Genomic DNA, 192,135 nt, shown 5'->3' with positions numbered 1-192,135 from the left:
GATGCGGTGTATTTAAACCCGGAGCGTCCTGAAATTAAGGGCGCAACGGGCTAACAACTGTAGGACCAAGGCGACAGGTACCTTGACACGTACCGTTTGAAAAAAAAGTGAGTCGCCGTAAGGGCGAAACCGCCAGCCGTCGTTACCGCAGGAATGGATATGTACTCAGCCCCCATGAACCTGGTCGGCCCGAAGGCCGCCAAGTTCAAGCCAGACTCAAGCCAGGCTCTTGCTGACCACCTCAAACACATCACTGGACAATTGTCCCGAACCCCGAATCCGCTCCAACTCCCCTTTCATCAACGCCTGGCGAGCCTCATCGTATTTGCGCCAGCGAGTCAGCGGAGCCAACTGCCGGGAAGCAATCTGCGGATTGAAGCCGTTCAACTCGATCACCAGATCCGCCAGGAAGCGATATCCGGAGCCATCCGCCGCATGGAAGTTGATCAGGTTCTGCCCGGCGAACGCGCCGATCAGTGCCCGCACCTTGTTCGGGTTCTTGATATTGAACGCCGGGTGCTGCATTAATGCCTTGACCCGATCCAGGCCACCTGGCAGCACACTGCCGGCCTGGACGCTGAACCACTGGTCCATGACCAACGGGTTGTCCTTGAAGTGCTCGGCAAAGCTGGCCAGTGCCTTGGCTTTCTGCTGTTCGAACGGCGAGTTGACCAACACGGCGAGCGCGGTCAGGCGTTCGGTCATGTTGTCGCAGGCATCGAACTGTTCCAGCGTCGCCGCCAGCACTTCAGGCTTGCCGCTGAGCATCAGGTACGACAGCGCGATGTTCTGCAAGGCGCGACGGGCGAAATGCTCGGCTTCGGCCACGTACGGGGTTTGCTTGGACAGGTCGCGGTTGGCCTGGTAACGCAGCCACAAGCCTTCGAACAACGCATCGGCCAATTGCTTGCGGGCAAACTCACGGGCGCTGTGAATTGCCTCGACATCGGCCACTTCGCTGATTTCAGCCAGGTACGCTTCGCTTGGCAGCGAGAGCATTTCGGCGACCATCGCCTGGTCCAGCGACTCGTCCGACAGCACCGCACGCAAGGCCGAGACCAGGCGCTGATCCAGCACCAGCGCCTCGCCCTTCTGCTGCTGGGCGATCAGTTCCTGCAGCACCTGCACCGACAGTTGCTGACCAGCATCCCAACGATTGAAGCCGTCGCTGTCGTGCTGCATCAGGAACATCAACTGGTCGCGGTTGTACGGGAAGCTCAGTTTCACCGGCGCCGAAAAACCACGCAGCAGCGAAGGCAGCGGCTGTTCGGCGATGTCGACGAAGGTGAACGTCTGCTCGGCTTCGGTGACCGAGAGGACTCGGGAAGTCCCTTGCGCCGATGCTTCATCGGCGAGACGCAGGGCCATTTCACCGCCCTGGCTATCGAGCAGACCGAGTTCGACCGGGATCACGAACGGCAGTTTTTCAACCTTGTCTGGCGTTGGCGGGCAGCTCTGACGGAAGGTCAGGCTGTAGGTTTTCGCGGCGGCGTCATAAGACTCGCTGACCGCCAAACGAGGTGTACCGGCCTGGCTGTACCAGCGCTTGAACTGGGTCAGGTCGACGCCATTGGCATCTTCCATGGCCTTGATGAAGTCATCGCAGGTCACGGCCTGGCCGTCATGGCGCTCGAAATACAGGTCGCTGCCTTTGCGGAAGCCTTCGGCGCCGAGCAAGGTGTGGATCATGCCGACCACTTCCGAACCCTTTTCATACACGGTCAGGGTATAGAAGTTGGAGATCTCGATGAAGCTGTCCGGGCGTACCGCGTGAGCCATGGGACCGGCGTCTTCGGCAAACTGGTGGGTACGCAGGTAGGCCACGTCCTGGATGCGCTTGACCGTCGCCGAGTTCATGTCGGCAGAGAAGCCGGAATCGCGGAACACCGTGAAGCCTTCCTTGAGCGACAACTGGAACCAGTCGCGGCAGGTCACGCGGTTGCCCGACCAGTTGTGGAAGTATTCGTGGGCGACGATGGCCTCGACCCGCTGGTGCGCGGCGTCGGTGGCGGTTTCGGCCTTGGCCAGCACGGCGCTGGAGTTGAAGATGTTGAGGCCCTTGTTCTCCATGGCACCCATGTTGAAGTCGTTCACGGCGACGATCATGAAGATGTCCAGGTCGTACTCGCGACCGTAGACCTCTTCATCCCAGCGCATGGATTTCTTCAGGCTGTTCATGGCGTGCTGGCACTTGTCGATGTTTTCCGGCTCGACGTAAATGCGCAGTGCCACCGTGCGCCCGGTCATGGTGGTGAAGGCGTCTTCGACGCACCACAGGTCACCGGCCACCAGCGCGAACAGGTACGCCGGCTTCTTGAACGGGTCTTCCCAGGTCGCCCAGTGCCGGCCGTCTTCGCCAGGACCACTGGCAATCGGGTTGCCGTTGGACAGCAGTACCGGGTAGCTGTGCTGTTCGGCGACCACCGTGGTGGTGAACGTGCTCATCACGTCCGGGCGGTCGAGATAATAGGTGATCTTGCGGAAGCCTTCGGCCTCGCACTGGGTGCAGAACATCGTGCCGGACTTGTACAGGCCTTCCAGCGCGGTGTTGGTTTCCGGATGGATGCGCACGCTGGTATCGACCGTGAACGTGCTACTGGTCGGCTGCAGGGTCAGGTGATTCTCGGTCAACAGATAGTCGGCAATGCCCAGCTCGCGGTCGGCCAGGGTCACCGACAGCAATTCCAGTTGCTGACCATCCAGCACCAACGGCGGCAGGCCCGGGCCGCGCTCGGGGTTGCGGCGCATCACCAGTTGCGCATGGACCAGGCTGTGGTCCTCGAACAACTCGAAGGTCAGGTGCGTTTCGTCGATCAGGTACTCGGGCGCCTGATAGTCCTTGAGGTAGATCATCTTCGGTTGTTCGGTGCGCATGCTGGAGTCCTTAACTATGCACGGCGAGCTGGTAAGCCGTGTATTTACGAATGTTGATCACGCCGGTGTCGAAGATCAGGTATTGACCCTTGACTCCCATCAGCGTGCCTTCGGCAATCGGATTCTTGTCCAGGTTGAAGCTGACGATTTTCGCCGGATACTGCTCGACCGGAAAGCGGATTTCGAGCGGTTCGACATCGGCAATCGTCTGGATCGCCTGCAGGCCGAATCGTTCCTGCAACCCTTGCAGCCCCTCGGCGCAGCTGTCGAACAACTGGTCACGGATCTGTGGCAGGTCCACTGACACCGCATCACCCTTGAGCAAGGCACGCCAATTGGTCTTGTCCGCCACCTGGCTACGAAACAGGTCTTCGACGAAGCCCGATTGCTGGCGGGTCGCGACGCGCATGATCGGCAACGCCTGGCTGGCACCCTGGTCGATCCAGCGGGTCGGTAACTGCGTGGCGCGGGTGATCCCGACTTTCACTCCGGATGAGTTCGACAGGTAGACAATGTGGTCGGTCATGCAGAACGTCTGGCCCCACTCCGGTTCCCGGCAGGTGCCGGCGTCGAAATGGCAGCGTTCCGGGCTCATGATGCACACGTCACACTGGGCCAGTTTAGTCATGCATGGGTAGCAGTAACCCTGGCTGAAACTGGTCTTGGTCTTGCGCCCGCAATGGGTGCAGTGGATCGCCCCCAGGTATTCCAGGCGCACCGTGGTGCCGATCAACGGATTGACCGGAACCTCGACCTCGCCCAGGCGAAAGGCGTATTGCACGTTCGGCCCGTCCAGGCGCGCCGACATCTTGCTGATGGTACCGCGGCCAATCTCGATCAATGGATGGCATCCGACTTGAACAGGATATTGGGTACTTGAATCGATTTGGAGCTGCATTCCTGCGGCCCCATGTAGCCAGTGCGCTCTTCTTCAGGCAGGTTCTTGATTTCCCAGGCGATCATCGCCTGCAACGACAGTTCGCGTTGTTCGGCGGTGAGCTTGCCACCGTCGGACCATTTACCGATCTCCACCGCCAGTTTCAGGCTCTGGTAGATGTCCGGGGTGATGTTCTTGATCATTTCGTTAAAAGAGGACATTGGGTCTCCGCGCTCTTTGAATCACATAACAGTTTTAGGCGGCCAGTTTACGGCGGTTGTACAAACCACCCAACAAACCGGTCAAGCATCCGACGAGCAGCCCGCCGACGTGGGCCGCGTTGGCAATTTCGCCGAAGCCGATCATCGAGACCAGCCCGGACAGGCACAGCAGCAGCCATATCAGCATCATCGCCAAGACCCCACGGGGCAGGCGATAGGCGCTGTTGGGTGACAAAACCTGAAAAATCCAGCAGTGCCCGAGCAGGCCGTACAGCACCCCGGACAAGCCGCCAAACAGGGTCGGGCCGCTGAACACGAACTGGGCATAGTTGGACACGAGGCTGAACAACAAGGTCAGGCCGATGAGGTTGACACTGCCCTGGCGCGATTCGATCCGCCGCCCCAGCTCCCAATACCACATGCCGTTCATGGCCAGGTGCAGGAAGCCGAAGTGAATCAGCATCGGTGTCACCAGGCGCCACCACTGCCCCGCCGCCAGGCTGTCGGCCAGTGGCACGAAATGGATGTATTCGCCGACCACGCGAAAATCGAGAAACGTCAGCCAGCGCAGGGTACTCAGGTTATCGCCCAGCAGCGTCAGCGCGCCGACGGCCAAGGTCAGCAGCAGCACAGCCGCGGTGGCTTTGCCATGGCGAACCTGCTCGGCGAAGTTCGGCCGGCGAATCGATTGTGCGACCGGAATGTCGAGTTTCTGCTCCGGATCGCCCTCGGGATAGCGTTCGTACAACACGCGCACGTCGTCGCTGATGTTGGCCGGCACCCAGAGCACCTGCTCGCCCGCTTCTTCGCTGACCCGATGCGGCACTTGCATGCGTTGCAGCAACTTGACGAACCCGCTCAGGTCCACCGCCAGCGGCAGGCGCAAGACTGCGACCCGGCTCATTGCAACACCTCCGGCCGCTCGACATCGACCCAGACGAACTTGTGCGGATCGAGCCGGGTTTCCTGGTCCAGCCGATAGGCCACCAATTTTCCGTAGAGCACTGCACTGTAGTCCAGGCACGCCAGGTTCGGACGGATCGGCGCCGGTTTACCGCTGCGCCAGTAATGGCCGACGAACAGCAACGGCTCATCGGCGCCGTAGCGCAGCAAGTTGTTTTTTTCTGTTGACGACAGTGGCGTTCGGGCCACCGGGTCGGGCAAGGCGTCGGGCTGGAACACGATGTCTCCGTAGGTTTGCGGGTCGTCTTCCCAGAATTTCGTGCGAAAGAACGACCGCGTGAGGCCATCGCCGCTGGTCATGGTCAGGCCATGGGGCAAGCGCATGTCGGTGCCGCGCAACAGGCGGTCGAATACCGTACAGGCGAAACTGTCGGGCACGGCCGAGGCCTGGAGGAAGTGCTCGTCGACGCAGCCATCGGGGAACAATGCCCGCAGCGGTTCGATCAATCCGGTGTCCCAACAGGCATGCACGACGCGGAAACGTCCGGCATCGATAAACAGCGGCAGTTCATAGAACCACTGCTGGAAGTCATGCCAGTCCGCCGGGTGGTGCTCGAACTGGGTCAAGGTCTCATGCAACAGGCGCGCATGGCGCGGGGTGTGTTCGCGCACGTACTGCTTGCCGCTGCCAGGCAATGCCGGGGTCACCCAGCCAAGTGCGTTGAACTCATGGTTACCCATGATGCACAGCGCCTGGCCGGCCTCGACCATGTCGTGGACGATGTGCAGCGCCTCACGAATCCGTGGGCCGCGGTCGATGATGTCGCCGACGAACACCGCCATGCGCGAGGCATGGCGCCAGACGCCGGCTTGCTTGTGATAACCGAGCCGGTCGAGCAAGTGCTCAAGGGTCAGAGCGCAACCGTGCACGTCACCGATCAGGTCGTAGCTACGCGCGGGATCGAGCATCAGTCGCCTCCACCACCCAACCTGCTGCCCCAACCAAGCTTGGTCCGGCACACTTCATAGTAGTTGTGGTCGAGCGGGTGGATCAGCCGCAACTTCTGGGCTTTCTTGCTGATGGTGATGGTGTCGCCGGGCGCACAGGTAAAGTGGTTCTGCCCGTCACACGAGACTTGCGGGTAAATCTGCATATCCTTGGACACGACGATTTTCAGCTCACTGTTGCCATCGACCACAATCGGCCTGCCTGACAAGGTATGGGGGTACATCGGCACAATCACAATAGCGTCGAGCTTGGGATGCATGATCGGGCCACCGGCAGAGAGCGCATAGGCCGTGGAGCCGGTCGGCGTTGAGACGATCAGGCCGTCGGCCTTCTGGCTGCAGACGAACTGGCCGTCGATGTACAGTTCGAACTCGATCATGCGCGTCGATTTGCCGGGGTGCAGCACCACATCGTTCAGCGCATCGCCCTGGCCAATGGCTTCGGCGTGGCGACGAACTTCCGCTTGCAGCAGGAAGCGGTTTTCCACCAGATAGTGCCCATCGAGCACTTCGGCGACCTTGACTTCCAGTTCATCGGGGCGGATATCGGTGAGAAACCCCAGGCTGCCCCGGTTGATGCCGAGCACCGGGATATTGTGCCTGGCCAGCGCACGGGCGGCACCAAGCAGGCTGCCATCACCGCCCACCACAATGACCATGTCACAGACTTCACCGAGCATCTTGCGCGACGAGGTTTGCAAACCGTGGCCCGGCAGGACTTCGGCAATGGTGTCTTCGAGGATCACGTGCAGGTGACGATCGAGCAGAAACCGTTTCAGTCGGCGGACGGTATCCAGCACCTGGGAACTGCCCAGGCGACCGATGATGCCGATATTACGAAATTGCTCCATGGGGCTCCTAATGAAGGGCAGCGGCGGTGAAAAGCACGATTATGGGTGAAAGCGCGGCATAGACAAAATCCTTTCAGCCTCAAGGTGTTCTCACGATTCGGGCTATGCTCGCAAGATGATCCTATTTCCAGATTTGCTGCAGTTACCCCACCAGTTGCGCCACCCCGAAGTGCGCGACCTGGCGTGGGTCATCCTCGCCCCGCCGATGCTCAGCGCCACGCCCTGGCCGCAGCGTCATCCGCTGGCCGGCAGCGACTGGGTGCAAGCCCCGGAACACCTGGAAACCTGGCTGCGAAAACTCGACCGGGACAGCTACGGCCTGCTGCACTGGCTGGCCCAGGCCCGTACCCGACGCCTGGGCCTGTATTATGAACGGCTTTGGCAGTTTGCCGTGCAGCATGCGCCCGGTATCGAGCTGATTGCCGCCAACATGCCGATCCGCCGCGAAGGTCACACCTTGGGCGAGCTGGACATGCTGTTGCGCGATCGCGACGGCGTGCATCACCTGGAACTGGCGATCAAGCTTTACCTCGGCCCGCAGAACGGCGACGGACACGACACCGCGCAGTGGCTCGGTCCGGGCTGCCACGATCGGCTGGACCGCAAACTGGCACACCTGAGCCAGCACCAGTTGCCGATCTCCGCACGCCCGGAAAGTCGCGAAGTGCTGGCGGCGCTGGATATCCGGCAGTTCAGCGCGCATTTGTGGCTGGGCGGCTATTTGCTCTATCCATGGCCCGGGCAGGCCGCAATGCCCAATGGCGCGCATCCACAGCACTTGCGCGGGCGCTGGCTGCATCAAAAGGACTGGGCAAAGTTTTTCGCGCAGAGCCCGCCCGGTCGCTGGCAACCCCTGCCCCGCCATGCCTGGCTGGCCCCGGCGCACTACCCCGCGGAGCAGACATGGGACGCTGAACAGCTGGAAGCCTGGCTGAGTGATCTGGAACCGCTGGCGCCAGCGCAACTGCTGGTGCGCCTGACAGAAAATGCCCACTGCGATTGGGAGGAAGCGGAGCGGTTGTTTCTGGTGTCGGATCTTTGGCCGAATGTGCCGGGGCAAGGCTCCTAAAAGATCGCAGCCTGCGCCAGCTCCTACATTGGAATGCGTATATGTAGGAGCTGGCGCAGGCTGCGATCTTTTGATCCTGGCCTTAAATGCACAACCGAATCACATGCCCCTCCACCGGCGCGACCTGCCCATGGAACAGGCGAGAAATAACCGCCTGAGCCGCTTCATAACCCTGACTTTCCACCACCTTCAGCAACGGCGGTTCAGTGGCCGTCACTTTCCGGAAAAACTGTCGCAAACCGTCGCCGATGTGCTGACTGACCCCTTCCGGCCCCCAATCGGCATTGCGCTTGCGGATCTGGATCGGCGCAAAAAAGAACACCGGTTGCGGGCCCTCGATGGCAGTCAATCGGGCCTCATCGGTGCTTTGTGCCGAGCCGGCAAAGCAACTGTAGACCAACTGCCCGGCGAAATGCCGGTGCACCTGGTCACGCAATTCAAGGTCGCCGGAAAAATCCACATACAGTGTTGGACGATCATTGGGCAGGCTCGCCACATCCGCGTAAGACACTGTTCGCTCGTAACAGCCAAGGGCCTCGACAAAGGCTTTGTTGCCGGCTGAAGTCAGCGCCACACGTTCCAGGCCGGGATGATTGCCCAGGCAGACCGCGGTGCCGTAGGCGGTTTTGCTCGAAGCGCTGGAGAGCACCAGTCGAGTTGCGCCAAAGAACTGCTTGTCCTGCAAAAAGTCCGCGAGCATTGAAGAAGTCAAGAACAGCGGTTTCAGCAAAATCTGCAGGTTTTCGGTTTCCGCGCTGTAGTACGAATCCCAACTGCAACGGGTGTATTGGTTGTAGGCCGAGGTCAACCCTTGTCGATGCTCGGCCCCGTCGTAGAAACCACGTTCGGTAACCCGTTCCGGACACAGCCACAGATGGCTGGCTAGCGGAAAATACCCGTAGAAGCGTTCCCCGACCTTGATGCCAGGCACGTCCGAGGCCACGACATCGGCAAAGCCCCAGGCCGGGACGTGACCCCAGCCCGCCAAACCTGTAGGAAAGAAGCCCCAGTAGTTCATCGAATTGCCATAGGCGGCGTAGGTAATGTTATTGGTCGTCAGCGCGCAGCGGTCAATCTTCAATATCACCTCGCCGGCCGCCGGAACCAGGCTTCGCTGCGCTTGCTCGATCCGGCTTTGGTCCAAGGCGTTTTTACAGGTTATCAGCCGTGTTACCGTGCTTGAACTTTGCATCCTTCAGTCTCCTGCTGCATAAGTGTGGCGGGTAGCACCAGAGTAATGGCAGCCAATGAAGAGCGGGTTCGGAAACACCAAGGGCAGTATCAATCCCCGGGCGAAACCGCTGAAACGGCCGAGCCAGGCCCGGGCGATTTTCACCGTCGAGGCGATTTACCAGGCTTTTGTTCGGATTTGGCGACGCGATGGCTGGTCCGGTTTGACCACCCGGGAAGTGGCGCTCGAAGCAGGTGTTGCGATCGGCACGCTGTACGATTATTTCCCGAGTAAGGAGGCTTTGCTTTCCGGTTACATCCGGCATCGACTGGATGCCTTGTTACGGCACCTCGATGAAGCGGTGGTGCAAGCCAATGACCTGGACTGGCCGACCCGGGTCAAACGCCTCATACACCTGACCTGCAACCCCGACGATGAGCGACAGCCCTTGTTCAACCATGCCGTGCTGCTTATCGAACACCAGATCGCCGAGCCAAAACATCATCGCAGGGTGTTCGACGAACTGTCGCAGAAATGGCGCGAAGCGTTTGCCGCCTGTAGCGACTTGCCTGTCCCCCCCTCACCGGCAACCGTCGATGCCTGGGTCATCATGGCGTGGGGCGGACGACGTTATTGCGTTACCGCCGCCTGGTTGTCGGAAATGGAAACCATGATCTGTAGCCGATTGGCTAACGGTTAGTAGTGCGAAACATCAAAGCTTTTTGTGCTGTTCAACCCACTTACCGTAGGCATCGATGAACTTCTGCAGAAACGGCCTGACTGACTCGGACAGGTTGCCCGCCTCGTCGAACGCGGAACCGGCGCCACTGAGGTAGGCCTCAGGCTGCTGCATCATCGGCACATCGAGAAACACCATGGACTGGCGCAAGTGGTGGTTCGCACCGAATCCGCCGACCGCACCCGGCGAAACACTGATCACCGCACCCGGCTTGCCACTCCAGGCACTCTTGCCATAGGGCCGCGAGCCCACGTCGATGGCGTTTTTCATCGGGGCCGGCACCGAACGGTTGTACTCCGGGGTTACGAACAGCACTGCGTCGGATGAACTGACTTGTTGTCGGAAAGTACTGTAGGCTGCCGGCGGTGTAGCACCATCGATGTCTTCGTTGTAGAGCGGCAGATCGCCGATTTCGACGATGTTGAGCTTGAGGTTGGCCGGCGCCAGATCCGCCAGTGCGAGGGCGACCTTGCGATTGATCGATGCTTTGCGCAGGCTGCCGACCACTACGGCGATGGTATAGACATTACTCATGAAAGACGCTCGATTGTCCGTGGGAGGAGCCAATAGTTATAGATGATCAGGCGCCGGTTCAGCCAATGAACACCGGTATATTCGCGTCCTGAACTATTTTTTTTACGTAGGAAAACTTACCGTGCTCGGTGGCGGTCTATCCAACCGCACATTGAGTGATTTATCTCCAGAGGTTCTAAGCAGATGGCAGCAGTACTCGTCGGTCAGTTCCATGCAAGAGACGCGGAAGGCCGCATTTATTCCGTACATGAGTTCCAGGAATCCACGCCATCGGCAGACGGTTTTGCAGGCGGGACGCCCGTCACCACCTACAAGCTGGCCATTGGCGATCGCGTGAACAAGCTCGATGAAAACCAATTCATGCTGGTGCAATCGGGCGTGACCATCATCCGTGAACCGGAGAACGTCGTTTCATAACCAGTCGTTATGAGCAGAAGTCATAGGCGCAGACTTGGGTTAGGATTCAGTCACTGACTCCTTCACCTGCTGAACATGGACTTCACGCATGCGCTTACGCCATATCGAAGTGATCCAGGCGCTCCTGCAGACCGGTCACCTGGGCACCGCCGCCGAATGGCTGCAGTTGCCGGTGGGCGAAGTCGAACGCATTTTGCGCGACGCCGAGGATCAGTTGGGTTTCATGCTGTTCGCAAGCGTTCGCGGACGCTTGCAGGCCACGCGTGAGGCGCGGGCGTTGCAGGTCGAAATCAGCCGCGTCTACGATGCGCTCGAACCGGTGCAACGCCTGGCCAGCAGCCTTCGGCAATACCTGGCCCCGCCGCTGCGCATCATCTGCACCCCGCCCCTGGCCCAACACCTGTTGCCACAAAGCATCGCCGCCCTGCGTCGACGCCTGCCCGACGCCCCTTGTACGCTGCTGAGCCAAACCACCCGCGACATCGTCCGCAGCCTGCTGCTGCGCGAAAGCGACCTGGGCCTGAGCCTGCATGATCCCGAGCATGCCGATATCCATTGCCAGCCGATCGCCCAAGGCAAGCTGCAGCTGCTCGCCCCCCACGGCTGGCTGCAACCCAAGCAGAAGTACATCTCGCTGCAGGACCTGGCCGGCCAGGCGATGGTTGGCCTGGAAGGTCATGACCCGCTCAGCCCGGCACTTGAACACAAACTGCATGCCCTGCGGCCGGCTCCGGTCATCCAGACCCGGGTGCAGACTCACCAGATGATGCGCAGCATGGTCGAGGCCGGCGAAGGCCTGGCCATTGTCGACCCCTTCACCGCCCTGGGCGCCAAATCGACCGGGCTCGATGCCTGCCCGCTGGCACCGGCCGTGCCGGTCAGCCTCTACGCCCTGACCCTGAAGAACGGCGAACCTTCGCCAGCCATTCAGACCTTGCTGGCGATCATCACGGAACAAGCCGCGGCGATGTTGGCGAGCTGATCGGGTGTTCCAGCGGGTTGTCGAAAAATCGATACCAGAACAGCGCCACTTCGGCGGTATTGGGGTCGATGCCGCGATAACGCAGATGGTCGATGCCGCCGATCACGTAGCCGCATCGTTCGTAAAGCCGACAGGCTCCCAGGTTGTTGTTCTGGGTCTCGAGCATGATGCCCGGCAGTTTCTTCTTGCGACTCCAGAACTGCGCGACATCCAGTAGCGCCTTGGCCACCCCGTGGCGCCTGGCCGGAGCGTGCACCGCCAGTTCGTCGATGTGGGCAAAGCCGTTCCAGTTGGTGCTGATCACCAGGTGGCCCACGGGTTCATCGTCCAGGTACGCCATGAAAATCGCACTGTCGGCGGCATCGCGAAAGCTGCTGAACTCCTCCGGATCGATGCCATAACACTTGCGATAGGGGGTGATCGGCGTGACCCGCCATTGCTCCACCGGCTGCCCAATTTCGGGAGCACCGTAGGCAGCGACTTCGAAACTGAAATCACTGCCCCAGATATAAGCGGCAAAGCCCTCGTCGGCGACACGCACCGACAGCCCTGGGTAATTCGGATTCATGACCGGTTGCATACTGGGAAAGGTCCTCATTCCTTGATGCAATCGACGGTGTAGTGCCGTCCATTGCCCTCGTCTTCGTGTTGCAATCCGTGCACATCAGCGACGAAACCCGGGAAGCTGCTGTCGAACGTGCGAGCAAATGCCAGGTAGTCGATGATCGAGCGGGTCGCCTCGGTAAAGCGTTCACCGGGCATGATCAACGGAATGCCCGGCGGGTACGGCACCAGCATGACGGCAGCGATGCGCCCCTCCAGTGCATCGATCGACACGGCTTCGACTTCGCCCCGTACCAGATGATCATAGGCGTCAGCCGGCTTCATGGCGATTTGCGGCAGTACCGTGTACATCCGCTTGAGGTGTTTGGCCGTGGCATTGCTGCGATAACAGGCGTGCAACTGATCGCACAGGTCGCGCAAGCCCATGCCCTGATAGCGCGCGCCATGCTGCTGAGCCACGCAAGGCAGGCAGCTGGCCAGACTGACGTTGGCGTCGTAGCTGCGCTTGAACTCCAGCAGTTCGGTCAGCAGCGTGCTCCATTTGCCCTTGGTGATGCCCATCGAGAACAACACCAGGAACGAATACAGCCCGGTCTTTTCAACCACCAGCCCGCGCTCCCAGAGAAACTTGCTGACCACGGCCGCCGGAATCCCGCTATCGCTGAGCGCACCGCCCGCGGTCAGGCCCGGCATCACCAGGCTGACCTTGATCGGATCGAGCAACACATAATCGTCGCTCACCTCACCAAAGCCGTGCCAGTCATCCGCAGGCTGCAGCAGCCAGTCCCCGGTCACCACCCGGTCGATGCCTTCCACCGTTGGCGGCTGCCAGATGGAAAACCACCAATCGTCGGCGGCGATGTGCTGGCGCAGATTGGCCAGCGCCCGGCGAAAGCTCAGGGCCTCGTCGAACATTTCCTGCAACAGCGAACGCCCGGCCCCGCCCTCCATCATCGCCGACGCCACATCCAGCGAAGCGATGATGCCGTACTGCGGTGACGTGGAGATGTGCATCATGAAGGCTTCGTTGAACCGGTCACGGTCCAGTTGCCGGGCGCCACCGTCCTGCACATGAATCATCGACGCCTGGCTGAACGCCGCCAGCAGCTTGTGCGTGGAATGGGTAGTGAACACCAGCGGGCTGTCTTCACTGCGGGACGTGCCCATGCCGTAGCGCCCGGCGAAAAACTCATGGAACGCCGCATAGGCGTACCAGGCCTCGTCAAAGTGCAAGACCTCGACGCTATTGCCCAGCTGCTGCTTGATCAGCTCGGCGTTGTAGCAGAGGCCGTCGTAGGTGGAATTGGTCACCACCGCCAGCTTGACCTTGGGCGCCCGCCCCTTGGTCAACGGACTTGCATCGATCTTGGCCTGGATCGATTCGCGGCTGAACTCACTCAGCGGAATCGGCCCGATGATCCCCAGTTCATTGCGTTCCGGGCACAGGTACAACGGGATGGCACCGGTCATGATGATCGAGTGCAACACCGACTTGTGGCAATTGCGGTCCACCAGCACCAGATCGTCGCGAGCGACCATGGAGTGCCAGACAATCTTGTTCGCCGTCGAGGTGCCGTTGATCACGAAGAAGGTGTGATCGGCGCCAAAGTTGCGCGCCGCCCGCGCCTCCGCCTCTGCCAGAGGCCCGGTGTGGTCCAGCAGCGAACCCAGTTCCGGCACCGAGACTGACAAATCCGAACGCAGGGTGTTTTCCCCGAAAAACTGGTGGAACGCCTGCCCCACCGGGCTCTTGTGATACGCCACCCCGCCACCGTGACCGGGGGTGTGCCAGGAATAGTTGGAGTCGGCGGTGTGCTGCACCAGCGCCTTGAAGAACGGCGGCAGCAGGCCATCCAGGTATTTGCGCGCGGCCCGCGCCACCTGGCGTGCGAGGAATGGCACGGTGTCTTCGAACAGGTACAGAATGCCGCGCAACTGATTGAGCTCGGCCATGGCATCGGCGGGCGCGTTCTCCAGGGTCACTTGCTCACCCAGGGCGAAGATGGGCAGATCCGGCGCGCGCACTCGCGCCAGCCCGATCAACTCGGCCATGTTCTGTAACAAATGCGAATGGGCGCTGGCGTCTTCCGCCGCAATCAGCATGCACGAGAGACCGTGATGGGTCGAAGCGACCAGCCGGCCTTCGGTGTAATCCATCGCCGAAACGATACTGAAACCTTCCTGCTCCAGTTCCCGGGCGATACCCCGCACGCGATCGCCAGCGACGGTGTCAGCCTTGATGTCGCGATGGACGATCAGGACCGGGAATTTCAGATCTTTATACATGGGGCTCAGTGTCCTGAGGCGGCAGGCCAGAGCCTGTCAATCACCTCAGGGTAGAGGGTTGGAGCGGATGTGGCGAGTGCGATGCACTGCAATGGGTCAAGATCAAAAGATCGCAGCCTCGTTTCGCTCTGTAGGAGCTGTGTAGGAGCTGTCGAGTAAAACGAGGCTGCGATCTTTTGAAAAGGACCTACGCCGAAGCCTCAGCCTTGGCCTCGGCCTCGGCCAATTGCAACCAAAGCGCCGGCCCTCCGGCGGATTTGCTGATGATTTCCAGGCGTGCCATGTGCTGGGCCAGCTCATCTTCAGTGGCGCGAATGATGCGCGCCGGCTGGCGGTCGGCCGGCAGTCGGCGGATTTCAGTGGCGGAGTTGTCCGCACCCTCACCGGAGCCATTGCCGTCCGAGGCATTGCCCGCCAGGGACAGGCTGGTCTGGCCGCCGGTCATGGTCAGGTAGACGTCGGCCAGGATCTCGGAGTCGAGCAAGGCGCCGTGCAGCTCACGGCCGGAGTTGTCGACGCCATAGCGTTTGCACAGGGCGTCGAGGCTGTTGCGCTGCCCCGGGTGACGTTCCCGGGCCATCATCAGGGTGTCGAGGATCGAACAGTGCTGGGTGATGTCCGCACGATCGTGCTGGCCCATCAGGGCAAATTCGTTGTTGATGAAGCCAACGTCGAACGCCGCGTTATGGATGATCAGCTGCGCGCCCTTGATGAACTCGAAGAACTCTTCGGCCACCTCGGCGAAGCGCGGCTTGCCCACCAGGAACTCGTTGGTGATACCGTGGACGCCGATGGCGCCTTCGTCACTTTCGCGATCCGGTTGCAGGTAAACGTGAAAATGCCGACCGGTCAGGCGCCGACCGATCAATTCGACACAACCGATTTCGATAATCCGGTGGCCGTCGGTCACCGGCATGCCGGTGGTTTCGGTATCGAGTACAACGGATCTGGTGGCCATCGGGTGCTCAGCTCTCAATCGGTGAATCGGGCAAAAGCGGGGATATTAACACGCTTGCCGGGGTCTTTCAGGTACACCGAGGATGATCGTTCCCACGCTCTGCGTGGGAATGCCTCAAGGGACGCTCCGCGTTCCAACGGGACGCAGAGCGTCCCTGGCTGCATTCCCACGCGGAGCATGGGAACGATCAGTTCAGGCATGTTTGAAGCCGCGCACTTCATCCACGCCACGGTTGGCCAGTTGGTCGGCCCGTTCGTTGCCGTGATGGCCAATGTGCCCGCGCACCCATTTCCAGGTGACGTTATGGCGATTGACCTGCTCGTCGAGCAGTTTCCACAAGTCAGCGTTCTTGACCGGTTCTTTCGCTGCGGTTTTCCAGCCGCGCTTTTTCCAGTTGGCCATCCACTCGTTGATGCCTTTCATCACGTACTGGGAGTCAGTCACCAGCAATACATCGCACGAACGCTTGAGCTCCTCCAGGCCACGTATGGCGCCCATCAGCTCCATGCGGTTGTTGGTGGTATTGGCTTCGCCGCCCCAAAGTTCTTTCTCCACGCCCTTGCACACCAGCAATGCGCCCCAGCCGCCAGGGCCAGGGTTGCCCTTGCAGGCGCCATCGGTGAAGAGTTCTACGCTATCGCTCATGCCAATCTATCCAGAAAATGCAGTGGCCCGCCAATCGCTGATCGACGACGCCCGGGACCGGGGCAACCCCGGTCGAAAAAAGGAAATATCACGGTTCGATGTTGCGGCGATTGACCTTGGCCATCGGCAACGGTATCAGTTTGCCCATCGGCTCGCGACGCTCCTGACGGACAGGCCGCAGGCCGACCACGATCTTGCGTGCCACCAATAAATAGAAGCCGCCGCCGGACAATTGCCAGTCACCGGCCTTGCGCTCCCAACCGGCCAGACGGGTCTGCCAGGTGGGTGAAGCCATCGGCGGACGATAGCACCCGAAGCGGCGTTTCTCCAGCGCGAAGCCCAGCAGGTTCAGCCAGTCGGCCACACGTGACGGGGAAATGCAGCGCGCCTTGCGCAATCCGTCGTGGGCAAATACATGACGCAGCCCCCAGGTGCTCCAGGGGTTGATGCCGATGATCAGCAAATGCCCGCCGGGCCGCACGCTGCTCGCCGCCTCGCGCAGCAGGCCGTGGGGCGACAGGCAGAAATCCAACCCATGCTGCAGCACCACCACATCGGCGGCATGTTCACTCAGCGGCCAGGCCTGTTCCTCACAGACGATCTCGACCCCGGGCAACGGCGCCCCCAGGCGCACGTTGCGCTGCACCTGCGGCGCCGACGGCGGCGTCTGGGCCGATGGCCCGTAATGCACCAGATAGCCACCGAAGAAACGCCCCAGCTCGTCTTCGAGCACGCGCCGTTCTTCATCCAGCAGCAATTGCCCCAGGGGGCCGGACAGCCAGTCACGTGCTGCGCTGATCAATGCCAGCCAGTCGGGATCAGCTTGAGCGAACGCTTTATCGGTCATTGCATTCTCCAACGCGCCAGGAAGTTCTAAGATGCGCCATTGTTTTCCGCTTGGCGAATCCGACGATGATACAGATCACTGCCCTGCCCGCCTTCACCGACAACTACATCTGGTTGTTACAAGACCCCGACACCCGACGCTGCGCGGTGGTCGACCCGGGCGATGCCGCGCCGGTAAACGCCTGGCTCACGGCCAATCCGGGCTGGGTCTTGAGCGATATTCTGATCACTCACCATCACCATGACCATGTCGGCGGCGTCGAACAGCTGAAAAAAACGACGGACGCAACCGTCTACGGTCCTGCCAGCGAAAGCATCCCCAAGCGGGACATCGCGCTCAAAGATAACGATCGCATCAATGTGCTGGGCCATGACTTCGAGATCATTGCCGTACCCGGTCATACCCTGGGCCACATTGCCTATTATCGCCCCGGTCTGCTGTTCTGTGGCGACACCCTCTTCGCAGCAGGTTGCGGGCGCCTGTTCGAAGGCACGCCCAAGCAAATGTACACCTCGCTGTCGCGCCTCGCCGCGCTTCCCGAAGACACCCGGGTGTACTGCACCCATGAGTACACCTTGAGCAATCTGCGCTTCGCTGTCGCTGTCGAACCCGGCAACGCCGATACCCTCGAACGCCTGGCCAGCGTGACCCGTCAGCGTGAAACCGGGGCCATCACCCTGCCATCCACGGTTGCCCTGGAAAAACGTACAAATCCGTTTTTGCGTACCGGCGAAACATCCGTTAAAGAAAAAGCGGATGAACGGACCGGCACCGATAACTCCGCGCCCGATATGGTTTTTGCTGCGCTAAGGGCCTGGAAAGATACGTTCTGAACAGTTTGCACCATGGTCCAAAATCTCTGAAAGGTTGACCGCAGAGGGCGTGCTTTCTAGAATCGCCCGACATTTTTGCCCGGAACTTACTTCCAGCCAATGTCGTCATCTATACGCAAAGCCATCAATTCGGACGCACTGACCCGCCTGGCGCAAGCCATAGCGGTGGCTGTGTCCGCGACATTGGCGGGCTGTTCCAGTCATGTGCCGCAGACCGATGCGGCACACGCACCGAATATTGCCGCGCGCGCCAAGCAGAAACCCGTCTTCCTCACCGAAAAGCCCAGCCCGCAGATCCCGCAGGATGTCTGGGAGCGCATGCGCCAGGGCTTCCAGCTGCAGGACGGCCTGGGTGTCAACCCGCGCATCGAGCAACAACGACTGTGGTTCGCCAGCAATCCGTCCTTCCTCGAAAACGCCGGCGACCGTGGCAGCCTGTACATCCATTACATCGTCGAGCGCCTTGAAGAACGCAACATGCCGCTGGAACTGGCGCTGCTGCCAGTGATTGAAAGTGCCTACAACCCGATGGCCTATTCCCGCGCCAATGCGGTGGGCCTGTGGCAATTCATTCCTTCCACCGGGCGATACTTCAACCTGCGCCAGACCCGTTTCTATGATGGCCGTCGCGACATCACCGCCTCGACCACGGCGGCCATGGACTACCTGACCCGCCTGCATGACATGTTCAACGGTGACTGGCTGCTGGCCCTGGCCGCCTACAATGCCGGTGAAGGCACCGTCAGCCGCGCCATCGAACGCAACGAGCGACTCGGCCTGCCAACCGACTACTGGAACCTGCCGCTGCCCGCCGAGACCCAGGCCTACGTGCCGAAGTTGCTGGCGCTCTCACAGGTGGTGATGGCACCGGATGCCTACGGCGTGAACCTCAACCCGATTGCCAACGAACCCTATTTCCAGGTCGTCGAAATCAACCAGCGCATGGACCTGTCCAAGGTCGCCGCGGTGGCCAACATCGACGAAGACGAGCTGTTCCAGCTCAACCCCGCCTTCAAGCAACGCACCACCATCGATGGCCCGCAGCACTTGCTGGTACCCACTTCCAAGGCACAGCTGCTGACCACCAGCCTGCAGACCATGCGCCCGGAAGAGCTGATCAGCAAGAAGGCGCTCAAACCGGTTTTCGAAGGCTCTGACGATACCCAGCTGGCGGGCGTCAAGCGTAGCTATCGAGTCAAGCGTGGCGACAACCTGGGCTCCATTGCCAAGGCCAACAATGTCAACGTCAAGGACCTGCAACGCTGGAACAAGTTGAGCGGCAAGAATCTCAAGGCTGGCCAGACCCTGGTCATGCAAGACACCGGCAAGCGCAACTCGGGGCGCATCAATACCGTGGTCGCGGCCAAGTCCAAGAGCAACGCCGAGAAGTCGCAATCACAGTACAAAGTGCAACGGGGCGATTCGCTATACATGGTAGCCAAACGCTTCAACGTTGAAATGCAACACCTCAAGCGCTGGAATCCTCGTGTCGGCCAGGCACTCAAGCCGGGGCAGATGCTGACGGTTTCCAATCCGCATTAAAAAAGAGCCCCTGATTTCAGGGGCTTTTTTTTCGCGAAATTTACTGCCCACCGCTGTAGGAGCGAGCATGCTCGCGAAAAACCAGAGAGCGTCTCTGGGCATCTGATTTTACGCGTAATCGTTCACGACCATCGCGAGCAAGCTCGGCTCCTACAACGGAACTGGTTTGCTTTGAGCCCGCGTCTTTTTCCTGTTCATACAAGCTGTTACTGTACGATCCATAATGCCCAAGCCGCCCGGATCGGATCCCTTATTTGAAGCGTCCCCTCCTCCTGCTCCTGATCAGCCTGGCCTTGAGCTCCACCGCAAGCGCGACGATCAGCGAAAGCCATGGTTATGCGCAGTTCGGCACGCTCAAGTACCCGGCCAGATTTACCCATTTCGACTGGGTCAACCCGCAAGCGCCCAAGGGCGGTACGTTGCGGGTCATGGCATTTGGCACCTTCGATACGCTCAACCCCTACACCTTCAAGGGCACCAGCCCGGTTGCCACACCCAATTTCCTGCAGTACGGCATCAACGAGCTCAACGAGCCGCTGATGGTCGGCACCGGCCAATACGCGCCGCTCGGTGACGAGCCGACCTCCAGTTACGGCCTGATCGCCCAATCGGTGGAATACAGCGAGGACCGCAGCTGGGTAGTCTTCAACTTGCGCCCGCAAGCACGCTTCCACGACGGCACGCCGATCACCGCCTATGACGTGGCATTCTCCTACCGCTTGCTGCTCAAGGAAGGCCATCCGCAATACCGCACCAACCTGCAGGAAGTGTCGCGGGTCGACATCCTCAGCCCGCAGCGCATTCGGTTCGTGTTCAAGCGTGCCGGCAATCCCTTGCTGATCCTGCGCCTGGGGGAGTTGCCGGTGTTGCCGCAACATTACTGGAAAGGTCGCGATTTCAAGGCGACCACCTTCGAGCCACCGCTGGGCAGCGGGCCGTATCGCATCACCTCGGTCACGCCGGGGCGCCAGATCGTGTTCGAACGGGTCAAGGACTACTGGGGCAAGGATTTGCCGGTCAATCGCGGCAAGTACAACTTCGAGCGCATGGAAGTCGAGTTCTACCGCGACAGTGATGTGGCGTTCGAAGCATTCAAGGCTGGCGAATTCGACATCTACATCGAGCACCAGGCGAAAAACTGGGCCACCGGTTATGGCTTCCCGGCGATTCGTCGCGGCGAGGTGATCAAGGCGCAGATCCCGCACCAGATCCCGACCCAAACCCAGGGCCTGTTCATGAACAGCCGCCGCCCGACGTTCGCCCAGGACAAGGTTCGGGAAGCACTGGGCCTGATGTTCGACTTCGAGTGGACCAACCGCACGTTGTTCAGCGGCGCCTACCAACGCGCCATGAGCTACTACCCCAACAGCGAGTTCTCCGCCAGCGGGCTGCCGGTCGGCCATGAATGGCTGTTGCTTAAGCCGTATCGCGAGCAATTGCCAGCCAGGCTGTTCACCGAGCCTTTCAGCCTGCCGCAGACCCAGGGCCGCGGCATCCCCCGGGACACCATGCGCCAGGCGTTGGCCCTGCTTGCCGAGGCCGGCTGGAAGCTCAACGGCCAGCGCTTGCAGAACGCGGCCGGGCAACCGCTGCGCTTGGAGATCCTGCTGGTCAACCCGAACCTGGAACGCATCCTGCAACCCTACGTCGAGAATCTCGCCAGCATCGGCATCGATGCCAAGCTGCGCACGGTCGATCGCGCGCAGTACAAGCAGCGCCTCGATCAGTTCGATTTCGACATGATCCTGATAACCCTCAACCAGACCCTCAGTCCGGGCCTCGAGCAATGGCAGTACTTTCATTCCAGCCAGGCCACGGTCAAGGGCAGCAAGAACTACGCAGGCATTGCCAATCCGGTGGTGGACCACCTGCTCGAACAATTACTCGCCGCCAGGACCCGCGATGAACAAGTCGCCGCCGGCAAGGCGCTGGACCGCACGTTGTTGTGGCAGCACTACATCATTCCCAACTGGTACCTCAATTATCACCGCCTGGCGTACCGCAACCGGTTCGCCTTCGTCACGACGCCGCCCTACACTCTGGGCCTGAGCGCGTGGTGGCTGAAATCTTCGGAGAAAGATCGATGAAATCCGCAAGTGGCCTGCTCGCCCTGTTGTTCGCAGGATGGGCCTTTGCTGCCCCGCAACATGCCCTGACCCTGTACAACGAACCGCCGAAATACCCGGCCGACTTCCAACATTTCGATTACGTCGACCCGGACGCCCCCAAGGGCGGAAAATTCCGCCAGGCCGGCTTCGGCGGTTTTGACAGCCTCAACCCGTTCATCAGCAAGGGCGTCGCGGCCAACGACATCGACCTTATCTACGACACCCTGGCCCGACAAAGCCTGGATGAGCCTTTCACCGAATATGGCCTGATCGCCGGCAAGATCGAAAAAGCCCCGAACAACGACTGGGTGCGCTTCTACCTGCGGCCCGAAGCGCGTTTCCACGATGGTCATCCGGTGCGCGCCGAAGACGTGGTGTTCAGCTTCCAGACCCTGGTCAAGGATGGCGCACCGATGTTCCGCGGTTACTACAGCGACGTCGAAGACGTGGTCGCCGAAGATCCGCTGACCGTGTTGTTCAAGTTCAAGCACAGCAACAATCGCGAATTGCCGTTGATCCTTGGCCAGTTGCCGGTGCTGCCCAAGCATTGGTGGGCGAGCCGCGACTTCAACAAGGGCAACCTGGAAGTCCCGCTGGGCAGCGGCCCGTACAAGGTCACCGAAGTGAAGGCCGGGCGCTCGGTGCGCTATGAACGGGTCAAGAATTACTGGGGCAAGGACCTGCCGATCAACCGCGGCTTCTACAACTTCGACGTGATGACCACCGATTACTACCGCGACAACACGGTGGCACTGGAAGCGCTGAAGGCCGGGCAATTCGATTACTGGTTGGAGATGACCGCAAAGAACTGGGCCAACGCCTACAATATCCCGGCGGTGACCGAAGGCCGGCTAATCAAGGAACAGATCCCCAACGGCAACCCCACTGGCATGCAAGGCTTCGTGTTCAACCTGCGCCGCGCGCTGTTCCAGGACGTGCGCGTGCGCCAGGCACTGACCTTGCTGCTGGACTTCGAATGGACCAACAAACAGTTGTTCAACGGTGCCTACGCAAGGACCCGCAGCTATTTCGAGAACTCGGAAATGGCTGCCACCGGTTTGCCGGATGCCGACCAGTTGGCGATCCTCGATCCGTTTCGCGGCAAAATTCCCGAGCAGGTATTCAGCGAGGCTTTCCAGAATCCCGTGACCGATGCCAGCGGCATGATCCGCACCCAGCAACGCAAGGCCTACCAACTGCTGCAAGAGGCCGGCTGGCGCATCGTCGACGACAAGATGGTCGACGCCACCGGCAAACCGGTGAGCATCGAATTCCTGTTGGCCCAGACCGAGTTCGAACGGGTGCTGCTGCCGTTCAAGCGCAACCTGAGCGACCTCGGCATCGAACTGGTGATCCGCCGGGTCGACGTTTCGCAATACGTCAACCGTGTGCGCTCGCGGGACTTCGACATGATCGTCGGCAGCTTCCCGCAGTCCAACTCGCCGGGCAACGAGCAGCGCGAATTCTGGATGACCGCGGCGGCCGACAAACCCGGCAGCCGCAATTCCATGGGCCTGAAGGACCCCGTGGTGGACCAGTTGGTCGAGCAACTGATCAATGCCGATTCACGCAAAAGCCTGGTAGCCCACGCCCGCGCACTGGACCGCGTGCTGCAATGGGGTTATTACGTGATCCCCAACTGGCACATCAAGACCTGGCGCGTGGCTTACTGGAACCACATCGGCCACCCCAAGGTCTCGCCTAAATATGACATCGGCATCAACACCTGGTGGATCAAGCCCGATGCGAAACCGGCCATAGAGATCGAAACCAAATTGCAAGCCGACCCTGCGGGCACGGAGTAATCAGATGCTGGCGTATATTTTTCGGCGACTGCTGCTGATCATCCCGACACTGTTCGGCATCCTGCTGATCAACTTCGTGATCATCCAGGCAGCCCCCGGGGGCCCCGTGGAACAGATGATCGCCAAGCTCGAAGGCTTCGAAGGCGCCACCAGCCGCATCGCTGGCGGCGGCGCCGAGGTGTCGGTGGCAGGCTCGGCCTATCGTGGCGCACAAGGCCTGGACCCGGCGCTGATCAAGGAAATCGAGCATATGTACGGCTTCGACAAATCGGCGCCGGAACGCTTGTGGATCATGGTCAAGAACTATGCCTCCCTGGATTTCGGCGACAGCTTCTTTCGAGACGCCAAGGTTATCGACCTGATCAAGGAAAAGATGCCGGTGTCGATCTCCCTCGGGCTGTGGAGCACCCTGATCATGTACCTGGTGTCGATCCCCTTGGGGATCGCCAAGGCCACCCGGCATGGCAGCCACTTCGACGTCTGGACCAGTTCCTTGATCATCGTCGGCTATGCGATCCCGGCGTTCCTGTTCGCCATCCTGCTGATCGTGGTGTTTGCCGGCGGCAGTTACCTGGACTGGTTCCCGTTGCGCGGGCTGACCTCGAACAACTTCGACGAGTTGAGCATGGGCGGCAAGATCCTCGACTACTTCTGGCACCTGGCGCTTCCGGTAACCGCCTTGGTGATCGGCAACTTCGCGACCATGACCCTGCTGACCAAAAACAGCTTCCTCGATGAAATAAACAAGCAGTACGTGGTGACCGCCAAGGCCAAGGGCCTGACCCATCACCGCGTGCTGTATGGCCATGTGTTCCGTAACGCCATGCTGCTGGTGATCGCCGGTTTCCCCTCGGCGTTCATCGGCATCTTCTTCACAGGCTCGTTGCTGGTGGAGGTGATCTTTTCCCTCGACGGCCTGGGCCTGATGAGTTTCGAAGCGGCGATCAACCGCGATTACCCGGTGGTCTTCGGCACCCTGTTCATCTTCACCCTGCTGGGGCTGGTAGTGAAGCTGATCGGCGACCTCACCTACACCTTCGTCGATCCGCGAATCGACTTCGAAAGCCGGGAGCATTGAGATGAACCTGTCCCCTCTCAATCGCCGACGTTTCGAACTGTTCAAGGCCAACAAACGCGGCTGGTGGTCCTTGTGGCTGTTCCTGATCCTGTTCGGCGCCAGTCTCGGTGCCGAGTTGATCGCCAACGACAAACCGCTGGTGGTGCACTACGACGACGGCTGGTACTTCCCGGCCCTCAAGCGCTACCCGGAAACCACCTTCGGCGGCGAATTCCCGCTGGAAGCCAACTACAAGAGCCCGTACATCCGCGAACTGCTCAAGGCCAAGGGCGCCTGGGTGCTATGGGCGCCGATTCCCTACAGCTACCAGAGCATCAACTACGACCTGAAAGTCCCGGCCCCCGCGCCGCCATCGGCGGATAACCTGCTGGGCACCGATGACCAGGGCCGCGACGTGCTGGCCCGGGTGATCTACGGCTTTCGCATTTCCGTGTTGTTTGCCCTGACGCTGACGTTGCTCAGCTCGCTCATCGGTGTGATCGCCGGCGCGCTGCAGGGTTTCTACGGCGGCTGGGTGGATCTGGCCGGGCAGCGCTTCCTGGAGATCTGGTCCGGGTTACCGGTGCTGTATCTGCTGATCATCCTCGCCAGCTTCGTCCAGCCGAACTTCTGGTGGCTGCTGGGGATCATGCTGCTGTTTTCCTGGATGAGCCTGGTGGACGTGGTGCGCGCCGAGTTCCTGCGTGGGCGTAACCTTGAATACGTGCGTGCGGCCCGGGCGTTGGGCATGCAGAATGGCGCGATCATGTTCCGTCACATCCTGCCCAACGCCATGGTCTCGACCATGACCTTCATGCCGTTCATCCTGACCGGCGCCATCGGCACGCTGACCGCCCTGGACTTCCTCGGCTTCGGCTTGCCGGCCGGCAGCCCGTCGCTGGGCGAGCTGGTGGCCCAGGGCAAATCCAACCTGCAGGCGCCCTGGCTGGGCATGAGTGCGTTTGCGGTGCTGGCGTTGATGTTGAGTTTGCTGGTGTTCATCGGCGAGTCCGCTCGCGATGCCTTCGACCCGAGGAAGTGAAATGAATCAGGACAATCTGATCGAAGTGCGCGACCTGGCCGTCGAATTCGTCGTTGGCGAGCGCTGCCAGCGAGTGGTCGAAGGTGTCAGCTTCGACATCAAGCGCGGCGAAACCCTGGCGCTGGTGGGTGAAAGCGGTTCCGGCAAGTCGGTGACCGCGCATTCGATCCTGCGCCTGCTGCCCTACCCGCTCGCCCGGCACCCGTCTGGGACCATCGAGTATTCCGGGCAGAACCTGCTGAGCCTGAAAGAGAAAACCATCCGCCACATCCGCGGCAACCGGATCGCGATGATCTTCCAGGAGCCGATGACCTCGCTCAACCCGCTGCACTCGATCGAAAAGCAGATCAACGAGGTATTGAGCACCCACAAGGGCCTGATCGGCAAAGTCGCGACCAAGCGCACCCTGGAACTGCTGGAAATGGTCGGCATTCCTGAGCCGCAAAAGCGTCTCAAGGCCCTGCCCCACGAATTGTCCGGCGGCCAGCGCCAGCGCGTGATGATCGCCATGGCCCTGGCCAACGAACCGGAACTGTTGATTGCCGACGAGCCGACCACCGCGCTGGACGTGACCGTACAGCTGAAAATCCTCGAATTGCTCAAGCAATTGCAGGCCCGATTGGGCATGGCGCTGCTACTGATCAGTCACGATTTGAACCTTGTGCGAAGAATTGCGCATCGCGTATGTGTCATGCAGCGCGGTTGCATCGTCGAACAGGCATCGTGCGAACAATTGTTCCGCGCACCGCAGCATCCGTACACTCGGGAACTGCTGGCAGCGGAGCCCAGCGGCACGCCGGCGAGCAACGTGATTGGCCCGCCATTGCTTTCGGTCGAGGACCTGAAAGTCTGGTTCCCGATCAAGAAAGGCTTGCTGAGAAAGACCGTGGATTACGTCAAGGCGGTCGATGGCATCAATTTCAGCCTGCCCCAGGGTCAGACCCTGGGGATTGTGGGAGAAAGCGGTTCCGGCAAGTCGACACTGGGCCTGGCGATCCTGCGCTTGATCGGCAGTAAAGGTGGCATCCGTTTTGAAGGCAAGCAGCTGGACGCCCTGACGCAGCAACAGGTACGGCCGCTGCGACGGGAGATGCAGGTGGTGTTCCAGGACCCCTTCGGCAGCCTGAGCCCGCGGATGTGCGTGAGCCAGATAGTGGGCGAAGGCCTGCGGATCCACAAGATGGGCACCGAGGACGAACAGGAACAAGCGATCATTGCGGCACTCAAGGAGGTAGGTCTGGATCCGGAAACCCGGCACCGCTACCCCCACGAATTTTCCGGCGGGCAACGGCAGAGAATCGCCATTGCCCGGGCATTAGTGCTAAAACCGGCGTTGATTCTGCTGGACGAGCCGACATCGGCGCTCGACCGCACCGTGCAACGCCAAGTGGTCGAGCTTTTACGATCACTGCAAAAAAAGTACAACCTGACGTATCTGTTCATCAGCCATGACCTGGCTGTCGTCAAGGCGCTGAGCCACCAGCTGATGGTGGTCAAGCAGGGCCAAGTGGTCGAACAGGGAGACGCGCAAAGCATTTTTGCCGCCCCCCAACATCCGTATACACAGCAGTTGCTGGAAGCCGCCTTTTTGGCACCAGCCACTGCGCAATAACCTGAAAAGAGGAGCAACACATGGGTTTTCTCGCCGGTAAGCGCGTACTGATCGTCGGTGTCGCCAGCAAGCTGTCCATCGCATCCGGCATCGCTGCCGCCATGCATCGCGAGGGCGCTGAGCTTGCCTTCACTTATCAGAACGACAAACTCAAGGGTCGTGTCGAAGAGTTCGCACAAGGCTGGGGTTCGAGCCCTGAGCTGTGCTTCCCGTGCGACGTGGCCAGCGACGCCGAAATCGCCAAGGTCTTCGAAGAGCTGAGCAAGAAGTGGGACGGCCTGGACTGCATCGTGCACTCCGTGGGCTTCGCCCCGGGCGACCAACTGGACGGCGACTTCACCGAAGCCACCACCCGTGAAGGTTTCCGCATCGCTCACGACATCAGCGCCTATAGCTTCGTGGCCCTGGCCAAGGCCGGCCGCGAAATGATGAAAGGCCGCAATGGCAGCCTGCTAACCCTGTCGTACCTGGGCGCCGAGCGCACCATGCCGAACTACAACGTAATGGGCATGGCCAAGGCTTCCCTGGAAGCCGGCGTTCGTTACCTGGCCGGTTCCCTGGGCCCGGACGGTACTCGCGTGAACTGCGTATCGGCAGGCCCGATCCGCACCCTCGCCGCTTCCGGCATCAAGAACTTCCGCAAGATGCTGGCCGCCAACGAAGCGCAAACCCCGCTGCGTCGCAACGTCACCATCGAAGAAGTCGGCAACGCCGGCGCCTTCCTGTGCTCGGACCTGGCGTCCGGCATCAGCGGCGAAATCATGTACGTGGACGGTGGTTTCAACACCACGGCCATGGGCAACATCGAAGAGTGATGCCCACGCTGTGAAAAAACCCGCCAGTTGGCGGGTTTTTTATTATCCTCAAACGCCGAATGTTGATCGTTCCCCCTCTCTGCGTGGGAACGATCAGATCCTCGGAATCGACCTGTGCCAGTTAAAAACTGTTACCTATGTGGGTGAGTCATACCGCCACCGATTGATCGAAAAATTTTGAGCTCGACGCAAAAACTATCGTCTTTCAATCAAAAAGCACAGGGCTAAACTCAGGCTCCAACTCTCCACAATCGAGGCAAACCTGATGCAACTCTCGCCTTTTCACCTGGCCATTCCAGTGTATGACCTGACCGCCGCGCGGCACTTCTACGGCAACGTGTTTGGCCTGGAAGAAGGTCGCTCCAGCGACCATTGGGTCGATTTCAACTTTTTCGGCCATCAACTGGTGATCCACCTGGCACCGAAAAACGCTTCGCAAGAAGCCGCCCACACCAACGCCGTCGACGGCCACGACGTGCCCGTGCCGCATTTCGGCGTGGTGCTGGGGATGGCGGAGTGGGAGGCGCTGGCCGAGCGATTGAAATCGCTGGAGACGCGCTTCGTGATTGAGCCGGGGATTCGCTTTCAGGGGTTGGTGGGCGAGCAGGCGACGATGTTTCTGTTCGATCCATGCGGCAATGCACTGGAGTTCAAGGCGTTCAAGGATATTGGGCAGCTCTTTGCCAAGTGAGTGCCTATTAAGGCCTCATCGCGGGCAAGCCCGCTCCCACAGTGATTTCTGTCGTTCACGCGACTTGTGCACACCCAAGACCCTGTCGGAGCGGGCTTGCCCGCGAAGGGGCCAGTCCAGCCAACACATGACTACTGGCCCATCACCCTTTCAGCTTCAGCCAAAAGCTCCTCAACCGAACCCTGCACTGTGGGGTCATGCTCGATCTGCCCGATACTGAAGCGAATCGCATACCCGCGATGCGCCGTGGCCATGCGTTCATCGAGCATTTCTTCGAGCCGCGCCTTGATTGCCGCGATATCCACGCCTGCAGAGCCGGTGAGCAAGGCCACAAACGTGGAGCCCTCCAGCCGCCCGATCACGTCGCTCTCACGAAACCCGATGCGCAAAACATCGGCAAAGGTTTTCAGCGCCTTGTCACCTTCAGTGCGACCAAACAGGTAGTTGATGCGCTTGAACTCGTCGAGATTGAAGAACAGCAGCGTCGCCGGCCGGCCCAGTTGTTGGCAGGCGTCCAGGCCCAATTGAGCCAGGGCCAGGAAACCGTGCCGGTTGGGCAGCAGTGTCAACTCATCCATGCTCGCCATCTGCACCCCAATCAGCTCTTGCTCCGCCTTGCGGGCCAGATCGCGCAGTAGCTCACGCTCCTGCTGTGGCGTCCCTGCACGTTCACAAGATTTGTGCGGTTTGCCTGAAATCAGCATCACATACTCCATGGGTGGGTATGTTGTTTAGAGTCCTCGATACCGGGTTTGACTCCATGTCGACTCGCCGTTGGTCAGCTACCCACTACCGGACACGGCCCGCCGGCGTCCGCCCAGCGCTTGAACTGCGTGACAAAAATATCGTGCGGCACTGGCACTGGCGCCCGATCACCGCCCGGGTTCCAGCCCCAAAGAACCAGTTTGTCTTCGGATACGTGCTTGATCAACGCCGCGAAATCGCGGTCACCGTTGCTCGCGCGGTCCTTGATCATGCTGCACAGCTGGTCGGGTGGCAGACCGATCCAGGCCATTTTGTGCGCCGCTGGCGGCAAGCTCCAATGCGGCGCGCCGGGTGGCGCTTTCGGACCATAACTGGCCGGAGGATTGGCCTCGGCATGGCAACTGGCGCAGGGCAAACCCGCCGCCCCCTTGCCGTCCATGCCGCGCGCGACGTTCATTGCATGGGGCGTTCCCGCGTCGAACTGCAAAGGCGCATCGCCGGGAATATGGCAGTTCTGGCAGCGCGGGCTCTGGAACACTTGGCGAACCGTGTCGAAGGCCTTCACGGCCTCCTTGTCATCGGCGAACAGCTCCGTGGCATAGATAAAAAGGCAGATCAGCAGCACCGAGCCGAGCAACCAGTGGTGTTTTTTCATCTCACACCCCCGACAGTTGCAACGGCAACTCACGCAAGCGTTGCCCGGTCAGGGCGTACACCGCGTTGGCCACTGCCGGCGCCGTGGGCGGCACACCCGCCTCGCCGATGCCACCGGGTTTCTCTGTGCTGGGCAAGATATGCACTTCGACCACCGGCATCTCGTTGAGCCGCAGCACCTGGTAATCGTGGTAGTTGGACTGCACCACCCTGCCATCCTTGATCGTCAATTTGCTGTGCAAGGTGAAGCCCAGGCCGAAGGCGATGCACGATTCCATTTGCGCCGCGATGCTCTGCGGATTGACCGCAATCCCGCAGTCCACCGCACACACCACCCGGTGCACACGAATCGCCAGGTTGTCCTGGGAGACCTCGGCGACCTGGGCCACGTAGCTGCCAAATGACTCATGCACGGCCACGCCCAAGGCATGGCCGTCCGGCAGCGGCGCCTTCCAGTTGGCCTTCTCCACCGCCAGGTTCAATACGCCTAGATGCCGCGGATGCGTCTTGAGCAAGGTCCGTCGATACTCCACCGGGTCCTTGCTGGTCGCGGCGGCCAGTTCGTCGATCAGCGATTCCATGACGAAGGCGGTGTGGGTGTGCCCCACCGAACGCAGCCACAGCACGCTGATGCCGGTCTTCGGGGAATGCAGGTCCACCTGATGATTGGCCAGCCCCTGCAGATAGGGACTGTCCGCCACGCCTTCCACAGACGTCTTGTCGATGCCGTTCTTGACCATGGCGGCTTCGAGCGAAGTGCCGGCCATGATCGACTGTCCGACCAGCACATGCTTCCACGCCAGCGGCAAGCCATCCGCACCCAGACCGACGCGCGCCTGATGCAGGAACGCCGAGCGATAATAGCCACCTCGGATGTCATCCTCTCGCGCCCACACGGTTTTCACCGGCCCGCCCGCGGCCTTGGCGACCTGCACCGCTTCAGCGACAAAGTCCGAGGTCGGGTTGGCACGCCGGCCAAAACCGCCGCCTAGGAACTCGGTATGGATCACCACCTGCTCAGGCTTGAGGCCGGTGATTTTGCCGGCGATCATCTGGTCCAGGGTCTGGAATTGCGTACCGGTCCAGATCTCGCATTTGTCCTGGGTGATGCTGACGGTGCAGTTGAGCGGTTCCATGGGCGCGTGGGCCAGGTAGGGCACGCTGTACTCGACGTCGATCGTTTTGACCGCTTTGGCCAGTGCAGCCTGGGTATCGCCGGCCTGGCTGGCGGGCAGCCCGGGCGTGGCCGCGAGTTTGCGAAACTCTTCGAGCAATTGCTCACTGTCGAGCTTTGCGTTCGGTCCCAGGTCCCACTCGACGTGCAGCGCATCACGTCCCAGTTTCGCCGCCCAGTAGTGATCTGCGATCACCGCCACGCCTGTCGGCACCTGCACCACTTTGTGCACACCGGGTATCGCCAGCGCCTCGGCGCCTTCAAAGGATTTGACGCTGCCACCGAACACCGGCGAACGCGCGACCATCGCGGTCATCAGGCCGTCGAACTGCACGTCCATACCGAATTTGGCGCGTCCGGTGATCTTCTCCGGCGTATCCAGGCGCTTGGTGGGTTTGCCGATGATTTTCCAGTCCTTGGCCTCCTTCAGCTTGATCGACGCGGGGTCCGGCACCGGCAGCTTGCCGGCATCATCAGCCAGTTCGCCGTAGGTGGCGTGCTGGTCGCCGGCTATCACCACGCCTGACTCGGTGCGAATCCCGGAAGGCGCGACGTTGAAGCGCTTGGCCGCGGCCTCGACCAGCAGCAACCGCGCCGCCGCACCCGCCTGACGGTAGCGGTCGAATTCCATCCAGGTCGAGGTCGAGCCGCCGGTGATCTGCATGCCGCCGAACCCGGCCAGACCGTAATCGGCAGCTGAAGCCGGTGCGTGCTCGACGCGGATTTTCGACCAGTCGGCATCCAGCTCTTCGGCTATCAGCATGGTCAACCCGGTCCAGATGCCCTGGCCCATTTCCGAATGACCCAGCAACACGGTGACGCTGTTGTCATTGCCGATGCGCAGGAAGGCATTGGGTGCGAACACATTGCCCTGGTTTTCCGCGCCCTGGGCAAAACGATGGACTCCGGGGATGACGAACGCCACCACCAGCCCGCCGCCCAGTACGGCGCTACCTTTGAGAAAACCTCGACGCGATAGCGGATCGATGCTGTTCATGGCCATCAACCCAATTGGGCGGCGCGTTTGATCGCGGCGCGGATTCTTGGATAGGTACCACAACGACAGATATTGCCCGACAACGCCTGGTCGATATCGCTGTCGGTCGGTTGCGGGATCTTGGCCAGCAAGGCTGCCGCCGACATGATCTGCCCGGACTGGCAGTAGCCGCACTGCACCACATCAAGTTCGGCCCAGGCTTGTTGCACCGGGTGCGAGCCGTCGGTGGACAGGCCTTCGATGGTGAGGATTTTCTGCCCATGGGCCACGGCCGTGGCCGGTGTGATGCAGGAGCGCAAAGGCGTGCCGTCGACGTGCACGGTACAGGCGCCGCACTGGGCCATGCCGCAGCCGAACTTGGTGCCGGTCAGGTGCGCGACATCGCGCAGGACCCACAGCAGCGGCATGTCTGCAGGGACATCCAGCTCCTGGTCCTTGCCATTGATATTCAAGGTCAGCATTGCGAAGACCCTCAGACTCACGGTGTTCTGAAGTTGGCGCCGCTGTGGCGATCAGGAACCTACGCGCGCCTTGGGGTTATCCCTACAGCTAAGCGCAAATTGAACGGCAGGCGGAGGTGTATCGACCACCGGTCACAAAAGCGGCCTGGCAGCCCGCCTTCGCCGGCAAAGCCGGGCTCCTACACCCTCGGACTGAACAAAATACCGGTGTAACGCCACAGAAACAGCCCAAACGCCACGCACCAAAGCAACGCCGACACCCCCAATCCCCACCCGGAAAACAGCACCAGCAACAGCCGTGAAAGACCCGCTAGCAGCACCAGGGCAAACCCCACGACGATGACTCTCGAGGGCAGCAACGGCCGCCCTGTGTGCCCCAGGCTGACCCGCGCAATCATCGCCAGGATCAACCCGCCAATACCGCCCACCGCCAACGAATGCGTGGCCAGGCTCTGTTGCGGCATCAGGCCCAGATGCCACAGCGCCATGGCAAACACCGCCACCACCAGCCACGCGTAAGAAAGATACAGCGACCACAACAGCGGCACACGCCACATACCGCTGTCATGCCAGCGCCACAGGCGCAGCAGATGCAGACTGCCCATCAATAAAAACAACGCCGCCAGCCAACCTCTGGGCACGTCATTCAAACCGACGGCAAACGTCACCGCAGCGAGCAACCCGCTCCCCAGCAGCACCTTGGTGGGTAATGGGTTGGCCGCAGGCGTTGCCGGACGATTCAAGCCGCGCTGAATGAAAAACGGAATCACCCGCCCGCCAATCACGCTCATCAGCGCGCCGACCAGCCATAAGGCCGCCAATACACCACGCCGCTGCAAACCAGCGTCATCAGCCCAGAACCCCCACAATGTCATGACCTGACAACCTGCCAGCAACGTGATCATCAGCAGGATCGGATAGTTTTCACGCTTGCCAGCGGCCACCAGATCACGCCCCAGCACCCAGGCCAACAACGGCAAGAAAGGCAGCTGCAAAAGCAGCAACCAGGCAGCAGAAATCGGCAGGAACCAGGCCAGTCGAGCCAGCAACCAGATCAGCACCAGCCCGATCAGTGGCCAACCGTTGAGCCCGCGGCGGCCGGTCCAGTTAGGCACCGCCGTCAGCAGGAACCCGGCGATGATTGCCACGGCGAACCCAAACGGCATTTCGTGCCGATGCCAGGCGAGCATGCCGCCCAGCGGTTGCGCGCCAGGCAAGCGACCGTACAACCACAAGGCCCAGATCGCCACTGCCAGTGCGGCAAACGTGGCACCCGCGAGAAAGAACGGGCGAAAACCGAGGCTGAAGACGGGAGCAGCGGCCAGTTTGCCCATCAGGCCACCGCCGCGGACAGAGGTTTGCTCAACCGGTGTTGGGCCAGCAGGCGCATGACGTAACCGATTTTCAGCAGGGTCGGCCCGACGATGGTCATGGCGTGCAACGACACCAGCGCCACGATCGACAGATGACCGCCATAGAGGTAAGCGCCGTAGATGCCTGCCAGCAACATTGCCAGGCCGACGCCCAGCACGCGACTGGAGAGGTGCAAAACATTCCGGGAATTGCTGAAGAAATGGAACACTTTCCGTACTCCTGTAGCCGTTCAGTTGTACGTTGGATGTATCAAGTCGCGTGCCAGCTATTTAGTCCTTTGAAATCAGGTATCTAAGGTTGTACGTGTCATAACGACTCACCCCGGAAATAGTCTTGATGACTCATTACGCAGTCATATCGACAACGCCCTGTAGAAAATCATTACACACTCGGCGATCTACGGCACGCCCAGACCGCCGCAGGCTGGCTACGCTGATAATCCAGCATGCAAAAACCTGCCAAGGAGACCCGCCATGCTACACGTGCAAAAACTCACCCCCTGCCTGTGGTTCGATGGCCAGGCCGAAGAGGCTGCAAAATTCTACTGTGCGATCTTCGATCATTCGAAAATCACCGCCATCACTCACTACGGCGAGGCCGGAAAGGAGTTCCACGGCCGGGAAGTCGGTTCGGTCATGACGGTCAGCTTCGAACTCGACGGGCAGACGTTTACCGGTCTCAACGGTGGTCCTAACTTCACCTTCAACGAAGCGATATCGTTCCAGGTCAACTGCCAGACCCAGGAAGAAGTCGACCACTTCTGGGGACGCCTGTCCGCTGGCGGCCCGGTCGAGGCCCAACAATGCGGCTGGCTCAAGGACAAGTTCGGCGTGTCCTGGCAGATCGTCCCGGTGGCGATGATGGAAATGATCAAGGACCCCGACACGACAAAATCCCAACGCGCGATGCTGGCGATGATGCACATGAAAAAACTCGATATCGCCGAACTGAAACGAGCCTTCGAAGGCGAGAGCTAATACACTCAGGCGCTGATCTGCCAAGGATTGACCATGAAGCCCGCCAAACCCAGGGACGCCGACAAGGCCCCGCGCTTCTGGCGCGATGACGCCCTGCCCTTCATCGAAGCCCGCGCCATCGCCGACGGGCGCGAGGTCTGCTACACCCGGCATGCCCACGAGCACTTTTCCATCGGTGCGATCACCGCCGGGCGCAGTACCTATGTCCATGAGCAATCGAACTTCAAGGTAGGTGCCGGCACCGTGGTGCTGATGAACCCCGGTGATGTGCATGCCTGCAATCCAATTGATGATCAACCCTGGTCGTACCTGATGCTGTATGTCGACACCCCCTGGCTCACCGATTTGCAGCATCAGCTCGGGTTCGGCAACGATCAGGCGTTTCGCCGTTTCGCGGTCACCCATACCGCGGACCGTGCACTGTTCGTTGGCCTGCGGGCGTTGTACCTGGTGCTGGTCGACGAGCAGCAAGACGTGTTGCGCAAACACAGCGCGGCCGTGGAGTTTTTCACCGAGGTGCAGCTACGCCTGAACCCGACCGAACAAGCGCTGCGCGAGCCCAACTTCAAGCTCGAGCGCGCGGCCGACTTCATCCGCGAGCACTGCACGCAAATGCTCAAGCTCGAGGATATCTGCGAAGCGGCGCAGTTGTCGCCGTCCTACCTGATCCGCGCGTTCAAGCAGCATTACGGCATGACGCCCCACGCCTTCCTGGTCAACCGGCGTATCCAGTTCGCCCAGGATCAACTGCGCAATGGCAGGCTGATCGCCGATGTGGCGCTCGAAGCCGGGTTTGCCGACCAGGCGCATTTCCAGCGGGCGTTCAAACAGCATCTGGCGGCAACACCAGGGCAGTATCGTGGCTGACTAAGGCAACACCAGATACACCGCACTCACCGCCAATAACAACGCCATCACCCGATTGAACAAGCGCATGCCCGCCGGGTTGTGCAAGTAGCCGCGCAAGAAGGTCCCGGCGTAGGCCCAGCTACCGACCGACAGGTAGCAAATCACCAGGTACACCGCCGCGAACTGCCACACCAGGCGGGCCTCGCCATCGGCGACGAACGCGCCCATGCCGGCCACGCAGGCCAGCCAGGCTTTCGGGTTGAGCCATTGCATGACTGCGCCGTAGAGCATCGACGGCGCGCGCTCCGCGTCCTTTGCCTGCAGTTGCCCATCGTCGGCGGCCAGCTTGAACGCCATGTACAACAGGAACGCCACCCCGGCCCACTGCACCACCTGGGTCATCGCTGGCCACAATAGCAACAGCTCATGCAACCCCAGCCCCATCAGCACCAGCAGCAACACGAACCCCAGCGTCGCCCCGGCCACATGGCGCTGGCTGGCGCGAAATCCGAAGCGCGCCCCGGAACCCAGGGCCACGATATTCACCGGCCCCGGCGTGATGGAAGCGGCCAACGCAAAAGCCGCCATGGACATGATCAAACTCATTTTGAACACCTGCTCAGTCATTGAACCAGGCGCCAATGTAAGGAGCCCCAGGCTGCGCGTATTGAAGAAAACTGCCCTGGGCTACGAGTAATAGTCGACTACCTTCTTCACCTTCACCAACGCCTGGCGCAGCGCGACCATGTCCACCGAGCCCAGCGCCAGGCGTATCGCGTGGGGGACGTGGGGGGTAATCGCAAAGGGTTGCGCAGGCGACACCGAAACCTGCTCGCGCATCAACGCCATGGCGATCTGGTCGGCGCGGGCGTCTTCGGCCAAGGGCAGCCAGATGAAATACGAAGACGGATGGCTGATGGTCCTGAGCCCCGCCAGCACCTCGCGGGCCAGGGCTTGCCGGGCCTGGGCGTCCGCGCGTTTTTGTGCCTCGAGCTGGCTGACGGTGCCGTCGTCGAGCCAGGCCGTGGCAATGGCCGTCATCACCCCGGGGGTGTTCCAGGTAGTCGCCATGATGGTGCGTTCGAATCCGGCGATCCATGGCGCCGGCGCGGCGACAAAACCGACGCGCAGCCCGGTGGCGACATTCTTCGATAAGCCACTGACGTACACCGTTCGTTCCGGCGCCATTGCCGCCAGGGGTGGCGGAACATCCCCGGCGAGGAAAGCGTAGGCCGCGTCCTCGATGATGGTCAGGTCATGCCGGCGCGCGATGGCCACCAGATGCTCGCGCTGATCAGCGTCCATCACCCAACCCAGCGGGTTGTGCAGGGTCGGCATCGAGTAGACGGCCCGCACCGGGCGAAGACGGCACAGTTTCTCCAGGGCAGGCAAATCAGGCCCCTTGTCCGTAACGGGAACGGGCAGCACTTCAAGGTGCAGGGTTTCGGCCAGCGTCTTGAAACCGGGATAGGTCAAGGCATCCGCGGCAATCACATCACCGGGCTTGAGCAGGGTCATCATCACCACCGCCAGGCCATGCTGGGCGCCACTGACGATCAGCACCTGTTCGGCCGGCACGTTGAGGCCACGGTCGAGCAGATGACGGGCGAACGCCGCCCTCTCGTGCAGGCGCCCGGCATGGGGCTGATAACGCAGGAGGGCTTCCAGGTCACCGGACAGCGCCAGTTGCCGCAGGGCGTTACGCAACAGATCGGCCTGACCTGGCACTGACGGGTAGTTGAAGTTGAGGTCGATCATCCCCGCCGCCACCACCGCCTGGGAAATGCCCTGGCCCGGCGGCAACGAGGTCTCCCGGACAAAGGTTCCGCGCCCGGTTTCGCCGCTGACCAGGCCCATGTTCTCAAGCTCGGCATAGACCCGGCTGGCCGTGACCAAGGCCAAGCCATTCTCGGTGGCCAACTGGCGGTGAGTCGGCAGGCGTGTGCCGGGTGGCAAACGCCCGGTGCGGATATCGGCGGCAAACGCATCCACCAGCGTCTTGTAGCGGGAACGAGGCATGTCGAGATGTATCCATGACAATTTTTTGATTGTACCGATAGTCAATCATAGGATGGCTTTCGTGCAACCTGACAATGAGCGTGAGCCAAATGGAACGGACTTCAAACGTGCAAAACCCGGTGCTGGAAAGCAGCGCCAGCGGATGGATCAATGGCCTGATCGGCGTGGTGATTTTCAGCGGCTCGTTGCCGGCGACGCGGGTGGCGGTGCTGGAGTTCGACCCGGTGTTCCTGACGGTGGCCCGCGCCACTCTTGCAGCCATCCTGGCCCTGGGCTTGCTGTTGCTGTTCAAGGAAAAACGCCCCGCACGCAGTCAGTTGGTGCCCTTGTTGATCGTGGCCCTGGGCGTGGTGGTGGGCTTTCCGTTGTTGACCGCGCTGGCGCTGCAATACGTCACGTCCGCCCATTCCATCGTCTTCGTCGGCCTGCTGCCGCTGGCGACCGCGGTGTTCGGTGTCCTGCGCGGTGGCGAGCGCCCACGGCCGGTGTTTTGGTGCTTCTCGGTGCTGGGCAGCCTGATGGTGGTCGGGTTCGCCGTCGCCCAGGGCCTGACGGCTTCACCCCAGGGCGACATCCTGATGCTGCTGGCGATCCTGGCCTGCGGGCTCGGGTATGCCGAGGGCGCGAAGTTGTCCCGCACACTGGCCGGCTGGCAGGTGATTTGCTGGGCGCTGGTGCTGGCCCTGCCAATCATGGCTGCATTGACCTTGTGGCGACTGCCCGCGTCGTTCGCCAACATCAGCACGCCGGGCTGGTTCAGCCTGGCGTATGTGTCGCTGTTCAGCATGCTGATCGGTTTTGTGTTCTGGTATCGCGGGCTGGCCCAGGGCGGAATCGCCGCGGTCGGACAGTTGCAACTGCTGCAACCGTTTTTTGGCCTGGCACTGGCGGCTACCTTGCTGCATGAACACGTCAGCCTGGGCATGATCGGCGTCACCGTGGCGGTGATCCTGTGTGTGGCCGGGGCGAAAAAGTTCGCTCGCTAGCCACTGCTCTGCCGCCTGCGTCCATGACTGTATGGGTCTAGCCCAACGGCCGCTGTGATAAAAATACGGCTCCTGCTGTTGGAGCCGATCATGGACCTCACCACCCTCACCCTTTTCCTTCCGGCCTGCTTCGCCCTGAACATGGCGCCAGGCCCGAACAATCTGCTGTCGGTCAGCAATTCGACCCGCTACGGCTACCGCACCGCGTGCCTGGCCGGAATTGGCCGCTTGCTCGCCTTCGCCGCCATGATCGCCCTCGCCTCGGCCGGCTTGGCGGTGGTGCTGCAAACCTCGCAATTGTTGTTCTACGGGATCAAGATTCTCGGTGCCGCGTACCTGTTTTATCTCGCCTGGCAACTGTGGCGCGCCAACCCCGGCGGGGAAACCTTGGTGAGCGCCCCGCCGGTGGGGATGCTGGCCTTGGCCCGGCAAGAGTTTCTGGTGGCGGCCGGCAACCCGAAGGCGATCCTGATCTTCACCGCGTTCCTGCCGCAGTTCGTCGACTCGACCCGCGCCATCACGCCACAATTTGCGGTGTTGGGCGCGTTGTTTCTGGTGCTGGAATGGATCGCTATCGCGGCGTACGCCTACATGGGTTTGCACATGCGTCGCTGGTTTGCCAAGCCGTCGGGCAAGCGGATATTCAATCGCTGCTGTGCAGGGTTGCTGTCGGCGGCGGCTTCGGTGTTGTTGATGGCGCGTCGGGCCTGACGGCGAACACGGGCAATTCTCTGTCGATTTTCCGGTGGAGGGGTTCTGCCCCGCAGCTTAAGCTCAACCCATGAACCTACAAAACACGCTACTGCCGCCCCGCGCCGAGATGGTTCGCGCCATGCTCGAACGAGACACCGCCTACGAGGGGGTGTTTTTTACCGCGGTCAAGACCACCGGTATTTTCTGCCGCCCTGGTTGCACCGCACGCAGCCCGAAACCGGAGAATGTCGAGTTCTTCGCCCACGCCGATGAGTGCCTGGCGGCGGGATACCGTGCTTGCCTGCGGTGCAAACCCATGGACACCGCCGCGATTGCACCGCACTGGGTGCAGCGGTTGCTCAAGTCGGTGGATGCCGATCCCGAGCAGCGCTGGACCGACGCCCAGCTACTGGCCGAAGGCATAGAACCGCTGAAACTGCGCCGCTGGTTCAAGCAGCATTTGGGCATGACCTTTCATGCCTGGCTGCGCACCCGTCGCCTCGGCATGGCCTTGGGCGGGATCAAGCAAGGGGACTCCATCGACAACGCCGCGTACGACTCCGGCTACGAATCCCTGAGCGGTTTTCGCGATGCGTTCCAGAAGTCATTCCACATCACGCCGGGCCGCGCCGCCAACAGTGAGCCGCTGCTGTTCACGCGCCTGACGACCCCGCTGGGGCCGATGATCGCCATGGCCGAACGTCGCGGCCTGGTGTTACTGGAGTTCCTCGACCAACCCAGCCTGACCCGGGAAGTGCAAGCGCTGCAAAACCGCTTTGCTTACGCCGTAGCGCCGGGACATAACGGGCATTTGCAGCAAATCGAAGAGCAACTGAGCGAATATTTCGCCGGCAAACGCACTGAGTTCAGCGTTGCCCTGCACATGCCCGGCAGCGACTTTGCCCGCCAGGTTTGGGCCGAACTGGCACACATCCCCTACGGCCGGACCACCACCTACGGGGCGATTGCTGCACGCCTGGGCAAACCCGGTGCCAGTCGGGCGGTGGGCTTGGCCAACGGTCATAACCGCCTCTCGATTGTCGTGCCCTGCCATCGGGTGATCGGCGCCGATGGCTCGCTGACCGGCTACGCTGGAGGTCAGCCGCGCAAGGCGTTCCTGCTCAGGCTGGAAAACGCGACGGTACAGATCACCGAGCAATTGGCCCTTTGATCACTGGCTTCATTCGTCAGCCCCTGCAAGGATGTTTCATGCCTGCCCCCTACCAGCTGGCCACCCAACGGCTGGCAGCCCTGGATGACGATTGGCATCGGCACATCGCCGCCGCGGCCGGACATCCTGCCCGCTGACGACTTTGGCGTGCGTGAGGGTTATCGGCGGCTCAAGGGGCTCCAGGTACAGCCGACGCGCAAGCAGATGATCGAGATCGGGTTGGCGTGGAGTCCGTATCGGACTGTGGCTTCCTGGTTTTGTGGCGGGTGCCTGCCAGGTAGGCCGCGTCATCGTTCTTCGCGGGCAAGCCCGCCCCCACATAAATCCCGAGCTCCATAATTAGAACGCGGTCGAATGTGGGAGCGCGCTCGCGAAGGCGTCAGATCAGTCAATCACATTCCCGACTTCAACCGTGTAAACGCCCGAATCAAAGCCCGGTTGAACGCCTTGCCATTGTCATTCTTGCTGTACAACGACGCCCGCACCGCCTGCGTCGGATAAGTCCCCGGATCATTGCGGATCGCCGGGTCGATCAAGGCATCCGCCGCCGTAATGGCGTTGGCATAGTGGATGGTGTCGGTGATCGGCGCGATCACTTCAGGCGTCATCAGGTAATCCATCAAGGCCAGCCCCGCCTCGGGATGCGGGGCGTCCTTGGGAATGACCATGGCGTCGAACCAGATCAGCGTGCCCTCTTTCGGTATCCGGTACTGCAACGAAAACGGCTTTCCAGCCGCTTGTGCCTGGCCTGCCGCAATAGCCACGTTACCGTTCCACGACATCGCCACACAGGTATTACCGTTGGCCAGGTCGCTGATGTTCAGGTCGTTGTCGAAGTAGCGAATGTACGGGCGAATCTTCGCCAGTTGCTGTTCGGCCAGCTTCAGGTCATCGAGACTCTGGCGGTTGATGTCCAGGCCCATGTACTTCATGACCGCCGCGAACACTTCGTTAGGGTCGTTGAGCAGGCTGACCCCGCAATCGGCGAATTTCGAAACCACCGCCGGGTCGAACAACATTGCCCAACTGTCCGTTGGCGCATCCGGCAGGCGCCGCTTGACCGCCTCTTGCTGATAACCCACGCCGGTGGTGCCCCAGGCGTAGATCCCGGCATGGCGGTTGCCCGGATCGAACACTGCCATGTGCTGGCGGAACTCTTCGCCGACACCGGCAAAGTGCGGTATCCGCTGCTTGTCCACCGTCTGGATCGCGCCGCTCTGGATTGCCCGCGACAGGTGCTGACCCGCCGTCAGCACCAGGTCGTAGCCGCTGCGACCGGTCAGCAATTTGGTTTCGACGGTTTCCAGGGAATCGAAGTGATCGACGACGACATGGATACCGGTTTTTTTCTCGAAGTTGGTCAAGGTGTCCGGGGCCAGGTACTCGCCCCAGATATACAGGTTCACCACTGGTTTGGCGGTGTCGGCGGCCTGCACACACAGGGGTGCAAGCACCAGCAATAACGCTTGAGACAGTTTGTGCAGGCCCATGTTTACACTCCCTTTTTGTTGCAGGCAGTGCCGGCGTACTGCGGCATGGTGATGCACGCGACGTTGCCGCCGCCGAGGAGAACTTCCCGGGAGTTCTCGATGCCAACGATCTTGTGCCGCGGAAACAGTTCGGCCAGGGTCGCCAGCGCCACCTGATCGTTGCGATCGCCGAACAGCGGCACCACGATCGAGGTGTTGCCGGCGTAGTAGTTGATATAGGACGCGCAGATTTTCGTGCCAGCCTGGCGGCTATGCGTGTTGTCCTGTTGATCCAGGCCCTCGGCCTCTTCGGCCGTCCACTCCAGCACATCCGGTTGTGGCAACTTGTGCACGATCAGCTCGCGACCACGGCTGTCGCGGGTACTGCGCAGGATGTCGTACGCCTCCTGGTAGATTTCCCACTGCGGGTCGTCGCGATTGTCGGTCCATTGCAGCACCACCTCGCCGGGGCGTACGAAGCACGCCAGATCGTCGACATGGCCATCGGTTTCGTCGAACTTGCAGCCCCGCGGCAGCCAGATGACCTGCTCGGCGCCCAGGTAATCGGTCAAGCGGCGAGTGACTTCGTCCTTGCCCAGATGCTGGTTGCGATTTCGGTTGAGCAGGCATTGCTCGGTGGTGAGGATGCTGCCCTGACCGTCACTCTGGATGCCGCCCAATTCGGCAATCAACGGTGCGCGATAGCGGTCGAAGCCTTCGATTTCGAGGATTTTGCTGGCGATCTGGTCGTCCTTGTCCCACGGGTAGTACAAGCCGCCGTCGAGGCCGCCATAGGCGTTGAACTCGAAGTCGACGCCGCGCACTTCGCCGCTCTGGTCGTTGACCACAAAGCACGGCCCACTGTCACGGAACCAGGTGTCGTTGCAGGTCATTTCCACCACCCGTACTTGCGGCGGCAACTGGCGGCGAGCGGTGGCGAACTGCGTGGCCGAGGCGCAGACGGTGACCGGCTCGCTCTGGGAGATGGCGGTGACAATCTGCACCCAGACTTTCTGCGCAGGCTTGGCGCCATTGCGCCAGACGTCGGTGCGCTCAGGCCAGCCGAGCCAGCAGCCGGACTTGGTTTCGAATTCGCCGGGCAAACGGAACCCGTCGAGTTTGGGAGTGGAGTCGAGCAAACGTGCCATGGGCAAACCTCATCATCGGGGGTTGGAATGACCACAGGCTAAGGTCGTGTGCGCCCTCCTCGCCAACGATGATTATTTCGGAACACTTGAATTCAACTCATCAATCGATCAGTTGATCGTTGAACCATTCGAGCATCTGCGCCACGGCAGGCCGCTCCAGACGAACCCGCTCGCACACCAGCGCGTATTGCCCCAAGGCCGTCATGCTTGAGGTGAATGGCCGGACCAGGCGACCACTGAGCAAATCCTCCTGGGCTGTCAGGTTATCGCCCATGGCTACACCCTGCCCCTGGGCTGCGGCTTCCAGGGCCAACCCGGCGTGGGCGAAATACAGTTGCCGTTCGGGGCGCTGATCACCGGCATGGCTGGTCAGCCAGGCCGTCCAGGTCTTTCCGTCCTGATCGTCATGCAGTAAGCAATGCCGGGCCAGGTCCCTGGGGGTTTTCAGGGTGCCCTGGTTGAAAAGACCAGGGCTGCACACCGGGAAAAACTGCAGCGCCGGCAATGGCCGGACGAAATACGCACTGCTGTCCACCGGGCCTGTGCCATAGGTGATGGCCAGGTCGATATCTTCTCCCGGTGCCGTGGCGTCGATGGGTTGCTCGTACAGGTGCAAGGTGATGTGCGGGTAGCGCGCATAGAAATCCGAGAGACGACTCATCAACCACTTTTGCGCGAGCTCGGCGGTGACCGCCAGGCGCAACACCGCCAGGGATGAAGGATCGCGTAGCTCGTCGCAGGCATCGCCAATCAGTTCAAAGGCCTGCTGCAAGCTTTGCATCAGGCGCCCGGCGGCCATGGTCGGGCGAATCTGCCGGCCTTCGCGCACAAACAACGATACGCCAAGCTGTTCTTCCAGCTGGCGGATCTGATGGCTGACTGCGCTGTCGGTCACACACAACTCCGCCGCCGCCCGTCCAAAATGAGCGTGACGGGCGGCACATTCGAAGGTTCTGAGGGCTGCCAGGGAGGGGAGTCGTCGCATCGCAGTCAGGTCCGGGTTTCAAGGCGCCCATGCTGACCCGGTGGACCGTGGGCGTCCAGTGGGACCGCGTTATCGTTCATCGCTGGCAAGCCAGCTCCCACAGGGATCATGGTCGTATACAAATTTTGTATGCTTCCACGATCTCTGTGGGAGCTGGCTTGCCAGCGAAGGCGTCAGCACTTTCACCATCTATCTTCTAGGCTGAAACACAAAACTTCAGCCACTGGAGATCCCCATGCAACTCGAAGGCTCCTGCCATTGCGGCGCGGTGTCGTTCAGCCTGACCAGCGCCCACCCCTACCCCTATCAACGCTGCTACTGCTCGATCTGCCGCAAGACCCAGGGCGGTGGTGGCTATGCGATCAATATTGCCGGTGACGCCAATAGCCTAAAGGTGCGCGGGCGCAAGAGCATCGCGATTTACCATGCCCTGCTCAAGGGCGAAGGCGAAAAGCGCGCCCATCGCAGCAGCGCCGAGCGGCATTTCTGTTCGTTGTGCGGCTCGGGTCTATGGCTGTTCAGCCCCGAATGGCCGGAACTGATCCACCCCTTCGCCTCGGCCATCGAGACCGCGCTACCGGTGCCGCCGCAGCACACGCATTTGCTGCTGGACTCCAAGGCCCCCTGGGTCGAGGCCGAAGTACAGCCGGGCGATAAACAGTTCGAGGGCTATCCCGAAGAATCGATCGCCGAGTGGCATGAACGCCTGGGCTTGAGCCGTTAAGGCAAGAACCCTTACGCCGCTACAGGCACACCGCTGTGGAAACGAAACTCCACATCCGGCGATTCGATCAGTTCCTGCTCGGCGGCCCGCACCTTGTCGATCACCTGGGCGATGTCCTTGGCGTCCCCATACTGATACGCCAGTTTCAGGTAGCCCTGGAAGTGCCGGGCCTCGCTTTTGAGCAGGCCGAAGTAGAACTTGCCCAGTTCCTCGTCCAGATGCGGTACCAACGCCTCGAAACGTTCGCAACTGCGGGCCTCGATGAACGCGCCGACCACCAACGTATCCACCAGCTTGACCGGTTCGTGACTGCGTACCACCTTGCGCAACCCCGAGGCGTAACGCCCGGCGGACAGCTGACGCAACCCGATCTTGCGTTTTTTCATCAGGCGCATGACCTGCTCGTGGTGCACCAGTTCTTCCCGGGCCAGACGCGACATCATGTTGATCAAGTCGACGTGGGAGTGATACTTGGCAATCAGGCTAAGCGCCGTGCTGGCCGCCTTGAACTCGCAATTCTTGTGGTCGATCAGCAAGGTATCCTGATCGGCCAAAGCGGCCTGAACCCAGCCATCCGGGGTACGGCAGCCGAGGAACTCGTGAATTTCGGGAAGGATCATGGGGCTCACGGATAAATAGGTATAAATCGAAGGGCGCCGATTATACCGGCCTGCCCGAAGACCACCAGTCACACCGTTGATATGCATCAAGCCACCGAATGCCGCGCAGCAACTATAGTTGTGCAACGCCATGCTTTTTCATTTTCAGGAGATCCCGATCATGCAAGCCATTCGCAGCATTCTGGTGGTCATCGACCCCGAGCATTCGGAAAGCCTGGCGCTCAAACGAGCCAAACTGATTGCCGGCGTGACCCAGGCGCACCTGCACCTGCTGGTCTGTGACCGCAAGCACGACCACAGCGCCATGCTGGGCGTCCTCAAGGCTGCCCTGTTGCAAGACGGATACAGCGTTACTACCGAGCAAGCCTGGAATGAAAGCCTGCACGAAACCATCATCGACGTACAGCAGGCCGAAGGCTGCGGGCTGGTGATCAAGCAGCATTTCCCCGACAGCTCGCTGAAAAAGGCCCTGTTGACCCCAGTGGACTGGAAACTGCTGCGCCACTGCCCGACACCGGTGCTGTTGGTGAAAACCGCAGGCTCGTGGAAGGACAAAGTGATCCTGGCGGCCGTAGACGTTGGCAACATGGAAAGTGAGCACCGCCATTTGCACAACAGCATCATCGACTACGGCTACGACATCGCCAGCCTGGCCAAGGCCCATCTGCATGTGATCAGTGCTCATCCGTCGCCAATGCTGTCGGCGGCCGACCCGACGTTGCAGTTGAGCGAAACCATTGAGGCGCGCTATCGCGAACAGTGCAAGGCGTTCCAGGCCGAGTTCGACATCGACAATGAACACCTGCACATCGCCGAGGGCCCGGCGGATGTCCTGATTCCGTTCATGGTGCACAAACTGCAGGCAGCGGTGACGGTGATCGGCACCGTGGCGCGCAGCGGATTATCGGGGACGTTGATCGGCAATACCGCCGAAGTGGTGCTCGATGCGGTGGAAAGCGATGTGCTGGTGCTCAAGCCCCAGGAAGTCGAGGATCACCTGGAGGAGCTGGCAGTAAAGCATTGATTCAAAATCAAAAGATCGCAGCCTGCGGCAGCTCCTACATGGAATGCGTACACCCTGTAGGAGCTGCCGCAGGCTGCGATCTTTTCAGGCGCCAAAGGCGTCTTTCAGGAAACCGGGCGCGATGTAGCGCTGATAATGCGCTTCAGACAGTAAAAAGAATTCCCGATCAATGGCATCGCGCAGTTCCGGCAGGTTCCAGCCGCGAAACTCCGGCAACAGCACCATCCCGTAGGCTTCCAGGTTGTTGATGACCCGCGCGCCCCGGGCGATCAACTGGTAGGCCCAGCAATACTCGGACTGATGTGGCACGAAGCGGATCTTGCGCTGCTCCAGCTGCATTCTCAGCAGCGCCGGGTCGAAAATTTCCACCTTGGCGGCCATCACCTGGGACAACAATTGCTCCAGACGCAGCCACACCGCGCGTTTTTCTTCCTCGTTGTAGCCGTTCCAGTGAATCACTTCATGGTGGAAACGCTTGCAGCCACGGCACACCAAATCACCGTAAACAGTGGAGCAAAGGCCGACGCAGGGGGTCTTGATGGTCTGATTGGGCATAGGTAGGCAAAACGCGAAAAGCAAAACAGGACGGCATGTTAGCCCTTTGTCTAACATTGATCACCCCTCAAAGTTTCAGTCGCCAACTTACCTTTAATTTTTTTTTGCCGTAGAATCAGCCTGCCTTTTTAGGCGCCAATGTCCGTTAGAAGCTGTTTTCAAAGCGTCACGAGCACAGTCGTTCCTTCAGAGCGGTGTTGGCGAAGGGTTTTTCCAGCGGGGAAAAGCCTTGCGCCAACCCTCATCAGCTCCCGTTCTGCAGGCGTAAAACTTTGAAAGCAGCTTCTGTAAGGAATTGTCGGTAATTCTGGCTAAGTGGCTCACAACGCCATGCAGCGCATGAGTACGGCAATTTCGGGATGAGCGTCCCGGACACCCATTTGGGACCACTGATGAGGGTAATAACTGTGCTTGAAGCCTACCGCAAACATATCGAAGAGCGCGCAGCACTGGGTATCGTTCCCCAGCCGCTTAACGCCGAACAAACTGCAGGCCTGGTCGAGCTGCTGAAGAATCCCCCGGCTGGCGAAGAAGCATTCCTCGTTGACCTGATCACCAATCGCGTTCCGCCTGGAGTGGACGAAGCAGCCTATGTCAAGGCTGGCTTCCTGTCCGCCATCGCCAAAGGCGAAGCCCAATCCCCCCTGATCGACAAGAAGCGCGCTGTCGAACTGCTCGGCACCATGCAGGGCGGCTACAACATCGTGACCCTGGTCAACCTGCTGGACGACGCCGAGCTGGCGCCAGTAGCTGCCGAAGAATTCAAGCACACCCTGCTGATGTTCGACGCCTTCCACGACGTGGCTGAAAAAGCCAAGAACGGCAACGTTCACGCCAAGGGCGTACTGCAATCCTGGGCTGACGGCGAATGGTTCGTCAAGCGCCCGACCCTGGCCGACAAGATCAGCCTGCGCGTGTTCAAGGTGACTGGCGAGACCAACACCGACGACCTGTCCCCTGCTCCTGATGCCTGGTCCCGCCCGGATATCCCGCTGCACGCCCTGGCCATGCTGAAAATGGCTCGCGACGGCATCGTGCCTGACGCACAAGGCGTCACCGGTCCGATGAAGCAGATCGAAGAAATGCGCAACGCCGGCTTCCCGATCGCCTACGTCGGCGACGTGGTCGGTACCGGTTCTTCGCGTAAATCGGCAACCAACTCGGTGCTGTGGTTCTTCGGCGACGACGTTCCTTACGTACCGAACAAGCGTGCCGGCGGTTTCTGCTTCGGCAGCAAGATCGCTCCGATCTTCTACAACACCATGGAAGATGCTGGCGCACTGCCAATCGAATTCGACGTTTCCAACATGCACATGGGCGACGTGATCGATCTGTACCCGCATGCTGGCAAAGTCTGCAAGCACGGCACCGATGAAGTCCTGACCACCTTCGAAATGAAGACCCCGGTCCTGTTGGACGAAGTTCGTGCTGGCGGCCGTATCCCGCTGATCATCGGCCGTGGCCTGACCGAGAAGGCTCGTGCCGAGCTGGGTCTGCCACCTTCGACGCTGTTCAAGAAACCTGAAGCACCGGCTGAAAGCACCAAGGGTTTCACCCTGGCGCAGAAAATGGTCGGCAAGGCTTGCGGCGTGACCGGCGTTCGCCCGGGCACCTACTGCGAACCGAAGATGACCACCGTGGGTTCCCAGGACACCACAGGTCCCATGACCCGTGACGAATTGAAAGACCTGGCGTGCCTGGGCTTCTCGACCGACCTGGTGATGCAGTCCTTCTGCCACACCGCGGCTTATCCAAAGCCGATCGACGTGACCACCCACCACACCCTGCCTGACTTCATCATGACCCGCGGCGGCGTTTCCCTGCGTCCGGGCGACGGCATCATCCACTCGTGGCTGAACCGCATGCTGCTGCCAGACACCGTCGGTACCGGTGGCGACTCGCACACCCGTTTCCCGATCGGCATCTCGTTCCCGGCCGGTTCCGGCCTGGTTGCATTCGCCGCAGCCACTGGCGTCATGCCGCTGGACATGCCTGAGTCGATCCTGGTTCGCTTCAAGGGCGAACTGCAACCAGGCGTCACCCTGCGTGACCTGGTTCACGCCATTCCTTACTACGCGATCCAGTCCGGACTGCTGACCGTAGAGAAGAAAGGCAAGAAGAACGCTTTCTCCGGTCGCATCCTGGAGATCGAAGGTCTGCCTAAGCTGACCGTCGAGCAAGCCTTCGAACTGTCCGACGCCTCGGCTGAACGTTCGGCTGCCGGTTGCACCATCCAGCTGTCGAAAGAGTCGATCGCTGAATACCTGCAGTCCAACATCACCCTGCTGCGCTGGATGATCGGCGAAGGCTACGGCGATGCACGCACCCTGGAACGTCGCGCTCAAGCGATGGAAGCCTGGCTGGCCAACCCTGAGCTGCTGGAAGCGGACAAAGACGCTGAATACGCCGAAGTCATCGAGATCGACCTGGCCGACATCAAGGAGCCAGTACTGTGCGCTCCGAACGATCCGGATGACGCTCGCCTGCTCTCCAGCGTTGCTGGCGAGAAGATCGACGAGGTGTTCATCGGTTCCTGCATGACCAACATCGGCCACTTCCGCGCTGCCGGCAAGTTGCTGGAGCAGGTCAAGGGTCAGCTGCCAACCCGTCTGTGGCTGTCGCCGCCGACCAAGATGGACGCTCACCAACTGACCGAAGAAGGCTACTACGGCATCTACGGCAAGGCTGGCGCGCGCATGGAAATGCCAGGCTGCTCGCTGTGCATGGGTAACCAGGCACGTGTAGAGCCGAACTCGACTGTCGTTTCGACTTCGACCCGTAACTTCCCGAACCGTCTGGGTGACGGCGCGAACGTCTACCTGGCTTCGGCTGAGCTGGCGTCCGTGGCTTCCATCCTGGGTCGCCTGCCGACCGTCGAGGAGTACATGGAATACGCTGGCAAGATCGACAGCATGGCGGCCGATGTCTACCGCTACCTGTCCTTCGACCAGATCGCCGAGTTCCGTGAGGCTGCTGCGAACGCCAACATCCCGGTCGTTCAAGCCTAACGTTACACCGCAATAAAAAACGCCGCCCATCGTGAGATGAGCGGCGTTTTTTTTATGCCAATCGTTCCCACGCTCTGCGTGGGAACGATCAGGGTGACAGGATCAGGCACTCAACGAATAGATCAACGCCGAGATCGCCACCAGCCCTACCGCCACTACAAACACATTCGACGCCTGGTTGCGATAACGCGCCATCGCCGGGACCTTGCGGATGGCGTACATCGGCATCAGGAACAGGATCGCCGCGATCACCGGGCCACCCAGGGTTTCGATCATGCCGAGGATGCTCGGGTTCAGCGTGGCGACGATCCAGCACACCACCAGCATGAACGCCGCGACGATGCGGTCCAGGGTCTTGGCTGCCGGACGCTTCCCGCTCTTGACGATCAGACCTTTCAGACCTTCACTGGCGCCGATGTAGTGCCCCAGGAACGACTTGGAGATGGCCACGAAGGCAATCAACGGCGCCGCGAAGGCGATGGTCGGGTTGCTGAAGTGGTTGGCCAGGTACGACAGGATCGACAGGTTCTGTGCCTTTGCCTCGGCCAGTTGTGCCGGCGACAGGGTCAGCACGCAGCTGAACACGAAGAACAGCACCATCACCACCATCAACGCGTGGGCCCGGGACAGGATCTGCGAGCTGCGTTCTTCGGCGTGCTCGCCATAACGGCGCTTCTGGTCCACGGCGAACGCCGAGATGATCGGCGAATGGTTGAACGAGAACACCATCACCGGGATCGCCAGCCACAGGGTGTGCAGCAACGCCGATGGCTCAGGAAGCGTGCTGGCCGTGGTCAGGATGCCGCCGTTCCAATGTGGAATCAGGAACACCGCCAGGAACAGCAGCGCGACGATGAACGGGTACACCATCAGGCTCATGGCCTTGACGATCACCTGCTCGCCGCAGCGCACCACGGCCAGCAGGCCGAGGATCAGCACGAACGACAGGACCGCACGCGGTGGCGGCATGATGTGCAGCTGATGTTCGAGGAAGCTGCCCACGGTGTTAGTCAGGGCCACACTGTAGATCAACAGGATCGGGAAGATCGCGAAGAAATACAGCAAGGTGATCAACGCACCGGCCTTGAGGCCGAAATGCTCTTCCACCACTTCGGTGATGTCTGCGCCTTCACGGCCGGACAGCACAAAGCGGGCCAGGCCCCGGTGCGCGTAGAACGTCATCGGGAACGCCAACAGCGCCAGGACCAACAGCGGCCAGAAGCCGCCCAGACCTGCGTTGATCGGTAAAAACAGGGTTCCCGCGCCAATCGCCGTGCCAAACAAGCCCAGCATCCAGGTGGTGTCCTGGCGATTCCAGCTCGAAAGAGTTGCGGGTGTCGCTGCTACAAAGCGTTCGTTAACGCTATTGGCCTGATCATTCATCCGGTGGGATCTCCACATTCCGGTCACTTGCCACCCGGCCCGGACGCGTCGGAATACCCGACAGGCAGCGCCCTGGCCGAAACAGGGGCGCGATTCTGGAGGATTAGTGAACAGAAGCAAAGACTTAGGTGAGGAACGGTGGTTCCAATTGGGGAAATTTCCAACAATGCATAACCCTGCGCGAGTGCGATAACTTCCAGATCCTCGCCGAACACGACGAACAGCCTTTCATCTTCGACCCCCAATACCTGGGTATCCGGCGCACCGACAACCTGGTGGTCATCCAGATCACCCTGAGCGAAGGCCGAACCCTGGAGCAGAAAAAGCCGCTCTACAAAACCATCGTCGAAAACCTCAACACGCAACTGGCCGTGCGCATGGAAGATGTTTTCATCAATCTGGTGGAAGTGAGGAAAGAGAACTGGTCGTTCGGCAACGGCATTGCGCAGTACGCCATCTGATCTCTTCCATTACAAACAGTATTGATCGCCTCGCAATGTCGGTGCGTAGGAAACCCCCTACATCCAACACATTTATAAACAAGTGTGTAAAAGCAAGTCTGAGTGCCCCGCACTCTCAATTGTTACAAGCAACTACCCGCCATTGAACAACCTGCATTTCCAGCTTATATTTTTCAAGCATCGAACTGAATAATTAATAGCACGACTCACAAATCAGTCGAGGAATTACTCCGCATGCCCAAAAAAAATATCACTTCCACACTCCTTCTTGCCGCCGCATTGTTGTGTTCCCTCAGTAGTTTCGCACAACAAGCCCCCGCCATTGCCGATGCTCGGGAACTTGCATCCTCTCCCCGATGGCTGACAACCAAGGTGTACATCGAGGGCGCACCACAAACGGATGTAAAAGAGAAGTATCCCGGGGTAGTCGGAATATCAACATGGGACCCCGAGCGCAATCGCTATGAGTTCTTTTACACCGACACGGGAGCATCAAAGTACAACCAGGGAGGTGGCGGTTACTTCTTTATCACGGGCGACAAAAAAAAACCACGTCTTAGTGCCCGACGTTGGCTCAACCAAAACCGTGGTCAGGCGGCTGGAAGCGTTGAACCCCAAAGAATTCACCTATTCTCGCGAAGTGCCTCGCGATATGGTAGAGAATAACCCTCTGGTACGCATCCATGTCGTTCATGCCCCCTACACTGGAACAGTAGTTACAAAGTCCGCTATCAATCCAGACACCCACTGAAAACCAGCCAGCAACACGCTAACCATTCCATTCATGCACTGAAAGTAGCACCGGTATTTTAAACAAAGCTTGTCGCCTAATACCAACATGGAGTTTCAACATGCGAAAAACTCTCGGAACACTACTGATATCCACGCTACTACTCTCGTCGGCGTTCTCCGTTGCCAATGCGCAATCCACAACGCCTGCCTCTGCAAACAATGCCGTATCCGATAACGCCGTCATGCTGACCGTCTTTTTAAAGCACGATCAGTCACGACCATTGGGCGAATTAAAGGCCCAACTTGCCAAGCAAGGATTCTATACAGCCTTTCCACCCGCTGGGGTAGAGGTTGTAAACTGGAACATCATGATGGGTATCGGACAGGTCGTTACACTGCGCTTTCCGGCATCCCGCTTGGCAGAAGTAAACCTTGCGCTCGAAAATACGGCGTGGGGAAGTTACAGAACCGAGTTCTATCCCACCTATGATTTCAAAGCCATCGCACTGGCGGAACGAACCAAGGCACAACCACCGCAAACTGCCCAGTAACGCCAGCGGCAGCACCCTGTATTTGCAGTGTGCTGCATTGGGGCATCACATCGGCTCCGTCTGCCCCCAAGCGTGAATTTGCTTCTTTCTGGAAGCAGTCCAGACTAAAACAACACCGCGCCTGCGATTGACGACCATTGCCAATCCACTCGGGAATCAGCACCCTGAAACTACTTTTCGTGCCCGACACGCCCATGAATTACAGGAGCAGAGTAATGCCCGCAACCGTTCTGGTACTGGTTGAAACCATCAATGATTACCTGCCGATTCTCGAGCATCAGGGCTTCCACCTGATTCTGGCTCCAACACCGGTCGAGCGCGCTGCGGCCATCACCCGGCACGGTGGCCAGATCGATGCGGTGCTGACTCGCGGTCCTTTAGGGCTGTATGCCGATGAAATCGCTGCCCTGCCCAATCTCAAGATCATCTGCGTGATCGGCGCCGGCTACGAACAGGTCGACCTGCAAGCCGCCGCCGACCGGGGCATCACCGTCACCAATGGCGCCGGCGTCAACGCCTCCTCGGTGGCCGACCATGCCATGGCGCTGCTGCTGTCGCTGGTGCGCGACGTTCCCCGCTGCGATGCCGCCGTACGCCGGGGAGAGTGGCCAAAAATCATGCGCCCTTCCCTGGCCGGCAAGCGCCTGGGCATTCTCGGCCTCGGCGCGGTCGGCATGGCCATCGCCAAACGGGCCGCCGCGGGCTTCGACATGACGGTGAGTTATCACAACCGCCAGCACCGCAGCGATGTGCCCTACAAGTTCTGCTCGACACCCACCGAACTGGCCCGTGCCTCGGACTTCCTGATCGCCGCCACCCCCGGGGGCCTGGGTACCAAGCACCTGATCAACCGACAGGTGCTCGAGGCCCTGGGGCCCAACGGTTTTTTCGTCAACATCGCCCGTGCCAGCGTGGTAGTCACCACCGACCTGATTACCGCGCTTGAGCAACGGCGGATCGCCGGTGCCGCGCTGGATGTCTTCGATGCCGAACCCAAGGTGCCGGATGCGCTCAAGGTCCTGGCGAACGTCATCTTGAGCCCGCACGTGGCCGGACTCTCCCCCGAGGCCACCCAGGGCACCGTGGAACTGGTGGGGCGCAATCTTGTGGCGTTTTTCTCCGGCCAGCCGGTGCTGACCCCCATCGAACTACCGAAGGACATTACCCAAGCGGTCCAGTAAGACAATTCAAACAGGTGTATCAAAAGCAATGATTGGCCGGCAACACGCTCACCTATAAGGGGGATTCGAGGTTGTGGGTGCCGGGTGCGCGCATTAGATTAGCCAATAGTTTCAGGCCTCCAGAATAAGCAGAAGGGATAAGCATGACGCTTACTGACCAATCAACCCGCACCCGCACCGGCGAAGAACTCGATGCCAGCCTGATCGATCCCTACCTCAAGGCCCACATTCCGGGCTTGAGCGGCCTGCCACGGATCAGCCAGTTCCCGGGCGGTGCGTCCAACCTCACCTATTTGCTGGAGTACCCCGAACAGGAGTTCGTCCTGCGTCGCCCGCCGTTCGGTCACAAGGCCAAGTCCGCCCATGACATGGGCCGCGAATTCCGCATCCTAAATCAACTGCGCGACGGCTTTCCGTATTGCCCGAAGGCCTACGTGCACTGTACTGACGAAGCGGTGATCGGCGCCGAGTTCTATGTGATGGAGCGGGTCAACGGCATCATCCTGCGTTCCGAACTGCCGCCCGAGCTAGGGCTGGACTCGGCGAAAACCCAAGCGCTGTGCAAGAGCTTCATCGACAAGTTCGTCGAACTGCACCGAGTCGACTACAACGCCTATGGCCTGGGCGACCTCGGCAAGCCCGAAGGCTATGTGGCGCGGCAGATCAAGGGCTGGAGCGATCGCTACGAGAAAGCCCTGACCCCCGACGCGCCGCAGTGGGAAGCGGTGAAAGCCTGGCTCAACGACAAGATGCCGGCCGATCACCCAACCTCCAGCATCGTGCACAACGACTACCGCTTCGACAACGTCATCCTCGACCCGAACAACCCGATGCAAATCATCGGCGTGCTCGACTGGGAACTGACTACCCTGGGCGACCCGTTGATGGACCTGGGCAACACCCTCGCCTACTGGATCGAAGCCAGTGACCCGGCGCCGGTACAGTTGATGCGCCGTCAGCCCAGCCACGCACCGGGCATGTTCACCCGCCGCGAATTCGTTGACTACTACGCCCAGCGTTCAGGCATCGAAATCGACAATTTCGACTTCTACTACACCTACGGCCTGTTCCGCCTGGCCGGTATCGTGCAGCAGATCTACTACCGCTTCTACCATGGCCAGACCCAGGACAAACGTTTCGCGCAGTTCATTCACATGAACAAATTGCTGGAGCAGATGAGCTTGCAGGTCATCAATAAATCCAGCCTCTGATACCAACACACCACTTGTAGGAGCCAGGCTTGCCGGCGAAGGCGTATTTGAAGCCGCCTTCGCCGGCAAGCCGGGCTCCTACGAACAGCGATTTCGGCTCCATAACAAGGAACTCCCATGTCCAAGACTCAGTTGTTCGACCTCGACGGCAAGATCGCTTTCGTCTCCGGCGCCAGCCGCGGCATCGGTGAAGCCATCGCCAAACTGCTGGCCCAGCAAGGCGCCCACGTGATCGTCTCGAGCCGCAAACTCGAGGGCTGCCAGCACGTGGCCGACGCGATCATCGCCGCTGGCGGCAAAGCTACTGCCATCGCCTGCCACATCGGCGAGATGGAACAGATCAGCCAGGTCTTCGCCGGCATCAAGGAACAGTTCGGGCGCCTGGACATCCTGGTCAACAACGCCGCGACCAACCCGCAATTCTGCAACGTCCTGGACACCGACCTCAGCGCCTTCCAGAAAACCGTCGACGTCAACATCCGCGGCTATTTCTTCATGTCGGTGGAAGCCGGCAAGCTGATGCGCGAAAACGGCGGCGGCAGCATCATCAACGTCGCGTCGATCAACGGCGTCTCACCCGGGATCTTCCAGGGCATCTACTCGGTGACCAAGGCTGCCGTGATCAACATGACCAAGGTATTCGCCAAGGAGTGCGCGCAGTTCGGTATCCGCTGCAACGCCCTGTTGCCGGGCCTGACCGACACCAAGTTCGCTTCGGCGCTGGTGAAGAACGAGGCAATCCTGAACACTGCGCTGCAGCAGATCCCGCTCAAGCGTGTGGCAGATCCGAGCGAAATGGCCGGCGCCGTGCTGTACCTGGCCAGCGACGCCTCGAGCTACACCACCGGCGTGTCCCTGAACGTGGATGGCGGTTTCCTGTCCTGATTTGATGCCATCAGATCACAATCGCAATGTAGGAGTTGCCGCAGGCTGCGATCTTTTGATTTCAAGATCAAAAGATCGCAGCCTGCGGCAGCTCCTGCAATAGGCGTTCGGGCTTACTGGGTGACACACCGCGTCACGGTGGTTTCTCGCGTCACCTGCCCTTGCGCCCGCATTTCGCCCATGACCTGGGTGTTATCGGAGGTCTGGCAAGTTGTTTCAGGTGGAGGGGGTGGCGCAGCAGGTGGAGGCGGCGGCGGACTGGAACAGCCACCGAGAATCACGGCACAGAGTGCAACTGGTGTGATAAGGCATTTCCCAAGACTTTTCATAGGATGACCCGCGCAAAAAGAAGTACACATGGGTGTGACAACACAACACCGCCGTAAAGTTCAAGGCGCGGTTGCAGAAAAATCACTTTTGTACTTTTTTATCGCGTATTCAGTCGTTCGGGCATGACAAATCTGGCAATTCCTACACTACCGGGTCCGGGCGTTGCAGGCTATTGCACTCCAGTTCATATCGCAGTTCTTCGATGAGAGCGGCCACCGATTCGGGGGTCTGCAGCGTGACCACGTTCAACCCGCTGACCACCAGGTCGACTTGCCCGGACACTGGGTGGTAGAGCTTGATGGTCAATGAATGATCGCCGGTGAAATTGCACTCACAGGCCAGCGGCGAAAAGGTCCGCTCAAGCTGCGTGCGCAGCAGGGATAAGTGAATCATTGTGAAAGCCCATTGCGGCAATCAACTGCGTGGGTAATGCATTCGTCGTGCATGGCTGTTCCTTTAGCGACCAAGGGTGGACGAATGATCCGAAAACGTCATTCGGCCGCTCTTAGCCTAAGGCTTGCCACCTGCCTGCCAGAACGTGAATTTGCACCCCAACGCGTAGTGCATTTGCACCTTACCCTTGACCCTTTGGGCGCCATGCACTGGAAAACAACCCGCGCTCGCGCGCCCAGACAATCGCCTCGCTTCGGCTATGCACATCGAGTTTGGAATAGACCGTCGCGACGTGGTTGCGCACGGTGTTCGTCGACAGCTTCAGGCGCGTGGCGATTTCCTTGTCTGCCAGGCCTTCGCAAATCAACTCCAGCACGTCGCGCTCCCGTGCGGTCAGGTCGGTAAAGGACACACTGGGCAACTGCGGCGCATTGACGTTCTTCACGTTGGCGAGTTTTTCGATCAGCGTGCGACTGAACCAGGAGGCATCTTTCATCACCTCTTCAATCGCCGACACCAGCTCAAGCTCAGTGCGTTTGCGCTCGGTGATGTCCATCATCACCAGCAAGTAGCAGGGGCTGTCCTGGATGTTCACGGTATCGGCGCAGACGGCGCAATCGATCAGCTCGTTATCTTTGCTGCGCACACGTACGTCCACGCGGTCCAGGCTGCCGGTTTTCTCCAGTGCAGAGAAGAGCCGTGTCCGCGCCCCTTTGTCATGGAAGAAGTCGATCTCGGCGATGGTTTTACCGACCACCTCTTCAGGGGAGTACGCGAGGGTAACGAGAAACGCGTCATTCACATCCATCACCACCTGATCGCTGGCGCCGCACACCAAGGTTGGCATTGGCGTCAGGCGAAAGGCCTTGGCAAACCGCTCCTCGCTCTGGCGCAGCGCTACTTCGGCCTTATGCCGGGCTTCCATGTCGACGAAGGAAAACAGCATGCAGGCCTCGTCATTGAGTTCAAGGGGCTGGCCGGCGACTATCACTTGCTTGCTGCCGCCGTCGGCCAGGCGCAACTGGGCCTGCATCTGCGTAATGGTCGCGCCTTCGCGCAGGCGCTGCTTGGCCAGTTCCTTATTTTCAGCCTGCTCCAGTACGTCCAGCTCATAGGTCGAAGTGCCGATCACCTGGTCTCGTGCATAGCCGGTCATTTCAAGAAACCCGGGGTTGACCTTGATGTAGCGCAGATCACTGAGGCGGCAGATGACTGCCGGTGCCGGGTTGGCGGCGAAGGTTTTCTCGAAGCGTTGCTCGGCGCTGGCCCAGTCGGTGACGTCGTCCATGATCAGGACCAGCGATTCCGGTTCGCCACGGTTGTCGGCCAGCACCAGGCTGTGCACGCGATGTACCCAGGTACGCGCGTCGCTCGTCACCTCTACCAGCACATCACTGAAGGTCTCGCCGCGCGCCAACCGGTTGATCGGATAGCTGTCGGGCGGCACGAGGTGATTATTGCGATAGCGCAGGGCGAACTGCTTGGCGTATGCCTTGGCGTTGCCGCCCAGCTCGCCGATCTGCTCGACCCCGTGCATGGCCAGCGCCGCGTCATTGGCCCACAGGATGCTCTGGTCGGGATCCAGTAGGATCACGCCGTCGGACAGACCGGCGATAATTTGCTGCAACTGGCGGCGGTTGGTTTCTCTGGTCAAGACGTCCTGGCTCATTACGACTCCACAAGTTTGGTGCCCCTGTGAAGTCTCCGACCGCCCGTTTTTCGGATAGTGCAAAGAACCTGTGGGAGCGGGCTTTCACCCACAGGTTGTACATTAAGCCGGCCGATCTTGCAGAACCAGTTCCCGCAACGTATCGAGAAAGAGCTTGAGCACCGGCGAATCATCGTCCGCACGGTAGGTGGCATACAACGGCACCTCCGGCAACGCCGGGCTCAGACGCCGGAACACCAGGCCTGCCGGGGCCAGCTGTTCGATGGAGGCCGGCAACAAGGCCACGCCGAAACCGGCCCGGACCAGGCTGAGCAAGGTTTGCACCTCGATCACCTGCTGGCGGATCTGCGGTGTGAATCCGGCCTGGATGCAGCACTGGTAGAGAAAATCGGCAAAGCGCGACTGCTTGAGCTCCAGCGCCACGAACGGCTCGGGCGCGAGGTCCGCTGGCGCCAGAAACTGCTTTGCGGCCAACGGGTGATCGACCGGCATGACCACCCGGATCGGCTCGTAGATCAGCAGTTCATTGCGCAACTGCGGATCGTCATAGCCGACCCGGAACACGCAGGCATCGATGCGTTTCTCCTTCAGCGCCTTGACCTGCGCGGCGGGCGTCATCTCATGCAGGCGCCAGGACACCTGCGGATAACGCTCGCGAAACAGGTGCAAGGCCCGTGGCAACACACCAACCATCACCGAACTGATCATGCCGATCTCCAGTTCGCCCAACTGGCCGCGACCGGTTTGCCGCGTCAAGTCGAGGGCACGATTGAGCTGTTCGAACACTAGCGGCGCCTGCTCCTTGAGCATCTGCCCGGCGGCGGTCAACTCGACCCGGTGATGACTGCGCTCGAACAGCGGCGTGCCGAGTTCCTCCTCCAGCAGACGAATCTGCTGGCTCAGCGGTGGCTGGCAGATGTGCAAGCGGGTGGCAGCCCGGCCGAAATGCAGCTCTTCGGCCAGCGCCATGAAATAGCGCAACAGACGCAAGTCCATGGCGCCTAACCCAGGTTCAGCGGCGTCGAGCGCTGGCGCACGCCGGTCAGGCTGAACAAGGCGTTGGCAATGGCCGGTGCCACCGCCGGGCTGCCGAGTTCACCGACACCACCGGGCTTGGCCGGATCACCCTCAACCAGCAGGATGTCCAGCGCCGGCATGTCCGACATGCGCGCTACCCGATAATCATGGAAGTTGCTCTGCACCACCCTGCCCTGCTTGATGTCCAGGCGATCAAACAAGGCGTGCCCCAGGCCCCACATCAGGCCGCCGTAGATCTGTTCTTCGACGCCGCCGGGGGAAACCGCCAGTCCGCAATCGACCACGCAGGTGAGCTTCTCGACCTTGATCGCCCCGTCCTGTTTCGAGACCTGTGCAACGACCGCGATGAAACTGCTGTAGCCCTGGTGGGTGGCGATCCCCAGCGCCGTGCCTTCAGCCAGGGGCTGGCCCCAACCGGCACGCTCGGCAGCGCTTTTGAGCACCGCCACGTGCCGTGGCCGCTCCTGCATGTTGGCCAGGCGCATGGCCAACGGGTCTTGCCCGGCGCCATGGGCCAGTTCATCCATGAAGCTTTCCACGGCGAACACGTTGGGGATGAAGCTCACTGAGCGATACCAGCCGCTGGGCACCCGGGTTTCGTGCCGGACCCAGCAAAGGTCGAGGTTGGCCGGCCGATAGGCGAAATCCCACGCGGTGATGGCTTCCGTGGTGCTGTAGTCCATTTTATCGGGGCGCTCGAAGTAGCCCGGCTCCCACTGCTCCGGCGAAGCCGGTGACACGGCTTCCAACTGCAATGCCGTCAAGCGCCCCCGGCCGTCCAGCGCACCCTTGGCCCGGTGGAGCGTGGCCGGGTGCATGAACAACGAGCGCATTTCGTCTTCACGACTGTTCATCAGTTTCACTGGCACCCTGACCTGCTGCGCCAGGTACGCCACTTCGAACAACCAGTATTTGGCCTCCCGCGCGCCGAAGCTGCCGCCGGACACCAATTCATTGATGATGACCTTGTCCTTGGCGATCCCGCACACCGTTTGCGCCGCCTCCAGGGCAGACGAAGGCACCTGTACGCCGCCCCAATAGGTAATGGCGTTGTCCTTGACCTGTGCGGTGATGCAGATCGGCTCCAGCGGATTCTGCACCTTGTAGGGCATGCGGTACTCGGCTTCGAGCAGTTTCGCGGCGTTCGGCCATTGGCCGTTCACATCCCCGGCAACCATCGCGGACACCCGTTGCGCGCCTTTGTCAGCCAACGCCGCTGCCTGGGCCTTGTGCAGTTCATCGCTGTCGAAACCGGCCAGCGGCGAATCGCTCCATTGCACCTCGAGCAACTCGCGGCCCTGATGCGCAGCCCAGTAGTGGTCCGCCAACACCGCCACACCTTCGACGTTACCGCCGAGCACATCGGGACGGCCCGGCACCTTGATCACCTTGCGCACGCCCGGCACCTGCAGCGCCGCCGCGCTGTCCACCGACACGACGCTCGCCCCCACTACGGGCGCGCGCTCGATCACCGCCACCAGCATACCCGGCAGCACCACGTCGATACTGTAGGTGAAGCGCCCGCAGACCTTGGCCTGGGCATCGCGCTTGTGCCGCAGTTTGCCGATGTACTTGAACTGCGCCGGGTCCTTGAGCGTGACGTTGGCCGGTGCCGGCAGATGCGCGGCGACACTGGCCAGTTCACCGTAGCCAAGGCTGCGCCGGCTCGCCGCATGCACGACGCGGCCCTCCTCGGTGGTGCAGCTGTCGGGGCTGACTTTCCACTGCCGGGCGGCTGCCGTGAGCAACAGCGTGCGCGCCGTCGCCCCGGCCATGCGCAGGCGCTCGTACTCCAGCGACACGCTGGTGCTGCCGCCGGTGGAGAAGACTTTCCAGACCGGGTGAATGTAGGTGTCGAAGAACGGGTTTTCCGGCGAGATCACCTGCACGGTCATCGGGTTGACGTCCAGTTCCTCGGCCACGCATGCGGCCAGCGCGGTGTGCGTGCCGGTACCGGAATCGTGTTTGTGCACCACCAGTTTCACCGTGCCGTCGGGCAAGATGCGCACCCAGGCGTTGGGTTCGAAACCAGCGGCCGGCGCCGGGGCCTTGGGGTCTGTCGCAGACAGGCCGCTGGGCAGGTAAAACGCGATGGCCAGGCCGCTGGCAACGGTCGCGCTTTGCTTGAGAAACGTACGCCGCGAGAGGTCCATTTGGGAGATCGTCATCACGCCTCCTTCGGCGCGTTGGCCGCGCGCTTGATCGCCTTGTTGATCCGCCCGTAGGTGCCGCAGCGGCACAGGTTGCCGGACATGGCATTGCGGATCGAATCGTCGGTCACTTGCGCACCGGTGTTAAGCAACGCGGCGGCGGACATGATCTGACCGGATTGACAGTAACCGCATTGCGGCACATCTTCGGCAACCCAGGCCAGTTGCAGTGGATGCTGTCCGGTGGGCGACAGCCCTTCGATGGTGGTGATGCTGTGCCCCGCCACGGCGGCTACCGGCAATTGGCAGGAGCGTACGGCGACCCCGTCAAGATGCACGGTGCAGGCGCCGCACAGGCCCATGCCGCAACCGAAGCGGGTGCCGGTGAGTTTCAAATGGTCACGCAACACCCATAACAAGGGCATGGAGGGCGATGTCTCTACCAGCTCGCGTCGTTCGCCGTTTACCGTGAATTCGATCATTGTCAGGCTCCAAGAGAGCGGCCCGTCTTTGTGCAGGCCTGGTGCTCGATTATTGGGAGCCTTGGGAAAATCGGGCCAGCGACGATTTCTGCCATCCTGTGTAAGTAGGACTAACAGCATGTACAAGCGATACCCGTCGGTGCAGTCCATGAGTGCCTTCCTCCAGGCTGCCCGCAGCGGCAGCTTCTCCAGTGCCGCGCGCAAACTGGACCTGACCCACAGCGCCATCAGCCAGCAGATCCGCTCCCTGGAAGACTTCATCGGCCAGCCGCTGTTCGTGCGTGAAGGCGGCGGCAGCAACCTCACCGATGCCGGGCAGTTGTTCGCCAGTGTGCTGTCCGATGGCCTGGCGCAGATCGACCGGGCGCTGTCCTCGGTGAAAAACCGCAGCGTGGCGCAACGGCTGACGATTGACGTGGACAGCGAACTGGCCCAGAGCTGGCTCAATCCGCGCTTGCCGCAGTTGCTGGATCTGTTGCCCGACCATGAGGTGGTGTTGCTGTCGATGCCGCGCTCGGACCGCAGTGCGTTCGAACGCGTCGACCTGGCCTTGCGCTACGGTTATGGCGATTGGGACGACTGCGAGATGACGCAGATTTGTGGGGATCGGGTGATGGCCGTGGCTTCTCCCGACTTGCTTGAGCGGTATGCATTGCAGAGGCCGCTGAGTCCGGCGCAAATCCTTGAACTGCCGCTGCTGGGGTATACGCGACGGTCATGGATTCCATGGCTGGACGCCGCCGGCATGCCACCGAACGAGCCTCCCGCACGGGTGGTGTTCGATAACGCGGCGAACCTGATTGCAGCGGCCGAGGCCGGTGTCGGTGCGGGGCTGGTGCGCGGGTTGCTTGCCGCCGATGCGTTGCGCAGCGGGCGGTTGGTGGCGTTGAACGAGGCGCAGATTGCAGCGCATTACAACCTCTACGCCGTATGGCCACCGGGGCAGGCCGAGCGGGTGGCGCCCGTTGTCGAGGCGGTCAAGCAGTTGGCCTTGCGTACACAGGCCTGACGCCATCGCGAGCAAGCTCGCTCCCACAGGGACCGAAGTGTTAACCCGATCTCTGTCACACCACAAGAATTTGTGGGAGCGAGCTTGCTCGCGATGAGGCCTGCCCAGTCAATACAAAGCCATATCGAACGCATATCAAAACCCCGCCCAATTAATATTGTACGAACCCGCCGCCCCCTTCCAATACTTCCCCCCAAGCAGCCAGCGTCCCGAGCCGGATGCGACCAGGCGAGGGAATGCGCGAGTCTTTGCGCATAGAAATGGCCGATTGCCCGGACGTGGCTGCTAGCGAACCGCAAGGTTCCCTTACCCGCTATCAGGAGATCGACTTCAATGATCATCGATATCAGTTGCTATCCCACCGATCTGGTGGACCTCGCCTGGAGGCATGACGGTGACCCGTTCACCGGCGAGCGTCTGCTGCAGATGATGGATGGTCCGTACATGGTCAACGGCAAACCTCGCCGCATCGACAAAGCCTTTATCCAGCCGCCGCAGGGCAACACCATCTACACCTGGACCGACGGTGAACTCAGCGGGCGCGAATCCATCGACGCCTACATGGCCTACACGCTGAAAATGGTCCAGACCTACCCCGATCGCTTCATCGGTTGCTTCGTCTACAACCCGCGCTGCGGCGTTGAAAACGGTGTAGAGGCGATCGAGCGCTACGTCAAGGAACACGGTTTCAAGATGGTCCAGATGCAGGCCAACATGCACGCCTACCGTCCTGACCGCGCCCTGGACTGGGTACGCCCGGCCTTCGAGAAGTGCGCCGAGCTGGGCATCCCGGTCAAGCTGCACACCGGCGACGGGCCATACAGCATTCCCTCGGAATGGGTGCCGATGATCAAGGAGTTTCCCAACGTCGATTTCATCATGGCTCACTTCGGCGTGCAGACCGGCGGCGTATACGTGTTCGAGCCGATGCAATGGGCGATGGAGTTGCCCAACGTCTACTGCGAATCGGGCTGGTGCCTGCAATCGCGGATCGTCGAGTTCGCCAAGGTCTTGCCCACCCACAAGATTCTCTTCGGTACCGATACACCGCCGAACGAACCGGGCATGTGGCTGCGCCTGCTGGAAGTGCTGTGCCACGAACCGCCGCAAGGCCTGAACCTCGACGAAGACACCCTTGAAGAGTACCTGGGCAACAACACCGCCCGGATGATCGGCCTCGAACCGACACCGCCGCCGCGCTCCGTTTTCGAAGCAGAGGCGCAACTCAAGCGTCCCGTCACCACGCAACTGGCCAGGAGCTGAACCGATGATCATCGATACCCATCTGCACCCCACCAACCTGGTCGACGAGGCCTGGCGCCACACCGGCGAACCCTTCACCGGCGAGCGCATGCTCAAGCTGATGGACGGCCCGTACATGATCAACGGCAAGCCGCGCCGTATCGACATGGGATTCATCCAGCCACCGCCGGGCAACACCGGCTACCGCGACGGCAACCGCCGTGGCCGTGAAGGCGTGCGTGACTACATGTCCTACGTCGCCGAGCTGTGCGTGAAGTACCCCGACCGCTTCATCGGCAACTTCAACTTCAACCCGCGCTGGGGGCCGGAAAACGGTGCGGCGGAGCTGGAATTCCACATCAAGGAATACGGCTTCAAGATGCTCAAGCTGCACGCCAACATGCACGGTTATCGCCCGGACCGGGCGCTGGACTGGCTGCGTCCGGCGATGAAGGTGTGTGCCAAGTACAACATCGTGGTGCTGATCCACACCGGCGATGGCCCGTACACCATTCCGACCATGTTCTACCCGATCATCCGCGAGTTCCCGATGGTCAATTTCATCATCGGTCACTTCGGTATCCAGACCGGCGGCAACTACTCGTTCGAAGCGTTCTGGATGGCCATGGACACGCCGAACGTGTACTGCGAATCCGGCTGGTGCTTCCAGTCGCGGATCGTCGAGTTCGCCAAGGACCTGCCACGCAACAAGATCGTGTTCGGCACCGACTCGCCGCCGAACGAACCGGGCATGTGGCTGCGCGAGCTTGAGGTGCTGTGCTCGCCGGCACCGCAAGGCCTGGGTATCGATGAGGACCACCTTGAGGATTACCTGGGCAACAACATCGCAAGGTTGTGTGGCATCGAACCGACGCCGCCCCCCAAGGACCTGGCCGAGGCGGACATTCGCCTGACCACCACCTACCTGTAGCGCCCCCCTTGCAGGAGCTGGCTTGCCAGCGAAGAGGGCCGTAAGTCGTGCTCTGCTTTTGCGGACGCCTTCGCCGGCAAGCCGGCTCCTACAAACAACCGCACCGTTTTTCAAGAGGTGAAACCATGACCCATTCGACACTCGGGGCCTCTCAGGACTTTCACGTTTTCATCGACGCCTATCGCCGGCAGTACCCGGACGATGTGCTCAGCGTCCCGCATTCCCTATCAGCCGACCAGGACGTCACCGCCCTGGTCGATGCCCTGGCCAGCCAGGGCCGCGATCCCTTGTTGATCTGCGAAAAAGTCGGCAACTTCGGCACCCCGGTAGCCACCAACCTGTTCGCCTCCCGCACCCGCATCGCCCGAATGTTCGGTGTTGCCCCGGCGCAATTGCACGAGACTTTCCAGCAACGCGCCAACAACCCCATCGTCCCGCGCTATGTCGACACCGGCCCCGTGCTGGACGAGATCTTCGAAGGCGAAGCCGTGGACCTGGCGCTGCTGCCGATGCTCAAGCATTTCGCCAGTGATCGCGGCCCCTACATCACCAACGCGATCATCATTGCCGAGGACCCGGTCAGCGGCATCGCCAACATGAGCTACCACCGCTCGATGCGCCACGCCCGGCAGACCCTCGCCACCAGCCTGCACTCACGCGGCCACCTGTGGCGCATGCTGCAAACCGCCCGTGAGCGTGGCGAGCAATTGCGCGTGGCCATGGTGGTTGGCGCGCACCCGTTGTTCATGCTCGCGGCGGCGGCACGGTTGCCGTTCGGCAGCGACGAGCGCGCAGTGGCGGGCGGTTTGTTCGGCGCACCGCTGGAGCTGGTGAAAACCCCGCGCTACGGCATCGGCGTCCCGGCCTGCGCAGAGTTTGTCCTAGAAGGCGCGATCGATCCGGCGGCCTATGCCGAAGAAGGTCCGTTCGGCGAATTCAGCGGCTACTCCTCGGATCGCTCGACCAACAACGTGCTGCGGGTCGACACCCTGATGCGGCGCAAGGACGCCTGGCTGGTGGACGTGGTCGGTGGCCGCTACGCCGAACACCTGACCCTGGCGCGCCTGCCCCGGGAAGCGGAGATGAGCGAGAAACTCAAGGCGCGCTTCCCCGCCGTCACCGCCGTGCACTACCCCAATTCAGGCACCCATTTTCATTGCTACGTCGCCCTGAAGCAAAGCCGCGACGGTGAAGCACGGCAGATCATGCTGGCCCTGCTCGGCTGGGACCCGTACCTGAAAACCGTGATTGCGGTAGACAGCGACATCGACATCAGCGACGACAGTCAGGTGCTGTGGGCGCTGGCTACGCACTTCCAGGCGCACCAGGACATCTTCGTCATCGATGGCTTGCCTGGCAGCCCGCTGGACCCGTCATCGTCCGTCGACGGCACCACCTCGCGTATGGGCCTGGACGCTACCCGCGGTTCGGGATTCGACGGGATCAAGGCGCAGCTGGACCAGGACGTACTCGAGCGCGCCCGCCAACTGCTCGCAGGCCTGCAATCATGAACCGCCGGCGCATGGTGGTCGGCATCAGCGGTGCGTCGGGTTTTATCTACGGCGTGCGCCTGCTGCAATTGCTCGCCGAACTCGACATTGAAAGTCACCTGGTCATCAGCCGCGCCGCGCTGCTGACCATGGTCCACGAAACCGATTACAAACTGGCCGACGTCACCGCGCTGGCCAGCCACTACCACCGCGCCGACGACGTGGCCGCCGGGATCGCCAGCGGTTCGTTCCGCTGCCTGGGCATGGTGGTCGCGCCCTGCTCCATGCGCACCCTGGCGGAAATTGCCACCGGCACCTCTTCAGGCCTGATCGGCCGCGCCGCCGACGTCACCCTCAAGGAGCGTCGCACGCTGGTGCTGATGGCCCGGGAAACCCCGCTGACCCTCGCCCACCTGCGCAACATGACGGCCGTCACCGAGATGGGCGGCATCATCGCGCCGCCCGTTCCGGCCTTCTACGCCCGCCCGCAAGACCTGGCGCAAATGGTCGATCACAGCCTCGGCCGCGTCCTCGACCTGTTCGGCCTCGACGCCGGAACCGCAATGCGCTGGAGAGAACACCCAAAACCTTGTAGGAGCGAGCTTGCTCGCGAAAGCGGTGAATCAGTCACCCACTTCGCTGAATGACCCACCGCATTCGCGAGCAAGCTCGCTCCTACAGTTGAAAGCACTCCGACCCGTTGGTTATTCAAGGAGCATCACATGAACACCCCCTTCAACGCCCCAACCCCCAACACGAAAATTCCGGTGACCATCCTCACCGGCTTCCTCGGCGCCGGCAAGACCACCCTGCTCAACTACATCCTCAAGCAAAACCACGGGCGCAAGATCGCCGTGATCGAGAACGAGTTCGGTGAGGTTGGCATCGACGGCGACCTGGTGCTCAGCTCCGAAACCGAAGAAATCTACGAGATGGTCAACGGCTGCGTGTGCTGCACCGCCGAGGTCCGCGAAGACCTGGTGCGCATCGTCCGTGAACTGGTGGCGCGACCGGTGCGACTCGATCACATCCTGATCGAGACCAGTGGCCTGGCCGACCCCTACCCGGTGGCCCAGAGCTTTTTCATCAATGACCCGATCGCCGATGAAGTGGAACTCGACGCCATTGTCACCATGGTCGATGCCAGGCACATCGCCCAGCACCTGCACGACCTGCAACTTGATGGCGTGGACAACCAGGCGGTGGACCAGATCGTCTGCGCCGACCGCATTGTCATCAACAAGGTCGATCTGGTCAGTGACGATGAAGTGGCGACACTGAGCAAGACCATCCGTGGGCTCAATGCCACGGCGGATCTGGTGACCTCCAGTTATGCCGAAATCGACCTGTCGAAAATCCTTGGCATCGGCGCCTTCGAATCCACGCAAAAACTCATGGAAATCGGTGCCGACCACGATCACCACGCTGACGGGCATCAGCATGACCATGACGAACCCGACCATGAGCACGACCCGAGCGTGACCTCGGTCGGCATCGCCGTGGAGGGCGCGGTGAACCTGGGTGACTTCCACCGGTGGATTACATCATTGCGCACCGAGCAGGCCGACAACCTGTATCGCATGAAGGGCGTGCTGGCGGTGGCCGATCAGGACCAGCGCTACGTGCTGCAAGGGGTGCACAGCCTCGTCGAGTTCCGTGCCGCCACCCCATGGGGCGCCGAACCGCGCACCAGCAAGATTGTGTTCATCGGCCGCGACCTGGACCGCGCGGCCCTGAACCAGGGCTTTGCCGCCTGCCTGGCAGGTTGAACAAGGCATCGGAGCCGGTGGATGGCGGTTCCGGGCACACAGGACATGTAGGAGCGAGCTTGCTCGCGCAAGCAGTGTATCAGCCACATCAATGTTGGCTGTGATCGCCCCTTCGCGGGCAAGCCCGCTCCTACAGGTAGGCATCAGAACGAGTACCCCTCTTTACCGAATAACAACAGCTAGAGGTGATTCTCCATGTCGTCAGCCAATACCCCCGCAACGTCATCCATCCACCCCGTCGACCGGGTTCTGCCGGTCCGGCAAATGCTCACCCTCGGCCTGCAGCACATGGCCGTCTCGTACATCGGCGCCATCGCCGTGCCGTTGATTGTCGCCAGCGCCCTGAAAATGTCCCAGGCCGACACGGTGGTGCTGATCAGCACCACGCTGTTCTGCTCGGGCATCGCCACCTTGCTGCAAACCGTCGGTTTCTGGAAATTCGGCGTGCGCCTGCCGATCCTCCAGGGCGTGGCGTTCAGCAGCGTGGGGCCGGTGATCGCCATCGGCACCAACCCGGACGTCGGTTTCGCCGGGGTCTGCGGCGCGGTGATCGGCGCGGGGATATTCACCATGCTGATCGCACCGTTCGTGGGTCGATTACGGCGCTTTTTTCCTCCCGTGGTCACCGGTTGCATCGTCACCGTGATCGGCCTGCAGCTGTTTCCGATTGCCTATGAATGGGTCGGCGGCGGGCGCCATGCCAGTGATTTCGGCGCGCCAGCGTACCTGGCGGTCTCGGCGGTGGTGTTGCTCAGCATCCTGCTGGTCAACCGCTATGGCAGCCCGATGCTGCGCAACATGGCGGTGCTGGTGGGCATGCTGGTGGGCGCGGCGCTGGCCTACGGGCTGGGCATGGGCATGGGCAGTTTTCACAGCGTGCAGGAGTCGCCGTGGCTCACCGTGCCCTACCCGTTCTACTTCGGCCTGCCGACCTTCAGCCTGATCCCCATCGCCACCATGGTGGTGGTGATGATCGTGCAGATGGTCGAATCGATGGGGCTGTTCGTGGCCATCGGCGACATCGTCGACAAACCGGTGGAAGAGAAACAGGTGATCAACGGCCTGCGCGCCAATGGCCTGGCGAGCACCATCGCCGGGATGTTCGCGGCGTTTCCATTCATTGCCTTCATGGAGAACGTCGGGCTGGTGATTCTCACCGGCGTGCGCAGTCGCTGGGTGGTCGCCATCAGCGGCTTGCTGATGTGCTCGGTGGCACTGGTGCCCAAGGCCGGGGCGATCATCGCCTCGATGCCGACCGCGGCCCTCGGCGGTGCCGGGATCGCCATGTTCGGCGTGGTCGCGGCAGCCGGGATCCAGACCCTGGCCAAGGTCGACTACGAGCGCAATCGCTACAACGTGCTGATCGTCGGTTTCACCATCGCCGCCGCCCTGGTGCCGGTGCTGGCCCCGGCCCTGTTCAAGCAATTGCCCGAATGGTCGCAGCCGTTCCTGCACAGCAGCGTGGTGATCGCCTGCCTGGTGTCGGTGCTGCTCAACGCGACCCTCAACGGCGTCAGTGTGCCTGATGCCGCCGCCAACGAATCCGCCCCCCACAGCCTCTGACTGGAGCCGACCATGACTCAACTGCAAAACATCCTGATCAAGAACCCTGTGGCGGTGATGACCGGCCTACGTGGCCCGCGGGCCAGGGCCGGCGCCGTGGACATCCGCATCGTCGACGGGCGCATCGCCGAAATGGCCCCGGGTCTTCAAGCGCAACCCGGCGAGCGGCTCATCGATGCGCGCCACGCGGTGGTGTATCCGGGCTGGATCAACACCCACCATCACCTGTTCCAGAACTTGCTCAAGGCCGTCCCCGAAGGATTGAACCAGGACCTGCAAGGCTGGCTGGCCAGCGTGCCCTACCCGCGCCTCAACCGCTTCACGCCGCCACTGGCGCGGATCGCGGCACAACTGGGCATGGCCGAACTGTTGCTGTCGGGCGTGACCACCTGCGCCGATCACCATTACCTCTACCATGCCAACGGCACCACCGAAACCGGTGACCTGCTGTTCGACATGGCCGATCAGTTCGGCCTGCGTTTCGTGTTGTGCCGGGGTGGCGCGCTGGAGTCGGCCAGCGCTCATCCGGGGTTCTCGAAAACCGCGCTGCAACCGGAAACCCTCGACCAGATGGTCGGTGATATCGAACGGCTCAAGTCGCGCTATCACCAGGACACCCCAGACGCCATGCGCCGGGTGGTGGTCGCGCCAACCACACCGACTTTTTCGCTGCCGCCGACGCTGCTGCGCGAATTGGCCCACAGCGCCCGCGGCCTCGGTCTGCGCCTGCACACGCACCTGTCGGAAACGCAGAACTACGTGAACTTCTGCCGTGAGAAATACAACTGCCTGCCGGTAGAGTTCGTCGCCGAACACGAATGGCTCGGCCCGGACGTGTGGTTCGCCCACGCGGTTCATATGCAACCCGGTGAAATCCGCATGCTCGCGCAAACCGGCACCGGCATTTCCCACTGCCCGGTGAGCAATGCACGCCTCGGTAGCGGCGTCGCACCGGTGCCGCAGATGTTCGAGGCCGGGGTGCCGATTTCCCTTGGCGTGGATGGCGTGGCGTCCAACGAGTCCGGCAGCATGGTCGGCGAAGCGAACACCGCGTGGTTGATTCACCGCGCGCAGCAAGGTGCCTCGGCCACCACCGCCGAAGATATCGTCCACTGGGGTACGGCCGGCGGCGCCCGGGTGCTGGGACTGGGTGCGGTCGGCACCCTGGAAATCGGCCAGGCGGCGGACTTGGTGATCTACGGCCTGGACCATCCGCGCTTCTTCGGTTTCCACGACATTGCCGTCGCGCCGGTGGTGGCGGGTGAGCCGATTACTGTGAAGTACAGCCTGGTCGGTGGCCGGGTGGTGGTCGATAACGGCGAGATCCCGGGGCTGGACATGCAGCGGATGCGGGCCGAGGCCTTTGATGGAGTACGGCAGTTGATGAATGTAGACGACTGACCCACCACCCCTGAAGGAGCTGGCTTGCCAGCGAAAGCGGTGTGTCAGTTAGCAGAAAGTTGCCAGACCTGCCGTCTTCGCTGGCGAGCCAGCTCCTACAAGGGATCTCCATCATTTTCAGGAACTGATTCCATGTCCGGCCTCAATGATCTCTTACAAGCCATCGACACTGCCGCCCACCACGGCGAAGAAAGCATCCTCGCCACCGTGGTCAAGGTGGAAGGCTCGGCCTACCGCCGTCCCGGTGCACGGATGCTCATCCCCATACACGGCCGCACCGTTGGCACCGTCAGCGGCGGCTGTCTGGAGCACGACCTGGCGAAAAAAGCCTGGTGGCTCACCGATTCCGGCGAACCGGTGGTGCGCCGCTACAGCACGGGCGCCACCGAGGACGAAGACGACGAGCAAAGCGCCCTGACCTTTGGCCTGGGTTGCAACGGCACGGTATTCGTCATGCTCGAACGCCTGCGGGCAAAATCGCCTGCACCGGCCATCGAACTGCTGCGACGTGTGCGCGACAGCCAACAACCGGCCGCCATGGCCACGGTGATTGCCAGTTCCCGCGATGCATCGGCCCGGGTCGGTGACCGCCTGCTGTCAGACACCGAGGGCAGCGTGCGCAACCTGCAACTGGACGAGGCGATCCGCCGTGACCTGCACAAGACCCTGGCGCAGAAGAAGTCCTCGACACGGCTCTACAGCAACGCCCGTGGCGAGGTCGAAGTATTTTTCGAGTACATCGCCCCGCCGCCCCGCCTGGTGATTATCGGTGCCGGCCACGATGCGCAGCCGCTGGTGCGCATGGCCAAGTTGCTGGACTGGCATGTCAGCGTCGTCGACAGCCGCAGCCACTTCGCCCGCGCCGAACGTTTCCCGCAAGCCGACGCCGTTGTCCTCGCCAGCCTCGACAACCCGTTCGACCTGGCCCCGCTGATCGACGGTGCCTTTGTGGCGGTGATGACCCACAGCTACCGCCAGGACCGCCATTGGCTCAGGCTGGCGCTGCAAGCCACGCCCGCCTACCTCGGCCAGCTCGGCCCCAAGGAGCGCACCGAACGCCTGCTGGCGGAAATCGGCCCGGGCCACTGCGCGCTGCACTATCCGATGGGCCTCGACCTGGGTGGCGATGCGCCGCAGAGCGTGGCGCTGGCGATACTTGCCGAGATGACGGCGGTGATGAATCAGCGCCAGGGCGGAATGCTCCGGCATCGGGGCAAACCGATTCATCGGGTGGATCTGGTGGTCAGTGAAAAACTTGAAAGTGCAGCATCCGTTTGAAGATCAGACAATCGCAGCCTGCAGGATCTGCCGCAGGCCGCGATCCTTTGCCTTTCAAGCTGCCGGCGCCCCCTTGGCCACCGCCGCCGAAGCCGCCAGCATCGCCCGCAACAGCACCGCACACCCGGCCGCCAGGTCATCCGGGGCGGCATTCTCGATTTCGTTGTGGCTGATGCCGCCTTCGCACGGCACGAAGATCATCCCCGCCGGGCCCAGTTCGGCAAGGAAAATCGCGTCGTGCCCGGCACCGCTGACGATGTCCATGTGCGACAGGCCCAGCCCCTGCGCCGCGCCACGTACCGCTTCGACGCAGCCCTTGTCGAAGTACAGCGGCGGGAAGTCGGCGGTGGGTGTCAGTTCATAGGTCAGGCCGTGTTCTTCGCAGGTGGTCTCGATCACTTCGCGCACTTCGGCGATCATCGAGTCCAGTCGCGCCGGTTCCAGGTGACGGAAGTCCAGGGTCATGCGAACCTCGCCCGGGATGACGTTGCGCGAGCCGGGATAGGCTTGCAGGCAACCGACGGTGCCGCAGGCATGGGGCTGATGACCGAGGGCCGCGCGGTTGACGGCGCCGACGATCACCGCCGCGCCGACGAGGGCGTCCTTGCGCAGGTGCATTGGCGTAGGGCCAGCGTGGGCTTCTACGCCGCGCAGTTTCAGGTCGAACCATTTCTGTCCGAGGGCACCCATGACGACGCCAATGGTTTTGCGTTCGTCCTCGAGAATCGGCCCTTGCTCAATGTGCGCCTCGAAATAGGCACCCACGGCGTGACCGCTGACTTTACGGGTACCCGCGTAGCCAATGGCGTTGAGCGCTTCACCCACCGTCACGCCGTCGGCGTCGACCTTGGCCAGGGTTTCTTCCAGAGTGAATTTCTCGGCGAACACGCCGGAGCCCATCATGCACGGGGCGAAACGCGAGCCTTCTTCGTTGGTCCACACCACCACTTCCAGCGGCGCTTCGGTCTCGATACCCAGGTCATTGAGGGTGCGCAGCACTTCGACGCCTGCCAGCACACCGAAGCAGCCATCGAACTTGCCGCCAGTGGGCTGGGTGTCGATGTGACTCCCAGTCATGACCGGTGGCAGGTCCGGATTGCGCCCCGGGCGGCGGGCGAAAATATTGCCGACGGCGTCGATGCTGACGGTGCAGCCGGCTTCCTCGCACCACTTCACGAACGTATCGCGGGCCTGGCGGTCGAGGTCGGTCAGGGCCAGGCGACAGACGCCGCCCTTGACCGTGGCGCCGAGCCTGGCCAGTTCCATGAGCGACTGCCACAGGCGGTCGCGGTTGATGTGCTGATGGGTCGATTGCAGAACGTCTACGGCTGCGTTCATGGGGATCTCCTCAGGCTGTTCTTATGAGTTTCTTCAGGCAATTCGGTGCTGTCCTTGAGGCCGTCATCGCTGGCAAGCCAGCTCCCACAGGTTTTGTGAACTCCCGAGAACCCTGTGGGAGCTGGCTTGCCAGCGATGAGGCTCTCCCTCACACCGTAGATTTCGCGATTGACGGACTCGGACGCATCGCGCACAACCCGTAATAAATCAACCCGCCAAGCGCCGAGCCGGTAAACCAGCCATAGCTGTAGAACCAGCTGAACACATCGCTGCCCAGCGACAGCAACGTCAACACCACCGGCACCCCGAAGGCGATAAAACCGTTCCAGTTCCACGCCGGATACACGTCGTCACGGTAAAGCCCGGCCAGGTCCAGCTGCTGTTTCTTGATCAGGAAATAGTCCACCACCATGATCCCGGCAATCGGCCCCAGCAGGCTGGAATAGCCGAGCAGCCAGTTGGAATAGACCGTTTCCAGGCTCAGGTCGGAAACGATCAGGCCGAGTTTTTTCAGCAGTTCATGGGCCATCAGCGCCAGCCCGACCAGCCCGGTGAGCATCACCGCCTTGGTCCGGTTGATCGCCTTGGGAGCAATGTTCTGGAAGTCGTTGGTCGGCGATACGATGTTGGCCGCGGTGTTGGTCGACAACGTGGCGATGATGATCAGCGCCATGGCCAGCGCCACCCAGACCGGGCTCTGGATATGGCCGATCAGGGTCACCGGGTCGGACACCGTCACCCCCACCAGTTTCACCGAGGCGGCGGTCATCACCACGCCCAGGGAGGCAAACAGGAACATGGTCAGTGGCAGGCCGATGATCTGCCCGACGATCTGGTCTTTCTGGCTTTTCGCGTAGCGACTGAAGTCGGGGATGTTCAGCGACAACGTGGCCCAGAACCCGACCATCGCGGTCAGCCCCGCCGCGAAGTAGCTGGCCACGCCCGCGCCTTCGGGACGCTTGGCCGGGATTGCCAGCAGTTCGGTCATCGACACGTTGGGCATGGCCCACACCAGTAACCCGACCCCCACCAGCACCAACAGCGGTGCAGAGAGGGTTTCCAGCCACTTGATCGACTCGGCGCCGCGGATCACCACCCACAGGTTCAGCGCCCAGAACACCATGAAACCGATGACCTCGCCGGTGCCGCCCAGGGATTTCCAGCCCTCGAACACCGAGCCCAGGAACAGGTGGATCGCCAGGCCACCGAACATGGTCTGGATGCCGAACCAGCCACAGGCCACCAAGGCGCGGATCAGGCACGGGATGTTGGAGCCGAAGATGCCGAAGGACGAACGCAGCAGCACCGGAAACGGGATGCCGTACTTGGTGCCGGGAAAGGCGTTGAGCGTCAGCGGGATCAACACGATGATGTTGGCGAACAGAATCGCCAGCAGCGCTTCACCGACACTCAGGCCGAAGTACGCCGTCAGCACCCCGCCCAGGGTGTAGGTCGGCACGCAAATCGCCATGCCCACCCACAACGCCGTGATGTGCCATTTGTTCCAGGTTCGTTCGCGCACCTTGGTCGGTGCTATGTCGTGGTTGTAACGGGGACTGTCGAGGACATCGCTGCCGGCTTCCAGCTCGAACAAGCCGTCGCGCTCGTTCACTTGCGATCTGATCTGTTGCATGGCCGCTCCACTGATCTTTGAATTATTTTTGCTCATCAGGGGCTGGCGGCTTCAATAAACGTGCCGGTTGCCCCGCTTGCGCATCGGGCAGTTCCATAAACACTTTGCAAACAACTGATGTTTATCAGTTTTATTGGATCAACCGGGCAGCACTCGGCTAAAGGTCATGCCACTGGTCCGCCAAGTTGTCCGAACAGTCAGGACTCAATCTGGTGCATCGATGTTTTTTTCACGCTCGCGCATCAACCATAGACCATCCTCAAACGGCTGATTTCACATAAGAAATCTTGACCATATTTAGATCCTGTCAAGTGCGTCAAAATGGTGAGCGGCCTCACCATTTTGGTGAATTTAGTAATTTATCGTTGTTTATCAATCATTTAAAACAGTCATAAGCTTATAAAAAATATTCTTGCTGATTCCCATAACTCGGACTAGCTTTTAATCCTGACAGCGCTGACAGGAATACACCGGTTATCGCTGGCCTCCTAAAAAACACCTAGAACCGGCATCAGCCGGTCATGCCTGCGAGGAACTCGGAATGTCTCTGTTGATCCGTGGCGCCACCGTTATTACCCATGATGAAAGTTATCGCGCCGACGTGTATTGCGCAGACGGCGTGATCAAGGCCATCGGCGAAGACCTCGAGGTTCCTGCAGGTGCCGAGATACTCGACGGCAGCGGTCAGTACCTGATGCCCGGCGGCATCGATCCCCACACCCACATGCAACTGCCCTTCATGGGCACCGTGGCCAGCGAAGACTTTTTCAGTGGCACGGCAGCGGGTCTGGCCGGTGGCACCACTTCGATCATCGATTTCGTGATTCCCAATCCGCAGCAGTCCCTGATGGAAGCCTTCCATCAGTGGCGTGGCTGGGCCGAGAAGTCGGCGTCCGACTACGGCTTCCACGTCGCCATCACCTGGTGGAGCGAACAGGTTCACGAAGAAATGGCCGAGCTGGTGATTCATCACGGGGTCAACAGCTTCAAGCATTTCATGGCCTACAAGAACGCGATCATGGCGGCGGATGACACCCTGGTGGCGAGTTTCGAGCGCTGCCTGGAACTGGGCGCGGTGCCGACCGTGCATGCGGAAAACGGTGAGCTGGTATATCACCTGCAACGCAAACTCATGGCCCAGGGCATGACCGGGCCCGAAGCGCATCCCCTATCGCGCCCCTCGCAGGTGGAAGGCGAAGCCGCGAGTCGCGCCATCCGCATTGCCGAAACCCTCGGCACGCCACTGTATCTGGTCCACGTCTCGACCAAGGAGGCCCTCGACGAAATCACTTACGCCCGCGCCAAAGGCCAACCGGTCTACGGCGAAGTGCTGGCCGGGCATCTGCTGCTGGACGAAAGCGTCTACCGGCACCCGGACTGGCAGACCGCCGCCGGTTACGTGATGAGCCCACCGTTCCGCCCTCGCGGACATCAAGAGGCACTCTGGCACGGTTTGCAGGCGGGTAACCTGCACACCACCGCCACCGATCACTGCTGCTTCTGCGCCGAGCAAAAAGCCGCCGGCAAGGACGACTTCAGCAAGATCCCCAACGGCACCGCCGGCATCGAAGACCGCATGGCCGTATTGTGGGATGAAGGCGTGAACACCGGGCGTTTTTCGATGCAGCAATTCGTGGCGCTGACCTCCACCAACACCGCGAAAATCTTCAACCTCTACCCACGCAAAGGCGCGATCCGGGTGGGGGCCGATGCCGACCTGGTGCTGTGGGACCCGCAAGGTACCCGGACGATTTCCGCCAAGACCCATCACCAGCAGGTCGACTTCAACATCTTCGAAGGCAAGACAGTACGCGGTGTGCCGAGCCATACCATCAGCCAGGGGCGCGTGGTCTGGGCCGATGGCGATTTGCGCGCCGAGCGCGGTGCCGGGCGCTATATCGAACGGCCGGCTTATCCGGCGGTGTTCGATTTGCTGAGCAAGCGGGCCGAGTTGAATCAGCCTACTGCCGTTAAACGCTGACCAAAGGATCGTTCCCACGCTCTGCGTGGGAACGATCAGCCCGACAGAGGCAGCACCTCAACTACCGTGAGGCCAAATACCGTGATCAAGACCCTGACCCACCTCCCGCATCCCGTTGAGAACGCGGCCGCCCTCGCCGGCCATTTCACCGACCTGGCGCCGCCACTCAACGATCGCCAGGCCCATCTGGAAGCCTCGCGCTGCCTGTATTGCTACGACGCGCCCTGCGTGAATGCCTGCCCGAGCGAAATCGATATTCCCTCGTTCATCCGCAACATTCACCAGGACAACGTGCAGGGCGCGGCGCAGAAAATCCTCTCCGCCAATATCCTCGGTGGCAGTTGCGCCCGGGTCTGTCCGACCGAGATTCTTTGCCAGCAAGCCTGTGTGCGCAACAACGCCCACGAATGCGCGCCAGTGTTGATCGGCCTGTTGCAACGCTATGCGGTGGACAACGCGCACTTCAGCCAGCATCCATTCTCCCGTGCCGCCGCCACCGGCAAGCGCATCGCCGTGGTCGGCGCGGGGCCCGCCGGGTTGTCCTGCGCCCATCGCAGTGCGATGCACGGCCATGACGTGGTGATTTTCGAGGCCCGGGAAAAGGCCGGTGGCCTGAATGAATACGGGATCGCCAAATACAAACTGGTGGACGACTACGCGCAGAAGGAACTGGACTTCCTGTTGCAAATCGGTGGGATCGAAATCCGCCACGGGCACAAACTCGGGGAGAACCTGAGCCTCAGCGACCTGCATCAACAATTCGACGCGGTGTTCCTCGGCCTTGGCCTCGCGGCCAGCAAACAGCTGGGTCTAGCGCATGAAAACGCGCCCGGCCTGGTGGCCGCCACCGACTACATCCGCGAACTGCGCCAGGCCGATGACCTGAGCCAGTTACCGCTGGCCGACCACTGCATCGTGCTCGGTGCCGGCAACACCGCCATCGACATGGCGGTGCAAATGGCCCGCCTCGGCGCCCACGACGTCAACCTGGTGTATCGCCGTGGCGTCGAGGACATGGGCGCGACCCACCACGAACAGGACATCGCCAAGGCCAATCAGGTACGCCTGTTAACCTGGGCCCAACCGGAAGAAGTCCTGCTCGATAACCAAGGCCAGGTGCGCGGCATGCGATTCGCCCGCACCCACATGGTTGAAGGCCGCTTGCAAACCACCGGTGAAACCTTCGAGCTGGCCGCCGACGCGATTTTCAAGGCCATCGGCCAGGCCTTCGACAGCGGCGCCCTCGCCGATCCGCTGGCCCGGGAACTCAAGCGTGAGGGTGATCGCATCCAGGTGGACGAACACCTGCGCACCAGCATCCCCGGCGTGTATGCCGGCGGCGACTGCACCAGCCTCGAGCAGGATCTCACCGTGCAGGCAGTACAGCACGGCAAACGCGCCGCCGAGGCGATCAATGCTCAACTGATGCTCAACGTGGAGGCTGCATAAATGGCCGATCTGTCGATTGTCTTCGCTGGCATCAAGTCCCCCAACCCGTTCTGGCTGGCCTCCGCGCCGCCGACCGACAAGGCCTACAACGTGGTCCGCGCCTTCGAGGCCGGCTGGGGCGGCGTGGTTTGGAAAACCCTGGGGGAAGACCCGGCGGCGGTCAACGTTTCGTCGCGCTATTCGGCGCACTTCGGGGCTAACCGGGAGGTACTGGGTTTCAACAACATCGAACTGATCACCGATCGCTCACTGGAGATCAACCTGCGGGAAATCACCCAGGTCAAGAAGGACTGGCCCGACCGCGCATTGATCGTCTCGCTGATGGTGCCCTGCGTCGAAGAATCATGGAAACACATCCTGCCGCTGGTGGAGGCCACGGGGGCCGACGGCATCGAGCTGAACTTCGGTTGCCCTCACGGCATGCCCGAGCGCGGCATGGGCGCGGCGGTCGGCCAGGTGCCGGAATACGTCGAGCAGGTCACCCGCTGGTGCAAGACGTATTGCTCATTGCCGGTGATCGTCAAGCTGACGCCGAACATCACCGACATCCGCGTGGCTGCCCGCGCGGCGCACCGTGGCGGCGCGGATGCGGTGTCGTTGATCAACACGATCAACTCGATCACCAGCGTCAACCTGGAGCGCATGGTTGCCAATCCGATTGTCGGCAGCCAAAGCACCCACGGCGGCTATTGCGGTTCGGCGGTCAAGCCGATCGCCTTGAACATGGTCGCCGAAATCGCCCGCGACCCGCAGACCCATGGCCTGCCCATCAGCGGCATTGGCGGCATCGGCAACTGGCGCGATGCCGCCGAATTCATCGCCCTGGGCAGCGGCTCGGTTCAGGTGTGCACGGCGGCGATGCTGCATGGCTTCCGGATTGTCGAGGAGATGAAGGACGGGTTATCGCGCTGGATGGACAGTCAGGGCTACGCCAGCGTCGCCGATTTCTCGGGGCGTGCGGTGGGCAATACCACGGACTGGAAGTACCTGGACATCAACTATCAGGTAATCGCGAAGATCGATCAGGAGGCGTGCATTGGTTGCGGGCGCTGCCATATTGCTTGCGAGGATACGTCGCACCAGGCGGTGGCCAGTCTCAAGCAGGCGGACGGTACACACAAGTATCAAGTGATCGAGGATGAGTGTGTGGGCTGCAACCTGTGCCAGATCACCTGCCCGGTGCAGGATTGCATCGAGATGGTGCCTGTGGACACCGGCAAGCCGTTTCTGGACTGGAATCATGATCCGAGGAATCCGTATCACGTTGCGGTTTGAGTGATGTGTTGTCGGGGTTGACGCCATCGCGGGCAAGCCCGCTCCCACAGGGATCGCTGGTGTACACAGCATTTGAGTACGCCATAAACCACTGTGGGAGCGGGCTTGCCCGCGATGAGGCCAGCGCTACAACACCAACTTCCAGACTCCTTACCTATCAGTTCTGCTAGTAGACGCCACTCGACATATCTTCGATGCTCACACACAGTCAATTCGCCAGCGTGGATCTCGATATGTCGGACTCATCATTGAACATTCTTTGCCGCTATCAATACGACCCACTCGACCGCCTCACGGGCGTCGGGCTACTGGCGGGTGACCATACGCAGCGTTTTTATCAGAAGAGCCACCTGACGACCGAGGTGGGACAGCAGACGCAACGAACAATCCTGCGCCATGAAGCTCAACCGTTGGCGCAGCAACAAAGTGAAGCCGGCCTAACAGAAACCACGCTGCTGGCAACCGACCGAGCCCACTCGTTATTGCACAGCTTGACGCAAACCAACTCCAGGCATTGGGCATATACAGCCTACGGGCATCACCCGATCGAAAGCGGTCTGAGTAGCTTGCTAGGATTTAACGGCGAGTGCCCCGACATTCTCACAGGTCACTATTTGCTGGGGATCGGGAAGCGTGCCTACAATCCGACGCTGATGCGCTTTAACTCCCCGGACAAATTGAGTCCGTTCGGTGACGGGGGCATTAATCCACACGCCTACTGTGAAAGAGATCCAATAAACTTTGGGGATCCTACCGGCACAACGCGCTTTCGTTTCATGATCGAAGACATTCTATCAACGACAGGTAAAAAACCACGAAGCCACATGATCGCTGATATTGTCCCAGAACTACTCGATAAACCACAAAATTTTGCAAAACAAAATCGCCCTCTGGCTATTCCTCGACGCTCGACAACTGATCACTCTCGATTAACCAAATTTGATAACACTGGCACCCAACAGCAGCCATCCACATCCAAGTTAATATCTCAAAGCCAAGACACTACCAATCGAGCTGTGCCCGTTCAACACCAAAAAATGTCGAGCGCCGCAGTCAAGAGAAAATTGAAACAAGACGCGGGTATGTATAGGGAGTTCGCAAAAAAAACCAAACATGAAAGACCGATCAACCCAAAACTCGAGACCAAGATGAGCGACTTGAGAGAGGAGCTACATAAAAAGGCACTTAAGGCGCCCGGAGCGGAGCTCCGGAATATCGCACAATCAATTCGTTATACCGAAGATCAACAGGATGCCTATGCATTTCGGCAACTGGCAGGTAAAAAATGACCATCTGCAACTAATGAAAAGTCGAAGACCTCGCGTGTCACAGAAGAGATAGGGTTGGACTACGGCTCCAACCCTATCCCCCGCAATATCACAATGGGAGCCACCGTACCGATGGAGAACGGCAAGCCGTTTCTGCACTGGAATCATGATCCGAGGAATCCGTATCACGTTGCGGTTTGAGTGATGTGTTGTCGGGGTTGACGCCATCGCGGGCAAGCCCGCTCCCACAGGGATCGCTGGTGTACACAGCATTTGAGTACGCCATAAACCACTGTGGGAGCGGGCTTGCCCGCGATGAGGCCAGCGCTACAACACCAACTTCCAGACTCCTTACCTATCAGTTCTGCTAGTAGACACCACTCGACATATCTTCGATGCTCACACTCAGTCAATTCGCCAGCGTGGATCTCGATATGTCGGACTCATCATTGAACATTCTTTGCCGCTATCGCTACGATCCACTCGACCGCCTCACGGGCGTCGGGCTACTGGCGGGCGACCGTACGCAGCGTTTTTATCAGAAGAGCCACCTGACTACCGAGCTGGGACAGCAGACGCAACGAACAATCCTGCGCCATGACGCTCAACCGTTGGCGCAGCAACAAAGTGCAGCCGGGGTTACCGAAAAAACGCTTTTGGTGACCGATCAGGCGCACTCGTTGCTGCAATCCCTTTCGCCAGTTAATTCTCGGAAATTTTCCTATACCGCCTACGGCCATCACCCGATTGTTAGCGGCTTAAGTCGTTTATTCGGGTTTAATGGTGAGTATCCTGACGACATTACGGGCCATTATCCATTAGGCCATGGCAATCGATTTTATAATCCTGTGTTGATGCGATTCAATAGCCCGGATGAGCTGAGTCCTTTTGATGAAGGGGGAATTAACTCTTATGCTTATTGCGAAAATGATCCGATCAACTTTTACGATCCAAGCGGTAACATTCCCGTAAAAAAACTACTCATGCAACGATTCGCGAAACAACGCCCACAACCATATAAACCTTGGAATTCCAACGCAAACCCACAACCGGAAGGAGTTCTGAACCTCACATCGATCACAATTGGGCAATCCTCGACGTCAGTCTCCCAACACGCATCTTTAAAGAAGAAAACGACTGCATCTCCCATACCCCGAAACCAAATGAGAACACAACTGAAGCAGGATGCGGAAAAGTTCGATAAACTCAGCCAAAAGCACCCAAACATCAACATCCCGAAAAACCCTGAGTTAGTGAAAAAAATCGAAGCACTGGAAGCAGCGAGAAAAGCTGACATAAAGGCAGGAAAACATACAAGGACTGTCCAGTACAACGAAAAAATCAGGCTAGCAGAAAGACGCATCAAACAAATGCAACTTGTAGAACTCAACAAGGAAATTCGCAAGCAACACTAATTATCAGGTGGATAATTATCGAACCTTCAAAAGTAACGGCGCATCAATTGTATGCACCCTACGGCTCCAACCCAATCCCCCGCAAAATCACACTGGTCACCGTCTGCACCGCCCGCTCGAACTGCATGTCCGACAACGGTTGATGATCATTCAAAATATTCACCTGATGATCAAAGTCGGCATAGTGCTGCGTCGAGGCCCAGATCATGTACAGCAGGCTTGAAGGTTCCACCGGCAGGATGCGCCCGTCGTCGACCCACTGGCGGATCTTCGCTTCTTTCATCTTGGCCCAGTCGTACAGGCTCGCGTCCAGGGTTACACCCAGGGTCGGCGCGCCGTGGATGATTTCGTTGGCCCAGACTTTCGAGCCGTAGGGCCGGCTGCGCGAGTGGTTCATCTTGGCGCGGATGTAGCTGCTGAGCACCACGCGGGGGTCGTCGAACATCTCGAAGCACAGGGCGTCCTGTTTCCACACTTCCAGCAGGTCGAACAGCACGGCGCTGTACAGTTCAGTCTTGGTGCTGAAGTAGTAATGCAGGTTGGAACGCGGCAGTTGCACTTCGGCAGCAATGTCGGCCATCGCCGTGCTGCCAAAACCTTTTTCGGCGAAGACCTTCTCGGCCCCCAGCAGAATTTTCTCGACGTTACTGCGACGGATCTCGATCTTGTGATTGCCCATGAGGGCTCCCTGACAACAACATTAAACAAGACTAGCATCCGCTCTACCTCGCGGCGACAGGGCACAGGCAAACTTCGTACGAACAGGCTTGCGCGGCTGGTCTGCGCCCCCCCCTTCAAACCTGCCACGGAAACACTCATCCTGGGCGCCCACAAAGTCATCGTATAACTTCCAATTGACAACCCCTGAAAATCCCGCAAATATCGTCGTCATTGTTGTACGACGACGTATAACAAAAATAAAAATAAAAAAACAAGGGAGCGTCACAGTGAGCCAGCTCGTCCGCGATTCGTCCGCCCGTCCCCCACGCCCATCCTTCACCCGCCTGCAGACGCTGAGCCTGTTCGGTTGCACCAGCCTGGCCCTCGCCTTGCCCATCAGCAGCCAGGCCGAAGGTTTCACCGATGACGCCAAAGCCACGCTGAACCTGCGCAACGCCTACTTCAATCGCAACTACACCAACCCGGCCTACCCCCAGGGCAAGGCTGAGGAATGGACACAGAGCTTCATCCTCGACGCCAAATCCGGCTACACCCAGGGCCCGGTTGGCTTCGGTGTGGATGTGCTGGGCCTGTATTCGCAAAAGCTCGACGGCGGCAAGGGCACCGGGGGTACGCAGTTGCTGCCGATCCACGATGACGGCCGTCCGGCCGACAACTTCGGGCGCCTGGGCGTGGCGCTCAAGGGCAAGATCTCGAAGACCGAACTGAAAGTCGGCGAATGGATGCCGGTGCTGCCGATCCTGCGTTCCGACGACGGTCGCTCGCTGCCGCAGACCTTTCGCGGCGGCCAGGTGACCTCCACCGAGATCAGCGGCCTGACGCTCTACGGCGGGCAGTTCCGGCAGAACAGCCCGCGCAACGATGCGAGCATGGAAGACATGTTCATGAACGGCAAATCGGCGGCCTTTTCCTCGGACCGTTTCAACTTCGGCGGCGGCGAATACGCCTTCAACGAAAAACGCACCCAGGTCGGCGTCTGGTACGCGCAGCTCAGCGACATCTACCAACAGCAATACTTCAACCTCAGCCACAGCCAGCCCCTGGGCGACTGGACCCTCGGCGCCAACCTCGGCTACTTCATCGGCAAGGAAGACGGCAGCGCACTGGCCGGCGACCTCGACAACAAGACCGCGTTTGCCCTGCTCTCGGCCAAATACGGCGGCAACACCTTCTACATCGGCCTGCAAAAACTCAGCGGCGACGACGTGTGGATGCGGGTCAATGGCACCAGCGGCGGGACCCTGGCCAACGACAGCTACAACGCAAGCTACGACAACGCCAGGGAGAAATCCTGGCAGGTGCGTCACGACTACAACTTCGTGGCCCTCGGCATTCCCGGCCTGACGCTGATGAACCGCTACATCAGCGGCGACAACGTGCACACCGGCACCATCACCGACGGCAAGGAATGGGGTCGTGAATCGGAACTGGCCTACACCGTGCAGAGCGGCGCGCTGAAAAACCTCAACGTGAAATGGCGCAATGCGAGCATCCGCAAGGATTTCAGTACCAACGAGTTCGATGAGAACCGGATTTTCATCAGTTATCCGATTTCGTTGTTGTAAATACCGTGGATCAACATGTGCCCCCCCCCGTAGGAGCCAGGTTTGCCGACGGTGGCGTCCGTTAGATCGCCTTCGCCGGCAAGCCGGGCTCCTACAGGGACTGAGATTTCCGGAGAATGGATGGGGATGACCCTCCGTCAATTTCCACCAACGTCGCGTTGACAAAAACCGCAAAGCCTACCGATACTTCAGCGATGTCGTACGACAACCTACAACAATCCAATAACAACAGCTGCTTGTCCAGGGATTCCCATGACGACCACCGCAACCGCCCAAACGCCCTTCAATCGCCTGCTGCTGACCGGTGCTGCCGGTGGCCTGGGCAAAGTCCTGCGCGAGAGCCTGCGTCCGTACGCCAATGTCATTCGCCTGTCGGACATCGCGGACATCGCCCCGGCCATCGATGATCGCGAAGAAGTCGTGCCGTGCGACCTCGCCGACAAGCACGCCGTGCACCAGTTGGTCGAAGGCGTGGACGCGATCCTGCATTTTGGCGGCGTGTCGGTTGAGCGCTCGTTCGAAGAAATCCTCGGCGCCAATATCTGCGGCGTCTTCCACATCTACGAGGCGGCACGCCGTCACGGCGTCAAGCGCGTGATCTTCGCCAGTTCCAACCATGTGATCGGCTTTTACAAGCAAGACGAAGTCATCGACGCCCACTCCCCTCGCCGCCCCGACAGCTATTACGGTTTGTCCAAGTCCTACGGCGAAGACATGGCCACGTTCTACTTCGATCGCTACGGCATCGAGACCGTCAGCGTGCGCATCGGCTCTTCGTTCCCCGAACCGCAAAACCGTCGGATGATGAGCACCTGGCTGAGCTTCGGCGACCTCACCCAGCTGCTCGAACGTGCGCTCTATACCCCGAACGTCGGCCACACCGTGGTCTACGGCGCGTCCGACAACAAGGACATCTGGTGGGACAACCGTTACGCCAGCGCGCTGGGTTACGTGCCGCAGGACAGCTCCGAAGTGTTCCGTGAAAAAGTCGAAGCCCTGCCGTTGCCAGCCGCCGATGACCCGGCGCGGGTCTACCAGGGCGGTGCCTTTTGCGCGGCCGGCCCGTTCGGCGACTGATCGCCCCTGCACTTGATCCCCAGCACCACCAACCCAAGGAATGAGTTGCCATGCCAGCCGAACTGATTGTCGATGCCCGAAACGCGGTGGGTGAAAGCCCGGTCTGGGTCCCCGAGGAAAACGCCCTGTACTGGGTCGATATTCCTGCCGGGAGCCTGCAACGCTGGAGCGCGCAAACCGGGCAAGTGCACGCCTGGAAAACCCCGCAGATGCTCGCCTGCATCGCCCGTCACCCCGACGGCGGCTGGGTCGCCGGCATGGAGACCGGGTTCTTCCATCTGCATGCGCATGAAGGCGGCAGTCTCGACAGCACCCCCCTGGCCCACGTCGATCACGCCCGCCCAGGCATGCGCCTCAACGATGGTCGCTGCGACCGTCAGGGCCGATTCTGGGCCGGCAGCATGGTGCTGGACATGGGCGCCAATGCCGCCGTGGGCACGCTCTATCGCTACGACGCCGGGCAACAGGGGCCGCTCCTGGCACAGATGAACGGCCTGATCGTGCCCAACGGCCTGGCCTTCAGCCCGGACGGCAAGACGATGTACCTGTCCGACTCCCATCCGTTGGTGCAGCAGGTCTGGGCCTTCGATTACGACATCGACAGCGGCACCCCTTCCAACCGCCGCGTGTTCATCGACATGCATCAACACGGCGGTCGCCCTGATGGCGCGGCGGTCGATGCCGAGGGCTGTTACTGGATCTGCGGCAACGATGTGGGGCTGATTCACCGTTTCACCCCCGACGGTCGACTGGACCGTTCCCTCACAGTACCGGTGAAAAAACCGAGCATGTGTGCCTTCGGTGGCAGTCGTCTGGACACCCTGTTCGTGACCTCGATCCGCCCCGCGCACGACCAGGATGAACAATCGCTGGCCGGTGGCGTGTTCGCCCTGGACCCTGGCGTAAAGGGTTTGCCGGAGCCGCACTTCAAGCAATGAATGCAACTGTTGGCGCTACACCGCTGTGCCTTGAATAACAAAAACAACAAATCTGGAGACACCCCCAATGGACTTCAAACGCACCATCCTCGCCGCAGCACTCCCACTGGCCGTCACCCTCAGCAGCGCCGCCCACGCGCTGGAAATCAAATTCGCCGACATCCACCCTGCGGGCTACCCGACCGTGGTTGCCGAAGAACAGCTGGGCAAGACCCTGGTCGCCGACAGCGATGGCAAGCTGACCTTCAAGATGTTCGCCGGCGGCGTGCTCGGCTCGGAAAAAGAAGTAGTCGAGCAGGCCCAGGTCGGTGCCATCCAGATGGCCCGGGTCAGCCTGGGTATCGTCGGCCCGGTGGTGCCGGACGTGAACGTGTTCAACATGCCGTTCGTGTTCCGTGACCAGGCGCACATGCGCAAGGTCATCGATGGCGAGGTCGGCGACGAGATCCTCGACAAGATCACCCAGTCCGAATTCAACCTCGTGGCCCTGGCCTGGATGGATGGCGGCACGCGCAACATCTACACCAAGAAACCGGTGCGCAGCCTCGAAGATCTCAAGGGCATGAAGATTCGCGTGCAAGGCAACCCGATGTTCATCGAAACCATCAACGCCATGGGCGGCAACGGCATCGCCATGGACACCGGCGAAATCTTCAGCGCCCTGCAGACCGGTGTGATCGACGGCGCGGAGAACAACCCGCCGACCCTGCTCGAGCACAATCACTACCAGAACGCCAAGTTCTATAGCCTGACCGGGCACCTGATCCTGCCCGAGCCGATCGTGATGTCGAAGATCACCTGGAACAAACTCACCCCCGAGCAGCAGGCCCTGGTGAAGAAAACCGCCAAGGCCGCGCAAGCGCAGGAGCGCACCCTGTGGGATGCCAAATCGGCCAGCAGCGAAGAAAAACTCAGGGCTGCCGGCGTCGAGTTCATCACCGTCGACAAGAAACCTTTCTATGAAGCGACCGCCTCGATCCGCGAGAAATACGGCGCGCCCTACGCGGACCTGATCAAGCGCATCGAAGCCGTCCAGTAACCCTCCCTGCATTCAAGAAAGGCCCGGCACGCACTGACCTGGGTGTAGGTCAGTGCGTGCCCGGTTACGGTGGAACCCGATGAAGAATCTACTGCTACGTTTCAATGACAAGCTCTACATGACCTGTATCTGGGTCGCGGGGCTGTCCGTCCTGGCCATCGCGCTGATCATTCCCTGGGGCGTGTTTGCCCGTTATGTGCTCGGCACCGGCTCAAGTTGGCCCGAGCCCACGGCGATTCTGCTGATGATGGTCTTCACCTTCATCGGCGCCGCCGCCAGTTACCGTTCCGGTTCGCACATGGCAGTGGCGATGCTCACCGACCGCATGTCGCCGCAAATGCGCCAGGCCATGAGCGTGTTCTCCCAATTGCTGATGGCGACCATTTGCCTGTTCATGACCGTCTGGGGCAGCAAGCTGTGCCTGTCGACCTGGAACCAGTTCATGAGCGCCCTGCCGACCCTGCGCGTGGGCATCACCTACATGCCGATTCCCGTGGGCGGTCTGCTGACGCTGATCTTTGTCCTGGAAAAGCTCTTGTTCGGTGACCAGAGCAACCGTCGGGTCGTGCGCTTCGACCTCGTTGAAGAAAACGAAGGGGCTGCCTGAATGGACGCTTTTATTCTGTTGGGCAGTTTTATCGCGTTGATCCTGATCGGTATGCCGGTCGCCTACGCGCTGGGGCTTTCCGCGCTGATCGGCGCGTTCTGGATCGACATTCCATTTCAGGCGCTGATGATCCAGGTCGCCGGCGGCGTGAACAAGTTTTCCCTGCTGGCGATTCCGTTCTTCGTGCTGGCCGGCGCGATCATGGCCGAGGGCGGGATGTCCCGGCGCCTGGTGGCGTTTGCCGGGGTACTGGTCGGGTTCGTGCGCGGTGGCTTGTCGCTGGTCAACATCATGGCTTCGACTTTCTTTGGCGCGATCTCCGGCTCCTCGGTGGCCGACACCGCCTCGGTCGGTTCGGTGCTGATCCCGGAAATGGAACGCCGCGGCTATCCCCGGGAGTTCGCCACCGCCGTGACCGTCAGCGGTTCGGTGCAAGCCCTGTTGACCCCGCCGAGCCACAACTCGGTGCTCTACTCGCTGGCGGCAGGCGGTACGGTGTCGATTGCCTCGCTGTTCATGGCCGGCGTGGTCCCGGGCCTGTTGATGAGCGCGTGCCTGATGGTGCTGTGCCTGATCTTCGCGAAAAAGCGTGACTACCCCAAGGGTGAAGTCATTCCGATGCGCGAAGCCCTGAAGATTTGCGGCGAAGCGTTGTGGGGCCTGATGGCGATGGTCATCATCCTTGGAGGGATCCTCAGCGGGATTTTCACGGCGACCGAGTCGGCAGCCATTGCGGTGCTGTGGTCGTTCTTCGTGACCATGTTCATCTACCGCGACTACAAGTGGAGCGAGCTGCCGAAACTGATGCACCGCACGGTGCGCACGATTTCGATCGTGATGATCCTGATCGGCTTCGCCGCCAGCTTCGGCTACATCATGACCCTGATGCAGATCCCGGCGAAGATCACCACGATGTTCCTGACCCTGTCGGACAACCGTTACGTGATCCTGATGTGCATCAACGTCATGCTGCTGTTGCTCGGCACCGTGATGGACATGGCGCCGCTGATCCTGATCCTCACGCCGATCCTGATGCCGGTGATTCTCGGCATTGGCGTAGACCCGGTGCAGTTCGGCATGATCATGCTGGTGAACCTGGGGATCGGTTTGATCACACCGCCAGTGGGCGCGGTACTCTTCGTGGGATCGGCCGTGGGTAAGGTCAGCATCGAGTCAACCGTCAAGGCGCTGCTGCCGTTCTACGCCGTGCTGTTGCTGGTGTTGTTGGCCGTGACTTACATTCCTGCGCTGTCGTTGTGGTTGCCGCATTTGGTGTTGTAACCCGTTTGATCTCGCAACGCTTTAACTGTAGGAGCCCGGCTTGCCGGCGAAGGCGTATTCAAGTATGCCTTCGCCGGCAAGCCGGGCTCCTACAAGAGTAATCCGCGCATTCACTCTTGATCGCTGGTGAACATGAAACCAACATTGCTCGAACTCGAAGACGAATTCACCCGCCTCACCCTCGCCCCCGAACTCGGCGGCAGCATCGTCAACTGGTCAGCGCGCAACACGGGCCAACCCTTGCTGCGACACGCCGATGAGCACGCCTTGAACACCGGCCTTCCCGGCAAACTGGGCTGCTTTCCTCTGGTGCCGTGGTCCAACCGCATTGCCAAAGGGGGGTTCGATTGCCCGGATGGCTGGCAACAGCTGAGACCCAACAGCCTCACCGATCCCCTGCCGATTCACGGCAGCGCCTGGCAGCAGCCGTGGCAGGTGGTTTCCACTACCGCGCAAGAAGTCGTGCTGCAACTCGATAGCAGCGAGCCCTTTGCCTATTGCGCCCGTCAACGTTTCCATCTAGGCGAAGGTAAGCTGAGCATCGAATTGAGCGTCACCCACCTGGCCGAACGCGCGGCCTGGCATGGCCTGGGACTGCACCCGTATCTGCCGCGCAGCGCAGGCACGCGGCTACAGGCCAAGGCTGGGCAAGTGTGGTTGTGCGACAGCTCCAAGCTGCCAACCGAGCTGGGTTCATTACCGGCCGAATGGGATTTTCGGCAACTCAAGGCACTGCCCGACACCTTGGTCGACAACGGTTTCTGCCAATGGGATGGCCACTGCCTGATCGAGCAACCCGACCTCGGTTACGCGCTGGAGTGCCAGGCCACCGGCAGCGATTACTACCTGCTCTACTGCCCGGCAGACCTGGGTTTTTTTTGCATCGAACCAGTCAGCCACCCCGTCAACGCGCACCACTTGCCCGGTCGGCCAGGGTTGCGCTTGCTGCAGCAGGGGCAATCGGCAGAATTGACGTTCAGCCTGCAATACCGGGCGCTGTAAACCTCACGCACGCAACAGCATGTAGCCGGCAACGATCAGGCAGACGCTGGCGAATCCCACCTGCAATGCCCGCGCCGGCACTCGCGCGCAGAGTTTTCGGCCGATGATCATGCCGACGATGCTGGCGACGATGAAGGCAACGCCCAGGCCGTCGATGCGCACCCCGGCATGCAAGGCGCCGATCACGCCGATGGCCGAGATCAGGCTGATGACCATCAGGGACGTGGCGATGATGCCGCGCATCTGCACGTCGGTCAGCTGCTTGAAGGCCGGCACGATCAGGAAGCCACCCCCCACGCCCAGCAAACCCGAGACCACACCGGTCACCGCACCGAGGGCCGCGAGGGTTGCGGTGCATTTGGCGGTCCAGGAAAAGCGCCCGGTCTGCTGGTCGAGCATGCAGTTCTTCTGGCCCCAGTTGGCGTGACCATGATCGCTGGGGCCCTCGTCCTTGCGTTCGCGACGCAGCATACGCGCCGCCACCATGACCATCAGCAGGCTGAACAGGATCATCAGGACTTTTTCCGGCAGCCGATGGGCGAAGTAGATGCCCAACGGGGAAAATATCGCACCCAGCAAGGCGATCAACAGCGCCGCGCGATAGCGCACCAAGCCATGGCGCAAACCATCGATGGCCCCGACCGCCGCCGCGCTGCCCACCGCGAACAGCGCAACGGGCGCCGCCGCGGTCATGCTCCAACCCAGCCCCAACACCAGCGCCGGCACCGCCAGAATGCCACCCCCGGCCCCGGTCAGTCCGAGCACCAGTCCCATGACCATCCCAAAAAAACTCGCCAGCAACATAGAACGCTCGTAATCCATGACAAAGGCCGGGAACGCCCGGTATCGATAGAGTGACAGGATAGAGCCCGCAGGTTTTTTTTCATCACTGAATGCATCGCGGGCTGGTCAGCGCAGGGAAAATGAAACTACCCTCATGAAGTGCCCATGAAGAAAAAACCACATGCCTGCCCTGATTGAAGCTTTTTTTGACGATGCCTCGTCTACCTACAGTTACGTCATTTATGAAACCGACGGCGGACAATGCGCGATCGTCGACCCGGTACTCGGCTACACCCCGGCTGCCGGACGAACCGACACCCTGCAGGCCGACCGGATCATCGCTTTCGTGCGCGAGCACCGCTTGCAGGTGCAATGGCTGCTGGAAACCCACGCCCACGCCGATCACCTGTCTGCTGCACCTTACCTGCGCCGGGAGCTGGGCGGCAAGGTCGCCATCGGCCAGTCGATCTGCAAGGTGCAGGGCGTGTTCAAGCGCCTGTTCAACCTTGAACCGCAATTCTGCATCGACGGCTCCCAGTTCGATCACCTGTTCGCCCCGAGCGAGTCATTCCGCATCGGCAACCTCAAGGCCACCGCCCTGCATGTGCCGGGTCATACCCCTGCGGACATGGCTTACCTGATCGACGGCGACATCATCCTGGTCGGCGATACCCTGTTCATGCCGGACGTCGGCACCGCCCGCTGCGACTTTCCCGGCGGCGACGCGCACCAGATGTTCGCCTCGATCCACAAGCTGCTGGCCTTCCCCGCCAGCGTGCGCCTCTACGTCTGCCACGACTACCCGCCCGAGGATCGCGAGCCGCAGTGCATGAGCACCGTCGGCGAACAACGCAAGAGCAACATCCACGTGCGCGACGGCATCGACGAAGCCGCGTTCGTCGACATGCGCACCCGCCGCGATGCCGGGTTGGGCATGCCGACGCTGTTGCTGCCGGCGATACAGGTCAATGTGCGGGCGGGGAATCTGCCGCCGGCGGAGGACAATGGCGTGGTCTACCTGAAAATCCCCCTGAACAAGTTCTGACGTCGTTCGTCCCCACGCTGCGTGGGAACGATCAGGTACCCAAGGTCAAGCCATTGGCCGGCAACGGCAACGCCGTCTTGTAGCGCACCTGCTTGAGCGCAAAGCTCGAACGGATATTGGCAACGCCGGGGACTTTGGTGAGGAAATCCATCATGAAGCGTTCCAGCGACTGAATGGTCGGCACCAGCACCCGGATCAGGTAGTCCGGATCGCCGGCCATCAGATAACACTCCATCACCTCGGGACGATCGGAGATCGCCTCTTCGAAATGCTGCAACGCCTCCTCCACCTGCTTTTCCAGGCTGACATGGATGAACACATTGACGTGCAGCCCCAGCAGGTCGGCATCCAGCAGGGTCACCTGCTCACGGATCAGGCCCAGTTCCTCCATCGCCTTGACCCGGTTGAAGCACGGCGTCGGCGACAGGTTGACCGAGCGGGCCAGGTCGGCGTTGGTGATGCGTGCGTTCTCCTGAAGACTGTTGAGAATGCCGATATCGGTACGGTCCAGTTTGCGCATGAGACAAAAACACCTGTTTTTTATGTTTATGCAGATTTTTTATCTGTAAATGATCTTGAGCGCAACGAAACACAGAGAAATATTCTTCTTGGCCGGGCCTATGATTGTTGTAGGACAAGATTTCTTCCACAGAACGAAATCTGTCAGCTCACTACAAGAAATTCACAAGATCGAGCGTAGAAGCCATGAACCAAGCGTACGAACCGCTGCGCCTGCACGTCCCGGAACCCTCGGGCCGCCCCGGCTGCAAAACCGACTTCTCCTACCTGCACCTGACCGATGCCGGCACGGTGCGCAAACCCCCTATCGACGTAGAACCGGCAGACACGGCCGACCTGGCCCGTGGCCTGATTCGCGTGCTCGACGACCAGGGCAATGCCTTGGGGCCGTGGGCCGAAGGCGTGCCGGTGGAGATCCTGCGCAAGGGCATGCGCGCCATGCTCAAGACGCGGATCTACGACAACCGCATGGTGGTCGCCCAGCGTCAGAAAAAAATGTCGTTCTACATGCAGAGCCTCGGCGAAGAAGCCATCGGCAGCGCCCAGGCCCTGGCCCTGAACATCGACGACATGTGCTTCCCGACCTACCGCCAGCAAAGCATCCTGATGGCCCGCGAAGTGCCGCTGGTGGACCTGATCTGCCAACTGCTGTCCAACGAGCGCGATCCGCTCAAGGGACGCCAGCTGCCGATCATGTACTCGGTGAAAGAGGCCGGTTTCTTCACCATTTCCGGCAACCTCGCCACCCAGTTCGTACAAGCTGTAGGCTGGGCCATGGCCTCGGCGATCAAGGGCGACACCAAAATCGCCTCGGCCTGGATCGGCGACGGCGCCACCGCCGAATCGGACTTCCACACGGCCCTGACATTCGCCCACGTATACCGCGCGCCGGTGATCCTCAACGTGGTCAACAACCAGTGGGCCATCTCCACCTTCCAGGCGATTGCCGGTGGTGAAGCCACCACCTTCGCCGGGCGTGGCGTCGGTTGCGGCATCGCCTCGCTGCGAGTCGACGGCAACGACTTCTATGCGGTCTACGCCGCTTCCGCCTGGGCCGCCGAACGCGCGCGCCGCAACCTCGGCCCGACCATGATCGAATGGGTCACCTACCGCGCCGGCCCGCACTCGACTTCCGATGATCCGTCCAAATACCGTCCAGCCGACGACTGGAGCCACTTCCCGTTGGGCGATCCGATCGCTCGTCTCAAGCAGCACCTGATCAAGGTCGGCCACTGGTCCGAAGAGGAACACACCGCCGTCAGCGCCGAGCTGGAAGCCGAAGTGATCGGCGCACAGAAAGAAGCCGAACAGTACGGCACCCTCGCCGGTGGCCAGATTCCAAGCGCCGCGACCATGTTCGAAGACGTCTACAAAGAGATGCCGGAGCATTTGAAGCGCCAGCGTCAGGAGTTGGGGATCTGACATGAACGATCACAACAATAATATCCAGCTGGAAACCGCCATGACCACGACCACCATGACCATGATCCAGGCCCTGCGCTCGGCCATGGATGTGATGCTTGAGCGCGACGAAGACGTCGTGGTGTTCGGCCAGGACGTCGGTTACTTCGGCGGCGTGTTCCGTTGCACCGAAGGCCTGCAGACCAAGTACGGCACCTCGCGGGTGTTCGACGCCCCGATCTCGGAAAGCGGCATCGTCGGCACTGCCGTGGGCATGGGCGCCTACGGTCTGCGCCCGGTGGTGGAAATCCAGTTCGCCGACTACGTGTACCCGGCCTATGACCAGATCATTTCCGAAGCCGCCCGCCTGCGTTATCGCTCGGCCGGGGAATTCACCGCGCCGTTGACCCTGCGCATGCCTTGCGGCGGCGGCATCTACGGCGGCCAGACCCACAGCCAGAGTATCGAGGCGCTGTTCACCCAGGTATGCGGCCTGCGCACCGTCATGCCGTCCAACCCCTATGACGCCAAGGGCCTGCTGATCGCCTCCATCGAAAACGATGACCCGGTGATCTTCCTCGAGCCCAAGCGCTTGTACAACGGCCCGTTCGACGGCCACCACGAGCGCCCGGTGACCCCGTGGTCGAAACACCCTGCCGCACAGGTTCCCGACGGCTACTACACCGTGCCGCTGGACGTTGCCGCCATCGCCCGCCCCGGCAAGGACGTCACCGTGCTGACCTACGGCACCACCGTGTACGTGTCGCAAGTCGCCGCTGAAGAAAGTGGAGTGGACGCCGAAGTCATCGACCTGCGCAGCCTGTGGCCCCTGGACCTGGAAACCATCACCAGGTCGGTGAAGAAAACCGGGCGCTGCGTGATCGTTCACGAAGCGACTCGCACCTGTGGTTTCGGCGCCGAACTGACCGCGCTGGTGCAAGAACACTGCTTCCACTACCTGGAAGCGCCGATCGAACGCGTCACCGGTTGGGACACCCCCTACCCGCACGCGCAAGAGTGGGCGTATTTCCCAGGGCCGTCCCGTGTGGGTGCGGCGTTGAAACGGGTCATGGAGGTCTGAATGGGCACGCACGTTATCAAGATGCCGGACATTGGCGAAGGCATCGCAGAAGTTGAATTGTCTCAATGGCATGTGAAAGTCGGCGACATGGTCGTCGAGGATCAAGTGCTGGCCGATGTCATGACCGACAAGGCGATGGTGGATATCCCGTCGCCCGTACATGGCAAGGTGATTGCCCTTGGTGGGCAACCGGGCGAAGTCATGGCGGTTGGCAGCATCCTGATCAGCATTGAAGTCGAAGGCGCGGGGAACGTTAAGGCGTCGGCGCAACCGGCACCGGTGAAAGAAGCGCCCGTCGCTGCGCCTGAAGTCGAAGCCGCAGTGGAGGTCAAACCAGTCGCCGCCGCTGCAGCACCAAAAACCACCGTCTGCCCGGGACCGATAGTCGCTCGCCAAGCCAATGAGCGTCCACTGGCCTCCCCGGCCGTACGCAAACATGCTCTGGACCTGGGCATTCAGTTGCGTCTTGTACGTGGCTCCGGCCCGGCCGGTCGTGTGCTGCACGAAGATCTGGACGCCTATCTGGCTCAAGGTCAATCCAATGCTTCGTCGGTCAGCAGCGCTTATACCCAACGCAACGACGAAGAACAGATCCCGGTGATCGGCATGCGCCGCAAGATCGCCCAGCGCATGCAGGACGCCACGCAACGTGCCGCTCACTTCAGCTATGTCGAGGAAATCGACGTGACTGCCGTGGAAGAACTGCGCGCGCACCTCAACGAAAAACACGGTGCCACCCGCGGCAAGCTGACCTTGCTGCCGTTCCTGGTCCGCGCCCTGGTCGTCGCTCTGCGTGATTTCCCGCAGATCAACGCCCGTTACGACGACGAAGCCCAAGTCATCACCCGCTTGGGCGCGGTGCACGTGGGCATCGCCACCCAGGCCGATATTGGCTTGATGGTGCCGGTGGTACGTCACGCCGAAACTCGCAGCCTGTGGGACAACGCAGCGGAGATCTCCCGCTTGGCCACTGCCGCCCGTAACGGCAAGGCCAGCCGCGATGAACTGTCCGGCTCGTCCATCACCCTGACCAGCCTCGGCGCGCTGGGTGGCATCGTCAGCACCCCGGTGCTGAACCTGCCGGAAGTGGCGATCGTCGGCGTGAACAAAATCGTCGAACGGCCGATGGTAATCAAAGGCCAGATCGTGATTCGCAAGATGATGAACCTCTCCAGTTCCTTCGATCACCGGGTGGTCGATGGCATGGACGCGGCACTCTTCATCCAGGCCGTGCGCGGCCTGCTCGAACAACCCGCCACCTTGTTTGTGGAGTAAACGATGCAGACTTTGCACACCACGCTGCTGATCATCGGCGGCGGCCCTGGCGGTTACGTGACGGCGATCCGTGCCGGTCAGCTGGGCATTCCAACCATTCTGGTGGAAGGCGAATCGTTGGGCGGCACCTGCCTGAACATCGGCTGTATTCCGTCCAAGGCGCTGATTCACGTCGCCGAGCAGTTCCACCAAACCCGGCATCACAGCCAGCAGTCGGCGTTGGGCATCACCGTGTCAGCGCCCACGCTGGACATCGGCAAAAGCGTCGAGTGGAAGGACGGCATTGTCGATCGCCTGACCACCGGCGTCGCGGCGCTACTGAAAAAGAACAAGGTCCAGGTCATTCAAGGCTGGGCCAAAGTGGTTGACGGTAAAACCGTCGACGTCGGCGACACGCGCATTATTTGCGAACACCTGGTACTGGCCACCGGGTCCAAAAGCGTGAACCTGCCGATACTACCGATTGGCGGGCCAATCATTTCCTCCACTGAAGCCCTGGCGCCAACGTCCGTGCCCAAGCGCCTGATCGTGGTCGGTGGCGGCTACATCGGCCTGGAGCTGGGGATTGCCTATCGCAAGCTCGGTACCGACGTCAGCGTCGTCGAGGCTCAGGAACGCATCCTGCCGGCCTACGACGCGGAATTGACCCAACCGGTGCATGAAGAACTGAAGAAGCTTGGTGTGAGACTTTACTTGAATCATAGCGTTCAAGGCTTTGATTCAAATACAAATACTCTTCAAGTCCGCACGCCCGATGATCGTACTTTGAATCTGGAAACAGATCAGGTGCTGGTCGCTGTGGGCCGTAAACCGAACACCCAGGGCTGGAACCTCGAAGCGCTGAACCTGGACATGAACGGTTCGTCGATCAAGATTGACAACCGCTGCCAGACCAGCATGCGCGACGTCTATGCCATCGGCGACCTCAGTGGCGAACCGATGCTCGCCCACCGGGCCATGGCCCAGGGTGAGATGGTGGCCGAGCTGATCAGCGGTAAATCCCGCGAGTTCAACCCCACCGCCATTGCCGCCGTGTGCTTTACCGACCCGGAACTGGTGGTGGTCGGCCAGACCCCGGACGAAGCCAAGGCGGCAGGCCTGGACTGCATCGTGTCGAGCTTCCCGTTCGCCGCCAATGGCCGGGCTATGACGCTGGAATCGAAAAGTGGCTTCGTGCGCGTGGTCGCTCGTCGGGACAATCATGTGATTGTCGGCTGGCAGGCGGTGGGGATCGGGGTCTGCGAATTGTCCACGGCGTTCGCGCAAAGCCTGGAAATGGGCGCGCGGCTGGAGGACATCGGCGGCACCATCCATGCGCACCCGACGCTCGGCGAGGCGGTGCAGGAAGCGGCGTTGCGTGCCTTGGGCCACGCGTTGCACCTGTAACTACCCCACCATGATCGTTCCCACGCTCTGCGTGGGAATGCAGCCCGGGACGCTCCGCGTCCCAAGAGCCGACGCGGAGCGTCCGTTGAGGCATTCCCACGCAGAGCGTGGGAACGATCAAACAAGGAATGCATTGCGGGCTGCGAAATAGGTCCGGAATGAAGTATTGTTGTCCCCATCCAGAAAACGTCAGAAACATTGAACCGTTTCGGCGGTTGTTAAGTGATAGAGGGTGTCATGGGTAACGAAAGCATCAATTGGGACAAGCTGGGTTTTGACTACATCAAGACCGACAAGCGCTATCTGTCGCACTGGCGTAATGGCGAGTGGGACGCAGGCACCCTGACCGAAGACAATGTGCTGCACATCAGCGAAGGCTCCACGGCCCTTCACTATGGCCAGCAATGCTTCGAGGGCCTGAAGGCCTACCGTTGCAAGGACGGTTCGATCAACCTGTTCCGCCCGGACCAGAACGCCGCACGCATGCAACGCAGCTGCGCGCGCCTGCTGATGCCACAGGTGTCCACCGAGCAGTTCATCGAGGCGTGCAAGGAAGTGGTGCGCGCCAACGAGCGTTTCATCCCGCCTTACGGCACCGGCGGCGCGCTGTACCTGCGCCCGTTCGTGATCGGCGTGGGTGACAACATCGGCGTGCGTACCGCACCCGAGTTCATCTTCTCGATTTTCTGCATCCCGGTCGGCGCCTACTTCAAGGGTGGCCTCACCCCGCACAACTTCCTGATCTCCAGCTACGACCGTGCCGCCCCGCAAGGCACCGGCGCGGCCAAGGTCGGTGGCAACTACGCCGCCAGCCTGATGCCGGGCTCCCAAGCCAAGAAGGCGCACTTCGCCGACGCCATCTACCTGGATCCGATGACCCACACCAAGATCGAGGAAGTCGGTTCGGCCAACTTCTTCGGGATCACCCACGACAACAAGTTCGTGACCCCGAACTCGCCGTCGGTGTTGCCGGGCATCACCCGCCTGTCGCTGATCGAGCTGGCCAAATCGCGCCTGGGCCTGGAAGTGATCGAAGGTGACGTGTTCATCGACAAGCTGTCGGACTTCAAGGAAGCCGGCGCTTGCGGTACCGCAGCCGTGATCACGCCAATCGGCGGCATCAGCTACAACGACCACCTGCACGTGTTCCACAGCGAAACCGAAGTCGGCCCGATCACCCAGAAGCTCTACAAAGAGCTGACCGGCGTGCAAACCGGTGACGTCGAAGCGCCAGCAGGCTGGATCGTCAAGGTCTGACCTGACGCCCCCCCTGTAATAAAAATCGCCGCCTCGAATTCGAGAGCGGCGATTTTTTTTGCCCCATCAATCGTCCCGCGTCAGCACTTCCAGCAACTCGATCTCGAACATCAGGTTCGAATTCGGCGGGATCTTGCCCATCGTGCGCTCGCCATAGGCCAGGTGCGCCGGAACCAGCAATTTGCGCTTGCTACCGACCCGCATCCCAATCAGGCCCTGGTCCCAGCCCTTGATCACCCGCCCGGTGCCGATCACGCACTGGAACGGTTTACCGCGACTGTAGGAAGAGTCGAATTCGCTACCGTCCTCCAGCCAGCCGCGGTATTGGGTAGTGATCAGCGCGCCTTTGACGGCGGCCTTGCCGTCACCCGGCTCAAGATCAATGATTTGCAGTTCGTCGTTCATGTTCTTAACTCATCTACAGTGCCCTGGACTTGCGGGCGCGGACGCAGGTTTTCGCAGAATCCGCTGCCGATGGCAACCCGCGGAACCGAACGCCCCTGCGTCGTTCACATAAGTATCGACTTCGCGTTCAGAAAGGGATCCTCTGATGACCGGCCTGCGCAGTTTCATTCCACCCTACATTCTGCACCGCATCGTCGCGCACGGATCTGAACGCCAGCGTTCCAGCGCAATGACCACGCTGGCCCATCTGCGCACCCTGTGGCACCCGCCTGGCCCTCCGGTGCGCCTTGCGGCTGCTGCGATCCTGCCGGCGTCCGGCAAACCTGGCCAGGCGCAGCGCAGCGTGCATGATGCCCAGGGCAAGATGCTCCTGCCCGGCATGCCGGTGCGCCTTGAAGGTCAGGCTGCGAGCGGCGATCCGGCGGTCGATGAAGCCTACGACGCGCTGGGGGCCAGCTACGATTTCTTCTGGAAGGTGCTGGGTCGCGATTCCATCGACGACAAGGGTTTCGCCCTGATCGGCAGCGTGCATTACGGGCAGAACTACGAAAACGCCTTCTGGAACGGTTCGCAGATGGTCTTTGGTGACGGCGACGGGGAAATCTTCGAGCGTTTCACCCGCTCGCTGGACGTGGTGGCGCACGAACTGACCCACGGCGTGGTCGAGAGCGAAGCGGGCCTGGTGTATGCCGACCAGTCCGGGGCGTTGAATGAATCGCTGTCGGATGTGTTTGGCGTCCTGACCAAGCAATATCTACTGGGGCACACCGCCGACCAGGCGGACTGGCTGATCGGCGCGGATTTGCTGACGCCGCGCATCAAGGGCATCGGTTTGCGTTCGATGGCCCACCCGGGCACCGCCTATGACGACCCGCTGCTGGGCAAGGACCCGCAACCGGATCACATGCGCAAATTCGTGATCACCCAGGAGGACAATGGCGGCGTGCACATCAATTCAGGTATTCCCAACCGGGCGTTTTACCTGGCAGCCAAGGCCCTGGGCGGATTCGCCTGGGAACAAGCCGGGCGCATTTGGTACGACGCGCTGTGTGACAAGCGCCTGAGCCACGAGACCTCATTCAGTGCCTTTGCCAAACTGACCGTTGAGCATGCGCGCCGGCGCTTCACAGCCAATGAGGCCCAGGCGGTGCAGCGTGGCTGGTCGCAAGTGGGCGTCGATTCGACGCGGGAGGCACCATGAAAACCCTGCCACCCCTGGACGACCGGACGGTTGTGCGCCTATCCCGCCAGGGCGGCTTCGCCGCGATCCAGGCCCTGTCGCGCCCCCGGGAGATCGAATTCGCCCAATGCGATATCGAGCAGCGCTCGCGCATTTGCGTACTTCTCGAAAGTTGCCTGCCGCTGGCCAGCCCGACCACAGGCAGCGGCGATCAGCGCTTTTACCAGGTCGAGCTGCGCTATCGCGAAGGCGAGAAAGTCGACCAAATGGTCTTGAAAGTGCCGGAAAACCAGGCTCCCGCCGAGCTTGTAAGGCTCTGGGACGTGGGCCAATTGTTGTAGCGGCGCGGCATTGTTCGCTCGATACCAGTGTCGCGCGATAGCCTTGAACCCAAACCTGCCTTTATCCTTGTCGACTCGCTTTACCGAGTTGATGGAGTTTTTCTCATGCCCCATGAAGGCAGTCTGTTACAAGCCGCAGTCGTATTTCTGCTCGCGGCCGTGCTCACCGTTCCCCTGGCCAAGCGCCTGCAGTTGGGCGCGGTTTTGGGTTATCTGTTTGCCGGGGTAATCATCGGCCCCTCGGGCTTGGGCCTGATCGGCAATACGGAAAGAGTCGCGCACATCTCGGAACTCGGCGTGGTGTTGCTGCTGTTCATCATCGGCCTGGAGTTGTCGCCACGACGGTTGTGGGTGATGCGCAAGGCGGTGTTCGGCGTCGGCCTGGCGCAAGTACTGCTGACCGGCGCGCTGCTGGGCGTGTTGGCGCTGTATGTCTTCGGCCAACCCCTGAACACCTCGATCGTGCTGGGCCTGGGACTGGCCCTGTCGTCCACCGCGTTCGGCCTGCAAAGCCTTGCCGAACGCAAGGAGCTGACCAGCCCCCACGGGCGCCTGGCGTTCGCGATCCTGCTGTTCCAGGACATCGCCGCGATTCCGCTGATCGCCATGGTGCCGCTGCTGGCTGGCAGCAGTGAAAACCTCAGCGCGGCCGACGATGTCAACCAGGGGCTGCGCGTGCTGATCAGCATCGCCATTGTGGTGGTCGGCGGGCGCTACCTGCTGCGCCCGGTGTTCCGCGTGGTCGCCAAGACCGGCTTGCCGGAAGTGTCCACCGCCACCGCGTTGCTGGTGGTGATGGGCACCGCCTGGCTGATGGACCTGGCCGGTATTTCGATGGCCCTCGGTGCATTCCTTGCCGGCCTGCTGCTGGCGGACTCCGAATACCGGCACGAATTGGAAGCACAGATCGAACCTTTCAAGGGCCTGCTGCTGGGGCTGTTCTTCATGAGTGTCGGCATGGGCGCCAACCTGGGCCTACTGCTGCGCGAGCCCATCGTGGTGCTGGGGCTGACCGTGCTGCTGATCGCCGTCAAGCTGCCGTTGCTGTTTGTCGTGGGCCGACTGGCCGGCGGTTTGAACAAGATCAGCGCCATTCGCCTGGGCATCGTGCTGGCGGCCGGCGGTGAGTTCGCCTTCGTGGTGTTCAAGATCGGTCGTGATCATGGCCTGTTCGATCCGCGCCTGTACGACTTGCTGGTGCTGGCGATCACCCTGTCGATGGCGTTGACGCCGCTGTTGATGCTGTTGTGCGCGCGCCTGGTCAGCCCGAAAGTGCAACCGGTGGTGGTACCGGAGCACTTTCGCGCCATCGACGCCGATGAACCCCGCGTGGTGATCGCCGGCATGGGCCGCATGGGTCAGATCGTCGCGCGTATCCTGCGGGCACAGAACATCAAGTTCGTGGCCCTCGATACCTCGGTGGAAACCATCGAACTGTCGCGCAGCTTCGGCGGCGTACCTGTGTACTACGGCGACCCGATGCGTCCGGAAATCCTCAGCGCGGCCAAGGTCGCAGACGCGGAATTCTTCGTCATCGCCACCGACGACCCGGACACCAACATCAAGACCGCAGAACTGGTGCACAAGCTCTATCCGCACATCAAGATCATTGCCCGCGCACGCAACCGCCAGCACGTGCATCGCCTGGTGGACCTGGGTGCCCACGCGGTGCGTGAAACCTTTTATTCCAGCCTGGAAATGAGCCGGCAGACCTTGATCGGCCTGGGACTGACCCACGAGCAGGCCGATGCCAGGATCAAGCGTTTCAAGCATCATGACGAACAGGTGCTCGAAGCCCAGCACGCGATTTACGACGACGCGGTGAAGGTCAAGCAGACGGCGCAGGAAGCGCGGGCGGAACTGGCACGGTTGTTCGAGTCGGACCAGCTGGAAGAGCAAGCGAAGAACAGTTGAGATGAGTTTGCCGGCCATTTGGCCGGCAACCCGACCCCTATCACACACGGACTCCACCATGGCTGGCGAAACCGCTCTCAAGGAAATCTTCAACGCCGAGCGCTTGCGGCACATCGCCACCGAGATGACGGCGGTGTATCCCGGCTTCGATGCCAAGGATTTCCTGAAACTGGCCAATCATGGCCTGGCCGAATTGTCGGTGATGCAGCGCCTGGCCCGCGTCAGCGAATGCCTGCACGCGGTGCTGCCGCTAGGTTATGAAGCGTCGCTTGCGGTATTGCGCGCCCTCGCCCCTCGTCTCAACAGTGGCTTTGTCAGCATGTGCCTGCCGCACTACGTGGCGACCTATGGCGCGGACCGGTTCGAACTGTCGATGGAGGCGCTCAAATACTTCACCGCGTTCGGTTCCTCGGAATTCGCCATCCGCCATTTCCTGCGTGGCGATCTGCAACGCTCGCTGCAACTGATGCATGACTGGTCGCTGGACGCCAACGAGCATGTCCGACGCCTCGCCAGCGAAGGTTGCCGGCCGCGCTTGCCGTGGTCGTTTCGCCTGGAACAGGTGCAGGCCGACCCGCGACTGGCCGCCGGCATCCTCGACAACCTCAAGGCCGACACCAGCCTTTACGTGCGCAAGTCCGTGGCCAACCACCTCAACGACATCACCAAGGACCATCCCGAGTGGGTGCTGAACCTGATCGAGGGCTGGTCGCTGGACAACAAACACACCGCTTGGATCGCCAGGCATGCCCTGCGCAGCCTGATCAAACAGGGCAACCTGCGTGCCCTGGCGATCATTGGCGCGGGCGGCAAGCCTGAGGTGCAGATCATCGATGTACAGGTCAACCCGCCGGTGATCGAACTTGGCGAAAAAATCACCCTGTCCTTTGCGGTGAAATCCACGGTGCAGGACAGCCAGCGCCTGGTGATCGATTACGCCATCGACTACGTCAAGGCCAATGGCAGCACCTCGGCCAAGGTCTTCAAGCTCAAGGCCCTGACGCTGCCAGGCAACGCCACGCAGTCCATCGCCCGTGGCCAGCACATCAAGGAACTGACCACCCGCCGGCATTATGCGGGCAGGCATGCGGTGCATGTGCTGGTGAATGGGGAGCGGCTGGCCAGTACGGCGTTTGAAATCCTCGCCTGAAACACACCTGCGAAAACGTGGGCGACCTATACCTTGTAGGAGCCAGGCTGCCGGCGAAGAACGATAACGCGGTGTTACAGATACACCGCGGTGTCCGGTTCGCCGGCAAGTCGGATCGCCGCACCGCTGGCTCCTACAGGGTTTTCACCCGTCGTGAGGGGGGTTGGGCCCCAGCAGCAGGTCCTGCTCACGCTCGCACAAGTCCACCACGTAATCCCACATCACCCGCAGCCGCACCGATTTATGCAGCTCGCGGCGGGTGCTGATCCAATAGCTGCGCTGGATGCTCTCCTGGGGGAACAGCGGCACCAGCGCAGGATCGGCGCTGGCCATGTAACACGGCAGCACGGCAATACCCAGGCCCGCGCGCGCAGCCTGTTGCTGGGCGATAACGCTGGTGCTGTGGAACACCACCTGCGGGTTGCGGCAGAAGCTGTTGAGGAACATCAGCTCCTGGCTGAACAGCAAGTCGTCGACGTAGCCGATCCAGGCATGCCGCCCCAGATCTTCACGATTGCGCAGCTCTGGCGCACGGTCGAGGTAGTCCTGGCTGGCATAGAGCGCCAGGCGATAGTCCGTCAGTTTGCGCGTGACCAGCATGTCGGCGGCCGGGCGTTCCAGGTGAATGCTGATTTCCGCCTCGCGGTTGAGAATGCTGACGAAGCGCGGCACCGCCACCAGCTCCACTTCCAGCCCCGGGTAACGCTCGAACAGGCCGTTCATGCGGCTGGCGAGGAACATGATCCCCAGCCCTTCGGTCACCCCCACCCGGATCTTGCCCAGCGGCGCCGTGGATTGGGTGATTTCCTCTTGCGCCAGCAGCGCGACGTTCTCCATCGCCTCGGCGTGCTTGAGCAAGGCTTCACCGGCCGGGGTCAGCTCGTACCCCTGGGCATGCTGCACGAACAGTGCGGTGCCCAGGCTCTTTTCAATGGCCTCGATGTGCCGTGCCACGGTGGCATGAGTGGTGTTCAAACGGCGCGCGGCGGTGAGCAAACGCCCGCTACGCTGTAGCTCGAGAAAGAACCGCAGGTCATTCCAGTCGAACATCGTCCATCCTTAGTTGAGCGTTGTTTAAAAACGAACAGCAGCTGGGTAAAAACTAACATTCTTTTAACGAAAGCTAACAACTAGGATGAACCCACAAGAACAACAAGCGAGGTCAGGGATGCACGCTTCCCTTGATGAATACGACTACATCGTGGTCGGCGCCGGTCCGGCCGGTTGTTTGCTGGCCAATCGCCTGTCGGCCAACCCACAGCACCGCGTGCTGCTGCTCGAAGCCGGCGGTCGCGACAACTATGCGTGGATTCACATCCCCGTCGGTTACCTGTTCTGCATCGGCAACCCTCGCACCGACTGGTGCTTCAAGACCGAAGCGCAAGCCGGCCTGCAGGGGCGCACCCTGAGTTACCCGCGCGGCAAGGTACTGGGCGGCTGCTCCTCGATCAACGGCATGATCTACATGCGCGGCCAGGCTGGCGACTACGATGGCTGGGCGGCCGACGGCAACCCCGGCTGGCGCTGGCAAGACGTGCTGCCGCTGTTCAAGAAAAGCGAAAACCACTTTGCCGGTGACTCCGAGTTTCATGGTGCCACCGGCCAATGGCGAGTCGAACGCCAGCGCCTGTCGTGGCCGATTCTCGATGCTTTTCGCAGCGCTGCCGAGCAAAGCGGCATCGCCAGCATCGATGACTTCAACCAGGGTGATAACGAGGGGTGTGGCTACTTCCAGGTCAACCAGAAGGCCGGTATCCGCTGGAATGCGGCCAAGGCGTTTCTCAAGCCAGTACGCAATCGCCACAATCTAACGGTCCTGACCGGCGTCGAGGTCGACCGCGTGCTGCTGGAAAACGCCCGGGCCTCGGCGGTCAGCGCCCGTTGGCAGGGTCAGGCCAAAACCTTCAGGGCGCGCAAGGAAATCATCCTGTGCGCCGGCTCCGTTGGCTCACCGAGCATTCTGCAGCGTTCGGGTATCGGCCCTCGCCCTCTGCTCAAGCGCCTGGGCATCGGCGTTGTCCATGAACTGGCCGGCGTCGGCGGCAACTTGCAGGACCACCTGCAGTTGCGCCTGATCTACAAACTGGAGAATGCCCGCACGCTCAATCAGATCGCCGGCAGCCTGTGGGGCAAGATGGGCATGGGCCTGCGTTACCTGTATGACCGCAGTGGTCCGTTGTCGATGGCGCCGAGTCAGCTCGGGGCCTTTGCGCGTTCAGGGCCAGAGCAAACCTCGGCCAACCTTGAGTACCACGTCCAGCCGCTGTCGCTGGAGCGCTTTGGTGAGCCGTTGCATGCCTTCCCGGCGTTCACCGCATCAGTTTGCGATCTGCGTCCGCAAAGCCGGGGCAAGGTGGAGATCCGCTCGGCCGATCCACAGCAAGCGCCACTGATCCAGCCCAATTACCTGAGCCACGCGGAAGATCTGCGGGTGGCCGCCGATGCCATTCGCCTGACCCGGCGCATCGTGGCCGCGCCGGCCCTGAAGGCGTTCAAACCGGTCGAGTACCTGCCCGGCGACAGCCTGCAAAGCGAAGAACAACTGCATGAAGCCGCCGCGCGGATCGGCACTACCATCTTTCATCCCGTCGGCACTTGCCGCATGGGCCACGACGTGGACGCGGTGGTCGATGCCGAACTGCGCGTGCATGGCATCCCCGGCCTGCGCATTGCCGACGCCTCGATCATGCCGCGCATCACCTCGGGCAACACCTGTTCGCCTACGCTGATGATCGCGGAGAAAGCCGCACAACTGATCCTTGCCACAACCGCAGACACGGCCCTTGTGGGAACGAGCCTGCTCGCGAAAGCGCAGGTTCTTCAACATTGAGGGTGACTGACCCACCGTATTCGCGAGCAGGCTCGCTCCCACCAGGAATTTTCATCTGATTCACGGACACGCGACACCAGTGGAACAACAAAAACAATCACTGTGAGGGATACCGAAATGTCAGAACACGTTCAGCCCCTGGAAGCCGTGCGCAGCGCGGGCACCAGCGAGCAAACCCAGAAAGTCATCTTCGCCTCGTCGCTCGGGACGGTCTTCGAGTGGTATGACTTTTTCCTCTACGGCGCCCTTGCGGCGGTCATCAGCAAGCAGTTCTTCGCCGGGGTCAATGACACCACGGCGTTCATCTTCGCCTTGATGGCATTCGCCGCCGGCTTCATTGTCAGGCCGTTCGGCGCCCTGGTGTTCGGCCGGTTGGGGGACATGATCGGGCGCAAATACACCTTCCTCGCCACCATCGTGCTCATGGGCCTGGCCACCTTCTGCGTCGGCTTGCTGCCCAATTACGCGAGCATCGGCATCGCCGCGCCGATCATCCTCGTGGTGCTGCGCATGCTCCAGGGCCTGGCACTGGGTGGGGAATACGGTGGCGCCGCGACCTACGTCGCAGAACACGCGCCAATGGGCAAACGCGGTTTCCACACCAGCTGGATTCAATCAACCGCTACCCTCGGCCTGCTGCTGTCGCTGCTGGTGGTACTTGGCTGCCGGTACTTCACGGGCGATCAGTTCGAAGTCTGGGGCTGGCGCATTCCGTTCCTGTTTTCGATCATTCTGCTGGGCATCTCGACCTGGATTCGCCTGAGCCTGCACGAGTCGCCTGCGTTCGTGAAGATGAAAGAGGAAGGTAAACTCTGCAAGTCGCCGATCCGCGATTCCTTCGGCAAGTGGGAAAACCTCAAGGTGGTGCTGATCGCCCTGTTCAGCATCAACGCCGGGCAAGCGGTGACCTTCTACGCTGCGCAGTTCTATGTGCTGTTCTTCCTCACCCAGTTCCTGAAAATGGACCCCGCAGTGGCTAACGGCTTGCTGATCGTCAGTGTGACCATCGGTGCCCCCTTCTTCATTTTCTTCGGCTGGCTGTCGGACAAGGTCGGGCGCAAACCCGTGCTGATGCTTGGCCTGCTGCTCGCCACTGTGTTGTACTTCCCGATCTTCAAGACCCTGGCCCACTACGCCAACCCGGCCATCGACCTGGCCAGCCGCCAGGCGCCGATTACCGTGCTCGCGGACCCGGCCACCTGCACCTTCCAGTTCGACCCGGTGGGCAAGGCGAAATTTGACAGCCCGTGCGACAAGGTCAAGACCTTCCTGGTCAAGCAGGGCCTGCCGTACCAGAGCGCAGCGGCCCCGGCCGGCAGCGCCGTGCAGGTCAGCGTCGGCGACGTGAAGATCGATGGTTTCGACGAAGCGGCCCTGCGTGGCGCAGTGACCCTGGCGGGTTACCCGCAACAGGCCGACATGCAGCAGATCAACAAGCCAATGATCGTAGCCCTGATCGTCGCGCTGATCATCATCTCCGCCATGTGCTACGGCCCGCTGGCGGCGCTGATGGTCGAACTGTTCCCGACCCGCATCCGCTACACCTCGATGTCCCTGCCCTACCACATCGGCAATGGCTGGTTCGGTGGGTTCCTGCCGACCGTGTCGTTTGCTCTGGTGGTGTACACCGGCGACATCTTCTACGGGCTGTGGTACCCGGTGCTGATCACCGGGGTGAGCCTGGTGGTAGGGATGCTGTGTTTGCGTGAGACGCGTAACGTGGATCTGAACAAGAACTGATTGAAAATCAAAAGATCGCAGCCTTCGGCAGCTCCCTGGAATGCGTTCCCCTGCGAGCTGGCGCAGGCGGCGATCTTTTGATGGCGACTCACTCCTCGAGCTCGACGACCTCGAACTTCACCTGATCCGGATAGAACGCCATGTATCGGCGAATCTGTTCGACAGAGACTTTTGGGGTCTCGTAACTCCACACCGCATTAGCCCCTTCATGTCCCGGCACCTGCAAACTGAAATAGCTGGCATCGCCCTTGTATGGGCAATAGCTGGTGTGGTCGGTACGGGCGTAATATTTCTCGTCGATGTCTTCTCGCGGCACGTAGTACACCGGTGGGTAATTGGCCTCCAATAGCACTAGCGCACGTGAAGACGCTGCCACCTGAAATCCGTGAAACTTCACCAACAGGCAGCCGGGCTGTTCGGCGATGGTGATGACAGGGCTGGGTCCGGAGCTTTTCATGGAATGGGCACCTCATGACGGTAATGGACCTGTAACAGCTGGGCTTGCCGGCAAGGGGCTACACGACGCCCCGGAAAATCTCGGTTTATCAGGTATAACCCAAGTTGCAGAGCTACGGCGGCTTCGCAGCCGAACGGGTTCACCGCGTTGCGCAAACACGCGCAACGCTTTTGCTGTACATCCATACAGATAAAGATTGCTCTCGCGCCCCACTCACGCCATCCTGTGCATCTTGCGCACATTGATCGACGATGGTGGTTATGCGGCTGTACCTCTGTGAAAAACCTTCCCAGGCCAAAGACATTGCGGCCGTGCTCGGCGCGCGGCGGCGCGGTGACGGCTGCTGGCTGGGAACGGACGTCACGGTGACCTGGTGCATCGGCCACCTGCTGGAAACCGCGCCCCCGGATGCCTATGACGCGCGCTACAAGCGCTGGGTACTGGCAGACCTGCCGATCATTCCCGATAAATGGAAAATGACCGTCAAGCCGCGCACGGCCAGCCAGTACAAGGTGGTCAAGCGCCTGCTCGGCGAAGCGCGCGACCTGGTCATTGCCACGGACGCCGACCGCGAGGGCGAAATGATCGCCAGGGAACTGGTGGAACATTGCCGCTATCGCGGTCCGATCCAGCGACTGTGGCTGTCGGCGCTGGACGATGCCTCGATCCGCAAGGCCCTCGCCGCGCTCAGGCCCGGCGCGCAGACCTTCAGCCTCTATCACTCGGCCCTGGGACGCTCCCGTGCCGACTGGCTGATCGGCATGAACATGAGCCGGCTGTTCACCTTGCTCGGACGCCAATCCGGTTATCAGGGCGTCCTGCCGGTCGGCCGGGTGCAGACGCCGACGTTGCGCCTGGTGGTGGATCGCGACCGTAGCATCGCCGCCTTCGTGCCCGTGCCCTACTGGGCTGTGGAGGTGCAACTACTGCATAACGGCACCACCTTCACGGCACAATGGCGGGCGGCCTCCGAAGTGTGCGACGACCAGGATCGCTGCCTGAACCAGGCGCTGGCCCAACAAGCGGCAGCCGCCATGCTCGCCGCCGCAAGCGCCAGGGTCGTCAAGCTGCGCACCGAACGGATGCGCGAAGTGGCGCCGCTGCCGTTCGACCTCGGCACCTTGCAGGAAGTCTGCTCGAAAAAGCTCGGGCTCGGTGCCCAGGAAACCCTCGACATCGCCCAGGCGCTCTACGAAACCCACAAGGTCATCACCTACCCGCGCAGCGACTGTGGTTACTTGCCGCTCAGCCAACACAGCGAAGCACCGGGCATTCTCGCGGCGCTACACCAGGCCGACCCGGCACTGAACGCGTTGCACGACTACCTGGAGCCCCAGCGTCGCTCACGGGCCTGGAACGATGCCAAGGTCAGCGCGCACCACGGCATCATTCCCACCGCCGCGGCGAAAAACCTCGATCGCCTGGTGGGCAAGCAGCGCGCGGTCTACACCTTGATCCGCGCCCGTTACCTGGCGCAGTTCCTGCCCAATCACGAATTCGACCGCACCCAGGCCGACTTCGATTGCGCCGGCGAGGCGTTGCGTGCCGTCGGCAAGCAAATCGTCGAACCCGGCTGGAAACGCGCCCTGCCCGAAGCCCTTGCACCCGCCAAGGGCCGCGAAGCACCCGCCCCGCAAACCCTGCCCAACCTCAGGGAAGGCATTGATTGCGCAATGGCCGACGTACAACTCAAGGACCTCTGGACGCAACCGCCCAAACCCTTCACCGAGGGCGACCTGATCAAGGCCATGAAGAACGTCGCCAAACTGGTGGAAGATCCATTGCTCAAGCAAAAGCTCAAGGACACCACCGGCATCGGCACCGAAGCGACCCGCGCCTCGATCATCCAGGGGCTGCTCGACCGTGGCTACCTGGTCAAGAACGGCAAGGCGCTGGCCGCGACCCCGGCCGCTTTCAGCCTGATCGATGCCGTCCCGCGCGCCATTGCCGACCCGGGCACTACCGCCATCTGGGAGCAGGCCCTGGACATGGTACAAAGCGGAGAAATGAGCCTTGATGAGTTCGTCACCAAGCAGGCTGCCTGGATGAGCAAGCAAGTCAGCCGTTGCGCCGGCCTGAGCCTGACCATCAGCGGTCCGGCCAGCCCTGCCGGGCGAGGCGCAACGCCGTGGAAAAACAAACGCAAGCCGGCCAAGCGCAAGCCTGCGAGCGCCAGCAAACGTGGAACAAAAGCAGCGAAGTCAACGTGATAAGCCGCACGCCTACACGTTGTTGAGTCCGGTTAAACATCGATAGCTCGCGAAACATCACCGCGCAACAGAGTGCGATCATCCTCAAGACGTTCAGTGATGCCTCGGTCACGGATTTCAGGCAGTTTCTGAAAAATCTGGCCAAGAGTACCGGTGACGCCAGAGAACTGGGTGTTGCAGGATGGCACCCGGCTCGACCCGTTCAAGGTCACCCTGGTGGGCGATCGCATGTATGGCCGGGGCACCGAGGATGACAAGAACGGCATCGTGGTCGCGCTCTACGCCATGAAGGTGATCAAGGAAGAGAAACTGCCGATGGCCAGGAATTTCAATCTGCTGGTAGACACCACCGAGGAAACCACGGGCGACGCCATCCCCTATTACTTCGAACGCAACCCGACGCCCAACTACAACCTGGCGCTGGATGGCGGCTACCCGGTGGTGATCGCCGAGAAAGGCTACGGCACCGTCATGGCGCAAGGACGTCAAACTGACCGTCACCGGTGTGTCCGCCCACTCCTGCGAACCCGAGTCCGGCGTCAATCCGGTGGCCAGGATGCTGGACTTCATCAACAGCCTCGACGGCCAGGTCGCGCTCAAGCACAACCACATCACCGACGCCGCCCGCTATGCCGCCGACAACTGGGGCCTGGATGCACCGCGTCATCGTTCTTCGCGGGCAAGTCGGATCTGCGCCCGCTCGCTCCTACAGGTGTACCAGCGAACAATAACGCTGAACGCCACCATCCCTCAGTGGTCACAACCAGTGATGGCATCGCAACTGATCACTGGCCAGAGGCCTGCTTCCTTCAGCAGCGACGCTTGCTATTCACACATTCCAGGGTGCGCCGGATAACCTTCAGTAAGCTCGGGTCCTGCCTGACACAGGCGCCGACTGCTGCTGCCATCCAATGCTCCCTTATCGGAGTACGCAAATGACTCAATCAATACGGTTCTTCCTGACAGTCTTGCTCGCTATTGCAGCATTGGCATCGGCCAGTTTCCTGAACACGGCAGGCGCCGCCACCGCCGAGGATCTCAATACCGACTCCCGACAAGCGTTGCAGACGCTCTACAAAACCAATCCCTTCTCCGAAACCATCTCGCAAAAAGCCAAGGCCGTGCTGGTCTTCCCGAAAATCATCAAGGCCGGCCTGGTATTCGGCGGCGCCTACGGCGAAGGCGTTTTGATGAAGGGCACGAAAGTTCAGGACTATTACAACTCCGTCAGCGGTTCCTGGGGATTGCAGGCTGGCGCGCAGTCATATGGCTATGTGGTTTTCCTGATGACCGACAAAGCGGTGCAATACATCACTGAAACCAAAGGCTGGGAAATCGGTGTAGGACCCACCGTGGTTGTGGTGGACGAAGGAGTTGCCAAGAACCTGTCCAGCTCGACGCTCAAAGACGACGCGTACGCGTTCATCTTCGACCAGCAAGGATTGATGGCCGGGATCAGCATCGAAGGCACGAAGATCTCCCTGATCAAACGCTAAAACCGGCAGTTCAGTTGAGCGTCGGTCGAGCGATGGCAGCCTTTGGCAACGTGGGTTGATCTCCCAGCAGGCAAGGCTGCCACTCGATAACATCAAGGCCTGCTTACCAGAGCGCCATATCGTAGGTGAAATAAATGCGATTGCTGTCGCGCCCACGTGCGAAGTCAGCACGGTAGACATAGTTACGCAGCTTTACACCCACGCCTTTGAACGCACCGCTCTGGACCACGTAAGCCAGTTCGGTATCGCGCTCGGACTCTTTGATGTGGGTATCGGACTTGCCATCGTTGCCCTTCAGGTAACGGGTCATGAACGTCAGGCCTGGCACGCCTGACGGTGCAAAGTCATAACCGTAGCTGAGCATCCAGGTTTTCTCGTCCTCCTCGATGAACTTGCCGATACCGGCGTTGCTGAACGAGTAAACCGTGGAACCGCTGATGTAGGGCAGCCCGGCATCGCCGCTGAGGGTTTGATAACCACCGCCCACTGTGTGCCCCGCCACCGTGTAGGACACCAGGGCACTGAGCATGTCGTTATCAATCTTCGAGGCATAGGCGCGGCCCGCGTCATGACTGTTGAAATAGCGCAGGTCGCCCGTCAGGATCCCACGGCCTAACGCAATATCGTGCTGGATGCCGGCGAAGTCCTGGCGATAGAAATTTTCCAGCTCGCCGTGGAAGTAGCTCAGGCGCGTGTTCTTGCCAAGTTTGTAGTCGCCGCCGGCATAGGTGAAATCCCCGCCCTTGTCGCCCGAATAGCCATCAGGAACGATCGGGACGCTATCGGTGGAATCACGCAGTTTGAACCGATCCAGACGGCCGCCGGTCAGGGTCAGTTTGTCGATACCCAGGCTGGTGACCTGGCCACCCTCATAGGTCTGCGGTAACAAGCGTGCATCGTTGTAGATCAGTACTGGCGTCCTGGGTAGCAGTGTTCCGTACCTGAGGGTGGTCTTGGCCAGCTTGATCTTCGCCGTGGCTGCGGCACTGGAGAACTCATCGGCGGCGCGTCCATCGTCGTGCACCGGTAGCAGCCCGGTACCGCTGCGGCCACGCCCCGAGTCCAGCCTTACTCCCAGCAAGCCCAATGCATCAAAACCCACGCCCAATGTCCCCGGGGTAAACCCCGACTGATAGTCCAGCAGGAAGCCCTGAGCCCACTCGGTACGCTCACTTTTAGCAGTGCTCGCCGCACGGGCACTCAATCCATGTTCATCACGAAAGTTTTCATTGAAGTAAACATTGCGCAGCTGCAACTTCAGTTTGCTGTCGGCGATGAAATCGCTCGCATCAACAGCGGCAATCGGTAATACCCCCAGGAGAGGTAAAAGTGCCCTGCCAATCAGAGAATGGGGCATGTCGAACTACTCTTGTTGTTGTTTTTCAGAATGCAGGTATCCGCGTGCCGGCAGTCGGCGCGTGAAATGCGTCTAGAGGTGAGTCAGGGGAGAATCAGGCGAACAGCGTCAAGGCACCGGTCAGCAGGGCCAGGGCGGTGATCACCAGAGAGGTGAGCACTGCCCATTTCACGGTGGCGCGCTGGAAGTCGCCAATGTCGCGATCGACCATTCCGACCAGCAACAGGGTCGAAGCCACCAGCGGGCTCATCAAGTGCACCGGCTGACCCAGTACCGATGCCCTGGCAATTTCCACCGGGTCAATACCGTAGGCTGCGGCCGCGTTTGCGAGGATCGGCACGACGCCGAAGTAATAGGCATCATTGGACAGCACGAACGTCAGCGGCATGCTGGTAATCGCCACCACCAGCGGAAACAGGTGCCCCCAGGACGGTGGAATCCACTCCACCAATGTCTGTGCCAGTGCATCGACCATTTTCGTGCCGGAGAAAATCCCGGCGAAGACACCCGCTGCGAACACCAGCAGCACCACGGTCATGGCGTTGCCGGAATGGGCGAGGATGCGTTCCTTTTGAATGTCCAGCTGCGGGTAGTTGATCATCAGCGCCAGGACGAAACCGATCAGGAACAAAATCGCCGAATGGGCCAGGCCCATCACCAGCGCAATCATCACACCTGTCACCAACAGCAGGTTCACATAGGCCAGCTTCGGGCGCTTGTACGGTGTGTCTTCAAGAATGGCCTTGATGTAGCAATCACCACCGCCGCTCTGCAGCTGCGTATTGCCGATTCGCTTGCGCTCGGCGCGCCCCAGCAAAAATGCCGTGAACACCACCCAGGCGGCACCGCCGATCATGGTCGGCAATAACGGGATGAAGTATTCCCCGGCATCCACCCCCAGCGCGGCAATCGCCCGGGTGGCCGGACCGCCCCAAGGGCTCAAACCGCTCATGATGCTTAGCGACAGCATGGAAATCGTTGCCAGGATCATCGGATTCATGCCGATGCGCTTGTACAACGGCAGCATCGCCGCACAGGTGATCATGTAGGTGGTCGTGCCATCGCCATCCAGCGCGACAGTCAACGACAGCAGTGCGGTGCCGATGGCGATTTTCATCGGATCGCCATTCACCCGCTTGAGGATCTTGCGGATCAGCGGATCGAACAGACCCGAGTCGATCATCAACCCGAAAAACAGGATCGCGAACAGCAGCAGCGCGGCCGACGGCGCGACCATTTTCAGGCCGTCGAGCATCATTTTCCCGGTGGTCCCGCCAAAACCGCCGATCAGGGCAAAGACGATCGGCACAACGGTCAACGCGACGATTGGCGACAAACGCTTGGACATGATCAGGTAGGTGAACACTACCACCATGGCCAGGCCGAGTAAGGCGAGCATAGGGCATCTCTCTTGTTGTTATTGATGGCGAGGCCGACGCGCAGGCGAAAGACCCCGAGACTACCAGACGTTGCTGTCCGCTATGTCCGGTGGTGGGTAATGACGAGCGGGTTTCATGGCATCACCCATTGTTAAAATTGTGCTGATACAAAAACGCAGGCACCGTCAGATCACTAGCCGGCGAGTCGCTGGGAAATCGGGGCGTAGACGAAACCGGAGAACAATCGTCGTGCAGTACGCACCACCGAGGCGCGGATGGTCTGACCGTTATCGCCGATGTAGGACAACACGACATCGATGCCGCCACTCGGGTGCTCGATACGCACCTGTTGCAGGCGCGAACCTGCGGTGTTGCCGAGCATCCGGGCCACTACGCTGCCCTCGCTGACACAGGCAGTCGCCACGCCGATGGAGCCGGTTATGGCCAGCGCGCGATGGCAGTTGTGGGGCATGAAGTAGCGCACCTGCAAGGTGCCACCCGCCTTGGCCGGTGAAACCAGCACCGGTTTGGGGATGACCTTGTCGCTGACATCGCCCAGCCCCATCGCCCTGCCGGCCTGCAACCGCAAGGCTTCGAGCTGGCGCAGAAAATCCTTGTCGGCGTCCAGCTCGGCCGGGGTTTCATCGCCGCGCTTGGCCAGATGACGGGCCTCGATGATCAGCATCGGCATGGCCATGTCGATGCAGGTAACAGGAACCCCATCGAACACATCCAAGGCGTTGCCAGTCGGGAAAAGTTTGCCGGTCTTGCTGCCGGCAGCGTCGAGAAAGGTCAACTGCACGGGTGCCGCACTGCCAGGCACACCATCGATGACCGTGTCGCCCTCGTAGCTGACGTTGCCGTTGGGTGTGTGCACGTCCGAGGTGACGAAGGTGCCGGTGTTGAGGTTGCGAATGCGCACCCGGGTCAATCCGTTGCCCGCCTTGACCAGACCCTGCTCGATGGCAAAAGGGCCTACGGCGCAGAGCATGTTGCCGCAGTTGGGTGCCGTGTCGACCCGACGCTGGGACACCATGACCTGGACGAACAGGTAATCGACATCCGCATCGGGATGCAACGAAGGGCTGACGATCGCGACCTTGCTGGTCTGTGGGCTGCCGCCGCCGATTCCGTCGATCTCCAGCTCGTGACCCGAGCCCATCACGGAGAGCAACAGTTCATCGCGCTCTTCAACGCAAACCGGTAGATCCCAGGCGAGAAATACCGGCCCCTTGGAGGTCCCACCGCGCATGAGTACACAAGGAATACGTTGCATGGTCACTCACTCTTGTTTATCAATCGGGTTAATTGATGTCTTGCAAACAAGAGTGACAGGGAACAACTGGTGTTTCCAATGCAAAGATTGGCGCTATTATTCCACTTCACGAATGAATAAATCAGGCCGTGCCAAGGCCGTATCGCTTCTCTTGGGTGAGACAAACACATGGAATATGAGCTTCAGGACATCAGGTCTTTTGTAAAAATCGCTGAACTGGGCAGCTTTCATGAAGCCGCAGAAGCGTTGCATTTGTCTCAGCCGGCCTTGAGCCGGCGGATCAAAAAACTCGAGGAGGGGTTGGGCACTGCCCTGCTTGATCGAACAACGCGCAAAGTCAGCCTGACCAGTGTCGGCCGTGACTTTCTACCCAAGGCACGTCGACTGCTGGACGACTTCGACGACTCGATTCTGAATATCCGCGAATTGGCGGAGCGGCAAATCGGTCGGGTAACGCTCGCCTGCATCCCCACCGCGGCGTTCTATTTCCTGCCATCAGTGATCCGCATCTACAACGAACGCTATCCGAAGATCCGCATTCGATTGCTCGACTTGAGTGCCAACGAAGGTCTTGAGGCGGTGCTGCGCGGTGAAGCCGATTTTGGCATCAACATGATGAGCGGCCAGCACCCCGACATCGAGTTCGTGCCCCTGGTCAATGAACCCTTTGTCCTCGCCTGTCGGCGCGACCATGAGTTGGCCGGGCGCAGCTCGGTCAGCTGGTCCGAACTCGGCGACTATCGGCTGATCGGGGTGGGAAGGCTGAGCGGCAACCGCATGCTGCTGGACCATGCGCTGTCAGGCCTGAGCTGGCGTCCGCAGTGGTTCTACGAAGTCCAGCATCTTTCCACGTCATTGGGATTGGTCGAAGCAGGCCTTGGCGTGTCGGCGATGCCAAGCCTGGCCATGCCCGCAGGGGATCATCCAACACTGGTCAGCGTTCCGCTCATCGACCCTGTGGTCAATCGCTCCTTAGGGCTGGTTTATCGACGAGGTGCGTCACTGTCCCCGGCAGCAGAAAAGTTCGTTTCGATACTGCTTGAACAGTGGCCACAGTGATGCCTGCCCTACCCCTTTACCCGAATTCAGTGCGAATGGATGATCAACCCGTCAAATGGACCATGGGGGCGCGGGGATAAACTTTGACTCGATCCATTGTTTGAAAGCGACAACCACGGCACCTGGAAATTTGGCCGATGGTCTGATGCAAAGCCCCCATACCGTATTCGGGATTCCTCATGATTTATCATCTAAACGAGAGCAGAATGAGCTGGCTGTCGTTCGAATGACGTGTCGCACTCAATTGGCGAGTGGTCATATCGGATTTTCTCGCAACGGCGAGCTCGCTCGTTGTCGACTGCAGGGGCCGGAGGAGGCGTTGTGAAACCATTCCCGCTCAAACCCGGCACCTGGACCCTGGACGTCTTTCTGCAAGCGTGCATGCCTCGCCGTGATGCCGTTCCCCCCACCTTGACGGAAAAAGCCGTGATCCCGGGCATTCCCGATGCCCGCTACAGGCTGGACCACGACCTGACGCCGTTCATTGAGGATGCGGTTCAATCCAACAAACGTGAGCGCGAGCTTCTCGCCAAGGCCGGGAAGCCGAACGATATCCTGCCGCTGGCCAGTATGCTGGCCGTTTCCGGCGGTGGCGATGCAGGCGCATTCGCAGCGGGACTGATTGCGGGATGGACCGCCCATGGCACCCGGCCCATGTTCAAGGTCGTCACGGGGATTAGCGCGGGTGCCCTGGTCGCCCCGTTCGCTTACCTGGGGCCTGAGTACGACGGCGTGATCCGGGACGTCTGCAATGGAGTCGGCCCAAAAGACATTTTTCATTCGCGAAACGTGCTGACCCGACTCGCCAGCGACGGCATAGCGGACAGCAAGCCACTGTCGCGGCTCATCTCAAAACACATCACTGCGCAGATTCTGGCGGCGATCGCCGTGGAATACGCCAAAGGCAGAATCCTGCTGATCGGCACCACTGACCTTGATGCAGGGCGACCCGTCACCTGGAACATGGGCGCAATTGCCGCAAGCCAGGCACCGGGCGCGCTCGAGCTGTTTCGTAACATCATGATCGCGTCGATGAGCATTCCCGGGGCCGTCTCACCCGTCATGATCGATGTGGAGGTTGACGGCAAACAGTTTCAGGAAATGCACGTGGACGGCGGGGTCATTACTCAAGTGTTTCTTTACCCGCCTGGCACGCTGGTGAGGCTCAACAGGGCCACCGGAGTCCCTTTGCGACTCGAACGTCATTTCTATGTCATTCGCAACGGAACACTGGAGCCGCAGTGGTCCGGGACCAAGCGCCGCACATTGAGCATCGGCGGTCGAGCCATCAGTGCATTGATTCAAACCCAGGGGATCAGCGACCTGGAGCGGATCTACCGCATGGCACAGCAGGATGGAGCGCAATTCAACCTGGCGTACATCGGCTCCGACTTTAATGTTGCGCGCACCCGGAAATTTGATGGCGAGTACATGAAGCGTTTATTCGAATACGCCTATCAACTCAGCGCAAAGGGCTATCCGTGGCATCAATCGCCGCCCTCGCAAAACCCCAGACTACGCACCCATCGCTGAAAAACTTTGCCAGCAACATCGTGAAAGGAGGCGTTTAAAATGCAACTCATCACGTTGAAAATCGAAAAGCCGGAAGATACGAACTTCATCCTGGGGCAGACGCACTTCATCAAGTCCGTCGAGGACATCCACGAAGCCTTGGTCAATGCCGTGCCGGGTATCCAGTTTGGCGTGGCCTTTTGCGAAGCTTCAGGCAAATGCCTGGTGCGATGGTCTGGCACCGATACCGCAATGATTGAACTGGCACAGAAAAATGCCAAGGCCATCGCCGCCGGCCATAGCTTCATCATTTTCCTGGGCGACGGTTTCTATCCGCTGAACGTGTTGAACACCCTCAAGATGGTTCCAGAGGTGTGCCGAATCTTTTGTGCAACCGCCAATCCCACTGAAGTGGTTGTCGCCGAGACCGAACAAGGGCGAGCCATCCTCGGCGTCGTGGATGGTTTCTGCGCCCGTGACATTGAAGGCGACGACGACATCCTGTGGCGCAAGAACCTGTTGCGGCAGATTGGCTACAAGCAATGAATTGCGCTGATAGCCAATCCACTCACTGGTCCGCAGACCCCGTCACGGCGAAAACGTTGCAGGGCACCTGATACAGCACATGCTCCGTCGTACTGCCCACCCATTTGCCCAGCCCCTTGCGATGGGCATTTCCCATGACGATCACGTCGGCCCGCTGATGCGCTGCACAATCGGCCAGCGCCTTGCCAGGTGACGCTTCGACGAAGTGTTGTCGCTCAGTGGGCACGCCGTAGTGGTCGGCCAGGGCGACAAATGTCTTTTGCAGCGACTTGCGCACATCGCTGCTGAAACCTGGCATCGTTACGGCACCCGCGCCTGCGTCGGACATATGTGTACGCGATGGATCGTAGGCATGCAGCAGATGCAGTTCCGCACTGCATTGCATCGCCAAACCGTTCGCCGCCTGGATGATGCGCTCGTTGATGCCGGTGATCTGCGTCTCAGGATGAGACGGATCGACTGCCGCCACGACCACCCGCGGCAGCGGACAGCGGACTTCACTGACCAGATGCACAGGCACCGGACATTCGCGCAACAGGTGCCAATCCAGAGGCGTAATGAAAACGCGCTTGAGCGCTGACTCGTGTTGAACGTCCTTGATCAGCAGATCCGCCTGCATTTCTGCCACATGCAGCAGTATTTCTTGCAACGCGGTGCGCGTAACAAGCACTTCGGTACTCACCTTGATCCCGCGCTCGCGGATCAGGTCGGCCTCATCCTCCAACCATTTTTCGTTCTCTTGCTGACAGGCTTCACGAAAACGTGCCCCAGCACTCTTCAAGCCCAGGAGGTGGGAGTCTTCGATAAACACCGTGATGTGCAGCGCCGCGCGTGTAGCCTGGGCAATGGCGACTGCTCGCTCCAACGCCGGGGTGTGACGCATGGCGGGACCGGCTACCAGAAAGAGTCGTTGATACTGGCTCATGCAACACCTCCAAAAGTTTCGGGGCGTTTCACAACACCGACGATTCACTATCGCCTCAACTATCAATATACGCCTGGATTCCATTAATGGAGCAACGACCACCCCTCGATGGCCGCTTCCCCTGCTTCAATTAGATCAAATGCCCTTATGCGCCTTAACTGGCCCTTGATAATAAGGCAGCCTGTCAATCCGTGGTTTATAGACGCCCGTGGCGACGCTGCGCTGGACATGCGCGGCAATCTCATCCATCCCGTGCAAACCAGACATCGCCTTTGGTCATCATGTATTCGATCAACTTCGATACTTCGATCGAACGCCAGGGTCTGGGCGAACACGATGCTGGAGCGACCCGCCAAAGGATGGTTGGCACCCACCACGACAGCCAGATGGTCTTGCCGATACGGCAGAAACTCCAGGTCACCCACCGCCATCGAACGTCGACAAATGCCCAGGTCGGCATTGCCCTCAGCCACACCTCGCACCACATCAGGACTGAAACGCTCCTCGATGTCGACCTGGATTCTGGGATGTTCCAGCATGAAATCCGACAGTTCCTCCGGCAGGAACTCCATGATCGATGAGATGTTTGCCAATATCCGGACATGCCCGCGGGCGCCTTCGGCGTACTCGCTGAGTTCGCTGTCCAGCCGCTCCATCGCCCGCGTCAACGACCGCGCGTGCCGAAAACCAGCAGGTGGGCCAGACCGATCGCAACGGCCACTTGCTGGTACCGTGGAGCAGCGCCTACTACCGCGGCAAATACGAGATCGATCCGCTCAACCTGCCGGCCAACGTGCGCAGCCCGAACGTCGAGCAACGCATCGCGGTGCGGCGTGGCAGCGGCTATCTGCTGGAGTTTCCGCTAAGCCGGGTGATCGCGGCGAGCATCGTGCTGGTGGACGCGCAGCAGCAGGAATTGCCCTTGGGCAGCGGTGTGGTGCATGAGCAGATCGGCACGCAAACCGTGGTCGGCTGGGACGGCCTGGTGTACCTGGAAAACCTGCAGGCGCAGAATGATCTGCGGGTGACGTTGGGTGATGGCAAGAGCTGCCACGTGCAGTTTGCCGCCGACCTGACGCAGGATCAGATCCCGCTGATCGGACCGTTGGTGTGCCGATGAAGTGGCTGATGCTGCTGGTGCTCTGGCTGCCGGCCCCCGCCTGGGCCTTGTGTTCGGTGGTCGGCACTACGCCAGTGGCATTCGGCTCATTGAGTTCGATTGCCGTGCGCACCACATCGCAACCCGGTTCCACGCTCAACGGCGGCTTGAGTTGCAGCGGCTCGCTGTTGACGTTGCTGACCAGCAACGATCACTTCTGGGCTACCGTCACCTCGACCCAGAGCGGTTTGCTCGGCCCCACCGGCGATGTCATCGGCTACACGATCTACGCCAACAACAGCACCAGCTACCCGCTGACCCGCGGCACCGCCTTCGACTTCGCGCGCAACGGCATCATCGATGCGCTTGGCTTGCTCGGTGGCACGGTGCCCAAAACCGTGCCGCTCTACCTCGGCACGACGATTGGCAGCAACGTGGCTGCCGGGGTCTACACAGAAACCCTGAGCATTTTCTGGAACTGGAACTACTGCTCGGGTATCGACGTCGGCAGCGTTTGTCTGGGGCGTGATATCAGCAGCGGCACTACGACGCTGACGGTGAACCTGACCGTGGCCAACGACTGCACCATCACCGCGCCGAACATCGCCTTCGGCAGCGCGCCGGTGGTCAGCGCCTTTACCGCGGTGACCGGGCAGACCATCAACCTGGCGTGCACCAAGGGCAGTGCCTACACCGTGGGGCTGAGCGATGGGCAGAATGCGGTCAGTGTCGGCGGGCGGCGGCGGATGATCTCGAGCGGTAATTACCTGGCCTATGACATTTTCAAAAGTGCCGGCACGACACGCTGGGGGAGCGTGGGCAGTGCGCGTCGGGCAAGTTCCGATGCCGAGGTCAATCCGGGGAATGGACTGGGGACGGGGAGCCAGATCTTCAATTACAACGCGAAGATCTATACCGACCAGGCGACTCCGCCGGCGGGGACTTACCTGGACAGCGTGGTGTTGGATATGGGGTTTTGATGTTTGGTAGCTGACCCGGATTGTATGGATGTCCCCAGATTTTTGTAGGAGCGAGCATGCTCGCGATGGACCAGCTCGCTGCGGATATAGCTGGCATCTCCTGGCAACCAAAGCCCCTCTTGCCCAAAAGCGGCATGCACGTATCTAATATCACAGGCATAAATTGGAGAATTCACCTGGCCGGAATATGCAGAGAAGGTCGCTACCGGCTGCCCTGTCTTTCTGCCGGTCGGCGCACTGGAGCAGCATGGACATCACATGTGCATCCACATCCCCTTCAGACAATCCAGACTCATGGCATCTTGCGTGCATATTCCTTTCGTCGCGGTCTATTGACCGGACACTCGAGGTAAAATCCTGAAGCCTGTAAACAAGGCTTACAATCACAAAAACGAGATGACGCCACCCGTATATTGGCAGCTTGCCGCGGAGCACGTCACTGATGCAGTCGAGGAGCGGTAATCATGGCGAAACTCCAGGTGGCGAGACCCGCCGCAGGACGCTCGGCGAATGAACAACAGCCAGTGAAAACCGTGGGTTTCCTGGTCATCCCCAACTTCACCACCATCGGCTTCGCCTCCGCCGTGGAAACCCTGCGCATGGCGAACCTGGCCGCGCGCAAACCGATGTTCCGCACCGTCATCATCGCCGCCAGCCTGGACCCGGTGACGGCCAGCAACGGCATGCGCATCCTGCCCGACCACAGCATCACCGATGCACCAAAGCTGGACATGCTGTTCGTTGTCGGATCAAACCCGATCGTCTCCAACCACAGCAGCCGACCGCTGCTCAATTGGCTACGCAAGCTGGCGCATGATCAGGTGCCACTGGGTGGGATTTGCACCGGTAGCCACTTGTTGGCGCGCGCCGATCTGCTCAAGGGCTATCGTTGCACGATTCACTGGGAAGACATCGAGGCACTGAAGGAGCGTTTCCCGGGGATCATCATTTCCAACCAGCTGTTCGAGCTGGACCGTGATCGCTACACCTGCTCCGGCGGCGTGGCTTCCATGGACATGACCCTGCAGTTGATCGCCCGCGAACCCGGTGGTCGGGACATCGCTGCCCACACGGCCGAGTTGCTGCTGTGTGATCGGATCCGGGGGGCGCAGGAGCAACAGCGTGTGCCATTGCGGCAGAAGCTGGGCACCTCGCAGCCCAAGCTCAGCCAGATGGTGGCGATCATGGAAGCCAATCTCGAGGAGCCGGTGGGCCTTGAGGAACTCGCGCGGTTGAACGAGGTGTCGGTGCGCCAGCTGGAACGTCTGTTTCACAAGCACCTGCAACGCACGCCGAGTCAGTACTACCTGGAGTTGCGCCTTGCACGGGCGCGACAGCTATTGCTGCGCAGCGAATCGCAGGTTCGTGACATCGCCCTCGCCTGCGGCTTCGTTTCGCCGGCGCATTTCTCCAAATGCTACAGCCGATTCTTCGGTGTATCGCCTATTGGTGAGCGCAAGCAGGTGGCTGCGGTGCATTGATTCAATATTGGTGCTGGTCGGACTGGCCTCTTCGCGAGCAAGCCCGTTCCCACATTTTGACCGAGTTCTACCTGATGAATACGGTCAAATGTGGGAGCGGGCTTGCTCGCGAAGACTTCCTCAAGAACACACCAGGCTGTCAGTCCTGCAAAGCCTTATGCGCCGTCTCCCGACTCGCCAGCATGGCAATCAACGCCACCGCCGCAGCCGCCAACAGATACCAGGCCGGGGCCATTTTGTTGCCGGTCAGTTGGATCAGCCAGGTCGCGATAAACGGCGCGGTGCCGCCGAACACCGCGTTGGCGATGTTGAAGCTGAAGGCAAAACCACTGAAGCGTACGCGGGTGGGGAATATCTCGGCGAGGAAGCACGGCAAGGTGCCGTCGTTCATCGCCAGGATCGCGCCAAACGCAATCTGGATCATCAGAATGACGATCAGGGGCTGATTCTCCAACATCCCGAACAGCGGAAATGTCAGCGCCAGGAACAATACCGAAGCGGTCACCAGCATGGTCTTGCGTCCGAACCGATCCGACAGCTTGCCCATCAGGAAAATCAGCCCGATATAGGTCGCCAGCGACACCGTCGACGCCAGGAACGAATCACTTTCGCTCATGCCCATTTCGGTGGACAGGTAGGTCGGCATGTAGCTGAGCAACAGGTAGAACGCCACGGCATTGAGGCAGGTCGCGCCGATCCCGATCATCACGCTGCGTCGGTGCACGGTCAGCAATTCGCGAACCGGAGCGTGGCTCGCGCACTCCTTCGCTTCAAGGCGTTTTTCCATCTCCAGGAACTTCGGCGTGTCTTGCAGACTCATGCGGATATAGCGCCCCACCAGCCCGAATGGCGCCGCCAGCAGAAAGGGTAGACGCCAGCCCCAGCTGTGCAGATCCTCGACACTCATCCACGCATGCAGGCCGGCGACGAACACCGCACCAAACAGCAAGCCCGCCGCCGTGCTCGCCGGGACAATGCTGGTGTACAAACCGCGCTTGCCCTCGGGCGCATACTCGGCGAGAAAGGCCGAAGCCCCGGCGTACTCACCTGAAGCGGAAAAGCCCTGGAACAAGCGAATCAGCAACAACAAGGCCGGAGCCCATAGGCCGATATGGTTGTAGGTCGGCAGGATGCCGATGCAAAAGGTCGAGATGGACATGATCAGAATCGACCAGGACAGCGCACTGCGCCGCCCGTATCTGTCACCGAAATGCCCCCAGACCAGTCCCCCCAGCGGGCGGACGATGAACGACAGCGCGAACACTGCAAAAGTCGCCAGTAGCGCAGTCGCCTTGTCGGTTTGCGGAAAAAACGTCAGGGCGATGACGGTTGCCAGGTAGCCGTAGGCCGCATAGTCGAACCACTCGACAAAGTTGCCCATGAAGCTGGCACTGGCAGCGCGCCGCAGGGCCTTGCGTTCGGCTGTCTGTTCAAGTTTGTCTGCCATGGTTGGAGTCAGGCTTGCGGTTTGGGTGCTCATTGTGCACCTCCGGTGGTAGAGGTGCGGTTATCGAAATGAAAGGTCGGAACGTAGGACATGACAAAACCCTCTATTGTTTTACTTGGCAGGGTTAAGGCTCGGTCGATGCTGCGCGTTCTTGGGCACGCATGCGTCATTTTTTTCCGGTTTATCTCAGCCACCGGGAAGATTTTTCGCCAATCGTCAGAGCAAAACGCCGCACAGGTTCACTGTGCGGCGCAGGGTCTTATTTCTTGATGATGTTGTGTTCCGGGCCATACGGGAACTTGGTGATGTTTTCCCCGCCCTGCTCGTTGACGATCAGGATGTCGTGTTCACGATACCCGCCGGCACCTGGAAGGCCTTCGGGCAACATGATCATCGGCTCAATGGAGACCACCATCCCCGGTTCCAGCACTGTGTCGATGTCTTCGCGCAGTTCCAGTCCGGCTTCGCGGCCGTAGTAATGGCTCAGCGTACCGAAGGAGTGACCGTAGCCGAAGGTGCGGTATTGCAGCAGATCGTGCTCCAGGAAGATCTCGTTCAATTGCAGCGCGATATCGCAGCAGCGCATCCCCGGCTTGATCAGTTTGAGGCCGGCCTCGTGCACTTTGACGTTAACTTCCCACAAGCGCAGATGCTCGTCGGAGCAATGGTCCAGGAACAACGTACGTTCCAGCGCGGTGTAGTAACCGGCGATCATCGGGAAGCAGTTGAGGCTGAGAATGTCGCCCTTGTTGACCTTGCGCGACGTCACCGGGTTATGCGCGCCATCGGTGTTGATGCCGGACTGGAACCAGGTCCAGGTGTCCATCAGCTCGGAATCCGGGAAGGTGCGGGCAATTTCCCGCACCATGGCCTGGGTGGCGTGCAGGGCCACTTCGTATTCCGGAACCTGATCACGCAAGGCTTCGACGATGGCGGCACCGCCGATGTCCGCGATTCGTGCGCCATGACGGATGATCGCATGTTCTTCGGCGGACTTGATCATGCGCATGCGCATGCACGGTGCGGCGATATCCACCAGTTCAGCCTGCGGATAGCGGCTGGCGAGCTTGTCGCGATTGAGCAAGTTCAGATGGTCGAACTCGATACCGATGCGCCCGGCCTTGGGCAAGGCCTGCTGGATCGCGACGAAGTAGTTGTCGCGCTGCCAGTCGGTGTAGACGATGTTTTGAGTGCCGACGGTACGGCGCCACGGCTGGCCGCCGTCGATGTTGGCGCTGATGGTCACGGCGCTGTCCTGGGTCACCACCAGCGCGTACTGACGCCCGAAGGAGCAGTACAGGAAATCGCTGTAGTAGTTGATGTTGTGATAGGAGGTGAAGACGGCCGCGTCGATATTGTTCTGCGCCAGATAAGCCCGCAATTTGGCCTGGCGGTTGGCATATTCTTGAGCCGAGAACGTCGGACTTACCTTTTCGCCGTTCTTGATCTGGATGGTTTTCGGCATTTGCATGTCATTTATCCTTGTCATTGATTGAGCTACAGGAGGCGCCAATCTGGCGGGCCGCTGAAGATCATTCGAACAGATGCAAAGCGAGGTTTTTTGCGCGAATCCGACCTGTAGTTGGCCATATCCGCTGTTTGCGAAACTGTCTACTCAGGCCCCTGCGCCAGAAACAAGAATGCCCCCGGCAAGCGCGGTGAAGGCCGCTTGGCGGGGGCATTGGCCAATGGGTAACGCGGTCAGCGCGGGAGCGACGGTGCGACGATGCGATCCGTTCTCGATGAAGCCGGTGCATTCAACGTTGAAGCCCGCTGACTGTGCGCTTTCGCCCCCATATGCTCACGAGGGTGCGCGCCGAAGTACTGGCGATAGCAGCGAAAGAAATGCTGCAGCGAAACGAACCCGCACTCCGTAGCGACATCCGACAGCGACAGCTCACCGGCCCGCAACATCTGACGCGCCTGTTGCAGGCGCAAGTCCAGGTAGTGCCTGGACGGCGAGCAACCCAGACTGCGCTTGAATAGCCGCTCCAGATGCCGCCGGGAAATACCCATGGTCTCGGCCAGTTCGTCGATACCCAGCGTTCGGCTCAGGTGCTCGTTCATCAACGCCAGTGTTGCCTGAAGTTTTTTCGGGACGTCCTGCATGGGCAGTAGCGGCCGGGCCTGGCGTGCTGCATGTTTTTCCATCCGTAGTATCAAGCCACGACCGTGGAACCTTGCGAGAAGCTCGTGCATCAACCCTTGAACAGCCTGCGGGCCGACACAAGTCAGACGTTGGCGATCGACGCAGAATGGCGCAGCCACCGGTGTCAACTTGCTGAAAGCGGCAAACTCCAGTGATGCACCGGGCTCTGGCAAGCTGCAACGGACACCCTCCAGGGCGCCAATCTGCGCCAGTAACCAGCCTGCCTCGCCGAAGGCCCCGAGGCTGATCGGTTGCGCCGCCCAGTGGCTCAGCTGCTGGCGCAGGTCTGGATCAAGATGCAGGTTATCGCCACCACAGAGGATCAACACATCGAACGTTTGTGCCTGATCCAGTCGCGCGGTGGCGGTTGCGATGCCGTTGCTGGCGTTCAGTTGCTGCCTGTCCAGGCTCAGCATTTGCCACTGGCAAACATCGTGCCCTGCCAACTGGTTGGCCAGGCGCAGTGGCTCCAGTGCATTGGCCAGGGTGTACATATCGAAGGCTTCCATCAACCAGAAGCCGATACGCAGCATCGGCGGTTGTGGCCGCTCGGTTTCAGTCAGTTGCAACATGTCCTGCTCTCCCGTCGATCAAGGTAACTCAGCACTCGATCGCGTTGACCGCCAATCCGCCACGGGGGGGCTCGTTGTAATTGTCATGCATGTCGGCAGCGGCCATCGCGCAAGCCGAACCGACTTCGCCTTGGTGGGAATTGGAGGGGCCGACTCCAATCTTGAACAAGTCAAAAACACTGATAGCCATCAATCGATCTCCGTGCCGCTTCAGGAATTCACCCGATTGTCGGCGTCAGGAACCATCAAGATGTGTCAGATATCGACTCCTAAGTGCTCGTCACTACCAAAGACGAGCTGGATGTGTGCCCGCACCAAGCCCCGAACCTTTCAAAGCTAATGCAGATGCACTACAACAATGCCTTGACGTACGGCGCACCGCGCAGCATTACCGCCTCGGCGAAGTATCGCTTCCAAGGAAGCGGATTGGGTGGCGCTGCTCGCGACGACCCAGGATGAACGCGACGAAAAAAGCACAACACCTGTTGTGCTTTTTTTGTGTTTGCAGCACCACGACACCTATGAAAAACCTGCCCACAAGCCTAATGCTGTTCACTTAAGCCATCGTGGTTCAATGGGGCACCCACATCGCGGACAGACCTGCATTCAGGTCGGCTGTCAGGCCGCCTCTCTATGGCTTTTGATTTTCTTTCCACATCGAGCCACTAAAGTGAACTGCATTATGCCCACAAGCCAGCTTTATATGTTACGTTATATCAATACATTGCCTGTCGGACGTTGACCGGCAGAGTGCCCCCCCCCCTGACTGCGACTCTCGATGACAAACCCTGTTCAGATACCGCCCATCACCAGCCTGAGCCAACGCCTGATGTCCATCGATGCCCTCAGGGGCCTGGTGATCATTTTCATGCTGCTCGATCACGTGCGCGAAACGTTCTTTCTGCACCGCCAGGTCACCGACCCAATGCTCATCGACAGCACCGAGCCGACGTTGTTTTTCAGCCGCACGCTCGCCCATCTCTGTGCACCGGTGTTCGTTCTTCTCACTGGCCTGTCAGCATTCCTGTACGGTGAAAAGCACCAGGGCAAGCCGTCGATGTTCCTGTTCAAGCGCGGCCTGTTCCTGGTTGCGCTGGAGTTCACCCTGGTGAATTTCGCCTGGACCTTCCAGTTCCCGCCCACTGTGATCTACCTGCAAGTGATCTGGGCGATTGGCGTCAGCATGATTGCCCTCGCGGCTCTGGTCTGGTTACCTCGGCCAATCCTCTGTGCCTTGGGCCTGGCCATAGTCGGCGGGCACAACCTGCTCGATCCCCTGCACTTTCCACCCGGATCGGCGCTTCACCTGCCTTGGGCGATCTTGCATGATCGCGGCTGGATCGAATTTTCCGAGCACTTGCGCCTGCGCAGCTCCTACCCCGTGCTGCCGTGGATCGGGGTCATCGCACTGGGTTACTGCATCGGCCCCTGGTTCGCACGCTCAACCCCGGCCGCCGTGCGCCAGCGCCATCTGTTGCTGGCCGGGGCCGGCGCATTGGTCGGTTTCATCGCCCTGCGCCTGGTCAACGGTTATGGCGAGGCACAGTGGGTGGTCCACGAAAGCACCACGCTCACCCTCATGGGTTTTTTCAACATCACCAAATACCCACCTTCCCTGCTGTTCCTGTGCCTGACGCTGGGCGTGGGGCTGTTGCTGCTGCTTGGCTTCGAGCGGGCCCGGCAGCGCCAATGGATCAGCATCCTGGCGGTATTCGGCGCGGCACCGATGTTTTTCTACCTGCTTCATCTGTATGTGCTGAAAATGCTTTATCTACTCAGCGTGGCGTTGTTTGGCCTGAACCAGGGCGACTACTTCGGCTTCGACGGCATAGGGGCCGTGTGGCTGACCGCCGTGATCCTGGCGGCAACGCTGTATCCACCGGTGCGCTGGTTCGCCGCATTGAAGGCGCGTCGTCGTGATATTGGCTGGCTCAAATACTTCTGACCGGGACTTCTTATCGGAGCTTAGGTTCGCCTCGGGCGGCATGATCGACTACCATGCCGCCGCCGGTTCCCAAACGGGAATAATAGGGAATCCGAGATGCTGCCAACGCATCAAACGGAACTGCCCCCGCAACTGTAGGTGCCGAGCCTGCTCCTGAACTGCCACTGGGATCGATTCCCGGGAAGGCTGGAGCATGCCATGACGCATCAGTCAGGAGACCTGCCGGCCAAGCAACAATCACTAACCGGCGGGGTGTCCGGGAAGGACATCTTTGCGCGCGTGTCACTTCGGTGATCGGCCTTGCGCTGCTTTTTCGGCAGCGCTCGATGATGTGTTTTCCAGACCTTGCACCCTGGCTGCGTGTACGGTTCAAATGGAGATTGCATCATGCTGTTGCCGCGCTTTTTCGCCCTTGTCACAGGCCTGGGTCTTTCTGCCCTCACCTGTGCCTCCCCTACCCATTACCCGCTGACGATCGAGAACTGCGGCAGCACACTGACGTTCGCCCACGCCCCTGCCCGGGCTGTGACGATCGGCCAGGCCGGCACTGAAATGCTCTTCGCCCTGGGACTCGGTGACAAACTGGTCGGCACTTCGCTGTGGTTCAATGATGTGCTGGCCAAGTACAAGGGGCAAAACGACAGGATCGAACGCCTGGCCGATAACGAGCCGAGTTTCGAGTCGGTGATCGGCAAACGCCCGGAGCTGGTCGCCGTCGAGCTTGAGTGGATGGTCGGCCCGCAAGGTGCCGTCGCTACCCGCGAGCAGTTTCACGAACTGCAGATTGCGACCTATCTCATGCCCTCGGACTGCGAGTCCAAGGACAACCTGGTGGGCGCCGACGGCACCCGCCTGCAGCCATTTCGCATTGACAGTCTCTACAAGAGCATCACCCAGCTGGCGGAGATTTTTGATGTGCAGGCGCGTGGGCAGCAACTGAACGCGCAACTGCAGGCCAGCCTGGCCAAATCCATTGCCGCGGTGCGAGACAAAGACCTCACGCACACCAGCGCGCTGGTCTGGTTTTCCAGTGCCAGCCTGGATATCGATCCCTATGTTGCCGGGCACAAGGGCATTCCCGACTTCATGCTGGGTACCTTGGGCGTGCGCAATGTGGTGCAGTCCGACGAAGAGTGGCCAACCGTTGGCTGGGAAACCATCGCCAAGGCCAACCCGACTTTCCTGGTCATCGCCCGCATGGATCGCCGTCGTTTCCCGGCTGATGACTATCAACAGAAACTGCAATTCCTGCGCAGCGATCCCGTGACCCGCAACATGGACGCGGTGAAAAACAACCGCATCATCATTCTCGACGCCATGGCCATGCAGGCCAGCGTGAGAATCTTTGACGGTCTCGAATCGCTGGCAACGGCCATCAACAGCTACGACCTGCCAAAATGACCGCGACGCTGATTCGCACTCTGCTTGCGCTGGTGATCCTGCTTGTGGCCGTGATTGCCGGTGTGGCCATCGGTGAAACCCGCATCGAACCCGGTGTGGTGTTCCAGGTGCTGGCCAACAAACTGTGGGCGGCCGGGTATGCCCTCGATCCCATCGACGAGGGCATCGTCTGGAACTACCGCCTGACTCGCGCGCTGGTGGCGGCAGCTTGCGGGGCGGGCCTGGCGACCTGTGGGGTGATCCTGCAATCGCTGTTGCGCAACCCGTTGGCCGATCCCTACCTGCTCGGCATTTCCGCGGGGGCCTCGACGGGCGCGGTGCTGGTGGTGTTGCTGGGCCTCGGTGCCGGCGCGATGTCGATGTCGGCCGGGGCCTTTGCCGGTGCCGTCGCCGCCTTCGCCGTCGTTGTGTTGCTGGGCCGTGCCAGCGGTTCGCCTGGTAGTACCGGCCAAGTCATCCTGGCGGGGATTGCCGGGTCGCAACTGTTCAATGCGCTCACGGCATTCTTGATCACCAAGTCGGCCAGTTCCGAACAGGCGCGCGGCATCATGTTCTGGTTGCTGGGCAATCTCAGCGGCGTGCACTGGCCATCCGTGTGGCTGGCCGCACCGGTTGCAATAGCCGGTCTCGCGGTGTGCCTGTGGCATCGCCGTGCACTGGATGCCTTCACCTTTGGCGCCGACTCCGCGGCCTCGCTCGGCATTGCAGTACGGCCTGTGCAATTTCTGCTGATCAGCTGTGCCGCCCTGGTGACAGCGGTGATGGTGTCGATCGTTGGTTCCATCGGTTTCGTCGGACTGGTGATTCCCCACGCCGCCAGGCTGTTGCTGGGCACTCGGCATACGCGCCTGCTGCCGGCCAGTGCGCTGGGCGGTGCGGTGTTCCTGGTGGCCGCCGATGTACTCTCGCGGACGTTGATCAAGGGCCAGGTGATTCCGGTCGGCGTAATTACCGCATTGGTCGGCGCGCCGGTGTTCGCGCTGATCCTGGTCAGTCGCAGGAACGCCCGATGAATGCTGTTGCTCCAGTTATCGACGAAGCCGTGCTGAGTTGTTCCAGCCTCGGATTGCATATCCGTAATGTTGAATTACTGCACGACATCCACCTGGACATTCGCCGTGGCGAAACCCTGGGCCTTGTCGGGCCCAACGGTTCAGGAAAATCCACGCTGCTCAAGCTGCTGGCCGGCGTGCGCCTGCCCAGCCGGGGAGTCATCCAGCTCAACGGCCAAGACCTCAAGGCACTGTCACGGCGAACCATCGCACAAACCCTGGCGGTGGTTGAACAGCAGGCCGACACCCAGGATGTGATCAGCGTGTTTGACGCCGTGGCCCTGGGCCGAACGCCGTGGCTGTCAGCCTTGAGTCCATGGTCGAAGGCGGACGAGGACATCGTCCATCAAGCCTTGCGTGACGTTGATGCGACGCATCTTTTGCGGCGCACCTGGCGTAGCCTCTCCGGCGGCGAGCGTCAGCGCGTGCATATTGCTCGCGCCCTGGCCCAGCGCCCGCAGATCCTGGTGCTGGACGAACCGACCAATCACCTCGATATCCAGCACCAGCTGGCGATTCTGCAGGTGGTTCACGCATTGCCGGTGACCACCGTGATTGCCCTGCACGACCTCAACCACGCACTGACCTGTGATCGCCTGGCTGTGCTGGAAAAGGGCCGCCTGGTCGCCCTTGGCAGACCGCTCGAGGTGTTGACCCCACAACGCCTGCTGGACACCTTCGGCGTCCACGCGCACTACCTCATTGACCCCTTCGACGGCGCGCACATCCTGCGCTTGCGCTCATCCTGACTCGTTTGTGGACACCCCGAAATGCCTACCCGATCGGCCATTCTCCTCGCCCTGGCAAGCCCATTCGCACTCGCTGATTCGGCTCAATCGCAAGCCAATGGATTTGTCCAGGACAGCGCCTGGAGCCTGCTCAATCGCACGGTCTACGACCATCGCGAGTACCTTAATGGCGCCCGCAATGGCGCTGCGCGTAATGCCTACAAACCGCGTGACGAGCGTAATGGCTACGCCGAAGAATGGGCCTACGGGCTGATGGGTACGGTGCAATCGGGCTTCACCCAGGGCCCGATCGGGGTGGGTATGGATGCCCACGCCTACCTCGGGACACAACTGGACAGTGGCGGTGGCCGCGCAGGGAAAGCACGATTGCTGGGGCTCGACAACCAGGGACATCCCAAGGACGCGTTCAGCCGCGGCGGCGCGGCGGTCAAACTGCGCCTGTCATCGACCGTACTGAGCTATGGCGAGCAGCGGGTGAAAGCGCCGGTGTTCAGTTCGTCCGACAGCCGCCTGCTCCCGGAGACCGCCACCGGCGTGTTTCTCGCCAGCAACGAATTCGAGGCACTGAAGCTGGTCGCAGGACACTTCACCGAAAGTACCGATCGAAACGCCAGCAGTCATGACCAGGGCTTTGTGGTCAACTACTCCAACGCCGCGAAAAGCAATGCCTTCGATCTCGCGGGCATGGTCTTCACGCCGGGAAAGAACCTGAACCTCAGCGTCTATACCTCGCGCTATGAAAACACCTGGAACCAGCATTACCTGGGTGGCACCTTCATCCAGCCACTGGACGAAACCCGCGCGTTGTCACTCAACCTGAACCTGTACCGCACCACCGATGAGGGCAAGTCGCTATCCGGCAGGATCGACAACACGACCTGGAGCCTGATGTCCACTTACACCCAAGGCCCCCATGGCTTCAGTCTCGGGTATCAGAAGGTGGACGCCAACACGCCGTTTGACTACGTCACCCGTGGCGCGATCTTCATCAGCAACGCCGTGCAGCTGTCGGACTTCAACGCTCCCCATGAACAGTCCTGGCAAGCCCGCTACGATCTGGATGCCACCCCCTGGGGGTTACCGGGCCTGTCCATGAGCGCCGCCTATGTGCGCGGCAGCCGGATCGATGGCAGCCATGTCGACCCGCAAGGCGGCTACGCCTATCTGGGTTATGGCGAAGGCGGCAAACATTGGGAACGTGACCTACTGGTGCGCTATGTGGTGCAAGGTGGCGCGGCGAAAGGCACCACCCTGTCGTTGCAACACAATGTGCATCGAGGCAATACGGCCCAGGCAGAACTGGACACGGATCAGGTACGCCTGGCTGTGGAGTATCCGCTGACGGGAAGGTTTTGAACCTGTTTGCGGTCAACGCCCTGGACAGACACCACTTAAGCCCTGATGCTTTGACATCGCTGGCAAAATGCGTTGGCCATGGAAGACATTTCCTCGTGGGCTTTGTGTGACAGTGACCCTCTCAAGCTCCACTACATCTGGAGCCTTTGGCAGATCGGCGAGGCGAGCGAACACGACTGGCGAGTAGAGTTGGACGCCACAAGGGAAACGATCGCACAAGGACGCATTGGCTTCGCTGACTGTTACATCGTTGGCCGAATAGATCCCCAGCTCGCGCGCGAACGAGCCAAAGCAGACACCACCCGCCGACGGAGTAAATTCGAACTACAGGTGCGCCTCCAACAGACGCTACTGACCTGGTACTCAGCGATGGATGAAGTGCTTCCCGGCAGAGTGCGATTCGGGTTTCCTTCAAAAATCCCCACCGCAGACAACCTTGATGGAAGATATTCGGTAACGGCCTTTGATCAAATGATCGCATCGCTCCCCAGAAAATAATCAGCCCTCTCGCCGACAGGGATTTCGAGGCTGGTGCAAAGAGCGTGAATTGATGTAAAGGCAATGTATAGGTGTAGTAGCCAGCCGCTGACAGAAAGGAACGCAAAATGCTTTATTTCCAGCAAATGTTGGGCATTGCCGTGTTTTCCATCACCGGTGTGTTGGCCATCAAGAAAGCCGATGTGGATCTGTTCGGTGCCGTGGTGCTCGGCATCATCACCGCTATCGGTGGAGGCACGATCAGGGATCTGCTGCTGGATCTGCCGATCTTCTGGATTGCAGACTTCAATTACATCTGGGCCGCCTTGTTCGCTGCGCTGCTGGCGTTTTTTTTGACCCAAAGACTGCAACGACGTTACCGTCTGCTGCTTTATCTCGATGGTTTGGCGGCTGCGCTGTTCGCGTTGGCGGCGACCGAAAAAGTCCTAGCATTGCAGCTTGCCGCGCCCTTGGCAGTGATGATGGGCGTGCTGACCAGCATCGGCGGCGGTATCGCACGGGATGTGCTGGCTGGCAGGGTTTCACTGCTGATGTCGCGAGAGATTTACGCCACGCCCCTGTTGTTGGGATGTACGCTCTACGTGCTGTTGCGAGACGTGTTCCCCTCGATCTGGATTGGCGGTTGGATTGCCTTGATTTTCACCATCGGTCTGCGGTTCCTGGCCATTTACAAGCATCTTCAGATGCCAGCGATTTTTTCTACCCGGCAGGGATGAATCGCCACCCTACGACGAACGCTGGAATGGACCCTCTCGACTATAAGGATTTAACGTTTATGGACATCACCTTTTCTCAAGTCAGCGAGCGTTTGAACGATCGCCGGTTCACGGTCGCAGGCAACACCCACGGGCTTTCTGGAACAGGCACTGTGTTTCATTACCATGTCGAGGGCGATGCCGTTTGGGGAACCTACCAGGGCGGCAGGATCCGCATCGGCAATCAGGTCGGCCGCGTGACAGGCCCCGATACCATCGAGCTTCTTTTTCATTGCCTGACCACGGAGGGTGAGATTCTGTCCGGCTGGTCTCGTGGCACGGTGGGCGTTGATCACGCGGGACGCACTACCCTGTCCTTCGTATGGGGTTGGTTGTCGGGTGCTACTGGAGGCGGGGAATCGAGTTACGTCGAGCTTGTCGCGTAGCAAACAACGGGCGGTGGCGCCGTCAGACTGCAAAAAGCCATGCAAGCCATGATCTTCACATTGTGGCGAAACCGGAGGATGAAATGAAAGGAAGCTGCGCTTGTGGGGCTGTAGGCTATGAGATCGACAGCATTGATACGCCCATCAGCCATTGTCACTGCAGTACCTGCCGCAAGACCCATGCCGCTGCTTATGTATCCACGGCTGGCGTATTGAAAGAGCACTTCAGGTGGACACGAGGCCTGGACGCATTGAGGCCTTTCGAGTCGTCTCCCGGGAAGATTCGACACTTCTGCTCCCACTGCGGATCGCACCTTGCGGCTGAGCGTAACGGCTCGAACGCGATGATCGTGCGCGTGGCGACGTTGGTCGAGGATCCTGGCTCCAGGCCCGAATATCACATCTGGACGGAGCAGGACGTCGCGTGGCTCAATGGGGAGGGTCTGCCAGGCTACTCACAATGGCAGCCTGGACGATGATGGAAAGTTTGCCTGGCCATATTCACGACTCGCCATCAACCAGTCTCACCCTGTGGCAGTCAGCGGGCCCCAGTTTCTGCCCGCTTGCCGAACGCACCTCAATCGGCATCAGCGCCTGGCCGCTCGCGTTGTCCTGCAACACAGAACGGGTCTCCTGTGGCTCGAACAAAAATCGTTCGCCCCACTGCCTCATGCAGACCACCAGCGGAAAAATCTCCCGTCCTTTCTCCGTGAGCACGTACTCCTTGTAGGCGCTGCCATCCGACGCCGGCCGAACGTCGAATATCCCGACCTCGACCAGCGCCTTCAGTCGCGATGCCAGAATATTCTTGGCCACGCCCAGGCTCTTCTGAAATTCGCTGAATCGGCGAATGTCGTCAAAAGCGTCGCGGATGATCATCAGCGACCAGCGATCGCCGATGGCTTCCAGTGTTCTTGCGACCGGGCATTCGCTGCCTTGCGGTGAAGCGTCGTCGAGCATTTTTTATCCTCGGGAAATGTGGTTGCAATTTGAAACCTGATGCTGCAACAATAAAAACAGGTTTTCAATTGCAACCAGTTTAACCCCATGGAGGCGCGCATGACAGCAGATACCGATTCAGCCACCCAATGCCGGGTCAGGCAGCCTTCGCACATACCGCCGGCTGAAACCTGCGAAAGCAGCAGGATCGAGCGCTCTCCAGGGCTTGCACCAAAGCTCACGTTGTTGTTTTCCATCACCTGCGCGCTGGCAGTGGCCAACGTTTACTTCGCGCAACCGTTACTCGACGCCATGGCCCAGAGCCTGGGCGTGGCCTCATCAATGATCGGGATTGTGGTGACGGCCACCCAGGTGGGTTACGCGCTGGGGTTGCTGTTCATCGTCCCGCTGGGGGATCTGGTCAACCGCAAGCGGCTGATTGTGGCGCAAGTGTTTCTGTCTGCGCTGGCACTGGCGGCGGTCGGTGCTGCCCAGCAATGGCTGGCCCTGTTGAGTGCCATGATCGTGATGGGCTTGCTGGCCGTGGTGGTTCAGGTACTGGTGGCCTACGCCGCCGTGCTGGCAACGCCGTCGCAACGCGGGCAAGCCGTCGGGACGGTCACCAGCGGTATCGTCCTGGGCATTCTTCTGGCGCGGTTTGCCTCTGGCCTGATTGCTGACATCGCAGGCTGGCGCGCCGTTTACTTTGTGTCTTCAGCACTGATGCTGACCCTCGCGACGGTGCTGTACAAATTGGTGCCCGTCACGGCGGCGCCAAGGCATCAAGACACCTACCTCAGGCTCATCCGTTCGCTTTTTACACTGTTCATCACCGAGCCCAGGTTACGCGCCAGGGGCCTGCTGGCGCTGCTGATCTTTGCCGCTTTTTCGGTGCTCTGGACCTCCATGGTGCTGCCCTTGAGCGCCCCGCCGCTGTCGCTTTCACACACGGCCATCGGCCTGTTTGGCCTGGCCGGCGTCGCCGGTGCCCTGGCGGCCAGAAGAGCCGGTCGCTGGGCCGATCAAGGCCTGGGGCAACGCGTGACCGGCATTTCCCTTGGGCTCTTGACGCTGTCCTGGTTGCCCATTTCATTTGCCCAGACGTCCCTGCTCGCGTTGGTCTGCGGCGTCGTGCTGCTCGACTTCGCCGTGCAGGCAGTACACGTCACTAACCAGAGCGTCATTTTCGCCGCACGACCCGACGCGCACAGTCGCATGGTCGGTGCCTACATGTGCTTCTACTCGGTCGGCAGCGCGCTCGGCGCCGCGGCCGCGACCCTGGTTTATGCCCAATGGGGCTGGATGGCGGTCAGCCTGCTGGGTGCCTTGATCAGCGCGGCGGCCCTGCTCTTGTGGTTTGTCACCTCGCCGAGTCAAGACGATCTGCACTGAATGCAATACGTTCTGACGCCACGGGCGTGGCATCAAAGGCAACACTGTCCGCACTCCCAACGCACACCGCGCCGGGTTGCTGATTAGTGTTCCCCACCACTCCTGGAAGCCTTGATCATGAAAACCTTAAGCATTGAGAACAGCAGCACCAACACCGTACAGATCCCTTCAACGCTCGGGATCAAAACCATGGCGCTTGGCACCTACGGTGCCTACTTTGCGCTCGCCGTCATTTACTTCTGGTTCGGCGGGATGAAGTTCACCCACTACGAAGCCGCCGGGCTGGTGCCCCTGGTGAGTAACAGCCCTTTCCTGGGTTGGGTCTACGACATTTTCAGTGTCGATACCTTCTCCAGCCTGCTCGGCATCCTGGAGGTCTCGATCGGGGTCCTGATCGCAGGTCGCCTTCTGTCACCCAAGCTTTCGTTGATTGGCGGTGCGCTATCGGCCGGGCTGTTCTTCACTACCTTGAGCTTCATGTTCTCGACCCCCGGCGTGATTGAACCCGGCCTCGGTTTTCCAGGCATTTCGGTGGCGCCGGGGCAGTTTCTGCTCAAAGACATCGGCTTGCTGGCCGCCTCGATCTTTGTCGCCGGCCACTCCCTGACCGAGTTGCAAAGCCGTTGAACCGATGATCGACCCTGCGCGATGGCCTGGAGCAGAGATGCTTTCAGGTCATTGCCCCATCATCATCTTCTCCCGCCAGATCTTTCATCCAGTCCCGCGGGCTGTAGCCCGTCTTGCGCCGAAACGCGCGTGCCAGTGCCGAAGGGCTTTCATAGCCGACCTCGGCGGCGATCAGCGTAATCGACCGCCCTTCACGCAGACGCTTCTGCGCCAGGCTGATACGCCAGCTCAACAGATACTCGGCGGGCGTCTGCCCGATCACGTCCCGAAAATGCACGGCGTAGGCCGCGCGCGACATGTTCGACTCTCTGGCCAGTTGCGCAATCGACCAGGCACGCTCCGGTGCGTTGTGAATCTGCACCAGGGAGCGCGCCAACCGCGGATCGGCCAGGCCAGCCATCATTCCGGTACGCAACTGTTGGTGATCAAGCAGATGCCGAAACAACAGGATGATCAGCAGTTCAAACAAGCGCTCCAGCGCTGCCTCCCTGCCACAATGCGCACCCGCCGCCTCGCCGAACATCCATTTCAGGGTATCGGCGAGCATGGGCAGTTCATCGAGGGAGAGCACCAGGCAATCGGGTAACGAAGCCGCCAACGGGTTATCGACCCCGCCCTCGAATTCCATTGAGGCACACAACAGTTGAGCGCCCTCGGATTCACCGGCAAACAGCTGATGCCGGCTCGGGCGAGGCATGAAAATCAGGCTGGGCCGGGTCAGCAGCACGTCCTTGCGATCAGCGCCCAGCAAGGTGACGCTACCGGCCTGCAGCAGATGAATATAACCACGCCGCTCAGCGCCATCGTAGGACGCCAGTCCGCACAACCTGCCGTTGTAAAACAGGTTTGCGCGCACGCCGAACTGCGAAAACAGGGTAGACAGGCGATCCATGGGCGATCTCTTGGCCAGACATAGACGCTCAGATCATAGCACCGGCGGTTTGTGCTCCGACTCAAGCCCTGAGCCCCGGATCAGCGCCGCCTTCGGCGAAGTGCACTCAGTCATCGCCTACCTTGCAAAGCGAAGCCCGGTGGTTGCATCGAAAGGTGGTGCAGCCTGTCTGACGGCGCGGGGCGCGCAACCGCTGTCCCACGCTTAGGGGAAACTACCCCCATCTATGGGCTGTAATACCCGCTTCGGCCCCGGCGTTTCCTGGCGAAAGGGTTGCAAGCTAGACCGCCCAGGCGCGGCATTGCATTGGCATGGATAATGCTGATCATGCAGGGCTTGGTTGAGTGGTTGAAGCTGCTGGAATGCAGCATACCCTGGAGCACTCCCTATGCCTGCAATCGACCTGCTGTACAAACGCTTTCGTCCTGGAACAGTTGACTCGATTGCACCCACTCAACAATTCAATCTCCTGCGCTGGTTTTCGATTGCCAGCTTCCTTCTCGTCAGTGTGATTGCATTTGGGCTGGGCTCTTTGTCGACGAGTTTCCTGGTCGCGGAAAGCCTCGAGCGCGATGCCCTGACGTCAGCCCAGTTCATCCAGACCATCGCAAAAGGTGACATACGCCATCACGGACTGGCGGGTATGCAGATCGGGGAGTTGCTGGCATTCAATCAACAGAAGACGATGCCGCAAGACAAGACGCAGATCGCACAGCCCATCAGTTTCGAATTCCTGGACTATCTTGCGCAGCTCCCAAACTCGCTCCTGATCAATATCTATTCCCCACTTCGAACAGTGGTCTGGTCAACCAACAAGACGCTGGTTGGGCGAGCATTCTTGAATGACGAGCTTGAGCAGGCATTCAGTTCCAAGGAGCGGATATCCACCAAGTACAGCAATGTCGATGCAGACCGCAGCGAACAGAAATTCCTGCACCCCCCGAAAGAATTCTTCATCGAAAGCTACATCCCTATTGTCGATGACCAAGGGAAAATTCTGGCGGTGGTTGAAATCTACAGGGAGCCTGCAGACCTCATTGAACGCCTCAACCACGGGCACTGGCTAATCTGGTTCTCCACCATGGGCGGCCTGCTGGTTTATTTCGGGATTTACTGGATTGCCCGACGAATATCGATCCAGTTGGCGTCAAAAGAAGCTCAAGTCGTTGCCAACAAGACTTACGTTGGCTTGGGCGAAGTGTCCACGGCCATTGCCCATAGCCTGCGTAACCCACTGGCCTGCATCCGTTCAAGCGCAGAGTTGGCAAATGACATGGATGGCCAGCCTGCAAGGAAGCACCTCGACGATATTGTCGGTCAGGTGGACCGGATGTCGCGATGGGTGCAGGAATTACTCCTGTGCCTGGGCCCGATCCGCGGCGAGGCAGAGCTGGTGGATCCGATGGAGATGGTCCAGGTCGCACTCGACAGCTTCAGCGCGCAACTGAGTGCATCAAAAATCCAGGTGGCGTTCAAAAATGAATCCACACCCCGGGTCATCAGCAATCCGCTGTTACTCTCGCAGATTTTAAGAAGCGTCATTGCCAATGCCATAGAGGCGATGCCGACCGCAGGAACCCTGAACATCGAGGCTCGCCTGGATGATGCCCAACAATGGCTGAACCTGACCATCTGCGACACCGGGGGTGGATCTTCCCGGCAACAGCAACTGATGGCCTTCAAATCTTTCTACACCACCCGACAAGGCAGGCTGGGTATTGGCTTTATCATGGTGAGGCAGATCATGGAATGTTTCGGCGGCGACGCGCGCCTGACAATCCAGGACAAACAGGGAACATCGGTGCACTTGAGTTTCAGGGTCCAGGACGGGAAAGCCAAACCACCGCACTAATCCTTGGCCCGTGCACGCTGCAACACCGCCTCCCCCGCCTGGGGCGGCAGTCGCAGGTTGTCCAGCAAAGCAATGGCCGCAATCACTGCCACACAGAGGAATGTCAGCTGGAAGTCGGCAGTCTCGGCGTGCCCTGCGGTGCCATGGATGTTCATGGCAAGGCGCAGCAACAACGCGCCGATGGCCACCCCCATCGCCATGCTCAACTGGAAGAACATGCTGAACAAGGTTGAAGCGTCGCTCATCTGTTCCTTGGGGATTTCGGCAAAGGCCAGTGTGTTGAACACGGTGAACTGCATGGAGCGCGACAGGCCACCGACGAACAGGATGAACAGGATCAGCGCCGCACTCATGCGCTCATCCAGCAGCGCGCACGCCGCTATCGCCAGGACGCCAAGGATGCCGTTGACCATCAGCACCGGACGAAACCCCCAACGCTGCATCACCCAGGTAGTGAAGGGTTTCATCGCCAGGTTGCCGGCAAATACCGCCAGCACCAGCAACCCGGCATCGAATGCAGAAAGACCGAAAGCCAATTGAAACATCAACGGCAGGAGAAACGGCAAGGTGCTGATGGCAATCCGGAAAATCGAGCCCCCGCACAGGCAGACGTTGAAGGTACGAATGTCGGTTACACCCAGCGCCAACAAGGGTTGCGCATGCCGACGCATATGGCGCCAGGCGAAAACGCCGATAACCACACCGGTACCACTCAGTGCCAGGCCTTGCAGCACATCGTCACGGCTTTGCCCAAGCATCTCCACGCCATACAGCAAGGCAGCGCTGGCGATACCCACCAACAGAAAGCCACTGAAATCGAACGTCCTCGCACTGGCGTCGTCCCGTTTGGGCAGCAAGGCCAGCGCGGCAATCAGGGCCAGCACGCCCAAAGGCAGATTGAGGTAGAAAATCCACGGCCAGGAAGCGTGGGTAACGATGAAACCGCCCACGGGAGGCCCGAGTACCGGAGCGACCAGACCGGGCCAGGTAATGAATGAGATCGCGCGCACCAGGTCTTTCTTCTCGGTGCTGCGCAGCACTGCCAGCCGCCCCACCGGCACCATCATCGCGCCGCTGATACCTTGCAGCACCCGCGCGGCGACAAAGGTTTCGAGGCTGTCACTCAGCCCGCACATCAACGAAGACAGGGTGAACAGGACGATCGCCGAACTGAAGACCAGGCGCGAACCGAAACGATCAGCCAACCAGCCGCTGATGGGGATGGACACCGCTACGGCGAGCATGTAGGCGCTCATGCCAATGTTCAGGTCCACCGCCGCGACGCCGAACGTCCTGGCCATGTCAGGCAACGCGGTCGCGATCACCGTGGCGTCGAGGTTCTCCATGAAGAACGTGACGGCTACCAATAGAGCAATCCATGTTGAGCGGCGTTGGGACATCGGTCATTCCTGTTTGACTGCGTGGTTGCTCGACTGGGTAACCTGGGCACTTTGCGTCATGTAAATGACAACATCAAAAGCGCCGGATTTCCAACGAAGCGCGCAATCCTCCCTGCTCGCGATTCTCCAGTCTGACCTGCCCGCCCAGACGATCTGCGATAGCCCGAACAATGGTCAGTCCCAATCCTGCTCCCTGGTCATTTGCCCGGCTGTAGAAGCGCTCGAACAGACGCTCACGGTCCTCCTCCTTGATCCCGGGCCCCTCGTCCTCGACGGACAGTTCATAGCCCTGTTCCGTTTTGGCGAGCCTGACAGTGATCAACCCATGCGCAGGCGAGAAGTTCGCCGCATTGGTCACCAGATTGTTCAAGGCAATATCAATGGCCGCAGGATCGACTTTTACCTGGCTGACGTCGCCGCTGACATCGAACGCCAGTTCCAGGTTTTTGCCCAACAACCAGGGCGTCAGCTGAATCAGGCTGTCGCGAACCGTGGCCGCCAGATCAATGTATTCGGGCGGTTGAACGCCTGCCTGGGGTTCGATACGCGCCATCGTGAGCAATTGGTTGACCAGTCGGCTGGTCCGGTCCACGCCAGCGATCAGATGTTCCAGCGATGCGCGGCGCTCCTGCTCGCTGCCCGCCTCCATCAGGTTTTGCGCATGCACCCTGAGCACTGCCAGCGGCGTGCGCATTTCGTGGGCGGCGTCGGCGATAAAACGTCGCTCGCGCCCCAGTACTTCCTGAATCTGCGCGAGCACGCGGTTGAGCGCCGCTTGCATGGGCTCCAGCTCGCTGGGCAGTGGCGACAGATGCAACGGCTCCAGTGAACCGCTGTGCCGTGCGCGCAAGGTCGCCGCCATATTCGCCAGCGGCTTGAGACCCCAGCCGATGGCCAGCCAGACCATAGCCGCGAGCATCAGGCTGCCCAACATGTTGGGCCATAGGGTATGGCGCACGATCCGGTTGACCAGGTCCGCCCGTACGTCGTCCCGCTCACCGACCCAGATCCGCAGGTGATTCTGCTTGTCTTCCAGCAGGAACGCGCGCCAGTGGCGATTGTTGAGGTCCACCACATCGCTGAAGCCGGGCCTGGAGGGAGCAACGGTAAAAGACGGAGCGCTGGCGGTGTGCACCAGCACTTCGCCCTGGGGATTGAAGACCTGAAAGGCAATCTTCCTTTCATAAGGATGACCGTCACCCCTGGGCACCGCTTCACCCAGGGCTTTGTTGAACGCCTGGTACAACTCGGCGTGTTCCTTGCTGGCCAGTGGCATGCGCAGCACGCCTTGCAGCAATCGCGCGTTTTGCACGAGTTGGGCGTCGTAGACTTCGGCAATTTCGTGATGGCTGTCGTACAGGTTCAAGGCGCTGATCACACCGAGACCCGCGAGCATCAGGCCGATGATCAGCGTCAGGGTGCGACGGCGGATCGACGTCACCGACGCTCCTCCACCAGATAACCGACGCCGCGAATGGTACGGATCAGGTCGGCGGAGAACTTCTTGCGCAGGTGATGGATGTGTACTTCCAGGGTGTTGCTTTCAGCCTCTTCGTTCCAGCCGTAGAGCAACTGCATCAAATGGTCGCGGGTCATGACCCGGCCTGGCGGCGAAAGGAGTTCGTGCAGCAGTTGATACTCCTTGGGCGTGAGCGCCACCGGCTCGCCCTGGTAGCTGACTTGCTGGGTGCCAGGGTTGAGCCTGATGCCAGCGTGCTCGATCAACACCTGCGCGCGCCCGGCGCTGCGCCGTAACAGGGCCCGCAGGCGCGCCTTGAATTCGGCCAGGTCGAAAGGCTTGATCAGGTAATCGTCCGCCCCGGCGTCGAGCCCGGCTATGCGGTCTTCGGTGGCATCCCGGGCCGTGAGAATCAGCACCGGCAGGTTCGAACCGCTGTCGCGCAGGCGCCGCAGCACTTCGAGTCCGTCCATGCGCGGCAGGCCAAGGTCAAGCACCGCAAGGTCAAAGGTTTCGCTGAGCAGTGCATGCAAGGCGCTGCTGCCATCGCGCAACCAATCGACGGTATAGCCTTCGCGCCCCAAAGCTTGATGAATGCCTTCACCGAGGGCCACATCATCTTCAATCAGTAGTAAACGCACGCGGACTCCTGTCAGCCGAGTTTCTTGTTCACATCCACCAGCAGTGTTTCGATCTCTTTGCGACGCCCGGCATCGGCGGTTTCCCGCCCGGGCCGAGGGGCGGCCAACAGGGCCTTTTGCAACGCTGCCCTGGCCTCAGCGTAGCGCTTTTGACGGTAGAGGTGATCACCCCAAAAGTACAGGCTGTCGATGCCATTGGGGTTCATCTGCAAAGCGACCTTGAGCAATTGCTCGGCTTTGTCGGCGTCACCGAAACCGATGGGCCAGCCCGGCACACGATCATACAGCGCGCCGAGGCTGGTGTAGGCCGAACCTTGCAAGGCCTTGGGGTCCAGGGTCAGGGCTTTCTCCAGATATTGCTTCGCGTCCTTGACCTTGCCGAGGGCCCCGAGCCCCCCTTGGGCTCCGGCCCAACTGCTGGTGACGATGCCGGACCAGATCCAGGCCTCGGCCACCGATTGGCGTTCCTGGGTAAACGCGGCCGCCTGGGTAGCGAGCTTTTCGAAGGCGGCGGTGCGTTGCTCCTGCGGTAACTCGTACTGAATATGCGCCCAGCTCTGCTGGATGCCATTGAGACGTTGCTGGTCGGCGGCGTCCAGGGCCCACACGCTCTGGCTCAAGACGCCCAGCAGTAAACACGCGGCAAATTTTTTCATGGTTCGAGGTTCTCGTTGTCTGGCGATTGGCTCAGGCGGCGAATCAGCGGCAATTGCTTGCGCAAACCCCGATCCACCAGGTGGGGCAACAGGCTGTTGAGGCGCACGAAAAAGCGCTCCGGCCAGCCCAGGTACAAGTCTCGGCGGTCGCCGGCAATGGCGTGGATGACCGCCGAGGCGACGGTCTGCGGGTCGTCGACGCTGGATTTGAGCGCGTCATTCAAGGCCTGCGCCGCCGGGCTGTTCATGCTCGTGCGGGTGGCGCGCGGTGCGACGTACAACACACCGACCCGGGTATCCGCCAACTCCCGGCGCAGGGCTTCGGAAAACCCGCGCAGGGCGAATTTGCTGGCGCAATAACTGGCGTAACCGGCGTAGCCAATCGAGCCGTAGGTGGAACCGACGTTTACCACCATGGCGCTGTCGGCCTGTTTGAGCAGTGGCAGCAAGGTTTTGGTCAAGCACACCGGCGCGCTGATGTTCACCGCCAGCATCCCATTGATTTCGCTGTCATCGAGGTGTTCGAGCATGGCGAAATGGTTGACCCCGGCCGCATTGATCAAAAGGTTGATCCCGCCCAAGACTTCGGCGGCGGCCAGCACCTTGCGCCGGTCGGCCTGCAATGTCAGGTCGGCGCCCACCCAGAACAGCCTGTCCCGATAGCGTTCGAGCAAGGGCTCCAGCGCCTCCCGATGCCGGGCCACGGCCAGCACCTTGGCGCCACTGGCGCATAGGGCAGTGGCGATCGCCAGGCCAATGCCGCCGCTGGCACCGGTCAGTACCACGCGAGCCTCAGACAGGCGCATGCGGGTTCTCCCCGTCTCGTGGCAGGCCACGGAACATGTCGGCGTAAAGCCGGTAAACCACCTTGGAAGCATGAATGACGGCCGCCTGATCGCCCGGGTCGTCCAGTTTGTTCATGAGTCGGCGGTAGGTCTGCATATGCTCGATGTCCAGCGAACCGTGGGAATCGAGGTAGCTGAAGGCGCTTTGCGGCAGCGCCAGGCGCTCGCGAATGCTGCCAGCGGCATGGGTGGCCAGGGCGATGCTGGTGCCTTCCAGCACATTGACCATGCCGAACAGCCCCACCGGGTTGCCCCGGGCAATCAGGTCGTAGAGATAGCTGAGCATCAGTTCGATGGCCAACGAAGGCTGACCGTCGCGCACCGCTTCCTTGTCACCGCCACAGGCCTGGATGTCATCGAGTACCCATTGTTCGTGGCCGTATTCATCCTCGATGTACTCACACACGGCTTCACGCAGCCACTCCAGGTGTGACGGCAGGCGTGCACCGCAGGCCATCATCAGCGGCACCGTGTGGCGCACGTGGTAGTAGGCCTGGGCCAGGAAGGCCCGGTAGCTCTCCAGGCTGACCTTGCCCTCGAGGGCATCGACGATGATCGGCAGGTTGAACAGCGTGTTGCGCTCCTGGTGGGTGGCCTCTTGCAGCGTGTCGAAAAAGCTCATGATGCGGGTTCCTCGAAAAGTACCGACTCTGTCAGCTGCGCCCGGTATCGCTCGACGATGGCATCGCGGCGCGGTCGACCGTTGGCCGTCAGCAGGCCATTTGCAGCGGTGAAGGGTTGTTCCAGGCGGGTCCAGTGCTGGACCCGGGCGTAATCGGGCAAGGCCTCGTTGGCCTCGGCCACGGCGACAGCCAATTGCTCGTCCGGGCAGTCCGCATGGTGCGGCCAGAGCAATGCATGGTTGCCCGGCAGGGCTTCGCCATGGACGAAGGCCTGGGCGATATGACGGCGTTGGGTCAGTTCGGCTTCGACCCACTCCGGGTTGACGTTGCGCCCGAAGCTGGTGACGAACTGATGTTTCTTGCGGCCCTTGAGGTAGAGAAATCCCTCCTTGTCGAACTCCCCGAGATCACCGCTGGGCCACCACTCATCAGCGTGCGGCGCCTCGCCCAGGTAACCCAGCAGGGTCGAGCCCTTGATCAGCACTTCGCCGTCGTCGGCCAGGCGAATCTGCACATGGGGCAAGGGACGGCCCACGCTGCCAGGGCGGCAGGCCTGCGGCGTATTGAGGCACACCACCGAGGCACACTCCGACAATCCGTACCCCTCGTAGACCGGCACGCCTGTACGTTGGGCACGATGCAACAAATCCAGGCTAACCCGCGCACCGCCCACGGCGGCAAACCGTAGATGCTTCGGATCGAAGGCTTTCTGCTCGGCCGCGCTGACCAGCATCAGCAGCAACTGCGGCACCAGGATCAGGCTCTGGGGCGATCGCTTGGCCAGGCACCCCAGCAGTTGTGGCACATCCACCCCACTGGCGCCCTGGATTCCCAGGGTTTCCTGGCTGGGCAGGCTCAAGGTCGCGCCGGCATACAACGCGGCGTAACAACCGATGTTCTCCAGCAAAATGGCGAGCGGCAGCAGCGCCAGATGATGCCGGGGATGGCAGCTTCGACTGGCCTGATCCAGTTCGCGGGCGACCCGCAGAATGCTCGCGGCGCTCAAGCACACGCCTTTGGGTGTCCCTGTGGTGCCGGAGGTGAAGGTCAGTTTGGCGGTGCCTTCGGGCATCCGCTTCGAGCCACAGAAGGTGCGGCGCCAGAATCCAGCGGTTTCTTCATAGCCGGCCGCTTGCAGTTGCGCCGCCAGTTGCGGTTCGGCGATCACCCTTTCGGCCTGGCTTTGTTCCAGGCAATGACGGCGCTGCGCCGTGCTGAAAAAAGACGGTAACGCGACACAGGTCAAGCCTTCGAACAGCGCGGCCAGGTCCCAGAGCATCGCTTCGACGCCATTGTCCAACGCCAGGGCAAACACCTTGATGTGTTCATCGCGCAGCCGTTGCTGGCGCTCGATCACTTCGGTGTACAGGGTGGCGTAGTCCAGTTTCAACTGATCGCCCCACAAGGCAATGCCATTGCCCTTGCGTTCGGCGTGATCGCGCAGCGTCTGTTGGAAACGCTCCACTTCAGGCGACATGGCAGCAACCCTCGATGGACGAAGGCAAACCCAGTCGGCTGAACAGACCTATGTTGCGTAAATGAATGAACCCGCTGCGGATATTGCCAACATGAACCCAGGGTTTGCTTTCGTAGTAACTGCCCCAGGCATGGCGGTCTTCACCCAGGCGCGCAGGATCGGCGGCACACAGTGTCACCGGCTTCAAACCCAGGCGATGGAAACTGTTCACCAGGCCAATATTGCCGGTGAACGCCACCCACTCCAGACCGCCCATGGCCAGCACGTAGGTCATCGCGATGATGCTCATGCGTGCACTGCCCGTGTCGGCGGCCGCCAGATTGCCGACTTCGACGATGGCGGAGCGCTCTACGGTCCGGTCCGCTGCGGCGCTGATCAGCGGATCGATCGGCTCGTCCAGATAGCCCTCCAGAAACAGCGGTTGCGTGCCTGCCAGTCGCACCCCGGCCACCGCACACAAGGCACCGGACGCATCCCTCATGCCAAACAGTTCTGGCATGAAATGACGGATGTCGGCGCCGTGGGCCTTGCGAAATCGCTGCTGGATGAAGCCTTCGAAGACCGCCCGCTGCGCGTCGCCGGGCAAGGCCCTGAGCAGGCTCATTGGCGGTGTTTCGGCTTGGCTGAAATACAGCGGCAACTGCACGTTCCAGTTGAATTCGGACATTGGAAAACACCTCCCCCGGATCAATTGGGGAGCAGTATCAAAGGGATTTCTTAACGAAGTCTGAAGGTGATGAGACTATTGAACGCTACGCTTGGCCCAAGGCCCGTTGGTTTTTATCACCGACTGACTCGACAGTGTCCCTTCCAGTCGGATCGACGCCCAGGAGATTTTCCATGCTGGCAGTCACGCTGATCAATGCGCTGGTGGTGATCCTCGCCGTCGTGATCCACTACGAATGCCTGCTGCGTCTCAACGACTGGCTGCCCCGGCTCAAGCTGTGGAGCCGCTTCAGGATTGTCGTCGGGGTATTCGGTGCCCTGCTGGCCCACGCGATAGAGGTCTGGTGCTTCGCGTTGGTCTATTACCTGATGGTGCACTCCGGTAGTTGGGGCAGCCTGACGGGTAACTTCGACGGCTCGCTGATGGACTGCGTGTACTTTTCCTTCACCACGTACACGACCATCGGCTTCGGCGATATTTCACCGGTGGGCGACCTCAAGTACCTGACTGGGCTGCAGGCCCTGACCGGGCTGGTACTGATTACGTGGACTGCGTCCTTCCTCTTTCTGGAAATGCAGAAGTACTGGGAGCGCAAATAATCACATTGCCAGGCGTAGCAGACGGTGTGCGATCAAGTCCCGCTCCCATTCGATCTAAACCGCCAGAACGCAGCACGGCACTTGATACAGGATATGCTCGGTGGTGCTACCCAGCAGTTTGCCCACCCCATGGGACTGGACCCTGCCCATCACGATGACATCCACGTCATGATCATTGGCGAACTCGCTCAGCACCGAAACCGGATGCCCCTGGATGAAATGCCGACGATCAGGGGGAACGCCGAAACGCCCGGCCAACCTCAGGAAGGACTGTTCCAGATCTGTGCGTAGCTCTCTGGTGAGGTCGGCGAGCGCCAGCCCCCCCATGTCCGCCAGATAACCCGCCGCGATATCGCAGGCGTACAACAAATGCAACTCGGCTCCACACTGCAGGGCAAGGCTTGCGGCCTGTTTGATGATCTGCTCATTCAGTTCGTTGTCGGCTGACTCACTGTCTGACACCTCGACGGCTGCCACCACCCTGCGTGGCAATGCGGCGCCACTGCGACCCACCAGAAACACCGGTACTGGACAATGGCGCAGCAGATGCCAGTCCAAAGGCGTGAAGAAAGCGCGCTGGAGCGCTGATTCATGCTGAATATCCTTGATCAACAGGTCGGGTTGCAACTCTGCGACATGATCAAGGATGTCCTGTTTCATGTCCTGAGCCCAAACCACCTCGTTGGTCACCTCGATACCTGCGCCATGCAGGTTTTTTGCCTGGACCTCAAGCCAGTCGCGGTGGTCCTGCAGGTAGCGCTCCCGAGCGAGTTTTCGATCGCCTTCTTCAAGCAGCGATAGCCATTTGAATGAGGGAATCAGCGCCGCGATATGCAGGTTCGCCCCACTGGCCTTGGCCAGCTCTGCAGCATGGTTAATGGCTGAGGTATGGCGCAGGGCCGGGTTGATGATAAGCAATAACCGTTGGTACTGGCTCATGACAGGTCTCCAGTCAGATCATCATTCAAAGCTGGCACGCTGCCTGACCGCCAGCAGACTCCCCGGCACCGAGTATAGTGCCCGCTCTGTATTGCTGCCGATCAGCCGTTCGAGCCCCACCCGGTGCACGGTGCCCATCACCACCCCGTCGGCCAGAAACTCCTCGACGAATCCACTGATCACCGGCACTGGCAGCCCCCATGACGAAATGGCGTCGCTCAGGCGGCACGCCATAGCGGGGCGATCCTCGGGATTGCAGCATTTGCTCTGGTTTGAGCGTCCCCTGCCCCTTACGCCCTCGTGGCTTTCTCCCTGTTTGCTCGCAAAGGGTTGATGGCTAAAGATGGCGCCACGGCGGCACTCTCTGCCGGCGCTACCTCGGGCGTTCTGTCTTCGGCGTCGCCATTGAGGGCCTTGTGCATTTTCTGTGTGTCCAGCGCTCCGACCCATTTGGCGATGGCCATGGTGCCCACGCCATTGCCGATGGTGTTGGTGATCGCACGCGCTTCCGACATGAACCGGTCGACACCCAGCAGCAACACCATGCCCGCCACCGGAATCGTGCCAAGGGACGAGAGCGTTGCCGCCAGGATGATGAAGCCTGAGCCAGTGACGCCCGCCGAGCCTTTGGAGGTGAACATCAATACCGCCAGCACAATCAACTGATCTGTCAGGGTCAGTGGCGTGTTGGTGGCCTGGGCGATGAAGATCGCGGCGATGGTGTAGTAAATCGCCTGGCCGTCCGGGTTGAAGGTCAAGCCCGAAGGAATGATCATGCCGGCCACGGGCTTGGAAACACCGGCCTTTTCCATCTTGGCAATCATCTGCGGCAACACCGACTCCGAAGAGCTGGTGCCGAGCACGGTGAACAGTTCTTCCTTGATGAACTTGAGGAACTTCCACAGGCTGAAACCGCTGTAGCGGCAGATCGGCCCCAGGACAAAGATCACGAACACCGCGCAGGTCAGGTAGACGCAGGCCATCAGTTTGCCAAGGGAAAACAGCGAGCCGAAGCCGTACTTGCCGATGGTGAACGCGATGGCGCCGAATGCACCGATGGGCGCCAGACGCATGACCATGTTAACGATGCGGAACATGCCCTGCATCAGGCTATCGAGCGTGTCGACGAAAACTTTTCCACGTGGCCCCACATACGCCAGCGCGACACCGAGCAGTATCGAAAAAAGCAGGATTTGCAGGACATTGCCCTTGGCAAAGGCGTCGACAATGGTGTCGGGGATGATGTTCATGATGAAATCCATGAACGACGCGTGCTTGACCGCGGTGGTATAGGTGGCGAGGCTTGAAGTGTCGAGGCTGGCCACATCGATGTTCATGCCGGCGCCAGGCTTGAAGACATCGACCACCACCAGGCCGACCACCAGGGCCAGGGTGGAAACCACTTCGAAATAAATCAACGCGCGAAACCCGACGCGCCCCAACTCCTTCATGTTCTCCATCTTGGCGATGCCGGTGACCACGGTCAGGAAGATCACCGGGGCCAGGAGCATCTTGATCAGTTTGATGAACGCATCGCCCAAGGGTTTGAGCGCAGTGCCGGTCTCGGGAATGAACACCCCGACGATGGCGCCGAGGACGACAGCGATGAGTACTTGTACGTAGAGTTTGCCAAATATTCTTTTCATGACAGGGCCCTGATTTTTTATTGTTGTCAGGAAATGCCGAGGAGTCGGACCCAGTGATCCGCCCCTCGGCGTTGTGCCGCAGTACTCCTTTGAATCGCTGGAAATTATCAGCGGTTGATCAAGGCGATGATGGCCTCGGTGATCTGCCGGGTGGTGGCGGTACCGCCCAGATCCGGGGTATGCAGGCCGCTTTCAGTCACCGCTTCGATGGCCGACATCAACTGCTTGGCCGCGGCGGGTTCGCCCAGGTGTTCGAGCATCATCGCCGCCGTCCAGAATGTCGCGATCGGATTGGCGACCCCTTTGCCGGTGATGTCGAAGGCCGAGCCGTGGATCGGTTCGAACATCGACGGGAATTTGCGCGACGGGTTCAGGTTGGCGGTCGGCGCGATGCCCAGGCTGCCGGACAAGGCCGCGGCCAGGTCGGAGAGGATATCGGCGTGCAGATTGGTGGCGACGATCACGTCCAGTGTCGACGGCTTGAGCACCATGCGCGTGGTCACGGCGTCGACCAGTTCCTTGTCGACCTTCACGTCAGGGAAGTCCTTGGCGACCTCAAAGAAAATCTCGTCCCATAGCACCATGCCGTGTCGCTGGGCGTTGGACTTGGTGACCATGGTCAAGTGCTTGCGCGGACGGCTCTGCGCCAGTTCGAAAGCGAAGCGATGGATGCGCTCGACCCCGGCACGGGTGAATACCGAGACCTCGGTGGCGACTTCTTCCGGCAAGCCCCGGTGCACGCGACCGCCGTTGCCGGAGTATTCGCCCTCGGAGTTTTCCCGCACCACCACCCAGTCGATCTGGTCGCCGTTGTGCAGCGGGCTTTTCACCCCGGGCAGCACGCGTGCCGGACGCACGTTGGCGTATTGATCGAAGCCCTGGCAGATCGGCAGGCGCAGGCCCCACAGGGAAATATGGTCCGGGACGTTGAGCGCACCGACGGCGCCGAAGAAAATCGCGTCGAAGGTTTTCAGTTCTTCCAGCCCGCCTTCGGGGATGTAGTAACCGTTTTTCAGGTAGTTGTCCGAGTTCCAGTTGAAGTGTTTGAAATCCAGTTCGAAGCCGGATTTTTTCGACAGGGCCTGCAGCACCTCGACACCCGCCTCGATCACTTCAACACCGATGCCGTCACCTGGAACCGCAGCAATTTTGTATGCGCTCATCGTTAACTCCACTCTCTTCATGTTTTTGTTGTGCCTGATGAACGGGGTGTTCAATCAGGGGGTGAGCGGAGTATATGTAGTGAGTAAATGAGCGTGAGTTACCCAAAATAACTACATAGATGAATTTGAGTTACGAATGGACCAGACCCTGGATTTGTCTTTTTTCTACCTGCTCGCCAACAAAGGCAGCCTGGCAGCAACGGCCCGAGAGCTGGGCGTCACGCCGCCGGCCGTGAGCAAACGCCTGACCGCCCTGGAGGCACGGCTCGGCACACGCCTGGTCAATCGCACCACACGGTCGATGAGCCTGACGTCGGAAGGCGAGCTGTATTTCTCCCATGCCGCGCGAATCCTCACCCAGATCAACGAGCTTGAACAGCTGGTCAGCAGCAGCCGCGCCACCCCCAAAGGCCTGATCCGCGTCAATGCCTCCCTGGGCTTCGGCCGACGCTACATCGGCCCTGCCCTGGCGGCGTTCTTCGCGCAATACCCGGAGGTGGAGATACAGCTGGAAATCAGCGACCACCCGCTTGATCTGGCGACCCACGGATTCGATTTGGGCATACGTTTCGGCACCCTGCCGGACGCCGCCTTCCATGCGCGCAAGATCGCCTCCAACCGCCGCCTGTTGTGTGCCTCGCCGCTCTACCTGGACAAGTACGGCACGCCAAAAAAGCTCGCCGAGTTGCAGGATCACAACTGCATTTTCATCCGCCAGAACGAGTCACCCTATGGGGTCTGGAGCTTCAACAACGGCGGACGCAAGGACAACATCAAGGTGCATGGCGCCTTGGGTTGCAACGATGGCGAGGTGGCGCTGAACTGGGCGCTGGATGGCTTTGGCATATTGCTGCGGGCCGAATGGGACATCGCACGTTATGTGCGCAGTGGCCGCTTGCGCCTGGTGTTGGAAGACCAGACCCCCACCCGCGCCGACGTGTATGCGGTCTACCCGCAACAGCTGCATTTATCCGCGAGAGTGCGTTGCCTGATCGATTTTCTGATCGAACGTTTCAAGCACATCGATAACATCGAGGAAAGCTAGCACCTGAACCGGCGCTACGCCCCTTCCACTCTATTCACCTGATTTATTGCTTCACACCGCTCCTCCAGCAACCGCACGAACATGGTCAGGCTCTGCGACACCGTGCCCCTGCGCCATACCAGCCAGGTGCGCAAGTAACGGAAGGACTCGGACAACGGCCAGACGCTGACCGTGCTGCAGCCGGGCATGCTCTGCAGCATGCTGCGCGGCATCAGGGCCAGGCCGGCGCCGGCGCTGACGCAGGCGAGCATGCCGTGATAGGACTCCATTTCGAAGATCTTGCCCGGCACTGCCGCGTCCTTGGTGAACCAGCTTTCGAAGTGGTGGCGATACGAGCAGTTGGAGCGGAAGGCATAGATGTTTTCGCCGTTCACGTCCTGCGCGCGATGGATCGGGCTGTGGTTGAGCGGCGCAATCAGCACCATTTCTTCTTCGAATGCCGGTACGCCCTCCAGCGCCGGATGCAGCACCGGGCCATCGACAAACGCGGCGGTCAGGCGGCCTGCCAGCACGCCGTCGATCATGGTCCCGGAAGGTCCGGTGGACAGGTCCAGTTCGACCTTGGCGTACTGTTGGTTGTAGGCCGCCAACAGTTCGGGAATCCGCACCGCCGCGGTGCTCTCCAGCGATCCCAGGGGAAATGTGCCCTGGGGTTCTTCCCCGGCTACCGTGGCGCGGGCTTCCTGGACCAGATCGAGAATCCGCCGGGCGTAATCGAGGAAACTCCAGCCGGCGGGCGACAGGCGCAGGCGGCTTTTTTCGCGGATGAACAGGTCGACGCCCAGATCCTGCTCCAGTTGCTTGATCCGCGTGGTCAGGTTAGAAGGCACCCGATGGATGTGCTGCGCGGCCACGCTGATGCTGCCGTGCTCAGCGACAGCTTTGAAAATCTCGAGCTGAACCAGATCCACATCATTCTCCAAACGTGAACAAGACGCTCATTATTATTCAGTTTAAAGAAAACATACAGCACCGTAATCTGAGCGCATTCCTACCCGCAGGACGGTGCCATGACCAACATCAGCAGCCTTACCCACGCCATTTCGATCAACCCGGCGACCGGTGAACAGATCGGCCACTACCCTTACGAATCCGCAGCGGCATTGGACGCCGCCCTGTCGCGTTCCGCCAGCGGGTTCCGTGCCTGGCGCCGCGAGCCGGTTGCCCAACGCGCGCAGCGCTTGATTGCCCTGGGCCGGGCATTACGCGACAACGCACAAGCCTTGGCCACCATGATCACCCTGGAAATGGGCAAGCCGATCGCCCAGGCCCGCGGTGAAATTGAGAAATGTGCACAGCTCTGCGACTGGTATGCCGAACACGGTCCTGCCATGTTGAGCGCTGAACCCACCTTGGTCGAAGGCGGCAAGGCGCGCATCGAATATCGCCCGCTGGGCCCGATTCTCGCGGTCATGCCGTGGAACTTCCCGATCTGGCAAGTGCTGCGCGGTGCGGTGCCGACGCTGCTGGCCGGCAATACCTACGTGCTCAAGCACGCGCCCAATGTCATGGGCAGCGCCTACCTGCTGCTGGATGCCTTCAAAAAGGCAGGCTTTGCCGAAGGCATCTTCGAAGTTATCAACGTCACGCCGGACGGTGTTTCCACAGCGATTGCCGACCCACGCATCGCCGCCGTCACACTGACCGGCAGTGTGCGCGCTGGCATGGCCATCGGCGCCCAGGCTGGCGCGGCGCTGAAGAAGTGCGTCCTGGAACTGGGCGGTTCCGATCCGTTCATCGTGCTCAATGATGCCAACCTCGACGACGCCGTCAAAGCGGCCGTGATCGGTCGTTACCAGAACACCGGGCAGGTCTGTGCGGCGGCCAAGCGGCTGATCGTCGAGCAAGGCATAGCCCTGGAATTCACCCGGCGGTTTGTCGAGGCCACGCGCCAACTGGTGGTCGGCGACCCACTGTCCGCCGAGACGTACATCGGCCCGATGGCCCGCTTTGATCTGCGCGATGAGCTGGATCAACAGGTGCGCGACACCCTGGAAGAAGGCGCGACCCTGTTGCTGGGCGGCAAGAAGGCCGAAGGCTCGGGTAACTTCTATGAGCCTACGGTGCTGGCCGGTGTCACTGACCAGATGACTTCGTTCAAGCAGGAGCTGTTTGGTCCGGTCGCGTCGATCATCACCGCTCGCGACGCTGCGCATGCGCTGGAACTGGCGAACGACAGTGAGTTCGGCCTGGCGGCCACCGTCTACACCGGCAATGTCGAGCTGGCCCAGCAGATGGCCAGTGAACTGGAAACCGGCGGGGTGTTCATCAATGGCTACTGCGCCAGCGACCCGCGCGTGACCTTCGGTGGTGTGAAGAAAAGCGGATTCGGTCGCGAGCTGTCGCACTTTGGTGTGCGTGAATTCTGCAACGCACAAACGGTGTGGCTGGATCGTCACTGATCGAATCCAACAACCTGGCACACACAAAAACGCCGCTCAATGAGCGGCGTTTTTTTGCATCACAGGTGTGCAAGCCTCAGGCCTTGCAGTCCCAGGCACGGTCGCCGTGCTCGTCCTTGATACGGGTCGGCAGGCCCATCACGTCCAGCGCCTTGAGGAACGGCTCGGCTGGCAGCTCCTCGACGTTGACCATGCGCTGCACGTCCCACTCACCGCGGGCTACCAGCAGGGCTGCAGCCACCGGTGGGACACCGGCGGTATAGGAAATGCCCTGGCTGTCGGTTTCGGCAAAGGCTTCCTCGTGGTCCGCTACGTTGTAGATGAACACTTCGCGCGGCTGGCCATCCTTGGTGCCCTTGACCAGGTCACCGATGCAGGTCTTGCCGGTGTAGCCCGGCGCCAGCGAGCTCGGATCAGGCAGCACGGCCTTGACCACTTTCAGCGGCACGACTTCCAGCCCTTCGGCGGTCTTGACCGGTTGCTCGGAGAGCAGGCCGAGGTTGCGCAGAACGGTGAACACGTTGATGTAGTGCTCGCCGAAGCTCATCCAGAAACGCACGTTGGGCACGCCGAGGTTCTTCGACAGCGAGTGCACTTCATCGTGACCGGTCAGGTACAGGTTCTGCGAACCCACTACCGGCAGGTCGTCGGTGCGCTTGACTTCGAACATGGTGTTGCTGGTCCACTGGCTGTCCTGCCAGCTCCACACCTGCCCGGTGAACTCGCGGAAATTGATTTCCGGGTCGAAATTGGTGGCGAAATATTTGCCATGGGAACCGGCATTGACGTCGAGAATGTCGATCGAATCAATGCGGTCGAAATACTGTTGTTGGGCCAGTGCCGCATAGGCATTGACCACACCCGGGTCGAAGCCCACGCCGAGGATGGCGGTGACGTTCTTCTGCTGGCATTCCTCGAGGTGCTTCCACTCGTAGTTGCCATACCAGGGCGGCGTCTCGCAGATCTTGCCCGGCTCTTCGTGGATGGCGGTGTCCAGGTAAGCGGCGCCAGTATCGATGCAGGCACGCAGCACCGACATGTTGAGGAAAGCGGAACCGACGTTGATGACGATCTGCGATTCGGTTTCACGAATCAGCGTCTTGGTCGCCTCGACGTCCAGGGCATTAAGGGTGAATGCCTTGATTTCAGCGGGCTGTTTGAGGCTGCCCTTGGCCTTGACGCTGTCGATGATGGCCTGGCATTTGGAGATGTTGCGCGACGCGATAGCAATACGACCGAGCTCGTCGTTGTGCTGCGCGCACTTGTGGGCCACCACCTTGGCGACACCTCCTGCACCAATGATAAGTACGTTCTTCTTCAATTTTTCTCTCTCTCCTTCTCAGCCAGCTTACGAGAGGCTGGACATATAGTCGTTGTAACCGAACTCACGAACCACCTCGACACTACCGTCGAGTTGTTTCACTACGATGGACGGCATTTTCAGGCCGTTGAACCAGTTCTTCTTGACCATGGTGTAGCCCGCTGCGTCGACGAACGACAGGCGGTCGCCGATGGCCAGCGGACGATCGAACTGGTACTCACCGAAAATATCGCCGGCCAGGCAGGATTTGCCGCACACCATGTAGGTGTGCTCACCCTCGCTCGGGGCCAGCTTGGCATTCAGGCGGTAGATCAGCAGATCGAGCATGTGGGCTTCGATGGAGCTGTCCACGACCGCCAGGTGCTTGCCGTTGTAGAGCGTGTCAAGCACGGTGACTTCCAGCGAGGCACTCTGGGTGATGGCCGCTTCGCCCGGCTCCAGGTAAACCTGTACGCCGTACTTTTGCGAGAACGCCTTGAGGCGCGCGCAGAACTCATCCAGCGCGTAGCCTTCGCCGGTGAAGTGAATACCGCCACCGAGGCTGACCCACTCGACCTTGTGCAGCAGATGACCGAAACGCTCTTCGATGGTGCACAGCATGTCGTCGAACAGGCCGAAGTCACCGTTCTCGCAGTTGTTGTGGAACATGAAGCCGGAAATCTGCTCGATGACCTGCTCGATCATCGAAGGGTCCCACTCGCCCAGGCGGCTGAACGGCCGTGCCGGGTCGGCCAGCAGGTAATCGGAGCTGCTCACCTGCGGGTTGACCCGCAGGCCACGGACCTTGCCTGCAGATGCTTCAGTGTAGCGCTGCAACTGGCCGATGGAGTTGAAGATGATCTTGTCGCAGTTGTCGAGCATCTCCTCGATTTCGTCATCGGCCCACGCCACGCTGTAGGCGTGGGTCTCGCCCGCAAACTTCTGCCGGCCGAGCTTGAGCTCGTACAGCGACGACGAGGTGGTGCCATCCATGTATTGCTGCATCAGGTCAAACACCGACCAGGTGGCGAAGCACTTGAGTGCCAGCAGGGCCTTGGCCCCGGACTGCTCGCGCACGTAGGCAATCTTTTCCATGTTGCCCAGCAGCTTTTGCTTATCGATGAGGTAGTACGGCGTTTTGATCATTTCGAGGCCTCCGGCAAGGCCAGCCAAAAAAAGGATGCGCATTGTGCCCGCACTGGCCACATATCGAAAGAGCAGAAGTGCAGTTCGTCGGGCAGGGAGTCGCGCGGCAACCTCCTAAAATCGCACTCACAGGCGACAAAAAGATGACGTCAAGGCTAATTGCCATCTTTTTTTCGTCCTGACCGACGACCGGTCTAACGCTGCACCAAAACCGACTATTGTTGTTAGTGACAGGTCCAAAACGGACCATAAGTGCGCTGATGGAGTTCTCATGAATAGAACCAGTCTTGCTGCTGTTGTCACTTCCCTCCTGGCGGGCGTCGCCCCCCCCTTTCACTGGCGCAACACCTTCCGAAGCTCCTGTTTTTGCCGTCGGCTTGTTGGGAAGTTACAGCGAGCTGGAGTTCAAGGGCCGTAGCTCCACCAGTACAGAGCATATCCCGCAAGCTGGAGCATTCCTGAACTTCGGCAACAAGATGACTGGCCGGGGTGGCCTTGTGTATCAGGCGGAAATCACCGGGCAGTATTCCGAAGAAAAACATCAGCGCGTCACCGATGGTCAGGCCGACTTGGACCTGGGCTGGAGAATGGCCCTGGATGCCGACAATTTTTTAGACGTTTTGATCGGGGGAGGCTATAAGTGGAACCGCTATGACCCGGATTTTAACAAGTACGACATCAATCTCACCAATCGCACCCCCTTCGCTAAAGTGGCGGCCGGCTACAACCACGCGTTCAGCACTTCAACCTTGCGCCTGGAAGCTGGGGTTCGCAAGGTCATCAATGGTGACGCGCAGTTGCAAATCCACGGCGTGAGCAGCCAGGAACTTGATCTTGAAGACACCACCAATCCTTTTGTCGAGTTGAACTGGCTGTTCAACCAGCAGGGGGCGATTGCCTTTATCGCCGGGCTCTACTACAACCGTTTCGAATATGACCTGGACGGTCAATTTCAGTTTACCGACTTCGACAAACAGACCCGGGAAGAGTACGGCGCAAAGATCGGCATCGTGTTTTGACCCGAGCCGGCCGTGCCCATAACCTTTCGTCGCAAATGAAATCGCCAGGGGTAAATCCCAGCCTCCTCTGGCGCGGGGATTGCACCGGCCCGCGTTAGCCATCGCGAACGACATAAAACTGACGCGATGGCCATCCAATCAACGCTAAAGGACTCCAGCAAAACGCTTGGTCAGTCACCGGAGATGTAACGTGTCAACTCTCAACGAAATCGCAGCGAACCACGCGAGAATGGCTAAGGCAAAGGAACAGGAGTCGACCGGACTGAGTGAGCGACAACCGCACATTGTAGGAAGCATTGAAATTCCCTCCCCCGTCGAGCAACCGCATATCCCTCTGCACCTCATCGCCGCAGCCCAGGACAACAACCTCGCCCAGGTATCGGCCTTCGTAGCCTGACGGCGCTCGACGCCAGAGATTACCCTGCGCCAAACATTGCAGGAGCCCGGCTCGCCGGCGAAGAGACCCGAACGCGCGATGCGGTATTCGAGGACGCCTTCGCCGGCAAGCCTGGCTCCTACAGTTGATCGGGTACATCCACGAGCGACGGGTTGGTTGTCAGACCACCCGCCTGCAACCCCCACTTTCTAATTCCAAAACAGCTTTGTCGGACAATATGTAGTGTCTAAAAATATTCACTACAAAACCGTTGACGCCTTCGATTTGCCCTTGCATGATGCAGACGTCTCCCCGATCGGGAGTAGCAACACGCTTGAGCAAGCTCGTCTGACCGCCGAGCTGTTTTTTCCGGATACACGCTGCCCACAAGGCAGATTGAAGAAGCTGACCTGGCCTGAACGTCCAGTACAAGGACGAGAAGCGCTGGCGATCCATCCTCATGATGCTTGTGGCCGACCCTCAACACGTCGGCAGGGGCCGAAGGTTATCGCCGCTTCTCTTCGTTGTGACGCTATTGCGTAGCAGTTATTCAACACGACTACATGCAACAGACGCGGTACCCCGCCGATTTCGGCGGACGACTGCTGACGTCCTGGTTTCGGTGCCAGGGATCAACTAACCGATGGGCTACTTGTATTAGCGAATCAACTTTGAAAGATCACCAAATGGTCAAGGGGGCTTTATCATGAACCTGAACAATCAACCTACTATCGAAGAACTGGCTCGTATGTTCGCGGCGCAAAAAGACAGCCACGACAGCCATATCCTGTGGATCAGCAAATCGGGCCAGGTGCATATCGACTGCCTGTCGCCACATGCCCATGAAGCGGAGTTCGACCAGAACAACCAGAACCTGCTCGCCCGACTGAAAATGTACCGTCGCGGCCAGGGCTATGTCGGCAAGAAAGCCGCCGCCGATAAGGACTTCATGGGTAATGTCCTGCAAACGCTGAAACAGGCCTGGGACTCGCTGCAGAACCAGAACGAAGTTCGAGTGATTGACCGGTTCTACTGATTAATTAGTAATTCAATAGAAGAAAGGGCCTGCTCCCGATAAGAGCAGGCCCTTTTTTAATGCCCGCAAAGATCAGTGCCCAGTGCATGGCTGGGTGTGACATCGAGACTGGCTCGATCGATGCCCTGGATGCCGGCAGCCGCACGTTCGTGTCGCTGGCCGAGCACCCGACGACTTGCGCCGTGCATGGCGAATCCGTCGAAGCCGCCTGAGCTTGACCGCAGCGACCGCTCGGGCAGCCGCTGCGCAAGGTTTTTAGCGTTTGATCGACAGGTCGACCTGGGTCATGCGACTGCGAATGGTAAACACACCATCGCCCGAGAGAATCGCGCTGCGCGCGAACAGGCGCCCGCTCTCCCAGTTCGACAGGCCCAGTTCCGGCTTGTTGAGTGCGTACTGGCCATCGACCCAACGGGTGATCCCGTTGCCGACAAAGGGCGCGTTGACCGCGTTGTAGAAACGTTCCTGGGTCGCCGCATCTTCACTGAGCAGCGACACGGTGAATTGCGGGCTGTAGCGGTTGAACAAGGCGATGGCGCTATCCAGGTCGTCGACGATCTTCAGACTGACTTCCGGGGTTTCTTCCCATTCCCACTCGCGACCCAATTGATCTTCCGGCAACGGTTCGGCCAGTGCTTCGGTGCGGTAGCCTTCGGCGCGGTAGACCTCGACACTGGCGGTTTGCCAATCCGCCGGCAGGAACGCTTCGCTGCCCTCTACGATGTGCAACTTGCAGCCCTGGCCGCGTGCCTTGCCGGCCTGCTGCAGCGCGTCGAGAAACAGCGGCACCAGTTCAGCGGCGCGCTCGCGCTGGATCAGGCAGACGTTCAGGGTGTTGCAGACCTTGCGATCGAGGGAGTTACGCACCACGGCGGCGAAGCGCGTGGCATCGGCGTCGGTGTCGGCGATCAACCAGGCACCGCCGGTGCCATGCAGGCTGACGGCGGTGCCGGCCTGTTGCGCTATGCTGCCCAATTGACTGACGGCGCGCCCCGAACCACGGGCCACGGCCAGCGACAGTCGTCGGTCGGCGAACATCGCCCAACCGGCAGCGTGATTGACGCTTTCCACCAACGACACCGCACCGGTCGGCAATCCGGTGTCGTGCAGTGCCGGGTTCAGTGCGTGAGTGACGATGGCCTGTGCCGTGCCCAACGCATCGCTGCCAATGCGCAGCACCGCTGTGTTACCGGTGCGCAACACACCGGCGGCATCGGCGAAGACGTTCGGCCTGCCCTCGAAGACGAACGCGACGATGCCCAGCGGCGCGACCACTTGTTCGACTTTCCAGCCGTCGTGTTCGACGCAACTGATCACTTTGCCGCGGCTGGCCGACGCATCGCGCCAGGCGCGCAGGCCGGCAATCATGTCGCGGCGCATGCGTTCATCGGCCAGCAAGCGCGTGGTCGAGCGACCGCGCGCCTTGGCTCGTTCGATGTCGGCCAGGTTGGCGGCCTCGATCAAGGCCCAGCACTCAGGCGTCTCCAGACGTTGGGCGAACACATCGAAGAAGGCGCTGATGGCCTGGTCCGAGACCGTCGACATCGCCTTGAACGCCGCTTCGGCACGTTCGATCGCCAGCGCTGCCGCTTGCTGGTCCGCCACCGGGATCAACAACAGTTCGCCGCTGACCTGCTCTACCAACAGGTGGTCACCGGGCGCAAAGCGTGCCGCCAGTTCGGGGCTGACCACAGTGACACGATTACCGGCGAATGGGATCGGCGTGCCAGCGACTAGACGTTCGAGCGCAAGAGACATGAAGCGGTATCACCATGCAATGGGCGGGCTGAAAATGTATAGCAAAAGCCGCCGAGCGTCATCCGCCACACCCCTGCACCGATGATCGCAATCGCACCGGTACCGGCCTGGCGCACCTACGCTTAAAGCGTACCCCCCGCGTTTGCTGTTTCGAAGGAGGCCGTCATGAGCGATGAATTCAGAAGCCATGGCGCAGCCCTTGACGACGAAGGTCTGGAAAATGCCCTGGACCTGGCCAAAGTCAGCGCTGCACAACTGTGGGCTGTTCTGGCAGTAGAAACCTCCGGCAACGGATTCTTTTCCGATCGCCGTCCGAAAATCCTTTTCGAGCGTCACGTCTTCAGCCGCTTGACCCACCAGAAGTTTGACGCACAACACCCTGATATCAGCAGCAAAAGCCCTGGCAACTATGGTGCGTCGGGGGATCACCAGTACGACCGGCTCAACCAGGCGATTGAGCTGAACCGCAATGCGGCGCTGCAAAGCACGTCGTGGGGGCTGGGCCAGATCATGGGATTCAACTTCGCCTCCACCGGCTGCGTAGACGTCGAGTCGATGGTCAAGCGCATGGTCCTGTCCGAGAACGAACAGCTGCTGTGTACGGTCGGCACGTTGATCGGTGGTGGTTCCATCGCCGCGCTACGGGCCAAGGACTGGGCGAACTTCGCCCGTCGTTACAACGGCCCCAACTATGCCATCAACAACTACGACGTGCGGCTCAGTGCCGCGTATCAAAAGTTCTCCTACGGCGGCACGCCTGACCTCAGGATTCGCACCGCGCAAACCTACCTGACGTACCTGGGCTGGCACCCCGGCACGATTGACGGCATCGTCGGCAAACAGACCCGCGATGCAATGAATCTGTATCAGGCCAAAGAAGGCCTGGAACTGACCACGGTGCTCGATGACGGGACGCTGGAGCATCTGCGCAGCCGGATTCTGGCGTTGCCGCTCTGACGTAATGTTCACCCAGGCCCTTGTGGGAGCGGGCTTGCTCCCACATTTGAATGCATTCGAGCTGAACGTATCAAAGTGTGTACAGCCCCGCCCCTGACACACCAGGCCTTCAAATCCCCGTGCCAAAGACACACCGCAGATACACCCGGCTGATGAAATACGTCTCAACGGGCACACCCCCGGTCCAACATCCCCGCCTTGAAGGAGATCAACCATGAACGCCACTATTTCATCGGCCGTGAAAGGCCTGCACCTGAACCTTGACCGTGCCGGCAGCTGGATCGCACCACTGACCTTGAGGGTGTTCCTCGCCTGGGAATTCTTCGAGTCGGGCCTGGAAAAATTCAATGGCGAAAACTGGTTCGCCGACATCCAGGAGCGCTTCCTGTTTCCGTTCAACCACCTTCCGGCCACGCTGAACTGGGAATTGTCGATGTGGGTCGAGCTGATCTGCGCCCTCGCCCTGCTGGTGGGCCTGGCCACGCGGTTCTCGGCGATCAGCCTGATCGTGGTGACCATCGTGGCGACCGCCGCGGTGCACTGGCCGGCCGACTGGTCGACCTTGAGCGAACTGGCCCAGGGTTACTCCATCAGCAACAAAGGCTTCGGTAACTTCAAGCTGCCACTGATCTACCTCGCCGCCCTTGTGCCGCTGCTGCTTTCGGGCGCTGGCAAGTTCAGCCTCGATGCGTTGCTGGCCCGTTTTTTCTGGCGCCGCAATCAGCACTGAAACGACACCTACAGTGGGTCAAGCATTATCAAAGCATTTCTTCCACCGCCTCAGGATGCGCATTGCGTTCACGCACATGGGCATGCGGGGTGCGGTCGATCAGCAGGCTTAGCAGTTCCGGACGGCTGTAGTGGCCGCGCGAATCCATCATGCGCTTGCGCTTGTCGATCAGGCTCATGTCGAGGTCGACGATCACCTCACCCTCACCCTCGGTCAACGCCCCCAGCACCTCGCCATTCGGACTGATGATCGCGGTGTAGCAACCGCCGGAGATTGGACCGATCGGGCAGCCGGTGTCGGCCATGATCTGCGCCTGTTGCTGCGGATTGAGCCAGGCGGTGGAGTTGACCACGAAGCAGGCCGCTTCCAGGGCGTGCTGGCGAATGCTGACTTTCATCTGCGAGGCGAACAGGGTGCCGGCGAACGAGCCGGGGTACATCGAGGCGTGGATCTGCTCGCCATCGGCCATCAAGGCGTAACGCGCCAGCGGGTTGTAATGCTCCCAGCACGCCAGTTGGCCGATGCGCCCAACCGCGCTGTCGGTGGCGCGCAGGCCAGAACCGTCGCCCATGCCCCAGATCATCCGTTCATGGTAGGTCGGGGAGATCTTGCGGCGGCTCTGGATCAGTGTGCCGTCGGCGTCGAACAGCAACTGGGTGTTGTACAACGTACCGCCATCACGTTCGTTGACGCCGATGGACACCACCATGCCGGCCTCCCTGGCCGCGGCACCAATGGCATCGGTCGCCGCCGACGGCACCGTCACGGCCTGGTCCAGCAGATTGAGATGTTCAGCGCCCATGGCAAAGGGCGCCTGGACAAACGAGAAATACGGGTAGTACGGCACGATGGTTTCCGGAAACACGGCAAACTGCACGCCCTGCCCGCCGAGCTCGAGAATCTTCTCGACGACTTTATTGACGGTGCCTTCACGGCTGTAGAGCACGGGGCTGATTTGTACGGCGGCGGCTTTGACAAAGGTCATGGCGGTAATCTCATTGAGGGAACGGGCTTCAACGAGATAAATATTACGTAAATAATATTTAGTCCTGAATGTCGAATACACCACCTTTTAGGACATCACCCCCGAGCGGCCCGCTGAATCACCTGCGGCGGCTGCCCGAAAGCACGCAGAAACGCCCGACGCATGCGCTCCCTGTCACCAAACCCGGTTTCGGTGGCCACCACATCGATCGAGTGCCGGCCGGTTTCCATCATCAACCGCGCGGCCTCCACCCGCAGGCTTTCGATGGCCTTGGCCGGCGATTGCCCGGTTTCGGCATTGAACACACGGCTGAATTGTCGAGGACTGAGATTGGCGGCGCTGGCCAGCGCCTCGACCGACAGTTCGGACTTCAGGTTCTGCTTGGCGTAAGTCAACGCAGACTGGATGCGATCGGTCCTGGGCTGCAACGCCAGCATCACCGAAAACTGCGACTGCCCGCCTGCCCGGCGGTGATACACCACCAACTGACGGGCTACCCGCCGCGCGACTTCGGCCCCCAGGTCCATCTCGACCAGCGCCAGTGCCAGATCGACGCAAGCGCTCATGCCCGCGGCCGTCCAGAGGTTGCCATCGTTGATGAAGATGCGGTCCTCTTCGACCTTGATCCTGGGGTACGCCCGCTGCAGCGACGCGGCGTGACACCAGTGGGTGGTCGCCCGCCGGCCATCGAGCAAACCGGCCTCGGCCAGGGCAATGGCCCCGGTGCAGATCGAACCCAGGCGGCGGGTGTTCTGGCTGGCGCGGCGCAAAAACTCGACCAGGCCGGTTGATACCGGGCGAATCAGGTTATCGCCCATCACCAGCAACGTATCGAACGAACGCTGGCCGAACGCTGTGGTTTCTACGGCAAAACCTGCGGAGGTTTTCACCATGCCACCGTGTTCGGACAGCAAGGCCATGCTGTACACCGGCTCTTGCACAGCGTTATTGGCCAGTTCGAACGTGGCACACATGGCCAGGCCCAGGACCTGGAAACCGGGGTAAACGATGAGGCCGATGTGTTGCATGGTGGTTGTCCAGGATGACCTTAAAGGTGGCATGACTAGTTATTCAGCCATAGCACCCCACTGTACGTCAGCCGCCGTAGCGCGGGTGAAAAGCCGCTAGACGGCAATTCGGTCAGACAATCGCTCATTCAGGCCATGCCCCTTCATTTATTGGGTCTATAAATAACAGTACACGGTTGGCCGCAAACAAGAGGCACAGGCCATGGACAGCAAGGATTCGGGCACAAATCTGGCCTTCTGGTTGCCAGGCAGTGCGGTCATCCTGAGTCTGGTGGTATCGATGTTCGCCCTCACCCGCGAACCCTTCCTGGAGCCGCGCCCCATCGGCGCCCAGTTCCAGGCCCAACTGCCCATCGAAGCCCGGCTGTGGCAGGACCCTTTCGACGCCGTGGAGCGTTATCGCAAGAAGCTTGCCGACAGCAAGAACCCGGACGCCGAGAACGTTTGCAGCCCCGACCTCTCTCCCCTGAGCGCAGGACAATCGGCGCCCGACATCATGGTCGCGCTGGTCGAGGGCGGGCCCTACGCCGATGAAGTCGAACGGCGTCGGCGCATCCGCTATGCCTTGCTGGCCGGGTTCAAGAATTCCCATCGGGTACCCGATCAGGAGCAGTACATCCACTGCCTGAAACTGGCCGCCAACCTGTCACTCGAGGCGCCGCAAAAAAGCGCTTTCGTCGATATGCCCTACGAAGTGTTCGTGTCCAATCCCTTTGATCCACCGCTGGCGCTCGAAGGCAAACCCGCACCGCCCGACCGCACGATCGTGTTCTGGCTGAAACAGGACGCGCTCGGTTCGACGCCGCTGCAACAGCTCGAAACCCTACGCGACAGCCTGAACCAAAAAGTCGCCATGGCCTGCGTGCCAGCACCCTGCACGGAGCCTGCGGCCAATGCCGTGCTGAAAGTCATAGGCCCCTCGACATCGACCGTGCTGCGCGACATGTTCCAGGACCAGGACATCGGCAAGGCTTCGGCGAACATCGAAATCTACTCACCGCTGGCCACGGCCGATAACGAGACCCTGGATCGCGGCTACCAGAAACTTTCACCGCCCCTGCAAAACCGGCAACCCATGAAATTGCTGCGCACCGTCAGCGACGACGGCACAATGACCCAGCTGATGCTCGAGGAGTTGAAGTTGCGCCGCGTCGACCCGGCCGCTGGCGTACGCTGCGGTGAGGGCAAACTGAGCCGGATCGGTTCCCCCTGCACCGGCAATCTGCGCCGCAGCGCCAACCGCATCGCGTTGATTTCCGAGTGGGACAGTTTCTATAGCCGCGCCCTGATCGAAAGCTTCAAATTGCAGGTGGCCAGGGACGCCCGACTCGGCGACGGTGACAACCATAAGGGTGCTGTCGACCAGTGGATTTTGCGCTTCAGTTACTTGCGCGGTCTCGACGGACGTCTGCCGGAAGAATCGGCGAGCACCGATAAAACCGCCACTTCCAATGTGGGTAAAAACGCCCCTGGCGTATCCACAATCGACCTCAGCCCGTTGGAGAAATCCGACGGCAACTCCCAGCTCGACTATCTGCGACGCCTCGCCGACCACATCGCCAGCGAAGACGCGGCCTATCGACGCGATGGCGAAAGCGGCATCGGCGCCATCGGCATCCTGGGTGTCGATGCCTACGACAAGCTGCTGGTACTGCAAGCACTCAAGAGCCGGATGCCCTACAAACTGTACTTCTCCACCGATCTTGACGCGCGCATGCTGCAACGGGGCCAGGCACAAACCACGCGCAACCTGATCCTCGCCGCGCCCTATGGCCTGACGCTGACCCGCGCCCTGCAACAGGACGTGCCGCCGTTTCGCGACAGCCTGCAAAGTGCCGTGTTCATCTCGGTACTGGCGGCCTTGGCCCCGCAATCCTTCGATGCCAAACGCGCAAAGTTCGACTATTCCAAATCGGAGCTGCTCTCGCCCGGCATCTACGAAGTGGGCATCAGTGGCTTCATTCCCCTGGCCACGCGACTGGGCGCCTCGCGCCCGACCAGTTGCCAGGCACCCACCCAAGCCCAGTCGGAGCGCGGCATACTGCCCCACGATCTGATGGCGCTGCGTTGCCTGCAAGATCCGTCGCCGCCGCCCTACCCTGAGCCCTCCAGGGCCCTGCGCGAGCGATTCAAACAAAGCCAGTCGTTCTTTTGGGCCGGCCCCTTGACGCTCACCCTGCTGAGCATCGCGGCGTTCATCCTCTGGTGGCGCATCGAGGGCCCCCAAGGCGAACACGACGCACGATTGACGTGGGTACGCGGCGTGCCTATTACGCTATTCATGGTAGCGGCGGCCTGCGCCTTCATTGCCACGCGCTACTGGCATGCGGAGTTCCTGTGGTTCACTTTCGTACTGGTGCTGCTGGGCATCCTGTCTTCGAACCTGCTGCGCCGCTCCACGCGGCGACTGGCACTGCCCCAGGACGCGACGGCGAGTATGACCCCGGGCTCATCCGATGCCTGGGCGTGGTACATCGTGGTCCCGCTGGTGGTGTTCATCCTCGCGCTGATGTTGGCGTACCAGATGCGCAGCACCCTGACCGACAACGGCCTGGGCGAGCCGATGTTCCTGCTCGAAGGCATCAGCGCCTGGCCGACCGTGGCACTGCGCCTGCTGGCCGTGCTGATCTCGCTTTGCGCGTTGACCTGGGGCTGGCGCAAGCTGCGCATCAACCGCGCCGAGATCGAAAGCGCCTTCCATTTGCGCCTGCACATGCGCAAGTACCAGACGACCCTGTGGGGCCAGGTACGGCGTTTGATCCGCCGCGGCAAACGCTGGAGCCTGCGCCGCTGGTGCAATGAACTGGGCCATTGGCTGCTGCTGATTTTCTTCCCGCTGATGAGCGCCAACGAAGACTGGTCGAAGTCCTGCGCCGCCGCCCAGGCCCGCTGCACGGACGGACGCAAGATGATCGTCATTGCGCGCTTCTGGGGCGAGCACTGCATCTGCGGTTCGTTCGGTGCCCGCCTGTTGCGGGCGATGCTCGCCACCTGGGCCTACGTCGTGGTCACCAGCGTGCTGTTCGTGATCTGGCCCATGGAAGGCACGCCCGTACGCGGCGCCTCGGATTGGTGGATGTTGAACTGGCTGATTCCGACCCTGACTTTCCAGCTCCTGGTGTTCTGGGTCATGGACGCCAACCTGTTGCTGACGCGCTTCATCCGTCATTTGAGCGAGCACCATGCGATCTGGCCAGGGACTTTGCAGGCCGAGCACAAGAAAATCTTCGGCATGCTCAAGCATCCCTGCATCGATGAGTGGGTGGATCTGCAGCTGATCGCCAAGCGTACGTCGGCGGTCAACCGGCTGATCTACGCGCCGACCGCGGTGCTGTTGATCCTGCTGGCCTCGCGCAGCAGCCTGTTCGACAACTGGCCGACGCCGCCGGGGCTGATGATTTCCTACCTGCTGACCGCGTTGCTGCTGCTCAGCTCCGCGCTCACCCTGCGCCGTGCCGCGGAAAAGGCCCGCACGGTGGCCTTGCAACGAATCGACGCCTATTTGCTGGAAACACCGGAATCAACGCCCGGCTATGCCAAATTCAAGATGATCCGCGAGCGGGTTGCAACGCTCAACACCGGTTCGTTCTCGCGCTATTCCGAGGATCCGTTGATTCGTTCACTGCTGCTGTCCCTGACCGGTATCGGTGGCTCGGCGATTGTCGATGCGTTGAATTATGCGAAGTTTTAATCAGTTGCTGTTCATAAGAATTGGATGGGGTGTATATCCGTAACCGCAGCAACGAATTTACACCCAATCCAGATATGCATTAGCTTCGCTAGGGGACGGACACTTGCACCTGCGGATCAGCCCAGGAAAACCGATACACCGGCGACGACGCTTGCGCATGACACAACCCGTTATCCGCATCCGCCCCGACGATCGACCAGCGCGCCCGTGAGTTCTCCCCCAGTTCCCGCGCGGCCTCGGGCTTGAAACAGCGTTCCAGCACGTCGTCCGGCACCAGCGCGTAGTCCTGTGGGTGTTCACGCAGCCATTGCGCAGCCCTTTGCACCGTGGAGTCGAGCATACCGAAGTGCACGATCGGTTGGCGGGCGAATAGCCAGTGCCCTTCGCTCCAGTTGACCAGGACCAGGTCCGCGCCATGGGACATGCTGTTGGCCTGCGCCATGAGCGTTTGATTGGGATTGGTCCCGTCCTTCACCGGTTCGACGAAACCCCTGGCGAACCACAGCATCAGCCAGGTCGCGACCAGTGCCGGGAACACTCGTCGCCATCGCGGGCGCTGCCTGAACCAACGTTGCAGTAACCAGGGCACCAGCGGTGCCGCCACCAAGACCAGCCCTGGCAACGCCGGGTAAATGTACAACTTGCGCTTGCCGCTGCTGATACAGAAAAACAGCACCACCAACGCCACCCAGCCGAGCAGCACCAGCACCCGGCCATCGCGTTTTTGCAGCTGGCGGCGCCAGGCCGGCACCAGCCACGGCAACACCAACACCAGCGGCAGCCAGTACTGTGGAATGACGTTGGTGAAGAAGTACCAGAAAGGTTCACGGTGATGCCAGGCGGCGGCATAGCGTCCGGCGGTCTGGCGCAGGAGGATTTCCCGCGCATAGGCGATTTCCTCAGCGGTGCCATTGAGTGCTATGGACAGGGCCAGGGGCAGCAGCCAGATCGCAATCGCTGCCAGCATGAACACAAACCCGAGCAGCCATCGGCGCGCCTGGCCCGGCATCGCCACCACCCCCGACCAATCCTTACGCACCGCATAAGCATAGGGAATCAGCAGCAACGCCGGCAGAAAGCCCACGCCCTTGGTGATCACGCCGATGCCCATCGCCGCGCATCCCACGTAGAACCAACGCCAGGCGGGCCCGACCATTAGATGTCGCGCCAGCCCGTAAAGACCCAGGGTCGTGAACAGAATCAGGAAACTGTCGATCTGCCCGGTGCGCAGGATGCTGTAGGTCTGGTAGGTCGCCAGGTACAACAGTGCTGCGATGCGACCGATACGCTGACTCCAGAGCCGACGGCCCAGGTCGTAGACCAGCGCCGTGACCGTTGTTGCCGACAACAGCCCGGGAATGTACAGCGCGACGTTGGGCAGGCCGGTCAGCCAGACGAAGAACGCCACCGTCCACATGAAGATCGGCGGTTTGTCGCCGTAAATCTCCCCGGCCCGGTGTGGGATCAGCCACGAGCCGTTGTGCAGCATCTCCAGGGCCACACCCAGGAAGCGCTCTTCATCGACGTTCTGCGCCTGACGCAAGCCCAGCCCTGCGCCGATCAACAGCAAGGCCAGCAGCATCAGGCCCAGGCATTCGACCCGGGGCGAGAGGGTTCGGCGCATGGTTCAGTCCTTGGCTTTTCGGCTTTTGGCAATCAATTGCAGGTTGCGCAGGTACACGATGGAGCCGAACGCCTGCCCGGCAATGAACACCGGGTCCTGGCGGTAAATGGCATAGGCAAACAGCAAGGTGCTGCCGACGATGCTCAGGTACCAGAAGCTCACCGGAATGACGCTGCGCTTTTTATATTCGCTGTACAGCCACTGCAAGACGAACCGTCCGGTAAACGCGATCTGTCCGGCAAAACCGATCATTAGCCACAGGGCTTCGCGGGTCATGATCATCCTTCGAGCTCCTGGGCGTGGGTGTTAAGCCGCGTGCGCCTGATCAGCCACCAGACACCGACCAGGTCAACAATGCCCACCAGGGCACGGTCGAGGTTGCCGTACTTGGACACCCCGGCGGTGCGTGCTCGATGGTTGACCGGATAATTGATCGTTCGGCCGTTATGGCGCTGGATCAATGCCGGAATGAATCGATGCATGTGGTCGAAATACGGCAGGCGCAGGAACGCCGCGCGCTCGATCAGCTTCAGGCCGCAACCGGTGTCCGGCGTGGCGTCCTTGAGCAGGCGCCGGCGCAGGCCGTTGGCGAAACGCGAGGCCCAGCGCTTGCTCGCGGTATCGCGGCGGTCGGTCCGGTGGCCGGCCACCAGTTGCACGTCGCCCCTGCCCCGCTCACTGCGCACCAGTGCCAACATGCCCGGGATGTCCGCCGGATCGTTCTGGCCATCGCCGTCGAGGGTGGCCAGCCATTGCCCGCGCGCTTCCCGTGCAGCGTGGTAGAGCGAGGTGCTTTGCCCCAGCGGGCGTTCATGATGCAGGATGCGCAAGGCACCCAGGCCGCTGTTCCTGATCTGCCGCAGCTCGTGCAAGGTGGCATCGGTACTGCCATCGTCGACCACGATGATTTCATACACTTCGTTTGCCAGCGCCTCGCGCACCTCTTCAAGCAACGGCTTGAGGTTGTTCGCTTCGTTCTTGGCCGGAATCAGTACCGATACAAATATGTCTTGGCTCATGGAGTCCCCTGGCCCTATAGGTTTACCGTTATCCGCGGCGAACGATTCAAATCTGATAAAACTGCCGATACCACTGCACAAAGGCCCCGACCCCGGTTTCCACCGACACCCCAGGGCGAAAGTCGACCCAGGCTTGCAGCGCCGAGACATCGGCCCAGGTCTTGACCACGTCACCGTCCTGCATCGGCATGAAATTACGCCGGGCCACGGTGCCCAATGCCGATTCCAGGCACTCGATGAAATCCAGCAGCGCCATGGGTTCACCGCGACCGATGTTGAACAGTTGATGGGTACCCTCGCCCGGCGGCCGTGTGCGCAGGCGGGCGATGCTTTCAACGATGTCGTCGATGTAGGTGAAGTCCCGTGCCATTTCGCCCTGGTTGTAGACGTCGATGGGCAGGCCGTTGAGGATGGCCTGGGTGAATTTGAACGGCGCCATGTCGGGCCGGCCCCAAGGCCCGTAGACGGTGAAGAAGCGCAGGCCGCTGGCCTTGAGGCCGTACAGATGGCAGTAACTGTGGGCCAGCAGTTCATTGGCACGCTTGGTGGCCGCGTACAACGAAACCGGGTGATCAACCGCATCCTCGACGCGAAACGGCAGGCTGCGGTTGCTGCCGTAGACCGAACTGCTCGACGCATAGATGAGGTGCCCGGGGCTATGGTGCCGACAGGCTTCCAGTACATTGAGGAAACCCACCAGGTTCGATTGGGCGTAGGCATCCGGATGGTCCAGCGAATAACGCACGCCGGCCTGGGCGGCCAGATGCACTACGTCGCTGAACCGGTACTCGCGGAACACCTCCAGCAATGCCGGCTTGTCGACGATGTCCATTTTCAGGAAGCGAAAACCCGGCAACGACTCAAGCGCCTTCAGCCGCGCCTGCTTGAGCGCTACGTCGTAATAGTCGTTGAGGTTGTCGATCCCGACCACTTCATGGCCGTCCAGGCACAGGCGCCTGGCCGTATGAAAACCGATGAAACCGGCGGCGCCGGTGACGAGGACCGTCACGAGGCATCCACCCGAGAAGGCGCAGCTGGCGGTGCCGAATGACTGCTGAAAAACCACGCTTGCTTCATGTTCTGTTTCCGCTCATGACATTTCTAACGCGTTGCTCCGTCATGAAGCTTGTAAAACAGAAATATTGCAGTTTCGCTGGCCTTGATGAATTTCAAGGGTTTTCCCGCATAAAAGCGACTACTTCGCATCTGCGCCATGGGGTTTGTAAAACTTGAACAAGCCGATGTTGGCCGTATTGGTGTACTCCTTGGCCCAATCCGGCTTCACCGTGCGGTCATGAAAATACAGCGCCCCCTTTGTGCGATCCGGCAATTGCTTGTTCAACGCCTTGCGCGCGATTTCTTTGGCCATCGCGTAAGGCACCTCTTCCTGCACGGAGTCGGAACGGCCGTCGCACCACCACGAGAACTGGCAGCTTTTGGTCTGCGAGCCCTCCTTGACCACGCCGCATACGGTATCGGGAAAACCCTCATGGCCAAGGCGGTTCATGACCACATTGGCCACCGCTTCCATGTCGGCCGCGTCCTTGCCTTTGGCCTCCCAGTAGATCGAACGGGCGAGACAGGTGATGGCGTCATCCAGCGGCGCCTTGCCCACCGGGTCCACGGCCTGGACCTCAGGCTGGGTAATGGCTTGAGACTTGGGCGCCGCCGCGGGGTTGCTGTCTTGCGCGGCCTTCTGCTCCAGCACCTCGGCCTTGTCTTCGGCAACTTTTTGTTTTTGTTCCTGGTCAGTGGCGAATGCCGGGACAGCGAGCAGGGTCAGGGCGAGGCAGGTGGCTATCCAGTCGTGGCGCATGGTTGGGCACTACTCTGTAGGCAGTATCGCTTCAGTGTAGTATCGAAATGATTGCACATCGGATGCGACATCCCGGAAAAAGGCATTGCGCTCAAGGGGGGCATTTCGCGCATCATGGGCACAGTCAGCTCAAGGAGGATTTCCATGCATTTCCTATCATCCACCCTGCGCCTTGCCGGGTTTTCACTGGGACTTCTGTTTGCCGCCACCGCGCTGGCAAGCGAAGAGTCGCAACTGATCGAGTCGATCAACGTCTACCGCGCCCAATTGCAGCGTTGTGCCGGCCAGGTGTCATCGGAACTGCCACCACTGTCGGCCGACCCGCGTCTGGTATTGTCTGCCGCCAGCGTCGGCAACCTGCAGCAAGCCATGGCCACTGCCGGGTATCCGATGAAGAACGTGCAGGCGATCAGCCTGACCGGGCCGCGTGATGCGCCCTCAGCCATGAAGGCGATCCAGGAAAGTTTTTGCCAGATCGTGCTCGACCCGCAATTCGTCGACGTTGGCGTCAGCCGCCAGGACCACGAGTGGCGCATCGTACTGGCCCGGCCATTGTTGAGCGCACGCCTGGGAGACTGGCAGGCCGAAGGGCAAAAACTGCTGGCCGAACTCAATATCGCGCGCAGCCGCCCCCGCCAATGCGGCGCGCAAGCCTTCAACGCCACCGCGCCGCTGACCTGGAACGCCACTTTGGCGAGCGCCGCCGAAACCCAGGCGCGCAGCATGGCCAACAACAACTACTTCGATCACAAGGACCGCGACGGCCGCACCCCAGGCGACCGCGCGGAACTGGCGGGCTACGACTTCCAGCAGATCGGCGAAAACATCGCCGCCGGCCAGGACAGCGTGCGCAAGGTGGTCGATGGCTGGCTGGCCAGCCCCGGCCATTGCGCCAACCTGATGAACCCGCAGTTCCGCGATCTGGGCGCGGCGTATGCGGTTGATCCCAAGAGCGATGCGGGGATCTACTGGACGGTGATGTTCGGGGCTTTGTAGCAGCTGGCTTGCCGGCAAAGGCGAACTTGAGGACGCCTTTTCCCTTAGGGTCCAGCGGCGGCACCTTGAATGAGTTACAAACCTTGAACGTCAATCCAAGCAGCAATTGAATCCATCATAGACGCACTCGATCAACCGGTTGCCCATAGTGATTGGACGGGGTGACGAGTTGCTCTTAGCCTGCGTTCAACGAATCGGTTCAGCGCAACATCTGTAGAAGTGAGCCGGCGCCTACAAAAAGATCACGCACGCTCTGTGTACCCAGCGAGGATGTCATGTCGGAACGAGTCTTGATCGATGGGTTCGCAAGGCGCGTGGATTATCTGCGGATGTCCGTCACCGACCGCTGCGATTTCCGCTGTGTGTATTGCATGGCCGAGGACATGCAGTTCCTGCCGCGCCAACGGGTGCTGACCCTGGAAGAAATCCATCAGGTGGCTGAGCGCTTCGTCGCACTGGGCACGCGCAAGATTCGCCTGACCGGGGGCGAACCGCTGATCCGCCCTGGCGTTGTGCAGCTGTGCGAGAAAATCGCCGCCCTGCCCGGCTTGCGCGAGCTGTGCATGACCACCAATGGCTCGCAGTTGGCCAGGCTTGCCGAGCCGTTGTTCGACGCTGGGGTCAAGCGCCTGAATATCAGCCTCGACTGCCTGGACCCGCAACGCTTTCGCGAACTGACCCGCACCGGCGACCTGGCGCAGGTGATCAAGGGCATCGACGCTGCCAACAGGGCTGGATTTCGTAACACCAAGCTCAACTGCGTAGTGATGAAGGGCCGCAATGATCACGAGATCAACGATCTGGTGAGCTTCGCCATCGAGCGCGACCTCGATATTTCCTTCATCGAAGAAATGCCCTTGGGCACCATCGATGAGCACAGCCGCGCCGAGTCGTTTTACTCCAGCGCCCAGGTTCGTGAACGAATTGCCGAACGCTACACCTTGATTGAATCCGCCGAGTCAACCCAGGGCCCTTCGCGCTACTGGCGCCTGGCCGAGGCGCCACAGATTCGCCTGGGGTTCATTTCCCCCCACAGCCACAACTTCTGCGACACCTGCAACCGCGTGCGGCTGACCGTCGAGGGTCGCCTGCTGCTGTGCCTGGGCAACGAGCATTGCGTTGATCTCAAGGCTTTGTTGCGCAGCCATCCCGGACAGCCCGGGCGTCTGGAGAACGCCATCATCGAGGCGATGAAACTCAAGCCTTATCGGCACAATTTCGAAGTCAACGACGATGTCCAGGTGGTTCGCTTCATGAACATGACGGGCGGCTGAAAACCATGATCGTCAGACCCAAACCCAACCTGAGTTGTTCCAGATGGGTGAAACACGCGTAGGCCTGTATCCAAAGCGCAGCATCATGGCTAAAGTCACTGGCTCAAAGCGCCCCTGCAAGGAACATTCGCTTGAGTCTCACGCCTGCCCCGAACAGCCAGCCAGAACCCGCAAAGCCTGCTGCAATCAGCCTGCGAGAAGCGTTCCGCTTCTGGCTCAAGCTCGGCTTCATCAGCTTCGGCGGGCCGGCCGGGCAGATTTCGATGATGCATCAGGAACTGGTCGAGCGCCGGCGCTGGATCTCCGAGCGGCGCTTTCTGCATGCGCTCAACTATTGCATGTTGCTGCCCGGCCCCGAGGCCCAGCAACTGGCGACCTACATCGGCTGGTTGATGCACCGGACCTGGGGCGGCGTGATTGCCGGCGCGCTGTTCGTGCTGCCGTCGCTGTTCATCCTGATTGCCTTTTCCTGGGTGTACATCGCCTTTGGCGAAGTGCCGGTGGTGGCCGGGTTGTTTTACGGGATCAAGCCGGCAGTGACCGCCATTGTGCTGCAGGCGGCGCATCGGATCGGCTCCCGGGCATTGAAAAACAGCTGGATGTGGGGCATCGCCGCCGCGTCATTCGTGGCCATCTTCGCCCTCAACGTGCCCTTTCCCCTGATCGTTCTGGGAGCGGCCATCATCGGCTACTTCGGTGGGCGCCTGGCCCCCGAAAAGTTTCGCACCGGTGGCCACGGCGCCGCGCAGAAATCCTTCGGCACCGCCGTGATCGACGACGACACACCGACACCCGAACATGCCCGTTTCAACAGCTGGAAACTGCTGCGCCTGGCCCTGATTGGCGCGGTGTTGTGGACGCTGCCGATGGCCACCCTCACCGCCCTGTTCGGCTGGGAAGGCACGCTGACTCAGATGGGCTGGTTCTTTACCAAGGCGGCGCTGCTGACCTTCGGCGGTGCCTACGCAGTGCTGCCGTATGTATACCAGGGCGCGGTCGGCCACTATGCATGGCTGACGCCGACGCAGATGATCGATGGCCTGGCGCTCGGCGAAACCACACCAGGGCCACTGATCATGGTGGTCGCCTTCGTCGGTTTCCTCGGCGGCTACGTGCAGCAGGTGTTCGGGCCCGACCAGGCCTTCGTCGCCGGTGCCGTCGCCGCCATGCTGGTGACCTGGTTCACCTTCCTGCCTTCGTTCCTGTTCATTCTCGCCGGTGGTCCGCTGGTGGAGTCGACGCACAATGAACTCAAATTCACCGCGCCGCTGACCGCGATTACCGCCGCAGTCGTCGGCGTGATCGTTAACCTGGCGTGCTTCTTTGCCTATCACGTACTGTGGCCCAAAGGCTTCGGCGGTCAGCTGGATTGGCCTTCGCTGCTGATCGCGGTGGCAGCGGCGATTGCGTTGTTTCGCTTCAAGCGCGGGGTGATCGAAGTGTTGATCGGCTGCGGGCTGATCGGGCTGGGGGTGCACCTCCTTCGCTAAAACAGACATTTACAGACGGCACATTCACCCCTAGTATCCAGACACCCCCGGATGGCTTGCCATCTGCCACCGACGTTTTCCTGGCATTGCCTCATGAAACGCATCGTCAACCTGCCCATGGCCCTGCGCCGCTCAAAACTGCGTCACTCCGCACGCCCGCCGGATAGCACCCTGCTCGCCTGATCGCGTCCGCGATTCGTCGAGCCCCCGTCCTTTTTGCTATCGCTGCCAGCCCGCGGCGGATCTTTGTCCGTCGTCGCGCCCTGGCCTGAATCCGTGCGTCCGCGGGACGCCCACGTGAGTGACGAACCATGAAATTCGCAGCCCTTGAAGACGCCCAAAACTTTCTGGCGAACAACCCTGATATCGACATGATCGAGCTGTTCATTCTCGATGCCAACGGCGTGCCGCGCGGCAAGCTGTTGCACCGCGAGGAACTGCTGGCGGTGTATGAAAGCGGGCGCCCGCTGCCCAGCACCATCCTCGGCCTGACCCTGCAAGGCGATGACGTCGAGAACTCCGGTCTGGTCTGGGAGGTGGGCGACATCGACTGCCGCGCCTATCCGCTCGAAGGCAGTCTGGTGCGTTTGCCGTGGCGGCAGATTCCGACGGCGGCGGTGCAGGTCAGCATGCATCCGCAGGAAGGTATGCCGGCGAGCATCGCTGACCCACGGCACCTGCTGATCAAGGTTATCGAGCGTTTGCAGGCCGAGGGTTACCACCCGGTGATGGCGTGCGAGCTGGAGTTCTATTTGCTGGACGCCAAGCGCGACCACAACGGTCGCCCGCAACCGGCGCTGGACGCCGACGGCGGTCGACCGCGACACACCCAGGTCTACGGCCTGCGTGAGCTGGAGCAGATCGAACCCTTCCTCGCCGACCTCTATGCCGCGTGCAAACTCCATGGCATCCCGGCGCGCACGGCGATTTCCGAATACGCTCCGGGGCAAGTGGAAATCACCCTGGAACACGGCGATGCCTTGCAGGCGATGGATCAGGCCGTGCGGTACAAACGCCTGGTCAAAGCCGTGGCCCACCAGCACGGCATGCAGGCGACGTTCATGGCCAAACCCTTCGATCATCTGGCAGGCACCGGCATGCACATGCACGTCAGCATCGCCGATGCCGAAGGTCGCAACCTGTTCGCGTCCGAGGATCCGGCCGGCACCCCGCTGCTGCGCACGGCCATCGGCGGCATGCTGGCGTCGCTGCTCGATTCGCTGCTGCTGTTCTGCCCCAATGCCAACTCCTACCGGCGTTTCCAGGCCAACAGCTATGCGCCGCTGGCCCCGACCTGGGGCGTCGACAACCGCACCGTCAGCCTGCGTGTTCCCGGCGGCCCGGCCAACAGCCGCCACATCGAACACCGCATCTGCGGCGCTGATGCCAACCCGTACCTGGCCGCGGCGGCGATCCTGGCGGGTATCCATCGCGGCATCAGCGAGAACCTCGATCCGGGCGAACCGGTGCAAGGCAATGGCTACGCGCAGGCCACGCAACTGCTGCCGACCGACTGGCTGACGTCATTGACGGCGCTGGAAAATTCGGCGTGGGCGCGGGATGCGTTGGGGCAGGAATTTCTGGGAGTGTATCTGGCGGTCAAGCGTGCCGAGTATCGGCAGTTCATGGCTGAAGTGGGTGAGCAGGATTGGCGTTGGTATTTGACTGAGGCGTGAGCTGCAGGTCAACCACACGCAATCCCACTGCAGGAGCGAGCTTGCTCGCGAAGGCGGTATGTCATTCAACATTGATGTTGACTGACACCGCTCTTTCGCGAGCAAGCTCGCTCCTACAGGGTTCGCGCTAATCTCCCACGTTTTGCCTGGACACCGACATGACTCAACAACGCTGCAATTCCTACTACACCGCCACCCTCAACCACGAAACCGATTACCCAACCCTGCAAGGCCAGCACCGCGTCGACGTGGTGATCATCGGCGGCGGCTTCACCGGCGTCGCCACCGCGGTCGAACTGGTGGAGAAAGGCCTGAAGGTCGCCATCGTCGAAAGCCACAAGATCGGTTGGGGCGCCACCGGGCGTAACGGCGGCCAGGTCACCGGCAGCCTTTCCGGCGACGAAGCCATGCGTAAACAGATGCGCCGCACCCTCGGTGATGAAGTCGACGATTTCATCTGGCACCTGCGCTGGCGCGGGCACCAGATCATCGAGCAACGGGTTGCGAAATACGGCATCGCCTGCGACCTCAAGCACGGTCACCTGCACGCAGCGTACAAGCCGAGCCACATGGACGGTTTGCGCAAGGACTATGACGAAGCGCTGCGCCGTGGCATGGGCGATGACGTCAGCCTGCTCGACCGCAGCCAGGTACGCGACCTGCTGCAGAGCGATCTATACCACGGCGCGATCAAGAACACGCGCAACATGCACCTGCACCCGCTCAACCTGTGCATCGGTGAAGCCCGGGCGGCGCGAAGCCTGGGTGCGTTGATCTTCGAAAACAGCGAAGTGCTGGAGATCATTCACGGCGACAAGCCGGGTGTTCGCACCGCCCACGGCCGTATCGACGCCAATCAGGTCCTGCTGGCGGGTGACGTCTACCACAAACTGGAACCGGGCAAGCTCAAGGGCAAGATCTTCCCGGCCATGGGCGGCATCGTCACCACTGCGCCACTGGGAGACCTGGCCAGGCAGATCAACCCTGAAGACCTCGCCGTCTACGATTGCCGCTTCGTGCTCGACTACTACCGCCTGACCGCCGACGGTCGACTGTTGTTCGGCGGCGGCGCCAACTACAGCGGCAAGGATTCGCGCGACATCGCCGCCGAGTTGCGCCCGTGCATCGAACAGACCTTCCCGGCACTCAAAGGCGTGGCCATCGATTACCAGTGGAGCTGCGCGATGGGCATCGTGATCAACCGGATCCCGCAACTGGGCAAGCTCTCGGACAACGTCTGGTACTGCCAGGGCTACTCCGGGCACGGCATCGCCACCACCCACATCATGGGCGAAATCATGGGCCGGGCAATCACCGGGCAGCTGGAACACTTCGACACCTTCGCCGCCTGCCAACACATCCGCGTGCCCATGGGTGACCTGCTCGGCAACCCGATGCTGGCAGCGGGCATGTGGTACTACCAGATGCTGGAGCGACTGCGCTGATAGTGCGACGGCCAGATTCCAACTGTGGGAACCTGCTCGCCCCCACAGTTGGATTTCAGTGACTCAATACACAACTCGCGAGCCAGCTATCAATTCCTTCGATCTTTCAAATCACCAAGCCGAATTTTTTATTTGCGCCGGACCTGTTCAAGATGAGCGCCATCACCCCTGTCACGGATGGAAACGACATGAATCTAAATTTCGCCTTTGCCTGCATGATTGTGGTTTCATTCACCATCGCGTTGGTGCACACCTGATTCGCGTCAGCGCGCTCTCTTTCCATCCAGAGTCGTCCCATGCTTTTCGCCCTTGTATCGAACGGCACTCTCCTCACGCCTGAACAGCCGGATGCAATGGTGCCCTGGTGGAGCTTCAGCTAAACCGTGCTCGCGGCGGCAGCCTTGACGCTGGTGCGCGACCGGCAATGAAGGGGCTGTCGAAGCCGAAGTGGTAAAACGCTTATCGGCCATAGATGGTATGAACGAATAATCAGTTTGAACAATTATCAAATAAGAAAACTAATCAACTCGCCGCAAACTCAACGCTGTAACGACGGCAAGCGTTATAACCGGTGACTTCATACCCATGCAGATTGGCCACCGCCGGTCGATAAATGCCGCCGTCAGTTAACCCTTCAAAACGCCGTGATCTAGTCTGACTGCACGTTCGGCTGGAGCGCACTCCATGTCATTGACTCAAGAGCAAAAACCGCAGCGGCGCAAGGAAATGCGGCTGTTCCTGTTTCTTGTTGTCTGCCTTTTTCCGCTACTTTCGGTCGCTATCGTCGGCGGTTACGGTTTCATTATCTGGTTTTTCCAAATGCTCTACGGCCCGCCCGGGCCGCCCAACTAAAAGCCCTCGATTAGAGCCTGTTGGAGTCGCCCATGGACGAAGCCCTGCATATAGCCAGCCTTGTGGTACTTGCCCGACCTGAACTGTTCGACGCGGTCAAAGCCAACCTGCGTCTATTGGACGGCGTGGAATTACATCAGGAAAGTGCCGCCGGGAAACTGGTGGTCGTCCTTGAGGCCGTACACGAAAACCAGATCCTGCAACGCATCGATCAAATCAACAATCTGCCGGGCGTACTCAACGCTGCGCTGATCTATCACGAAATTCTCGATTCCGCGGGAGACAGCCAATGAGCATGTCACGCCGAGCATTCGTCAAGGCCCAGGCCGCCGCCATTGCAGCCTCCGCGGCTGGCCTGCCGATATTCACCACTGCCAGCAACCTGGTCACCGAAGCGGACATGGTCACCCTGGACTGGAACAAGGCGCCCTGCCGTTTTTGCGGCACCGGTTGCAGCGTGATGGTCGCGACTCGGGACAACAGGGTGGTCGCCACCCATGGCGACGTCAAGGCCGAGGTCAATCGCGGATTGAACTGTGTGAAGGGCTATTTTCTGTCCAAGATCATGTACGGCGTCGACCGCCTGACCCAGCCACTGCTGCGCATGAAAAACGGCCAGTACGACAAGCAGGGTGAGTTCCAGCCGATCAGTTGGGACAAGGCCTTCGACATCATGGAAGAAAAATTCAAGCAGGCCCTGAAAAACAAGGGGCCCGAATCGGTCGGCATGTTCGGCTCGGGACAATGGACGGTGTGGGAAGGCTACGCCGCCAACAAGCTGATGAAAGCCGGCTTTCGCAGCAATAACATCGACCCCAATGCCCGTCATTGCATGGCCTCGGCGGTGATGGGTTTCATGCGCACCTTTGGCGCGGATGAACCGATGGGTTGCTACGACGACATCGAAGCCACAGACGCCTTTGTGTTGTGGGGCTCGAACATGGCGGAGATGCACCCGATCCTGTGGAGCCGGGTCACCGACCGGCGCCTGAGCTATCCGCACGTGAAAGTCGCGGTGTTGTCGACCTTCGAACACCGCAGCTTCGAACTGGCCGACATCCCCATGGTGTTCAAGCCGCAAACCGACCTGTTGATCCTCAACTACATCGCCAACCACATCATTGAAAGCGGCGCGGTCAATCAGGATTTCATCAGCAAGCACACGCGCTTCGCCAAGGGCGCCGACGATATCGGCTACGGCCTGCGTGCGGATGACCCGCTGGAAAAACAGGCCAAGAATGCCGACAAGGCCAATACCTGGACGGACATGTCCTTCGAGCAGTTCGCCGCGTTCGTCAAACCCTACACCCTGGAACGCACCGCCAAGGAGACCGGGGTGGCGCCTGAACGCATCAAGGCGCTGGCCGAACTCTATGCCGATCCCAATCGCAAGGTCGTGTCGTTCTGGACCATGGGCTTCAACCAGCACACCCGCGGAGTCTGGGCCAACAACCTGATCTACAACATCCATTTGCTCACGGGCAAGATCAGCGAACCGGGCAACAGCCCTTTCTCGTTGACCGGCCAACCGTCGGCCTGTGGCACCGCCCGCGAGGTCGGGACGTTCTCCCACCGCCTGCCTGCCGACCTGGTGGTGACCAACCCCAAGCATCGCGCCACCGCGGAAAAAATCTGGAAGCTGCCTGCCGGCACCATTCAGGAGAAGGTCGGCTTTCATGCGGTACAGCAAAGCCGCATGCTCAAGGACGGTGTACTCAACGTGTACTGGACCCAGGCCAGCAACAACATGCAGGCCGGGCCCAACATCATGCAGGAAGTATTGCCGGGCTGGCGCAACCCGGACAACTTCGTGATCGTCTCGGACGTCTACCCCACCGTTTCCGCCCAGGCCGCCGACCTGATCCTGCCCAGCGCCATGTGGGTGGAAAAGGAAGGCGCCTTCGGCAATGCCGAGCGCCGCACACAGTTCTGGCATCAGCTGGTCAGCGCACCGGGGGACGCCAAGTCTGATTTGTGGCAATTGGTGGAGTTTTCCAAGCGCTTCAAGACCGATGAAACCTGGCCCGCGGAGTTACTGGCCAAAGCCCCGGAGTACAAGGGCAAAACCCTGTTCGAGGTGTTGTTCAAGAACGGCCAGGTCGACGACTTTCCCGTCGAGCAGATCGAGACCGGCTACAAGAACGATGAAGCCAAGGCCTTTGGTTTCTACCTGCAAAAAGGCCTGTTCGAAGAGTACGCGCAGTTCGGTCGCGGTCATGGCCATGACCTCGCGGCCTTCGATCGTTACCACAGCGAACGCGGCCTGCGCTGGCCGGTGGTCGACGGCAAGGAAACCCGCTGGCGCTACCGCGAGGGACTCGACCCCTACGTGGAAACCGGCAGCGAAGTGCAGTTCTACGGCTACCCGGACAAAAAGGCGATCATCTTCGCCCTGCCCTACGAGCCACCGGCCGAAGCCCCGGATGCCGACTACCCGTTCTGGCTGAGCACCGGCCGGGTCCTTGAGCACTGGCATACGGGCACCATGACCCAACGGGTGGAAGAACTGTACAAGGCCGTGCCGGACGCACTGGTCTACATGCACCCCGAGGACGCCAAGGCCATGAATGCACGCCGTGGCAGTGAGGTGAAGCTGATCAGCCGCCGCGGCGAAATTCGCGCCCGCATCGAAACCCGCGGGCGCAACAAACCGCCGCGCGGCCTGGTGTTCGTGCCGTTTTTCGATGCCAACAAGCTGATCAACAAGGTCACGCTCGACGCCACCGACCCGATCTCCAAGCAGACCGACTACAAGAAATGCGCGATCCGCATCGAGTTGATCAGCGTGGCTTGAGGAGAACCGTCATGACTTTTCGCATCCTGCCGTTGTTCCTGCTCGCCGTGATCGGCGCGGTAATTGCCGCTGAGGTTGATTACCCCCTCGATGCACCGGGCCCTGACGGACGCCGGCCCGGCGGCACCCTGACGCAAAACGCCCCTGCGCCGCCCCTGGCCGACGACGAAAACAAGGACCTCAAGCGCGAGCGCAACTACCCTGACCAGCCGCCGACTATTCCCCACAGCATTCGCGGTTATCAGATCGACAAGAACGGCAACAAGTGCCTGTCTTGCCACAGCCGGGCCAACAGTCCCCGCAGCCAGGCGACAATGATCAGCATCACCCACTACATGGACCGCGACGGCCAGGCGCTGGCGGCGGTCTCACCACGTCGCTATTTCTGCAACCAGTGCCATGTGCCGCAAAAAGATGTGCTGCCGCTGGTGGGCAACAGCTTCGAGACCATCGACAAGATCCTGCAAGACGACGCCAACGCCGCGCAGAAACGTTGAGGAGGCGCCATGAAAGCACTGTTCGCCCTGCTTAAGGACTACTGGGGCATCCTCTGTCGGCCGAGCGTTTATTTCAGCCTGGGGTTTCTGACGCTGGGCGGCTTTATCGCCGGGATCATTTTCTGGGGCGGTTTCAACACCGCACTGGAGCTGACGAACACCGAAAAGTTCTGCATTTCCTGCCACGAGATGCGCGACAACGTGTTTGTCGAACTGCAGGACACCATCCACTACACCAACCGGTCCGGCGTGCGCGCCAGCTGTCCGGACTGTCACGTGCCCCATGAATGGACCCACAAGATCGCGCGCAAGATGCAGGCCTCGAAGGAAGTCTGGGGCAAGCTGTTCGGCACCATCGACACCCGCGACAAATTCCTCAACTTGCGCCGTGAACTGGCAGAACACGAATGGGCCAGGCTCAAGGCCAACGACTCACGCGAATGCCGCAACTGCCACAACTTCGAGTTCATGGACTTTACCCGCCAGGGCAAACGGGCGGCAGCCATGCATTCGACCTCACTGGCCAACGGCGAGGCCACCTGCATCGACTGCCACAAGGGCATTGCGCACAAGCTGCCGGATATGAGCGGTGTGAAAGGCTGGTAGTGGATCAGTTGCTCGCAACGTGATCGACTCGACCGGCCGTTACCAGCGTCTTCAGCGACGCATCGAACTGTTTTAACGCGTTCACTTGCAACACGGTTTGCTGGTTGATCTGCGCGGCAATCTGCGGCGCCGCCTTGCCATGTACCCACACCGAGGGCATCTGCTCGGCACGTGAACCTTGCGCCTGGCCGATGTATTGCAGGTTCGAATCGTAGAACCTGGCCATGAACCGCGCCTCAACCTGATCATTGCGTTTGGACACCAGGCGACTGTAGGTGTCGAGCATCACCACCACGTCCGGATGAGCCTGCAGCGCCGCATCGAGGTTGTCGTAGACAGTCACCGCCGCGAACTCCTTCTGCAACGACGTCATCAGCCAGCCAATCGCCCGCTGCGGATCGGAGCTGTCGACGAACGCCTGGCTGATCCGTGAGTCCAGCCCGGGGTTCTGCGCCCCCTTCACCGCCACGGCGTGATAGCGCTCGAGATATTGCTGCGTGTTGAGGGTATTCTCGCTGAAGAGCACCGCCACCTTCTGCGTGTGTTGCAAAGGCACAGCGCTGTCGGCAATCGGCAGGAAGCGGCAGGCCGCATCAGCGGCAACCGCCGGTGCGGTGGCCGCCACGCCAGCACTGAACACGGCGACAAAGGCCAGCAGGGTCGAGATTCTCATCGCGCTTATTCCTTCAATGGCGAGATCGGTATGGCGCTATCTTCCTCCCTTGGCGGAAAAACAGAACTTGCATTCTTTAATGATGGGTATCGAGCAAATGAATGGTTGCTATGACGCCGCCCGCTCGCTCGGTTTCCCACAGGCGCCTGCTTGAGGCACCAGATGGATATCGACACGACGGTTGGCCGCGCGGCCGGCTTCGCTGTCGTTGCTGGCGATAGGCTGGCTGTCGGCAAAACCCTGGACCGCGAAGCAACTGTCGGGGATATCGCCCATTCGCTGCATCCAGCCGCGCACGGCCGAGGCGCGAGCGTGGGACAGCTGCAGGTTCTGCTCGGCATTGCCCTTGGCATCGCTGTGCCCGGCGATGACGATCAACCAGTCAGGTTGTGCCTTGATGTCGACCAGGGCGCTGATAAGGACTTTGGTCGAGCCGGACTTGAGTTCGGCGCTGCCGGGAGCGAACAGGGACAGGCTGTCCAGACGCACGGGCTCGGGCACCACGGGTGGCGTCTGAAAGACATGGGTGAGGCGTTTAACGCCCTCCTTGTCCGGGTTCGCCAGCCAGGTCGTCCAAAAGACACCCGCAGCCAAGGTAATTGTCGCGGCGGCCGCGAACAGCCAAGGACAACATGATGCCTCTTTTTCTGCTGACCGTCCGCCAGCACCACAGGCATCGGCGGCGTCGGCAGGATCACCACCGGCATCACTGGGGGCGGTTGCGGCAGTCTCGTCGACAGCGCCACCGCGTCAAACAGCCCGTTGGTTTGCCCGTGGCTCTGGGCGTGGCTCCTCTGCGCCAGTCGCTGCAGCAGGCTATCGACTTGCTGGCGCAGGGCTTGCAATGAGCCCGGCGGGGGCTGCCCCTCTTGACCCAGTCGTGCATGCAGCCGCTCCAGCCCAGCGCCCAATTGGGCAATGGCAGGCAGACTCCAGTGTTGCAGCTCCAGGCTACGCAACAGGGGCTGCAGGCGCGCGAACAGCCAGGCCAGGATGTCCAGGCGCGCCGGCTCCATGGCGGGCCACAGGGTCGGCCATTCGCAGACCAGCGCCTCGATTAGCGCGATCCCCTGAGCCATGCCCTCCAGGCCATGACGGTGACTACGGGCCAGCGCGAACGCCGCGGCCGTTTGCAACTCCGCACCGTTGTGCTGGAACAACGCCAGGCACAACTGCTCCACCTTGGTCCAATCCACATCCGGGCAGGCCGGATGACTCAGTCTGGCCAGTTCTTCGCGCAGCGCCTTGAACTCACTGAAGGTCCCTGGATCGCCGCCGAGCCTGATTCGCATTTCAAACAACGCTGTCATCGCGCATTCCTTTGATTAAACAAGTCCCGACATCGACAGGTAGTGCTGGCGCTTCAAGTGACGCACCAGGACATTGCCGCCCGGCGCCAGGGTGGTGCCGAAGGTCACTCGCCGCCCCCCTTTGAGTTGCACCTCGAGGCTGTACTCCAGATGCCCCGGTCGGGTCTGGGGCAACAACTCGATGCCAATCGTGGCCGCCCTCGGCTCGTACTTGGCCAGGGTGTCGGCCATGGCACTCATCAACCCATGTGCCGATCCGGGCAGGGACTGGTACGACTTTGCTGTGTTGGCGCTTTTGAGCTCTTATTTCTTCCGCCCAGACCTCGTACTTGATCTCATCCGCAAAGCCGGGGAAGCCATCGGGATATGCCACCCCCGTCTCCCAATCCACACGCACCGTCATCCCCGGTTGCCAGCGTTGCGGGGCTATATAGCAGCAACCTCCCCCGCCACCCTGGTAAGGTCCGATAATGTCGATCCCCGAACGGCCATCGACACTGAAATGATTGATGGCCCAGTGGGTGTGGTTGATGGCCTCAAGGGTGCCGGCCTGGATGTCCTGCGCGAATACGGAGGCAGTCAGATCGATGAGCATGGCAACGATTACGTTGTTTACTGCAGGTATGGGCATGAAATT

General features: G+C 60.7%; 171 protein-coding genes, 14 pseudogenes and 1 riboswitch. Of the genes and pseudogenes, 105 read left to right on the top strand and 80 right to left on the bottom strand.

The features are described 5' to 3' along the window. Window positions 1-216: 216 nt before the first annotated feature. Genes pepN through ACIO0C_RS12045 form a run of 6 tightly spaced genes read right to left on the bottom strand, consistent with a single transcriptional unit; the run spans window position 217 to window position 6,734 of the window. Window positions 217-2,874, bottom strand: a complete 2,658-nt coding sequence (gene pepN, locus ACIO0C_RS12070) for an aminopeptidase N (RefSeq protein WP_401311990.1) — start codon at window positions 2,872-2,874, stop codon at window positions 217-219. Between the two features lie 10 nt (window positions 2,875-2,884). Next, window positions 2,885-3,715: a DUF2797 domain-containing protein gene (locus ACIO0C_RS12065; RefSeq protein WP_401311987.1), complete on the bottom strand. Its 831-nt coding sequence runs from the start codon at window positions 3,713-3,715 to the stop codon at window positions 2,885-2,887. After that, a complete protein-coding gene (locus ACIO0C_RS12060; protein ID WP_020799300.1) occupies window positions 3,712-3,972 on the bottom strand; it encodes a YeaC family protein in 261 nt (86 codons plus the stop codon). Before ACIO0C_RS12060 ends, ACIO0C_RS12065 begins: the two co-directional genes overlap by 4 nt. A 34-nt stretch (window positions 3,973-4,006) precedes the next feature. Beyond that, window positions 4,007-4,876 (bottom strand): rhomboid family intramembrane serine protease, encoded by an 870-nt coding sequence (locus ACIO0C_RS12055; RefSeq protein ID WP_401311984.1) that lies wholly within the window; start codon window positions 4,874-4,876, stop codon window positions 4,007-4,009. Further along, a complete protein-coding gene (locus ACIO0C_RS12050; protein WP_401312003.1) occupies window positions 4,873-5,847 on the bottom strand; it encodes a metallophosphoesterase in 975 nt (324 codons plus the stop codon). The genes ACIO0C_RS12055 and ACIO0C_RS12050 overlap by 4 nt, the downstream gene beginning before the upstream one ends. Then, window positions 5,844-6,734, bottom strand: coding sequence for an NAD(+) kinase (locus tag ACIO0C_RS12045; protein ID WP_401311981.1), 891 nt, complete (start codon window positions 6,732-6,734; stop codon window positions 5,844-5,846). Before ACIO0C_RS12045 ends, ACIO0C_RS12050 begins: the two co-directional genes overlap by 4 nt. 115 nt (window positions 6,735-6,849) lie before the next feature. Between ACIO0C_RS12045 and ACIO0C_RS12040 the strand changes: the two genes are divergently transcribed. After that, window positions 6,850-7,803, top strand: coding sequence for a DUF1853 family protein (locus ACIO0C_RS12040; RefSeq protein ID WP_401311978.1), 954 nt, complete (start codon window positions 6,850-6,852; stop codon window positions 7,801-7,803). Between the two features lie 82 nt (window positions 7,804-7,885). Here the strand turns inward: ACIO0C_RS12040 and ACIO0C_RS12035 are convergent, their stop codons facing one another. After that, a complete protein-coding gene (locus tag ACIO0C_RS12035; RefSeq protein WP_401311976.1) occupies window positions 7,886-8,995 on the bottom strand; it encodes a DUF2855 family protein in 1,110 nt (369 codons plus the stop codon). Window positions 8,996-9,050: 55 nt separating this feature from the next. Here ACIO0C_RS12035 and ACIO0C_RS12030 point away from each other — a divergent pair, with 55 nt between their 5' ends. Further along, window positions 9,051-9,674: a TetR/AcrR family transcriptional regulator gene (locus ACIO0C_RS12030; RefSeq protein WP_401311973.1), complete on the top strand. Its 624-nt coding sequence runs from the start codon at window positions 9,051-9,053 to the stop codon at window positions 9,672-9,674. A gap of 12 nt (window positions 9,675-9,686) precedes the next feature. On the opposite strand, the gene ACIO0C_RS12025 is transcribed toward ACIO0C_RS12030, so the two are convergent. Further along, window positions 9,687-10,247 (bottom strand): NADPH-dependent FMN reductase, encoded by a 561-nt coding sequence (locus ACIO0C_RS12025; RefSeq protein WP_272606264.1) that lies wholly within the window; start codon window positions 10,245-10,247, stop codon window positions 9,687-9,689. 183 nt (window positions 10,248-10,430) lie between these two features. On the opposite strand from ACIO0C_RS12025, the gene ACIO0C_RS12020 reads away from it, so the two are divergent. Beyond that, on the top strand, window positions 10,431-10,664 hold the full coding sequence (locus ACIO0C_RS12020) for a hypothetical protein (RefSeq protein WP_401311970.1): 234 nt from the start codon (window positions 10,431-10,433) through the stop codon (window positions 10,662-10,664). 88 nt (window positions 10,665-10,752) lie between these two features. Continuing rightward, window positions 10,753-11,646 (top strand): LysR substrate-binding domain-containing protein, encoded by an 894-nt coding sequence (locus ACIO0C_RS12015; protein WP_401311968.1) that lies wholly within the window; start codon window positions 10,753-10,755, stop codon window positions 11,644-11,646. On the opposite strand, the gene ACIO0C_RS12010 is transcribed toward ACIO0C_RS12015, so the two are convergent. The 5 genes from ACIO0C_RS12010 to ACIO0C_RS11990 form a co-directional block, all read right to left on the bottom strand. Continuing rightward, window positions 11,612-12,226, bottom strand: a complete 615-nt coding sequence (locus ACIO0C_RS12010) for a GNAT family N-acetyltransferase (protein ID WP_401311965.1) — start codon at window positions 12,224-12,226, stop codon at window positions 11,612-11,614. The two genes, ACIO0C_RS12015 and ACIO0C_RS12010, sit on opposite strands and share 35 nt — an antisense overlap. Window positions 12,227-12,240: 14 nt before the next feature. After that, window positions 12,241-14,496: an Orn/Lys/Arg decarboxylase N-terminal domain-containing protein gene (locus ACIO0C_RS12005; RefSeq protein WP_401311962.1), complete on the bottom strand. Its 2,256-nt coding sequence runs from the start codon at window positions 14,494-14,496 to the stop codon at window positions 12,241-12,243. Window positions 14,497-14,683: 187 nt separating this feature from the next. Then, window positions 14,684-15,454, bottom strand: a complete 771-nt coding sequence (gene dnaQ, locus ACIO0C_RS12000) for a DNA polymerase III subunit epsilon (RefSeq protein WP_401311959.1) — start codon at window positions 15,452-15,454, stop codon at window positions 14,684-14,686. 192 nt (window positions 15,455-15,646) lie between these two features. Next, window positions 15,647-16,099 (bottom strand): ribonuclease HI, encoded by a 453-nt coding sequence (gene rnhA / locus ACIO0C_RS11995; RefSeq protein WP_401311956.1) that lies wholly within the window; start codon window positions 16,097-16,099, stop codon window positions 15,647-15,649. Window positions 16,100-16,187: 88 nt separating this feature from the next. Beyond that, on the bottom strand, window positions 16,188-16,946 hold the full coding sequence (locus tag ACIO0C_RS11990; protein ID WP_401311953.1) for a class I SAM-dependent methyltransferase: 759 nt from the start codon (window positions 16,944-16,946) through the stop codon (window positions 16,188-16,190). Window positions 16,947-17,011: 65 nt separating this feature from the next. On the opposite strand from ACIO0C_RS11990, the gene gloB reads away from it, so the two are divergent. The 9 genes from gloB to ACIO0C_RS11945 all read left to right on the top strand — a co-directional run bounded on the left by gloB (window position 17,012) and on the right by ACIO0C_RS11945 (window position 28,451). After that, the gene (gene gloB / locus ACIO0C_RS11985; RefSeq protein ID WP_401311950.1) at window positions 17,012-17,779 is read left to right on the top strand and encodes a hydroxyacylglutathione hydrolase; all 768 of its coding nucleotides are present in this window, start codon (window positions 17,012-17,014) and stop codon (window positions 17,777-17,779) included. 99 nt (window positions 17,780-17,878) lie between these two features. Next, a complete protein-coding gene (locus ACIO0C_RS11980) occupies window positions 17,879-19,321 on the top strand; it encodes a transglycosylase SLT domain-containing protein (RefSeq protein WP_401311947.1) in 1,443 nt (480 codons plus the stop codon). Between the two features lie 272 nt (window positions 19,322-19,593). Next, window positions 19,594-21,408, top strand: coding sequence for an extracellular solute-binding protein (locus tag ACIO0C_RS11975; protein ID WP_401312000.1), 1,815 nt, complete (start codon window positions 19,594-19,596; stop codon window positions 21,406-21,408). Beyond that, complete coding sequence (locus ACIO0C_RS11970) at window positions 21,405-23,234, top strand: extracellular solute-binding protein (RefSeq protein WP_401311944.1); 1,830 nt, start codon at window positions 21,405-21,407, stop codon at window positions 23,232-23,234. Before ACIO0C_RS11975 ends, ACIO0C_RS11970 begins: the two co-directional genes overlap by 4 nt. Window positions 23,235-23,238: 4 nt before the next feature. Next, window positions 23,239-24,312: a microcin C ABC transporter permease YejB gene (locus ACIO0C_RS11965; protein ID WP_401311941.1), complete on the top strand. Its 1,074-nt coding sequence runs from the start codon at window positions 23,239-23,241 to the stop codon at window positions 24,310-24,312. Window position 24,313: 1 nt separating this feature from the next. Continuing rightward, window positions 24,314-25,333 carry an ABC transporter permease gene (locus tag ACIO0C_RS11960; RefSeq protein ID WP_401311938.1) on the top strand — a complete coding sequence of 340 codons (1,020 nt, stop codon included), beginning with the start codon at window positions 24,314-24,316 and terminating at the stop codon, window positions 25,331-25,333. A 1-nt stretch (window position 25,334) separates the two neighbouring features. Then, window positions 25,335-26,945: an ABC transporter ATP-binding protein gene (locus ACIO0C_RS11955; RefSeq protein WP_401311935.1), complete on the top strand. Its 1,611-nt coding sequence runs from the start codon at window positions 25,335-25,337 to the stop codon at window positions 26,943-26,945. Between the two features lie 20 nt (window positions 26,946-26,965). Beyond that, entirely contained in the window at window positions 26,966-27,760 is a 795-nt protein-coding gene (gene fabI / locus ACIO0C_RS11950; protein WP_007937760.1) for an enoyl-ACP reductase FabI, read from the top strand. Between the two features lie 265 nt (window positions 27,761-28,025). Continuing rightward, window positions 28,026-28,451, top strand: coding sequence for a VOC family protein (locus ACIO0C_RS11945; protein WP_401311931.1), 426 nt, complete (start codon window positions 28,026-28,028; stop codon window positions 28,449-28,451). A 131-nt stretch (window positions 28,452-28,582) separates the two neighbouring features. Here ACIO0C_RS11945 and ACIO0C_RS11940 read toward each other — a convergent pair whose 3' ends face one another. The 6 genes from ACIO0C_RS11940 to ACIO0C_RS11915 form a co-directional block, all read right to left on the bottom strand. Beyond that, the gene (locus tag ACIO0C_RS11940; RefSeq protein ID WP_401311928.1) at window positions 28,583-29,155 is read right to left on the bottom strand and encodes a GGDEF domain-containing protein; all 573 of its coding nucleotides are present in this window, start codon (window positions 29,153-29,155) and stop codon (window positions 28,583-28,585) included. Between the two features lie 74 nt (window positions 29,156-29,229). Further along, window positions 29,230-29,811 carry a hypothetical protein gene (locus ACIO0C_RS11935; protein ID WP_401311925.1) on the bottom strand — a complete coding sequence of 194 codons (582 nt, stop codon included), beginning with the start codon at window positions 29,809-29,811 and terminating at the stop codon, window positions 29,230-29,232. Window position 29,812: 1 nt separating this feature from the next. Beyond that, entirely contained in the window at window positions 29,813-31,981 is a 2,169-nt protein-coding gene (locus tag ACIO0C_RS11930) for a molybdopterin cofactor-binding domain-containing protein (protein ID WP_401311922.1), read from the bottom strand. Between the two features lie 5 nt (window positions 31,982-31,986). Continuing rightward, entirely contained in the window at window positions 31,987-32,442 is a 456-nt protein-coding gene (locus ACIO0C_RS11925) for a (2Fe-2S)-binding protein (RefSeq protein WP_401311920.1), read from the bottom strand. Between the two features lie 179 nt (window positions 32,443-32,621). After that, window positions 32,622-33,776: an NnrS family protein gene (locus ACIO0C_RS11920; RefSeq protein ID WP_401311917.1), complete on the bottom strand. Its 1,155-nt coding sequence runs from the start codon at window positions 33,774-33,776 to the stop codon at window positions 32,622-32,624. Beyond that, window positions 33,776-34,024, bottom strand: a complete 249-nt coding sequence (locus tag ACIO0C_RS11915) for a transmembrane sensor/regulator PpyR (RefSeq protein ID WP_401311915.1) — start codon at window positions 34,022-34,024, stop codon at window positions 33,776-33,778. Before ACIO0C_RS11915 ends, ACIO0C_RS11920 begins: the two co-directional genes overlap by 1 nt. Window positions 34,025-34,289: 265 nt before the next feature. On the opposite strand from ACIO0C_RS11915, the gene ACIO0C_RS11910 reads away from it, so the two are divergent. Together ACIO0C_RS11910 and ACIO0C_RS11905 are read left to right on the top strand one after the other, a co-directional pair. Next, on the top strand, window positions 34,290-34,793 hold the full coding sequence (locus ACIO0C_RS11910) for a VOC family protein (protein WP_401311912.1): 504 nt from the start codon (window positions 34,290-34,292) through the stop codon (window positions 34,791-34,793). A 33-nt stretch (window positions 34,794-34,826) separates the two neighbouring features. After that, a complete protein-coding gene (locus ACIO0C_RS11905; RefSeq protein WP_401311909.1) occupies window positions 34,827-35,660 on the top strand; it encodes an AraC family transcriptional regulator in 834 nt (277 codons plus the stop codon). Here ACIO0C_RS11905 and ACIO0C_RS11900 read toward each other — a convergent pair whose 3' ends face one another. Next, window positions 35,661-36,248, bottom strand: coding sequence for a LysE family translocator (locus tag ACIO0C_RS11900; protein WP_401311906.1), 588 nt, complete (start codon window positions 36,246-36,248; stop codon window positions 35,661-35,663). A gap of 81 nt (window positions 36,249-36,329) precedes the next feature. After that, window positions 36,330-37,661, bottom strand: coding sequence for a PLP-dependent aminotransferase family protein (locus tag ACIO0C_RS11895; RefSeq protein ID WP_401311903.1), 1,332 nt, complete (start codon window positions 37,659-37,661; stop codon window positions 36,330-36,332). A gap of 89 nt (window positions 37,662-37,750) precedes the next feature. On the opposite strand from ACIO0C_RS11895, the gene ACIO0C_RS11890 reads away from it, so the two are divergent. The 4 genes and pseudogenes from ACIO0C_RS11890 to ACIO0C_RS11875 form a co-directional block, all read left to right on the top strand. Beyond that, a complete protein-coding gene (locus ACIO0C_RS11890; RefSeq protein ID WP_401311900.1) occupies window positions 37,751-38,647 on the top strand; it encodes a DMT family transporter in 897 nt (298 codons plus the stop codon). A gap of 90 nt (window positions 38,648-38,737) precedes the next feature. Continuing rightward, entirely contained in the window at window positions 38,738-39,358 is a 621-nt protein-coding gene (locus ACIO0C_RS11885) for a LysE family translocator (RefSeq protein WP_401311898.1), read from the top strand. Between the two features lie 70 nt (window positions 39,359-39,428). Next, a complete protein-coding gene (locus tag ACIO0C_RS11880; RefSeq protein WP_401311895.1) occupies window positions 39,429-40,511 on the top strand; it encodes a bifunctional transcriptional activator/DNA repair enzyme AdaA in 1,083 nt (360 codons plus the stop codon). Between the two features lie 114 nt (window positions 40,512-40,625). Next, a pseudogene (locus tag ACIO0C_RS11875) lies at window positions 40,626-40,792 on the top strand (DNA-3-methyladenine glycosylase 2 family protein); the annotation flags it as partial. Between the two features lie 111 nt (window positions 40,793-40,903). Here the strand turns inward: ACIO0C_RS11875 and ACIO0C_RS11870 are convergent. From ACIO0C_RS11870 to ACIO0C_RS11860, 3 genes are all read right to left on the bottom strand, one after another. After that, window positions 40,904-42,001 (bottom strand): extracellular solute-binding protein, encoded by a 1,098-nt coding sequence (locus tag ACIO0C_RS11870; protein WP_401311892.1) that lies wholly within the window; start codon window positions 41,999-42,001, stop codon window positions 40,904-40,906. Between the two features lie 2 nt (window positions 42,002-42,003). Continuing rightward, window positions 42,004-43,128, bottom strand: a complete 1,125-nt coding sequence (gene aguA / locus ACIO0C_RS11865) for an agmatine deiminase (RefSeq protein ID WP_401311889.1) — start codon at window positions 43,126-43,128, stop codon at window positions 42,004-42,006. 100 nt (window positions 43,129-43,228) lie between these two features. After that, window positions 43,229-44,113 carry a LysR substrate-binding domain-containing protein gene (locus ACIO0C_RS11860; RefSeq protein ID WP_077183809.1) on the bottom strand — a complete coding sequence of 295 codons (885 nt, stop codon included), beginning with the start codon at window positions 44,111-44,113 and terminating at the stop codon, window positions 43,229-43,231. A 235-nt stretch (window positions 44,114-44,348) separates the two neighbouring features. Here ACIO0C_RS11860 and ACIO0C_RS11855 point away from each other — a divergent pair, with 235 nt between their 5' ends. Further along, on the top strand, window positions 44,349-44,837 hold the full coding sequence (locus ACIO0C_RS11855; protein ID WP_401311886.1) for a GFA family protein: 489 nt from the start codon (window positions 44,349-44,351) through the stop codon (window positions 44,835-44,837). 11 nt (window positions 44,838-44,848) lie between these two features. On the opposite strand, the gene ACIO0C_RS11850 is transcribed toward ACIO0C_RS11855, so the two are convergent. Then, complete coding sequence (locus ACIO0C_RS11850; protein WP_008063957.1) at window positions 44,849-45,457, bottom strand: tRNA-(ms[2]io[6]A)-hydroxylase; 609 nt, start codon at window positions 45,455-45,457, stop codon at window positions 44,849-44,851. Between the two features lie 160 nt (window positions 45,458-45,617). Here ACIO0C_RS11850 and ACIO0C_RS11845 point away from each other — a divergent pair, with 160 nt between their 5' ends. Then, complete coding sequence (locus ACIO0C_RS11845; RefSeq protein ID WP_401311883.1) at window positions 45,618-46,481, top strand: universal stress protein; 864 nt, start codon at window positions 45,618-45,620, stop codon at window positions 46,479-46,481. 84 nt (window positions 46,482-46,565) lie between these two features. Here the strand turns inward: ACIO0C_RS11845 and ACIO0C_RS11840 are convergent, their stop codons facing one another. Continuing rightward, the gene (locus tag ACIO0C_RS11840; protein ID WP_401311880.1) at window positions 46,566-47,036 is read right to left on the bottom strand and encodes a DUF1289 domain-containing protein; all 471 of its coding nucleotides are present in this window, start codon (window positions 47,034-47,036) and stop codon (window positions 46,566-46,568) included. Window positions 47,037-47,443: 407 nt separating this feature from the next. Here ACIO0C_RS11840 and acnB point away from each other — a divergent pair, with 407 nt between their 5' ends. After that, window positions 47,444-50,044: a bifunctional aconitate hydratase 2/2-methylisocitrate dehydratase gene (acnB, locus tag ACIO0C_RS11835; protein WP_401311998.1), complete on the top strand. Its 2,601-nt coding sequence runs from the start codon at window positions 47,444-47,446 to the stop codon at window positions 50,042-50,044. 102 nt (window positions 50,045-50,146) lie between these two features. Here the strand turns inward: acnB and ACIO0C_RS11830 are convergent, their stop codons facing one another. After that, window positions 50,147-51,427: a serine/threonine transporter gene (locus ACIO0C_RS11830; RefSeq protein ID WP_401311878.1), complete on the bottom strand. Its 1,281-nt coding sequence runs from the start codon at window positions 51,425-51,427 to the stop codon at window positions 50,147-50,149. 128 nt (window positions 51,428-51,555) lie between these two features. Between ACIO0C_RS11830 and ACIO0C_RS11825 the strand changes: the two genes are divergently transcribed. From ACIO0C_RS11825 to ACIO0C_RS11800, 6 genes and pseudogenes are all read left to right on the top strand, one after another. Next, window positions 51,556-51,888 carry a tautomerase family protein gene (locus ACIO0C_RS11825; RefSeq protein WP_401311876.1) on the top strand — a complete coding sequence of 111 codons (333 nt, stop codon included), beginning with the start codon at window positions 51,556-51,558 and terminating at the stop codon, window positions 51,886-51,888. A gap of 234 nt (window positions 51,889-52,122) precedes the next feature. After that, window positions 52,123-52,639: pseudogene (locus ACIO0C_RS11820) on the top strand (DUF4822 domain-containing protein). 100 nt (window positions 52,640-52,739) lie between these two features. Then, window positions 52,740-53,171, top strand: a complete 432-nt coding sequence (locus ACIO0C_RS11815; protein ID WP_401311873.1) for a hypothetical protein — start codon at window positions 52,740-52,742, stop codon at window positions 53,169-53,171. A gap of 215 nt (window positions 53,172-53,386) precedes the next feature. After that, window positions 53,387-54,352: a 2-hydroxyacid dehydrogenase gene (locus tag ACIO0C_RS11810; protein WP_401311870.1), complete on the top strand. Its 966-nt coding sequence runs from the start codon at window positions 53,387-53,389 to the stop codon at window positions 54,350-54,352. A gap of 143 nt (window positions 54,353-54,495) precedes the next feature. Then, complete coding sequence (locus ACIO0C_RS11805) at window positions 54,496-55,563, top strand: phosphotransferase family protein (protein ID WP_401311867.1); 1,068 nt, start codon at window positions 54,496-54,498, stop codon at window positions 55,561-55,563. Window positions 55,564-55,680: 117 nt separating this feature from the next. Beyond that, window positions 55,681-56,448, top strand: coding sequence for an SDR family oxidoreductase (locus ACIO0C_RS11800; RefSeq protein ID WP_007976320.1), 768 nt, complete (start codon window positions 55,681-55,683; stop codon window positions 56,446-56,448). A gap of 471 nt (window positions 56,449-56,919) precedes the next feature. Here the strand turns inward: ACIO0C_RS11800 and ACIO0C_RS11795 are convergent, their stop codons facing one another. The 5 genes from ACIO0C_RS11795 to ACIO0C_RS11775 all read right to left on the bottom strand — a co-directional run bounded on the left by ACIO0C_RS11795 (window position 56,920) and on the right by ACIO0C_RS11775 (window position 62,510). Beyond that, the gene (locus tag ACIO0C_RS11795; protein WP_401311863.1) at window positions 56,920-57,171 is read right to left on the bottom strand and encodes a DUF1652 domain-containing protein; all 252 of its coding nucleotides are present in this window, start codon (window positions 57,169-57,171) and stop codon (window positions 56,920-56,922) included. 181 nt (window positions 57,172-57,352) lie between these two features. Beyond that, window positions 57,353-58,840: a helix-turn-helix transcriptional regulator gene (locus ACIO0C_RS11790; RefSeq protein WP_401311861.1), complete on the bottom strand. Its 1,488-nt coding sequence runs from the start codon at window positions 58,838-58,840 to the stop codon at window positions 57,353-57,355. Window positions 58,841-58,942: 102 nt separating this feature from the next. Further along, window positions 58,943-59,836, bottom strand: coding sequence for a LysR substrate-binding domain-containing protein (locus tag ACIO0C_RS11785; protein ID WP_401311858.1), 894 nt, complete (start codon window positions 59,834-59,836; stop codon window positions 58,943-58,945). A gap of 5 nt (window positions 59,837-59,841) precedes the next feature. Beyond that, complete coding sequence (locus tag ACIO0C_RS11780) at window positions 59,842-62,046, bottom strand: molybdopterin cofactor-binding domain-containing protein (protein ID WP_401311856.1); 2,205 nt, start codon at window positions 62,044-62,046, stop codon at window positions 59,842-59,844. Next, on the bottom strand, window positions 62,046-62,510 hold the full coding sequence (locus ACIO0C_RS11775; RefSeq protein ID WP_401311853.1) for a (2Fe-2S)-binding protein: 465 nt from the start codon (window positions 62,508-62,510) through the stop codon (window positions 62,046-62,048). Before ACIO0C_RS11775 ends, ACIO0C_RS11780 begins: the two co-directional genes overlap by 1 nt. A 118-nt stretch (window positions 62,511-62,628) precedes the next feature. On the opposite strand from ACIO0C_RS11775, the gene ACIO0C_RS11770 reads away from it, so the two are divergent. From ACIO0C_RS11770 to ACIO0C_RS11730, 9 genes are all read left to right on the top strand, one after another. Further along, complete coding sequence (locus ACIO0C_RS11770; RefSeq protein ID WP_401311850.1) at window positions 62,629-63,519, top strand: LysR substrate-binding domain-containing protein; 891 nt, start codon at window positions 62,629-62,631, stop codon at window positions 63,517-63,519. A gap of 333 nt (window positions 63,520-63,852) precedes the next feature. Next, the gene (locus ACIO0C_RS11765; RefSeq protein WP_401311847.1) at window positions 63,853-64,782 is read left to right on the top strand and encodes an amidohydrolase family protein; all 930 of its coding nucleotides are present in this window, start codon (window positions 63,853-63,855) and stop codon (window positions 64,780-64,782) included. Between the two features lie 4 nt (window positions 64,783-64,786). Then, a complete protein-coding gene (locus ACIO0C_RS11760) occupies window positions 64,787-65,692 on the top strand; it encodes an amidohydrolase family protein (RefSeq protein ID WP_008059304.1) in 906 nt (301 codons plus the stop codon). 125 nt (window positions 65,693-65,817) lie between these two features. Continuing rightward, window positions 65,818-67,203, top strand: a complete 1,386-nt coding sequence (locus ACIO0C_RS11755) for a UbiD family decarboxylase (protein ID WP_401311844.1) — start codon at window positions 65,818-65,820, stop codon at window positions 67,201-67,203. After that, the gene (locus ACIO0C_RS11750) at window positions 67,200-67,829 is read left to right on the top strand and encodes a UbiX family flavin prenyltransferase (RefSeq protein ID WP_401311842.1); all 630 of its coding nucleotides are present in this window, start codon (window positions 67,200-67,202) and stop codon (window positions 67,827-67,829) included. Before ACIO0C_RS11755 ends, ACIO0C_RS11750 begins: the two co-directional genes overlap by 4 nt. A 75-nt stretch (window positions 67,830-67,904) precedes the next feature. Continuing rightward, a complete protein-coding gene (locus ACIO0C_RS11745; RefSeq protein WP_401311840.1) occupies window positions 67,905-68,951 on the top strand; it encodes a CobW family GTP-binding protein in 1,047 nt (348 codons plus the stop codon). Window positions 68,952-69,146: 195 nt separating this feature from the next. Beyond that, window positions 69,147-70,514: a nucleobase:cation symporter-2 family protein gene (locus tag ACIO0C_RS11740; RefSeq protein ID WP_401311837.1), complete on the top strand. Its 1,368-nt coding sequence runs from the start codon at window positions 69,147-69,149 to the stop codon at window positions 70,512-70,514. A gap of 12 nt (window positions 70,515-70,526) precedes the next feature. Continuing rightward, window positions 70,527-71,915: an amidohydrolase family protein gene (locus ACIO0C_RS11735; RefSeq protein ID WP_401311835.1), complete on the top strand. Its 1,389-nt coding sequence runs from the start codon at window positions 70,527-70,529 to the stop codon at window positions 71,913-71,915. Window positions 71,916-72,047: 132 nt separating this feature from the next. Then, window positions 72,048-73,193, top strand: a complete 1,146-nt coding sequence (locus tag ACIO0C_RS11730; protein WP_401311832.1) for an XdhC family protein — start codon at window positions 72,048-72,050, stop codon at window positions 73,191-73,193. A gap of 54 nt (window positions 73,194-73,247) precedes the next feature. On the opposite strand, the gene ACIO0C_RS11725 is transcribed toward ACIO0C_RS11730, so the two are convergent. Together ACIO0C_RS11725 and ACIO0C_RS11720 are read right to left on the bottom strand one after the other, a co-directional pair. Then, the gene (locus ACIO0C_RS11725; RefSeq protein WP_401311829.1) at window positions 73,248-74,531 is read right to left on the bottom strand and encodes a Zn-dependent hydrolase; all 1,284 of its coding nucleotides are present in this window, start codon (window positions 74,529-74,531) and stop codon (window positions 73,248-73,250) included. A 148-nt stretch (window positions 74,532-74,679) separates the two neighbouring features. Next, complete coding sequence (locus tag ACIO0C_RS11720) at window positions 74,680-76,164, bottom strand: NCS1 family nucleobase:cation symporter-1 (RefSeq protein WP_401311826.1); 1,485 nt, start codon at window positions 76,162-76,164, stop codon at window positions 74,680-74,682. A gap of 541 nt (window positions 76,165-76,705) precedes the next feature. On the opposite strand from ACIO0C_RS11720, the gene hydA reads away from it, so the two are divergent. The 5 genes from hydA to ACIO0C_RS11695 all read left to right on the top strand — a co-directional run bounded on the left by hydA (window position 76,706) and on the right by ACIO0C_RS11695 (window position 83,552). Beyond that, on the top strand, window positions 76,706-78,145 hold the full coding sequence (gene hydA, locus ACIO0C_RS11715; protein ID WP_401311823.1) for a dihydropyrimidinase: 1,440 nt from the start codon (window positions 76,706-76,708) through the stop codon (window positions 78,143-78,145). Window positions 78,146-78,226: 81 nt separating this feature from the next. After that, window positions 78,227-79,594: an NAD(P)-dependent oxidoreductase gene (locus ACIO0C_RS11710; RefSeq protein ID WP_401311820.1), complete on the top strand. Its 1,368-nt coding sequence runs from the start codon at window positions 78,227-78,229 to the stop codon at window positions 79,592-79,594. Then, window positions 79,595-80,869, top strand: a complete 1,275-nt coding sequence (preA, locus tag ACIO0C_RS11705) for an NAD-dependent dihydropyrimidine dehydrogenase subunit PreA (protein WP_401311818.1) — start codon at window positions 79,595-79,597, stop codon at window positions 80,867-80,869. 233 nt (window positions 80,870-81,102) lie between these two features. Beyond that, window positions 81,103-82,158, top strand: a complete 1,056-nt coding sequence (locus tag ACIO0C_RS11700) for an RHS repeat-associated core domain-containing protein (RefSeq protein ID WP_401311815.1) — start codon at window positions 81,103-81,105, stop codon at window positions 82,156-82,158. A 374-nt stretch (window positions 82,159-82,532) separates the two neighbouring features. Further along, window positions 82,533-83,552 carry an RHS repeat-associated core domain-containing protein gene (locus tag ACIO0C_RS11695; RefSeq protein WP_401311812.1) on the top strand — a complete coding sequence of 340 codons (1,020 nt, stop codon included), beginning with the start codon at window positions 82,533-82,535 and terminating at the stop codon, window positions 83,550-83,552. A 58-nt stretch (window positions 83,553-83,610) separates the two neighbouring features. On the opposite strand, the gene ACIO0C_RS11690 is transcribed toward ACIO0C_RS11695, so the two are convergent. Beyond that, entirely contained in the window at window positions 83,611-84,231 is a 621-nt protein-coding gene (locus tag ACIO0C_RS11690; RefSeq protein ID WP_008059330.1) for a TetR/AcrR family transcriptional regulator, read from the bottom strand. A gap of 268 nt (window positions 84,232-84,499) precedes the next feature. Between ACIO0C_RS11690 and ACIO0C_RS11685 the strand changes: the two genes are divergently transcribed. From ACIO0C_RS11685 to ACIO0C_RS11655, 7 genes are all read left to right on the top strand, one after another. Continuing rightward, entirely contained in the window at window positions 84,500-85,798 is a 1,299-nt protein-coding gene (locus tag ACIO0C_RS11685) for an OprD family porin (RefSeq protein ID WP_401311809.1), read from the top strand. 252 nt (window positions 85,799-86,050) lie between these two features. Beyond that, window positions 86,051-86,875 (top strand): NAD-dependent epimerase/dehydratase family protein, encoded by an 825-nt coding sequence (locus ACIO0C_RS11680; protein ID WP_401311807.1) that lies wholly within the window; start codon window positions 86,051-86,053, stop codon window positions 86,873-86,875. 50 nt (window positions 86,876-86,925) lie between these two features. Continuing rightward, window positions 86,926-87,813 carry an SMP-30/gluconolactonase/LRE family protein gene (locus tag ACIO0C_RS11675; protein ID WP_401311806.1) on the top strand — a complete coding sequence of 296 codons (888 nt, stop codon included), beginning with the start codon at window positions 86,926-86,928 and terminating at the stop codon, window positions 87,811-87,813. 67 nt (window positions 87,814-87,880) lie between these two features. Next, the gene (locus ACIO0C_RS11670) at window positions 87,881-88,852 is read left to right on the top strand and encodes a TRAP transporter substrate-binding protein (protein WP_401311803.1); all 972 of its coding nucleotides are present in this window, start codon (window positions 87,881-87,883) and stop codon (window positions 88,850-88,852) included. 79 nt (window positions 88,853-88,931) lie between these two features. After that, on the top strand, window positions 88,932-89,459 hold the full coding sequence (locus ACIO0C_RS11665) for a TRAP transporter small permease (RefSeq protein ID WP_401311801.1): 528 nt from the start codon (window positions 88,932-88,934) through the stop codon (window positions 89,457-89,459). Further along, the gene (locus ACIO0C_RS11660) at window positions 89,460-90,740 is read left to right on the top strand and encodes a TRAP transporter large permease (RefSeq protein WP_401311798.1); all 1,281 of its coding nucleotides are present in this window, start codon (window positions 89,460-89,462) and stop codon (window positions 90,738-90,740) included. Window positions 90,741-90,872: 132 nt separating this feature from the next. Continuing rightward, the gene (locus ACIO0C_RS11655; RefSeq protein WP_401311795.1) at window positions 90,873-91,742 is read left to right on the top strand and encodes an aldose 1-epimerase; all 870 of its coding nucleotides are present in this window, start codon (window positions 90,873-90,875) and stop codon (window positions 91,740-91,742) included. Window positions 91,743-91,745: 3 nt separating this feature from the next. Here the strand turns inward: ACIO0C_RS11655 and ACIO0C_RS11650 are convergent, their stop codons facing one another. Continuing rightward, window positions 91,746-92,546, bottom strand: coding sequence for a sulfite exporter TauE/SafE family protein (locus ACIO0C_RS11650; protein WP_401311996.1), 801 nt, complete (start codon window positions 92,544-92,546; stop codon window positions 91,746-91,748). A gap of 160 nt (window positions 92,547-92,706) precedes the next feature. On the opposite strand from ACIO0C_RS11650, the gene ACIO0C_RS11645 reads away from it, so the two are divergent. Then, a complete protein-coding gene (locus ACIO0C_RS11645) occupies window positions 92,707-93,570 on the top strand; it encodes an MBL fold metallo-hydrolase (RefSeq protein WP_401311792.1) in 864 nt (287 codons plus the stop codon). Window positions 93,571-93,601: 31 nt separating this feature from the next. Here ACIO0C_RS11645 and bkdR read toward each other — a convergent pair whose 3' ends face one another. Then, complete coding sequence (gene bkdR / locus ACIO0C_RS11640; protein ID WP_008059350.1) at window positions 93,602-94,090, bottom strand: Bkd operon transcriptional regulator BkdR; 489 nt, start codon at window positions 94,088-94,090, stop codon at window positions 93,602-93,604. Window positions 94,091-94,275: 185 nt separating this feature from the next. Between bkdR and ACIO0C_RS11635 the strand changes: the two genes are divergently transcribed. The 5 genes from ACIO0C_RS11635 to ACIO0C_RS11615 all read left to right on the top strand — a co-directional run bounded on the left by ACIO0C_RS11635 (window position 94,276) and on the right by ACIO0C_RS11615 (window position 100,489). Continuing rightward, complete coding sequence (locus ACIO0C_RS11635; RefSeq protein WP_401311789.1) at window positions 94,276-95,511, top strand: 3-methyl-2-oxobutanoate dehydrogenase (2-methylpropanoyl-transferring) subunit alpha; 1,236 nt, start codon at window positions 94,276-94,278, stop codon at window positions 95,509-95,511. Window position 95,512: 1 nt separating this feature from the next. Beyond that, complete coding sequence (locus ACIO0C_RS11630; protein WP_401311786.1) at window positions 95,513-96,571, top strand: alpha-ketoacid dehydrogenase subunit beta; 1,059 nt, start codon at window positions 95,513-95,515, stop codon at window positions 96,569-96,571. After that, window positions 96,572-97,846 carry a dihydrolipoamide acetyltransferase family protein gene (locus ACIO0C_RS11625; protein WP_401311783.1) on the top strand — a complete coding sequence of 425 codons (1,275 nt, stop codon included), beginning with the start codon at window positions 96,572-96,574 and terminating at the stop codon, window positions 97,844-97,846. A 3-nt stretch (window positions 97,847-97,849) separates the two neighbouring features. Further along, entirely contained in the window at window positions 97,850-99,232 is a 1,383-nt protein-coding gene (lpdA, locus tag ACIO0C_RS11620; protein WP_401311780.1) for a dihydrolipoyl dehydrogenase, read from the top strand. 237 nt (window positions 99,233-99,469) lie between these two features. After that, a complete protein-coding gene (locus tag ACIO0C_RS11615) occupies window positions 99,470-100,489 on the top strand; it encodes a branched-chain amino acid aminotransferase (protein WP_110751453.1) in 1,020 nt (339 codons plus the stop codon). A 66-nt stretch (window positions 100,490-100,555) separates the two neighbouring features. Here the strand turns inward: ACIO0C_RS11615 and ACIO0C_RS11610 are convergent, their stop codons facing one another. Continuing rightward, window positions 100,556-100,894, bottom strand: a complete 339-nt coding sequence (locus ACIO0C_RS11610) for an FKBP-type peptidyl-prolyl cis-trans isomerase (RefSeq protein WP_401311777.1) — start codon at window positions 100,892-100,894, stop codon at window positions 100,556-100,558. 145 nt (window positions 100,895-101,039) lie between these two features. Between ACIO0C_RS11610 and ACIO0C_RS11605 the strand changes: the two genes are divergently transcribed. The 4 genes from ACIO0C_RS11605 (at window position 101,040) to ACIO0C_RS11590 (ending at window position 105,479) form a co-directional block, all read left to right on the top strand. Beyond that, a complete protein-coding gene (locus ACIO0C_RS11605) occupies window positions 101,040-102,095 on the top strand; it encodes a M4 family metallopeptidase (protein ID WP_401311775.1) in 1,056 nt (351 codons plus the stop codon). Beyond that, complete coding sequence (locus ACIO0C_RS11600) at window positions 102,092-102,415, top strand: protealysin inhibitor emfourin (protein WP_401311772.1); 324 nt, start codon at window positions 102,092-102,094, stop codon at window positions 102,413-102,415. The genes ACIO0C_RS11605 and ACIO0C_RS11600 overlap by 4 nt, the downstream gene beginning before the upstream one ends. A gap of 105 nt (window positions 102,416-102,520) precedes the next feature. Beyond that, entirely contained in the window at window positions 102,521-104,329 is a 1,809-nt protein-coding gene (locus ACIO0C_RS11595) for a monovalent cation:proton antiporter-2 (CPA2) family protein (protein WP_401311769.1), read from the top strand. A 58-nt stretch (window positions 104,330-104,387) separates the two neighbouring features. Beyond that, window positions 104,388-105,479, top strand: coding sequence for a DNA alkylation repair protein (locus ACIO0C_RS11590; protein ID WP_401311766.1), 1,092 nt, complete (start codon window positions 104,388-104,390; stop codon window positions 105,477-105,479). A gap of 144 nt (window positions 105,480-105,623) precedes the next feature. On the opposite strand, the gene ACIO0C_RS11585 is transcribed toward ACIO0C_RS11590, so the two are convergent. Further along, window positions 105,624-106,529, bottom strand: a complete 906-nt coding sequence (locus tag ACIO0C_RS11585) for a LysR family transcriptional regulator (RefSeq protein WP_401311763.1) — start codon at window positions 106,527-106,529, stop codon at window positions 105,624-105,626. Window positions 106,530-106,647: 118 nt separating this feature from the next. On the opposite strand from ACIO0C_RS11585, the gene ACIO0C_RS11580 reads away from it, so the two are divergent. Beyond that, on the top strand, window positions 106,648-108,309 hold the full coding sequence (locus tag ACIO0C_RS11580) for a GMC family oxidoreductase (RefSeq protein WP_401311760.1): 1,662 nt from the start codon (window positions 106,648-106,650) through the stop codon (window positions 108,307-108,309). Window positions 108,310-108,426: 117 nt separating this feature from the next. Further along, window positions 108,427-110,049 carry an MFS transporter gene (locus tag ACIO0C_RS11575; RefSeq protein ID WP_401311758.1) on the top strand — a complete coding sequence of 541 codons (1,623 nt, stop codon included), beginning with the start codon at window positions 108,427-108,429 and terminating at the stop codon, window positions 110,047-110,049. An 88-nt stretch (window positions 110,050-110,137) separates the two neighbouring features. On the opposite strand, the gene ACIO0C_RS11570 is transcribed toward ACIO0C_RS11575, so the two are convergent. Next, on the bottom strand, window positions 110,138-110,506 hold the full coding sequence (locus ACIO0C_RS11570) for a DUF427 domain-containing protein (RefSeq protein ID WP_401311755.1): 369 nt from the start codon (window positions 110,504-110,506) through the stop codon (window positions 110,138-110,140). A gap of 260 nt (window positions 110,507-110,766) precedes the next feature. Between ACIO0C_RS11570 and ACIO0C_RS11565 the strand changes: the two genes are divergently transcribed. The 3 genes and pseudogenes from ACIO0C_RS11565 to ACIO0C_RS11555 all read left to right on the top strand — a co-directional run bounded on the left by ACIO0C_RS11565 (window position 110,767) and on the right by ACIO0C_RS11555 (window position 114,212). After that, entirely contained in the window at window positions 110,767-112,716 is a 1,950-nt protein-coding gene (locus ACIO0C_RS11565; RefSeq protein ID WP_401311753.1) for a DNA topoisomerase III, read from the top strand. Between the two features lie 147 nt (window positions 112,717-112,863). After that, window positions 112,864-113,371: pseudogene (locus ACIO0C_RS11560) on the top strand (M20/M25/M40 family metallo-hydrolase); the annotation flags it as partial. 280 nt (window positions 113,372-113,651) lie between these two features. After that, window positions 113,652-114,212, top strand: a complete 561-nt coding sequence (locus ACIO0C_RS11555) for a YSC84-related protein (RefSeq protein ID WP_401311751.1) — start codon at window positions 113,652-113,654, stop codon at window positions 114,210-114,212. Window positions 114,213-114,315: 103 nt separating this feature from the next. Here ACIO0C_RS11555 and ACIO0C_RS11550 read toward each other — a convergent pair whose 3' ends face one another. The 3 genes from ACIO0C_RS11550 to ACIO0C_RS11540 all read right to left on the bottom strand — a co-directional run bounded on the left by ACIO0C_RS11550 (window position 114,316) and on the right by ACIO0C_RS11540 (window position 118,224). Then, entirely contained in the window at window positions 114,316-115,569 is a 1,254-nt protein-coding gene (locus ACIO0C_RS11550; protein WP_401311748.1) for an OprD family porin, read from the bottom strand. A 94-nt stretch (window positions 115,570-115,663) separates the two neighbouring features. Continuing rightward, window positions 115,664-116,968, bottom strand: a complete 1,305-nt coding sequence (locus tag ACIO0C_RS11545; protein ID WP_272606179.1) for a CitMHS family transporter — start codon at window positions 116,966-116,968, stop codon at window positions 115,664-115,666. A 173-nt stretch (window positions 116,969-117,141) separates the two neighbouring features. After that, window positions 117,142-118,224, bottom strand: coding sequence for a 4-oxalomesaconate tautomerase (locus ACIO0C_RS11540; protein WP_401311745.1), 1,083 nt, complete (start codon window positions 118,222-118,224; stop codon window positions 117,142-117,144). 168 nt (window positions 118,225-118,392) lie between these two features. Between ACIO0C_RS11540 and ACIO0C_RS11535 the strand changes: the two genes are divergently transcribed. Then, window positions 118,393-119,283, top strand: a complete 891-nt coding sequence (locus ACIO0C_RS11535) for a LysR family transcriptional regulator (protein WP_274076279.1) — start codon at window positions 118,393-118,395, stop codon at window positions 119,281-119,283. A 51-nt stretch (window positions 119,284-119,334) separates the two neighbouring features. Here the strand turns inward: ACIO0C_RS11535 and ACIO0C_RS11530 are convergent. Beyond that, window positions 119,335-119,430, bottom strand: a pseudogene (locus ACIO0C_RS11530) (LysR family transcriptional regulator); the annotation flags it as partial. A gap of 174 nt (window positions 119,431-119,604) precedes the next feature. On the opposite strand from ACIO0C_RS11530, the gene ACIO0C_RS11525 reads away from it, so the two are divergent. Together ACIO0C_RS11525 and ACIO0C_RS11520 are read left to right on the top strand one after the other, a co-directional pair. Continuing rightward, the gene (locus ACIO0C_RS11525) at window positions 119,605-120,816 is read left to right on the top strand and encodes a patatin-like phospholipase family protein (RefSeq protein WP_401311742.1); all 1,212 of its coding nucleotides are present in this window, start codon (window positions 119,605-119,607) and stop codon (window positions 120,814-120,816) included. 39 nt (window positions 120,817-120,855) lie between these two features. Further along, window positions 120,856-121,341, top strand: a complete 486-nt coding sequence (locus tag ACIO0C_RS11520) for an adenosine-specific kinase (RefSeq protein WP_401311739.1) — start codon at window positions 120,856-120,858, stop codon at window positions 121,339-121,341. A gap of 22 nt (window positions 121,342-121,363) precedes the next feature. Here ACIO0C_RS11520 and ACIO0C_RS11515 read toward each other — a convergent pair whose 3' ends face one another. After that, on the bottom strand, window positions 121,364-122,266 hold the full coding sequence (locus ACIO0C_RS11515) for a universal stress protein (RefSeq protein ID WP_401311737.1): 903 nt from the start codon (window positions 122,264-122,266) through the stop codon (window positions 121,364-121,366). A gap of 308 nt (window positions 122,267-122,574) precedes the next feature. Next, a pseudogene (locus tag ACIO0C_RS11510) lies at window positions 122,575-122,961 on the bottom strand (LysR substrate-binding domain-containing protein); the annotation flags it as partial. Between ACIO0C_RS11510 and ACIO0C_RS11505 the strand changes: the two are divergent. From ACIO0C_RS11505 to ACIO0C_RS11490, 4 genes and pseudogenes are all read left to right on the top strand, one after another. After that, window positions 122,943-123,386: pseudogene (locus tag ACIO0C_RS11505) on the top strand (FimD/PapC C-terminal domain-containing protein); the annotation flags it as partial. The pseudogenes ACIO0C_RS11510 and ACIO0C_RS11505 sit on opposite strands and share 19 nt — an antisense overlap. Next, complete coding sequence (locus ACIO0C_RS11500) at window positions 123,383-124,345, top strand: spore coat protein U domain-containing protein (RefSeq protein ID WP_401311735.1); 963 nt, start codon at window positions 123,383-123,385, stop codon at window positions 124,343-124,345. The pseudogene ACIO0C_RS11505 and the gene ACIO0C_RS11500, both read left to right, overlap by 4 nt. Before the next feature lie 162 nt (window positions 124,346-124,507). Beyond that, window positions 124,508-124,618 (top strand): annotated as a pseudogene (locus tag ACIO0C_RS11495) (creatininase family protein); the annotation flags it as partial. Between the two features lie 191 nt (window positions 124,619-124,809). After that, complete coding sequence (locus tag ACIO0C_RS11490; RefSeq protein WP_401311732.1) at window positions 124,810-125,826, top strand: GlxA family transcriptional regulator; 1,017 nt, start codon at window positions 124,810-124,812, stop codon at window positions 125,824-125,826. Window positions 125,827-125,965: 139 nt separating this feature from the next. On the opposite strand, the gene ACIO0C_RS11485 is transcribed toward ACIO0C_RS11490, so the two are convergent. The 4 genes and pseudogenes from ACIO0C_RS11485 to ACIO0C_RS11470 form a co-directional block, all read right to left on the bottom strand. Further along, complete coding sequence (locus tag ACIO0C_RS11485) at window positions 125,966-127,306, bottom strand: MFS transporter (protein WP_401311729.1); 1,341 nt, start codon at window positions 127,304-127,306, stop codon at window positions 125,966-125,968. A 226-nt stretch (window positions 127,307-127,532) separates the two neighbouring features. Further along, window positions 127,533-128,744, bottom strand: a complete 1,212-nt coding sequence (locus tag ACIO0C_RS11480) for a M24 family metallopeptidase (RefSeq protein WP_401311727.1) — start codon at window positions 128,742-128,744, stop codon at window positions 127,533-127,535. A 230-nt stretch (window positions 128,745-128,974) separates the two neighbouring features. Then, complete coding sequence (locus ACIO0C_RS11475; protein ID WP_401311724.1) at window positions 128,975-129,994, bottom strand: GlxA family transcriptional regulator; 1,020 nt, start codon at window positions 129,992-129,994, stop codon at window positions 128,975-128,977. A gap of 94 nt (window positions 129,995-130,088) precedes the next feature. Next, a pseudogene (locus ACIO0C_RS11470) lies at window positions 130,089-130,184 on the bottom strand (serine dehydratase beta chain); the annotation flags it as partial. A 240-nt stretch (window positions 130,185-130,424) separates the two neighbouring features. Here ACIO0C_RS11470 and ACIO0C_RS11465 point away from each other — a divergent pair. The 10 genes and pseudogenes from ACIO0C_RS11465 (at window position 130,425) to ACIO0C_RS11420 (ending at window position 138,615) form a co-directional block, all read left to right on the top strand. Then, window positions 130,425-130,736, top strand: a complete 312-nt coding sequence (locus ACIO0C_RS11465; protein ID WP_401311721.1) for a hypothetical protein — start codon at window positions 130,425-130,427, stop codon at window positions 130,734-130,736. Between the two features lie 36 nt (window positions 130,737-130,772). Further along, window positions 130,773-131,939, top strand: a complete 1,167-nt coding sequence (locus tag ACIO0C_RS11460) for a DUF1624 domain-containing protein (protein WP_401311718.1) — start codon at window positions 130,773-130,775, stop codon at window positions 131,937-131,939. A gap of 46 nt (window positions 131,940-131,985) precedes the next feature. Further along, window positions 131,986-132,181, top strand: a riboswitch (cobalamin riboswitch). 145 nt (window positions 132,182-132,326) lie between these two features. Next, complete coding sequence (locus tag ACIO0C_RS11455; RefSeq protein ID WP_401311715.1) at window positions 132,327-133,340, top strand: ABC transporter substrate-binding protein; 1,014 nt, start codon at window positions 132,327-132,329, stop codon at window positions 133,338-133,340. Further along, complete coding sequence (locus ACIO0C_RS11450; RefSeq protein ID WP_401311712.1) at window positions 133,337-134,353, top strand: FecCD family ABC transporter permease; 1,017 nt, start codon at window positions 133,337-133,339, stop codon at window positions 134,351-134,353. Before ACIO0C_RS11455 ends, ACIO0C_RS11450 begins: the two co-directional genes overlap by 4 nt. Continuing rightward, on the top strand, window positions 134,350-135,141 hold the full coding sequence (locus ACIO0C_RS11445; protein ID WP_401311709.1) for an ABC transporter ATP-binding protein: 792 nt from the start codon (window positions 134,350-134,352) through the stop codon (window positions 135,139-135,141). The genes ACIO0C_RS11450 and ACIO0C_RS11445 overlap by 4 nt, the downstream gene beginning before the upstream one ends. 21 nt (window positions 135,142-135,162) lie before the next feature. Beyond that, window positions 135,163-136,497: an OprD family porin gene (locus tag ACIO0C_RS11440; protein WP_401311707.1), complete on the top strand. Its 1,335-nt coding sequence runs from the start codon at window positions 135,163-135,165 to the stop codon at window positions 136,495-136,497. Window positions 136,498-136,554: 57 nt separating this feature from the next. Then, window positions 136,555-136,995, top strand: a pseudogene (locus ACIO0C_RS11435) (hypothetical protein); the annotation flags it as partial. A 107-nt stretch (window positions 136,996-137,102) separates the two neighbouring features. Further along, window positions 137,103-137,711, top strand: a complete 609-nt coding sequence (locus tag ACIO0C_RS11430) for a trimeric intracellular cation channel family protein (protein WP_401311705.1) — start codon at window positions 137,103-137,105, stop codon at window positions 137,709-137,711. A 59-nt stretch (window positions 137,712-137,770) separates the two neighbouring features. Beyond that, window positions 137,771-138,136, top strand: coding sequence for a hypothetical protein (locus ACIO0C_RS11425; protein ID WP_401311702.1), 366 nt, complete (start codon window positions 137,771-137,773; stop codon window positions 138,134-138,136). Continuing rightward, window positions 138,073-138,615 (top strand): GFA family protein, encoded by a 543-nt coding sequence (locus ACIO0C_RS11420; RefSeq protein WP_401311700.1) that lies wholly within the window; start codon window positions 138,073-138,075, stop codon window positions 138,613-138,615. The genes ACIO0C_RS11425 and ACIO0C_RS11420 overlap by 64 nt, the downstream gene beginning before the upstream one ends. A gap of 22 nt (window positions 138,616-138,637) precedes the next feature. Here the strand turns inward: ACIO0C_RS11420 and ACIO0C_RS11415 are convergent, their stop codons facing one another. Then, window positions 138,638-139,096, bottom strand: a complete 459-nt coding sequence (locus tag ACIO0C_RS11415) for a winged helix-turn-helix transcriptional regulator (RefSeq protein WP_401311697.1) — start codon at window positions 139,094-139,096, stop codon at window positions 138,638-138,640. 99 nt (window positions 139,097-139,195) lie between these two features. On the opposite strand from ACIO0C_RS11415, the gene ACIO0C_RS11410 reads away from it, so the two are divergent. Both ACIO0C_RS11410 and ACIO0C_RS11405 read left to right on the top strand, forming a co-directional pair. Then, window positions 139,196-140,467, top strand: a complete 1,272-nt coding sequence (locus tag ACIO0C_RS11410) for an MFS transporter (RefSeq protein ID WP_401311695.1) — start codon at window positions 139,196-139,198, stop codon at window positions 140,465-140,467. 117 nt (window positions 140,468-140,584) lie between these two features. Further along, window positions 140,585-141,094 carry a YkgB family protein gene (locus ACIO0C_RS11405; RefSeq protein ID WP_401311692.1) on the top strand — a complete coding sequence of 170 codons (510 nt, stop codon included), beginning with the start codon at window positions 140,585-140,587 and terminating at the stop codon, window positions 141,092-141,094. Window positions 141,095-141,137: 43 nt separating this feature from the next. Here the strand turns inward: ACIO0C_RS11405 and ACIO0C_RS11400 are convergent, their stop codons facing one another. Next, window positions 141,138-141,986 (bottom strand): cupin domain-containing protein, encoded by an 849-nt coding sequence (locus ACIO0C_RS11400; RefSeq protein WP_401311689.1) that lies wholly within the window; start codon window positions 141,984-141,986, stop codon window positions 141,138-141,140. A 388-nt stretch (window positions 141,987-142,374) separates the two neighbouring features. Here ACIO0C_RS11400 and ACIO0C_RS11395 point away from each other — a divergent pair, with 388 nt between their 5' ends. Next, complete coding sequence (locus ACIO0C_RS11395; protein ID WP_401311687.1) at window positions 142,375-143,838, top strand: sensor histidine kinase; 1,464 nt, start codon at window positions 142,375-142,377, stop codon at window positions 143,836-143,838. Here ACIO0C_RS11395 and ACIO0C_RS11390 read toward each other — a convergent pair. The 8 genes from ACIO0C_RS11390 to ACIO0C_RS11355 form a co-directional block, all read right to left on the bottom strand. Next, on the bottom strand, window positions 143,835-145,238 hold the full coding sequence (locus tag ACIO0C_RS11390) for a DHA2 family efflux MFS transporter permease subunit (protein ID WP_401311684.1): 1,404 nt from the start codon (window positions 145,236-145,238) through the stop codon (window positions 143,835-143,837). The genes ACIO0C_RS11395 and ACIO0C_RS11390 overlap by 4 nt on opposite strands. A gap of 73 nt (window positions 145,239-145,311) precedes the next feature. After that, window positions 145,312-146,679 carry an ATP-binding protein gene (locus tag ACIO0C_RS11385; protein WP_401311681.1) on the bottom strand — a complete coding sequence of 456 codons (1,368 nt, stop codon included), beginning with the start codon at window positions 146,677-146,679 and terminating at the stop codon, window positions 145,312-145,314. Next, window positions 146,676-147,338: a response regulator gene (locus ACIO0C_RS11380; RefSeq protein WP_401311678.1), complete on the bottom strand. Its 663-nt coding sequence runs from the start codon at window positions 147,336-147,338 to the stop codon at window positions 146,676-146,678. The genes ACIO0C_RS11385 and ACIO0C_RS11380 overlap by 4 nt, the downstream gene beginning before the upstream one ends. Window positions 147,339-147,349: 11 nt before the next feature. Beyond that, window positions 147,350-147,994: a tetratricopeptide repeat protein gene (locus ACIO0C_RS11375; RefSeq protein WP_401311676.1), complete on the bottom strand. Its 645-nt coding sequence runs from the start codon at window positions 147,992-147,994 to the stop codon at window positions 147,350-147,352. Then, window positions 147,991-148,800, bottom strand: coding sequence for an SDR family oxidoreductase (locus ACIO0C_RS11370; protein WP_401311673.1), 810 nt, complete (start codon window positions 148,798-148,800; stop codon window positions 147,991-147,993). The genes ACIO0C_RS11375 and ACIO0C_RS11370 overlap by 4 nt, the downstream gene beginning before the upstream one ends. Further along, the gene (locus ACIO0C_RS11365) at window positions 148,787-149,461 is read right to left on the bottom strand and encodes a TenA family transcriptional regulator (RefSeq protein ID WP_401311671.1); all 675 of its coding nucleotides are present in this window, start codon (window positions 149,459-149,461) and stop codon (window positions 148,787-148,789) included. The genes ACIO0C_RS11370 and ACIO0C_RS11365 overlap by 14 nt, the downstream gene beginning before the upstream one ends. Further along, the gene (locus tag ACIO0C_RS11360) at window positions 149,458-150,939 is read right to left on the bottom strand and encodes an AMP-binding protein (RefSeq protein WP_401311668.1); all 1,482 of its coding nucleotides are present in this window, start codon (window positions 150,937-150,939) and stop codon (window positions 149,458-149,460) included. Before ACIO0C_RS11360 ends, ACIO0C_RS11365 begins: the two co-directional genes overlap by 4 nt. Next, window positions 150,929-151,606: a thermostable hemolysin gene (locus tag ACIO0C_RS11355; RefSeq protein WP_401311665.1), complete on the bottom strand. Its 678-nt coding sequence runs from the start codon at window positions 151,604-151,606 to the stop codon at window positions 150,929-150,931. The genes ACIO0C_RS11360 and ACIO0C_RS11355 overlap by 11 nt, the downstream gene beginning before the upstream one ends. A gap of 173 nt (window positions 151,607-151,779) precedes the next feature. Here ACIO0C_RS11355 and ACIO0C_RS11350 point away from each other — a divergent pair, with 173 nt between their 5' ends. After that, complete coding sequence (locus ACIO0C_RS11350; protein ID WP_401311663.1) at window positions 151,780-152,205, top strand: potassium channel family protein; 426 nt, start codon at window positions 151,780-151,782, stop codon at window positions 152,203-152,205. A 54-nt stretch (window positions 152,206-152,259) separates the two neighbouring features. Here ACIO0C_RS11350 and ACIO0C_RS11345 read toward each other — a convergent pair whose 3' ends face one another. The 4 genes and pseudogenes from ACIO0C_RS11345 to ACIO0C_RS11330 all read right to left on the bottom strand — a co-directional run bounded on the left by ACIO0C_RS11345 (window position 152,260) and on the right by ACIO0C_RS11330 (window position 155,953). Next, complete coding sequence (locus ACIO0C_RS11345) at window positions 152,260-153,144, bottom strand: universal stress protein (protein WP_401311661.1); 885 nt, start codon at window positions 153,142-153,144, stop codon at window positions 152,260-152,262. Window positions 153,145-153,165: 21 nt separating this feature from the next. Beyond that, window positions 153,166-153,382: pseudogene (locus tag ACIO0C_RS11340) on the bottom strand (universal stress protein); the annotation flags it as partial. Window positions 153,383-153,434: 52 nt separating this feature from the next. After that, complete coding sequence (locus tag ACIO0C_RS11335; RefSeq protein WP_401311658.1) at window positions 153,435-154,790, bottom strand: dicarboxylate/amino acid:cation symporter; 1,356 nt, start codon at window positions 154,788-154,790, stop codon at window positions 153,435-153,437. A 107-nt stretch (window positions 154,791-154,897) separates the two neighbouring features. Next, window positions 154,898-155,953: a tartrate dehydrogenase gene (locus ACIO0C_RS11330; protein WP_401311655.1), complete on the bottom strand. Its 1,056-nt coding sequence runs from the start codon at window positions 155,951-155,953 to the stop codon at window positions 154,898-154,900. A 136-nt stretch (window positions 155,954-156,089) separates the two neighbouring features. On the opposite strand from ACIO0C_RS11330, the gene ACIO0C_RS11325 reads away from it, so the two are divergent. Continuing rightward, window positions 156,090-156,998 carry a LysR family transcriptional regulator gene (locus tag ACIO0C_RS11325; RefSeq protein WP_401311652.1) on the top strand — a complete coding sequence of 303 codons (909 nt, stop codon included), beginning with the start codon at window positions 156,090-156,092 and terminating at the stop codon, window positions 156,996-156,998. Window positions 156,999-157,012: 14 nt separating this feature from the next. Here ACIO0C_RS11325 and ACIO0C_RS11320 read toward each other — a convergent pair whose 3' ends face one another. Next, a complete protein-coding gene (locus tag ACIO0C_RS11320) occupies window positions 157,013-157,909 on the bottom strand; it encodes a LysR family transcriptional regulator (protein ID WP_401311649.1) in 897 nt (298 codons plus the stop codon). A 99-nt stretch (window positions 157,910-158,008) separates the two neighbouring features. On the opposite strand from ACIO0C_RS11320, the gene ACIO0C_RS11315 reads away from it, so the two are divergent. Beyond that, window positions 158,009-159,400, top strand: a complete 1,392-nt coding sequence (locus tag ACIO0C_RS11315) for an aldehyde dehydrogenase family protein (RefSeq protein WP_401311647.1) — start codon at window positions 158,009-158,011, stop codon at window positions 159,398-159,400. Between the two features lie 76 nt (window positions 159,401-159,476). Here the strand turns inward: ACIO0C_RS11315 and ACIO0C_RS11310 are convergent, their stop codons facing one another. Continuing rightward, window positions 159,477-160,721 carry a saccharopine dehydrogenase family protein gene (locus ACIO0C_RS11310; RefSeq protein WP_401311644.1) on the bottom strand — a complete coding sequence of 415 codons (1,245 nt, stop codon included), beginning with the start codon at window positions 160,719-160,721 and terminating at the stop codon, window positions 159,477-159,479. A gap of 27 nt (window positions 160,722-160,748) precedes the next feature. Beyond that, on the bottom strand, window positions 160,749-161,846 hold the full coding sequence (gene nspC, locus ACIO0C_RS11305; RefSeq protein WP_401311641.1) for a carboxynorspermidine decarboxylase: 1,098 nt from the start codon (window positions 161,844-161,846) through the stop codon (window positions 160,749-160,751). 287 nt (window positions 161,847-162,133) lie between these two features. Between nspC and ACIO0C_RS11300 the strand changes: the two genes are divergently transcribed. From ACIO0C_RS11300 to ACIO0C_RS11285, 4 genes and pseudogenes are all read left to right on the top strand, one after another. Continuing rightward, window positions 162,134-162,865 carry a hypothetical protein gene (locus ACIO0C_RS11300; protein ID WP_401311638.1) on the top strand — a complete coding sequence of 244 codons (732 nt, stop codon included), beginning with the start codon at window positions 162,134-162,136 and terminating at the stop codon, window positions 162,863-162,865. Window positions 162,866-163,055: 190 nt separating this feature from the next. Continuing rightward, window positions 163,056-163,262, top strand: coding sequence for a hypothetical protein (locus ACIO0C_RS11295; RefSeq protein ID WP_401311636.1), 207 nt, complete (start codon window positions 163,056-163,058; stop codon window positions 163,260-163,262). A gap of 685 nt (window positions 163,263-163,947) precedes the next feature. Next, the gene (locus ACIO0C_RS11290) at window positions 163,948-164,277 is read left to right on the top strand and encodes a hypothetical protein (protein WP_401311633.1); all 330 of its coding nucleotides are present in this window, start codon (window positions 163,948-163,950) and stop codon (window positions 164,275-164,277) included. Between the two features lie 82 nt (window positions 164,278-164,359). After that, window positions 164,360-164,489: pseudogene (locus tag ACIO0C_RS11285) on the top strand (carbonic anhydrase); the annotation flags it as partial. A 43-nt stretch (window positions 164,490-164,532) separates the two neighbouring features. On the opposite strand, the gene ACIO0C_RS11280 reads toward ACIO0C_RS11285, so the two are convergent. Then, on the bottom strand, window positions 164,533-166,035 hold the full coding sequence (locus tag ACIO0C_RS11280; protein ID WP_401311631.1) for an aldehyde dehydrogenase family protein: 1,503 nt from the start codon (window positions 166,033-166,035) through the stop codon (window positions 164,533-164,535). Window positions 166,036-166,200: 165 nt separating this feature from the next. Between ACIO0C_RS11280 and ACIO0C_RS11275 the strand changes: the two genes are divergently transcribed. Together ACIO0C_RS11275 and ACIO0C_RS11270 are read left to right on the top strand one after the other, a co-directional pair. Beyond that, window positions 166,201-166,992 (top strand): N-acetylmuramidase domain-containing protein, encoded by a 792-nt coding sequence (locus tag ACIO0C_RS11275; RefSeq protein WP_401311628.1) that lies wholly within the window; start codon window positions 166,201-166,203, stop codon window positions 166,990-166,992. Between the two features lie 214 nt (window positions 166,993-167,206). After that, window positions 167,207-167,722: a DoxX family protein gene (locus tag ACIO0C_RS11270; RefSeq protein ID WP_401311625.1), complete on the top strand. Its 516-nt coding sequence runs from the start codon at window positions 167,207-167,209 to the stop codon at window positions 167,720-167,722. Window positions 167,723-167,750: 28 nt separating this feature from the next. On the opposite strand, the gene ACIO0C_RS11265 is transcribed toward ACIO0C_RS11270, so the two are convergent. Continuing rightward, window positions 167,751-168,707, bottom strand: coding sequence for a nitrilase-related carbon-nitrogen hydrolase (locus ACIO0C_RS11265; protein WP_401311622.1), 957 nt, complete (start codon window positions 168,705-168,707; stop codon window positions 167,751-167,753). 95 nt (window positions 168,708-168,802) lie between these two features. Continuing rightward, on the bottom strand, window positions 168,803-169,735 hold the full coding sequence (locus ACIO0C_RS11260; RefSeq protein WP_401311620.1) for a GlxA family transcriptional regulator: 933 nt from the start codon (window positions 169,733-169,735) through the stop codon (window positions 168,803-168,805). A 202-nt stretch (window positions 169,736-169,937) separates the two neighbouring features. Between ACIO0C_RS11260 and ACIO0C_RS11255 the strand changes: the two genes are divergently transcribed. Beyond that, on the top strand, window positions 169,938-173,426 hold the full coding sequence (locus ACIO0C_RS11255; protein ID WP_401311617.1) for a hypothetical protein: 3,489 nt from the start codon (window positions 169,938-169,940) through the stop codon (window positions 173,424-173,426). Window positions 173,427-173,514: 88 nt separating this feature from the next. On the opposite strand, the gene ACIO0C_RS11250 is transcribed toward ACIO0C_RS11255, so the two are convergent. The 5 genes from ACIO0C_RS11250 to ACIO0C_RS11230 form a co-directional block, all read right to left on the bottom strand. Next, window positions 173,515-175,050: an ArnT family glycosyltransferase gene (locus tag ACIO0C_RS11250; protein ID WP_401311614.1), complete on the bottom strand. Its 1,536-nt coding sequence runs from the start codon at window positions 175,048-175,050 to the stop codon at window positions 173,515-173,517. Window positions 175,051-175,053: 3 nt separating this feature from the next. Continuing rightward, entirely contained in the window at window positions 175,054-175,332 is a 279-nt protein-coding gene (locus ACIO0C_RS11245; protein WP_401311611.1) for a lipid-A-disaccharide synthase N-terminal domain-containing protein, read from the bottom strand. After that, window positions 175,329-176,069, bottom strand: a complete 741-nt coding sequence (locus ACIO0C_RS11240; RefSeq protein WP_401311608.1) for a glycosyltransferase family 2 protein — start codon at window positions 176,067-176,069, stop codon at window positions 175,329-175,331. Before ACIO0C_RS11240 ends, ACIO0C_RS11245 begins: the two co-directional genes overlap by 4 nt. 46 nt (window positions 176,070-176,115) lie before the next feature. Continuing rightward, the gene (locus ACIO0C_RS11235) at window positions 176,116-177,078 is read right to left on the bottom strand and encodes an SDR family NAD(P)-dependent oxidoreductase (protein WP_401311606.1); all 963 of its coding nucleotides are present in this window, start codon (window positions 177,076-177,078) and stop codon (window positions 176,116-176,118) included. A gap of 186 nt (window positions 177,079-177,264) precedes the next feature. Beyond that, on the bottom strand, window positions 177,265-177,885 hold the full coding sequence (locus ACIO0C_RS11230; RefSeq protein WP_401311603.1) for a cell wall hydrolase: 621 nt from the start codon (window positions 177,883-177,885) through the stop codon (window positions 177,265-177,267). Window positions 177,886-178,029: 144 nt separating this feature from the next. Between ACIO0C_RS11230 and ACIO0C_RS11225 the strand changes: the two genes are divergently transcribed. From ACIO0C_RS11225 to ACIO0C_RS11180, 10 genes are all read left to right on the top strand, one after another. Then, window positions 178,030-178,881, top strand: a complete 852-nt coding sequence (locus ACIO0C_RS11225) for a CAP domain-containing protein (protein ID WP_401311600.1) — start codon at window positions 178,030-178,032, stop codon at window positions 178,879-178,881. A gap of 275 nt (window positions 178,882-179,156) precedes the next feature. Beyond that, on the top strand, window positions 179,157-180,155 hold the full coding sequence (gene moaA / locus ACIO0C_RS11220) for a GTP 3',8-cyclase MoaA (protein WP_401311598.1): 999 nt from the start codon (window positions 179,157-179,159) through the stop codon (window positions 180,153-180,155). Window positions 180,156-180,286: 131 nt separating this feature from the next. Further along, on the top strand, window positions 180,287-181,645 hold the full coding sequence (chrA, locus tag ACIO0C_RS11215) for a chromate efflux transporter (protein ID WP_401311595.1): 1,359 nt from the start codon (window positions 180,287-180,289) through the stop codon (window positions 181,643-181,645). 311 nt (window positions 181,646-181,956) lie between these two features. Then, complete coding sequence (locus tag ACIO0C_RS11210; protein ID WP_401311592.1) at window positions 181,957-183,321, top strand: glutamine synthetase family protein; 1,365 nt, start codon at window positions 181,957-181,959, stop codon at window positions 183,319-183,321. 158 nt (window positions 183,322-183,479) lie between these two features. Then, on the top strand, window positions 183,480-184,766 hold the full coding sequence (locus ACIO0C_RS11205) for an NAD(P)/FAD-dependent oxidoreductase (protein ID WP_401311590.1): 1,287 nt from the start codon (window positions 183,480-183,482) through the stop codon (window positions 184,764-184,766). 684 nt (window positions 184,767-185,450) lie between these two features. Then, on the top strand, window positions 185,451-185,618 hold the full coding sequence (gene napE, locus ACIO0C_RS11200; protein ID WP_008059985.1) for a periplasmic nitrate reductase, NapE protein: 168 nt from the start codon (window positions 185,451-185,453) through the stop codon (window positions 185,616-185,618). A gap of 32 nt (window positions 185,619-185,650) precedes the next feature. Next, window positions 185,651-185,911 (top strand): chaperone NapD, encoded by a 261-nt coding sequence (locus tag ACIO0C_RS11195; RefSeq protein WP_401311588.1) that lies wholly within the window; start codon window positions 185,651-185,653, stop codon window positions 185,909-185,911. Further along, a complete protein-coding gene (napA, locus tag ACIO0C_RS11190; RefSeq protein WP_401311585.1) occupies window positions 185,908-188,412 on the top strand; it encodes a nitrate reductase catalytic subunit NapA in 2,505 nt (834 codons plus the stop codon). The genes ACIO0C_RS11195 and napA overlap by 4 nt, the downstream gene beginning before the upstream one ends. Before the next feature lie 11 nt (window positions 188,413-188,423). Next, window positions 188,424-188,909 carry a nitrate reductase cytochrome c-type subunit gene (locus ACIO0C_RS11185; protein WP_401311583.1) on the top strand — a complete coding sequence of 162 codons (486 nt, stop codon included), beginning with the start codon at window positions 188,424-188,426 and terminating at the stop codon, window positions 188,907-188,909. 9 nt (window positions 188,910-188,918) lie between these two features. Then, entirely contained in the window at window positions 188,919-189,515 is a 597-nt protein-coding gene (locus ACIO0C_RS11180; RefSeq protein WP_401311581.1) for a cytochrome c3 family protein, read from the top strand. Window positions 189,516-189,519: 4 nt separating this feature from the next. Here ACIO0C_RS11180 and ACIO0C_RS11175 read toward each other — a convergent pair whose 3' ends face one another. Next, on the bottom strand, window positions 189,520-190,188 hold the full coding sequence (locus ACIO0C_RS11175; RefSeq protein WP_401311578.1) for an ATPase: 669 nt from the start codon (window positions 190,186-190,188) through the stop codon (window positions 189,520-189,522). Window positions 190,189-190,296: 108 nt separating this feature from the next. After that, window positions 190,297-190,782 carry an OmpA family protein gene (locus tag ACIO0C_RS11170; protein WP_401311575.1) on the bottom strand — a complete coding sequence of 162 codons (486 nt, stop codon included), beginning with the start codon at window positions 190,780-190,782 and terminating at the stop codon, window positions 190,297-190,299. A gap of 41 nt (window positions 190,783-190,823) precedes the next feature. Here ACIO0C_RS11170 and ACIO0C_RS11165 point away from each other — a divergent pair, with 41 nt between their 5' ends. Then, entirely contained in the window at window positions 190,824-191,036 is a 213-nt protein-coding gene (locus ACIO0C_RS11165) for a hypothetical protein (RefSeq protein WP_401312006.1), read from the top strand. Window positions 191,037-191,228: 192 nt separating this feature from the next. Here the strand turns inward: ACIO0C_RS11165 and ACIO0C_RS11160 are convergent. The 3 pseudogenes from ACIO0C_RS11160 to ACIO0C_RS11150 all read right to left on the bottom strand — a co-directional run. Next, a pseudogene (locus ACIO0C_RS11160) lies at window positions 191,229-191,480 on the bottom strand (type VI secretion system ImpA family N-terminal domain-containing protein); the annotation flags it as partial. A 33-nt stretch (window positions 191,481-191,513) separates the two neighbouring features. Next, window positions 191,514-191,768 (bottom strand): annotated as a pseudogene (locus ACIO0C_RS11155) (type VI secretion system baseplate subunit TssE); the annotation flags it as partial. After that, window positions 191,749-192,093: pseudogene (locus ACIO0C_RS11150) on the bottom strand (DUF3304 domain-containing protein); the annotation flags it as partial. The pseudogenes ACIO0C_RS11155 and ACIO0C_RS11150, both read right to left, overlap by 20 nt. Between the last annotated feature and the right edge of the window lie 42 nt (window positions 192,094-192,135).

Source organism: Pseudomonas sp. NPDC087336 (assembly GCF_044744285.1).
Taxonomy (GTDB): domain Bacteria; phylum Pseudomonadota; class Gammaproteobacteria; order Pseudomonadales; family Pseudomonadaceae; genus Aquipseudomonas.
This window is presented reverse-complemented; position numbering and strand designations above follow the sequence as displayed.

Coding starts and splice junctions, on each gene's coding strand:
- pepN (WP_401311990.1), bottom strand. CDS start 2,874: ATGCGCACCGAACAACCGAAGATGATCTACCTCAAGGACTATCAGGCG.
- ACIO0C_RS12060 (WP_020799300.1), bottom strand. CDS start 3,972: ATGTCCTCTTTTAACGAAATGATCAAGAACATCACCCCGGACATCTAC.
- ACIO0C_RS12055 (WP_401311984.1), bottom strand. CDS start 4,876: ATGAGCCGGGTCGCAGTCTTGCGCCTGCCGCTGGCGGTGGACCTGAGC.
- ACIO0C_RS12045 (WP_401311981.1), bottom strand. CDS start 6,734: ATGGAGCAATTTCGTAATATCGGCATCATCGGTCGCCTGGGCAGTTCC.
- ACIO0C_RS12040 (WP_401311978.1), top strand. CDS start 6,850: ATGATCCTATTTCCAGATTTGCTGCAGTTACCCCACCAGTTGCGCCAC.
- ACIO0C_RS12035 (WP_401311976.1), bottom strand. CDS start 8,995: ATGCAAAGTTCAAGCACGGTAACACGGCTGATAACCTGTAAAAACGCC.
- ACIO0C_RS12030 (WP_401311973.1), top strand. CDS start 9,051: ATGAAGAGCGGGTTCGGAAACACCAAGGGCAGTATCAATCCCCGGGCG.
- ACIO0C_RS12025 (WP_272606264.1), bottom strand. CDS start 10,247: ATGAGTAATGTCTATACCATCGCCGTAGTGGTCGGCAGCCTGCGCAAA.
- ACIO0C_RS12020 (WP_401311970.1), top strand. CDS start 10,431: ATGGCAGCAGTACTCGTCGGTCAGTTCCATGCAAGAGACGCGGAAGGC.
- ACIO0C_RS12015 (WP_401311968.1), top strand. CDS start 10,753: ATGCGCTTACGCCATATCGAAGTGATCCAGGCGCTCCTGCAGACCGGT.
- ACIO0C_RS12010 (WP_401311965.1), bottom strand. CDS start 12,226: ATGCAACCGGTCATGAATCCGAATTACCCAGGGCTGTCGGTGCGTGTC.
- ACIO0C_RS12005 (WP_401311962.1), bottom strand. CDS start 14,496: ATGTATAAAGATCTGAAATTCCCGGTCCTGATCGTCCATCGCGACATC.
- dnaQ (WP_401311959.1), bottom strand. CDS start 15,454: ATGGCCACCAGATCCGTTGTACTCGATACCGAAACCACCGGCATGCCG.
- rnhA (WP_401311956.1), bottom strand. CDS start 16,099: ATGAGCGATAGCGTAGAACTCTTCACCGATGGCGCCTGCAAGGGCAAC.
- ACIO0C_RS11990 (WP_401311953.1), bottom strand. CDS start 16,946: ATGACCGATAAAGCGTTCGCTCAAGCTGATCCCGACTGGCTGGCATTG.
- gloB (WP_401311950.1), top strand. CDS start 17,012: ATGATACAGATCACTGCCCTGCCCGCCTTCACCGACAACTACATCTGG.
- ACIO0C_RS11980 (WP_401311947.1), top strand. CDS start 17,879: ATGTCGTCATCTATACGCAAAGCCATCAATTCGGACGCACTGACCCGC.
- ACIO0C_RS11970 (WP_401311944.1), top strand. CDS start 21,405: ATGAAATCCGCAAGTGGCCTGCTCGCCCTGTTGTTCGCAGGATGGGCC.
- ACIO0C_RS11965 (WP_401311941.1), top strand. CDS start 23,239: ATGCTGGCGTATATTTTTCGGCGACTGCTGCTGATCATCCCGACACTG.
- ACIO0C_RS11960 (WP_401311938.1), top strand. CDS start 24,314: ATGAACCTGTCCCCTCTCAATCGCCGACGTTTCGAACTGTTCAAGGCC.
- ACIO0C_RS11955 (WP_401311935.1), top strand. CDS start 25,335: ATGAATCAGGACAATCTGATCGAAGTGCGCGACCTGGCCGTCGAATTC.
- fabI (WP_007937760.1), top strand. CDS start 26,966: ATGGGTTTTCTCGCCGGTAAGCGCGTACTGATCGTCGGTGTCGCCAGC.
- ACIO0C_RS11945 (WP_401311931.1), top strand. CDS start 28,026: ATGCAACTCTCGCCTTTTCACCTGGCCATTCCAGTGTATGACCTGACC.
- ACIO0C_RS11940 (WP_401311928.1), bottom strand. CDS start 29,155: ATGCTGATTTCAGGCAAACCGCACAAATCTTGTGAACGTGCAGGGACG.
- ACIO0C_RS11935 (WP_401311925.1), bottom strand. CDS start 29,811: ATGAAAAAACACCACTGGTTGCTCGGCTCGGTGCTGCTGATCTGCCTT.
- ACIO0C_RS11930 (WP_401311922.1), bottom strand. CDS start 31,981: ATGAACAGCATCGATCCGCTATCGCGTCGAGGTTTTCTCAAAGGTAGC.
- ACIO0C_RS11925 (WP_401311920.1), bottom strand. CDS start 32,442: ATGCTGACCTTGAATATCAATGGCAAGGACCAGGAGCTGGATGTCCCT.
- ACIO0C_RS11920 (WP_401311917.1), bottom strand. CDS start 33,776: ATGGGCAAACTGGCCGCTGCTCCCGTCTTCAGCCTCGGTTTTCGCCCG.
- ACIO0C_RS11910 (WP_401311912.1), top strand. CDS start 34,290: ATGCTACACGTGCAAAAACTCACCCCCTGCCTGTGGTTCGATGGCCAG.
- ACIO0C_RS11905 (WP_401311909.1), top strand. CDS start 34,827: ATGAAGCCCGCCAAACCCAGGGACGCCGACAAGGCCCCGCGCTTCTGG.
- ACIO0C_RS11900 (WP_401311906.1), bottom strand. CDS start 36,248: ATGAGTTTGATCATGTCCATGGCGGCTTTTGCGTTGGCCGCTTCCATC.
- ACIO0C_RS11895 (WP_401311903.1), bottom strand. CDS start 37,661: ATGCCTCGTTCCCGCTACAAGACGCTGGTGGATGCGTTTGCCGCCGAT.
- ACIO0C_RS11890 (WP_401311900.1), top strand. CDS start 37,751: ATGGAACGGACTTCAAACGTGCAAAACCCGGTGCTGGAAAGCAGCGCC.
- ACIO0C_RS11885 (WP_401311898.1), top strand. CDS start 38,738: ATGGACCTCACCACCCTCACCCTTTTCCTTCCGGCCTGCTTCGCCCTG.
- ACIO0C_RS11880 (WP_401311895.1), top strand. CDS start 39,429: ATGAACCTACAAAACACGCTACTGCCGCCCCGCGCCGAGATGGTTCGC.
- ACIO0C_RS11870 (WP_401311892.1), bottom strand. CDS start 42,001: ATGGGCCTGCACAAACTGTCTCAAGCGTTATTGCTGGTGCTTGCACCC.
- aguA (WP_401311889.1), bottom strand. CDS start 43,128: ATGGCACGTTTGCTCGACTCCACTCCCAAACTCGACGGGTTCCGTTTG.
- ACIO0C_RS11860 (WP_077183809.1), bottom strand. CDS start 44,113: ATGCGACGACTCCCCTCCCTGGCAGCCCTCAGAACCTTCGAATGTGCC.
- ACIO0C_RS11855 (WP_401311886.1), top strand. CDS start 44,349: ATGCAACTCGAAGGCTCCTGCCATTGCGGCGCGGTGTCGTTCAGCCTG.
- ACIO0C_RS11850 (WP_008063957.1), bottom strand. CDS start 45,457: ATGATCCTTCCCGAAATTCACGAGTTCCTCGGCTGCCGTACCCCGGAT.
- ACIO0C_RS11845 (WP_401311883.1), top strand. CDS start 45,618: ATGCAAGCCATTCGCAGCATTCTGGTGGTCATCGACCCCGAGCATTCG.
- ACIO0C_RS11840 (WP_401311880.1), bottom strand. CDS start 47,036: ATGCCCAATCAGACCATCAAGACCCCCTGCGTCGGCCTTTGCTCCACT.
- ACIO0C_RS11830 (WP_401311878.1), bottom strand. CDS start 51,427: ATGAATGATCAGGCCAATAGCGTTAACGAACGCTTTGTAGCAGCGACA.
- ACIO0C_RS11815 (WP_401311873.1), top strand. CDS start 52,740: ATGCGAAAAACTCTCGGAACACTACTGATATCCACGCTACTACTCTCG.
- ACIO0C_RS11810 (WP_401311870.1), top strand. CDS start 53,387: ATGCCCGCAACCGTTCTGGTACTGGTTGAAACCATCAATGATTACCTG.
- ACIO0C_RS11805 (WP_401311867.1), top strand. CDS start 54,496: ATGACGCTTACTGACCAATCAACCCGCACCCGCACCGGCGAAGAACTC.
- ACIO0C_RS11800 (WP_007976320.1), top strand. CDS start 55,681: ATGTCCAAGACTCAGTTGTTCGACCTCGACGGCAAGATCGCTTTCGTC.
- ACIO0C_RS11795 (WP_401311863.1), bottom strand. CDS start 57,171: ATGATTCACTTATCCCTGCTGCGCACGCAGCTTGAGCGGACCTTTTCG.
- ACIO0C_RS11790 (WP_401311861.1), bottom strand. CDS start 58,840: ATGAGCCAGGACGTCTTGACCAGAGAAACCAACCGCCGCCAGTTGCAG.
- ACIO0C_RS11785 (WP_401311858.1), bottom strand. CDS start 59,836: ATGGACTTGCGTCTGTTGCGCTATTTCATGGCGCTGGCCGAAGAGCTG.
- ACIO0C_RS11780 (WP_401311856.1), bottom strand. CDS start 62,046: ATGACGATCTCCCAAATGGACCTCTCGCGGCGTACGTTTCTCAAGCAA.
- ACIO0C_RS11775 (WP_401311853.1), bottom strand. CDS start 62,510: ATGATCGAATTCACGGTAAACGGCGAACGACGCGAGCTGGTAGAGACA.
- ACIO0C_RS11770 (WP_401311850.1), top strand. CDS start 62,629: ATGTACAAGCGATACCCGTCGGTGCAGTCCATGAGTGCCTTCCTCCAG.
- ACIO0C_RS11765 (WP_401311847.1), top strand. CDS start 63,853: ATGATCATCGATATCAGTTGCTATCCCACCGATCTGGTGGACCTCGCC.
- ACIO0C_RS11760 (WP_008059304.1), top strand. CDS start 64,787: ATGATCATCGATACCCATCTGCACCCCACCAACCTGGTCGACGAGGCC.
- ACIO0C_RS11755 (WP_401311844.1), top strand. CDS start 65,818: ATGACCCATTCGACACTCGGGGCCTCTCAGGACTTTCACGTTTTCATC.
- ACIO0C_RS11750 (WP_401311842.1), top strand. CDS start 67,200: ATGAACCGCCGGCGCATGGTGGTCGGCATCAGCGGTGCGTCGGGTTTT.
- ACIO0C_RS11745 (WP_401311840.1), top strand. CDS start 67,905: ATGAACACCCCCTTCAACGCCCCAACCCCCAACACGAAAATTCCGGTG.
- ACIO0C_RS11740 (WP_401311837.1), top strand. CDS start 69,147: ATGTCGTCAGCCAATACCCCCGCAACGTCATCCATCCACCCCGTCGAC.
- ACIO0C_RS11735 (WP_401311835.1), top strand. CDS start 70,527: ATGACTCAACTGCAAAACATCCTGATCAAGAACCCTGTGGCGGTGATG.
- ACIO0C_RS11730 (WP_401311832.1), top strand. CDS start 72,048: ATGTCCGGCCTCAATGATCTCTTACAAGCCATCGACACTGCCGCCCAC.
- ACIO0C_RS11725 (WP_401311829.1), bottom strand. CDS start 74,531: ATGAACGCAGCCGTAGACGTTCTGCAATCGACCCATCAGCACATCAAC.
- ACIO0C_RS11720 (WP_401311826.1), bottom strand. CDS start 76,164: ATGCAACAGATCAGATCGCAAGTGAACGAGCGCGACGGCTTGTTCGAG.
- hydA (WP_401311823.1), top strand. CDS start 76,706: ATGTCTCTGTTGATCCGTGGCGCCACCGTTATTACCCATGATGAAAGT.
- preA (WP_401311818.1), top strand. CDS start 79,595: ATGGCCGATCTGTCGATTGTCTTCGCTGGCATCAAGTCCCCCAACCCG.
- ACIO0C_RS11700 (WP_401311815.1), top strand. CDS start 81,103: ATGTCGGACTCATCATTGAACATTCTTTGCCGCTATCAATACGACCCA.
- ACIO0C_RS11695 (WP_401311812.1), top strand. CDS start 82,533: ATGCTCACACTCAGTCAATTCGCCAGCGTGGATCTCGATATGTCGGAC.
- ACIO0C_RS11690 (WP_008059330.1), bottom strand. CDS start 84,231: ATGGGCAATCACAAGATCGAGATCCGTCGCAGTAACGTCGAGAAAATT.
- ACIO0C_RS11680 (WP_401311807.1), top strand. CDS start 86,051: ATGACGACCACCGCAACCGCCCAAACGCCCTTCAATCGCCTGCTGCTG.
- ACIO0C_RS11675 (WP_401311806.1), top strand. CDS start 86,926: ATGCCAGCCGAACTGATTGTCGATGCCCGAAACGCGGTGGGTGAAAGC.
- ACIO0C_RS11670 (WP_401311803.1), top strand. CDS start 87,881: ATGGACTTCAAACGCACCATCCTCGCCGCAGCACTCCCACTGGCCGTC.
- ACIO0C_RS11665 (WP_401311801.1), top strand. CDS start 88,932: ATGAAGAATCTACTGCTACGTTTCAATGACAAGCTCTACATGACCTGT.
- ACIO0C_RS11660 (WP_401311798.1), top strand. CDS start 89,460: ATGGACGCTTTTATTCTGTTGGGCAGTTTTATCGCGTTGATCCTGATC.
- ACIO0C_RS11655 (WP_401311795.1), top strand. CDS start 90,873: ATGAAACCAACATTGCTCGAACTCGAAGACGAATTCACCCGCCTCACC.
- ACIO0C_RS11650 (WP_401311996.1), bottom strand. CDS start 92,546: ATGTTGCTGGCGAGTTTTTTTGGGATGGTCATGGGACTGGTGCTCGGA.
- ACIO0C_RS11645 (WP_401311792.1), top strand. CDS start 92,707: ATGCCTGCCCTGATTGAAGCTTTTTTTGACGATGCCTCGTCTACCTAC.
- bkdR (WP_008059350.1), bottom strand. CDS start 94,090: ATGCGCAAACTGGACCGTACCGATATCGGCATTCTCAACAGTCTTCAG.
- ACIO0C_RS11635 (WP_401311789.1), top strand. CDS start 94,276: ATGAACCAAGCGTACGAACCGCTGCGCCTGCACGTCCCGGAACCCTCG.
- ACIO0C_RS11630 (WP_401311786.1), top strand. CDS start 95,513: ATGAACGATCACAACAATAATATCCAGCTGGAAACCGCCATGACCACG.
- ACIO0C_RS11625 (WP_401311783.1), top strand. CDS start 96,572: ATGGGCACGCACGTTATCAAGATGCCGGACATTGGCGAAGGCATCGCA.
- lpdA (WP_401311780.1), top strand. CDS start 97,850: ATGCAGACTTTGCACACCACGCTGCTGATCATCGGCGGCGGCCCTGGC.
- ACIO0C_RS11615 (WP_110751453.1), top strand. CDS start 99,470: ATGGGTAACGAAAGCATCAATTGGGACAAGCTGGGTTTTGACTACATC.
- ACIO0C_RS11610 (WP_401311777.1), bottom strand. CDS start 100,894: ATGAACGACGAACTGCAAATCATTGATCTTGAGCCGGGTGACGGCAAG.
- ACIO0C_RS11605 (WP_401311775.1), top strand. CDS start 101,040: ATGACCGGCCTGCGCAGTTTCATTCCACCCTACATTCTGCACCGCATC.
- ACIO0C_RS11600 (WP_401311772.1), top strand. CDS start 102,092: ATGAAAACCCTGCCACCCCTGGACGACCGGACGGTTGTGCGCCTATCC.
- ACIO0C_RS11595 (WP_401311769.1), top strand. CDS start 102,521: ATGCCCCATGAAGGCAGTCTGTTACAAGCCGCAGTCGTATTTCTGCTC.
- ACIO0C_RS11590 (WP_401311766.1), top strand. CDS start 104,388: ATGGCTGGCGAAACCGCTCTCAAGGAAATCTTCAACGCCGAGCGCTTG.
- ACIO0C_RS11585 (WP_401311763.1), bottom strand. CDS start 106,529: ATGTTCGACTGGAATGACCTGCGGTTCTTTCTCGAGCTACAGCGTAGC.
- ACIO0C_RS11580 (WP_401311760.1), top strand. CDS start 106,648: ATGCACGCTTCCCTTGATGAATACGACTACATCGTGGTCGGCGCCGGT.
- ACIO0C_RS11575 (WP_401311758.1), top strand. CDS start 108,427: ATGTCAGAACACGTTCAGCCCCTGGAAGCCGTGCGCAGCGCGGGCACC.
- ACIO0C_RS11570 (WP_401311755.1), bottom strand. CDS start 110,506: ATGAAAAGCTCCGGACCCAGCCCTGTCATCACCATCGCCGAACAGCCC.
- ACIO0C_RS11565 (WP_401311753.1), top strand. CDS start 110,767: ATGCGGCTGTACCTCTGTGAAAAACCTTCCCAGGCCAAAGACATTGCG.
- ACIO0C_RS11555 (WP_401311751.1), top strand. CDS start 113,652: ATGACTCAATCAATACGGTTCTTCCTGACAGTCTTGCTCGCTATTGCA.
- ACIO0C_RS11550 (WP_401311748.1), bottom strand. CDS start 115,569: ATGCCCCATTCTCTGATTGGCAGGGCACTTTTACCTCTCCTGGGGGTA.
- ACIO0C_RS11545 (WP_272606179.1), bottom strand. CDS start 116,968: ATGCTCGCCTTACTCGGCCTGGCCATGGTGGTAGTGTTCACCTACCTG.
- ACIO0C_RS11540 (WP_401311745.1), bottom strand. CDS start 118,224: ATGCAACGTATTCCTTGTGTACTCATGCGCGGTGGGACCTCCAAGGGG.
- ACIO0C_RS11535 (WP_274076279.1), top strand. CDS start 118,393: ATGGAATATGAGCTTCAGGACATCAGGTCTTTTGTAAAAATCGCTGAA.
- ACIO0C_RS11520 (WP_401311739.1), top strand. CDS start 120,856: ATGCAACTCATCACGTTGAAAATCGAAAAGCCGGAAGATACGAACTTC.
- ACIO0C_RS11515 (WP_401311737.1), bottom strand. CDS start 122,266: ATGAGCCAGTATCAACGACTCTTTCTGGTAGCCGGTCCCGCCATGCGT.
- ACIO0C_RS11500 (WP_401311735.1), top strand. CDS start 123,383: ATGAAGTGGCTGATGCTGCTGGTGCTCTGGCTGCCGGCCCCCGCCTGG.
- ACIO0C_RS11490 (WP_401311732.1), top strand. CDS start 124,810: ATGGCGAAACTCCAGGTGGCGAGACCCGCCGCAGGACGCTCGGCGAAT.
- ACIO0C_RS11485 (WP_401311729.1), bottom strand. CDS start 127,306: ATGAGCACCCAAACCGCAAGCCTGACTCCAACCATGGCAGACAAACTT.
- ACIO0C_RS11480 (WP_401311727.1), bottom strand. CDS start 128,744: ATGCAAATGCCGAAAACCATCCAGATCAAGAACGGCGAAAAGGTAAGT.
- ACIO0C_RS11475 (WP_401311724.1), bottom strand. CDS start 129,994: ATGTTGCAACTGACTGAAACCGAGCGGCCACAACCGCCGATGCTGCGT.
- ACIO0C_RS11460 (WP_401311718.1), top strand. CDS start 130,773: ATGACAAACCCTGTTCAGATACCGCCCATCACCAGCCTGAGCCAACGC.
- ACIO0C_RS11455 (WP_401311715.1), top strand. CDS start 132,327: ATGCTGTTGCCGCGCTTTTTCGCCCTTGTCACAGGCCTGGGTCTTTCT.
- ACIO0C_RS11450 (WP_401311712.1), top strand. CDS start 133,337: ATGACCGCGACGCTGATTCGCACTCTGCTTGCGCTGGTGATCCTGCTT.
- ACIO0C_RS11445 (WP_401311709.1), top strand. CDS start 134,350: ATGAATGCTGTTGCTCCAGTTATCGACGAAGCCGTGCTGAGTTGTTCC.
- ACIO0C_RS11440 (WP_401311707.1), top strand. CDS start 135,163: ATGCCTACCCGATCGGCCATTCTCCTCGCCCTGGCAAGCCCATTCGCA.
- ACIO0C_RS11430 (WP_401311705.1), top strand. CDS start 137,103: ATGCTTTATTTCCAGCAAATGTTGGGCATTGCCGTGTTTTCCATCACC.
- ACIO0C_RS11425 (WP_401311702.1), top strand. CDS start 137,771: ATGGACATCACCTTTTCTCAAGTCAGCGAGCGTTTGAACGATCGCCGG.
- ACIO0C_RS11420 (WP_401311700.1), top strand. CDS start 138,073: ATGGGGTTGGTTGTCGGGTGCTACTGGAGGCGGGGAATCGAGTTACGT.
- ACIO0C_RS11415 (WP_401311697.1), bottom strand. CDS start 139,096: ATGCTCGACGACGCTTCACCGCAAGGCAGCGAATGCCCGGTCGCAAGA.
- ACIO0C_RS11410 (WP_401311695.1), top strand. CDS start 139,196: ATGACAGCAGATACCGATTCAGCCACCCAATGCCGGGTCAGGCAGCCT.
- ACIO0C_RS11405 (WP_401311692.1), top strand. CDS start 140,585: ATGAAAACCTTAAGCATTGAGAACAGCAGCACCAACACCGTACAGATC.
- ACIO0C_RS11400 (WP_401311689.1), bottom strand. CDS start 141,986: ATGGATCGCCTGTCTACCCTGTTTTCGCAGTTCGGCGTGCGCGCAAAC.
- ACIO0C_RS11395 (WP_401311687.1), top strand. CDS start 142,375: ATGCCTGCAATCGACCTGCTGTACAAACGCTTTCGTCCTGGAACAGTT.
- ACIO0C_RS11390 (WP_401311684.1), bottom strand. CDS start 145,238: ATGTCCCAACGCCGCTCAACATGGATTGCTCTATTGGTAGCCGTCACG.
- ACIO0C_RS11375 (WP_401311676.1), bottom strand. CDS start 147,994: ATGAAAAAATTTGCCGCGTGTTTACTGCTGGGCGTCTTGAGCCAGAGC.
- ACIO0C_RS11370 (WP_401311673.1), bottom strand. CDS start 148,800: ATGCGCCTGTCTGAGGCTCGCGTGGTACTGACCGGTGCCAGCGGCGGC.
- ACIO0C_RS11365 (WP_401311671.1), bottom strand. CDS start 149,461: ATGAGCTTTTTCGACACGCTGCAAGAGGCCACCCACCAGGAGCGCAAC.
- ACIO0C_RS11360 (WP_401311668.1), bottom strand. CDS start 150,939: ATGTCGCCTGAAGTGGAGCGTTTCCAACAGACGCTGCGCGATCACGCC.
- ACIO0C_RS11355 (WP_401311665.1), bottom strand. CDS start 151,606: ATGTCCGAATTCAACTGGAACGTGCAGTTGCCGCTGTATTTCAGCCAA.
- ACIO0C_RS11350 (WP_401311663.1), top strand. CDS start 151,780: ATGCTGGCAGTCACGCTGATCAATGCGCTGGTGGTGATCCTCGCCGTC.
- ACIO0C_RS11345 (WP_401311661.1), bottom strand. CDS start 153,144: ATGAGCCAGTACCAACGGTTATTGCTTATCATCAACCCGGCCCTGCGC.
- ACIO0C_RS11335 (WP_401311658.1), bottom strand. CDS start 154,790: ATGAAAAGAATATTTGGCAAACTCTACGTACAAGTACTCATCGCTGTC.
- ACIO0C_RS11330 (WP_401311655.1), bottom strand. CDS start 155,953: ATGAGCGCATACAAAATTGCTGCGGTTCCAGGTGACGGCATCGGTGTT.
- ACIO0C_RS11325 (WP_401311652.1), top strand. CDS start 156,090: ATGGACCAGACCCTGGATTTGTCTTTTTTCTACCTGCTCGCCAACAAA.
- ACIO0C_RS11315 (WP_401311647.1), top strand. CDS start 158,009: ATGACCAACATCAGCAGCCTTACCCACGCCATTTCGATCAACCCGGCG.
- nspC (WP_401311641.1), bottom strand. CDS start 161,846: ATGATCAAAACGCCGTACTACCTCATCGATAAGCAAAAGCTGCTGGGC.
- ACIO0C_RS11290 (WP_401311633.1), top strand. CDS start 163,948: ATGAACCTGAACAATCAACCTACTATCGAAGAACTGGCTCGTATGTTC.
- ACIO0C_RS11280 (WP_401311631.1), bottom strand. CDS start 166,035: ATGTCTCTTGCGCTCGAACGTCTAGTCGCTGGCACGCCGATCCCATTC.
- ACIO0C_RS11275 (WP_401311628.1), top strand. CDS start 166,201: ATGAGCGATGAATTCAGAAGCCATGGCGCAGCCCTTGACGACGAAGGT.
- ACIO0C_RS11270 (WP_401311625.1), top strand. CDS start 167,207: ATGAACGCCACTATTTCATCGGCCGTGAAAGGCCTGCACCTGAACCTT.
- ACIO0C_RS11265 (WP_401311622.1), bottom strand. CDS start 168,707: ATGACCTTTGTCAAAGCCGCCGCCGTACAAATCAGCCCCGTGCTCTAC.
- ACIO0C_RS11260 (WP_401311620.1), bottom strand. CDS start 169,735: ATGCAACACATCGGCCTCATCGTTTACCCCGGTTTCCAGGTCCTGGGC.
- ACIO0C_RS11255 (WP_401311617.1), top strand. CDS start 169,938: ATGGACAGCAAGGATTCGGGCACAAATCTGGCCTTCTGGTTGCCAGGC.
- ACIO0C_RS11250 (WP_401311614.1), bottom strand. CDS start 175,050: ATGCGCCGAACCCTCTCGCCCCGGGTCGAATGCCTGGGCCTGATGCTG.
- ACIO0C_RS11245 (WP_401311611.1), bottom strand. CDS start 175,332: ATGATCATGACCCGCGAAGCCCTGTGGCTAATGATCGGTTTTGCCGGA.
- ACIO0C_RS11240 (WP_401311608.1), bottom strand. CDS start 176,069: ATGAGCCAAGACATATTTGTATCGGTACTGATTCCGGCCAAGAACGAA.
- ACIO0C_RS11230 (WP_401311603.1), bottom strand. CDS start 177,885: ATGCGCCACGACTGGATAGCCACCTGCCTCGCCCTGACCCTGCTCGCT.
- ACIO0C_RS11225 (WP_401311600.1), top strand. CDS start 178,030: ATGCATTTCCTATCATCCACCCTGCGCCTTGCCGGGTTTTCACTGGGA.
- moaA (WP_401311598.1), top strand. CDS start 179,157: ATGTCGGAACGAGTCTTGATCGATGGGTTCGCAAGGCGCGTGGATTAT.
- ACIO0C_RS11210 (WP_401311592.1), top strand. CDS start 181,957: ATGAAATTCGCAGCCCTTGAAGACGCCCAAAACTTTCTGGCGAACAAC.
- ACIO0C_RS11205 (WP_401311590.1), top strand. CDS start 183,480: ATGACTCAACAACGCTGCAATTCCTACTACACCGCCACCCTCAACCAC.
- napE (WP_008059985.1), top strand. CDS start 185,451: ATGTCATTGACTCAAGAGCAAAAACCGCAGCGGCGCAAGGAAATGCGG.
- ACIO0C_RS11195 (WP_401311588.1), top strand. CDS start 185,651: ATGGACGAAGCCCTGCATATAGCCAGCCTTGTGGTACTTGCCCGACCT.
- napA (WP_401311585.1), top strand. CDS start 185,908: ATGAGCATGTCACGCCGAGCATTCGTCAAGGCCCAGGCCGCCGCCATT.
- ACIO0C_RS11185 (WP_401311583.1), top strand. CDS start 188,424: ATGACTTTTCGCATCCTGCCGTTGTTCCTGCTCGCCGTGATCGGCGCG.
- ACIO0C_RS11180 (WP_401311581.1), top strand. CDS start 188,919: ATGAAAGCACTGTTCGCCCTGCTTAAGGACTACTGGGGCATCCTCTGT.
- ACIO0C_RS11175 (WP_401311578.1), bottom strand. CDS start 190,188: ATGAGAATCTCGACCCTGCTGGCCTTTGTCGCCGTGTTCAGTGCTGGC.
- ACIO0C_RS11165 (WP_401312006.1), top strand. CDS start 190,824: ATGCCTCTTTTTCTGCTGACCGTCCGCCAGCACCACAGGCATCGGCGG.